This window comes from Bacillus sp. SD075, from assembly GCF_017355165.1.
GTDB lineage: Bacteria > Bacillota > Bacilli > Bacillales > DSM-1321 > Peribacillus.
The window spans coordinates 1-182,084 of sequence record NZ_JADILK010000007.1; the positions used below are offsets into that span (position 1 = coordinate 1).

At 40.2% G+C, this 182,084-nt stretch carries 169 protein-coding genes, 6 pseudogenes and 4 riboswitches; of the genes and pseudogenes, 143 read left to right on the top strand and 32 right to left on the bottom strand.

Features of this window, described 5'->3' with window-relative positions; translation table 11 throughout:
• Positions 1 to 76 precede the first annotated feature (76 nt).
• Positions 77 to 1,099, bottom strand: coding sequence for an NAD(P)H-dependent amine dehydrogenase family protein (locus IOC57_RS07355; RefSeq protein ID WP_207438108.1), 1,023 nt, complete (start codon positions 1,097 to 1,099; stop codon positions 77 to 79).
• 751 nt (positions 1,100 to 1,850) lie between these two features.
• Between IOC57_RS07355 and IOC57_RS07360 the strand changes: the two genes are divergently transcribed.
• From IOC57_RS07360 to IOC57_RS07380, 5 genes are all read left to right on the top strand, one after another.
• Positions 1,851 to 3,131 (top strand): MFS transporter, encoded by a 1,281-nt coding sequence (locus IOC57_RS07360; RefSeq protein WP_207438109.1) that lies wholly within the window; start codon positions 1,851 to 1,853, stop codon positions 3,129 to 3,131.
• Between the two features lie 377 nt (positions 3,132 to 3,508).
• On the top strand, positions 3,509 to 4,297 hold the full coding sequence (locus IOC57_RS07365; protein WP_207438110.1) for an SDR family NAD(P)-dependent oxidoreductase: 789 nt from the start codon (positions 3,509 to 3,511) through the stop codon (positions 4,295 to 4,297).
• A 266-nt stretch (positions 4,298 to 4,563) separates the two neighbouring features.
• A complete protein-coding gene (locus IOC57_RS07370) occupies positions 4,564 to 5,352 on the top strand; it encodes an alpha/beta fold hydrolase (protein WP_207438111.1) in 789 nt (262 codons plus the stop codon).
• A 102-nt stretch (positions 5,353 to 5,454) separates the two neighbouring features.
• Positions 5,455 to 5,703 carry a ferredoxin gene (locus tag IOC57_RS07375; protein ID WP_207438259.1) on the top strand — a complete coding sequence of 83 codons (249 nt, stop codon included), beginning with the start codon at positions 5,455 to 5,457 and terminating at the stop codon, positions 5,701 to 5,703.
• 247 nt (positions 5,704 to 5,950) lie between these two features.
• The gene (locus IOC57_RS07380; protein ID WP_207438112.1) at positions 5,951 to 6,943 is read left to right on the top strand and encodes an NAD(P)/FAD-dependent oxidoreductase; all 993 of its coding nucleotides are present in this window, start codon (positions 5,951 to 5,953) and stop codon (positions 6,941 to 6,943) included.
• 455 nt (positions 6,944 to 7,398) lie between these two features.
• On the opposite strand, the gene IOC57_RS07385 is transcribed toward IOC57_RS07380, so the two are convergent.
• Positions 7,399 to 7,674: an amidohydrolase family protein gene (locus IOC57_RS07385; protein ID WP_286184609.1), complete on the bottom strand. Its 276-nt coding sequence runs from the start codon at positions 7,672 to 7,674 to the stop codon at positions 7,399 to 7,401.
• 321 nt (positions 7,675 to 7,995) lie between these two features.
• Complete coding sequence (locus IOC57_RS07390; protein WP_207438113.1) at positions 7,996 to 8,904, bottom strand: LysR family transcriptional regulator; 909 nt, start codon at positions 8,902 to 8,904, stop codon at positions 7,996 to 7,998.
• A 451-nt stretch (positions 8,905 to 9,355) separates the two neighbouring features.
• Between IOC57_RS07390 and IOC57_RS07395 the strand changes: the two genes are divergently transcribed.
• The 4 genes from IOC57_RS07395 (at position 9,356) to ggt (ending at position 15,205) form a co-directional block, all read left to right on the top strand.
• A complete protein-coding gene (locus IOC57_RS07395; protein WP_207438114.1) occupies positions 9,356 to 10,330 on the top strand; it encodes a TAXI family TRAP transporter solute-binding subunit in 975 nt (324 codons plus the stop codon).
• An 86-nt stretch (positions 10,331 to 10,416) separates the two neighbouring features.
• A complete protein-coding gene (locus tag IOC57_RS07400; protein WP_286184612.1) occupies positions 10,417 to 10,923 on the top strand; it encodes a DUF1850 domain-containing protein in 507 nt (168 codons plus the stop codon).
• Positions 10,916 to 12,910: a TRAP transporter permease gene (locus tag IOC57_RS07405; RefSeq protein WP_207438115.1), complete on the top strand. Its 1,995-nt coding sequence runs from the start codon at positions 10,916 to 10,918 to the stop codon at positions 12,908 to 12,910. Before IOC57_RS07400 ends, IOC57_RS07405 begins: the two co-directional genes overlap by 8 nt.
• A gap of 219 nt (positions 12,911 to 13,129) precedes the next feature.
• Positions 13,130 to 15,205 (top strand): gamma-glutamyltransferase, encoded by a 2,076-nt coding sequence (gene ggt / locus IOC57_RS07410; RefSeq protein ID WP_207438116.1) that lies wholly within the window; start codon positions 13,130 to 13,132, stop codon positions 15,203 to 15,205.
• 345 nt (positions 15,206 to 15,550) lie between these two features.
• On the opposite strand, the gene IOC57_RS07415 is transcribed toward ggt, so the two are convergent.
• Positions 15,551 to 15,904 carry a Na-translocating system protein MpsC family protein gene (locus IOC57_RS07415; RefSeq protein WP_207438117.1) on the bottom strand — a complete coding sequence of 118 codons (354 nt, stop codon included), beginning with the start codon at positions 15,902 to 15,904 and terminating at the stop codon, positions 15,551 to 15,553.
• Between the two features lie 901 nt (positions 15,905 to 16,805).
• Here IOC57_RS07415 and IOC57_RS07420 point away from each other — a divergent pair.
• From IOC57_RS07420 to IOC57_RS07520, 21 genes and pseudogenes are all read left to right on the top strand, one after another.
• Entirely contained in the window at positions 16,806 to 17,855 is a 1,050-nt protein-coding gene (locus IOC57_RS07420) for a P-loop NTPase (RefSeq protein ID WP_207438118.1), read from the top strand.
• Positions 17,856 to 18,182: 327 nt separating this feature from the next.
• Positions 18,183 to 18,980, top strand: a complete 798-nt coding sequence (fdhD, locus tag IOC57_RS07425; protein ID WP_207438119.1) for a formate dehydrogenase accessory sulfurtransferase FdhD — start codon at positions 18,183 to 18,185, stop codon at positions 18,978 to 18,980.
• Between the two features lie 46 nt (positions 18,981 to 19,026).
• Complete coding sequence (gene moaA, locus IOC57_RS07430; protein ID WP_207438120.1) at positions 19,027 to 20,043, top strand: GTP 3',8-cyclase MoaA; 1,017 nt, start codon at positions 19,027 to 19,029, stop codon at positions 20,041 to 20,043.
• 286 nt (positions 20,044 to 20,329) lie between these two features.
• Positions 20,330 to 20,815, top strand: coding sequence for a cyclic pyranopterin monophosphate synthase MoaC (moaC, locus tag IOC57_RS07435; RefSeq protein WP_207438121.1), 486 nt, complete (start codon positions 20,330 to 20,332; stop codon positions 20,813 to 20,815).
• Positions 20,816 to 20,927: 112 nt separating this feature from the next.
• Positions 20,928 to 21,944: a MoeB/ThiF family adenylyltransferase gene (locus tag IOC57_RS07440; protein ID WP_207438122.1), complete on the top strand. Its 1,017-nt coding sequence runs from the start codon at positions 20,928 to 20,930 to the stop codon at positions 21,942 to 21,944.
• Between the two features lie 17 nt (positions 21,945 to 21,961).
• A complete protein-coding gene (locus tag IOC57_RS07445) occupies positions 21,962 to 23,254 on the top strand; it encodes a molybdopterin molybdotransferase MoeA (protein ID WP_207438123.1) in 1,293 nt (430 codons plus the stop codon).
• Between the two features lie 293 nt (positions 23,255 to 23,547).
• Positions 23,548 to 23,835 (top strand): annotated as a pseudogene (locus IOC57_RS07450) (molybdenum cofactor biosynthesis protein MoaE).
• Positions 23,836 to 23,838: 3 nt separating this feature from the next.
• Positions 23,839 to 24,075 carry a molybdopterin converting factor subunit 1 gene (moaD, locus tag IOC57_RS07455; RefSeq protein WP_207438124.1) on the top strand — a complete coding sequence of 79 codons (237 nt, stop codon included), beginning with the start codon at positions 23,839 to 23,841 and terminating at the stop codon, positions 24,073 to 24,075.
• A gap of 319 nt (positions 24,076 to 24,394) precedes the next feature.
• Entirely contained in the window at positions 24,395 to 27,346 is a 2,952-nt protein-coding gene (fdhF, locus tag IOC57_RS07460) for a formate dehydrogenase subunit alpha (protein ID WP_207438125.1), read from the top strand.
• Between the two features lie 60 nt (positions 27,347 to 27,406).
• Positions 27,407 to 27,544 carry a hypothetical protein gene (locus IOC57_RS07465; protein WP_207438126.1) on the top strand — a complete coding sequence of 46 codons (138 nt, stop codon included), beginning with the start codon at positions 27,407 to 27,409 and terminating at the stop codon, positions 27,542 to 27,544.
• Positions 27,544 to 28,032 (top strand): helical membrane plugin domain-containing protein, encoded by a 489-nt coding sequence (locus IOC57_RS07470; protein WP_207438127.1) that lies wholly within the window; start codon positions 27,544 to 27,546, stop codon positions 28,030 to 28,032. Before IOC57_RS07465 ends, IOC57_RS07470 begins: the two co-directional genes overlap by 1 nt.
• 198 nt (positions 28,033 to 28,230) lie before the next feature.
• Complete coding sequence (locus IOC57_RS07475; RefSeq protein ID WP_286184632.1) at positions 28,231 to 28,626, top strand: phosphate-starvation-inducible protein PsiE; 396 nt, start codon at positions 28,231 to 28,233, stop codon at positions 28,624 to 28,626.
• 21 nt (positions 28,627 to 28,647) lie between these two features.
• The gene (locus IOC57_RS07480) at positions 28,648 to 29,001 is read left to right on the top strand and encodes a Na-translocating system protein MpsC family protein (RefSeq protein ID WP_207438129.1); all 354 of its coding nucleotides are present in this window, start codon (positions 28,648 to 28,650) and stop codon (positions 28,999 to 29,001) included.
• Between the two features lie 187 nt (positions 29,002 to 29,188).
• Positions 29,189 to 29,551, top strand: a pseudogene (locus IOC57_RS07485) (hypothetical protein).
• 862 nt (positions 29,552 to 30,413) lie between these two features.
• Complete coding sequence (locus IOC57_RS07490) at positions 30,414 to 31,730, top strand: spore germination protein (RefSeq protein WP_207438130.1); 1,317 nt, start codon at positions 30,414 to 30,416, stop codon at positions 31,728 to 31,730.
• Positions 31,730 to 32,806 carry a GerAB/ArcD/ProY family transporter gene (locus IOC57_RS07495; RefSeq protein ID WP_207438131.1) on the top strand — a complete coding sequence of 359 codons (1,077 nt, stop codon included), beginning with the start codon at positions 31,730 to 31,732 and terminating at the stop codon, positions 32,804 to 32,806. The genes IOC57_RS07490 and IOC57_RS07495 overlap by 1 nt, the downstream gene beginning before the upstream one ends.
• Positions 32,796 to 33,848, top strand: a complete 1,053-nt coding sequence (locus IOC57_RS07500) for a Ger(x)C family spore germination protein (protein WP_207438132.1) — start codon at positions 32,796 to 32,798, stop codon at positions 33,846 to 33,848. Before IOC57_RS07495 ends, IOC57_RS07500 begins: the two co-directional genes overlap by 11 nt.
• Before the next feature lie 972 nt (positions 33,849 to 34,820).
• A complete protein-coding gene (gene hutG / locus IOC57_RS07505) occupies positions 34,821 to 35,777 on the top strand; it encodes a formimidoylglutamase (protein ID WP_207438133.1) in 957 nt (318 codons plus the stop codon).
• Positions 35,778 to 36,136: 359 nt separating this feature from the next.
• Positions 36,137 to 36,292, top strand: a complete 156-nt coding sequence (locus tag IOC57_RS07510) for a hypothetical protein (protein WP_153246094.1) — start codon at positions 36,137 to 36,139, stop codon at positions 36,290 to 36,292.
• Positions 36,293 to 36,351: 59 nt separating this feature from the next.
• Positions 36,352 to 37,023, top strand: a complete 672-nt coding sequence (locus tag IOC57_RS07515) for an SOS response-associated peptidase (protein WP_207438134.1) — start codon at positions 36,352 to 36,354, stop codon at positions 37,021 to 37,023.
• A 322-nt stretch (positions 37,024 to 37,345) separates the two neighbouring features.
• Positions 37,346 to 37,453: riboswitch (SAM riboswitch) on the top strand.
• Between the two features lie 189 nt (positions 37,454 to 37,642).
• The gene (locus tag IOC57_RS07520) at positions 37,643 to 38,956 is read left to right on the top strand and encodes a Na+/H+ antiporter NhaC family protein (RefSeq protein WP_207438135.1); all 1,314 of its coding nucleotides are present in this window, start codon (positions 37,643 to 37,645) and stop codon (positions 38,954 to 38,956) included.
• A 252-nt stretch (positions 38,957 to 39,208) separates the two neighbouring features.
• On the opposite strand, the gene IOC57_RS07525 is transcribed toward IOC57_RS07520, so the two are convergent.
• Both IOC57_RS07525 and IOC57_RS07530 read right to left on the bottom strand, forming a co-directional pair.
• Positions 39,209 to 39,775, bottom strand: coding sequence for a chromate transporter (locus IOC57_RS07525; RefSeq protein WP_286184617.1), 567 nt, complete (start codon positions 39,773 to 39,775; stop codon positions 39,209 to 39,211).
• Positions 39,776 to 39,802: 27 nt separating this feature from the next.
• Positions 39,803 to 40,432, bottom strand: a complete 630-nt coding sequence (locus tag IOC57_RS07530; RefSeq protein ID WP_286184618.1) for a chromate transporter — start codon at positions 40,430 to 40,432, stop codon at positions 39,803 to 39,805.
• 234 nt (positions 40,433 to 40,666) lie between these two features.
• Between IOC57_RS07530 and IOC57_RS26300 the strand changes: the two genes are divergently transcribed.
• The 4 genes from IOC57_RS26300 to IOC57_RS26490 all read left to right on the top strand — a co-directional run bounded on the left by IOC57_RS26300 (position 40,667) and on the right by IOC57_RS26490 (position 42,991).
• Positions 40,667 to 40,798 carry a LysR family transcriptional regulator gene (locus IOC57_RS26300; protein WP_309487685.1) on the top strand — a complete coding sequence of 44 codons (132 nt, stop codon included), beginning with the start codon at positions 40,667 to 40,669 and terminating at the stop codon, positions 40,796 to 40,798.
• 4 nt (positions 40,799 to 40,802) lie between these two features.
• Positions 40,803 to 41,546 carry a LysR substrate-binding domain-containing protein gene (locus IOC57_RS07535; protein ID WP_309487686.1) on the top strand — a complete coding sequence of 248 codons (744 nt, stop codon included), beginning with the start codon at positions 40,803 to 40,805 and terminating at the stop codon, positions 41,544 to 41,546.
• Between the two features lie 350 nt (positions 41,547 to 41,896).
• Positions 41,897 to 42,784, top strand: coding sequence for a class I adenylate-forming enzyme family protein (locus IOC57_RS07540; RefSeq protein WP_207438136.1), 888 nt, complete (start codon positions 41,897 to 41,899; stop codon positions 42,782 to 42,784).
• 9 nt (positions 42,785 to 42,793) lie between these two features.
• Positions 42,794 to 42,991, top strand: a complete 198-nt coding sequence (locus IOC57_RS26490) for an AMP-binding enzyme (protein WP_207438137.1) — start codon at positions 42,794 to 42,796, stop codon at positions 42,989 to 42,991.
• Positions 42,992 to 43,288: 297 nt separating this feature from the next.
• Here the strand turns inward: IOC57_RS26490 and IOC57_RS07550 are convergent, their stop codons facing one another.
• A complete protein-coding gene (locus tag IOC57_RS07550; protein WP_207438138.1) occupies positions 43,289 to 44,074 on the bottom strand; it encodes an IclR family transcriptional regulator domain-containing protein in 786 nt (261 codons plus the stop codon).
• 231 nt (positions 44,075 to 44,305) lie between these two features.
• Here IOC57_RS07550 and IOC57_RS07555 point away from each other — a divergent pair, with 231 nt between their 5' ends.
• From IOC57_RS07555 to IOC57_RS07610, 12 genes are all read left to right on the top strand, one after another.
• Positions 44,306 to 44,962, top strand: a complete 657-nt coding sequence (locus tag IOC57_RS07555) for a CoA transferase subunit A (RefSeq protein WP_207438139.1) — start codon at positions 44,306 to 44,308, stop codon at positions 44,960 to 44,962.
• A 6-nt stretch (positions 44,963 to 44,968) separates the two neighbouring features.
• On the top strand, positions 44,969 to 45,658 hold the full coding sequence (locus IOC57_RS07560; protein WP_207438140.1) for a 3-oxoacid CoA-transferase subunit B: 690 nt from the start codon (positions 44,969 to 44,971) through the stop codon (positions 45,656 to 45,658).
• Positions 45,658 to 46,839, top strand: a complete 1,182-nt coding sequence (locus IOC57_RS07565; RefSeq protein ID WP_207438141.1) for a thiolase family protein — start codon at positions 45,658 to 45,660, stop codon at positions 46,837 to 46,839. Before IOC57_RS07560 ends, IOC57_RS07565 begins: the two co-directional genes overlap by 1 nt.
• Positions 46,840 to 46,908: 69 nt before the next feature.
• Positions 46,909 to 48,183: an Nramp family divalent metal transporter gene (locus IOC57_RS07570; protein WP_286184620.1), complete on the top strand. Its 1,275-nt coding sequence runs from the start codon at positions 46,909 to 46,911 to the stop codon at positions 48,181 to 48,183.
• Positions 48,184 to 48,834: 651 nt separating this feature from the next.
• Positions 48,835 to 49,923 carry a LuxE/PaaK family acyltransferase gene (locus IOC57_RS07575; protein WP_207438142.1) on the top strand — a complete coding sequence of 363 codons (1,089 nt, stop codon included), beginning with the start codon at positions 48,835 to 48,837 and terminating at the stop codon, positions 49,921 to 49,923.
• On the top strand, positions 49,920 to 51,365 hold the full coding sequence (locus IOC57_RS07580) for an acyl-CoA reductase (RefSeq protein ID WP_207438143.1): 1,446 nt from the start codon (positions 49,920 to 49,922) through the stop codon (positions 51,363 to 51,365). The genes IOC57_RS07575 and IOC57_RS07580 overlap by 4 nt, the downstream gene beginning before the upstream one ends.
• A gap of 11 nt (positions 51,366 to 51,376) precedes the next feature.
• Positions 51,377 to 52,120 (top strand): ABC transporter ATP-binding protein, encoded by a 744-nt coding sequence (locus IOC57_RS07585; RefSeq protein ID WP_207438144.1) that lies wholly within the window; start codon positions 51,377 to 51,379, stop codon positions 52,118 to 52,120.
• On the top strand, positions 52,120 to 52,878 hold the full coding sequence (locus tag IOC57_RS07590) for an ABC transporter permease (RefSeq protein WP_207438145.1): 759 nt from the start codon (positions 52,120 to 52,122) through the stop codon (positions 52,876 to 52,878). Before IOC57_RS07585 ends, IOC57_RS07590 begins: the two co-directional genes overlap by 1 nt.
• Positions 52,875 to 53,903: an ABC transporter substrate-binding protein gene (locus IOC57_RS07595; RefSeq protein ID WP_207438146.1), complete on the top strand. Its 1,029-nt coding sequence runs from the start codon at positions 52,875 to 52,877 to the stop codon at positions 53,901 to 53,903. The genes IOC57_RS07590 and IOC57_RS07595 overlap by 4 nt, the downstream gene beginning before the upstream one ends.
• Positions 53,900 to 54,664, top strand: a complete 765-nt coding sequence (locus IOC57_RS07600) for an SDR family oxidoreductase (RefSeq protein WP_207438147.1) — start codon at positions 53,900 to 53,902, stop codon at positions 54,662 to 54,664. The genes IOC57_RS07595 and IOC57_RS07600 overlap by 4 nt, the downstream gene beginning before the upstream one ends.
• Positions 54,665 to 55,394: 730 nt before the next feature.
• A complete protein-coding gene (locus IOC57_RS07605) occupies positions 55,395 to 56,822 on the top strand; it encodes an alanine/glycine:cation symporter family protein (RefSeq protein ID WP_207438148.1) in 1,428 nt (475 codons plus the stop codon).
• A gap of 177 nt (positions 56,823 to 56,999) precedes the next feature.
• A complete protein-coding gene (locus IOC57_RS07610; protein ID WP_207438149.1) occupies positions 57,000 to 57,218 on the top strand; it encodes a YozQ family protein in 219 nt (72 codons plus the stop codon).
• Positions 57,219 to 57,319: 101 nt separating this feature from the next.
• Here IOC57_RS07610 and IOC57_RS07615 read toward each other — a convergent pair whose 3' ends face one another.
• From IOC57_RS07615 to IOC57_RS07635, 5 genes are all read right to left on the bottom strand, one after another.
• The gene (locus tag IOC57_RS07615; RefSeq protein WP_207438150.1) at positions 57,320 to 58,165 is read right to left on the bottom strand and encodes an energy-coupling factor ABC transporter ATP-binding protein; all 846 of its coding nucleotides are present in this window, start codon (positions 58,163 to 58,165) and stop codon (positions 57,320 to 57,322) included.
• A gap of 18 nt (positions 58,166 to 58,183) precedes the next feature.
• Positions 58,184 to 58,960: a cobalt ECF transporter T component CbiQ gene (gene cbiQ, locus IOC57_RS07620; protein ID WP_207438151.1), complete on the bottom strand. Its 777-nt coding sequence runs from the start codon at positions 58,958 to 58,960 to the stop codon at positions 58,184 to 58,186.
• Positions 58,947 to 59,255: an energy-coupling factor ABC transporter substrate-binding protein gene (locus IOC57_RS07625; protein ID WP_207438152.1), complete on the bottom strand. Its 309-nt coding sequence runs from the start codon at positions 59,253 to 59,255 to the stop codon at positions 58,947 to 58,949. Before IOC57_RS07625 ends, cbiQ begins: the two co-directional genes overlap by 14 nt.
• A 1-nt stretch (position 59,256) precedes the next feature.
• The gene (locus IOC57_RS07630) at positions 59,257 to 60,000 is read right to left on the bottom strand and encodes an energy-coupling factor ABC transporter permease (RefSeq protein WP_207438153.1); all 744 of its coding nucleotides are present in this window, start codon (positions 59,998 to 60,000) and stop codon (positions 59,257 to 59,259) included.
• Between the two features lie 33 nt (positions 60,001 to 60,033).
• The gene (locus IOC57_RS07635) at positions 60,034 to 60,192 is read right to left on the bottom strand and encodes a hypothetical protein (protein ID WP_207438154.1); all 159 of its coding nucleotides are present in this window, start codon (positions 60,190 to 60,192) and stop codon (positions 60,034 to 60,036) included.
• Positions 60,176 to 60,371: riboswitch (cobalamin riboswitch) on the bottom strand. Its footprint overlaps the gene before it by 17 nt.
• 202 nt (positions 60,372 to 60,573) lie before the next feature.
• Positions 60,574 to 60,763, top strand: a riboswitch (cobalamin riboswitch).
• 150 nt (positions 60,764 to 60,913) lie between these two features.
• Between IOC57_RS07635 and IOC57_RS07640 the strand changes: the two genes are divergently transcribed.
• The 16 genes from IOC57_RS07640 to IOC57_RS07715 all read left to right on the top strand — a co-directional run bounded on the left by IOC57_RS07640 (position 60,914) and on the right by IOC57_RS07715 (position 75,572).
• Entirely contained in the window at positions 60,914 to 61,282 is a 369-nt protein-coding gene (locus IOC57_RS07640; RefSeq protein ID WP_207438155.1) for a (2Fe-2S) ferredoxin domain-containing protein, read from the top strand.
• A gap of 14 nt (positions 61,283 to 61,296) precedes the next feature.
• Entirely contained in the window at positions 61,297 to 62,934 is a 1,638-nt protein-coding gene (cobJ, locus tag IOC57_RS07645; protein WP_207438156.1) for a precorrin-3B C(17)-methyltransferase, read from the top strand.
• A gap of 18 nt (positions 62,935 to 62,952) precedes the next feature.
• A complete protein-coding gene (locus IOC57_RS07650; protein WP_207438157.1) occupies positions 62,953 to 63,909 on the top strand; it encodes a sirohydrochlorin chelatase in 957 nt (318 codons plus the stop codon).
• Positions 63,906 to 64,676 (top strand): precorrin-6A reductase, encoded by a 771-nt coding sequence (gene cobK, locus IOC57_RS07655; RefSeq protein WP_207438158.1) that lies wholly within the window; start codon positions 63,906 to 63,908, stop codon positions 64,674 to 64,676. Before IOC57_RS07650 ends, cobK begins: the two co-directional genes overlap by 4 nt.
• Before the next feature lie 12 nt (positions 64,677 to 64,688).
• Positions 64,689 to 65,336, top strand: a complete 648-nt coding sequence (locus IOC57_RS07660) for a precorrin-8X methylmutase (protein WP_207438159.1) — start codon at positions 64,689 to 64,691, stop codon at positions 65,334 to 65,336.
• A 3-nt stretch (positions 65,337 to 65,339) separates the two neighbouring features.
• Positions 65,340 to 66,452, top strand: coding sequence for a cobalt-precorrin-5B (C(1))-methyltransferase (locus tag IOC57_RS07665; RefSeq protein WP_207438160.1), 1,113 nt, complete (start codon positions 65,340 to 65,342; stop codon positions 66,450 to 66,452).
• Positions 66,436 to 67,650 carry a precorrin-6y C5,15-methyltransferase (decarboxylating) subunit CbiE gene (gene cbiE, locus IOC57_RS07670; protein WP_207438161.1) on the top strand — a complete coding sequence of 405 codons (1,215 nt, stop codon included), beginning with the start codon at positions 66,436 to 66,438 and terminating at the stop codon, positions 67,648 to 67,650. Before IOC57_RS07665 ends, cbiE begins: the two co-directional genes overlap by 17 nt.
• Positions 67,643 to 68,350, top strand: coding sequence for a precorrin-2 C(20)-methyltransferase (cobI, locus tag IOC57_RS07675; protein ID WP_207438162.1), 708 nt, complete (start codon positions 67,643 to 67,645; stop codon positions 68,348 to 68,350). The genes cbiE and cobI overlap by 8 nt, the downstream gene beginning before the upstream one ends.
• Complete coding sequence (gene cobM / locus IOC57_RS07680; RefSeq protein ID WP_207438163.1) at positions 68,347 to 69,123, top strand: precorrin-4 C(11)-methyltransferase; 777 nt, start codon at positions 68,347 to 68,349, stop codon at positions 69,121 to 69,123. Before cobI ends, cobM begins: the two co-directional genes overlap by 4 nt.
• Complete coding sequence (locus IOC57_RS07685; protein WP_207438164.1) at positions 69,120 to 70,244, top strand: cobalt-precorrin 5A hydrolase; 1,125 nt, start codon at positions 69,120 to 69,122, stop codon at positions 70,242 to 70,244. Before cobM ends, IOC57_RS07685 begins: the two co-directional genes overlap by 4 nt.
• Positions 70,245 to 70,260: 16 nt before the next feature.
• On the top strand, positions 70,261 to 71,676 hold the full coding sequence (locus tag IOC57_RS07690; RefSeq protein ID WP_207438165.1) for a cobyrinic acid a,c-diamide synthase CobB: 1,416 nt from the start codon (positions 70,261 to 70,263) through the stop codon (positions 71,674 to 71,676).
• A gap of 14 nt (positions 71,677 to 71,690) precedes the next feature.
• A complete protein-coding gene (gene cobA / locus IOC57_RS07695) occupies positions 71,691 to 72,500 on the top strand; it encodes a uroporphyrinogen-III C-methyltransferase (RefSeq protein ID WP_207438166.1) in 810 nt (269 codons plus the stop codon).
• On the top strand, positions 72,479 to 73,042 hold the full coding sequence (locus tag IOC57_RS07700) for a nitroreductase family protein (protein WP_207438167.1): 564 nt from the start codon (positions 72,479 to 72,481) through the stop codon (positions 73,040 to 73,042). Before cobA ends, IOC57_RS07700 begins: the two co-directional genes overlap by 22 nt.
• 14 nt (positions 73,043 to 73,056) lie before the next feature.
• Complete coding sequence (locus IOC57_RS07705) at positions 73,057 to 73,593, top strand: cob(I)yrinic acid a,c-diamide adenosyltransferase (protein ID WP_207438168.1); 537 nt, start codon at positions 73,057 to 73,059, stop codon at positions 73,591 to 73,593.
• 12 nt (positions 73,594 to 73,605) lie between these two features.
• On the top strand, positions 73,606 to 75,123 hold the full coding sequence (locus IOC57_RS07710) for a cobyric acid synthase (RefSeq protein ID WP_207438169.1): 1,518 nt from the start codon (positions 73,606 to 73,608) through the stop codon (positions 75,121 to 75,123).
• Positions 75,124 to 75,299: 176 nt separating this feature from the next.
• On the top strand, positions 75,300 to 75,572 hold the full coding sequence (locus IOC57_RS07715; protein WP_207438170.1) for an HU family DNA-binding protein: 273 nt from the start codon (positions 75,300 to 75,302) through the stop codon (positions 75,570 to 75,572).
• 616 nt (positions 75,573 to 76,188) lie between these two features.
• On the opposite strand, the gene IOC57_RS07720 is transcribed toward IOC57_RS07715, so the two are convergent.
• Entirely contained in the window at positions 76,189 to 76,974 is a 786-nt protein-coding gene (locus IOC57_RS07720) for a serine/threonine protein kinase (protein WP_286184623.1), read from the bottom strand.
• Between the two features lie 279 nt (positions 76,975 to 77,253).
• Between IOC57_RS07720 and IOC57_RS07725 the strand changes: the two genes are divergently transcribed.
• The 17 genes from IOC57_RS07725 to IOC57_RS07805 all read left to right on the top strand — a co-directional run bounded on the left by IOC57_RS07725 (position 77,254) and on the right by IOC57_RS07805 (position 92,621).
• Positions 77,254 to 77,544 carry a flavin reductase gene (locus IOC57_RS07725; RefSeq protein WP_207438171.1) on the top strand — a complete coding sequence of 97 codons (291 nt, stop codon included), beginning with the start codon at positions 77,254 to 77,256 and terminating at the stop codon, positions 77,542 to 77,544.
• 308 nt (positions 77,545 to 77,852) lie between these two features.
• Complete coding sequence (locus IOC57_RS07730) at positions 77,853 to 78,065, top strand: hypothetical protein (RefSeq protein WP_207438172.1); 213 nt, start codon at positions 77,853 to 77,855, stop codon at positions 78,063 to 78,065.
• A gap of 244 nt (positions 78,066 to 78,309) precedes the next feature.
• The gene (locus tag IOC57_RS07735) at positions 78,310 to 78,738 is read left to right on the top strand and encodes a MaoC/PaaZ C-terminal domain-containing protein (RefSeq protein WP_207438173.1); all 429 of its coding nucleotides are present in this window, start codon (positions 78,310 to 78,312) and stop codon (positions 78,736 to 78,738) included.
• Positions 78,739 to 78,743: 5 nt separating this feature from the next.
• Entirely contained in the window at positions 78,744 to 80,069 is a 1,326-nt protein-coding gene (locus tag IOC57_RS07740; RefSeq protein WP_207438174.1) for a sigma-54 interaction domain-containing protein, read from the top strand.
• A gap of 258 nt (positions 80,070 to 80,327) precedes the next feature.
• Entirely contained in the window at positions 80,328 to 81,482 is a 1,155-nt protein-coding gene (locus IOC57_RS07745; protein WP_207438175.1) for an acyl-CoA dehydrogenase family protein, read from the top strand.
• A 170-nt stretch (positions 81,483 to 81,652) separates the two neighbouring features.
• Positions 81,653 to 82,453, top strand: coding sequence for a 1,4-dihydroxy-2-naphthoyl-CoA synthase (gene menB / locus IOC57_RS07750; protein WP_207438176.1), 801 nt, complete (start codon positions 81,653 to 81,655; stop codon positions 82,451 to 82,453).
• Between the two features lie 17 nt (positions 82,454 to 82,470).
• Positions 82,471 to 84,108, top strand: a complete 1,638-nt coding sequence (locus IOC57_RS07755) for an AMP-binding protein (RefSeq protein WP_207438177.1) — start codon at positions 82,471 to 82,473, stop codon at positions 84,106 to 84,108.
• A 52-nt stretch (positions 84,109 to 84,160) separates the two neighbouring features.
• The gene (locus tag IOC57_RS07760; RefSeq protein ID WP_207438178.1) at positions 84,161 to 84,907 is read left to right on the top strand and encodes an SDR family NAD(P)-dependent oxidoreductase; all 747 of its coding nucleotides are present in this window, start codon (positions 84,161 to 84,163) and stop codon (positions 84,905 to 84,907) included.
• Positions 84,908 to 85,040: 133 nt separating this feature from the next.
• A riboswitch (TPP riboswitch) is annotated at positions 85,041 to 85,169 on the top strand.
• Positions 85,170 to 85,294: 125 nt separating this feature from the next.
• Positions 85,295 to 85,978: a thiaminase II gene (gene tenA / locus IOC57_RS07765; protein WP_207438179.1), complete on the top strand. Its 684-nt coding sequence runs from the start codon at positions 85,295 to 85,297 to the stop codon at positions 85,976 to 85,978.
• 14 nt (positions 85,979 to 85,992) lie between these two features.
• On the top strand, positions 85,993 to 86,571 hold the full coding sequence (locus IOC57_RS07770) for an ECF transporter S component (protein ID WP_207438180.1): 579 nt from the start codon (positions 85,993 to 85,995) through the stop codon (positions 86,569 to 86,571).
• An 18-nt stretch (positions 86,572 to 86,589) separates the two neighbouring features.
• Positions 86,590 to 88,047, top strand: a complete 1,458-nt coding sequence (locus tag IOC57_RS07775) for an ABC transporter ATP-binding protein (protein ID WP_207438181.1) — start codon at positions 86,590 to 86,592, stop codon at positions 88,045 to 88,047.
• Positions 88,048 to 88,063: 16 nt separating this feature from the next.
• The gene (locus IOC57_RS07780; protein ID WP_207438182.1) at positions 88,064 to 88,840 is read left to right on the top strand and encodes an energy-coupling factor transporter transmembrane component T family protein; all 777 of its coding nucleotides are present in this window, start codon (positions 88,064 to 88,066) and stop codon (positions 88,838 to 88,840) included.
• Positions 88,841 to 88,880: 40 nt separating this feature from the next.
• Entirely contained in the window at positions 88,881 to 89,492 is a 612-nt protein-coding gene (locus tag IOC57_RS07785; RefSeq protein WP_207438183.1) for a DUF561 domain-containing protein, read from the top strand.
• 1 nt (position 89,493) lies between these two features.
• Complete coding sequence (gene thiO / locus IOC57_RS07790) at positions 89,494 to 90,618, top strand: glycine oxidase ThiO (RefSeq protein WP_207438184.1); 1,125 nt, start codon at positions 89,494 to 89,496, stop codon at positions 90,616 to 90,618.
• A 14-nt stretch (positions 90,619 to 90,632) separates the two neighbouring features.
• Positions 90,633 to 90,836 carry a sulfur carrier protein ThiS gene (thiS, locus tag IOC57_RS07795; protein WP_207438185.1) on the top strand — a complete coding sequence of 68 codons (204 nt, stop codon included), beginning with the start codon at positions 90,633 to 90,635 and terminating at the stop codon, positions 90,834 to 90,836.
• Position 90,837: 1 nt separating this feature from the next.
• The gene (locus tag IOC57_RS07800) at positions 90,838 to 91,605 is read left to right on the top strand and encodes a thiazole synthase (protein WP_207438186.1); all 768 of its coding nucleotides are present in this window, start codon (positions 90,838 to 90,840) and stop codon (positions 91,603 to 91,605) included.
• On the top strand, positions 91,602 to 92,621 hold the full coding sequence (locus IOC57_RS07805) for a thiazole biosynthesis adenylyltransferase ThiF (protein ID WP_207438187.1): 1,020 nt from the start codon (positions 91,602 to 91,604) through the stop codon (positions 92,619 to 92,621). The genes IOC57_RS07800 and IOC57_RS07805 overlap by 4 nt, the downstream gene beginning before the upstream one ends.
• A 191-nt stretch (positions 92,622 to 92,812) precedes the next feature.
• Here IOC57_RS07805 and IOC57_RS07810 read toward each other — a convergent pair whose 3' ends face one another.
• A complete protein-coding gene (locus IOC57_RS07810; RefSeq protein ID WP_083450736.1) occupies positions 92,813 to 92,956 on the bottom strand; it encodes a small acid-soluble spore protein P in 144 nt (47 codons plus the stop codon).
• Positions 92,957 to 93,070: 114 nt separating this feature from the next.
• Between IOC57_RS07810 and IOC57_RS07815 the strand changes: the two genes are divergently transcribed.
• On the top strand, positions 93,071 to 93,334 hold the full coding sequence (locus tag IOC57_RS07815; protein WP_207438188.1) for a hypothetical protein: 264 nt from the start codon (positions 93,071 to 93,073) through the stop codon (positions 93,332 to 93,334).
• Positions 93,335 to 93,473: 139 nt separating this feature from the next.
• Here the strand turns inward: IOC57_RS07815 and sspO are convergent, their stop codons facing one another.
• Entirely contained in the window at positions 93,474 to 93,626 is a 153-nt protein-coding gene (gene sspO / locus IOC57_RS07820; RefSeq protein WP_034312428.1) for a small acid-soluble spore protein O, read from the bottom strand.
• Between the two features lie 385 nt (positions 93,627 to 94,011).
• On the opposite strand from sspO, the gene acnA reads away from it, so the two are divergent.
• The 7 genes from acnA to IOC57_RS07855 all read left to right on the top strand — a co-directional run bounded on the left by acnA (position 94,012) and on the right by IOC57_RS07855 (position 99,538).
• Complete coding sequence (acnA, locus tag IOC57_RS07825; RefSeq protein WP_207438189.1) at positions 94,012 to 96,723, top strand: aconitate hydratase AcnA; 2,712 nt, start codon at positions 94,012 to 94,014, stop codon at positions 96,721 to 96,723.
• Between the two features lie 207 nt (positions 96,724 to 96,930).
• Positions 96,931 to 97,464: a redoxin domain-containing protein gene (locus IOC57_RS07830; RefSeq protein WP_207438190.1), complete on the top strand. Its 534-nt coding sequence runs from the start codon at positions 96,931 to 96,933 to the stop codon at positions 97,462 to 97,464.
• A 442-nt stretch (positions 97,465 to 97,906) separates the two neighbouring features.
• A complete protein-coding gene (locus IOC57_RS07835; protein ID WP_081108788.1) occupies positions 97,907 to 98,035 on the top strand; it encodes an FbpB family small basic protein in 129 nt (42 codons plus the stop codon).
• Positions 98,036 to 98,175: 140 nt separating this feature from the next.
• Positions 98,176 to 98,319, top strand: coding sequence for an acid-soluble spore protein N (locus tag IOC57_RS07840; RefSeq protein WP_057275900.1), 144 nt, complete (start codon positions 98,176 to 98,178; stop codon positions 98,317 to 98,319).
• Between the two features lie 64 nt (positions 98,320 to 98,383).
• Positions 98,384 to 98,629, top strand: a complete 246-nt coding sequence (gene tlp, locus IOC57_RS07845; RefSeq protein WP_207438191.1) for a small acid-soluble spore protein Tlp — start codon at positions 98,384 to 98,386, stop codon at positions 98,627 to 98,629.
• Positions 98,630 to 98,787: 158 nt separating this feature from the next.
• Positions 98,788 to 99,219, top strand: coding sequence for an acyl-CoA thioesterase (locus tag IOC57_RS07850; protein ID WP_207438192.1), 432 nt, complete (start codon positions 98,788 to 98,790; stop codon positions 99,217 to 99,219).
• Positions 99,220 to 99,244: 25 nt separating this feature from the next.
• Positions 99,245 to 99,538: a hypothetical protein gene (locus IOC57_RS07855; RefSeq protein ID WP_207438193.1), complete on the top strand. Its 294-nt coding sequence runs from the start codon at positions 99,245 to 99,247 to the stop codon at positions 99,536 to 99,538.
• 37 nt (positions 99,539 to 99,575) lie between these two features.
• Here the strand turns inward: IOC57_RS07855 and IOC57_RS07860 are convergent, their stop codons facing one another.
• Positions 99,576 to 99,872, bottom strand: coding sequence for a HesB/YadR/YfhF family protein (locus tag IOC57_RS07860; protein WP_207438194.1), 297 nt, complete (start codon positions 99,870 to 99,872; stop codon positions 99,576 to 99,578).
• A gap of 90 nt (positions 99,873 to 99,962) precedes the next feature.
• Here IOC57_RS07860 and IOC57_RS07865 point away from each other — a divergent pair, with 90 nt between their 5' ends.
• Entirely contained in the window at positions 99,963 to 100,451 is a 489-nt protein-coding gene (locus IOC57_RS07865) for an NUDIX hydrolase (protein ID WP_207438195.1), read from the top strand.
• Positions 100,452 to 101,084: 633 nt separating this feature from the next.
• A pseudogene (locus tag IOC57_RS07870) lies at positions 101,085 to 101,497 on the top strand (transposase); the annotation flags it as partial.
• Positions 101,498 to 101,627: 130 nt separating this feature from the next.
• On the opposite strand, the gene IOC57_RS07875 reads toward IOC57_RS07870, so the two are convergent.
• Positions 101,628 to 101,771: a YycC family protein gene (locus IOC57_RS07875; protein ID WP_207438196.1), complete on the bottom strand. Its 144-nt coding sequence runs from the start codon at positions 101,769 to 101,771 to the stop codon at positions 101,628 to 101,630.
• A 428-nt stretch (positions 101,772 to 102,199) separates the two neighbouring features.
• Between IOC57_RS07875 and IOC57_RS07880 the strand changes: the two genes are divergently transcribed.
• A complete protein-coding gene (locus tag IOC57_RS07880; RefSeq protein ID WP_207438197.1) occupies positions 102,200 to 102,532 on the top strand; it encodes a hypothetical protein in 333 nt (110 codons plus the stop codon).
• A 196-nt stretch (positions 102,533 to 102,728) separates the two neighbouring features.
• On the opposite strand, the gene plsY is transcribed toward IOC57_RS07880, so the two are convergent.
• Positions 102,729 to 103,316 carry a glycerol-3-phosphate 1-O-acyltransferase PlsY gene (gene plsY / locus IOC57_RS07885; protein ID WP_207438198.1) on the bottom strand — a complete coding sequence of 196 codons (588 nt, stop codon included), beginning with the start codon at positions 103,314 to 103,316 and terminating at the stop codon, positions 102,729 to 102,731.
• Positions 103,317 to 103,798: 482 nt separating this feature from the next.
• On the opposite strand from plsY, the gene IOC57_RS07890 reads away from it, so the two are divergent.
• The 24 genes from IOC57_RS07890 to IOC57_RS08005 all read left to right on the top strand — a co-directional run bounded on the left by IOC57_RS07890 (position 103,799) and on the right by IOC57_RS08005 (position 133,862).
• Positions 103,799 to 104,209, top strand: a complete 411-nt coding sequence (locus tag IOC57_RS07890) for a CoA-binding protein (protein WP_207438199.1) — start codon at positions 103,799 to 103,801, stop codon at positions 104,207 to 104,209.
• 394 nt (positions 104,210 to 104,603) lie between these two features.
• Positions 104,604 to 106,568, top strand: coding sequence for a DNA topoisomerase IV subunit B (parE, locus tag IOC57_RS07895; protein WP_396020784.1), 1,965 nt, complete (start codon positions 104,604 to 104,606; stop codon positions 106,566 to 106,568).
• A complete protein-coding gene (gene parC, locus IOC57_RS07900; protein ID WP_207438200.1) occupies positions 106,558 to 109,002 on the top strand; it encodes a DNA topoisomerase IV subunit A in 2,445 nt (814 codons plus the stop codon). The genes parE and parC overlap by 11 nt, the downstream gene beginning before the upstream one ends.
• 335 nt (positions 109,003 to 109,337) lie before the next feature.
• Positions 109,338 to 110,939 carry a long-chain-fatty-acid--CoA ligase gene (locus IOC57_RS07905; protein WP_207438201.1) on the top strand — a complete coding sequence of 534 codons (1,602 nt, stop codon included), beginning with the start codon at positions 109,338 to 109,340 and terminating at the stop codon, positions 110,937 to 110,939.
• Positions 110,940 to 110,978: 39 nt separating this feature from the next.
• On the top strand, positions 110,979 to 112,130 hold the full coding sequence (locus IOC57_RS07910) for an acyl-CoA dehydrogenase family protein (RefSeq protein WP_207438202.1): 1,152 nt from the start codon (positions 110,979 to 110,981) through the stop codon (positions 112,128 to 112,130).
• 26 nt (positions 112,131 to 112,156) lie between these two features.
• A complete protein-coding gene (locus IOC57_RS07915) occupies positions 112,157 to 113,332 on the top strand; it encodes an acyl-CoA dehydrogenase family protein (protein WP_207438203.1) in 1,176 nt (391 codons plus the stop codon).
• 20 nt (positions 113,333 to 113,352) lie between these two features.
• Complete coding sequence (locus IOC57_RS07920; RefSeq protein ID WP_207438204.1) at positions 113,353 to 114,117, top strand: SDR family oxidoreductase; 765 nt, start codon at positions 113,353 to 113,355, stop codon at positions 114,115 to 114,117.
• A gap of 18 nt (positions 114,118 to 114,135) precedes the next feature.
• On the top strand, positions 114,136 to 114,588 hold the full coding sequence (locus tag IOC57_RS07925) for a MaoC family dehydratase N-terminal domain-containing protein (RefSeq protein ID WP_207438205.1): 453 nt from the start codon (positions 114,136 to 114,138) through the stop codon (positions 114,586 to 114,588).
• The gene (locus tag IOC57_RS07930) at positions 114,585 to 114,986 is read left to right on the top strand and encodes a MaoC/PaaZ C-terminal domain-containing protein (RefSeq protein WP_207438206.1); all 402 of its coding nucleotides are present in this window, start codon (positions 114,585 to 114,587) and stop codon (positions 114,984 to 114,986) included. The genes IOC57_RS07925 and IOC57_RS07930 overlap by 4 nt, the downstream gene beginning before the upstream one ends.
• A 366-nt stretch (positions 114,987 to 115,352) precedes the next feature.
• Positions 115,353 to 117,050 carry a sigma-54 interaction domain-containing protein gene (locus tag IOC57_RS07935; protein WP_286184625.1) on the top strand — a complete coding sequence of 566 codons (1,698 nt, stop codon included), beginning with the start codon at positions 115,353 to 115,355 and terminating at the stop codon, positions 117,048 to 117,050.
• 707 nt (positions 117,051 to 117,757) lie between these two features.
• Entirely contained in the window at positions 117,758 to 118,621 is an 864-nt protein-coding gene (locus IOC57_RS07940; RefSeq protein WP_207438207.1) for a branched-chain amino acid ABC transporter permease, read from the top strand.
• Position 118,622: 1 nt separating this feature from the next.
• On the top strand, positions 118,623 to 119,618 hold the full coding sequence (locus tag IOC57_RS07945) for a branched-chain amino acid ABC transporter permease (RefSeq protein WP_207438208.1): 996 nt from the start codon (positions 118,623 to 118,625) through the stop codon (positions 119,616 to 119,618).
• On the top strand, positions 119,615 to 120,385 hold the full coding sequence (locus IOC57_RS07950; RefSeq protein ID WP_396020783.1) for an ABC transporter ATP-binding protein: 771 nt from the start codon (positions 119,615 to 119,617) through the stop codon (positions 120,383 to 120,385). Before IOC57_RS07945 ends, IOC57_RS07950 begins: the two co-directional genes overlap by 4 nt.
• Positions 120,378 to 121,085 carry an ABC transporter ATP-binding protein gene (locus IOC57_RS07955; RefSeq protein WP_207438210.1) on the top strand — a complete coding sequence of 236 codons (708 nt, stop codon included), beginning with the start codon at positions 120,378 to 120,380 and terminating at the stop codon, positions 121,083 to 121,085. Before IOC57_RS07950 ends, IOC57_RS07955 begins: the two co-directional genes overlap by 8 nt.
• Before the next feature lie 22 nt (positions 121,086 to 121,107).
• Positions 121,108 to 122,289, top strand: a complete 1,182-nt coding sequence (locus tag IOC57_RS07960; RefSeq protein WP_207438211.1) for an ABC transporter substrate-binding protein — start codon at positions 121,108 to 121,110, stop codon at positions 122,287 to 122,289.
• Between the two features lie 395 nt (positions 122,290 to 122,684).
• Positions 122,685 to 123,593 carry an N-acetylmuramic acid 6-phosphate etherase gene (murQ, locus tag IOC57_RS07965; protein WP_207438266.1) on the top strand — a complete coding sequence of 303 codons (909 nt, stop codon included), beginning with the start codon at positions 122,685 to 122,687 and terminating at the stop codon, positions 123,591 to 123,593.
• Between the two features lie 11 nt (positions 123,594 to 123,604).
• Positions 123,605 to 124,462 carry a MurR/RpiR family transcriptional regulator gene (locus IOC57_RS07970; RefSeq protein WP_207438212.1) on the top strand — a complete coding sequence of 286 codons (858 nt, stop codon included), beginning with the start codon at positions 123,605 to 123,607 and terminating at the stop codon, positions 124,460 to 124,462.
• A gap of 31 nt (positions 124,463 to 124,493) precedes the next feature.
• Complete coding sequence (locus IOC57_RS07975) at positions 124,494 to 125,864, top strand: PTS transporter subunit EIIC (RefSeq protein ID WP_207438213.1); 1,371 nt, start codon at positions 124,494 to 124,496, stop codon at positions 125,862 to 125,864.
• Positions 125,861 to 126,871, top strand: a complete 1,011-nt coding sequence (locus tag IOC57_RS26305; protein ID WP_207438214.1) for a MupG family TIM beta-alpha barrel fold protein — start codon at positions 125,861 to 125,863, stop codon at positions 126,869 to 126,871. Before IOC57_RS07975 ends, IOC57_RS26305 begins: the two co-directional genes overlap by 4 nt.
• Before the next feature lie 215 nt (positions 126,872 to 127,086).
• Complete coding sequence (locus IOC57_RS07985) at positions 127,087 to 129,027, top strand: glycoside hydrolase family 3 protein (RefSeq protein ID WP_207438215.1); 1,941 nt, start codon at positions 127,087 to 127,089, stop codon at positions 129,025 to 129,027.
• Between the two features lie 13 nt (positions 129,028 to 129,040).
• Positions 129,041 to 130,279 carry an exo-beta-N-acetylmuramidase NamZ family protein gene (locus IOC57_RS07990; protein WP_286184626.1) on the top strand — a complete coding sequence of 413 codons (1,239 nt, stop codon included), beginning with the start codon at positions 129,041 to 129,043 and terminating at the stop codon, positions 130,277 to 130,279.
• Between the two features lie 187 nt (positions 130,280 to 130,466).
• Positions 130,467 to 131,942, top strand: a complete 1,476-nt coding sequence (gene nagE, locus IOC57_RS07995) for an N-acetylglucosamine-specific PTS transporter subunit IIBC (protein ID WP_207438216.1) — start codon at positions 130,467 to 130,469, stop codon at positions 131,940 to 131,942.
• 387 nt (positions 131,943 to 132,329) lie between these two features.
• Entirely contained in the window at positions 132,330 to 132,758 is a 429-nt protein-coding gene (locus IOC57_RS08000) for a DUF1801 domain-containing protein (protein WP_207438217.1), read from the top strand.
• A gap of 60 nt (positions 132,759 to 132,818) precedes the next feature.
• Positions 132,819 to 133,862 carry an oxidoreductase gene (locus IOC57_RS08005; protein WP_207438218.1) on the top strand — a complete coding sequence of 348 codons (1,044 nt, stop codon included), beginning with the start codon at positions 132,819 to 132,821 and terminating at the stop codon, positions 133,860 to 133,862.
• Positions 133,863 to 134,173: 311 nt separating this feature from the next.
• Here IOC57_RS08005 and IOC57_RS08010 read toward each other — a convergent pair whose 3' ends face one another.
• Entirely contained in the window at positions 134,174 to 135,361 is a 1,188-nt protein-coding gene (locus IOC57_RS08010; protein WP_207438219.1) for an MFS transporter, read from the bottom strand.
• Between the two features lie 120 nt (positions 135,362 to 135,481).
• On the opposite strand from IOC57_RS08010, the gene IOC57_RS08015 reads away from it, so the two are divergent.
• The 8 genes from IOC57_RS08015 to IOC57_RS08050 all read left to right on the top strand — a co-directional run bounded on the left by IOC57_RS08015 (position 135,482) and on the right by IOC57_RS08050 (position 144,529).
• Positions 135,482 to 135,928: a MarR family winged helix-turn-helix transcriptional regulator gene (locus tag IOC57_RS08015; RefSeq protein ID WP_207438220.1), complete on the top strand. Its 447-nt coding sequence runs from the start codon at positions 135,482 to 135,484 to the stop codon at positions 135,926 to 135,928.
• Between the two features lie 286 nt (positions 135,929 to 136,214).
• Positions 136,215 to 137,804: a long-chain-fatty-acid--CoA ligase gene (locus IOC57_RS08020; protein WP_207438221.1), complete on the top strand. Its 1,590-nt coding sequence runs from the start codon at positions 136,215 to 136,217 to the stop codon at positions 137,802 to 137,804.
• Between the two features lie 654 nt (positions 137,805 to 138,458).
• Positions 138,459 to 139,562: an amidohydrolase/deacetylase family metallohydrolase gene (locus IOC57_RS08025; RefSeq protein ID WP_207438222.1), complete on the top strand. Its 1,104-nt coding sequence runs from the start codon at positions 138,459 to 138,461 to the stop codon at positions 139,560 to 139,562.
• Positions 139,540 to 140,649, top strand: coding sequence for a DgaE family pyridoxal phosphate-dependent ammonia lyase (locus IOC57_RS08030; RefSeq protein WP_207438223.1), 1,110 nt, complete (start codon positions 139,540 to 139,542; stop codon positions 140,647 to 140,649). The genes IOC57_RS08025 and IOC57_RS08030 overlap by 23 nt, the downstream gene beginning before the upstream one ends.
• Entirely contained in the window at positions 140,646 to 141,401 is a 756-nt protein-coding gene (gene dagF / locus IOC57_RS08035; RefSeq protein WP_207438224.1) for a 2-dehydro-3-deoxy-phosphogluconate aldolase, read from the top strand. Before IOC57_RS08030 ends, dagF begins: the two co-directional genes overlap by 4 nt.
• Positions 141,394 to 142,407 carry a sugar kinase gene (locus IOC57_RS08040; protein WP_207438225.1) on the top strand — a complete coding sequence of 338 codons (1,014 nt, stop codon included), beginning with the start codon at positions 141,394 to 141,396 and terminating at the stop codon, positions 142,405 to 142,407. The genes dagF and IOC57_RS08040 overlap by 8 nt, the downstream gene beginning before the upstream one ends.
• Positions 142,408 to 142,424: 17 nt before the next feature.
• Positions 142,425 to 143,147 (top strand): GntR family transcriptional regulator, encoded by a 723-nt coding sequence (locus IOC57_RS08045; RefSeq protein ID WP_207438226.1) that lies wholly within the window; start codon positions 142,425 to 142,427, stop codon positions 143,145 to 143,147.
• A gap of 56 nt (positions 143,148 to 143,203) precedes the next feature.
• Positions 143,204 to 144,529: a GntT/GntP/DsdX family permease gene (locus IOC57_RS08050; protein WP_207438227.1), complete on the top strand. Its 1,326-nt coding sequence runs from the start codon at positions 143,204 to 143,206 to the stop codon at positions 144,527 to 144,529.
• 193 nt (positions 144,530 to 144,722) lie between these two features.
• On the opposite strand, the gene yppF is transcribed toward IOC57_RS08050, so the two are convergent.
• Together yppF and IOC57_RS08060 are read right to left on the bottom strand one after the other, a co-directional pair.
• On the bottom strand, positions 144,723 to 144,905 hold the full coding sequence (gene yppF, locus IOC57_RS26495) for a YppF family protein (protein WP_207438228.1): 183 nt from the start codon (positions 144,903 to 144,905) through the stop codon (positions 144,723 to 144,725).
• 323 nt (positions 144,906 to 145,228) lie between these two features.
• Positions 145,229 to 146,518 carry an MFS transporter gene (locus IOC57_RS08060; protein ID WP_207438229.1) on the bottom strand — a complete coding sequence of 430 codons (1,290 nt, stop codon included), beginning with the start codon at positions 146,516 to 146,518 and terminating at the stop codon, positions 145,229 to 145,231.
• 1,007 nt (positions 146,519 to 147,525) lie between these two features.
• On the opposite strand from IOC57_RS08060, the gene IOC57_RS08065 reads away from it, so the two are divergent.
• The 12 genes from IOC57_RS08065 (at position 147,526) to IOC57_RS08120 (ending at position 159,344) form a co-directional block, all read left to right on the top strand.
• On the top strand, positions 147,526 to 147,795 hold the full coding sequence (locus tag IOC57_RS08065; protein WP_207438230.1) for a hypothetical protein: 270 nt from the start codon (positions 147,526 to 147,528) through the stop codon (positions 147,793 to 147,795).
• A gap of 292 nt (positions 147,796 to 148,087) precedes the next feature.
• On the top strand, positions 148,088 to 148,903 hold the full coding sequence (locus IOC57_RS08070) for an IclR family transcriptional regulator (protein ID WP_207438231.1): 816 nt from the start codon (positions 148,088 to 148,090) through the stop codon (positions 148,901 to 148,903).
• 275 nt (positions 148,904 to 149,178) lie between these two features.
• On the top strand, positions 149,179 to 149,712 hold the full coding sequence (locus IOC57_RS08075) for a cupin domain-containing protein (protein WP_207438232.1): 534 nt from the start codon (positions 149,179 to 149,181) through the stop codon (positions 149,710 to 149,712).
• Between the two features lie 119 nt (positions 149,713 to 149,831).
• The gene (locus tag IOC57_RS08080) at positions 149,832 to 150,770 is read left to right on the top strand and encodes a VOC family protein (RefSeq protein ID WP_207438233.1); all 939 of its coding nucleotides are present in this window, start codon (positions 149,832 to 149,834) and stop codon (positions 150,768 to 150,770) included.
• 101 nt (positions 150,771 to 150,871) lie between these two features.
• Positions 150,872 to 151,663 (top strand): SDR family oxidoreductase, encoded by a 792-nt coding sequence (locus tag IOC57_RS08085; RefSeq protein WP_207438234.1) that lies wholly within the window; start codon positions 150,872 to 150,874, stop codon positions 151,661 to 151,663.
• A gap of 30 nt (positions 151,664 to 151,693) precedes the next feature.
• Positions 151,694 to 153,382: a thiamine pyrophosphate-binding protein gene (locus IOC57_RS08090; protein WP_207438235.1), complete on the top strand. Its 1,689-nt coding sequence runs from the start codon at positions 151,694 to 151,696 to the stop codon at positions 153,380 to 153,382.
• Positions 153,383 to 153,394: 12 nt separating this feature from the next.
• Positions 153,395 to 154,840 (top strand): aldehyde dehydrogenase family protein, encoded by a 1,446-nt coding sequence (locus tag IOC57_RS08095; protein WP_207438236.1) that lies wholly within the window; start codon positions 153,395 to 153,397, stop codon positions 154,838 to 154,840.
• Positions 154,841 to 154,856: 16 nt separating this feature from the next.
• On the top strand, positions 154,857 to 155,642 hold the full coding sequence (nadX, locus tag IOC57_RS08100) for an aspartate dehydrogenase (protein ID WP_207438237.1): 786 nt from the start codon (positions 154,857 to 154,859) through the stop codon (positions 155,640 to 155,642).
• 38 nt (positions 155,643 to 155,680) lie between these two features.
• Positions 155,681 to 156,982: an aromatic ring-hydroxylating oxygenase subunit alpha gene (locus IOC57_RS08105; protein WP_207438238.1), complete on the top strand. Its 1,302-nt coding sequence runs from the start codon at positions 155,681 to 155,683 to the stop codon at positions 156,980 to 156,982.
• A 21-nt stretch (positions 156,983 to 157,003) separates the two neighbouring features.
• The gene (locus IOC57_RS08110) at positions 157,004 to 157,513 is read left to right on the top strand and encodes an aromatic-ring-hydroxylating dioxygenase subunit beta (RefSeq protein WP_207438239.1); all 510 of its coding nucleotides are present in this window, start codon (positions 157,004 to 157,006) and stop codon (positions 157,511 to 157,513) included.
• Positions 157,514 to 157,555: 42 nt separating this feature from the next.
• Positions 157,556 to 158,344 carry an SDR family NAD(P)-dependent oxidoreductase gene (locus IOC57_RS08115; RefSeq protein WP_286184628.1) on the top strand — a complete coding sequence of 263 codons (789 nt, stop codon included), beginning with the start codon at positions 157,556 to 157,558 and terminating at the stop codon, positions 158,342 to 158,344.
• Between the two features lie 40 nt (positions 158,345 to 158,384).
• Positions 158,385 to 159,344, top strand: a complete 960-nt coding sequence (locus IOC57_RS08120; protein ID WP_207438240.1) for a VOC family protein — start codon at positions 158,385 to 158,387, stop codon at positions 159,342 to 159,344.
• Between the two features lie 631 nt (positions 159,345 to 159,975).
• On the opposite strand, the gene IOC57_RS08125 is transcribed toward IOC57_RS08120, so the two are convergent.
• The gene (locus IOC57_RS08125; RefSeq protein ID WP_207438241.1) at positions 159,976 to 160,650 is read right to left on the bottom strand and encodes a GntR family transcriptional regulator; all 675 of its coding nucleotides are present in this window, start codon (positions 160,648 to 160,650) and stop codon (positions 159,976 to 159,978) included.
• A gap of 521 nt (positions 160,651 to 161,171) precedes the next feature.
• Here IOC57_RS08125 and cuyA point away from each other — a divergent pair.
• Entirely contained in the window at positions 161,172 to 162,167 is a 996-nt protein-coding gene (cuyA, locus tag IOC57_RS08130; RefSeq protein WP_207438242.1) for a D-cysteate sulfo-lyase, read from the top strand.
• Between the two features lie 493 nt (positions 162,168 to 162,660).
• Here the strand turns inward: cuyA and IOC57_RS26500 are convergent.
• From IOC57_RS26500 to IOC57_RS08140, 3 genes and pseudogenes are all read right to left on the bottom strand, one after another.
• Positions 162,661 to 162,985 (bottom strand): annotated as a pseudogene (locus IOC57_RS26500) (amidohydrolase family protein); the annotation flags it as partial.
• Between the two features lie 96 nt (positions 162,986 to 163,081).
• The gene (locus IOC57_RS08135) at positions 163,082 to 163,291 is read right to left on the bottom strand and encodes a hypothetical protein (protein WP_207438243.1); all 210 of its coding nucleotides are present in this window, start codon (positions 163,289 to 163,291) and stop codon (positions 163,082 to 163,084) included.
• Positions 163,275 to 163,466 carry a hypothetical protein gene (locus IOC57_RS08140; RefSeq protein WP_207438244.1) on the bottom strand — a complete coding sequence of 64 codons (192 nt, stop codon included), beginning with the start codon at positions 163,464 to 163,466 and terminating at the stop codon, positions 163,275 to 163,277. Before IOC57_RS08140 ends, IOC57_RS08135 begins: the two co-directional genes overlap by 17 nt.
• A gap of 267 nt (positions 163,467 to 163,733) precedes the next feature.
• Between IOC57_RS08140 and IOC57_RS08145 the strand changes: the two genes are divergently transcribed.
• Both IOC57_RS08145 and sigH read left to right on the top strand, forming a co-directional pair.
• Positions 163,734 to 164,237: a DinB family protein gene (locus IOC57_RS08145; protein WP_207438245.1), complete on the top strand. Its 504-nt coding sequence runs from the start codon at positions 163,734 to 163,736 to the stop codon at positions 164,235 to 164,237.
• 1,008 nt (positions 164,238 to 165,245) lie between these two features.
• Complete coding sequence (gene sigH, locus IOC57_RS08150; protein ID WP_207438246.1) at positions 165,246 to 165,899, top strand: RNA polymerase sporulation sigma factor SigH; 654 nt, start codon at positions 165,246 to 165,248, stop codon at positions 165,897 to 165,899.
• A gap of 230 nt (positions 165,900 to 166,129) precedes the next feature.
• On the opposite strand, the gene IOC57_RS08155 is transcribed toward sigH, so the two are convergent.
• Entirely contained in the window at positions 166,130 to 166,444 is a 315-nt protein-coding gene (locus IOC57_RS08155) for an iron-sulfur cluster biosynthesis family protein (protein ID WP_207438247.1), read from the bottom strand.
• A gap of 734 nt (positions 166,445 to 167,178) precedes the next feature.
• Positions 167,179 to 168,087, bottom strand: coding sequence for a LysR family transcriptional regulator (locus IOC57_RS08160; RefSeq protein ID WP_207438248.1), 909 nt, complete (start codon positions 168,085 to 168,087; stop codon positions 167,179 to 167,181).
• Positions 168,088 to 168,421: 334 nt separating this feature from the next.
• Between IOC57_RS08160 and IOC57_RS08165 the strand changes: the two genes are divergently transcribed.
• The 3 genes and pseudogenes from IOC57_RS08165 to IOC57_RS08175 form a co-directional block, all read left to right on the top strand.
• Positions 168,422 to 170,236 carry an assimilatory sulfite reductase (NADPH) flavoprotein subunit gene (locus tag IOC57_RS08165; protein ID WP_207438249.1) on the top strand — a complete coding sequence of 605 codons (1,815 nt, stop codon included), beginning with the start codon at positions 168,422 to 168,424 and terminating at the stop codon, positions 170,234 to 170,236.
• Between the two features lie 27 nt (positions 170,237 to 170,263).
• Positions 170,264 to 171,982, top strand: coding sequence for an assimilatory sulfite reductase (NADPH) hemoprotein subunit (gene cysI, locus IOC57_RS08170; RefSeq protein WP_207438250.1), 1,719 nt, complete (start codon positions 170,264 to 170,266; stop codon positions 171,980 to 171,982).
• A 236-nt stretch (positions 171,983 to 172,218) separates the two neighbouring features.
• Positions 172,219 to 172,526: pseudogene (locus tag IOC57_RS08175) on the top strand (IS3 family transposase); the annotation flags it as partial.
• Between the two features lie 158 nt (positions 172,527 to 172,684).
• On the opposite strand, the pseudogene IOC57_RS26505 reads toward IOC57_RS08175, so the two are convergent.
• The 5 genes and pseudogenes from IOC57_RS26505 to IOC57_RS08195 all read right to left on the bottom strand — a co-directional run.
• Positions 172,685 to 172,970 (bottom strand): annotated as a pseudogene (locus tag IOC57_RS26505) (twin-arginine translocase subunit TatC); the annotation flags it as partial.
• Between the two features lie 241 nt (positions 172,971 to 173,211).
• The gene (locus IOC57_RS08180) at positions 173,212 to 173,754 is read right to left on the bottom strand and encodes a Rid family hydrolase (protein ID WP_207438252.1); all 543 of its coding nucleotides are present in this window, start codon (positions 173,752 to 173,754) and stop codon (positions 173,212 to 173,214) included.
• A gap of 729 nt (positions 173,755 to 174,483) precedes the next feature.
• Positions 174,484 to 175,569, bottom strand: a complete 1,086-nt coding sequence (locus IOC57_RS08185) for a Ger(x)C family spore germination protein (RefSeq protein ID WP_207438253.1) — start codon at positions 175,567 to 175,569, stop codon at positions 174,484 to 174,486.
• Complete coding sequence (locus IOC57_RS08190) at positions 175,566 to 176,657, bottom strand: GerAB/ArcD/ProY family transporter (RefSeq protein ID WP_207438254.1); 1,092 nt, start codon at positions 176,655 to 176,657, stop codon at positions 175,566 to 175,568. The genes IOC57_RS08185 and IOC57_RS08190 overlap by 4 nt, the downstream gene beginning before the upstream one ends.
• A gap of 18 nt (positions 176,658 to 176,675) precedes the next feature.
• Positions 176,676 to 178,202 carry a spore germination protein gene (locus IOC57_RS08195; RefSeq protein WP_207438255.1) on the bottom strand — a complete coding sequence of 509 codons (1,527 nt, stop codon included), beginning with the start codon at positions 178,200 to 178,202 and terminating at the stop codon, positions 176,676 to 176,678.
• Between the two features lie 212 nt (positions 178,203 to 178,414).
• Between IOC57_RS08195 and IOC57_RS08200 the strand changes: the two genes are divergently transcribed.
• Genes IOC57_RS08200 through IOC57_RS08210 form a run of 3 tightly spaced genes read left to right on the top strand, consistent with a single transcriptional unit; the run spans position 178,415 to position 182,045 of the window.
• Positions 178,415 to 179,845 carry a spore germination protein gene (locus IOC57_RS08200; RefSeq protein ID WP_207438256.1) on the top strand — a complete coding sequence of 477 codons (1,431 nt, stop codon included), beginning with the start codon at positions 178,415 to 178,417 and terminating at the stop codon, positions 179,843 to 179,845.
• On the top strand, positions 179,842 to 180,936 hold the full coding sequence (locus tag IOC57_RS08205) for a GerAB/ArcD/ProY family transporter (protein WP_207438257.1): 1,095 nt from the start codon (positions 179,842 to 179,844) through the stop codon (positions 180,934 to 180,936). Before IOC57_RS08200 ends, IOC57_RS08205 begins: the two co-directional genes overlap by 4 nt.
• Complete coding sequence (locus tag IOC57_RS08210) at positions 180,933 to 182,045, top strand: Ger(x)C family spore germination protein (protein ID WP_207438258.1); 1,113 nt, start codon at positions 180,933 to 180,935, stop codon at positions 182,043 to 182,045. The genes IOC57_RS08205 and IOC57_RS08210 overlap by 4 nt, the downstream gene beginning before the upstream one ends.
• Positions 182,046 to 182,084: the final 39 nt, after the last annotated feature.

The window sequence follows — 182,084 nt, forward strand, 5'->3', positions numbered from 1 at the left end:
AAATAGCAAAGGTGAACCATTCGGGGTTCACCTTTGCTATTATCGTAATACTTATACGAAAGGTTTGGGTTATCCATTAAATACGTACAAAGTCAGATTGATTGATATTTCTCGGCACCCCGATGTCAGCCATTGTAAGTAAACCTGGTTTACGATGGGCATCAATTTGCTTAGCGGTATTGATAATCATTGCTGCGGTTGCGGTATCTCCAAAGATGCCGTTTGGAACAATCAACCTTTGGGTTTCGTTACCCTCAATAACGATTTCATCTTCCTGTTTAATACCTGCGGACATCGTTAAATCCAAGGAAATTTCCTTTCCGTCCACAGTCTTGCCCGTGGATATTTGATGAAGTCCCATAACCCCCCCTGGTTTTAGGGTAGTTAGCGGAACGGTCATATTTTCGTTTGCAATCGTGGGTTCAATGGAATTGATAACACTTGAAAGTTTCCAATTCAGCCCATAAGCGATTAACCTTACAGACTCCTCAAGACCCACATGCCCAATTTTATTCCTTTCAGCTAGATATTCAAACTCTTCTTTGGTAAGCCCGATTCCGACCTTTTTTTGTAAGGGGAGGCGCCTTTTCGAAACATCAACTTTACGATTGACCTTAATGTGGTTAACCGTGGTCAATATTGTTGTAAAAGAAATGGCCATAGTATCCATGATATACCCTGGATTGATCCCGGTCCCGATTACACTAAGTCCTTTTGCTTTAGCATAATCATCCATTTCTTTTGCAAGTAGAGGGTGACGTTGCCAAGGGAAGGAGAGCTGTTCACAGGTGGAAACCACTGAAAAGCCGTGATCTAGAAGCTCTTTGATCTGGGGCCATACTTGTTGTGCGTTGGAGCCAGTTGCATGTAGGGCGATAGGATGGTCAGCTTCAGTATGAACTTCCTGTATATGGGAGACTACACACTTGTTCGTTTCCTTTTCATTGATTAATGAGCCAATATCCTTACCTACCTTATCGGGATCAATATCGACAACACCGATAATCGATCGTGGATTGGTTTGGTAAGCACTGCGTAGAATTTCGATTCCGATGGGACCCAATCCGAATACTGTGAACTGAGAATATGGTATAGTCATTCATCTCTCATCCTTTCAAATATCGTATAACAAAAGGCTAACATTGAGTGATAAATAATAAAAATAGTAAATTTTTATATATTTATAAAGAATCGTTATAAAAGGAAGACAATGAATGAGCCGATATAGTGAATAATCATTCTTCGATTTTGACTTTACAGGACTTGTAAAATGGTGGTGCACGAATTGTACCTTATTCAACTCGAGCCGCAACATAAGATGGGATGTTGGACTGCGATGCTGGTTATCTCCTATGGAGAAACCGCCATACAGTCCCCAGTTAAAGCCTTTTATTCCAACCGACTTTAGACCTAGTGAATCTCAGTCCGTGACTTCTCCGGTTTTTGGGCATGATGGAGATTTACTCACTTCGGTTAATGGTGTTTCAGAATGATTGTTGAATGCCATTACCTAGTACCGGTAAATGACAGAAACATGATCCGGTTTTATGTGATACAGAGAAAGCCATTGAAGAGAAGGTATTGTCCCGTTTTTTTATTGAAATAATACCTTTTTTTGTTTTGTATAAAAACTACTTTTTCTGTTGGGAAAATATTAATCTTGATATTATTGACTATTGAGAAAATTCAATATAACATTAAATATAAGTAACAATGTTTTTTATATAAAACAAAATCTTTATCATCTTTTGAAAGGGGGAGTTGGTGAAGTTTGATAGTATGATAGACATTTTCTTTATCGAAAATCATGAAAGCGCATTCAATTGAGCCTGTTATAAGGGGGGAATGACATGTTACTAGGTCAAAAAAGATGGTTGTACATTGCGATTCCTATTTTTTTCTTCTGGTTTTTCGGTCAGATTGATAAAGTGGGTATCTCTGTTATCCAAACCGATCCGGGATTTTTAAGTGATCTTGGTTTAACTGGCCCGGATAAAAATGCGAAAATTGGCTTGATCTCCTTTATATTCATGATTTCATACTCCTGTTCCAACATTTTTTGGGGAGTTATTATCGACAAGTTAGGGGCACGGAAAACAGCAGTTTTAGGTTTACTGGTATGGACAGTGACAATGGTCATGGGAGGGCTGTCCACTTCATACGAAATGTTTTTAATTAGTAGAGTCATTCTCGGAATTGGGGAAGGTATGATGATCCCGATATCGGGTAAATTCATTTCGAATTGGTTTAATAAACGAGAGCTTGGCAGGGCACAGTCATTCTGGATTACTGGAAACTATCTTGGCCCGGCAGTGGGTACCGTTATGCTCATTCTAATTATTTCAACTTTCCATTGGCAGGCCGCTTTCTTTGCTCTCGCTGCCTTTAACTTATTTATAAATATTCCAATGTTCCTGTTTTTGACTCGTAACACGCCTGAAGAACATCCGCGCATGAGCAAAGAAGAAGTCTCCTACATTCGCCAAAAAAATGAAGCGGAGGATGTGCAGTCGAAGCAATTCTTCGCAAAGGATTATCGTTATTGGGTTGTCTGGTTTGGCAATTTGATGTCGTCCTTTCTTTTCTTTGGAATCAGTATTTGGCTGCCTACATATCTCGTTGAGGCCAAAGGCTTTGCAAGGGAAGCAATGACTGGTATTACTTCATTATCGTGGCTATTCGCACTTGGATTTGTCCTGGCTGCCGGATTTCTAGCGGACAAAACGAAGCGCCCGAGTTTGCTTGCGACGATTCTTTTCATATTAACAGCTGTATTTTTGACAATAGCTGTCCTAGCACCAAACCCTATTTTGGCAGGTGTTTCAATGGGGCTAGCCATGGGAACTCAGGGAGGAATGTTTCATCTAACCAATTTCTTCATCATCAAACTTTCAACACCTGAAACAGCGGGCCGCGCAGCCGGTTTAATGGGATTCACAAATATTATGGGTGGATTTTCAAGCTATATTATGGGGTGGAGTCGCGATTTGTCTGGCGGTGATTTTGGTCACTCCATTGCCATGCTGATTGTAGCAGCAACTCTTGGATTTGTGGCGTATTTGTTTATGATTAAACAAGAAGTTGCCGAATATCACCTGAGTAATACGACAGGAAACAAAATAACTTTATAGGGCGCTAAACAGTTAATATAATACGTTTTTTAGAAAGGTTTCTAAGTAAGAAGGGGTGGTAAAACCTTACTGGGAAACCACAATAAAATCTTGAATGTGTATTGATGAGTACACAGGAGTAAGGATTATTACAGATTGATATAGAACAAGTAACGTATTTCCGAACGATGGTGTCAGTTTTTTTACAGCTTACATTGACAATAAAGCGATTACATTTTAGAATTGTTTATATGAAAAAACATTGTTTTCTATAAGAAACAATGTGTGGTCATTTGGAAATAATATATGCTAGCTTACAACACCGTATACTAGATTGGAACCTAGATCTTTGTATAACCGTTCATCACGTTTGAAAGATAACAGAAGAGGTGGAGACAATGGGCAAGGCCTTAAAAGATAAAGTCGTATTGATTACTGGGGGAGCTTCTGGAATAGGAGAAGCTGTCACACGCCGTTTTATACAAGAAGGGGCAAAAGTGAGCATTATCGGCCGCTCTAAAGACACGTTAGCGAAAATGAAAGAAGAATTTGGTGAAAATATCCTTACTTATCAGGGAGATGTAAGCAAGTACGAAGACAATGAGCAAGCGGTCCAAGCTACTGTTGAGCAATTCGGGAAGTTAGATGTTTTCGTTGCGAATGCGGGGGGGTTCGACGGATTTGCCAAATTTGCCGATGTGACTCCTGAGGCGCTTTCCAAAGCGTATGATTTTCTTCTCAATATTAACGTAAAAGGATCATTTTTCGGAGCGAAAGCCGCTCTTGAAGAACTGAAAAAAACAAATGGCAATATTATTTTTACCGTGTCAGGGGCAAGTTTTTATCCAGATGGCGGCGGTGTTTGGTACACAGCGAGCAAACACGCCCAAATTGGATTGATGCGCCAGCTTGCGTTCGAACTATCTCCTTCTATCCGGGTAAATGCGGTAGCACCAGGGGGTACATTGACAGCACTCACGGTGATTCCACCTCTGCGTCCTTTTGTGGAAATCGTTGATAATGATACGAAAGCAAGCAGTATTAAAAAACGGAATATTCTTCAACTCGCCCAGATGCCGGAAGATCACGTTGCGGCGTATGTACTGTTAGCTTCTGACGAATCACGTGCGATCACAGGTGAAATCATTTCCAGCGACGGCGGATTGTCAGTGCGGGGACTTGGCTAATCTGAGAAGATTTTTATACTGTTTTTAGCTAAAGTGCAAGACAGGAACGGAGTGGAATTTCCTGCTTATCTTCAGCACTTTCTTTATCAGATCATAACGATAGCGATTTCCAAACGAAATATAAATGTAGTAAATCATTCACTATTTAAGAAAGATATATCAAGAATAGGTATTTTAAGAGTTAGAGATTTGCCTTGAAAAGTTCAGCAGTCTTAAACTGTCTTGTTCAACGAAACGCCAAAAATAAATAGAGGGGGACTGATATTATGCCATACGTAAAAGTGGAAGATTTAAGTATTCATTATGAAATAGAAGGTAATGGAGAACCTTTAGTATTATTGCATGGTATGAGTAATAATTCACAGTCATGGATGGAGCAAATCCAGGAATTAAAGGATCATTATACAGTAATTGCATGGGATGCTCCGGGTTATGGGAAAAGTTCAGATCCAGCAGAAGAATTTAGAAATTTTAAAGAGTTTGCACGTATTCTGAACGGCATGCTAGATCAGCTAAAGTTGGAAAAAATCTATCTACTCGGCCATTCGATGGGAGCGGCAATTGCGATAGAGTACTGTAGCCTGTACCCTAATAGGATTAATAAACTTATATTAGCCGACTCGACAAGAGGGGCTTCTGCCCTAACCCCTGAAGAGAATGAGACGAAATTGAAAAATCGATTATTTTCAATTGAAAACCTTTCTACTGAGGAGATAGCGGATAAGAGGATAAAAGCATTGTTATCTCCACATGCTTCAGAAAAAGTCTATAAGCGAGTAAAAGAGATCATGACACAGATAAGACCGGCAGGATATCGTTCGGTAGCCAATTCACTTTACCATCTAAATCAAATGAGATTGTTATCTCATATAGACGTTCCTGTTCTTGTAATCTGTGGTGAGTTGGATACTGTAACTCCTATAAAAGAATCGGAAGCAATTCAAGAAGAACTAATAAACTCCCGGCTTGTGATAATTCCAGGCGGCGGCCATTTATGTTACCAGGAAAATCCTGAAATGTTTAATTCGAGCATTTTGGAATTTTTGAATGAGTAAGAAAAAAAACGATTGGGAATTGCTTAAGGCTTCTAAACCATATTTAGAAATGCCTTTGTATAAAACAGAAGCTTAGATTATTGAAGGGAATGGATAGTGAAAATGCCTAACTATACAATCGTGGATAAAGAAACTTGTATTGCTTGCGGAGCATGTGGTGCTTCAGCTCCGGATATTTATGATTACGATGAAGAAGGTATTGCGTTTGTTATATTGGATAATAATGTTGGGGCAGCGATCATACCTGATGAACTAGAGGATGATATGCTAGATGCTTCAGAAGGATGTCCAACCGATTCTATTAAAGTAGCTCAAGCGTCTTTTGATGGCAATCCTAATAAATTTGAATAATATTTCTAGATAAAAGCATTATGGCCTTTTTGTTATTGATAATAGATGTTTAGATTTATTATTAATTAGGAAATTGAAAGTCCAGTCTGTTTTAGGAAGGATGGATTTTCAACAGTCTTTATCCATCATTTGTTGAAACGGGAAAAAGGTGGGATTGCTCGTATAATCATTAAGACTATCCCTTTCGACAAAAAAAAATCTATGTTCAGTATGATCAACCGACCTAGAAGAACAAGGAGTGATTACATTGACTGAAGAAAAGAAAGTCTATGACATAACTATCATTGGCGGCGGCCCAATTGGCTTGTTTACGGCGTTTTATGGGGGAATGAGGCAAGCAAAGGTGAAAATCCTTGAAAGCCTTCCTCAATTGGGCGGACAGCTTTCGGCTCTTTATCCCGAAAAATTCATTTATGATATAGCTGGATTTCCAAAAGTAAGGGCACAGGAATTGATAGAGAATTTAAAAGAACAAATGAAGGTATTCGAACCAACAATCTGTCTTGAAGAAGCAGTTGAACAGTTGGAAAAGCAAGCAGACGGAACATTTAAGATCACTACAAACCTCGATACTCATTTTTCCAGATCAGTGATCATTACTGCTGGAAATGGTGCTTTTCAGCCTCGTAAACTGGAATTGGAAGATTCACCACAGTTCGAAAATAAGAATTTGCATTACTTTGTGAATGATATGAACCGCTTTAAAGGAAGAAAAGTGGCGATTCTAGGTGGTGGGGATTCTGCAGTTGATTGGGCCCTTATGTTAGAGCCGATTGCTGAAAAGGTAACATTGATACACCGAAGAGATAAATTCCGTGCTCATGAACATAGTGTAGAAAAATTATTGAATTCCTCTGTTGAAGTCAAAACACCTTATATTCCCTCTGAACTGGTTGGAGCAGATCAGATTACTCAAATTGTTTTAGAACACACTAAGACTCATCAAAAAGAAGTGATTGACGTAGATGATTTAATCATAAACTACGGCTTTGTCTCTTCTCTTGGTGCGATTAAAGAATGGGGCCTAAACATCAATAAAAATGCAATTATCGTCAATTCCAAACAAGAAACAAATATTTCAGGCATATATGCAGCTGGGGATATTTGTACGTATGATGGAAAGGTTAAATTAATTGCTTCTGGATTTGGAGAAGGTCCAACGGCGGTTAATAATGCTAAAGCCTATATTGATCCTATGGCGAAAGTTCAGCCGATACATAGTACTTCCTTATTTGGTTGACCTATATTTAGCTACAATGCACTAGTGTAGAAATGAATGAAGAGCACATACGCGAGGCCCCTAATGTAAATTGTGATAGATAGGGGGTCTCGGTTTTCCGGATTTAATGGAAATGAAAAGTAGATAATAATCACTGGAAATTAAAGTGTTTCGAGGCTTAATAGGATGTATTCCCTAATAAAGCAATAGGTTGATAGTCAGGCCGATATGACGGTAAGAAATAAAAGTCGAACTCCTTTGCAGCTAGGAATTCGACTTTTTAGTTTGTTTTAAGTAACTCCTCTATAGCAATTCTTCATAATATTAATTCCAGCTGATCTCTAATACGGAATGTTAAACAATCCGTGATGTGAAAATTTTTCGTTAATGGCTATCCTGTTTAACTCATTAAATGTTCCTGTTACCAACGGAATGCCCTTTTCTGCCAAAGCTTGTCCTCTTGCCAAAGTTCATTTTTATAATGATACGTTATCAGCATCCTTCCCTGTTTGGTTACTGCCCTTGTTTGATAGTTTCAGCTTTTGTGCCGGATTCATGCTGATGACCTTCAGTGCCGTTTCAAGGGGGATTCCTTGTTCTAAAACAGAATTACGCACTTCGTGATATAGTGAAGATAATATTCCTACTTGAAGGCCTGCATACTCCCCGTGGGTATTGAAAAATGGAAGTGTTGCCTGCCCGTCTGAAGAGAAGGGGAAGTGTCCGAAGGCGTTCTGGAGTATTTCATGCAATTCAGGAGCGCGCTTTCATCTTGGAAGTAATCAAACAATGCAGCGATAAAGGAAAAGCGGCAAGCAGAGAACTGATTTCTAGTCAAAGTCAAGAGTTTGCTAATTTAAGATTCTTACAAGTTATGGAGAACTCAAGTCTCAATAAAAGGGTCCCGTCCCATGCCAAATAAGATGTTTAAAAGATGAAATTCCCCAATATTAAAAACCCCATTTCTCTGTGTCATAAACGTGAAAATGGGGCTTATTTAACTTTAGTTCCCTTTACCATAACTGTTCCTATTTCACTAAGAGTCGTTTCGGTGCTTTTTCCAACCTAGAATCTCATAAATCGCTAAAATGATCATTCTCTAATGTTTTCAATATATGCATAGTCAGCATTGATGCATCCGTGTTTTTCCAAACTGCAGATATGGAACTTGATAATTCAGAGTTATCGATGTTCAACGCTTTGACTTTGCTTTTTCCCAACAAACTCACCATATCTTCCGGCATGAGTGCTACGCCTAGGTTATTGGATATTAGATTGGCGATCGTCAGTAATTCAGAGCCTTTACATAATTCTTTAGGTGAAAATCCAGCAGTCAGACAAGCCTTTTCCAAAAGGAATTGAAGGGAGTGTGCTTGCACGGCATCATAGTGGATAAAAGGTTCGTCTTTTGCTTCGTATAAATGTATAGCATCTTTTCGGGCTAGTGGATGATCAGTGGAAACGACCAATTGTAAAGGGAACCTCATGAATTCAATCATGCTTAATCCTTCATTGGCGATGATGTTACTGTGAATGGGAGTTCGGATGAAACCGATGTGATAATTTTGTTGGTTTACTAGTTTTACAGCCCTTGAGGATGTTGTTTCATGAACGTAAAATTCTGTTTCCGGGTATTCCCCCACAATCTTTTTCAATAGCTTCGGGATAAATATGCTAGCTGCAGAGGGGACGGTAGCAATCTTCAGTTTAGGCTTGGGGATGGTCTTATTTTCAACTATGTAATTCACAGTTTTCTCAATATCTTCAAAGGAGGGAGCTAGTTTTTTATAGATGTATTCTCCTTCTTCTGTCAATGTAATTTTTCTTGTCGTTCGATTCAATAATTTAAACCCTAATTGTTTTTCGAGGGATAAAATCTGTTGGCTAAGTCCGGGCTGGGAAATATGCAGGATTTTGGAAGCCTCACTGAAACTAAGATGGTTAGAAACCTCTATGAAATAACGGAGGGATAGGAAATTCAAACAATCACCCACTTCAGTTGGATTTGAAAATAAAGGGCTAAAAAGGCTGTTTAAAGAAAGGGCGCACTTCTAATATTCCCTCTCAAACAAAAGCTGGTAATAAGATTTAAGCCTAGAAATATGCTAGGAAAGTCATTAATAATATAGGCTTATAAGTTTATAACAATAATATATTTCTAAAATGGAAGAGTCAATATTATCTTTAAAGAAAGGAATAATAGGTAATAAAAGGTAAAATATTACTATCGAATAGCAGATTTTCCTTGTTTTTAATAGGTGTTTTTGCACATTTATGCTTGCTTATTTTGATTTCTATAAAAGGTTTTAATTAAATACCAGTTCTTTTGGTTCAAGTGTCTAATTTTGTAAAAAAAGGGAAAGCAAGGTGGGCGGTAGAATAATAACACTATCATCTTTTGCGGATGAAGAAAATAAATGAGGGGGGAGTTTTATGAAAAAATCTCATAAGTGCTTTTTATTGGTTATGATTTTGATGGTAACTGGTATTATCGCGGCCTGCGGTGACAGTAAAGCAGGTGTCCCGGGCAGCGGAAACCAAAACCTGAGTCTGTTGACTGGTGGAACGGGAGGTACATACTATCCACTTGGAGGACAAATTGGGAAAATCATTTCCGATAAAACAAAAGCGAATATAACACCTCAGACATCTGGCGCCTCGGCTGAAAACATGGAAACTTTAAGAGCTGGAGAAGCTGAGATCGCTTTTTCGCAAACGGATATCGCGGCATATGCACTTGAAGGAAAAGAAATGTTCGATGGGAATCCCATAGACAATATACAAGCGATCAGCTCTTTATATCCCGAAACGGTACAAATTGTAGCGACTGCAAAGAGTGGAATTAAATCAATCGAGGATTTGAAAGGTAAAAAGGTATCAGTAGGCGCACCAGGTTCTGGTGCTTACATCAATGCCATGCAAATCCTGGAGATACATGGGTTGTCTGAAAAAGATATTAAAGGACAAAATCTATCATTCGATGAGTCGGCTGAAGGAATGCAAGCAGGCAATATTGATGCAGCTTTCATTACGGCAGGCACGCCGACTGGTGCAGTGGAGGCTCTATCCGTCCAAAATGATATGATTATCTTGCCTATTGCAGAGGACAAGATTCAAGCATTGGTTAAAAAGTACCCATACTATGCTGAAGAAACCATTCCAAGTGGTACGTACAAAATCAAATCCGAGGTGAAAACAGTTGCTGTTAAGGCGATGTTAGTGGTTACAAAGGATCTAGATGAAGATTTAGTTTATGAAATGACTAAAGCTGTTTATGACAACACAGATCAAATCACACATGCAAAAGGCAAGTTCATTACAGCAAAGACTGCACTTGAAGGGTTAGGGGATATGGAAGTTCATCCTGGAGCAGCAAAATACTTTAAAGAAAAAGGTGTTTCCAAGTAATGCAATTGGGTCGGTAGCTCGCTTAATGTGACCTATCGGCTTCGTTTTTATTCTGAATGGTATTTCTGGTTTTGAAAGGGGTACCTATGAAATTCTCGAGATTCATGGCTTTTGGTACACCTCTGTTCATCGCTTTTTTATTATTTTTTCCTTATAAGCATGTAATTGCCTTTTCCTTCGAGGACCAAGGGAAATTAGTTGCCTACTTTCCATTGAAAAAAGAAAAAGAATTCAAGATTAAGTATACACACTCCATCCACCTCACGGATGTTAGGGAATCTTATCGGTTATCGGATAATCAAATTGAACTAACCGAACTTGCTTATAATGATTTTGCAGTCGGTATGCCTTCTAATGCAGAGGGGGAGGAAGTATTCGAAGAGAAAAACGGTACTTACTTCATAAAAAATATGAATCGCAATTTCTCCTATATAGATTTACGAGTAGGACAAGTCAGGGCTAACCATCGTTTAATATACGATGAAAAAACTTATACATTGGCAGACTTTATTAAACCAGGGACATGGGTCAGGATTTCATCCGAAAGAATTTCTTTATGGGAACAGTTGAAGGGAGTGAAGATTAGTGGCTGATCAAGAAAAAACGAAGTATTTAACCGAAGCAGAACAACAGGAGTTATTGGAAAAATATGATCCTGAAGCCGGGACAAGGAAATTAACTGGTGTCTTGGGATACATTGCGTTTTTTGGACTCTTGGCTTTTTCGTTATTCCAATTATATACTGCTATTTTTGGCGTTTTTACAGCTCAAATCCAACGGACGATACATTTAGGGTTTGCACTCTCCTTGGTTTTTTTACTATTTCCTGCCAACAGGAAGAAACGTCAAAAAGGAAAGTTTCAAATTGCCTGGTACGATATCATTTTAGCGATCCTAAGTATCGGAGTAGGTGCATATTGGCCATTATTTTTTGAAGATATCGTCATGAATGTAGGACGTTTGGGCGCTTTGGATTTTGCGGTGGGCTTAATGGCCATTCTACTGGTTTTGGAGGCAACCAGGCGTGCAGTAGGGCTTCCTATTATGGTCATTGCTTCCTTATTCATTTTCTATGGGATTTTTGGACAGTATATGCCTGGGTTCCTTGCTCATCGCGGTTTAACTCTGGAGCGTTTGGTGCAGACGATGTTCTTCTCGACAGAGGGCATTTTAGGTACTCCGCTAGCGGTGTCATCGACATTCATCTTCCTATTTTTACTGTTTGGATCCTTTCTAGTCCGGACTGGTGTCGGTCAATACTTCAATGATCTTTCAACCGCCATTGCAGGCAGAAGGATAGGGGGACCTGCAAAGGTTGCGATTTTTTCCAGTGCTCTTCAAGGGACGATTAGCGGAAGCTCTGTAGCCAATGTTGTCACTTCAGGAGCATTTACGATACCGATGATGAAAAATCTTGGTTATAAGAAGGAATTCGCAGGAGCAGTGGAGGCGGCCGCTTCGACAGGCGGTCAATTGATGCCTCCGGTAATGGGAGCAGCAGCATTCTTAATGGTTGAGTTCATTGGGAATGGTATAACGTATTGGGATATTGCAAAGGCGGCTGCGATTCCAGCTATCCTTTACTTTTCTGGAATTTGGATCATGACCCATTTTGAAGCGAAACGACTCGGGCTTCGTGGATTAACGAAAGAAGAGATGCCAAGTAAGAAGGAAGTATTCGGTAAATTTTATTTACTAATACCGATCCTTGCCATTATCTTCTTGCTCATGATGAATATCACGGTTACACATGCAGCACTGTATTCCATTGCCATCTCTGTTCTTGTAGGATTCATAAACAAGGATGTCCGTATGAAATTCATTGATATCATTTATGCATTGGTGGATGGAGCTAGAACGGCACTTGCGGTTGCAGCCGCAACCGCAGCAGCCGGAATTATTGTGGGAATCGTTACGAAAACTGGTTTAGGGTTGAAGCTGGCTAATGGTTTGATAGATTTGTCTGGCGGATATTTGATTCCAACATTGATGCTGACAATGGTAGCGGCACTTATTTTAGGAATGGGTTCACCTACGACCGCCAATTATGTAATCACATCGACGATTGCAGCACCTGCGATCATTTTGCTGGGTGTTCCTGATTTATCTGCACATTTATTTGTCTTCTATTTTGGCATTATAGCTGATATAACTCCTCCAGTTGCTTTAGCAGCATTTGCAGCGGCAGGGGTGGCAGGCGGTGAACCGATAAAAACGGGGATTGAGTCATCAAAACTTGCTATCGCTGCATTTATCATTCCATATATTTTTGTTCTCTCCCCACAAATGCTGATGATCGATACAACCTGGATGGAGGTTGTCTGGGTCGTATTTACAGCAATGTCAGGCATGATTGCAATTGGTGCGGGCGTTATAGGTTACTGGATGAGGGGGATGCACTGGTTGGAAAGAGTCCTCGCTATAATCGTTGGTTTACTATTAATCTATCCTGAAACGGTATCGGACATCATTGGGGTATCTGCATTTATCGTATTGTTGGCTTTGCAATATCTTTGGAAGAGTGACAATCATGATAGCCCCAATATCTTGGAAAATAACCAAAGCATGGAGAAAAATTGAGTCTGCGAATATCGATCCGGAAGTTAAGGGGAGAGTTGAACCATTCGAGGGGGTGATTTTTTGAAGTGAAACATCATGGAGAACGCAATGCCCAATGGGAATGTGCAGGATGCTTTATATAGAGCTCAACCAGCATATTCCTACTAGAGTCATCCGATCGTACTACCATTTGCCTAATGGTAAAACCTATTTTGTTTTATTTTGAAAGGAGACTAATTCATGAAATTTTTAAAAAGTTTTATTTTAGTTACTTTCAGTTTCTTTTGTATGATCACACCAGCTTTTGCAAGTGTCCCTGGAGTAGATGAGTCAATGGGTAAGGGTTTTAAAAATGGAATCGTATCAGTTTCCCACCCTTTAGCAGCTGTAGCGGGTATAAAGATATTAAAACAAGGTGGAAACGCAGTCGATGCAGCAGCAGCCATTCAATTATCGTTAAATGTAGTTGAACCGATGATGTCTGGAATCGGCGGCGGTGGTTTTATCATGATTTATAATAAGAAAGAAAATAAAATAACGATGATCGATAGCCGCGAAATGGCACCGCAAAATGTTACGCCTGAACTATTTTTAGATGAAAAGGGGAAACCTGTTCCTTTTAGTAAACGGCACACAACTGGTAAAGCTGTCGCAGTCCCTGGAACCCTTAAGGGGATGGAAACGGCACTTGAGAAATATGGAACATTGAAATTATCTCAAGTTATGGACCCAGCCATTAAACAAGCTGAAAAAGGGGTTAAAGTCAATTGGATAACAGCACAATATATAGATGAAAATGTAAAAAAACTAGAAAATAACCAAGCGGCAGCAAATGTTTTTGTGCCAAATGGAAAACCATTGGAAGAGGGTGACACCCTCGTTCAGCCAGATCTGGCAAAGACTCTTAAGTTAATAAAAAAACAAGGTTCTAATGTTTTTTATAAAGGTGAAATCGGGGAAGCACTTACCAAAGAAGTTCAAAAACGTGAAGGAACGATGACAACCGAGGATTTGGAAAACTATGTGGTGAAAGAGAGAGAGCCGATTAAATCGGAATATAGGGGCTTTGAAGTGGTGGGGGCAGCTTCACCAAGTTCAGGCAGCTTGACCGTCCAACAAATCCTGGAGCTAATGGAAGGATTCAATGTACAAAAGATGGGGGCGAACTCCCCTGAGTATCTACATTATCTAACCGAAGCCATGCATCTCGCTTTTGCCGATCGTGCTGCCTATATGGCAGATGAAGATTTTTATGATGTACCCACTAAAGGACTATTGGATGAAGATTATATAAAAGAGAGAAGAAAACTCATTAATCCAAATAGATCAACAGCTGATGTCAAAGCAGGCGATCCATGGAAGTATGAGGGCAAAGAACCCACTTCAATGGAGATGGTAAAAGAAGAGAAAAACCCGATCGGACAAACGACTCACTTTTCTGTAATGGATAAGTGGGGAAATATGGTTGCTTATACGACTACAATCGAGCAAGTATTTGGATCAGGTATCATGGTACCTGATTATGGATTCATGCTTAATAATGAAATGACGGATTTTGATGCCACACCAGGTGGAGTTAACCAGGTGGAACCAGGAAAAAGACCAAGAAGCAGTATGTCCCCGACCTTTGTATTAAAAGATGGCAACCCCTTCATGGCCATTGGTTCACCAGGCGGGGCGACGATAATCGCATCGGTTTCTGAAACGATTATGAATGTACTTGATCATCAAATGCTAATTCAAGATGCGATTCTAGCTCCACGTATTTATTCTGCTGGTTATCCATCAGTTAGATGGGAACCGGGGATTGAACAAAATACAAGGTTGGAGTTAATGGCAAAGGGTCATGTTTATGAAGAAAAACCCCAACATATCGGAAATGTGCAAGCTGTTATTTTTGATTATGAAAAGGGAAAAATGTATGGAGGAGCCGATAATACGAGAGAAGGAACTGTTCAAGGGGCTTATAATGTTTCCTATAAATCGAAAAAACCTAAAGAAATAAAAGAAGAAAAAAAGGGACCGTTTACCTTAAAAGTGAATGGAGCCGTTTATCCTTATACAGCTGAACAAATGAAACTGATAGATGAAAAACCCTATATTCAATCAGACAAATTGCTACTTGGTTTGGGGGTAATCCAAACAGGGGACTTAGAAACATTTAAACCAGATAAAAAATCGTATCTACCGGTGTTAAGAGTAGCGAAATCATTAGGGTATAAAGCAAAATGGAACGAAAAAGACAAAGAGGCACTATTGGAAAAAGATCCGGCTGATATTGAAGATCCAGACGAAGATGGCAGTGTCACGAATTAAACGTACCCTGACGAATATAGACTGAAATCCTTTTAGCAAGTTGTAAATAAGGAAATCGAGGAAATGGCCAGAGCAATGAGATGAAACACTCCACTTGTGCAATGTGCATAATGTGAATGTTTCATCTCATTGTTCATTCACTCATTGGACTTCTTTATTTGCTCACATTTAGCAAGTTCTTATGGCCATTCATGTTTTTCCCAATATGGAACATCTCAGCTGTGGTGTTTAATAATCGTGCGAATGATCAATGAGGAAGCGACAAACCATCCTTTCCCATACACCAAATTGAATAACGATTAAACTTGTGAAACAACTTAAAAGTGATAGATACTTTAGCTAAGACTATGGCTGAATAAGCTTATCGAACACAAAAATCGTCATCGCAGTATCAATATCTATATTAATATCCGTATAGATGCTTAAAATTTTCGCTTCCATCAACTCCTCAAGCTTTCTCATTACGGTAGGATCCTGATAGATTCCTTTTACTAATTTAGTTCGTGCTTCATGAACCATATTTTGTCCTTCTGTGGAGCCAATCATAAATTTTTCCACATTCGTCAGATTTCCTTTCATCTCACTAATTACCCAGGGACCTACAAAACGAGTGGTGATTTCCTTTGGTCCATTTCCAACATACTCCTTGCGTATTTCGCGAAGTAACATATTGAATTGATGCTCCATATTTTTTGTCATTCCATTTCTCCTATCTCAACATTTATTCTGTTTAGTTTGGGTTTATATAACAAGATCTAGTGAACCTCTACTTTGTTAAAATGTAAATCAGATGAAAAACTGAACTTTTCATTTATTCATATCATGGAAGTTCATTGTTTTTTTTTCCAAAAGGTAAATTGCTTGTTGGGTAAGTACTATTTAGTGGTTCGAAGTAAGGCTTTCTGCGCAAAAACCTAATTAATATAGTATGTATTCAAAGTCACTATTTGTCCCATGAAAAATAATAATGGAAGATAGTTCATCTCCTTATTCTTTTTGATTAATGATTAAAGTATAATTAAAATGTGTTGAAAAAAGTAATTTTTAATAAAAAAATATTAATTTTGGTGAGGAATTTTTTAGAGATATCGTTACTCGAACCACTTATTTAAGGATTGCCTTTGTATCTTTACTTGTAATTTGCTATTGAGGTGAGACATGTAAAGTATTATAATAAAACTATAAAAAAAATCATTGATATTAGGTAATGGAAAATTGCCATAATGTCCTGTTTTTTATTTTTGTTATACGTGATGAGAAGGATCGCTAGTAGGTTAAACTGCTTAGTAATTAGCCCATCATAAAATTGACTGTGTATTGCATGTGCACAATCTATTTTATGATGGGCTTTTTTGATTTATAAAAAAGGAGAGTTCAATATGCTATGAATAGCCTAAGCGGAAATTAATGGAGAATATCATGAAATAGAACAGAGCCTCCAACCAGTGAATCATTAGAGTGACTCTAATTTTCTGTGATACTTAATGATAGCCATTATGCTTAACAGGACGAAATTGATCACGATTATCTTTGAATTTTTCCTCTGGGGCAATTTGCCATCAAGAGAATGGAACTACTAAATAAAAAAGGACTGAGAGTTATGTTGACACATGAACAAATAATGAATGCTCTAGTACATGTACAAGATCCCGAGCTGCATAAAAGTATCGTGGATTTGAACATGGTGAGAAATATTGAAATTGATGGTACACATGTTCAACTTGAAGTGATTTTAACGATCCAAGGCTGTCCATTAAAAGCAAAAATAAAAGATGATGTTGAAAATTCACTTCGAAATATTGGGGTGTCAAGTGTTTCGTTAACCTTTGGTTCTATGACGCCAGAAGAACGGGCTGCATTAACACAAACTTTAAAGAAAGACGCTACAACAGAGACCGGAATGCCTAACATGTTACTGCCTGATTCAGGTGTGAAATTTATTACAGTGACAAGCGGAAAAGGTGGAGTGGGAAAATCAACGGTTACCGTTAATCTGGCTACTGCTTTAGCCCGGATGGGGAAAAAAGTCGGAGTGTTAGATGCGGATATTTACGGATTTAGTATTCCTGCGATGATGGGAGTTGGAGAAAAGCCAACCATGATTGACCATACAGTCATTCCAATTGTAAGTCAGAGCGTTAAAGTCATGTCCATGGGCTTTTTTACAGACAATAATAGCCCCGTTATGTGGCGAGGGCCGATGCTAAACAAATGGATTCAAAACTTCCTTGCCAACACACATTGGGGAGAACTGGATTATCTTCTTTTAGATTTACCTCCTGGTACAGGAGACGTAGCCATTGATGTAGCTGCCATGATTCCCCAGGCAAAGGAAATTATCGTAACGACTCCTCACAATGTCGCTTCTTTTGTTGCTTCAAGAGCAGGTGCCATGGCGAAACATACAAAACACGAAATCTTAGGTATCGTTGAGAATATGGCATATTATGAAGAACAAGATGGTTCGAGGAACTACCTTTTTGGAAAGGGTGGCGGCGATATGCTCGCTCAACAGCTGCAATCCGAAGTAATCGCAAGAATTCCTTTTGCCAAACGTGAGGAAAATAAAGGTTCATGTATATACGATGAAGATTCGCTTACCGGAGAGATGTTTACATCCTTAGCTCAAGAGCTTGTTCATAGAGGATAGTTTTTTCCATCTAGAATCATGCATTATCAATGAAGAAAGTCTTTATCCCTGAAATTTTAATTCAAATCTTTTTCATGAAGTTGCAGCAGGGTTTTATCAGTTTAAGTGTGTGAATACGTTTCTAAAATAAAAGTTCAATTCCCCATATGGGTACTTATATTAACTGAAACTAAGACCCCATAAGGCTGCATATGGTTAATTAAAACACAACAAAAATAATTCAAGGCATATATGTATTTATCCCTCTTTATAAATAGTTAAGGTATGATCCAAGATAAATGAAGAAGGTAGAATTTTCGATTAAAAATTCAAAGGATGTAGTGCTATATGAAACCAGCAGTGGAGAAACGGCAAATTCTTAGATTCACAAACGGGCATATTGTTAATGCTGAAGATATCATTGTAACGGAGGTTCCAGTTACACTGAAAATTAACGAACAAGAATTTGTTACGATGGTTTGTACACCTGAATATATTCAAGATATGGTTATTGGTTACTTAGCATCTGAAGGAATTATACGGAAATATGAAGAAATCAAAGATATTTGGGTTCAAGAAAAAGAGGGATATGTCCATGTGAAAATAGATAAATTGAATCCTTATTACCAAAATTTCCAAAATAAGCGGTATATTACATCGTGTTGTGGAATGAGCAGACAAGGGTTTGTCTTCGTTAACGATGCATTAACGGCTAAGAAGATGAATGAAATCCGAGTCAAGCTCTCCACGGATGATTGTTTCCGTTTAATGAATAATCTACAAATTTCCGCCACTATTTTCCAAGATACAGGAGGGGTCCATAATGCCGCCCTCTGTGATTTACATGGTTTTATGTTAAGTCGGATGGACATAGGAAGACATAATGCTTTGGATAAAATATATGGCTATTGTTTGAAAAATGATATCTCGATTGGAAATAAAATCATTGTTTTTAGCGGCCGTATATCTTCAGAAATTTTATTGAAAGTAGCAAAAATTGGTTGTGAGGTAGTTCTTTCAAAATCGGCACCGACTGAATTGGCATTACAGTTGGCAGAAGAATTAGGGATTACAACAGTAGGTTTTATTCGTAAACAATCTTTGAATATATATACTTGCCCAGAGCGAATTCAACAGAAACAGTAAGAAGATATTGGTTTGTTGTTTATCTTAGAGAGGGGACACGAAAAACATGGAAGATGGTATTTTGGACAAATTAGAACGCCCATTAAGAGATCTGCGTTTATCTGTGACCGACCGTTGTAATTTTCGCTGTCGTTATTGCATGCCTGAAGAAATATTTGGGCCAGATTATCCTTTTTTATCCACGGATAAAATTCTCTCTTTTGATGAAATGGAGCGATTGAGCCGTATTTTTGTTTCATTAGGTGTTAGAAAAATACGTATTACAGGAGGAGAACCTTTATTACGCAAAAACCTTCCTGAATTGATTCATCGTTTGAATTTAATTAATGGAGTAGATGACATTGCCATTACGACAAATGGATCTCTTCTTAAAAAGTTTGCACCTGAGTTATTTAATGCTGGGTTAAGACGGGTGACAGTTAGTCTTGATTCCTTAAATGATGAACGTTTTAATCAATTAAATGGGAATAGAAGCAAAGTTGCGAGAGTTTTAGAGGGAGTTGAGGCAGCTTCTGATGCGGGCCTAAAAGTGAAAATGAACATGGTTGTTCAAAAAGGGAAGAACGATCAAGATATCATTCCAATGGCGAAATATTTTAAAGAACATGAACATACTCTTAGGTTTATTGAGTTTATGGATGTCGGAAATTCAAATGGCTGGAGAATGGCGGAGGTAATGACCAAGCAAGAGATTTTAGATCAAATTGGAGAAGTCATGCCCTTAGAACAAATTAAGCCCAATTATGTAGGAGAGGTGGCAACTAGATATCGGTACACAGACAGTGATCAAGAAATTGGAATAATATCATCTGTGACTGATTCATTTTGCTCGACCTGTTCCAGGGCACGAGTTTCGGCTGAAGGGAAATTATATACTTGCTTATTTGCTTCAAAAGGTTATGATCTTCGTCAATTACTTCGCTCAGAAGAGTCGGATGTTGTGATTAAAAATAAAATTTCGGATATTTGGAATCATCGCAGCGATCGCTATTCTGATGAAAGAACAAGTGGGGATGTTTCAAGAAATAGCTTGAAAGTAGAAATGTCACATATTGGTGGTTGAAATTCGAAAATTGTGGTGAAGAATCTCTAGTCTAATTAATTCTTTCAAATCGTATGGAAGCATATAAAAAATAGGATGGATAAAGAAATGTTTAATTCACCTAGCGTTCCAGTTTTGTTGAATAATGGAAAAATAACACCCTAGAAAATAAACTATTTTAGAAAATGAGACTGACCTTCAAAGTATGCTAACAACTTTGTTGATCAGTCCCTTTTTCTCAGACCAACGTCTTTTTAGGGGTCACAATTCTATATTCATTAACTTAAGCATATGAAGGTGGCAAATGATGAGCAATTTCTCACATTGGAATGAAGAAGGCAGGCCTAAGATGGTCGATATTTCTCAGAAAGACATAACAACTCGGACAGCTGTTGCAAAAAGTACTCTTTCCTTATCCAATGAATTATTCGAAGCAATTGAAGAAGGATTAATAAAAAAGGGGGATCCACTTCAAGTAGCACAGATTGCGGGTATCATGGCAGCAAAAAAAACAGCGGATATCATTCCAATGTGTCATCCAGTCATGCTGCAAGGAAGCGACTTTACATTTAAATATGAAAAAAAAGAAAATGGATATGATTTAATTATTCATGCCACGGTTAAGTGCAGTGGGAAAACGGGAGTTGAAATGGAAGCATTAACCGCGGTATCTGTTGCTGCACTAACTTTTTATGATATGTGTAAAGCAGTGGATAAAACAATGGTTATTAAAGAAACATTTTTATTGCAAAAAACTGGTGGGAAAAGTGGAGACTTTTTTCATAAACAATAATTATGTACTCTTTTGTATGTGTAATGAAAATTATCCATGGATCTAACAATTGGAATGGCTGGTTTAAACGGTAAGGGTATGGATTACTTTTGAAGGAAAGGAAGAGAGTTCGTTGAATAATCGTTATTCACGGCAACAGCTATTCAAAAAAATAGGTTTTGAAGGTCAAGAAAAAATCAGGCATAAGCATGTACTCATTGTAGGTGCTGGGGCATTGGGAAGTGCTGGGGCTGAGGCCTTTGTCAGGGCAGGTATTGGTAAATTGACTATTATCGACCGTGATTATGTTGAATGGAGTAACTTGCAGCGGCAGCAGTTATATAACGAAGATGATGCTGAAGGTCAAATTCCCAAAGCGATAGCTGCCAGAAAGCATTTGAAACTAATTAATTCAGAAGTTGAAATTGAAGCGCTTGTTATGGATGCAAGACCTGATAATTTGGGGAATTTGTTAAACGGTGTTGATGTAATTATTGATGGTACAGACAATTTTGACATTCGATTCATTTTAAATGATCTTTCACATAAGTATAACATTCCATGGATTTATGGCTCATGTGTAGGAAGTTATGGAGCTACTTACACAGTTATTCCCGGAGGAACAATATGTTTGTCTTGTATTCTAAAGAAAGTTCCTGCTGGAGGAGCAACATGTGATACAGCAGGTATCATTAGCCCAGCAGTTCAAATTGTTTCTGCTTATCAAGTGGCAGAGGCTTTCAAAATTCTTGTAGGTGATTTTTCAACGTTAAGGAACACCTTTTTGACATTTGATGTATGGAGTAACCAACATTACTCTATTAAATTGGAAAAAAACGGAGAAAAGAGTTGCCCAACCTGTGGAATAGTTAGAACTTACCCTTATTTATCGTATGAAAATCAGACAAAAACAGAAGTATTATGTGGGCGAAATACAATTCAAATCAGACCTTCTAGAAATATTGAATATAACTTTGATCATGTAGAAAAACTACTAAAAGCTCACGGTACAGTAACTAGAAATCTTTATTTATTATCTTGTCAGGTTCAGAATTATCGTGTGGTTATATTTAGGGATGGGCGTGTCTTTATTCACGGAACCAATAACATACAGCTTGCAAAAAACCTTTATTATCGCCTTTTAGGCTGACAGAAGGAGTGAAAGTTATGGTAGAAAAACGAACCCCTATTTCTGTGGGGAAATGCGTTCGTAAAGTCATGCAATACGCCAATTATGGTAGGAAGGAAATGATATCGCTTGAATTGGCCTATGGCCGGTACTTAGCTGAAGACTTAATAGCCGATCACAACGTTCCTTCGTTTGATCGTTCTCCATATGATGGATTTGCCATTCGATCAGAAGATTCTGAAACAGCTACTTCCTATCAGCCTCTTTCATTGAAAGTGATGGGAGAGATTGGTGCTGGTATGGTTTTTAATGGACAAGTTGGAGCATTTGAAGCTGTTCGAATAATGACCGGTGCTCCAATTCCTGAGGGATGTAGTGCTGTAGTAATGCTTGAATTAGTCAAGGAATACACAGAAAGTAATCAAAAGTTTATTGAAATCAAACGTTCTTTCAACAAAGGCGATAACATCTCCTTTGAAGGAGAAGATACAAAAAAAGGGACAATTTTGGCAAAGAGGGGTACATCTATCAATCCAGGTATTTCAGCATTATTAGCAACGTTCGGTTATAGCAAGGTACCTGTTGCCAAAAAGCCTTTGGTGGGAGTTTTAGTGACTGGAAGTGAACTTCTTGAAGTAAGTGAACCACTTACACCGGGGAAAATTAGAAATAGCAATGCGTATATGATTTTTTCTCAAATTGAAAGAGCCGGAGGGGATATCAAGTATTTCGGGAAATTAAGCGATGATTTTGATAGCTGTTATTCAGCTGTCAAAAAAGCTCTATCTGAAGTAGATATGCTCATTACAACCGGCGGAGTCTCAGTAGGTGACTATGATTATTTACCGGCTATCTACGAGAAATTAGGAGCTTCTGTCCTTTTTAATAAAGTGGCGATGAGACCCGGAAGTGTAACCACGGTTGCGCAATTGAATGGAAAACTATTATTTGGTTTATCAGGAAATCCATCCGCTTGTTACGTTGGATGTGAACTATTTGTTCGTCCCGCAATCCGAACATCCTTATTTAATGATAAACCACACCTCAAAAAAGAAAGAGCGTGGTTAGGTGAGGATTTTGTTAAACCCAATCCGTTTACCAGGTTTATTAGAGGAACAATTTCGTATGAGCAAGGCAAGGTAATCGTTTCTCCTTCAGGTTTTAATAAATCCAGTGCAGTTTCTTCTTTAGCCGAAGCAGATGCATTTATTGTCCTTCCGGGAGGCTCAAGAGGGTACAAAAGGGGAATGGTTGTTGATGTATTACTATTAGAGGACGTGCAAGGAAGTGAATGGCCTTGGGAAAACATTGTTCCATCTTACAGGTCGTAGGGTTCCAAAACGAGAGAAACAAGAATGATTAAGAGCTTAACAATCAATGAGCATGGAGGTACTCTGGATTTTTCAGGCAACTTCTAAAGAAACTCAGTGGTGATCATTTCTAATCTAGAAGGAGATACCATCAAGTTTTTTTAATTAGATGAAGAAAAGTACTATTGGTTTTTTAAATGAAAGATTGGTGAAAAAGGGAAGATTGTTTATTTAAAATAGTAAGGGAACCTATTTCTGTAAAGGAAGTAACCAAATAAGTTTCACGGAGAGAAGCAGGTGCCTTTACAACTTTCATCGGAACTGTGAGGGAATTCACAAAAGGAAAGAAAACTTTATCACTTGAATATAAAGCATACGAGTCCATGGCGGTAAAAATGCTGAGTCAAATAGGTGATGAAATTAAGAAAAATGGCCGGATACAAGGGTAGCTATTTTACGTGGCAAATGAATAGGCGATTGAACGAAATAAACGAATTGTGCCCATTTGGAAAAAAGAATTTCGGGAAGACGGAACGATGTGGGGTGGAGATCAACTAGAGACTGCTGAATATCCAGAAGGAAAACCGGGCAAGGAGGAATAGGGAATGATTACGGTTTTATTTTTTGCGGGAATACGTGAAGAAATGGGATTAGATGAATTAAAAATTGTTGAAAAAGATGATATAACTATTCAGCAACTAAAACAATACCTTCATAGTAAATACTCTTTATCTTCTTTCAATCAAACAATGACGTCTATAAACGAAAGCTTTGTAACAGACGATGAAATAATCAAAGATCAAGATATCATTGCATTTATCCCCCCAGTAAGCGGAGGATAAAAAGAGCGGTATTTTTTTGTGGTATCAATAAAAAATGAGTTTTAGGTTTTATCATTTAAACCACATATTATTGTTGAAGTTAAACGCATAAAGTATTATAATTGAAACATAGAATCGAATAAAAAAATTCACTGATGTTAGGTAATGATGAATTGCCTTAATGTCCTGGTTTTTTATTATATAATGTGGTGAGAAGGATCACTAGTAGGATAAAAACTGCTTAGTTATTAGCCCGCCATAAAATAGAATGTGTGTTGCATTTGCACAATCTATTTTATGGCGGGCTTTTTTTGATTTTTTTTAAAAAGGAGAATGTAAAATGGCAAAAGTCCTTGTGAAAATTAATGGACAGCAACATGAAGTAGAACAGGGGACTCGAATTCTTGATTACCTACTTGAAAAAGGAGTAGAGCACCCACATATTTGTTATTCAGAAGTGTTAGGTCCCATCCAAACCTGTGATACCTGTATGTGTGAAATTGATGGGGAAATTAGAAGGGCGTGTTCGACAGAAATCGAGGATGGAATGAATATTTTGACTTCTTCAGAATCGGCCAAAACTGCCCAAACAGAAGCGATGGACCGGATTTTGGAGAATCACTTACTGTATTGTACGGTTTGTGACAATAACAATGGAAATTGTCGTGTTCATAACACAGCGGAATTGTTGGAAATTGAACATCAAACTCGTCCATACCGAGAAAAAGGATACGAAGTGGATATGTCCCATCCTTTTTACAGATACGATCCGGACCAATGTATCCTTTGCGGACGGTGTGTAGAAGTATGTCAAGACCTACAGGTGAATGAAACTCTATCTATCGATTGGGAACGTGAAATCCCCCGTGTAATGTGGGATGATGGTAAATCGATCAATGAATCTTCTTGTGTATCTTGCGGACAGTGTGCCACCGTCTGTCCATGTAACGCCTTAATGGAAAAATCAATGTTGGGCGAGGCGGGGCTTATGACAGCCATTCCGAAGGATTTGTTAAATCCAATGGTTGATCTCATTAAAGAAGTCGAACCGGACTATAAGACAATTTTTGCCCTATCAGAAGTAGAAGCAGCCGCGCGGGATACTCGTACGAAAAAAACGAAGACAGTATGTACATTCTGTGGCGTAGGCTGTTCATTTGAAGTTTGGACAAAAGGGCGTGAAATTTTAAAAGTCGAGCCTACTGAAAATAGTCCCGTAAATAGCGTTTCAACCTGTGTGAAAGGGAAATTTGGATGGGACTTTGTTAATAGTGAACAGCGCCTTACAACTCCTTTAATTCGGAAAGGAGATGCATTTGTTCCTGCAACTTGGGATGAAGCACTTACTTTAATTACTGAAAAAATGGGGGCCATAAAAGAAACGTACGGAGGAGATGCACTTGGTTTTGTAAGTTCCTCAAAAACGACGAATGAAGAATCATATCTCATGCAAAAATTGGCCCGTCAAGTGTTTGAAACAAACAACGTGGACAATTGTTCTCGTTACTGCCAATCGCCTGCGACAGATGGGTTACTTGCCACTGTTGGATATGGTGGGGATTCAGGCACCATTCAGGATATTGCAAGTGCAGGTCTTGTTATCACGATTGGGGCAAACCCAACTGAAGGGCATCCTGTTCTAGCGACACGAGTTAAGCGGGCTAAGAAATTACACGGCCAAAAATTGATTGTGTCAGATCTTCGTAAACATGAACTGGCAGAGCGTTCTGATTTATTTTTACATCCAAAACAAGGAACAGACTTTGTTTGGTTGACTGCTGTTGCAAAATATATGATTGATCAAGGTTGGCATGATGAAAAATTCATTAAAGCACGTGTAAATAACTACGAAGAGTATCTGAAACTTCTTAATAAATATACGCTAGACTTTGCAGTGGAAGTGACTGGTCTTCCAATAGAACAGCTGATTAAAACAGCTAAAATGATTCATGAATCAAAAGGAACATGTATTTTATGGGGAATGGGTGTCACTCAAAATATTGCAGGTTCCTATACATCAGGAGCTACCGCTAACCTTCTACTTATAACGGGGAATTTCGGTCGCACTGGAACGGGAGCATACCCACTTCGCGGTCATAATAATGTGCAAGGTTCATGTGACATGGGGGCTCTTCCACAATGGCTCGCAGGCAATCAGCGTTTAACCGACCATGTCGCACGTGCTAATTTCGAAAAAGCTTACGGCGTGAAAATCTCTGAAAAGTCAGGACTTACGAACATTGATATGTTAGAAGCATCAGAGAAAGGCAAACTGAAAGCCATGTATCTCATGGGGGAAGATATGGCTTGGGTAGATTCAAACTCCAATCATGTGCATGACACGCTTGGTAAGCTAGAGTTCTTTGTTGTACAAGATGTGTTCTTAACAAAAACTGCCCAATTTGCAGATGTTGTTTTGCCGGCAGCTCCTTCTCTTGAAAAAGATGGAACCTTCACCAATACAGAGCGTCGTATTCAACGTCTGTATCAAGCACTTGAGCCACTGGAAGAATCAAAACCAGACTGGTGGATTATTCAGCAAATTGCCAAGTATATGGGTGCGGATTGGAACTATGAACACCCAAGCGATATCATGGACGAAATTTCAAGTCTTTGTCCAACTTTTGCGGGTGTATCATACGAGAGACTTGAAGGATGGAATAGTTTAATGTGGCCCGTGCAAAAAGACGGCACAGATGAGCCACTTCTTTATACCAAGCGTTTTAACTTTCCTGATGGAAAAGCGCGCTTTTCCCTTGCAGAATATGTTCCACCTATTGAATTCACACCAGATTTCGATCTTACATTGAACAATGGACGACTTTTGGAGCATTTCCACGTAGGGAATATGACCAACAAATCAAAAGGAATTCAGTATAAATTACCCGAGGTATTCGTAGAAGTTTCGCCTGAACTTGCAAAAGAACGTAAGGTAGAAGATGGATCATTAGTACGTCTAATTTCTCCTTATGGTGCAATTCAGCTTCATGTAGTCGTAACAGATCGAGTTACAGGAAAAGAGCTGTATGTTCCCATGCACTCAGTAAGTCATGAAAATGCAATCAACCTTTTAACAGGAAGTGTTGGCGATGTTCATACACAGACTCCAGCATATAAACAGATCAAAGTGAAAATGGAGTTAATGAAAGCAAAAGGAAACAGACCACTTCCAATGTATAACCCTCGTTATGCGACGCGTAATCCTCAGTTAGGTGTACAAGTGGAACGAAAATGGGCACGGAATGATTACGAGCCAATTGCAGACTTGAATATATCAGGAGTTAAAAAGTAATGGAAATACCGAAAAAGACTTTAGATGCATCAGTTCTGACGGAAGAGGAAAAACGGAGTCATGCTTAAACAGGTAGTTCAAGATTTATCCGAAAATGCGGATGTTATTGGAAAAACTATTCTACTTCTCCAAAGACTTAATAAAATGGGCATTCTTGAAGCTTTCGCAGATTTTAATACACCGGGAGGTAAAAAATAATGGCAAAACCAATTACGAAGATAGATGAACCAACCTTTACCGAAAAAGAAAAACAAGATCAAACGCTTGAAAAGGTTTTACAAGATTTATCCGAAAATGCCGATGGGGTTAAAGAAACAATTAAACTTCTCCAAGAACTTCACGAAAGTGGAATTCTTGGAGCTATCAATAATCTCGTTGAAGCAAAAGAGAAAGTGGCAAAAATTGCAGTAGGACAGATGTTGCGACCGCCTGTAACAAATGCTGTTAACAATGCAATGGAAGCGGCGGGAGTGCTGACGGAACTTAATCCTGAAATGACGAAAAAACTGGTGGGAGGACTGTCAAAAGGTCTTCAAAAAGCAGAGGAAGGATTTCAGTTAAACAAAAAAGTTAGTGTTTTAGATTTAGTGAAATTAATGAGAGATCCTGATGTTAATCGTGTTATGAGGTTTTCTCTTGATTTGTTAAAGGGGTTAGGTGAAGGTTTAAAGGGTCAATCAAAGTAAATGTTGCGTTCTCAAAGGAAAGCTTTTCTCCTGTTCCTATTCATGGATTATCTTATCATCGATGTCTGTGAGCATGTTCTTTATTATGCATGGTAGGCAGTGGAAGGTAGAAAGCGAGCAAAGATATTTTTTAGGGGCAATTTCATTCAGACCGAGGAGATATGATAAATATGGAGGATACTGATGTTTGGGCCATACATGTTAAAAAAAGCTAAGTGGTTGATAAAACTTTATCAAACGGTGTTGAATACATCCTTGATTATTCTTAGTTTTATTCTTATATATTTTCTTTTTAGGCAACTTTACTACATTTCGAATGATGTTTATTGGGGAAATAAGGATGTCCACGGTATATTTGGTAAAATTTTAATATTTTTCTTATATTTTGGATTCATTTCCATGATCGTACAATATTTCAGAGAAGATTACCATTTCCCATTAAGATATCTTATTTACATTGGAATCACCGCAACAATTCGATTTATCATAGTGAATAATGAAAATTCAATCCAGACTTTATGGTTAGCTGCGGTGGTATTTGTACTAACAATAAGTTATTTAATGTTACCACACCCGGAAGCTAAAAATGATTAAAGGTTAGATAGGAGAAATGGAATGAAAAAAAATAGAGAACATCAATTCAATATGTTACTTCGTGAAATACGCAAGGAGTATGTTGGAAATGGACCAAAGGAAATCACTACTCGACTTGTAGGACCTTGGGTAATTAGTGAGATGAAAGGTAATCTCACTAATGTTGAAAAGTTTATGATGGGCTCCACAGAAGGAAAGCGGATGGTTCATGAGGCACGAACTAAATTAGTCAAGCAAATTTATGAGGATCCTGAGGTTCTGGGGAAAATTGAGGGAATGATGGATGCGAAAATTCTAAGCATCTTTACAGATATTAATATGGACATTGATACTGCTATGACGATTTATGTGTTTGACAAACCAATTCAGTGTTAATCATTAGCTATATAGACTGAAAATATATTATTTTGAGGCTACTGTTTGAAATTAATCTTCTAGATGATGAAGTCATTGTCACCATTAGCATATTTCTTCAACAATTACCTAGCTCCAGCGATTTAACATTCAGTAATATGAGTTTTTACGTATAGTAAAAAGAGGGAGATGCTATGAAGATAAAAAAATGATAGAGATAATAGAGATAACAGAAATTGATCCAGAATTACTTGTTTCCAAATTAAATAGAAATCTAGTTTCCCTTTATAATAAAAAAGATATTGGAGATTACACCGACATTTTAAACGATTTGTTAATATTAGCCGTTCATCTTAAATTTGATTTGGTATTAAAGTACTTCGCTGTGGTTCCTATTGTTACTGTAGATGAAAGAAATCAATTTCAGGAAATATTTAAGTGTCTAGGCACGAGAAGCAGAAATAAAGATTAGTTTTTGAATTTCTTCTCTTTATTTTTAGGAATGGCTTTAGTTTTGGGGTTTGATATGAGTGAAATTGAAAGGAATTTCTTTGAAAAGAAAGGTTATTAATATATTTTTAATAAAGAAATTGTCAAACAATTTAATAAATCACTTGTTATATGTTACATGCTTTTACCCACTAATAAAATAAAAAAGGGGATTTTGATGAAATCAATTGATTTTATAGTTACAGAGTTAAAGTAAAAGGGGATTAACGTTCAGAAAATCAATAAGAAAGAGTCAAATATAGAATATCTACTACCTAATGAAAAGAAATCCTAATTAGCTGATTGAGTCTATAAGTAGGGACGTATGTTCCACCTCGGCTACCGTTATTTAAAATGGTCAACCAGAAATATAAACTGGACCAAAGTGAGGATGTCAGCGAATGGACGATTATTACACCGTATTTAATGCTTCCTACAGATGGAGATGGTGTAGAACTAAGTGGGAATGGTGCGGAGAAGTAATCCACTTCTCCCCAATGCTTGTTGGCAAGCAGGTATAGGTGTCAATACACCAACCAATGTAGCCCCGGGATTTATGTATATATATTTGCTTTTTGCTATGCGTATCCCTAAAAGGAATGATTAAATAAAGAAGCGACTTTATCTTTTAATTTCGCACTTCCTAATTGATTTTTTTGTGAACTTTGCTTTGAACCTTTAGCGTATAATCAAGCCACTTAACCTGCAAGAGTTCGATGCCGGAGCCTTTTCGAATCCATTTTTAGGTGCAATGGTATGTGCCACGATTATCCAACTACTTCCACTGCGGTCTCTCTTCAGATAAATTGCACCATTCACTTTACACTCTCACCACGACACTTTGCTTTGGTTAGTTATTTGTTAACTAACCATCATTTATTGTATAAAAGCCCTCCTTAATGCTAATAATTTTTTTAGAGTTCTTTTTGTTAAGGGGCAAATTAATGAAGAATATAGTAAAAGAAATTGAATCCAAGTTTTCCAATCACGACGATTTTTTCATCGAAGAAGTGCTAGTAGATAAAACAGCAATCTATCTTATTGGATTTAATACGCTAGTTGAGTTACCTAAATCTAAACTATATATTCAACGAATAGCAGCTTCGTCCACTTCAGTAAAAGCCCTCTTCTTAAACCTGAGTGATCAGATTGACGTAGATACAGAGCAAATAGTTAAAGCTATTTTAGAGGGGGAATTAGTAATCCTTTTAAAAGATGGCACACGGAATGCCGTTGTGGACCCTATTGCCCAAAATCTGAGGAGTAGCATTGCCGAGCCTAAAAGTGAAAGTCCTATACAAGCCTCCATGGATGCATTTGGAGATGATATTAATATCAATGTTGGGATGATCCGAAAAGGGCTGAACACTGAACGTCTGTGCAATTGTTCCTATCAAGTCGGTGAGCTGGATAAGCGAAAGGTATCAATGCTCTACATTAAAGGAAGAGCACCTAATATCCTCGTTGAAAAGGTCAACCAGCAGTTAAAGCAAATTAAATCAGACATTGAAACCATTGATGATCTTAATAAGCAATTTGGACAACGCAGGTTGAGCCCTGTCAGTCATCTATTCGCTACTGAACTGCCGATTCAAGCCATCCATTCCTTAAAAAAGAACAGAATCGTGCTGTTTTTGGATAACTTTCCCTTCGCGCTTGTTTTTCCAAATCTAATTTCGGATATGATTAGGAGTGAAAATGATCGCAATTTTCCATTTGTCCTGGCATTTATGCTTAGAATTTTTCGAGTAATAGGAGCTGTAGCCACGCTGATACTTCCTGCTTTATATGTTGCTTTGGTGTCAATTAACCCTGGAATATTTAGAACAGATCTTGCACTGTTTGTCGCAAAAAGTAGGGAGGGCATTCCTTTATCGGCCTTTCAAGAAACCATTTTAATGGTGGTTATAGTTGATTTAATACTAGAAGCGATCAACAGACTCCCTAAGAGCGTGGGCCCCTCTATTACAATGGTAGGGGGAATCATCCTGGGACAGGCGATGGTTGAAGCAAAACTAGTCAGTAACTTGTTAGTCATTGTAATCACTGCTGTTGTAATTGCAAGTTCGGCAGTGGTCGGAATGCAGAATTCTTTGTACATTCGTTTTTTAAAATATCCCATTTTAATTTTAGCATCACTTTTCGGTATTTTAGGTGTATGGACTGGTTTTATTTTCACGGTAATATATTTGTCGAGTTTAACATCCGTTGATATTCCTTATCTAAAGTTTCATATTGAACAAGAGGGAGAAACAAAGTGATGCAACGGTTACAAATTGGAATCGTTTTCATTCTTATACATTTAAGTTTTGGGTATTTGGTCTATCCCGATCTCATTTATGGGTTAACGAGAACAGCACATTGGGAAGTAATTATGTGTCAAAGCCTTCTGCAATTGATATTAATCTGGATTTACATAAAAGGTTTGAATTATTTTCCTGAAAATGACGTCATTGATATTTATTTAAAAATGGGAAGATGGGTGGCGTTTATCTGTCTTACCCCATTTGTAATCAACATTATTGCGTTAGTTGCGTTCAATATACGGCTACACACTGAAGTCATTATCTCCGTATTTTTGCCTCGGACACCTTATTGGTCGATATTGATATTGTTATTTTTCATTTCGGTTTATACAGCTATAAAAGGTTTAGGTACTATTTTACGTTCTTCTTTTTTAATTTTCTTGATTGTTATTCCCTTAGTGGTATTTAATATTTTTTCTTCTGTTATCAATTTTGATATACATAACGTTACGCCGGCCTGGAATTTACCTGCCAAGTCCTTGTTAAATATTAGATTTTTCTACATTTTGGGATTTTCATCATTTTTATTTTTGGGATTTATGGCCTCTAAAACAAAATTTTCATTTCGCCAACTTTTTCTAGCATGTGTTAGTGTAACGCTTTTTTTTCTATCTGTAGTGTATGTACCGTTATTTATATTTGGACAAGAAACGGTCGTTACACTGCCCCACCCTTTTTTGGAAGCTATGGATTCAATTGACATTAGTTGGTTTTCGTTCAACAGACAAACAATGTTATTCGGTATATCGTTGGTTGGTTTAGTGATAGTGGCTAATTCAGTTATGCTTTGGATAACCGGACAAATCATGCGGAAAATATTTAAATTTCGGGTAGTGAAATCTTCTTATTGGATTATTACTTTTTCAGTAATCTCTTTTGTTTTGGCGTTATTGGTTCCAAACCAATCTTTGGTTGAAAAATGCTTTATATGGAGTACAGGTGCCCAAGCTTATTCTATGATTGTTATCCCATTTACCATTTTCATCTATGGTTTTTTATCGAAAAGAGGTGTGTTAGGGCGTGAAAAATAAAAAACTCTATAAAATATTGATCATATTCATGTCAACAATCATGCTATGTGGGTGCTGGGATATTAAAGATATAAATAAGCGCTCCATTCCTTTAGTCATGGGAATTGCCAAGGATAATGATGAAGAGTATAAAATAACATTACAAATCCCATTGCCGAAAAATGATAAACAAATCTCGAGAAACGTAACAGGGAAAGGCGAAACTATTGCAAGTGTACTTGGACAAATTCGGACAAACTCTGAAAATGCGGTTGATTTCTCACAAATACAATTAATTGTCATCCAAAAAAACTTGGCAAATAATCAACAGGAGTTAAGGGACCTTATAAAGTTTTTAATGGGTTCAGAAGAAATTCCGTCAAGAGCGTTGGTAGCCATTACAGATGATAATGTCGAAAATGTGTTATCAAACATTAACGATAAATTAGGTGTCAATGCTTCTTCTATATATGATTATTTTAATAAAGGGGCTGGCTGGGCACCAGAACTCTTTAGTACCCCAATTTGGGAAGTGTATCGAAGCCCGTTTCTATCCACAAAGGATATTACTGTTCCGGCTGTCCGTTCCGGAAAAGATACAGTATTAATTTTTGAAGGCTCAGAAATTTTGAAGAAAGGAAAAATTGTTGAAAGAATTAGCCCGGAGGAAAGTCAATTAATTAATGTGTTCCAAAACAAGGATATAAAAGGAAAAATAGTGAGCCTAGGTTTTGCCAATATTATGGTCACAAAAAGTTCAATCCAAAATAAAACATCAATGAAAAACAATAAACCGCTAGTGTCAAGTGACCTGAATTTAAAAATATATATTTTGGAAAGAAAAAAAGGAATCACAAATAAAAGGATTAAAAAGGAACTTGAAAATCTTACTGAAAAGCAATTTTTCCATTTACTTGAAAAGACACAAAGAATCCATACGGATATTTTTGGATTTGGACAACAATTTCAACATTTGATTTCTTACCAAGAACTAAAAGACTGGAGGAATGAATATTACCCCAAATTGAGAGTGAATTTTAAGGTACATGCTAATTTGGAGTAAATAAAAAAAAGTTTGGTAGTTGGATTCCAAAATGAACCGACTCATGATCATATAGTCGATGCTGTGTCATTGCATTCACAAAGCTAAATGAAATCACCAAAAGGCAGAGATATTAAATCGTTAATTTCAGGTCGAAAGGGGACATAAAAGGGAGGTTACCAGATGAGTTATTTTATCAATTTGAATTTCGCATGATTATTGCCTCAATATCCTAATCAGAACTTAAGTTGATGCAACAATATTAATATCCACCTTAAAAACAAGTAAGGTGGTGTTTCTTTAGTCGAGTTGTATTCATGAGACAAATAGTGTTTTGATAACGGTGTTGGCGGTAATGAAGGCTATCATGGCAACGTTGCATTTTCATCCTTATACGCTAGTAAGATATCATCTCCTGTTTGAAATCCAGTTGTACTGATAGTCAATTCTTTCTTTCAATTTCTTGGAAAGTGATGGACTCTTTTTCGTTTAACCTCGTTATTTTTATGGATTAAAAGCATGATTCATTATATAGTGGGGTGGACATGATATCATTGGAATTGATGAGCTGGTTCTTGATGGTGAAATGAACAATATACGTCTTTAACGAATCGAAAACTTTCCCTTCCTAATTATTTTCATTATTAAAATTCGAATGATTCTATGGAACTTATGGATACTGTTCCGCTTCACCCTCCTCATTTCCTCCAATTTTCCTTGCGAATTATTGATTCTTCTATAGATCTCGTATAAAAAATCCCTTCTGCTTACGTAAGCTCTAGCATCTTTGTATTTCGTACCAAAAACTGAAAACTACCTTCATTTTCTCATTCAATGATGGCATACTTAGGGAGAAATTGACGAAAGTCCATATATTCTCCTTTCTATAGCTTAAACTATAGATATATTGAATTTTTGTATTGGAATTATACATTATCTCATTTATAATTTTAAAAAAAGATATTTCGGAATTTTTTAAATAAAGGAGAAAATATGTATACTAATCCGACTTTAAAACATTGGAATGGAAGAATTGATTCACAATCTGACATGGACAGCTTCAGATACCACCAAAGAGTACGTTTGGCATCGATTTCGGAATTAGCCATCTCTTCCAATGCCTCAAGGACCTTTGGATTGATTGGTTTCAAATGTGATGAAGGCGTCAAAAGGAATAAAGGCAGGATTGGTGCTGCAGAGGGTCCTGATCATATTAGGCAGTCATTGGCGAAATTACCCTGTCATTTACCTTCTCAAACCGAGCTGGTGGATGCTGGCGATGTTATATGTGTAAGGACAGAGATGGAGGCGGCCCAATCACAACTGGGATCAGCTGTTGCCGGGATATTGGAGAGTAAAGCGATTCCTATCATACTTGGGGGGGGACACGAAACCCTGTATGGTCATTATCTTGGGATTAGGAAATCCATTGAACCGAAAGCTAGATTAGGGATTATTAATATTGATGCTCACTTTGATATGAGGCCTTATGAAAAAGAAAGTTCATCAGGAACGATGTTTAAGCAGATTTTGGACGAAGATCAAAGTTGTGGATATTTATGTGTCGGAATTCAGAAGCAGGGGAATACGAAGGCACTGTTTGAAACCGCTAAAAGAAGTAAGGTCGACTACATATTGGAAGAAGATTTGTCATGGAACGAAATGGATGAAACCAAGCGGCGGATAAATCAATTCGTCAAGGAAAATGACTACATTATTCTTACATTATGTACGGACGTTATTGATTCAGCTTACGCACCTGGGGTAAGTGCACCATCCCCGTTTGGACTGGATCCGAAATTGGTCCGTGCCATCATTAGGCATATCGTATCGAATGAAAAGATCCTCTCCTTTGATATCTCGGAAGTGAATCCTTCGTTGGACGAAAATAATAAAACCGTTACATTGGCAGCACATTTAATAAATGAGGTTTTGCTGCATTTTAAATAATGAATGGACATGGAATAGGGGCAACTTCTCCAATTTGGTTTTCCTAGAAGAGCGTACCTTTCATTACCGACTGTTGGGACTTCCCTCCATGCTATCTCCATAATCAATTATCAGTTATGAAGCGAAAAGCCTTTGACAGTACCCCAGACTGTCCATGAATCATACATGGACAGTCTTTTTATGCCTCCTTTATAAGAGAAGTTAAGACCTTCGTTCGAACTAATCCTTAGAAGTATAAAGGAACTTCCTTGCGGCCTCACCATTAGAAGATTAACCATGACTTTTCCAAAGTTCAATACTGATACTTGTGGGTTTTTGGTTTATAATAACAATCATCTAGCCTTTTGAGGAGGGATTCCATGAATGAATATAAAGTAACGGTCAGGAATGGCAGTACCTTAATTTTGTCGGAAATCATTAAAGCTGAAGATGAAAGAGAAGTCCTTGGCACCCTTTTGATTTCCAGCGAATTATTTAATCAACCATTTACTGATATCAGGATTTTAGAACGCTGATTTGTGACTGCCCGTTCCATTTGATACACTGTAATAAATCTTAATACGGTGGCGATATTATGTGTGGACGTTTCACCCTTTTCACTGATATTGAAGAAATAAAAGAACGGTTTGATATTCAAGGATCATTTGATGGAGAATACCAATTCAGCTACAATATTGCTCCCTCCCAATCCGTGCTCTCCGTCATTAATGACGGAGTAAGGAATCGACTTGGATATCTTCGGTGGGGACTCATTCCTTTCTGGGCAAAAGACGAAAAAGTGGGCTGCAAAATGATCAATGCCAGAGCGGAAACCATTGCTGAGAAAGCAAGCTTCAGGAATGCGTATAAGAAGAAGAGATGCTTGATAGTCGCTGACTCTTTTTATGAATGGAAGAAGACACCAGAAAGAAAAATACCGATGCGAATAAAACTGAAGAACCATGCTCCATTTGGAATGGCCGGTCTCTGGGAATCCTGGAAATCTCCTCAAGGCATCAGCATCTATTCGTGCTCCGTTATAACAACTGTTCCTAATGAGCTAATGAACAGCATTCATGGCCGCATGCCTGTCATCCTAAAACCAGAAGATGAAAAAGATTGGTTGAATCCTTCCATTAATGATCCTGCATATCTGCAACAGTATTTAAAGTCATTTGATTCGGAACAGATGGAAGCATTTGAAGTGTCGACTGATGTGAACTCGCCTAAAAATAATTCACCTAACCTAATTCAACAAATTTGTTGAGAGTTCATTAGACCTCTCAGAATGTAGAGAAACTCGATGAAGATCGAGTTTCTCTACATTTTTTTTATGGTTTTACAATTTGAACGTTGCCTCCAGGCACTCGCTTTTCCCTCAGGAGTCTCGCACACCCGCTCCGACCGATTTAGTTTGTAAGGAGTGCATGTGAAACACTTTAAAAATTAACCCTTGCGAAAATAGACAAAATGCTGTACTGTTATATTTGCTTTTCAAAACGACTCTCGATGTTACGAACTCAGGCAAGTTCCAGCGTGGTACTTTTCTGGCAGGCATCGTAATTTTTGATAAATTATATAATGAAATCTTCTTATCAAGAGAGACGGAGGGACTGGCCCGAAGATGTCTCGGCAGCGGACTTAAATGGAGTGCTGTGCCAAATCCAGCAGGCTGATTTTCGCCTGAAAGATAAGGAGGGTGTTTTTTATAAATTAAAAGACCTCTTCTTGTTGTTAAATAGAAGGGGTCTTTTTTATGCTAGTTTTTTGCTATAGCTTCATGACTGGATAATCAGGTAGGTTCAAATTGGAGTTATTTGTGAAAACTGTTAATAGAATAAGAGCTGTGACACATGTCGCGGGAAAAATAAAAAGAGGTGTACATCATGAGTGCAAACACTAAAGGGAATCCGTGGGCATTGATCCCATTTGTCGTATTTTTAATTTTATTTATAGGGTCCGGAATCATCACTAAAGATTTTTATTCATTTCCAGTGATTGTAGCGATTTCAATTGCTTCAGCAGCTGCCTTGGCAATGAATCGGAAAGAAACATTCAATCATAAGGTTGATATCTTCTGTAAAGGTGCCGGGGATGCCAATATTATGTTAATGGTTATCATTTTCCTTTTAGCCGGCGCTTTTGCCGAAGTTGCAAAGGGAATGGGGGCAGTTGAATCCACAGTTAATCTTGCCTTAGCTGTTTTTCCGCAAAATCTATTAATGGTAGGTATTTTCATTATCGCATGTTTTATTTCTTTATCTATGGGTACAAGCATGGGAACGATTGTTGCCCTAGCACCTATTGGGGTGGGAATTAGTGAGCAAACCGATATTTCGCTTGCCTTTTCAATGGCGGCCGTTATTGGCGGTGCGATGTTTGGGGATAACCTATCCTTCATATCAGATACGACAATTGCTGCGGTTCGAACGCAGGGAACGAAAATGAAGGATAAGTTTAAGGTGAATTTTTTCATTGTTCTGCCTGCGGCCACCATCACATGTGTCATCCTTGGAATTTTAACAATGGGCGAACAAGCCGACATCTCTCAACATTCTTATAATTGGGTGAAAATCCTTCCATATCTTTGCGTATTGATCACTGCATTGGCAGGAGTCAATGTGTTCCTGGTCCTTACCATCGGAATCGTATTTGCCGGAATTATCGGCTTGGCTGATGGAAGTTATCAACCGTTGGGCGTCATTCAAAAAATCGGGGAAGGGATGGCAGGAATGTATGAAATCTCTTTCCTTGCCATTTTAATTGCAGGCATGGTAGCTGTAATCAAGCATAATGGTGGAATCGATTACCTTCTCCACCTCGTGACCCGAAACAGCAAAACAAAAAAAGGGGCGGAATTCAGCATTGCCGGGCTTGTTGGTTTGACTAACCTTTCCACTGCAAATAACACAATTTCGATTATCATTGCCGGGCCACTTGCCAAAAATATTGCTGAAAAGTATGGGATTGATCTACGTAAATCGGCGAGCTTGCTTGACGTTTTTGCCTGTTGCATCCAGGGGTTGATTCCATATGGAGCACAACTGCTTGTTGCAGCAGGGGTAGCAAAGATTTCTCCGATAAGCATCCTGCCGTATTCATATTACCCAATACTAATTGGATTTTGTGGAGTCGTTGCCATCTTGATTGGTTATCCGAGATTTCAGCTGGAAGATGAAACGAAGAAACGTACTTCTTAAAATGAGAATAATCATGAAAAAACACCCTGGATCATTGGATGCAGGGTGTTTTTCTGTATGGGTGGAATACTAAAACATAAATTTCCAGAAGTCATCATCGCTCTCATGTTAGTATAATAGCTTCTCAGTGTTCAGGAACTGATCAAGGCCGTATTCATCTGAACTAAGCTTTTGGTAAACAATTTATTTCCTAACCAAAATAACTGCTTAAATCCGTTTCATAATTGATATTGGTTGTGTGTGCGACATATATCATGAATAGAGGACGACTCCAACTAAACCGGAAAGAATAATTACATAGGCTGGGTGCCAGCGTAATTTCATTAGGGCAAATAACGATAATCCAAAAACGAGTAATAAGCTTATCGTATGCCATGAAAAGTTCAACGCTATCATATGGTTGGATAGTGCTAAACTGATCGCTGCAAAGAGGATTAAACTAGTGACAATGGGTCTTAGTCCATAGAACATGGATTGAATAACTGAGTAATGATTCAATTTGCTGAAGGAGGTGGCTATAACGGTTACGAATATAATGGCAGGAAGCAAGATTCCGACAGCAGATGATATGGCTCCTGCAAATCCAGCAGTAGAATAGCCAACGAGAATGGCACTATTAGCGGTGACAGGTCCTGGGGACATCCCGGAAATGGCGATGATATCAGTAAATTGCTGCGTCGTCATCCATCCATGCTTTGAGACTTCCGATTCTATTACGGGAATCATAGCGTATCCGCCTCCAAACGATACGAAGCCGATAATAAAGAAGGTGCTAAACAATTCCCACAATTCCATCATTCTATCACATACTTTCTTCAAAATTAGTTAGACCCTTTTTTGTTATACCTATATGCCAGCACCCATGAAAGGTTCGAAATCATTTTCTTCATTTCCTATATCTTTTCTGTTCATCTTGACATCATAACCTAATTTTCTCTTAATGGAGATGGTCACAATACCGGCTACAGCTCCTGCTAATATAACCATTACAGGGTGAAGAAAGAAGAGGACGGGAATTCCTACTATTAAAATACAGAAAGTTGATTTGTCTACAACAGCCGTTTTTCCTATCTTGATAGCCGCAAAGACGATGATCGCTACTATGGAAGCTCTGATCGAAATGAATGCGGATTCTACCTTCGGATTATCCTGAATGAAAAAATACAAAATGCCCAGGAGCAGAACAATTAAAAAGGTAGGTAATGAAACACCGATCATGGCTGCCATTGCCCCCTTTATTCCGGCAATTCGATGGCCGATAAAGGTGGCGGAGTTAATGGCGACAGCTCCCGGTACGGACTGAGATAACGCAAAAACATCCGTAACTTCTTCGCTTTTCATCCATTTTCTTTTTTCGACCACTTCATTTTCGATTAATGGGATCATCGCAAACCCGCCTCCGAATGTGACAGGTGCTATTTTAAAAAAGGTCCAAAATAATTGGATTAGTGTTTTCCATTGTCCTTTCATTGACATCAGTCACTTCCTTTGCATGCTTTGTTTAATTCTTATCATTAACATATCAAAGAAAAAGGGCTGGGTAAATTGCAACAAAATCATCGGGTATAACAAAACGTTATACCCAGAAGATTTATCCGTTTTATAAAGAATGCCGCCAATAATTGAATAGCCTTGGAATGTATCATTTCACCATTTACCTAATGATGCTATCATTTTAATAAACTATCTAAAAACAAGGAGGTCATTTTCTTGAAATTGGAAAATCTGAAAATGTTTTGTTTAGTGGTGGATGAAGGAAGTATAAGCCAGGCAGCGAGGTTAAGTTTCCTATCACAGCCTGCTGTAACAAGGCAGATCCATCAACTGGAAAATTATTTATAACACTTTGTTATTCGACCGTGAGGAAGGAAGGCTGAGAGTTACAGAAGCAGGAAAGCTGTTATACCCTTTTGCAAAAGCCATAGTAAATGACTTCAACCATTCAAAAGAAGTGATTCAGCAATCGACGGGGAAGTACAATGCAAATCTCATAGTAGGGGCTTCCTTGACTATCGGTGAGTATTTATTGCCGAGCTTGCTTGGGAGATTCAAAAAACAACAGCCAGAAATAAAAGTGACATTGACGATAAAAAATACCCCCCGAGTTCTGGAGGATCTTTCAAACGATGTCATTGATTTGGCCTTGGTGGAAGGACTTGTGGAAAACACCGATTTTATTGTAGACAAGTTCGCCGAAGATGAATTGATATTGGTATGTCCATCCGACCATCCATGGAAAGACAAAAAAGAAATTCAGCTAGAGGAATTGGGAAATGAAAGGATGATTTGGCGTGAATCCATTTCCGGAACACGGCTTATCGTAGAAAACATGTTAATGGAGCATGGGGTTTTAGAAAAAATAGAAAGCTACATGGAGATTGGCAGTACACAAGCGATAAAAAGTGCGGTTGAAGCTGGACTTGGAATCAGCATTTTGCCTAGGTTGACAGTGGCTAGAGAATTGGAGCAAGGCTTTTTGCGGGAAGTGGATATATACAGAATAGATATGGCAAGAAATTTATGGCTAGTCAGAAAAAACAAGCGTTTTAATAAAATAGGGTTGTCTAAATTTGTTGATTTTCTTCAATAAGGATGGGCTGCGCCTTGGTACTATTACAATTGGCAGAGTTTTCAGTTTCGTGGTTAACGGCGTGGCCCCGGCAGCAAGCAAAAGTCATGGTAAATTGAATATACCGCATTGATTATAAAAGCTCTTCCTACCGGGAGGGGCATTTTGTATTTGGTTGTTCAGTATTCGACAAACAAACATTAGTATGGAAACAAGGAGTTTTTATATAAATAAAATTGAAGTTACCATTAGAAACAGGAAATATACTTAATGGCAAATTAATTATAAAATAAATTCATATTATTCGAAAAAATATAAAAATAGAAAGCTTACTGTTTCAACTTAGAAAGGGGTGTGAAAATGTCTAAATATTGCCATTAGCTGAAGAGGAAAACATTGCCCTTCTGTCCTATACAGGCGGGACAACAGGTACACCCAAAGGCGTCATGCATTCCCAGAAAGGGCTTGGCGCCGCCATACTTTCTGCAGCCATCGAAGACCCGCTGGACGACCGTGACCGGGTATTGCTAAGTACGCCCATTGTCCATTCAGCGGGTTCATTACTTTGGAGATCCCTTGTTTCGGGCGTCCATGTCTATTTGATGGGCTCATTCGACGCTGCAGCATTCATACAGGCGATAAAGGAACATGAAATCACGACGACATTCATGGTACCGACAATGTTATACAGGCTCCTTGATCAGACAAAGAAGATGGAATATGATATGGGCTCCATGCGCAACATCTTCTATGGCGCGTCACCAATTTCTCAAAAGCGCCTTAAAGAAGCTTTTGAAGTATTCGGGCCTATCATGCGCCAGCAATACGGCATGACAGAATGCAATATTGTCATTACCAGACTATCGAAGAGCGCTCATGTATGGGCTTATCATAACAATTCGGAGGTTTTGAAAAGCTGTGGGAAACCGTGCATTCTTACCGAAGTTCGACTGATTGATGAAGATGGAAATGATGTAAAACCAACCGAGATTGGAGAAATTATCGTAAAATCACCAGCCATGATGGTAGGCTATTATCAAAGACCGGATCTTACCCAAGAATACATCCGTGATGGCTGGTTCTACACTGGGGATATTGGCAAATGGGATGAAAGCGGTTACCTGTATATTGTAGATCGAAAGAAAGATATGATCATTACAGGCGGGATGAACGTATATTCTTCAGAAGTGGAGCGAGTGGTGAACCAGCACCCTTCTGTTGCATTAAGTGCCTGCATAGGCGTTCCCCATCCAGATTGAGGAGAAGTAGTGTGTGTCGTGGTATCACCGCGAGAAGGTTCGGACTGTACTAGTGAGGAATTAATTGATTTCTGCAAACAAAGAACCTCTAAGAATATGGTTCCTAAAGTAGCCTATATTCTTGATAAGTTCCCATTAACGCCGATTGGAAAAATAGATAAAAAAGAATTAAGAAAGATGTTTTCACAAGGAATTCTAACCATTTAGGTGAGGCGGAACAAGTGTATCATAACAGACTTAATTTCAACATTGAGGCCTACAGAAAACTAGAGAATATAAGATAGACACAAATTATTTTAAGTTTCATCATAATTCATATATGAATAGGGAATTTAGGTATATATTCCTAAAAGAATATTTTCGCACCAGAACCCTAAATAATAAAAAGACGACTCCAATTTCATGAAAATAAATTGGAGTCGTCTTTTTTACTACTAAATCAAATACCACTAAAAAAACGAAAGTTCTCAGTGGCCTCAATTTTTTCAAGTGTGTATTTTGATTTTAACTTTTAGATCCCGTTTGATGATTTAATTTTTTAACTCCTTCTTGAAGGGCTGGCAAGTAGATTTCTAATAATTTCTTTTTATCTGTTCGGATGACCTGAGTAGAAACATTTACTGCGGCTATTGTTGCCCCCTGCCAATTGATAATGGGCATTGAAATGGAGCGGAGTCCTTCCTCTAGCTCTTCATCACCTAACGCATAACCCCGTGACCTGGTCATGGCCAAGTCTTCTTCGAATTTTTCATAAGTGGTGATTGTATTTTGGGTAAAGGCTTCGATATTGGTGATTCCCCAAACTTTTTTCCTCTCGTTTTCGGGTAACCAGGCAACAAGTGCTTTTCCTAATGAGGTTGCATAATAAGGCAACCTTGAACCGACCTTCAAATTTGCCCCGACGATCCTTTTAGCTGCATTCACTCTGGAAACATAGACAACTTCCGCACCATCCAGAATGGCCAGATTTGTTGATTCCTTTATAGTGGCAGAGATAGATTCCAAGATTGGTTGAGCAAGATCCGGTAGATTTAATGTTTGTAAATAATGGACCCCTAAATCCAAAACCTTAGGGCTGAGTTGAAATCTATTGTCTTCTATTAACCTTAAATAACCAAGGTCGACAAGGGTTAATGCAAAGCGTCTAACTGTCGCTTTATTAATGCCTGTCCGCTCTGCAAGTTCCCGAAGCGAAAGACTAGCAGAACTTGAATCAAAAGCTTTTAACACTTCAAATCCTTTTGCGACTGATTGGACGAAATAAGATGATTGTTCCGTTTCATTATCCATTACGCACATCCTCCTAAAAATAAAGAAAATATATAGTAATTGTTAGAAAAAATAAACAATTAGGTTGACTTCTTAACAAAAGATAATTATGATTATCCCAAGGTTCACTATATGTACAGGTTATACGCATAGTGTACACCTATAGTTGGATTTATACAACTCTTATTTTTAATTTTTTTCATTGATTATGTAAGGGATTACATTACGTGGAAGAGGAGGCTTTAAGCTACATTGAATAAGATCATTACTGCATCAGAAGCTGTTTCGTATATAAAAGATGGAGACACCGTCGCTGTAGGAGGTTTTGGGCTGGTAGGATGCCCTCTTAATTTGGTGGAATCATTGGCTGAACATCCAGTTTCCGATTTAACGATCATTAGCAATAACCTAGGGGAACCCGGAGGAAAAGGTCTAGGTAAGATTCTACTCCAAAATAAAATAAAAAAAGGGATAGGTTCATATTTTACGAGTAATATGGATGCCGTCCGTTACGTCAAGCAAGGCATCTTGGAAGTGGAGCTGGTTCCGCAGGGGACATTAGGCGAAAGGTTACGAGCAGCAGGTGCCGGTATAGGTGGATTTTATACTCGAACGTCGGCAGGGACACTTATAGGAGAAAATAAAGAGTCACGCGTGATTAATGGAAAAGAATATGTTTTAGAGTTACCGTTATTTGCTGATGTAGCTTTAGTGAAGGCTAAAAAAGCAGATAGGTTGGGTAATTTAATCTATTCAAAAACAGCTCGGAACTTTAATCCTGATATGGCTAGTGCAGCAAAAATAACTATAGTTGAAGTGGAGGAGGTTGTTGAAGTGGGCAAGATATCATCCGAGGAGATCATTACGCCTCATTTGTTCGTGGATTTTATAGTGGAAAGGAGAAATTGACCGAGGATGTCGTCACTTACTATTAAAGAAATGATAGCCAAAAGGGTTGCTATGGAAATAAAAGAGGGAACAATCGTCAATTTAGGGATCGGCATTCCGACCTTGGTTGCTAACTATATACCCGAAAATAAATCCGTATACCTTCATACCGAAAATGGGCTCCTTGGAGTAGGTCCTTCGCCAGAGAAAGGGAAGGAAGACCCTGAAATCATAAATGCCGGGAAATTACCGGTCACCGCACAAAAAGGTGCTGCTTATTTTTCATCCTCCGAATCATTTGCAATGATTCGTGGCGGACATATTGATACAGTCGTTTTAGGAGCCCTTCAAGTCAGTGAAACAGGAGATTTAGCAAACTGGGCTGTACCGGGAAAGGATATTTTAGGAGTTGGTGGAGCAATGGATTTAGTTGTGGGTGCAAAGGAAGTCATCATTGCAACTCAACATTGCACGAAAGAGGGTGATCCGAAAATTGTCAATCATTGTGATATTCCACTAACAGCCCAAGGTGTTGTATCGACATTAATATCTGAATATGCAGTTTTTCGATTTAAAGATAATGAAATGATTTTAGAAGAGTTAGACAAGGGGTGTACGATAGAGAAATTAAAAGAAATCACACCTGCAAATTTTATAATTTCACCAAGTTTGAAAGCGTATTCAGTCGAAGGAATTAACAATCCGGAGGTATTATAATGGATCATGAATTTGTAATTGTTAGCGCAAATCGTACAGCCATTGGTAGAGTTGGAGGACGACTAAAAGAGGTACCGGCTGGAAATCTAGCTGCAACAACCATTAAAGATGCGATTGAGCGTGCTGGGCTAGCACCTGAGCAGATCAATGAAGTGATTTTTGGTGAGGTACGGCAGTCCACTGAATCATCTAATCTAGCACGTGTTGCTGCATTAAGAGCTGGTATACCCCATGAGGCCTCTGCTTTCACAGTAAACCGGCTATGTGCTTCAGGCATTCAGGCTGTTGTATCGGGGGTTCAGCACTTAGCATTTAATCCGGATGATATTGTTGTTGCCGGCGGAGCGGAAAATATGAGTAGAGCCCCCATTTATTTAAGAAATTCACGATATGGAGAAGGAAATCCTTACCTTGTTGATTCTAATCTTGAAAATGGCCAGCAGCCAATCGAAGTTTTTGGAAAAGACTTAGGTATGGGGGTTACAGCTGAAAACGTTGCGAAAAAATATAATATTGCCCGTGAGGATCAGGATGCATTTGCTTTGGAAAGCCAGAATCGGGCAAAATTAGCAATTGATTCTGAAGCTTTTAAATCGCAAATTGTTCCGATTGAAATAAAAACTAGAAAAAACACATCGATTTTCCAAATAGACGAGCACCCAAGAGAAACAACCTTAGAAAAATTATCCCAATTGAAACCAGTTTTTAAAAAGGATGGAACTGTCACAGCGGGTAATGCCTGTGGCCGTAATGATGGAGCGAGTTCCTTAGTTTTAATGACTCGAGAAAAGGCTTGCAACATAGGTGTCAAACCGATTGCCAAAATCGTTAACTGGTCTACAACCGGTGTCGATCCACGATATATGGGAATCGGTCCGGTTCCCGCAATCGAAAATCTTTTGAAAAAGACTGGTCTGAAGGTTGAGGATATTGGACTGTTTGAATTGAATGAGGCTTTCGCTTCGCAATCACTTGCCGTGATACGTGAAGCGAAGCTGGATCCGGATAAGGTCAATGTCAATGGTGGGGCTATCGCATTAGGTCATCCATTAGGGGCAACTGGAGCGATAATCATAACGAAATTAATTCATGAAATGCAAAAACGGCAAGAAAGATACGGGATAGCGACTCTATGTATTGGCGGAGGTCAGGGCATGGCTATTTTATTAGAATTAGCCTAGACGATTCTAAATGAATGAACTACATTAAATAAATTATTTTTGGACATTTATGATCTAAGGAGGCATTACATGGAGACAGAACTTAATAAGCCACAGCTCAAAATTCCACCAGCTACGATGGGGGAAAAATTAAGACAGGTTGGACCAGGTATAGTTGTCGCTGCCACAGGTGTAGGAACTGCCGATTTGATAACATCTATCGTTATTGGAACGTCTTTTGGAATGACCTTTGTATGGGCCATTATTGTCGGTGCAATTTTGAAATACTTTTTAAATGAAGGTGTAGGACGCTGGTATTTGGCAACTGGACAAACCATGATTGATGGCTGGCATTCATTAGGGAAATGGGCAACAGGTTATTTTGGTATCTACTCAGTCATTTGGGGATTTATCTATGGAGCAGCTGCAGCATCGACTTCAGCATTGGCCATGCACGCCATGTTTCCAATCATGCCGCTTTGGGCTTGGGCTATCGTCCATTCGATTGTAGGCTTCGGTCTCGTTTGGACAGGCCGTTATCTGCTGTTTGAACGTGTGATGACAGTTTTAATAGGTGTTATGTTTGTAACGATTATCGGTACAGCGGTTCTTTTCCTGCCTAGCTTTGGAGATTTCGCAATTGGATTCGTTCCTAGAGTTCCAGAAGGTTCCTTCATTTTAATGCTAGGCTTGATTGGTGGAGTTGGTGGAACAATCACTATGGCTTCCTATGGTTATTGGTTAAGTGAAAAAAACTGGAGTGGAAAAGGTTGGATTTCCATGATGAGAACAGATACCAAGGTTGCCTATACATTAACAGCTATTTTTACATTGGCTGCATTGATAATCGGTGCTCAATTTCTTGCGGGCACAGGTGTCAGCATCCGTGATGATCAAGGGCTTATCCAACTTGCCGAAATGCTTGGGGCTGAGTTTGGCACACCTATGCGTTGGTTATTCTTAATTGCATTTTGGTCTGCAGCTTTCTCTTCCTTACTTGGAGTTTGGAATGGGGTTCCGTATCTTTTTGCTGACTTTGTCAAAACGATACGCAAGAAAAAAGCTCCAGGAAAACAGGCTGTATCAGAAACGGAACCTGCTTATCGTGCCTATCTAACCTGGCTGACATTCCCTCCGATGATTTTGTTTTATTTCGGAAAACCCGTCGAGTTAATCATCATATATGGAGCTTTAGGAGCATTATTTATGCCATTCCTGGCGATCTCCCTGATTTTATTATTAAATTCCACAAAGGTAGATAAAGAGTTTAGGAACAAAGCGGTTCCTAATTTGGTTTTAACGGCTTGTCTCATCATGTTCGTCTATTTAGGGGTTAACGAACTTATTGAAATTTTTACGAAATAATAGGTTTAAGGCTATGAGGAATCTTTTTCCTGATAGCCTTTATTTTTCCCTTTAACTGGTCAGTCTCACTTTCATACGAGGGTTTTTTTACCCCCAAATCTCATTTTCGCTACACCGTTGGCTCAATAAAAAAAGCATATGTGCTTTACGCCTTCACGGAAAAGCTGATGGTCATCGATAATTATTATACTAAAGAAGGATTCCTAGCAAACATATTCAATCCAAAAGTAGCTGTGTTTTTCACCCTGGTTTATATCCAGCAGACAAGCACATAGCTTTTACTTTAGAGTTTGGAATGATATTTCTTTTATATACCATTAATTAAAAAATTATATACCTTCATTTAAAATGAAAAATTGAGAAAATCGATGGAGGTGATCTGTGTTCATTCCTTCAATGAAATATGGATCTATGATTTAATGCATGTAATGGTAGTTGAAAATGGAGTTGCATTTTTTAGGCAGAAGGAATAGACTTGAATAAAATTTAATGTTACGGGAGTCTGTGGAATCAGGCTGAGAGTATGACTAACTGTCGTAGACCGTTTGAACCTGTTGGGTAATGCCAGCGTAGGGATTGTGAATAGGGGACCACTATGCACTTTGCTTACGCAAAGTGCTTTTTTATTTTCTATGAGAGGATGGATTCTAGATGAATCAGCAGCAAATCATAACCCAAAATATTGTTCGCTTTATGCAGAATGAAGTTACATCAGACAAGGCATTCAATGAACAGGCCTTGCAATTATTTTCTTATCAATATTATCATAACCTTCCCTATCGAACCTTTTGTTTTCAAAAAGGAAAGACACCAAGGGTAGTCAAGACATGGAGGGATATTCCGGCCGTTCCGATTAATGCTTTTAAAGAGGTCACGCTAAGCTCCATAGATCCCTCTGGAACAGAAGCGGTTTTCATGACGAGCGGAACTACAAAAGGAATTAAGGGCAAACATTATCATCCCACACTGGAAGTGTTTGATGAGTCCATGATTTTAAATTTTAGAAAAAGGTTTATGAAGGAGACGGAGAAAATCCGCATGGGGGTTCTTTTTCCAACTGAAATGGAAATGCCTAACTCTTCATTAGCCCGCTACTTGGGTCTTGGAATGCGTGAATTCGGTACGAAGGATAGTCACTATCTATTAAATGAAAGTGGAATTGATATGGACCGTTTGCTGAAGGACCTTGAGTATGCGGGAAAAACAGGGGAGCCTTATGCCCTTGTAGGCGCGAGTTTTAGTTTCGTACATATGATCGAAGAATTAGAACGAATGGGAAAGATATTCCGTTTACCAAAGGGAAGTAAAATCCTTGATACGGGAGGATATAAAAATCAATCAAAGGAATTGGGTTTGGATGAATTCTATGATTTGCTTTCCACTTACTTAGGTGTAGACCGGTCTGATTGTATCAATATGTATGGGATGACCGAGCTAAGCACGCAATTTTATGATGATGGTAACGAGACTGTTCCTCCTGTAAAATCGGGACCGCATTGGATAAGGACTAGAGTGATTAATCCTTTAAGTGGGGAAGAGGTTCAAAAGGGTGAGCGAGGAGTACTTGTTCATTGTGATTTAGCTAATTTTAATTCGGTCACTACCATCCTAACAGAAGATTTAGGGGTCGAGGTGGATGATGGTTTTCTTTTATTAGGGAGAGTGCAGGGAACAGAGGCAAAGGGTTGTTCCATAGCGGTGGATGAGTTTTTAAAAGCTGCAAAGGGATTTTCGGAATGAGAGAGTTTGCAGGATATTTACCGGATATAGGGGATGAAGATTTCACAAAAAGGATTTTAGTATTTAAGAGAAAGAATGAAGAAGTGGAAGTGGAGATTCCCCTTCTTACGATAGCACAGATGAATAAGGTCGTAGAAAAGGTTAAAAGGGCGAGTGCTGAGACATTAAAAGCATTTACAACAGTGGAAATCATGGACATGATTGACAAAGCGATTGAGAGATTGCTGGATCGTCGTTCACCGTACCGTCAAAAGGCTGAACAGCTTCTGCCGATCATTACAGGGTACGATGAGGAAATGGTTCGTCTTGGTCTTACATACTATTTGAAGAAATTCCGCAAACATGAACTCCAACGCTTTGTTGTTGAAGATTTTGGAAATCCCCTGTTGCTTGATGACTTTCAACCTCGTATCAAAGGCGGGTTCTCTAAGGCAGTCGGTCCAAATCTAATCACCCACATTTGGTCGGGGAATGTCCCTGGTCTTCCTTTGTGGAGTTTTATCTCCGCCTTGCTTACCAAGTCAGGAAACATTGGGAAGGTCTCAAGTGCGGAGCCTTTGTTTGCGGGCTTGTTTGCCCATTTGTTAGTGGAAATTGAACCTAAATTAGCGGATTGCTTTGCCATTGTTTGGTGGAAAGGAGGCGACGAAGAGCGGGAAACATGCATACTGGAACAAAGTGATGTTGTAGTAGGCTACGGCGGCAACACTTCGCTTGAGTCTCTTCAAAGACGAACGCCAATAACCACCCGATTTTTGGCTTATGGGCATAAAATCAGTTTTGGGTTGATCTCTCGTTTTAGCCTGGATTCACAAAAAGCTTTTGAAACGGCACGTCAAGCGGCACTTGATGTCATCCGTTATGACCAGCAAGGCTGCTACTCTCCTCATATTTTTTATGTCCAACATGGCGGCAATGTTTCACCAAAAGAATTTGCGAGAAATCTTGCACATGAACTCGAAAACATGGAAAAAAGGTATCCTCGGCGGAGTCTTTCAATGGAAGAGTCTGCAATGCTAGCATCGTGGCGTCAAAGGGAAGAGATGAGCGTTTTTTATGATTCCCAAAAAGAAGTATTGGGAAATATTGATTGGACCGTGGTATACGAAGGGAAGGGCATTTCTTTCACTCCAAGTAGTTTAAATCGAGTGATAAAGGTGATAGCCTTTGAAAAAATAGAGGACCTGATTCCTTCCATTGAGCCTCACCGTGCTTTCCTCCAAACCGCTGGTATAGCTGCAAGTCCAAGAGAACTTTTTCACTGGGCCGAGTTATTAGGGGGGATTGGTGTAACGCGGTTGACGGCTTTGGGCAGTATGACGTCCCCAGAAGCGGGATGGCATCACGATGGCCGCTTTAATTTACTAGATTTGATCAACATGGTAGATATAGAGTCCTCTGCTGAAGTGTACAGTGAAAGGTTCGCCCCTTATGTTGATTAGGAGGTAATGGAATGGTTTTTTTGACAGTGAATGATGTGACATACAGCTATCAGGGCAGAGGGGCAGTTATCAATCGTGTAACATGGAAAGTCGAAGAAGGGGAGTTTCATTGTTTGCTTGGGAAGAGCGGGTGTGGGAAAACAACGTTATTAAAGCTCGCTGCAGGCTTACTGCAGGTGGATACCGGTACTATTTCCCTGAATGGGAACATCGTAATCAAGCCGTCCACTGAAGCCGGATTTGTCTTTCAATCCCCAACCCTATTAGAGTGGAAAACTGTAATGGACAACGTTCTGTTGCCCGTTTCCCTTAGAGGGAAAGTGACGGTAAAAGATAAAGAGTATGCGATGAAGTTATTGGAGACTGTTGGGTTAGCAGACTATCTTCAGAGGTACCCAGCACAATTATCCGGAGGTCAGCAGAGTCGTGTAGCCATTGCAAGGGCACTGGTTGAACAGCCGTCCATGATGTTCTTAGACGAGCCATTTGCCGCACTTGACGCGATTACAAGAGAAGAATTACAGGACGACCTTTTAAAGATATGCAAGCAGCAAAATACGACAGTCCTTTTTATAACACATGATATTTCAGAAGCTGTTTATCTGTCAGACAGGATAGCGGTAATGGACCAAGGAAGCATTGTCTATGAAACGGATGTCAATCTTGCAAAGCCGCGAACGGTGGAAATGAGATACAGTTCGTATTTTAATGAACTTTGCTTGCAAATCCGTCAGGTTATGGGGGGAGCACGGTAATGAAACGATTTCCTATATACTCTGTAATCCTTTTACTGTTTTTGCTATTTTTATGGGAAATAGCAGCAAGGTCCATGTCGGAGCTTGTCCTGCCGACTCCAATTGTGGTTTTCCAAACTCTTTTTGAAGGCATAATGGGCGGATACTTTACCCCCCATATTATCCGAACAACATCAGAGGTGTTGCTGGGTCTGTGTTTGGGAGGGGTATTTGGATTTGTGGCAGGCATTATTTTGGGAGAGGTACCTTTTTTACGGAAGCTCTTATTTCCTTACATTATTGCCAGTCAAGCGGTTCCGAAGCTTGCTTTAGCTCCTCTTTTTATCCTTTGGTTTGGATTTGGAATGACCTCTAAAGTGGTGATTACGGCACTGATCTGTTTTTTTCCTTTATTGGAGAATACGGTGATGGCTATAAAGTATACGGATAAGCAGAAACAGGAACTTTTCAAAATGCTGGGAGCATCACGCTGGCAAACCTTGATCCATTTAAAGATACCTGCTGGGATGCCTAGTATTATAGCAGGACTACGCGTAGCGGTTGTTTTGGCAATAGTGGGAGCGGTTGTTGGAGAATTTATCGGCGGAAGTGACGGATTAGGAGCTGTGATCATCGCTTCACAGGGAATGATGGATACACCATTAATGTTCGCGACCTTGATTTTGTTAACGGCCATGGGAATGGTTCTATATCAGGCAGTGCAACTATTGGAAAAGAAATGGGTCATACGATTTATAAAGGAGACGGAGAAAAAATGAAATCAAAAGTTATGTTAATGGGTTTATTATTATTGATGGCAATAATTACAAGCGCTTGTGGAGCGAAGGAAGAGACAACCAAGGAATCGGGATCAGAGAAAATACAGCCGGTCAGAGTAGCGAATTGGAGTAAGCCGATAACTGAGCAAACGAATTTATTGGTGGATGAGAAGAAACAATTTTTCAAGGATAAAGGATTGGGCGTTTCGGTTATACCAGGAGAAGGTGGCGGGGATGCCATTAAAAATATTGTTTCTGGACAAGCTGACATTGCGTTTACAGATCCCGGCTCTCTTTTCTTTGCATTAGACAAAGGGGAAAAGCTGAAAGTGATTTATAATATCTATCCACAAAATGTGTTTAACATTGTATCGTTTAAAGACAAAAACATAAATAAGCCACAGGATCTTAAAGGGAAAACAATTGGTGTATATAGTTTAACAAGCGGCACGCGTCAAAATTTATTGGTTCTTCTGCATCAGGCTGGACTCTCGGAAAACGATGTAAAAATCGTGGAGACAGGATTGTTGAATTTTGCTCCTTTGATGCAAGGAAAGGTGGATGCTACAGCTGCAACAGATACTGGATTAGTAGTCGCTAAACAAAAAGGATTGGGTGAAGTAAATGTCATGGAAGTAAAAGATCATATGAATGTGCCCAGCGATGTATTTGTTGTCACAGAAAAGACGTATGATGAAAAGAAAGACGTTCTGAAAAAATTTTTGAAGGCTTATAGTAGCAGTGCACAGTGGATGATCAAAAATCCAGAGGAAGCCGCTGCACTAGCAACTGAATATGCGATTGACGGAAAAGATGAACAACAAAACTTGAAAATTATTAAATTGAGAAATGCTTCCAGTGTTTCCTCTGAACCCGATAGTAAGGGACTAGGTGAACTTGATACATCGGTCTTACAAAAAGGGGCAGATACGTACCAACAATTAGGACTAATTGAAAATAGCATCGATATGAAAGAGTCAGTACGTGACGATTTGCTTCCTAACAAAACGGAGGAGAAAAAATGAAGAAATTTCAGGGGAAAGTAGTACTGGTGACGGGAGCCAGCCGCGGAATAGGAGCTAGTATTGCCCGTGCCTTTGCGAAAGAAGGGGCACTGGTGATCATCAACTACCTGCAAAATCACGAGGCCGCAGAACAGGTTGCAGTGAATTGTACTAAACTGGGCGGTGAAGGGTGGGCTATACAGGGAGATGTCACTTCTGAATCGTCCGTCAAACAGATGATCGAACAAGTATTGGAAGCGGGGAAAATTGATGTTCTCGTGAATAATGCCTTCAAGTCTTACATTTTTGATGCTGACAATCGAAAAATGTCATGGGAGCTGAAATGGGAGGATTATCAGGCGCAAATTGATGGGGCATTGCGCTCAACACATTATATGTGCCAGGCAGTCTTGCCCATTATGAAAAAACAGAGCAATGGAAGTATCATCAATATGATTAGCAATCTAGTTCAAAGGCCGATTGTACCTTACCATGAATACACGACAGCAAAAAGTGGACTTATGGGGTACAGCCGTAATTTAGCTGCAGAGCTCGGAGCTTTTGGGATCAGGGTCAATTGCGTGGCTCCGGGGCTTGTCTATCCAACTGATACAAGCAAGGATACAAAAGAAGAGTTGAAGGACCTCATCATATCCCAAACTCCCCTCCGCAGAATTGCAGCACCAGAAGATGTAGCAGGACCCGTATTGTTCCTGGCATCAGATTGGAGTCAGTTTATGACAGGGCAAACTTTATTTGTAGATGGCGGGCTTGTGATGTAACGACACGACAATGAATATTTGGTTAGTGAATTTTCATTTCATTTACTTCATTTATTTGACCGAATCTTTAAAATATCATGCTTTCGTTGAGCAAGATGTGAGCTTTCCTGATTTAGAGAATTGCATTACAGATGGTGAGACCGTGTCTCAGGCTGTAGTAATGGCTGAGGATGTAAATGGTAAAATGCTGAGCTTTTATGAGAATGAAAGAGATATATAATAGCTCCAAGTAATGAAGATGTATTTAATGTCCCGAGGTATGCAGTTTAATCCTAATAACTGTAGAAACTGATGAGTATAGGGAGGCTGTTTAAGTCTCTCTTATTGTTTGGATTTTGGGAGCTGAAATGCTCCTTTTTTTATTAGTCTCTGCCTCCTGATTTTACGATAGGCACAGCAAAATCTTATTTGTTTTTCAATTTAAACGGTACCCCCTTAGTATTTTTATAATGATGGTGATAAAAATAGAAAATAACTTCCGTTGGGAATGAATGTTAAATGAATAGAGGATAAAGATTATTATCTAAAGTAAATGACACTGAAATATCAATTCGTGAATGAAAAAAATAGAGTGATAGGATATAATATATTATTGTATTGGAGGTTCATTCTGGAATTTCCTTTTTTTTATGGGTTTCATTTGTTTATCTCCTCAATGTAAGGGGAAATAAATTATAGTTGTATATGTTTTTATAATAATATTTAGCGTGAAGTAGAGGAGGTTGTTTTAATGGAATTCTTAGAAAAATTTATTAGTGAGACTAATGATGTGTTATGGTCTTCCATATTGATCATCATGTTGGTTGGATTGGGTCTCTATTTTAGCATCCGCACGAAGTTTGTCCAATTCAGAATGGTAGGGGAAATGTTCAGGCTTTTGGGTGAAGGGGCAACTGCGGATAAAAAAGGTGTAACATCCTTTCAGGCATTTTGCATAAGCACGGCATCGCGGGTAGGAACTGGTAACCTTGCAGGTGTTGCCATCGCGATTACGATGGGCGGTCCTGGAGCCGTTTTCTGGATGTGGTTAATAGCACTGATCGGGGCTGCTTCCGCATTCATTGAAAGTACACTTGCTCAAATTTATAAGGTCAAGGATGGGGATACATTCCGCGGCGGTCCTGCTTATTATATGGAAAAAGCATTGAATGCCCGCTGGATGGGCGTCACTTTTGCAGTGTTGATTTCACTTACATTTGGACTAGCTTTCAACTCCGTACAAGCCAATACGATTACAAGCGCATTCAACGAATCGTTTGGGATTGAAAAGTGGGTTACGGCAATCATCCTGGCTATGGTCACGGCCGTCATCATTTTTGGCGGGATCAAAATGATTGCGAAGGTATCAGAAGTCATCGTTCCAATCATGGCAGGAGCCTATGTGATAGTGGCATTGATTATCATCATCTTGAATATTACCGAGTTGCCTAGTGTCTTTGCTTTGATCTTTGAAAGTGCATTTGATGGAATTAGAGAAGTGGCTGGCGGAGTACTGGGAGCAGCCATGATGCAGGGAATCAAGCGCGGCTTGTTTTCAAATGAAGCCGGTATGGGGAGTGCACCTAATGCTGGTGCGACTGCTGATGTCAGTCATCCTGTCAAGCAAGGGCTCATTCAGTCTCTGGGTGTTTTTGTCGATACGCTCATCATTTGCAGCTCGACTGCCTTCATCATTTTGTTTTCAGGTCTTTATACATCGAAGGAAACGGATGGAATCGTCCTTACCCAAAATGCCCTTGGAACGGCATTGGGATCTTGGGCGGGTATTTTTCTTGCCATCATCGTACTGTTATTCGCTTTTAGTTCCATTGTAGGCAACTATTATTATGGAGAGTCGAACATTGGCTTCATCAATGAAAAGAAGGTTTGGTTAAACGTCTATCGTGTTGCTGTCGTAGGGATGGTGATATTCGGTTCGCTTGCCTCACTTGAATTTGTTTGGGGACTTGCTGACTTGCTGATGGCCCTTATGGCCATTATCAACCTGATCGCGATAGCATTACTAGGGAAAATTGCATTTGCTGCACTGGCCGATTATCAAAAGCAAAAGAAAAGTGGGAAAAATCCTGTCTTTCATGTGAACAATATTAAAGGTTTAAAGAATGTGGAATGTTGGGGTGACCCATCCGATAATGTGGATGGGAATAAGGTGGGCTAAGCTCTCATTAAGCTTACAAGTAAAATTCTGAAAGAGGATTTTACTTGTAAGCTTTTTTCCATTTCCCTTATTTTTTATCATTATTGAATATTGCTTCTTTTTTTTACACAAAATACCTTTGTCTTTAATATGCTGTCAATCGATGATTGGACAATTTAAAAACTAGGAGTGAAAAAAATGGGTAGCAAGCAATCCAAAAATGAATCTTCAGAAATCGCGGGAAGAATATATGATGTTAGTGATTATAAACGGGAAGATACCTTCTCTTCTGGACTGGCTAGAACCCACGAACAGGTTTCGGACACTTATGCGGAAGGCGATATAAAAGCAGTCGTTGATGATGTAAGTGGAAGAGATATTGAGCTTGCGAAAGAAAGATCTAAGGAAGAAAAGTAATAATGGGATTTTTGTTTTTTTAGGAACAAGAATTATCGCTTGCTGTTCGGTTTGAACCCCTAGCTTTCGGAAAGATGAAACAAGAGCTAGGGGATACATAATTAATAAATCCGTTCTGTCTCCAACATTTGAAGCAATTCTTCCTTCGTTCTTGGGAAATGGCCTCTTTCTGTAGGTTTCCTTGATTGATGGAGGGCTTGAAACATTTCAAAAACCCATGGCTTTTCCAGATGTGACTGCAGCAAAACGCATTCGTCATGGAAAACGGATATAGGATCTCCTTGATATATGACCTTACCATCATTCATGACAACGACTTCATCAGCCCATTGATAAGCTAAATTAACATCATGAGTTGATAGGATTATCGTTTTGTCAGGGTGGTAGATACTGTCCAGCAGATCCATGATCTGTCTTGAGAAATAAGGGTCCAATCCAGCGGTAGGCTCGTCCAAGAGCCAGACATCGGGCTCCATGGCGAGTATCCCTGCAATGGCGACTCGTTTTTTTTGCCCTAGGCTCAAAAAATGGGTAGGTCTGTCTTTGAGGTCAGTTACTTCCGTTTCATTCATCGCCCAATTTACTTTCTCCTGGACTGTATTTCTATCCCATCCCAAATTCATCGGTCCAAACGATATATCCTGTTGTACATTAGCGGAAAAGAGCTGCGAATCGGGATCTTGAAAAACGATCCCGACTTGCTTACGTAATGTTAATAATGCTTTACGGTCATATTTCATTTTCTTGCCATTGAATCTGATTGTACCTGCTGTAGGTTGTAAAAGTCCATTTAAATGGAGGAATAAAGTAGATTTGCCAGCACCGTTATTGCCTAATAATGCAATCTTTTTACCGTGTTGGATCGTTAGCGAAAGATCATTTAAAGCGAACGTTCCATCTGCGTATTGATGGGTGAGGCCTTCTATATGAAAAATATGCTCTGCCATTCTTGGGTTGCCTCCAATTTACAAATATCCATTAATAAAGATTAAGCTTCCTAGTATTGCAATGGCGATCAGCCAATTGAGTGAGGAATAGGTGTAAGTATCTTCACTATAGGAAAGGTTCTCCTGATAGCCTCTTGCGTTCATAGCCATCGTCAATTGCCCAGAGCGTTGCAATACTCCTAAAAATAATGATGAGATTAGTAATCCGAGAGATCGAATGCCTTTCCTTAACGAACCATACCCCAGCCGTGAAGCTTGTGATTGGTGAATCGCCAAAGCTGTATCTAAAAAAATAAAGATGAAGCGATAGGTTAATTCTATTAAATCGACCAATAAGACAGGCACTTTTAGTTTTCGCAGCACGGATAGGATCACGGTAACGGGTGTAGTTAAGGTAAGGAAATATAAACAGCTGATACTGCCGAATACGACAGAAATCAAACTGATCACCGTGCCGATGCTGTCATCGCTGATGAATATCTGCCAATTCCCGATCTTCCAGGACCACCATATATTCGATATCGAAGTGAATTTACTTGTGAAAGAAAAAAGGATGGTAATTGTACCTGATAGTATAAAGAATGCTGGTAATAGAAGTAATTTAAGATAATAAGCAAACGGGATTTTTGCCGCAAAAATGATTAAAGCGCTCATCACTGTAAAAGTGATGAGCGAAACGGCCATATCCCTTACCGTTAACGAAAATAGCAAAAGGGTGATTGCAAAAACCATTTTTTCCAACGGATGTACATCCTTTAGCCCATTGAAATAGGCATATTTATCAATGAGTAACATGCTTCGATTTTTCTGGGACTTGTTTGGTCGGCTTATTCCTTTGCCTCGTTACACCAATGAAATAACCAATGAAGCCAGCTCCTATTGCAGCTTGCAGCGCAAATAACAAGCTTTCGGTTTCTGTACCTGGCGGCTCCCAAATACTGTTGAACCATGGCTTGTATTCCGGCTGGATTTTAGTGATGGCTTCCTCAGCTTCGCCGTCTGCACCGCCGAAATCCGTGCCTTGTTGGGTGATTAATGGTATGGTAGCAAGAATGACGACCAGGAAAAGCAACAGTATACTTTTTTTCATGTTAACGGGCCTCCTTAGATAAAACTCGCAGCAATTTCAATTCGCCTAGATTGTATTTTTTTAAGAAATTCATCACGACGACTGTCAATAACCCCTCACTGATTGCCAACGGAATTTGGGTCAGGGCAAAAATCCCTGCAAATTTACTGAAAGAGGCCAAGAATCCACCTACCTCGGATGGAAAAGCAAGGGCAAGTTGAACGGATGTTACCACATAGGTTCCCAAATCTCCAAAAGCAGCTGCCAAGAAAACCGCGAGAGAGAAAGACCAACCCAATTTAGTAGCGCCCTTGAAGATAAAGTAAGCAATGAAAGGTCCGCAAATCGCCATGGAAAATGCATTGGCCCCTAATGTCGTCAATCCTCCGTGAGCAAGTAAAACAGCTTGAAATAAAAGAACGATGGAGCCAACGACACTCATGGCCAATGGTCCGAATAATATGGAACCCAATCCAACTCCGGTAGGGTGTGAAGAACTTCCTGTAACGGAAGGAATCTTAAGGGCGGATAATATAAATACAAATGCGCCCGATAGGCCAAGTATCATTTTTGTTTCTGGGTTTTCGCGTACTTTGGACCTGATGGACCGGTACCCCAAGATTAAAAAGGGAAGTGTAACGGCCCACCAGAATATAGCCCATTCAATGGGTAAAAACCCCTCCATGATATGCATGGCCATTGCCCGTTTTGGGACAAAAAGCAGTAAGATGACAAAATAAAGAATTTTCCAATTGGTTCTTTTCATTCTTTCTCCTTTCAACACTTTTAATTTTTCTGATCAATCTTTAGAAGAAAAGCGGCGTCCAACATAAAAAGCACTTCTCCCAAGGGAAAGAAGTGCGTAATGAACAGGAAATTTGCAGCATAAACCAACCATGGGCCTTTCTGCCTGATCCGCACACCCATCCTCGTAGGCTGAAACAGTTTCACGCTTCATGGCAGGTCTCCTGGCTCTGGTTCATCATCCCATTACATCCTTCCCATCTCATTTGACAGTGGATTAAAGATAAAGTAATAGGACTCCCCTTTACAGTGGCGGGACCGCTCCGGATTTTCACCGGCTTCCCTTTTAAGCTGAATTCCAAGGAATTCAACACCATGAAACTTATGTAATTATTTTGAAAATTCTCGTATAGTGTACCATAAAGAAATAATTCCAGCTACACTATCTTTTTTTTTCGGTACGAAGTTTGGTGTGAGGAAAGGATTTCAACTGGTTTTGCACTATTAAACTTTTCTAAACAGTCGGAATAAACTATTGAATTTTGATAAAGTTGTTATATGATAGATTAAGTTAGTTAGAAATGTATAATAAAACCAAATATTTCATTTTAAAAGTGCTCTTGTGTGAACAAGCAAGGGATAATAGGGAAAACGGTGAAAATCCGATGCAGCCCCCGCTACTGTAAACGCTGATGAAATTGTCGATAGCCACTGGCATGATGCCGGGAAGGGACAAAGTAAAATGAAGCGTAAGCCAGGAAACCTGCTTTTAAAATTGCATGATACTTTTCGGAGGGAAAGGTAGAAGGACTATGACGATTTTGGGAGGTTGGGCATGTTTGCCTGGTGCTCCTCATTCATATAGTTTTTTTAAACCTTGACCCTAATGTTAAGGTTTTTTATTTTGCCTTTTCCCTGAATTCAGGAGGAAAAAGATGACTACTTGGAACTTGACGGGTACAAAGACACATCTGTTGATTTGTAATGGGAGCAGCTGCATGAAAAAGGGCGGGGAAGAAGTAACCCAAGCGATTCGCGATGAAATTACTTCAAAAGGACTTGATTTGAAAATCCATACAACCAGGACACGCTGTAACGGAAGATGTAAGGATGCCTGCGTTGTGATTGCCTATCCCCAAGGAAACTGGTATCGAGTGGAAACGCCTGATTTCGGTCGGCAGATCGTCAGTAATTATGATGATGGGGAGTTTGTTCCACAGATGATCTACCAATTCAATGGTGGGGAAATGAACCCTAATCCAGATTTTCCTGCTCATACGGGTATTTCAAAGAACAAAGCGTAAAAGGAGATGTCTTAATGGGTACAAACGGTAAATTATTCGTCGTGGGCTTTGGGCCAGGGAATTTTGAACACATTACCAAGCGTGCTGTCGAAGCCCTTCAAGAAAGTGACTACATCATCGGTTATAAAACTTATGTTGAACTCATTCAGGGACTGCTTACAGATCAAACGATTATTAGTACGGGGATGACTGAAGAGGTATCACGTGCCCAAGAAGCAGTGAAACAAGCGGAGCTGGGTAAGAAAGTGGCGGTAATTTCCAGCGGAGATGCCGGAGTTTACGGGATGGCAGGGTTGGTTTATGAAGTATTGATTGAAAAAGGCTGGAAAGAAGAAACTGGAGTGGGCATTGAAGTCATTCCTGGCATTTCTGCAATCAACTCTTGTGCATCTTTACTTGGGGCACCAGTCATGCACGACTCGTGTACGATCAGCCTCAGTGATCATTTAACTCCTTGGGAACTGATCGCTAAGAGGGTTGAGGCGGCTGCAGCGGCAGACTTTGTCATTGCACTGTATAATCCGCGCAGCGGCAGGCGGACCAGGCAAATTGTAGAAACACAGAAAATTCTCCTTCGCTATCGTTCGCCCGATACACCTGTCGGGTTGGTGAAAAGTGCTTATCGCGATAGGCAGGATATTGTCATAACCAATTTGAAGGAAATGTTGAATCACGATATTGGAATGTTGACCACCGTCGTTATCGGTAATTCATCCACCTTTTTATATGATGACAAAATCATCACTCCAAGAGGCTATCAGAGGAAATATACCTTGAATTCGGAGAAGCAAGCATTGAAGCCGCATCAGCGTCTTCAAAAAGAAGCGGAACCGTGGGCATTAGACCAAGAAGCCATTACCGAGTCTGCTGGAGGAGTTGGATTACTTACAAAAGCACCAGAAAAGAAGCCAGCTTCCTTTGAAATGGCCATGGAAGCCCTGTCAAGAGTCAAGGGCCAGACCGTTCTGCAATCCATTAAGCCGATTGTTCAGCAAAAAATGGAGTCGGTATTCGAACTTGCCGTTAGTCCAGGTGTGGCGAATAAACAATTCACTCCCAAACAAATGATGACACTTGCGGAAGTGGTCGGGGATAAGGGAACGATGGAATACACGCCGAATCATAAAATCGTATTAAAGATTCCAACAACGGATCCGGAAGTCATTACGGGGAAATTGCAATCTGCAAACTTTCTTTTATCACCGATAGGAGATGTACTGACATTAAAAGCCTGTGATTTCTGTGATGGCGAAAAAGCGGAATCCATTCCTTATGCGGATGAAATACACCGGGTGCTTGGCGGAATGAAAATGCCCAAGGAACTGAACATCGGTTTTAATGGGTGTGGGATGGCTTGTTATAGTGCTGTGATGGATGATATCGGGATTGTCTTCCGAAAAGGGAAATTCGACTTATTTCTTGGAGCTAAACCGGTTGGAAGAACAGCCCATCCAGGTCAGCCGGTTGCGGAAGGCATTGAACCGGAACAGCTTGTTGAACTGATTGCTGACATTGTCGGCGAGTATAAGGAAAATGCCCATCCAAATGAGCGGCTGTTTAAATACTTCAAACGTTCGAAAAAGATACAGAATTTTTCTTATCAAGACATCGCTCCCAAAATAAACATAGAGCCTGCGCCTTGTGAAGACTAATCAAGAGGGGGAAAGTAAATGAAAGCAGTTTTGTTTGTAGGACACGGAAGCCGCTTAAATTCGGGAAATGAAGAAGTGCTTCATTTTATTGAAAATATGATTCCGGCAATGGACGGACGCTTCTTGGTAGAAACGTGCTTCTTGGAATTTGCGGTACCGAATATAGCCAAAGGCATTGATAATTGTGTAAAAAGAGGGGCTACTGAAGTTATCGTCATACCGATCATTTTGTTGCATGCAGGACATTCGAAATTACATATCCCAGCTGAAATAGAGGATGGGAAAACCAAGTATCCAGAAGTGAAATTCACATATGGCCAAACGATCGGGGTTCACCATGATATATTGACAATCCTGACAGACCGTCTTGAAGAAGCGGGATTCGATACAACCGCTGAACAGGCTGAAACAGCAATATTGCTAATTGGCCGAGGTGGCAGTGATGCTGATGCAAATAGTGATATATATAAAATTTCACGATTATTATGGGAAAAATTAAACGTTAAATGGGTCGAAACAGCCTTTATGGGCGTAACGGACCCGCACGTTGATGAAGGTATTGAACGATGCATCCGGTTAGGGGCAAAAAAAGTAGTGATGCTGCCGTACTTCCTCTTCACAGGGGTGTTGATGGAAAGAATGGAGGGTATGCTGAAAGGTTATCACGAGCAATATCAGGATCGAGAATTCATTTTGGCGAAGTATTTTGGGTATCACCGAACATTACAGAACATTCTGCAAGAACGAGTAATTGAAGCCAGTGAAGGCAGATCAAGCGGGGCGCGTGATTTGGAAAACTATCGTAAATATGTCGAGGAACATGGACATGCCCACCACCATCACCATCATGACCATGACCACGACCACGACCACGACCACGACCACGACCACGACCACGACCACGACCACGATCACGATCATGACCACGGCCATCATCACGATCATGATGGGCAAGTGGTGGGGGCGTCAAAATGATTTTGTTCTTGGCGGGTACAAGTGATGCAAGGGAATTAGCGATTGAGATGCAGCAGGTGGGATTCAAGGTTTTGGCAACTGTTGTAACCGGGTCGGCGGCTAAGAGTTTGCAAGATGCAGGGATATCTACCCGGATTGGCCGTTTAACTGCAGAGGATATGACATCTTTTATCTCTGAAAAAGGTTTTCGTGCGGTAGTTGATGCAAGTCACCCATTTGCGGAAGAAGCATCCAAAAACGCCCTTAACGGAGCAAAGGCAGCAAATGTTCCTTATATTCGTTATGAGCGTGAAAGTCAACGGTTTCAGAACGATAAATTGATAGTGGTCCGTGATTATGAGGAAGCTGCCAAACTTGCCGCTTCAAAACGTGGAGTCATCATGCTCACGACAGGAAGTAAAACCCTGGCCGTGTTCGCAAAAAAATTGGTAGGGCTAGAGAATACCAGAGTCATAGCAAGAATGCTGCCACGCATGGACAATATGGAAAAATGTGCACAGCTGGGCATTGAACAAAAAAATATCGTTGCGATTCAAGGCCCATTTTCCAAAGAATTAAATAAAGCTCTATATGAACAGTATGGCGTTACATTGATGATAACCAAAGAAAGTGGCAAAGTCGGAGCGGTTGACGAGAAATTGGAAGCCGCGTTGGAATGTGGAATAGAGACGATTATGATATCGCGGCCGGATGTGGACTATCAAAATGTTCATTCCAGTTTTGATCATGTCATTGCCGAGTTGTATAAACAGTTAAATGAAAAATAGGAGGAATGCAAGATGGATTTTAAAACGGATTTTAAACCACTAACGGTAGACCCGGACAAAATATATGATTATAGCTTTTCAATCATTGCTGAGGAAATGGGCAATCATGATTTTTCTGAAGATGAATGGAAGATCGTCCGCCGGGTCATTCATGCTTCAGCGGATTTTGAATTGGGAAGAAGTGTCATCATCCATCCAAATGCCATTCAAGCTGGAGTGGAAGCTATTCGCAAAGGTAGACATGTCATTGCGGATGTGCAAATGATCGAGAGCGGTACAGGCAAAAAGAGATTTCATAAACACGGCGGGGACGTTCATTGCTACATTTCAGATCCGGATGTGATGGTAGAAGCAAAACGTTTGAATACGACAAGGGCGATCATTTCGATGCAAAAAGCCGTAAATGAAAATGAAGGGGGCATTTATGCCATTGGCAATGCACCTACCGCTTTACTTGAGCTTATTCGCCTTATTAAAGAAGGGATTGCAAAACCCGACTTAATCATTGGAATGCCTGTTGGGTTTGTTTCTGCAGCGGAATCTAAAGAGGAACTGGCTAAGATCACAGAAGTGCCATTCATTACGAATATTGGCCGAAAAGGTGGAAGTACTGTCACGGTTGCAGCATTGAACGCGATTTCCCTTTTAGCTGATAGTTAAAAAATGGAAAAGAAAGTGAAAAAAGACCCCTCACAAATGCGTCATGGTTATACGACGGGAGCTTGTTCGACAGCCGTGACCAAAGCGGCATTGATCGCTTTGATCACGGGGGATGCACTTGAGGAAGCAACGATTTCCTTGCCCATCGGCCGAGATGCCACCTTCACTATTGAGAAATATGATATATCGGAAAATGCGGTTAGTGCAGAAACGATTAAAGATGCCGGAGATGATCCCGATGCCACCCATCTGGCACATATTATCTCTACTGTCAGCTGGACGGATGCAGCTGGAGTTATCCTGGATGGTGGGACCGGTGTGGGCCGTGTGACCAAACCTGGTCTTCCCGTACCTGTAGGAGAAGCTGCCATTAACCCTGTACCGCGCAAAATGATTTTAACCACTGTGCAACAAACATTGGAAGAATTTAAAATCAATAGAGGAGTGAAAGTCGTCATCTCCGTGCCCGCAGGTGAAGAAATAGCGAAAAAAACATTAAATGGCCGCTTGGGGATTGTGGGAGGCATATCCATTTTGGGAACAAGGGGCACTGTCGTCCCTTTTTCCAGTTCCGCTTATATGGCAAGTATCGTCCAGGCTATCAGTGTCGCCAAAGCGAGTGGGTGTGAGCACCTTGTCCTAACCACTGGCGGGCGAAGTGAAAAGTATGCAATGGGCCTTCTCCAGGATTTACCTGAGGAAGCCTTTATTGAAATGGGTGACTTTGTAGGCTTCTCACTTAAGCAATGTAAGAGGCAGGGAATTAAAAAAGTCTCACTTGTCGGTATGATGGGTAAATTCTCCAAAGTGGCCCAAGGTGTGATGATGGTGCATTCAAAAAGTGCCCCGGTCGACTTCGGTTTTCTATCGGAAATAGCTCAAAGTGTCGGAGCTGAAGCTGATCTTGTACTTGAAATCAAGAATGCAAACACAGCATCACAAGTCGGGGATATGATGTCAGCGATCAATAATTTCGATTTTTTTAATAAACTATGTGAATCTTGCTGTCGCTCTGCCATAAACCAAGTGAAGGGCGGCATTGAAATGGAAACGGCGATTTATTCGTTGAAAGGACAATTACTGGGAAGGGCTGTTGGAATTGAGTCAATCGATTAAATTAATCGGGATAGGGGATAACGGTCAGGAAAGCTTACTGCCCCAATATGTCCAATGGATAGAAGAAAGTGAAGTACTGGTCGGAGGTGAACGGGTCTTATCCTTCTTTCCGAACTATTCTGGCAAAAGGATTGTCATAAAGGGCGGTTTGAAAAAGGTCGTGGAACAACTGCAGGATGAAACTCGTTCAACAGTTGTCTTAGCTTCCGGTGACCCATTGTTTTATGGAATGGGAGGATACCTTTCCAGCAAAATCAACATCGAGGTTTACCCATATTTCAGTTCAATTCAGCTTGCTTTTGCAAAAATGGGGGAAAGCTGGCAAGATGCCTTCCTAGTTAGTATCCATGGCCGCAGTATGAAAGGGCTGGCCCAAAGGATTGATGGGAAAGCGAAAGTGGCCTTGCTTACAGACATCGAAAATAGCCCCAATCAACTGGCTAAATATCTCCTTTCATTCGGAATGACTGAATACCGGGCATTTGTGGCTGAAAATCTTCAAGGGGAAGCGGAAGACTCTGGCTGGTATGAACTTGAAGAAATGGTGGAGCGGGAATTTTCCCCGTTGAACGTCGTCATTTTGAAAAGAAAATCAGAAGGTCCAAGCTGGTCCTTAGGGATAGAAGATGAAGAATTTTCGCAGCGCAAGCCGGATAAGGGACTCATAACCAAAAAGGAAATTCGGGTATTAAGCCTGCATGCGTTGAAGCTCAGGAAAAACAGCATAGTTTGGGATATTGGGACGTGTACGGGATCAATGGCCATTGAAGCAGCTAAGCTTGCTTCAGAAGGCGAAATCTTCGCAATTGAAAAAAATGAGCCTGATTTAGAAAACTGTTATCAAAACCAACGTAAATTCCGTACCGATATAACGGCAATTCATGGAAAAGCTCCGCAGGGATTAGAAAATTTTCCTGATCCTGATGCGATCTTCATTGGCGGGACTGGCGGCGAAATGGTAGATTTAATCAAAACATGCTGCAAACGCCTTAAAGAAGGCGGCAGGATCGTTCTAAATGCTGCGACGATTGAGAATCTTTACCGGGCTAATGAGGCATTTGCGGAAGCTGGTTTTCACACTTCCATCATGCATGCCCAAATCTCCAGAAGTAAGCCAATATTGGGAATGAACAGATTTGTACCGCTTAATCCGGTTTATATCATTACGGCACAACGAAAGGAAGACATGAATGAGTAATCTTGGTACATTATTTGGCCTAGGCGTGGGCCCAGGCGATCCAGAGCTTATTACAGTAAAGGCATTTCGCGTGATTCAGGAATCTCCGGTCATTGCGTATCCCAAAAAAAGAAAAGGAAGTAAAAGCTACGCCCATCGCATCGTTGAAGTTTATATTCGTCCTGAAGAAAAGGAGATGCTGGGCCTTGTTTTTCCAATGACGAAAGATCAATCGATTTTGGATCGGGAATGGAACGGAACGGTTGAAAAAGTTTGGCAAAAATTATATGAAGGAAAAGATGTTGCTTTCGTTACGGAAGGCGATCCGCTTTTATATAGTACATTCATACATATGATGAAATTGATGCAGGAGTTGCATCCCGAAGTCGAAATCAAGACAGTCCCGGGCATCTCTTCCTTTAATGGATCAGCGTCTAGGCTGGGCATCGCTTTGGCTGATGGTGATGATCATGTTGCTATAGTCCCAGCAAGGGATGATTATGAATTGATGAAGAAGGCGATCGAAGATCATGATGCCGTGGTGTTCATCAAAGTGGCAAAGGTCATCGATTTAATGATTACCGTTTTAAAAGATTTGGACTTGGTTGAAAAGGCCTCGGTCGTAACCAAAGTCACTTCCGATGAAGAAGTGATTTGGAAAGTGAGTGAATTGGAAGGACTTGAACTGGAATACTTAACATTGATGGTGGTGAGAAAATGAAGATATATATTGTAGGTGCTGGCCCAGGTGACCCGGATTTGATTACCGTAAAAGGATTGAACATTCTTCAAAAGGCTGACGTGATTTTATATACGGATTCATTAGTGAATGAAGAATTGATTGCTAAGGCAAAACCCGATGCCGAGGTGCTAAAAACAGCAGGAATGCATTTGGAAGAAATTGTCGGCATCATGGTTGATCGTGTTAAAGAAGGAAAGATGGTTGCAAGAATCCATACAGGGGATCCTGCTATGTACGGCGCAATCATGGAACAAATAGTCTTGTTGAAGAAAGAGGGTATTGGCTATGAGGTGATACCTGGCGTGAGTTCGGTATTCGCCTCAGCAGCGGCAATAGGAGCAGAGCTGACCATCCCTGATTTAACTCAGACACTCATATTAACGAGGGCTGAAGGACGTACGCCTGTTCCGGAATTTGAGAAATTACGTGATTTGGCAAGCCATCACTGTACGATTGCCCTTTTCTTGAGTGCGACCTTGACAAAAAAAATCGTTAAAGAACTCCAGGAAGCCGGTTGGAAGGATGATACTCCGGTAGCAGTCATTCAAAGGGCAACATGGCCGGACCAAAAAATTATCCGAACCACGTTAGTGAACTTAGATGATGATATGCGTCAAAATGGTATCCGCAAGCATGCGATGATTTTGGCTGGATGGGCGTTAGATCCTACTATCCATGATAAAGATGAATACCGTTCCAAACTATATGATGCAAGTTTTACTCACGGTTTCAGAAAAGGTGTTAAACCATGATCATTGAATTGAAAGAAGCGGAACTTGCTCCCATTAAACAATCTCATACTTATGCGATTGTGGCCATTACAAAGCATGGTGTCGAGCTGGCACGAAAATTACATACCGTTTTTTCGAACTCCGATCTATATTACATGAGCAAGTTTGAAAAAGGGGACGAAGAGCATAAACAGATCCAGCTTTTTTCGGGCAGTGTCCGTATGCTGTTACCAGCTTTATTCAAGGAATATAAAGGAATCATATTAATTATCTCACTCGGGGCAGTAGTCAGGATGATTGCACCAATTTTGAAGGATAAGAAGACGGATCCAGGTGTGGTTGTCATTGATGATAAAGGGGAAAATGTCATCAGTGTACTGTCAGGGCATCTTGGAGGAGCAAATGAATTGACTAAGGAAGTGGCTGCAGCTCTTGATGCAAAGGCTATAATCACCACGGCATCGGATGTACAAAAGACGATTCCTGTCGACTTATTCGGCCAGCGCTTCGATTGGATTTGGGATTCAGCAGAAAAATTGACGCCGGTAAGTGCATCCGTTGTAAATGAAGAGCATGTTGCCGTTGTACAGGAATCAGGTGAACGGAACTGGTGGCCTTATGAAACGGCATTACCTGAACGAATAATCGTATATCCATCCATTGATGAAGCGCTTCAAGCAAAGCCGCAAGCAGCTCTGGTCGTGACTCACCGCCTGCTTAGCCAGTCGGAAAAGCGGATCCTGGAAAATGGGATTGTATATCGTCCCAAAGTCATTGCTCTCGGTATCGGCTGCAATAGGGGAACAGCGGCGGCTGAAATTGAGCAGGTGATTGCAGAAACACTAGCCGAATTATCATTTTCTTTAAAAAGCGTTAAAGCGCTCTGCACAATTTCCATAAAGAAAGACGAAATCGGCTTGATTGAAGTAGTTGAAAAATTCGGCTGGGAATTTGTGCATTATGAACCGGAAGAGCTTAATCAAGCCAAAATCGAAGCACCATCCGATACTGTATTTAAATACACAGGTGCATATGGTGTGAGTGAACCGGCTGTGAGGATTTATACTGAAACTGATCAATTGGAGCTAGTTAAGAAAAAATCGGGGAACGTAACCATATCAGTTGGAATCATTCCTTTTTAAGGAGGGAGAAGCAAATATGAACGATCGAAGATTGGTAATTGCGGGTACCGGAAGCGGTGTCGGTAAAACGACATTGACCATCGGCATCATGGCAGCCCTCCAGAAGAAAGGCTACACTGTTCAAGGGTTCAAATGTGGTCCTGACTATATCGATCCTACTTACCATACCGCAGTTACTGGACGGATTTCACGAAATCTTGACAGTTGGATGTTTGAACATGACACTGTCCGTGAAATCCTTAACAAAGCAGGTACCGGAGCTGATATATCGATCATCGAAGGAGTCATGGGCTTTTTCGATGGTAAAAGCCCTTTATCCAATACAGGATCGACGGCTGAAATCAGCATCATCACGCAAAGCCCTGTCCTGTTGGTAGTCAACTGTGCCAGCATGGCACGGAGTGCAGCCGCCATTGTAAAAGGCTTTCAGGATTTTTCAACCGGTCCGAACATCATAGGGGTCATTGCCAATCAAGTGGGAAGCTTAGGGCATTACAAAATTGTCAAATCAGCCATTGAGCAAGAATGCGATGTTCCGGTGTTGGGTTATATGAAGCGGGAAATGGATATTGATATTCCTAGCCGTCATTTGGGTTTAATTCCTGCTATTGAACGCGGGGAACTAAACCCGTTTTTCGATAAGCTGGCACAATTAGTCATGGAAACGATCGATATCGATCAGTTGTACCGATTGTCCAAGACAAGTGCCGTTTCCAGTGGAAACTCCATTATATTTCAACCCCAAAATGAAAAGGGCGTGTACATTGCCGTCGCAAAAGATGCAGCCTTCAATTTTTATTATCAGGAAAATCTAGAGTTACTTGAAGCAAATGGGGCAAACATCAAATACTTTTCTCCATTAAAAGGGGATGAAGTTCCAAGTGATGCTGATGGTTTATATCTTGGAGGCGGCTTTCCTGAGGAATTTGCTGACGAACTTTCCCGTAACGTGGGTGCTATCAGATCCATCAGAAGTTCCATTGAATCGGGGATTCCGACTCTAGCGGAATGTGGTGGTTTCATGTTTTTGAGCAAATCGATTGAAACAACATCAGGAGAAACGCATCAGATGGCAGGAATGATACCAGGCAGGATTAAAATGCAAAAAAAGCTTGCATCACTTGGATATCGTGAAATTACAGGAACATCAAGCAATTTTTTGATCAATGAAATTGAACAGGCAAAAGGTCATGAATTCCACTACTCGACATTTGAAGCGGATGATGATCTACCACATGCCTATGAAGCCAAAGGCAGATTTGGTTCGAAACAAGAGGGGTGTGTTTTAGGTAACCTTGTTGCTGGGTATACTCACTTTCATTTTGCTTCGAATCCAACACTTGCAAAGAACTGGATCGACGCTTGCTTAAAACAAAAAAATAGATCAACCCATGAAACTATCAACAAGGAAAAGGTGTTTTTTGAAGATTAAGAGGAGGAGCTAGCATGAAACCGGGAAAAGTTCATCTGGTCGGTGCGGGTCCGGGAGATCCGAAACTGATTACGGTATATGGACTGGAATGTATCCAAAAGGCGGATGTCATTGCATATGACAGGCTTGTCAATCCAGAACTATTAACCTATGCAAAAGAAGATGCAGAACTGGTGTATTGCGGGAAATCACCAGGGAAACATCATCTCATTCAAAATGAAATACATGAACTTTTAGTAGAAAAAGCCTTACAGGGGAAAAACGTTACCCGTCTTAAGGGGGGAGATCCATTTGTCTTTGGGCGGGGCGGTGAGGAAGCAGAGATACTGGCTGCTAATGGGATAGAATATGATATCGTCCCAGGAATCACAGCGGGAATCGCAGCACCGGCTTATGCGGGCATCCCGGTAACACACCGTGAACATGCCTCAAGTTATGCCATTGTGACAGGCCATGGCCGTGATTACAAGGGGCAGGATAACCTGAATTGGCAGGCTTTGGCTCAAGGTATCGATACCATCGCCTTTTATATGGGGATAGGTAATATGCCGTTTATCTGTGAAAAGTTGATGGAGCATGGCAGGGATGGTAAAACGCCAGTGGCTGTCATTGAATGGGGCACGACAGATAAACAAAGGACGATCACCGGTACTTTGAGTTCGATTTCTTTGAAGGCTGTAAAAGAAGAAATTCAAAATCCGTCAATCTTTCTAGTAGGGGATGTCGTCCAATTAAGAGAAAAAATCCAATGGTTTGAAAGAGTGATTGAATCAGAGTCCATTATGGAAGGGAATGAGTCGGAATGTCCATCATTCAAGTATTGAAGGAACGCCGGGCAATAAGGAATTACGAAGAAAAAGAAGTGGAAGACCAAAAAATCAAGCAGTTATTGGAAGCGGCTACCTATGCTCCTAACGACCGATTGCGTGAACCTTGGAGTTTTTATGTGATCAAGGGAGAAGCGAAGGAGCGTTATGAAAGATTGGCAGAAAGATATTTACTTGATCGCTTCCCGACCAAACCAAAATTGATTGAAAGTTCACTGGAAGTTGTAAAGACGACACCACTTATCATTGTTGTGACTGCTGATATTTTGCCTGAGGATCCAGATTCATCCGAAGACAATGTATTTGCTTCTTGCTGTGCTGTCCATTCGATGTGGCTTGCCGCAAAAGAACTTGGTCTTGGGTTCGTTTGGCGCACTAGAGGAGTGGGTCTTGTCAGGGATGAACGCCTGTACGAATTTATCGGTTCACCGGAAAACAAAAAAGTGATCGGCACCATTTTTGTCGGATACCCTAAAGGAGATCAACCGGTTCCTGCTACTAAAAGGACCTCATACATAGAAAAAACAGTTTGGCTATGAAGGTAGGTGAGTGAGTGGCACGCAGAGGATTAATGCTTATTTATACAGGAAACGGGAAAGGGAAAACGACTGCTTCATTAGGGGTGACTTTAAGGGCAATCGGCAGAGGAATGAATGTCAAATACCTTCAGTTCATAAAATCTCCTGAGCGAACATATGGGGAAGCATTGGCTTTGAGAAAATTAGGAGTTGAAATGGAACAGCTAGGTATTGGTTTTACGTGGACCAAAACTCCAGAAGAGCATCGCAGAGCATTAGCGTTAGCATGGGAAAAGGCGAAACTGGCCCTTAGTGATCCAGGCATTGATTTACTTGTTCTGGATGAGTTGAACAATGCGTTAGCGATCTCCAAGTTCCCGATTGAAGATGTCTTGCCGTTGGCTGAAATCATCGATGCCATTCGAAATCGTCCCGCTCATATGCATTTAGTCATTACCGGTAGGGATGCCCAACCAGGGCTTATGGAAATGGCGGATTTGGTTTCATCGATTGAGGCGACCAAACATTATTATGACGAGGGTATCGGTGCCGTCAAAGGATTAGAGTTTTAGGGGGTGAGCGTAATGAAGGCACGATCCATTATGATACAAGGGACGTCATCTGATGTAGGGAAAAGCTTGATTTGTACGGCATTTTGCCGGGTCTTTTCCAATAAAGGATTACGTGTCGTCCCATTCAAATCACAAAACATGGCTTTGAATTCTTATGTAACCTTGGATGGCGGTGAAATCGGACGGGCTCAGGGAGTACAGGCGGAAGCAGCACGGATAACGGCAACGACCGATATGAATCCGATATTACTGAAACCGAAGCAGGATATGGTTTCGGAAGTCATTGTGCACGGAAAGCATTTTCTTGATATGAATGCAAAAAGCTATCGGTCTCAATTTGTCCAGGAGGCCATGCCCTTCATCCGTAAATCGGTGGAAAAACTCCAAGATGAATATGACATCATCGTACTCGAAGGGGCAGGAAGTCCGGCTGAAATTAACCTTAAGGACCGGGATATTGCGAATATGCGAATGGCTAAACTCACAGATGCAGCTGTTATTTTAGTGGCTGATATTGATCGTGGTGGAGTATTTGCATCCATTATCGGGACACTTGCATTATTGGATCAAGATGAACGAGATAGTGTAAAAGGGATCATCATCAATAAATTTCGTGGCATGCGTGAATTATTGGACGATGGCATTGAATGGGTGGAAAAGGAAACCGGGATTCCAGTTCTCGGGGTGCTGCCCTATCTAGACGTGAATATTGAAGCTGAAGATTCACTAGCACTCTCTTCTTTACGTTTTAAAAAACCTAAAAAGGCTGAGTTTCCGATCGATGTAGCCGTCTTGAGATTTCCGCGGATTTCCAATTTTACAGATGTGGATCCTTTTTTCGATGAACCCGGAGTAGGTGTCCGCCTGGTAAGCAGTGTCCATGAGTTAGGTAATCCCGATCTTCTTATTTTACCGGGTACAAAAAACACAATGGAAGATTTAGAGTGGTTGAATCGTATGGGGTTGGATGCGGCCATCAATGAACTGCGGAAAGAAGGAACGGTGATATTCGGTATTTGCGGCGGTTTTCAAATGCTAGGGACCAAACTTTTCGATCCTGACGCTGTCGAAGGTGACGTTGAGAACGCAGAAGGGCTCTCGCTTCTTCCTGTGGAAACCGTATTTCAAGCAGAAAAGAAAACGGTACAAATGGAAGGTGTCCTTTCTGCAGGGATAATGGAAGGTCAAATGAATCTTAACGGTTTCGAAATACATTTAGGCAGAACGACATTGAAGTCACAAGTAAGGCCCTTTCTTTTATTGAAGGATGGAAGAGAGGATGGAGCCATTTCCAATGACAACAAAGTAATGGGAACATATCTTCATGGGATATTCCATAATCGCTTGTTCACTAGAATACTAGTCAACCAAATTCGAAGAAAAAAGGGGTTGGATGAAGTGAAGGAGAACGTTCAAAGCGACTCGGATCGCAGGGAGGAAGCGTATAATCTCTTGGCTTCCCATTTAGAAGAAAACATTGATATGGATACCATCTATCAATGGCTGCAGCTGGAAACTGCAGAAAGTTGAACAAGAGTCAGACAGAGCTTAGGTTAATGGTAATCAAAGCCCAATTATCTTCAAAAAAGATCAATTTAGAGCTACAATTCCTTTTATTTGGCCATATTAAGTGACAGAGGCATACAAGATATGTTATGTTGTCTTCTCTACATACTTTATACAAAATAATAGGATGAGGTGTTCATATGAATAAAACAGAATTAGTGAGCAGTGTTGCAGCACAAGCTGAGCTGACAAAAGACGAAACAAAAAAAGTAGTGGACGCATTGTTTGAAACAATCACGGCGACACTTGCTAAAGAAGAAAAAATCCAATTAGTTGGTTTTGGAACATTTGAAGTGCGTGACCGTGCTGCTCGTACAGGAAGAAACCCGCAAACTGGCGAAGAAATACAAATTGCTGCTAGTAAAGTACCCGCTTTTAAAGCAGGTAAGGAATTAAAAGAGGCTGTAAAATAAAAATGGACGAAGAAAAACCTGGCGATGGAATATTCGCCAGGTTTTTTACTGCCTGAATTTCATTTTTGAGAAGGGGGATTCGTAAAACGGCAGATTATATTCAATTAACCAGGATTATGCTATTCCCGAGTTACTAATTATTAACTAGAATGGTAAATGCCGATGAATGATTTGCTGGTTTTGTTAGATGGGGTATAGTTATGAAAAGGCCATTAGGAGTTACTTAAATAGGATGTTTTTATATTTTAGGCGCCATTTTCAATGATAGGCATGTAGGGCTTTAACAATTGACCAACAATGAAATAAGCCCACTCCATGACAAAAAGGAAGCGGTAATGGAATGTAACATAAATGAAAAATTTTATAGTACTTTTTAATAAGGTTTATACTGTGACTATGTTAGGCTAAATGAATAACAAGCATTAAAAAACAAAAATAAGAGAGGTGAAGATATGCTGAAGAAAATCATGAAAAAAATCAAACAACTTTCCAAAGGCAGCAGTGAACGTAGACATGCTCATTATAGCGGAGGCAGCAGTAGCAGTCGCCGCGGATATAAAAGATATCCCATGAGTGGAAGTGACCGCTACAAGAGAAAGGGGCGTGGCAGTAGCAGCTAACTCCGGTTCATTGATTTCAAGGCAGCCTGCAGGTCCATTGAAATTTCTTTGATATCTGAATAGGGTTCTTGGATGCTTAATAACCTTTTCAGTATATGCACGGTTTCTTTTTCTAACGAAAGCTCTTCTGTCCAAGGAAGAGCCTTTTTATTTTCGGGAGCGTACGTTGTATAAAGTACATATAAGAGCATTTCACCCAAGTCGTAGTAATCCTGCCTTTTCATCTGCAAAATGGAATCTTTTGTGAGATTGGCCGAAACGAGCATTTTAGACAAACCAAAGTCTATCAAAATGGGCTGATGATTCTTAAGTAAAATATTTGGTATACGTAAATCTTGATGGAAAATGTCGTGGTCATGCAGATAAGATACTAATCCGACCAGCTCATCAAGAAATAATAAAGATTCTTTCTCATTGAACGTTATATGATTCAAGAAAATATGGCCTTCTAAATTATCCCCTTCAATGAAATCCATCACAAAATAAACATTTCCGTCTTGTGAAAATTTCTCGTGGAATTTGGGGATGTTTTTGTGGTTTAACATTTGTAATATGGAGATTTCATTTTCAAACTGTTTCAGCTCTTTTTTACTGCGGCGTTTACTTCTTCGGAGCTGCTTGATCACTATATTTTCATTCAATATCAAATCATTGCAAAGATAAATGATACCGTAGCTTCCTGTTCCGATCACAGCTTCTACCTCGTAGCGGTAATTCAAAACCACTCCTTTTTTTAAAGGAATATCCACAAAGAATTGGTAGATCTTTCTAAATGAACGCAAAATTGAAACTTCCCTCACCACTTTCATATATTTGGGTCAACCCAAAAGATCACTATTAACTAAGCTGAAAATATGAATGATCATGGATAGTTTAACATTGATTTTTGATAATGCGGTAATCAAAGTCTTTTCTTCGGATCGTTCTTTTATGCGATCGTTCACAATTAATAAGAGCTATTAAAAGTTATTCTTAAATTTCATATTATGAAATTATATGGATTTTTAAAATGATTAAGTTTACTGTAATGAATTCAAAATAAAAGAGTAGGAGGGGATAAGATGAATGGGAGCGAATTGGTTCAAAAGGGCATTACTGTGAATTCATTTACCTCGGTTTCCTTGGATCCCCCGCTTGCTTCAGTATCACTTCATAAAGAAGCAAAAGCCTGCACTAGCTTGAAAGATAAATCTTTTACCATTCATATCTTGTCGGATGAACAAGGATCTATTGCATGGAAATTTCCGTCATTGAATAGGGGACACTTGAGATTGACTGGGATAACAAGGGATTTCGCCAAGAATAAATGGAAGTGTTGCCTGGATGGAATGCAAACCATGGAAAAAATATGATGCTGGTGATTATGTATTGTTCATGGTGAGATCCAGGAGTTACATTTTGAAGATTTAGAAGCGCTTACCTTCCGTCAAGGGAAAATGGGGTTCAGTTGGGAAAATAGGTCATAGAAAAGTACTTGTAACCCTCTGTGCCCCTAGGTACGGTCTGTTTTGTAATATTAGGGTTGACCTCAAATGTAGTAGCTTTATATATTCTGATCGCTTTTGGAGCTGCCTGTACAGTTGGCATGATGAATTTGGCCAATACGTATATATCCGAGTAGTATCCGCGGGAGATAAGGACCACCGGAACAGGTTAGGACTTGGCTTTTGGTAGAATTGGGGCGATCGTTACCCCAACATTAATAGGATTTTTGCTGGCTGCAAATTTTTCGTCACAAAATGCTTTCATGTCCTTCGCAGTTCCGAGCATAATGGATGCCATGGCGTTACTCGTTGTGAAAGAGAGGTACGGCAGCTATGATAAACCACAGGTTGAGGATAACGTAAAACTAAAAGCAACATCGAATGTTTAATACTGCTCTTTAGTGGGTTGCCTATATGTCAGCATATGGTCATGTAGACTATGCCCTGACATATAGACAGTTTTATATTAAATCAAAGAATTCACGAGTAAACCGGCGAAACTCGTGTGTAAAGCAGCTGAATTCACGCGTAAAACAACAAATGAACTCCCATTTTATAGTATTTGATTGGAAAGTTATGTATAGTTAGTATTATATTTAAATTGAATATTCTGAAAAGAGAGGGAGCGGTGTAATGAGTTTAACAATCACTGATTTGTTCATTGGTCAGGTTGCTAGAATGCAACGGACATTTAATGAATCCGATGTAAAATCATGTAATGAATTAACAAAAGATTACAGTCCGATTTATCAAGTGAATAAAGAAGCATGGAAAAATAATTTCAGCAAGCCGGTTGTACCTGGTTTGTTAACGGAGGGCCTTATCACTCAAGTGATCAGTGAAAAATTACCTGGTAGTGCCTGTATACTTTTACAAAAGGAATTGGTCTTTTATCATCCAGTACATATAGGCGATATGATTTCAGCGGAACTGGAGGTCATTGATATTAATTTGCATAGAGATTGGGTTACGCAAAAGGTGACCTGCTTTAATCAGGCAGGAATTGAAGTCATTAAAGGTCAAGTTGTAATTTTTGTTTTAAGTAATCAAGGCATTAGGTGATGCGAATGGAAAATGTCAAAAACGTAATATGGAATTGGGGATCGATTGAGGTTGATGAAAATGGAAGAATTATAGGAGCCACTGCTGATTTTTATAAATATTTCATGATTATGCCGACTGATTTAATAGGAAAGTCCATCACTAGAGTCATTCACACTTCTTCCACCATTTCTTTGAAAGTTCTTGCTCACAAACATGTGTTTTCTGGTGTGATCAGCGGACACTCTTGTTTCATACGGGTATTTCGACGAGAATCTGATACCCTTTATACCATAATCATCCGCCAAGATGAATTGGAATACAGTGATTTAGTATATTTTTCTAATTATTTGGAAAAGAATAAAACCAAGAAAAATCCCATGATTCAAAGTCGATATAACTTCGAAGAGATTGTTGGAAAGAGTAAGGAGATAGAGAGGGTGAAGGAGCTGGCCGCCAGAATAGCTACTAGCAGTTCAACAGTACTGCTTACGGGGGAAACGGGAACGGGAAAGGAACTTTTTGCCCAAGCGATCCATAGTTTGAGTACAAGAAAAGCACAGCCTTTTGTGCCGGTAAATTGTGCTGCGATTCCAGATGAATTATTTGAATCGGAGATTTTTGGTTATGAAGCTGGCGCTTTTAGCGGGGCGAAAAAAGAAGGTAAGCCTGGAAAAATAGAATTAGCCCAAAATGGTACGTTGTTTTTAGATGAGATTTCTGAATTGCCTTATCAGGCTCAAGGTAAGCTATTACGAGTTTTACAGGAAAGGGAAGTGGAAAGACTAGGAGGGACGGGGATTAAAAATGTTGATATACGTATTATTGCGGCGACGAACAGGGATTTAAGAACCCTTATTCAAGAAGGGAAATTCCGTCAAGATTTATATTATCGACTTTATGTTTTTGAATTGAAAATTCCTTCTTTAAGGGAGCGTCACGAAGATATTCTTCCTCTGGCCTATCATTTCGTCGAGTATTTCAATGACAAGTTAGGGGCCAACGTGAAAGAAATTGATCCTAAACTCCAAGAATGGCTTATCCAATATGATTGGCCTGGTAACATCCGTGAAATCAAAGCGATAATCGAACGCGGAATGAATATCGTAGATGGAGGGATTCTAACTCTGGATTCTATATATTTTACGCCTAAACTCATATTGGAGGAGGTTCCCTCAGCAATAGATCATTCTATTTCCGGTACGTTGGATGAAGTTGTGGGTAATGCTGAAAAATCAGCCATTCAGCGAGCATTAAAAGATTCGGAAGGAGATCGTTCTTTAGCAGCTCAAAAGCTGAAAATTCATGTTGCCAGTTTATATAGGAAAATCGCCAAATACCAATTGAAATAGTATCCAATGAAATGTAAACAGGATAACCATTAGGGCACACTCATGAAGTGTGTATTTTTTTTGTGAAGTTTCGCGAATTTGATTTGCAGAATTGCGAAAAAATGCAAACTTGCAAAAGCGTTAGTGAACTATAACCAAATTCATAGCGAATTCAAGTTGGCACACAACTTGCAATAATAGTTTGTCAGGTAAGAGATTTCATGTTTCGTAGAATGTCTAAAATATAGGTATCGAATAAATCAACAAGGAGGTAATGATATGCTGAATTTTACCTTTACGGAAGAGCAAGATTATTTTCGTAAAATATTGAAAGCATTTGCTAAGGAAGAGTTGCTTCCACATTATACAAAATGGGATCGAGAAGAGATTACTCCAAAACATTTGTGGAAAAGGCTGGGGGATCTTGGCGTGAATGGTCTTCGGATTCCAGTGGAATATGGAGGAAGCGGTGCGGATTGTGTGACAACGGGGATAGCTGCTGAGGAGATAGGTCGTGGTGATTTCAATCTTACTTACGCGGTGATGTTGAATGCATTAATCGGTGAAATTATCAATAATCACGCTAGCGAGGAACTGAAAAAGGAGTGGCTTCCCAAAATTTCAAGTGGTGAAAAAATTGTTGGCATTGCGATTACGGAGCCATCCGCCGGTACGGATGCAGGCGGGATTAAAACAACAGCTGTACATAAAGGAAATACGTATGTGCTTAATGGGGAAAAGTCTGGAATTAGTGTAGCTATGTGTGGAGATGCCTTTGTTTTATTTGCAAAGACGGAACCTGAATGGGGAAATCGAGGGATAAGTGCCTTCATGGTTCCTGCCGATATTCCCGGAGTTGAATGTAGAGGGTACACAGACATGGGGAATATCCCCATTGGAAGAGGTTCGATATATTTAACCGATGTAGAGGTTCCGGAAGAGTATATGATCGGTCTTCAAAATAAAGGGTTTTCCCAAGTGATGAATGGGTTTGATTTAAGTCGGCTGTTAATAGGGCTGCAATGTGTGGGCACCGCATCACAAAGTATCGATGAAACTATCGAACATGTGAAAATCAGACATTCATTCGGTAAACCGTTGGCGACATATCAAGGGGTCTCCTTCCCCATTGTGACGCACTATACCCAATTAGAACTGGTGAAGTGGCAAGCCTATCGAGGGCTTTGGCTTCGTGACCAAGGGCTGAATCATAGTAAAGAATCGGCTTCCGTTAAGTGGTTAGGTCCCAAATATAGTGTAGAAGCTATCCATGAATGTTTACTGTTGAATGGACATTATGCTTATACGAAGGAAATGCCTCTTGAGCAACGCCTGCGTGACGTGATTGGGTTGGAAATTGGTGATGGCACTGCACAAGCCAATATGATGGTCATTGCAAAGGACATCATAGGAAAGGAGTTCCGTTCTCATTAATCAAATGGGATTAATCATTTTACATTCAGTTGAAACCGAATCGATTACAGAAGAAATGGAAATCACATAAAGTCATATTGGGCACCGAATAAGTCGTAATGAACAGAGGATTGATGTGATACAAGGCAAATGTCCTTTAATAGACTAGGACAATGAAGGGAATGAAAACGATGGAATTAACAGATGTAATCTATGAAAAAAAAGGTGGAATTGCAAAGATAACAATGAACAGACCTAAAGTTTACAATGCCTTTCGTGCCGGAACCATTCAGGAATTAATTTGGGCATTTCGGGACGCTTGGGATGATAATCGTGTTGGTATAGTGATACTGACTGGAGCAGGTGATAAGGCGTTTTGTGTAGGGGGAGATCAAAAAGAAAAGGGGGAAGTAGGAGGATATGATCATTTGGGTGGTTTAGGTGGAGGAATGGGACTGGAAATCGAAACGCTGCATCAAACGATCCGCAACATTCCTAAGCCGGTCATTGCAGCGGTTAATGGGTTTGCCATCGGAGGCGGGCATGTCCTTCATGTCATTTGTGACCTAACAATTGCATCTGATACGGCGAAATTTGGCCAGAGCGGGCCTAAGGTCGGCAGTTATGATGCAGGTTTTGGTTCAGCTTATTTAGCACGAATTGTCGGAGAAAAGAAAGCAAGGGAAATCTGGTATTTGTGTGAACAATATTCTGCACAAGAAGCAAAAGAAATGGGACTTGTGAATAAAATCGTTGCCCCAGAACAACTGGAAGAGGCAGCAGAAGAATGGGCAAGAAAGATCCTTGATAAGAGTCCTACTGCGCTAAAAATGCTCAAATATTCCTTTAATGCAGATAGTGCCAACATTCAAGGGATTTCTCAACTATCGATGGGCAGTTTAGCGATGTTTTACAATACACAAGAATCGGAAGAAGGAAGAAATGCCTTCCTAGAAAAGAGGCCCGTAGATTTTAAAAAATTCAGAGGTTGATGAGGGGATGAAAACTAGTGAAATTGGAGACGATTTTGACTCAGGAATATGTGGAGGAATATCGAGGCGTTTGGCCAAACCGAACGATCTTGGATTATTTGAATGATGCTATAGTAAAGCATCCGGATAAGATAGCGATTATCGATAAAAAAAGTAGTTTTACTTACAAGCAGCTTGGTAAGTTGGTCGATCGAATCGCTTTGGGTCTCTTGCATATAGGATTGGGTAAGGGGGATGTTGTCTCTTTTCAACTGCCTAACTGGAATGAATTTATAATCTTACACTATGCTGTTACAAGAATCGGTGCCATTAGCAATCCCTTGATACCGATTTATCGAGATAGGGAAATTGGCTATATGGTTGGGATGGCAGAATCCAAAATGATTGTTGTACCGGATTATTTCCGTGGGTTTTATTACCCTGACATGATTGAGAGACTAAGCCATCAATGGCCATCGATGAAACATATATATGTGGTTGGGGACGATGCGCCGAATGGGATGAAACTGTTCTCCTCCTTATTTGATGAACCTTGGGAAGATCGGATGGATTCATCCGTTTTGGATGTAATCACACATGACCCAAATGATGTGACTGAAATTGTCTTTACCTCGGGAACCACAGGAAGTCCAAAAGGAGTTATGCATACACATAATACTCTTTGTATATCAACGGATTATTGGATTGACAGCTTACATTTAACGTCCGATGACGTTCTTTTCATGGCGTCAACGTTCGCTCATCAAACAGGTTTTGGTTATGGAGTGAGGCTTCCTACACATATTGGAGGTACGGGAGTCTATCAAGACATTTGGAACCCGAGAGAGTTTATTGAATGGGTTGAGAAGGAAAAGATAACGTTTACGGCGGGAGCCACTCCTTTTCTGCAAGATACGGTTCAAATGGAAGGGATAGAAAGGTATGATCTCGAGTCGCTACGGGTTTTCGTCGCTTTAGGTGCCCCGATTCCCAGGCATTTAGTAAAGGAAGCCGTGAAAAAAGTACCGTTCAAGATATTGTCAGGATGGGGGCAAACGGAAAATGGCTTGGTAACCTTGACGAGACTTGAAGATCCAGAAGAAAAGCGGACAAACACCGACGGAATTCCGTTTCCGGGAATGGAACTAAAGGTAGTGGATTTTGAAGGGGAGAACTGTGCCCCTAATATAGAAGGCTCTTTATTAGTAAGGGGTCCGGCTCTTTTTGTCGGCTATTTTAAACGGATCGATGATACTTTAACAGAGTATGATGACGGATGGTTCATTACCGGTGATCGAGGATACATTGATGAAGACGGATATATCCGGATTTCTGGAAGAAACAAAGACATAATCATCCGTGGCGGTGAAAATATTCCAGTCGCTTATGTAGAAAATGTATTGTATGAACACCCGGATATTTCTAGCGCTCAGGTTATTGCGGTTCCAGATTCACGTCTTCAGGAAAAAGCATGTGCATGTATCAGCATGAAAACGGGGAAGAGTCCGATAACGATGTATTCCATGCAGGAATTTCTCTCGGAAAAGGGTTTGGCCAAACAATATTGGCCTGAATTTCTTGAGATAATGGATGACTTTCCTCGAACGGCTAGCGGGAAAATCCAGAAATTCCGGCTCCGGGAAATGATAAATGAAAAAATAATCGGCAATATTTAAGCAGCTTATGTAAATCCATATTGACGAAATGGTGAAAGTGGAGGGGAATATGATGAATAAAAGAATGGCATTTATCACAGGTGCCGGAAGCGGAATTGGCAGAGAGATTGCAAAAAAATTGGCTTCTCGTAATTTTAACATCATCGTGGCTGATATTAATCTTAAAAATGCAGAGCAAACGGTTTCTTTAATTGAAAAGTCGGGCTTTGAAGCCAGAGCGGTCCACTGTGATGTAACGAAATTAGAAAGTGTTAAAAAATCCGTTGAAGAATCAGTGAAGCATTATCATAGAATAGATATATTGGTTAATAATGCAGGGTGGGATAAGGTGGAACCTTTTTTAAAAAGTAATCCCAGCACTTGGAAAAGGATTATCGATATTAATTTACTTGGGCAGATCCATACTTGCAAGGAAATTTTACCTCTGATGATTGAAAACGGTTACGGAAAGGTAGTGAATATTGCATCCGATGCAGCTAGAGTCGGATCAAGTGGAGAGGCAGTTTATTCGGCTGCTAAGGGAGGGGTGATTGCCTTCACAAAAACGATAGCAAGGGAAATGGCACGTTATAAACTCAACATCAATTGTATTGCGCCAGGTCCTGCTGATACGCCCCTATTTCAAGAAATAGGCTCTTATAATGAAGGTATAGCAGGCGCCTTGGAAAAAGCGATTCCATTCCGCCGGCTAGCGCAACCAGAGGACATTGCCAGTGCTGTTGCTTATTTCGTTTCGGAGGATGCAGGGTATATTACGGGGCAAACTCTTTCCGTAAATGGTGGATTAACAATGGTTTAAACGATCATGGTAAGGTGATTATGCAAGATTGAAAGCTAGTAATCTTAAAGCATTAGGTCGAAAACTTTTTCTAATATATTTGACAATTGGATTAATCGTGTTAATATAAAGGCAAATGAATTAAATATACAATTTGTACCACTAGGGGTGCTTTACAGGTAAAAGATGATTTTGCCGCAGAAGCTGAGATTGAAGTATGACTTTAAGACCCTTAGAACCTGATCTGGTTTATACCAGCGTAGGGAAGTGGGGTCTGGAACAATACGTTTCTGTATTATTTCAAGTACAACCACTTTCTTTACGTTTAAGAAAGTGGTTTTTTGTTTGCAAAAAAAGGGGTGATATAAGGTTCTTTTCCATAAAAAATAGAATTTGGAGGTAATGGACATGAAGTTTTCAGAGGAAATTCGTCAGGAAGTTGATCACATTTGGGAAGCTAGTTTTAATCACCCGTTTGTTGCAGGCATAGGAGATGGCACATTGCCATTGGAGTGTTTTCGTTTTTATGTCATGCAAGATGCCTATTATTTATCTCATTTTGCTAGAGTTCAAGCTTTAGGGGCAGTCAAAGCTACAGATTTACATACAACAAGCAGGCTTGCCGGCCATGCACAAGGAACATATGAAGCGGAGTTGAAGCTTCATGAGAATTTTTCTGAGAGATTAGGCATCACAAAAGAAGAAAGGGAAAATTTCAAACCTGCCCCGACCGCTTATGCTTATACTTCCCATATGTATCGTGCGGCCTATTCGGGACATTTAGGAGATGTTATTGCAGCTATCTTGCCGTGTTACTGGCTATATTATGAAATCGGTGAAAAGCTGAAAGGATGTTTACCCGATGAGCCGATTTATCAGGAATGGATAGCGGCTTACGGGGGAGAGTGGTTCCGTACTTTGGTGGAAGAACAAATTGCGAGGCTTGATGAGATTGCTGAAAAAGTAACAGACGAAGATAAGGAGAGAATGAAAGAGCATTTTATCCTTAGCAGCCAATATGAATACTCATTTTGGGAAATGGCTTATCGTATAGAGACATGGCCTGTGCATAAGGAAACACTAGAAGTATAAAGGAGAATGTATCAATGAAAAAAGGTTTGAAATTAACGGATATATTAGTCACGATCGTGATTGCGGTTGCATTTGGGATCGTTTATATCCTTTGGGGCTCGATTTATTATTCCGTAAAACCATTAGGATTACATCTGGATCAACTTATTTATGGAATGTGGTTTATAGCTGGCCCCGTTGCCTTTTTACTTATACGGAAACCGGGTGTGGCACTTTTGGCAGAGATAGCTGCAGCTTCCGGGGAATTCTTTCTAGGTTCTCCATGGGGGCTGACCGTACTGTTATATGGGGTGGTCCAAGGTTTGTTCGCGGAACTGGTGTTCATGGCGTTCAAATATAAAAAATTCAATATGTCGGTTGCCGTTTTAGCTGCGATTGCTTCCTGCCTGGCATCAGTCATCATGGATTTTGCCTATGGGGAAATAGGTGCTCTCTCTCTTTGGAATTTATCGTTATTCATGATAGCGAGGTTTGTGGGTTCCATATTCTTTGCAGGATTGACTGCCTATTATTTAGTTAAAGTACTGGAAGCAACAGGAGTAACTAATCTTGTTCGTCCGGTTTCAAGTAAAGATTATGCAGAACTTGATTAAAAGTAGAGGTTGAAGGCCATGGAACGAATCGTTTCTGTTGAGAAGTTAAGAATGAAATTTCCCGGTGATGAATCTTTGATATTCAAGGACCTTTCCATATCGTTTGATAAAGGAGAGAAAGTGCTATTGTTGGGACCATCAGGATGTGGTAAGTCCACTCTATTGCAAGTGTTAAGCGGATTGATTCCGAATTCCTTCGAAGTCCCGATGAAAGCGGAGGAATTGAAATGCCCTTCTTCATGGGGATATGTTTTTCAAGACCCTGATAGTCAGTTTTGCATGCCATTTGCCGATGAGGAAATTGCCTTCGTCCTTGAGAATCTTTCCGTCCCTAAAGAAGAAATGAAAGAGAAAATCCAAAATCATATCCGCAATGTAGGATTGAACCTAGGCCATACAAGTATAGAAACATTATCAGGCGGGATGAAACAGCGTCTGGCCATCGCTTCAGTATTAGCCCTTGAACCAGAAGTCCTGTTTTTAGATGAACCAACCGCCATGCTTGATCCGGAAGGGACAAAAGAAATCTGGGACCTGTTGAAGGAAGTCGGAAGAGACAAAACGGTTATCATCGTCGAGCATAAAATTGACCATGTTTTAGAATTCATCGAACGAATCGTGCTTTTTAACGGTGAAGGTCAAATCATGGCTGATGGTCCAAGAGACACCATCCTTTCACTATATAAAAATGAAATGAAAGAACATGGAATTTGGTTCCCTGGTGTTTGGGATGAATATATACATGAGAATGCACCCATTCGGGACCACCAATTTACAGATGGTTTATCCCTTTTGAATGTGCAAGGTTTTAGCGGATTTCGGAATAAAGAGGAAAAAATCAAGGTTGAAGAGCTGAAGGTCCATTCAGGGGAATGGATTGTAATCAGGGGAGAAAATGGAGCGGGGAAGAGTACTCTTTTGCATGCACTGATGCAGTTCATAAAAACGAATGGTAAGTATGAATTAATGGGGACCCCCATTAAAAGGGTGAAAAATCCAACGGATCATATGACATTCGTCTTTCAAAATCCCGAGTTTCAATTCGTTACAAATACTGTATATGAAGAGATTGCATATACATTGCGAATGGATAAAAGGCCGCAACAAGAAATAGATGATAGAGTCCGCTCATTGCTTAAAGTGTTCCTTCTAGAGGCACATCGGGATAAACATCCGTTTCAATTGTCAATGGGTCAAAAACGTCGCTTAAGCGTAGCCGCCTCGATTGTAATAGACAAAAAAATCATACTCCTGGATGAGCCAACCTTTGGCCAAGATTCGAAAAATACCTTTGCATTACTGGAATGGTTTGAGGAATATCGAAGGCGCGGAATAACAGTGATCATGGTAACTCATGACGATCATATTTCAAAAAACTTTGCAACCAGGATCTGGACGGTTAAGGACGGAAACGTAATAAGTGATGAAAACATCGCGCAAGCCGGATTTTTAGACACCAAAGTTTTATCACTATAAAAGGAGTGTCATGTAGATGAATGTTTCAAATGCAGAAACATGGCTCCATAGAATTAATCCAAGCCTTAAACTCGGTGTACTGATTGTGTTATGCATCGTGGCGTTATTCATTCATGACCTGAATTATATGATGAATATCACCATTGGCGTATTACTTTTATTTTTGTTTTTTACCGGACATTCGATAAAACGCATCTTCCTTTTGTCGATTCCATTTTGTTTCATTTTTATATCGACCTCTTCCGCAATGATATTATTCGGGCAAGGTGAGACGCTTTGGTTTGAGTGGGGCCTAATATCGATTACGGAGGAAAGTTTCATGAGGGGATTACTGGTAGGATTTAGAGCTTTGTTCTTTGCGGCCCTTGGTTTAACGTTTTCCTTAACGACTAGACCAGTGAACTTGTTTTATTCCTTAATGCAGCAAGTAAAGCTTAAACCGAAATATGCCTATAGTTTCATGGCGGCATTAAGGCTGATCCCCATCATGATGGAGGAGTTCCAAACGATACGAAATGCGATGAAGGTACGCGGTTTCAAAAGGGGAAAAGGGATAAGATCGATATATTTTAAAATGAAAGCCTATTCCATCCCGTTGTTATCCGGAAGCATCAGACGTGCTCATCGAATCGCAGTTGCGATGGAGGCAAAGCGATTTACAGACACTCGGGATCGAACATACTATTATGAATTTGGTTTTTCAAAAATGGACCATGGTTTCATTCTGTATTTTATCATCCTGCTGTTGGCCGGATTTTACTTATCCAGTCAATTTCCGTTAGTATCTATTTGATTTTATGAGATTGTAACTTTACTAGTTAGGGGTTCTTAGTATGAATGCACATGAATTGCATATTATTTCTACTGGGAAACAGCCAATTGAAAAGTTTGTGGAAATCGCTTCAAACATTCAGGAATATGTTGATTTCTTTTATCTAAGGGAAAAGCATTTGAGTGCATCGCAACTCTATCGAGCAGTGACCCTATTACATGATAAAAAGATTCCGCTTTCTAAGATCATCATTAATGACCGGGTGGATGTAGCCTGGGTACACAAAGTATTTGGTGTGCAATTGGCTTTTCATAGTTTAGATGCGGGAGCCGTAAAAAGAGCTTTTCCAGGGATGAATGTTGGATGTTCGATCCATTCCATGGATGAAGCGAAAGCCGCATTCAGCAAAGGGGCCCATTCCGCGATTTATGGACATGTTTTTGAAACGAATTCAAAAATCGGCCTTCCTCCTAAGGGGGTTGAGGAGCTTCATGCAATTACAAGAAATGTCAATCTTCCGATAATTGCGATAGGCGGAATAACACCTTTCAATTGCCAAGTCGTGCTGGATGCGGGGGCACGTGGAATTGCCGTCATGTCAGGCGTGCTTGAAGCTGAAAATCCGGTTCATGCTGTTAAAGAATATTCGAAGTCTTTGGGAAAGGAGACATAAGATGAATTCCATATATGATGCAATCGTTGTTGGGGGAGGAGTAATAGGTGGATCCATTGCTTTTCAATTAGCCAAACGAGGAAAAAAGGTCCTTTTATTGGAAAAAGATAGACTTGCCAGTAAAGCATCCAGTGCTGCAGCCGGGATGTTAGGGGCGCAAGCCGAGTTAGATGTTGATAACCCGCTTTTTACATTGGCTAGCCGAAGCAGGGGGATGTTTCCCGCACTGTCGGAAGAATTAAAAGACATAAGTGGAATAGACATCGAATTAGTGAACAAGGGCATGTTTAAGGTGGCGTTAACGAATGATCAGGCAGCCGAGCTGAAGAACATGATCAGGGTTCAGCAAGATGCGGGACTTGAGGCTGAATGGTTAGCGACTGCTGAAATAAGGAGAGCGGAACCGCTTCTATCGGATGAGATTAAGGGAGCCATGTTCATTCCGGGGGATGGGCAAGTTTCAGCCACTAGGCTGTCGCTCGCTTTTACTGAATCTGCAGCTGCCCTTGGTGTAGATATAAAGGAATTTGTTCATGTTTCCGATTTAGTTACGGAAAATGGATGTGTAACGGGAGTGGTCACGAACATAGGTGGATTTTCAAGTGAAAATGTCATCGTAGCAGGTGGGGCTTGGAGTGCTTTCCTCCTTGAAAAAACAGGGATGAAATTCGACAGTTTTCCTGTAAAGGGAGAGTGCTTTTCCGTCCTGACCGATCGTCCATTGCTTGAAAAGACCATCTTCTCACATGGCTGCTATCTTGTGCCCAAAGTTGGCGGAAGAATCATTGTCGGGGCAACGGTTAAAGCGAACACTTTCGATCAAAAGGTAAGTCTTGACGGGATTTCTACGTTAATAGAAAAGGCAACGCAATTGCTTCCGGCGATTAAAGGAAGCGAATTGGAAAAGACATGGGCAGGTATACGCCCCCAAACTGGGGACGGCTTGCCGTACTTTGGCGAACATCCAGCATGCAAAGGACTTTTCGTTGCAACGGGGCACTTCAGGAATGGCATCTTGCTTTCACCAATTACAGGTGTACTTATAGCGGATATTGTAGAAAGGAAGACAAATCCCGAATGGTCCGTTTTTCGATTGGACCGTTCGATGCAGACCCTTTTTTCTTAATGGAGGTGGATGAATTGGAATTGATTATTAACGGGGAAAAAATACGGATTCCTGCTGATGAATCAACAGTTACAGGGCTTTTGCATCACTTTAATTTACATCAAAAAGTAGTGATCGTTGAATTGAATGATGAAATATTAGCAAAAGAAAGTCTAAGTGAAACACTTTTGTCAAATGGAGACAAGGTAGAGATTGTACATTTTGTAGGAGGCGGATGATATGTTAAAGATTGGTTCTTATGAATTTTCTTCAAGATTATTATTAGGTACTGGAAAATATCCAAACTTCGATGTTCAAAAGCAATCAGTGGAGGTTTCGGAGACGGAAATATTAACATTTGCGGTCCGAAGAATGAACATTTTTGAAGCCAGCCAGCCCAATTTTTTAGAAAAGCTTGATTTGAAAAAATACACACTCCTTCCCAATACGGCAGGAGCTAAAACAGCCAAAGAAGCAGTGCGCATAGCCCATCTTGCAAAGGCATCTGGCTTATGTGACATGATTAAGGTAGAAGTCATTGGCTGTCAAAAAACACTGCTGCCTGATCCGATTGAAACATTGAAAGCTGCTGAAGAGTTAGTGAAACTGGGATTCACCGTATTGCCCTATACTTCGGATGATGTGCTGCTCGCTAAACGCCTGGAAGAAGTGGGGTGCCATGCAATCATGCCAGGAGCTTCACCAATTGGCTCTGGTCAAGGCATTTTAAACCCACTGAACTTACGATTCATCATGGAACAAGCAGAGGTTCCAGTAATTGTTGATGCAGGGATTGGAACGCCCTCTGATGCGGCAATCGCCATGGAATTAGGGGCGGATGGCGTATTGCTTAACACTGCTGTTTCCGGAGCAAAAGACCCCATCAAAATGGCGAAAGCAATGAAACTAGCCATTGAGGCAGGTCGATTGGGGTATGAAGCAGGAAGAATCGACAAAAATGATTACGCGATAGCTAGCAGTCCAGTTGAAGGATTGAGCATTGGATGAATGAACGTTATTCACGTCAAGAACTTTTTGGCCCGATAGGGGAAGAAGGGCAAGTGAAAATTAGCAAAAAACACGTTTTGGTGATTGGAGCGGGTGCTCTTGGTACGGGAAGTGCGGAAGGCCTTGTACGAGCAGGAATCGGGAAACTCACCATTGTAGACAGAGATTATGTAGAGTGGAGCAACCTTCAAAGACAACAGCTTTATTGTGAAGAAGATGCACTAAAAAGATTACCGAAAGCAGTGGCAGCTAAGAATCGTTTGAATGCGCTAAATTCCGAGGTTATCGTAAAATCGCATGTGGCGGATGTTTCGGTTGATGAACTGGCGAAGCTTGTTGAAGGCGTGGATTTAATAGTGGATGCCACTGATAATTTCGATACCAGGATGCTTATTAATGATACTTCGCAAAAATATAAAGTACCCTGGATTTACGGGGCCTGTGTTGGGAGTTACGGGATTAGTTACACGGTGATCCCAGAGGTGACCCCATGTTTGAATTGTTTGCTGGAAACGGTTCCTATGGGGGGACTGACATGTGATACGGCGGGAATCATCAGCCCTGCTGTTCAAACGGTCGTTGCCCATCAAATGACGGAAGCATTAAAAATCCTTGTGGAAGATTTTGAGTCACTAAGGAATAAAATCGTTTCATTTGATCTTTGGAAAAATGAACATTCATCCATAAATGTAGCCCAATTAAAAAAAGATACTTGTTTGTCATGCGGGTCAAATCGAACGTATCCCCACCTCTCCTATTCAAATCGAACAAAGACAGCCGTTTTATGCGGAAGGGATTCTGTCCAGATTCGGCCGGCGTGGAATCTTGAAAGAGACTTAGCGGAACTCGAAAACAATCTTCTCGCACAAGGTGGTAAGATTGTTAGGAATCCTTATTTACTTTCATTTACTATCGGAACCCATCGGTTGGTCGTTTTTAAAGATGGGAGGGCGTTGATTCATGGAACAAAAGATATTGCAGAAGCAAAAACGTTATATCATCGTTATTTTGGCTGAACTGTATTGAAAAAAGGAATGAAACGGACTTGAAACGACCCATGAAGGGGTGCCAAAAAAAAGATGCCTATATAATAGGAAGGTATCGAATTTCTTTCATATGACTTATTTGCTTCATAAATATAAAGCGAAAGCGGTGTCTGCCTTTTCAGGGCGGCACCGCTTTGTTGTGGAACGGTTATTTAAGCAGCTTACATATCATGACTGCTATTATGCTTCTGACGGGAGTGCTGTCTATTTTTCACCTTATGAGAACCGCTTAACGGTGCTGGTTGACCTGGGTTATTTCCTTTAGGAGCATTTTTTCGAATATCTTTACCATCGTTTTTGTTCATGTGCTATCCCTCCTATCTCTTAAGATAATCAGTCCGTGAAATTTTATTCACATACATATATTTGCAAACCTCGTACATGCTATTGATGGACACTAATTAAGGAGATGAACCCAAATGCAGGATAAACAAGATAAGCGAAGGACTTTCCAGGAAGCCCAGCAAAGTTATCAACAGGTATTTGATGTATACTCATCCATTGAGAAGGACGCACCGGATTACGGGACGGAATTGAAACATGTGAAGCAGGAAGTGAACGAGGCCTATCAGCAAATACAATCTGCTTTAGCCACCGCTTCCGAACATCAGAAAGAACAATTGAAAAAATTCGAACAGGATATTCAGGCAATCGTCAATGAGGTCAATTTAGAGGACCATTGAGTGACAGGTTCTATCGTCGTGAGTATTGCACGTTTTACTAGTGCGGTTCATTTTAGAATGGAATAGGCTTTTTGAAAAATGCAGTACATTACTCCATTTCAAAAAGCCTATCCTATTTAACGCCTAGAAATGAGGGAAATCATTGGTTTTTCTTTCTTTTTTTATTATTTTGCCTTTGCATTTCAGATAATGGCGGTTCATTTCCCAGTTCATCATTATATCCAGCTCCATTACCTTGCGCTTTTGCAGCATTCATACCTGGTATAACATGATTTGCCTTTTGTTTTGTCATTTCGACACCTCCACCCATAGAATGCGATAATGTCGAATGATTATGTATGAAGTGCTAATATGTTTTGCTGGAATAATTTATCAGGTCTCAAATAGGTGCATTTTCATTAAAATGCATATCAGCAAGGCTTCTTAAATGCACTTTAATATGTGTGTGATTTTTTTCTATAAGAGAAACTTATCAAAAACAATAACTTTCTTGTTATTTACTTATACTCATTTCTATATTAGTATTAAGTTGAAGGAAAAGTTATGGTGGGAGAAAAGAGAGAAAATTCGACAAACCAACTTTTTTACTTATATTTATGGTAAACATGGTTTCAGTGAACCAGGTTTTACTTTTATGTGCAGAATAAGTTCTGACAGTTTAATAGGGGGTAATATTCATGACGAAAAATGACGTATACCAAGCGCGTAAGTCCTTTGAAATTGAAGGGGAACGCTACAACTACTACAGCCTAGACGCTATTGAAAAAGCAGGGGATGGCAAAGTATCACGCCTTCCATATTCCATTAAAGTATTACTTGAAGCGGTACTTCGCCAAGTAGACGGAAGAGTAATCACAAAAGAACATGTTGCGAACCTTGCTAAATGGGGAACAAGCGAGCAACAAGATATAGATGTTCCGTTCAAGCCATCACGTGTAATCCTACAAGATTTCACTGGTGTTCCAGTTGTTGTTGATTTAGCTTCTTTACGTAATGCTTTCGCAGCACTTGGAGGAGATCCCGACAAAATCAACCCGGAAATCCCGGTTGACCTTGTAATTGACCACTCTGTACAAGTTGATAAAGCAGGTACAATGGATTCTCTTGATGCTAATATGGATCTTGAATTCGAACGTAATGCAGAGCGTTACCAGTTCCTAAGCTGGGCTCAAAAATCATTCAACAACTATCGTGCAGTTCCACCGGCAACTGGTATCGTTCACCAAGTTAACCTAGAGTACCTTGCGAACGTGGTTCATGCCGTTGAAACGCCAAACGGCGACTTCGAAGTATTCCCTGATTCTGTTTTTGGTACAGATTCACATACTACAATGATCAACGGTATTGGTGTTCTTGGTTGGGGTGTCGGCGGTATCGAAGCAGAAGCAGGCATGCTTGGACAGCCTTCTTACTTCCCAGTTCCAAAAGTGGTTGGTGTTAAATTGACTGGCCAACTTCCTAAAGGTACAACAGCTACTGACCTTGCATTGAAAGTAACACAAGTTCTTCGTGCACACGGCGTAGTTGGTAAATTTGTTGAGTTCTACGGCCCAGGAGTAGGATACCTTCCACTTGCTGACCGTGCAACAATTGCTAACATGGCTCCAGAATACGGTGCTACAGTTGGTTTCTTCCCTGTTGATGCAGAAGCGATCGATTACATGCGCTTAACTGGACGTGATGAAAAACAAATTAAAGTGGTTGAATCATACTGTAAAGAAAATGGACTGTTCTACTCTCCTGAAAACGAAGATCCTGCTTACAATGATGTTGTGGAAATCGACCTTTCAGCAATTGAACCAAACCTTTCAGGCCCTAAACGCCCGCAAGATTTGATTCCACTTTCTCAAATGAAAAAATCTTTCCATGACGCTATCAATGCACCTATGGGCAACCAAGGTTTTGGCATGGACAATTCTGAATTGGATAAAGAAGTAACTGTTAAATTTGCCGATGGTAAAGAAACGGTAATGAAAACAGGTGCGATAGCAATTGCTGCAATCACAAGCTGTACGAATACTTCTAATCCGTACGTAATGCTTGGAGCTGGTCTTATTGCTAAAAAGGCAGTCGAAAAAGGCTTGACTGTTCCGGATTATGTAAAAACATCATTGGCACCGGGTTCTAAAGTTGTTACTGGTTACCTTCGTGATGCAGGTCTTCAACCATACCTTGATCAATTAGGATTCAACGTAGTTGGTTATGGCTGTACAACATGTATCGGTAACTCAGGTCCATTAGCGGACGAAATCGAAGCAGCAGTTGCTGAAGCAGATCTTCTGGTAACTTCAGTACTTTCTGGTAACCGTAACTTTGAAGGTCGTATTCATCCACTAGTGAAAGCAAACTATCTTGCTTCACCTACTTTGGTTGTTGCATATGCACTTGCTGGTACTGTGGACTTCGATCTTAACAATGATTCACTTGGTAAAGATAAAGATGGCAACGATGTGTATCTTGCAGATATCTGGCCATCGCAAGAAGAAGTTAACGCTGCTGTTAAAGCAACAGTTACACCGGAATTGTTCCGTAAAGAATACGAAACAGTATTCAACGATAACAAACGTTGGAATGAAATCCAAACAAGCAACGAAGCAATTTATGCTTTCGATTCTAAATCAACTTATATTCAAAATCCTCCATTCTTTGAAGGATTATCACCAGAACCAGGTTCAGTTAACCCACTTTCTGGTCTGCGCGTAGTTGGTAAATTCGGTGACTCAGTAACAACTGACCACATTTCCCCTGCAGGTGCAATCGGTAAAGATACACCAGCTGGTATCTACCTTCGTGAAAACGGTGTGAAACCGCGTGACTTTAACTCTTACGGTTCTCGTCGTGGTAACCATGAAGCAATGATGCGTGGAACTTTCGCAAACATTCGTATCCGTAACCAAGTTGCTCCAGGTACAGAAGGCGGATACACAACTTACTGGCCAACAGGCGATGTAATGGCTATCTATGATGCTTGCATGAAATACAAAGCTGATGGAACAGGTCTTGCAGTCATCGCTGGTAAAGACTATGGTATGGGAAGCTCTCGTGACTGGGCTGCGAAAGGTACTAACCTTCTTGGCATCAAAACAGTCATCGCTGAAAGCTTTGAACGTATTCACCGTTCTAACCTTGCATTAATGGGTGTTCTTCCACTTCAATTCAAAGAAGGCGAAAACGCTGAAACGCTTGGCTTGACTGGTAAAGAAGCGATCGCAGTTAAAATCGACGAAACAGTTAAACCGCGTGATATTGTAACAGTTACAGCTACTGATGAAGCTGGAAACGTAAAAGAATTTGATGTACTTGTTCGTTTCGATTCCGAAATCGAAATCGATTACTACCGTCACGGTGGTATCCTTCAAATGGTATTACGTAATAAATTAAAAGGCTAATTTCAGCTTTTGAAAAGCGGTAAACCTACTTGTCAGGTTTACCGCTTTTTTTGTGTCAAGTTTATGAAACAAAGTGATATCATGATATGATTTAAAGGAATCAAACTTTTCCGGAGATCCTTTTATTGTTAAGATAGTAAAAGGGAAGTTGTTCTATTTCTGGAAATGGACTAATATTTTTATTGTAATGGGACTAGGGGGACGAGTATGCTTAAAAAAATTATTGCTTCGGTGGCCTTACTGTCACTTATTACTGTAGCGATCGTGCAGGCCATGGATAATAAATCAAAGGAAAATGACGAAAAAGATGCTTTGGGCGGATTGAAAATTGGAGCTAAAGCACCGAATTTCTCCTTGAAAACCTTGGATGGGAAACAAATTGAGTTATCTGATTATAAGGGTAAAAAGGTAATGCTGAACTTTTGGGCAACGTGGTGTCCGCCGTGCAAGAAGGAAATGCCGGATATGGAAAAATATACACAGCAAGCGGGTGATGATGTCGTCGTACTTGCTGTCAATATCGACCCGGAAAATGATGTACAATCCTTTATAGACGATAATGGCATTACTTTTACCATTCCGCTGGACAGTCAAAGTGCAGAAAATCCAGTGAATGAGCGCTACAAGATTCTAAGCATACCGACAACTTACTTCATTGACAAAGAAGGCATTATCAGGAATAAGGTGATTTCATCCATGCAACTAAAAGATATGGAACGATATATAAATAGTATGCAGTAGGGAATCTTAATCAAGGTTGATCTGTATGGAAAAAATAGTGGCACCCCTGCTGAGTAATTGGCTATTCAAGGCCCTTAGATGCTTGCTGCGAGGAGGTTCGGCAGACAGCCGGAAAAAAAGGTCGCGGATTTCTGAAAAGAATGGGAACGCATTTTAGAACGAAAATTGTAGGTGAGACTACAGTCTGACGGAACCTTCATAAGGTTCCGTTTTATTGATTTGTTAACAAAGTTGTCAAAATTAAACGGAAAAATCTAAATATTTTTAAAATTATGGTTAATGTTTGCGAAAATAGGGTTAAAGTATAGAGAGTTGAGAAATGTAATTTTATCAGATTAAAAATCTGATAATTATGACAATTAGGAATGAACACCATATAGTCATAATTTTACGTTAATTTGGCAATACTGAATAGTATATTAAAAATAAGTAGGTGAAAAGCATGAAAAAAAGAAAAAGGACATTTGAAGAATTAATTAAAGAAAACAAAAAGGAATTATTGATGGACGTTAAACAAATGGAAAGACTTGAGGAACGTCTTGAAAAAAAACATATGCAAAAGGCTGAATAGGTTTTGCAAAATATTTATCCAAAAGAGCCAGTGCCATGAAGGTCCCTTCAAAGCGCTGTCTCTTTTTTCATGACATTTTCAAAAACTGGCATTCATGAATTTCGCCTTTTATATCCATGATAAGAGGAGGAGGCGATAGAATGGGTAATCCAAAAAAAGATTCCAAACACTTTAGACCGAGCCATCTGGGGACACAACCAATAGCAGCGGGTGGGAATAATGGAAAGAAAATGCAGGACAAATCAGGGAAACATCCTCAAGTCATTCAAACTAAAGGTGAGTAATCAAGGGGCTTAATAAAATAATCGTAATAATATTATGTAAACAAAATAACATGAGGTGAAATTAATGGGCTCAAATAAACACAATCAGGATAACCGTTTGGATAATGTTGAAAAAATTCAGGATGCGATTCAAAATACAGAAGAAAACATAATCGCGGCAAATGAAACGTTATCATTTTCTTCAGGGGCGGAAAATCAGGCAATTAAAGCCAAAAACGACCGAAGAAGAAAGAGCATTGATGGTATGAAGGAAGAAATGCAAGATGAGCAAGAAGCACGGGAAAGCGGTTATAGTAACGATAATATTTAACCAATTAGATAAAGGGGAGAAAGAGGCGAGAAGCTCTTTCTCCCCTTTTATTAAAGGAGCATGGCAGGGAAGCAGTCATTTGAGACAGTCTAAATGAAATTTTTACAATTGGTATGGTAAAATGTTTATTGCAATAGAAATGAAAGTGGGGAAACAAAATGTTCATAGCTGAAAACGAAATTGAAGTGCGGTATGCAGAGACAGATCAAATGGGGGTTGTTTACCATGCGAATTATTTTATATGGATGGAACTAGGCAGGACAAAATTGATAAATGATTTAGGATTTTATTATGCTGATATGGAAGCGGATGGCATCCTCTCACCTGTTATGGATATTCAGGCTTCGTATAAAACCCCTATTCGATATGGGGAAAAGGTAAAAGTGAAAACCTGGATTGAAAAATATGACGGCTTACGGGTCGTTTATGCGTATGAAATCTTTAATGGGAAAAATGAAGTGGCTGCTACAGGTCATTCTTCACACGTTTGCGTTAAAAAGGAAAGCTTCCGCCCGATATCCATTAAACGCATGTATCCTGAATGGCATGAGGCCTATGAGAAATATAAAAAGCAGGATGAATGGGTTTAAATACAATAATTGAGGTGAATAAGAAATGGCTTTTGGGATTAAGCGGGTAGACGTAGTAGCCTGGAAGCAGAAAATCGATCAAGGCCAAATTGCTTTTTTAACTCATTATTGGGTGGATGACCGATTTCCGGGCTGCAAGACGGTTACAAAAGTGGGATGTAATGATTTAGGGCGTTTATCGGAGTGGGGTAAGACATATGGACTTAAAAACGAGTGGATTCATCACAGGAAGGATGGCTATTCTCATTTCGATCTTTTAGGGGACAAGCAAGCGGAAATTCTTAGGGCGGAAGATATTAAAGAGCGCCTGCTCGATTGAACAAGAAAAAACAGCAGTTTACACCGCTGCTGCATGGTCAAGCACTCGTTTCGTAGTTAAATTCAGGTTCAGTCAGTTTTTCATTAAAAGTAATATGTAAATCGTGGCCATCAAAATACCATAAATCTTTTTCTTCTACATAAAAAGTAATTTCATTCGTGGTGGTTATGGCTGCTGCAGCTTCAGGTTCTTCTTGCATGATACCTAATGAAAAGCCGCTTTGGACGGTACTATGCCCTCCATATCTTACATAAAAGCGCAAATGAGAGCCCTCTTGAAGCCCTAGCTCTTCCATATACCACTTAGCTGCTTGATCGGAAATGGTCAGTTTCATTCTAATTCTCCTTCCTAGAGGTTCGTTATTTAAGTATAAAGTAATTATGAAGTAGATGCGAATAATGTGCGTTTAAGAAAGGAAACAACCATGGATATTATATATAATATTTGTTTCATAACGCGAAAAAGATCCAACGAAAATGAAGTGTTGATGCTATTTCGCCAAAAGAATCCCAATAGGCATAAATGGAATGGTATAGGCGGGAAAATAGAACAAGGTGAAACCATCGATGAATCGATGGAACGCGAGATTCTCGAAGAAACTGGATTGAAGGTAAAGGGGATGGCCTTTCGAGGGATTGTGACATGGAATCAAACGGGTGGAATGTATGTTTATCGAGCTGAAGATGCAGGTGGCGGGCTTTCTGCCTGTGATGAAGGGGAACTTGCCTGGAAGCCATATCAATGGGTTATGGAGGCAAATGAAGTTGTGCCCAACATAAAGCATTATCTAAAAGATATATTACAGGATGGACCACCACTGGAATTTGACTGTACCTATGAAAATGAACATTTAGTATCAGTCAAAAAGAAGCCGTTGCCTGTTTTTACAAAAGAATTGACTATCACCAATTGAAAACCGCCCCTGTGCGGTTTTTTTGCCTATTTTGATTCCTAAGCAATAAAGTGGTAAAAGAATATCGGTATTTTTGACGAGGTAAGCAAGATTCTGAAAATTATATATTGTGATTATAAAACGAAATGCGATCTAATTAATTTCCTTATAAAGGGGGCTGCTGATTTGCGGAAAACGGGGCTGTTAGAAGGGAGTACGGGTATGGTGTCGCTTTCAATATTGGCTTAAAATGATATGTAGGGATATGAGATGATCGAACAGCTGGAGTTGTACAAATTTGGACGTTGATTTCCACTTCAGGCACTCGCTTTCCGCGGGCGGTCCGGGAGCCTCCTCGGCGCAATTGCGCCTGTGGGGTCTCCCTTAGACTCGCTATTCCCGCAGGAGTCTCGCACCTTCCGTTCCAATCAACTATGTTTAAAATTTTAGATGGAAACTCCTTTTGCCTACAGTCTTTTTTGTTTTAAAATAGAAGGATTAAAACTTGAGGTGATGAGGATGCTTTCGAAACATAATTCTATTCAGCGAGATCAACTTGAAATGATTACTTTAGATCAACTGGTGCCGGCGAATCATTTGGTTCGTAAAATGGAGGCTTCCATTGACTTCACTTTCATTTATGATTTGGTGATAGAGATTGTATATGATGAACATGTTGATGGTTTCATTTGCCCAACGGGTGAGCTATTAACGTAAAAGAGGGTTATCGCGAGTATAAATCCCCAAAACACATCTGTGCAACATGCTCATTTTTATCTCGGTGTACAGAAAGCAAAGACTGTCAAAAAGTAGTGACACGGCATATCTGGCAAGCATATGTGGAAGAAGCAGATCATCTGCGTCATCATCAAGAGGTAAAACCTATCTATGCGAAACGCAAAGAAACGATTGAGCGTGTATTCGCAGATGCAAAAGAAAAGCATGGTATGCGTTGGACTACTTTAAGGGGACTTAAAAAATTGTCGATGCAAGCGATGCTTACTTTCGCTGCCATTAATGTAAAGAAGATGGCCACTTGGACATGGCAAGGTCCTAAAATGGCTTAACATAGTGGCTCGAAGAGCCCAAATCTCTTAACCTTTGGTCAAAATTTCAAAGGGAATTTCAAAAGGGGTTCGGAATTTTTTAATTCCGAACCCCTTTTGTCTACAAACTCATAGCTGCAGATTCCTGCAGCTATTTTGTATTTTCTTTTGCTTCAGCCTCTGCAAGCTTTCTCAGCAAGATAGGTGTAGGCATATGCATGATTTGCTCTAAAGGCAAGTTTAGTGACTTGGATAACTTTAATGCGGTTTCCGGTGATATTTGTAATGGTTTCATGGCACTTTCTCCTATGGATATTTAATAACTAGTTCCAGTGTAGCCTCTGTTCGCCAATTATTCAATCCTTCCTTCACCATTTCCCCATTAAACGAAACCTATAATTTTCTTTTGATTTGAAGTTAATGTAGACATATTCTAGTGCTCCTTACCTTACAAAAGAATTGCAATGGGGCCAAAATGAAAATAAGAGTAGACAAAGAATTATTTATTTCATGTAGGCCCGTTTCATTTTCGTGAATAAGCATAAAGAACCATTTTGAATTGGTGGCATATCTTGGATTCGAATTATCGTGAATACAAGATCAAGAGAGTGGGAATTAGGGAATTTCATAAAAGTGAAGCCGGAAAAAGCAATCTGGTTATAAAAAGCAATTGAAACAGATGGCATATACTCCATCTCGTATAGCAGTTAGTCCTTGAGGCATATGGAAAATTTAAAAGCCAGGGAAAATCATGATAAGGAAATAAAAGAGGAAGTGAGAAGGAAACTCACGTTTGTTAGTGAAGAAGTCCTGAATTTAAGTGAAGAAACGGAGGCTTCAGTTAAGCAATTGATAGAAAACGGGCAATATATCAAAACGCAAATCTCTACGCGCGCTGAGCAATTACTTCGTTCAAAAACATTGCCTGAAGGGGGCAGAATCGTATGCAGATTAACGGAAAAGATACAAAACCTTGTGATTTTCATGAAAGATGTTGATGAGTCTGTCCTAAGGGTCAAGGATGTGTTCAAGCAGGCGAGAAAGAATCGGAGTTAACAAAGGGAATATAAAGGATTGTACAGAGATGGAAATGTCAAATCAGGGGGGAGTTTCAATCATCCAGGAAATCGGAAACGCTACTGGGAAAGGTTTCGAAGCATGCAGGTATCCTGAATAACACGGTAAATGAAGTATAGAATGGAAAAATAGGCCCAGCAAACGGGCCTATTTTCACTTGGTGATGCGTATGTTCTTACAACCACTTTACTTTCGGTTCAGTTTTATCGATAATTCGTTTAATGTTCGCCCGATGCCGGTAAAAAATGAAAATCGTAAAAATGCCGATCACTGTAATGAGAGCCCAATCACCTGTATGAAACACCAAACTATAGATAAAAGCAAGAAGGGAGGCAATCATGGACGAAAGCGAGACGTATTTGGAAATGTATAGGGATATAAAGAAAATGATAACGGCAATGACAAAAAATAATGGTTCATAACCAAGAATGACCCCAGCTGAAGTCGCAACCGCTTTCCCGCCCCGAAAGTTTGCAAAAATGGGAAACATATGGCCGATGACGGCAATAACGCCGACTAGCATTTCATTCAAATCAGCTCCAAGCAAAAACGGGAGTGAAGTTGCAAGCGTCCCCTTAAGTATATCCATGATGGTGACGGTAAGCCCTGCCTTGACACCCAATGTCCGGAAGGTATTTGTTCCGCCAAGATTTTTACTGCCATGCTCCCGAATGTCGATGTTGTAAAAGGTTTTACCGATAATTAAACCGGATGGAATCGATCCAATCAAGTAGGCGGACAGTATAATGATAAATGTAAGCATTCTATGACCCTTTCTTTAAGAAAAATCTTCTTATTTTTTCATGTTTAAGCGGCTGATTGTTACCATTTTGAAAGAAATAGCTAAAAACAGCCTTAAACTGCGTGATAAGCATCTCTTATTGTAACATTTTCGTGACAAAATGGTACGGCTGTCCGAAAAAAATCCACTGAAAAATGAATTTTCCTTGATGAATATGCATCTTTTGATATAGGTTTAAGTTGAAGCAAGGCAAAAGGTTTAGATTTTCTTATTTTCGTAAATATAAAATGGTAGGAAGCCTGCTTATATAAAGTCCCCCAATACGTGGTAGGCTGGATGAACATATAGGCAGGCCAGGGAGTCATACCTTTTCGAAATTTATTTTTTCTTGTATAATTGTTTTTCTTAATAATGGTAATATCAGCTTGTCTTTGTAAAATATCCTTGTTAAGAATACTTTTTATGCAAATATTACATTTTATAAATAGAGGGGATTGGTAAGAATGATAGAAAATCCAAGCAGAGCGGAAATGGGCCAAATGCTAAAAAAAGCGAAGCGGATCGCTGTAGTCGGTTTATCGAATAACCCCGAGCGGACGTCTTATATGGTATCCAAGGCGATGCAGGACAGCGGATATGAGATCGTCCCGGTTAACCCTGCCGTATCCGAAGTATTGGGCGTCAAGGCCGTGAAAGCCCTTCAAGATATTGAAGGCCACGTCGATATCGTCAATGTGTTTCGCCGCTCAGAGTTCCTTCCGGAGATTGCCAAAGAGTTTGCGGACATTGATGCGGATATCTTTTGGGCGCAGCTGGGTGTGGAAAATGAGGAAGCCTATAATTTCTTGAAGGAAAAAGGTTATACTGTCATCATGGATCGATGCATTAAAGTCGAACACGCCCTTACGAAGTAATGTCAAAAGAGCGGACTTCCGCTCTTTTTTAAAGGCATCACTGGTTTCAGCTTGAGGGTATCGACCATGTCCTAAGCGGTGGGAATATCCACCGATTTAAGAACATTTTGATTAAAATCGTAAAAGTATATTTGCCAAATGAAAATTTACCGCTACAATTAGAATGGTAGCTATGATACGTTTTCTTGTTCCAATCAAAGAGCTAATGCTAATAAAAGGGACGAAAAAAATAGAACACTTGTTCTTTTTTCGCGAAAGTATTATACTTTTTATATGATATTAACGTATGAATGTATTTGTTAAGCTAGTGAGTCATTTCATTGCAGTATGATTTGGCCCGGAAATTGTGTTTAGTAAGGAAAGGGGAATTTCTGTGGCAAAGAAAGTAAAAACAATCGAGTACAATGATGATGCAATTCAGGTACTGGAAGGACTCGAAGCGGTCAGAAAACGTCCCGGTATGTATATCGGCAGTACTGATGCACGCGGACTTCATCATTTAGTGTACGAGATTGTAGATAACTCCGTAGATGAGGCTTTGGCAGGATATGGAGACCAAATTAGTGTGAAAATACATAAAGATAACAGTGTAAGTGTGTCAGATAAAGGGCGTGGAATGCCTATTGGCATGCATAAATTGGGTAAACCGACGCCTGAAGTCATTTTAACGATTCTTCATGCTGGAGGTAAATTTGGACAAGGCGGATATAAAACGAGTGGAGGCCTCCATGGAGTCGGTGCTTCGGTCGTTAACGCGTTGTCCGAATGGCTTGTCGTGACGATCAAAAGGGACGGATTCATTTACGAACAACGTTTTTTCAATGGCGGAAAGCCAGAAACCACTCTGGAGAAAATCGGTAAAACCAATCAAGCGGGGACCAAAATCCACTTCAAGCCGGATCCGAAGATATTTTCGGTGACGACTTTTAATTATGATATCCTATGTGAACGTCTTCGTGAATCAGCTTTTCTTTTAAAAGGCATGAAGATAGAATTGACGGATGAACGTAACGACCATAACGAAACTTTTCACTATGAAAATGGAATTGAGGCGTTTGTGGATTACTTGAATGAAGAAAAAGAGACGCTTCATAGTGTAGTCAGCTTGGAAGGCGAACAAAATGGGATAGAAGTAGATCTCGCCTTTCAATTCAATGATGGTTATTCAGAAAATATTTTAAGCTTCGTAAATAACGTTAGAACGAAAGACGGAGGTACCCATGAGATTGGCGCAAAAACGGCCATGACACGGGCATTTAATGATTATGCCAGAAAAATGGGGCTATTGAAGGAAAAAGATAAAAACCTCGAAGGTACCGATATACGTGAAGGCTTGTCTTCAATCATTTCTGTACGTATCCCTGAAGAACTTCTTCAATTCGAAGGACAAACCAAGAGCAAGCTAGGAACAAGTGAAGCCCGTTCTGCAGTCGATTCCATCGTATCAGAGCACTTAGCCTACTTTTTTGAAGAAGATCCGACCACGAGTACCCTATTGGTTAAAAAAGCGATCAAAGCTTTCCAAGCAAGGGAAGCGGCGCGCAAAGCCCGTGAGGATGCAAGAAGCGGGAAGAAACGAAAAAAATCCGATGCCATTCTTTCCGGGAAATTAACACCGGCTCAATCGAAAAATCCCGAACGGAATGAATTATATCTTGTAGAAGGGGACTCTGCTGGGGGATCCGCTAAACAAGGGCGCGATCGCCGTTTCCAAGCAGTCCTGCCATTACGCGGTAAAGTTATCAATACGGAAAAGGCAAAACTAGCGGATATTTTTAAGAACGAGGAAATAAATACGATCATCCATGCCATCGGCGGAGGGGTCGGGGCGGAGTTCAATACGCCGGACACCAACTATGATAAAGTGATTATCATGACAGATGCCGATACGGATGGGGCGCATATCCAAGTGCTGCTGCTGACTTTCTTTTATCGCTATATGAAGCCGTTAATAGAGTCAGGAAAGGTTTACATTGCCTTGCCCCCTTTATATAAAGTGAGTAAAGGGACCGGGAAGAAAGAAGTCATTGAATATGCTTGGAGCGACGAGGAACTTCAGGGAGCGATAGACAAGGTAGGGAAAGGCTATATGATTCAGCGCTATAAAGGGCTGGGTGAGATGAATGCCGATCAATTATGGGATACCACCATGAACCCGGAAACAAGGACATTGATACGTGTGAAGATCGATGACGGTGCCCGTGCGGAAAGACGTGTGACAACGTTGATGGGAGATAAGGTTGAACCGCGTCGTAAGTGGATTGAAGCCAATGTCGCTTTTGGTCTCGAAGAGGAATCGAATATTTTAGATAATGAAAATATGTCGATTGAAGAGGAGGTCAATAACGATGGTATTTGAAGAAACATTTCGAGATTTGCCGCTTGAAGAGGTAATTGGTGACCGTTTCGGGCGTTATAGTAAATATATTATCCAAGATCGGGCACTGCCAGATGCAAGGGACGGTTTAAAACCAGTACAGCGCAGGATATTGTATGCGATGCATGTCGAAGGAAATACTCAAGAAAAAGGATTTAGGAAATCCGCAAAAACGGTCGGTAATGTAATTGGTAACTACCACCCTCACGGAGATTCATCCGTTTATGAGGCAATGGTTAGGATGAGCCAAGACTGGAAACTGCGGAAGGTCATGGTCCAAATGCACGGAAACAATGGTAGTATTGATGGTGATCCGCCTGCTGCGATGCGTTATACGGAAGCAAGGCTTTCATCGATTGCCTCCGAGATGCTGCGTGATATTGAAAAAAGGACGGTCGATTTTGTACCGAACTTTGATGATACTTCAGAAGAACCCATTGTATTGCCTGCAATGTTCCCTAACCTGCTTGTAAACGGCTCTACAGGAATTTCAGCAGGCTATGCCACTGAAATCCCGCCACATCAACTAGGTGAAGTCATTGATGCTGCCATTATGCGAATCGATAAGCCGGAGGCGACAGTCGCTGATTTAATGACGGTCATTAAAGGGCCGGATTTTCCTACTGGCGGTATCATTCAAGGAATTGAAGGCATTCGTAAAGCCTATGAAACGGGTAAAGGGAAAATAATCATTCGCGGGTTGGCGGAAGTGGAAACGATTCGGGGCGGCAAACAGCAAATCGTCATCACTGAAATCCCATATGAAGTCAATAAAGCCAACCTTGTTAAGAAAATGGATGAGTTCCGTCTAGACCGGAAAGTGGAAGGTATCGCCGAAGTAAGGGATGAAACCGACCGTACAGGACTGCGAATTGTCATCGAACTGAAAAAAGAAGCAGATGCAAATGGGGTCTTGCATTACTTATACAAAAATTCCGATCTGCAAATTGCATACAATTTCAATATGGTCGCGATTTATAAAAAACGGCCAACATTGATGAGCCTGCCAAAAATGCTCGATGCATATATCGAACATCGTAAAGAGGTAATCGTGAACCGTTCACGTTATGAGCTGCAAAAAGCTCATGACAGGGCACATATCGTCGATGGTTTAGTGAAGGCTTTATCCATATTAGATGAAGTCATCGCTGTCATCCGGGCATCTAAAGACAAACGGAATGCTAAAGATAACCTTATTGCTAAATTTGCTTTTACTGAAGCGCAAGCTGAAGCCATTGTCTCCTTGCAGTTATATAGGCTGACGAATACGGATATTACAGCACTTGAAGCAGAGGCAGCGGAATTGAAGAACAAAATTGAGGAATTGACAAAGATTCTTGGCAGTGAAAAAGTTCTTCTTCAAGTAATTAAAAAAGAACTTCGATTCATTAAAAAGGGCTTTGATGACGGACGGCGTTCCAAAATCGAAAAAGAAATTGAAGAAATCAAAATCAATCTTGAAGTCTTGATTGCGAGTGAAGACGTAATGGTTACCGTGACGAAAGAAGGCTATGTCAAACGGACATCTTTACGATCTTATGCAGCATCAGGCGGTCTTGATTTTGGCATGAAAGATTCCGATCGTCTGCTCCAGAGGCTGGAGATGAATACAACAGATGTTCTGTTGCTGTTCACATCCAAAGGAAACTACCTCTATTGTCCAGTTCATCAGCTTCCTGATATTCGCTGGAAGGAAACCGGTCAGCATATCGCTAACATCATTCCCATCGACAGGGAAGAGCAAATCATCAAAGCGATTCCAATCAAAGATTTTACCCTGCCGGAATTCTTAGTGTTCATCACGAAAAATGGTATGGTGAAAAAGACAGAATTAGCTTCCTATAAAGCCCAGCGTCATTCAAAACCGCTGGTTGGTGTCAATTTAAAAGGCGACGATGAATTGGTCGATGTCCATCATACCGATGGCCAGGCTGACCTTTTCCTAGTCACTCATAACGGCTATGGTTTATGGTTTGATGAAGAAGAAGTAAGTGTTGTCGGTGTCCGTGCAGCAGGTGTCAAAGGGATTAATTTGAAAGAAAATGACTATGTCATTGGCGGAAAGGTTTTGGCCAAGGATAGTAAAGCATCGATCTTTATCGTTACACAGCGCGGAGCCGTAAAGAAAATGAAATTAACCGAGTTTGAAAAAACGAGCCGGGCAAAACGCGGTGTCGTGGTCTTGAGGGAATTGAAGTCGAATCCTCATAGGGTCATTGGTTTCGATATTATTAACAAAACCGACAGTTTATTCATTCTTTCTGAAAAGGGAACCATTGAAACGATTCATGCCGCTTCATTAAAAAATCATGATCGATATACGAATGGATCATTTGTTTTTGATGAAACGGTTAGTGGAAAAGCGAAAGAATTATGGAAAATATCATTGGAAGATGACTCCGCCATAGAGCAGTGAATCATTTTTGAACGGGATGCTGATCTTGAACAGCATCCCGTTTTATTTTCCGATAAATGACCAGTTAGATCCTTTAAGAAAATAATCCCCACAAACCCCGCACTACAAGGTCAGTTGTTTTATGAAAGTATTCCTTTAATTCAAAAATGACTTATTGAGTTAAATTTAAATCCTAGTATTATGAACCTAATATGATTAAGAGAGCAACAAATAATTCAAATTTGAATTTTACCATTAATTAAGTCAAGGTAATATAACGATTTATTTTTGGCACACTCCTTGCATATTGTTAGTATGACTTCTTTATTTTTTTGAATGAAGAAAGGGGAGGACCAATGGATAGACCTTGGAAAAAGCATATCCCGAAAGGAAATCCAATAGAGATTGACATTCCTGATATGTCTTTGACAGAACTATTTTATCAATCAGTCGAACAATATTCTGATAAAACAGCGGTTACGTTCAAGGAGCAAAGGTATACATATTCAGAGTTGGGGAAGTTAGTGAAAAGATGCGCCCGCTTGCTTGCTGATGAAGGAATTAGAAAGGGAGATCGTGTGGCTCTTATGCTTCCTAATTGTCCCCAATATCCAATTGGGTTTTTTGGAACTCTTTTGAATGGAGCCATTGTTGTCCAAATCAATCCAATGTATAAAGCGAACGAATTAATACATGTCCTGAAAGATTCAGGTGCAAGGCACATTATTGTGCTCGCTGATTTATTGCCAATAGTTGAAGCCGTTATAGCTGAAACCGATGTTGCAAAGGTGCTGAGCGTGTCGCTGGAAAAGGGCAAATGTGAAATGACAAAAAAGCTACTATCAGTAACAGAGGCGGATTTCAAGGTGGAGATCGAACCTGCCGAGGATATCGCCGTCCTCCAATATACTGGAGGAACGACAGGGCGTTCTAAAGGGGCGATGCTAACCCATCGAAATATCGTAGCCAATACGCTGCAAAGTGGAGCCACTTCAAGAATCAATACCCAAAAGGGGAAGGAAAGGGTACTTGGCGTTTCCCCATTATTCCATGTGTACGGCATGACTTCAGGGATGAACCTGACCTTTTATAATGGAGGGGAATTAATTCTTGTATCCCGGTTTGAGGTGACGGAGATAGTCGATTTAATCAATAATATTAAACCGACTATTTTTCCGGGGGTCCCGACGATGTATATTGCTTTATTACAATATTACCAGTCCCATCCATTTGATTTGCATACATTGAAATCTTGCGTTTCGGGTTCGTCACCATTGCCATTGAATGTATTGTCAAGGTTTAACGAATTGAGTGGAACAAAGATTGCAGAGGGCTATGGACTGTCCGAGGCGTCACCAGTCACGCACCGGAATCCAGTTAGCGGCCTGCAAAAACCAGGAAGTATCGGGATTCCGATACAAAATACTGATGCCGCCATAATTGACAGTATTACAGGGGAGCCAGCCCTCTTGGTCGATACACCAGGTGAATTGGTCATAAAGGGGCCACAGGTAATGAAAGGTTATTGGGGCATGCCTGAAGAGACGCAGCAGACGATTCAAAACGGTTGGCTGCATACCGGTGATATTGCCAAGATGGATGAAGATGGCTTCTTTTACATTGTGGGACGGAAGAAAGAGATGATCATCGCAGGTGGATTCAATATTTATCCAATTGAAATTGAAGATACTTTATACAGTCATCCTAAGGTTCTGGAAGCTGCCGTCTTTGGCATTCCCGATCAATATCGCGGTGAAACGGTACATGCTGCGGTAGTTCTAAAACCAAGTGAAAGGATAACTGAAAACGAATTGAAGGATTATTGCCGAAAGCAGCTAGCTGCCTTTAAAGTCCCAAAAGCAATCACATTTGAAAGTGAACTTCCGAAGACGGCGGTCGGTAAGATCTTAAAACGCAAACTTCAAGAAAAACATATCGCATATTCGGATAAAATATGAAAGCGTTAACAACCAATTAGCAAATAAAGGGGAATGCAAATGGACTTTCGCTTAGATGAAGACATACTGTTATTAAAAGAAAATATACGCCAGTTTATCGAAGAGCAAATCGATCCATTTTCCATGCAGATAGAGGACGAAGATCATATCCCGGAATCCATTATTAATTTATCGAAGGAAATCGGGCTATTCGGTCTTAGTATCCCGGAAAGGTACGGCGGGCTCGGAATCGGGATGGTGGGAAAATGTGCTTTATATGAGGAAATCGGCAAAACACATAATGGATATACCACTCTGATTGGGGCTCACACCGGTATAGGGACGGTAGGGATAGTTGAAATGGGCAATGAAATGCAAAAGGAAAAATATCTACCGGATATGGCAAGCGGTAATAGAATCGGCGCTTTTGCTTTAACTGAGCCTGCAGCGGGGTCCCATGCTACGAATCTCAAGATGACGGCTGTCAAAAAAGGCGATAAATATATTCTAAATGGGACTAAGCATTATATAACGAATGCAGATGTAGCAGATATTTTTACGGTTATGGCCGTAACGGACAAAGATAAAGGGGCGAAAGGAATCACCTCATTCATAGTAGAAAAGGATTTTACGGGTTTTAGAGTTGGTAGCCTGGAAAGGAAGATGGGGCTTCGAGGCTCACATTCGGCCGAATTGGTTTTTGAAGATTGCGAAGTCCCGGCTGAAAATGTACTGGGGGACGTCGGGCAAGGGTATGTAAATGCATTGAAGATCCTAGCAAATGGCAGGGCAGGCCTTGCTGCACGTAATTTGGGGTCCTGTCAATACCTGCTAGATCTATCTACCAAATATGCAACAGAACGTGAACAATTCAATGTCCCGATCATTGATCATCAAGCCGTATCCCATATGATTGCCGAGATGGCAATGGAAATAGAAGCACTTCGTTCATTCACATACCGGGTTGCATGGATGGTCGATCAGAAAGAAAAAATCATTAAAGAAGCGGCCATGCTTAAGTTGTATGGTTCGGAAGTATATAATCGTGTCGCTGATAAGGCCGTTCAGATTCATGGCGGGATGGGATACATGAAGGATTACCCAGTTGAACGTTTCTATCGGGATGCCCGAATCACTAGAATATATGAAGGCACATCCGAAATTCAAAAAAATATCATTACCGGACAATTGAAGAGAAAATATCAAAACTAGTCTAATTGGAAAGCGGAGGGAGTAAAATGGATTTACGACTATCAGATGAACAAAAAATGGTACAAAAAACAATACGCAAATTCGTGGAAAATGAATTGATTCCCTTAGAAAATGAAGTGCTTCGCAATGAAATGGCAGGAAAACCTAGTTTGCCAGAGGGGACATTGAAAGATTTACAGGAAAAAGCAAAAAATGCTGGGTTTTGGGGCATCAATACTCCGGAGGAATTTGGCGGGGCAGACTTAGGGCAGCTTATGATGGCAATTGTCTTGATGGAAGTATCAAAAACGTTTGTACCATTCAGCTTTGGAGGTTCGGCTGATAACATACTTTATTATGCAAATGAAGAACAGAAACAGAAATATCTGATCCCTACGATTAATGGTGAGAAAAAGTCCTGTTTTGCCATGACGGAGCCGGGGGCTGGGTCCGATACGCGAAATATTAAAATGACGGCAGTAAAAGAAGGGAACGAATGGGTGCTTAACGGTGAAAAAACTTTCATTACAGGGGGAAATGATGCCGATTTCGTCATGGTCATTGCTGTTACGGACAAAGAACGTCATCAAGCAACTGGAACGGAAGGGGTAACCTGTTTCATCGTAGACCGTAATATGGGCTGGAGATCAGAGTATATCAATACGATGGGAGAATGGGGACCGGCCGGTTTAGTTTTTGATAATGTCAGGGTACCCGAAGAAAACATTTTAGGGGAAGTGCATGGCGGTTATAAACTTGGCTTGGAATGGATTGGTTTTGCAAGATGGATAGTGGGCGCACGCGCTGTCGGTTCTGCAGAAAGATTGCTGCAAATGGCTATAGAATACGCTAAAGAACGAGTCACATTCGGTAAACCAATCGCAGAGCGCCAGGCCATTCAATGGCAGATAGCTGATTCGGCTGTAGAGATCGAAGCTGCAAGGTGGCTCGTATTGAATGCGGCATTTACACTTGATAATGGAGAAGACAATCGCCATTTAGCTTCAATGGCTAAACTTTATGGAGCCAATATGGGGAATCGGGTCGTTGATCGTGTATTGCAGATACACGGTGGCATGGGATATACGAAGGAGCTTCCCATCGAACGTTGGTATCGCGAGGCGAGGCTTTGGAGGATTTATGATGGTACGGATGAAATACAGCGTATGATCATTTCCCGAAATTTGATTAAGGGGCATGTTAAATTAGGGCAATTCTTATAATAGATTAGGAGGAAACGATTATGACAGGGAGATTTAAAGGGAAAACAGCTTTAGTTACCGGTGGAAGCAGAGGAATTGGCCGGGCGATCGTGGAACTATTTGCCAGTGAGGGAGCAAACGTAGCGATTATCGATATCAACGAAGAGGCTTTGACATCAACTGGAAATGAATTAAGGGATAAGGGTTATACCATTTTTACCAAAGTGGCCAATGTGGTCAATTCCGAAGAGGTGGAAGCATCCATAAAAGAAATAGCCGACACATTCGGTTCGCTTGATATTCTCGTGAATAATGCTGGGGTCATCCGGGATAATCTACTTTTTAAAATGACCGATTCAGATTGGCAGACGGTAATGGATGTGCATTTAAGAGGTACTTTTAATGCAGTACGTGCCGCCCAGAAGCATATGGTGGCAAATAAATATGGAAGAATCATCAATATATCATCCACTTCGGCCCTAGGGAACCGCGGGCAGGCTAATTATTCAGCTGCTAAAGCTGGGCTTCAAGGGTTAACAAAAACACTAGCGATTGAACTTGGGAAATTTGGGATAACGGCTAATTCGGTCGCACCAGGTTTTATCGAAACCGAAATGACGAAAGAAACAGCTAGGCGGGTGGGAGTGAGTTTTGAGCAATTCATCCAGGATAGGGCAAACAGTATTCCTGTTGCCAGAAGCGGTTTGCCAAGTGATATTGCTCATGCTGTTGCATTCTTTGCCGATGAAGCTTCCTCATTCATTAGTGGGCAGGTTTTATATGTTGCGGGCGGTCCAAAAAATTAAGGGAAAAGGCGGGATGTTATGTTCAACGAAAGTATTGGAAAACGATCCACCCCCGTTAAAAATATAGTTGAACGGGGAGCCGTTAAAAAATTCGCATTATCGATTGGCGATCCCCACCCGATTTTCATTGATGAAGAAATAGGCAGGCAATCAAGGTACGGAACGAATATCGCTCCACCAACTTTCCCAAGGGTCTTTGATTTTGGGACGATTGAAAGCTTAAATCTCCCGAAAAAAGGGTTGATTCACGGTGAGCAGATATATCGCTATAATAGGCCGCTGAAGGTAGGGGAAGAAATTACCTGTTATACGGAAGTGAAAGACTATTATGAGAAAAAAGGGAAACAAGGGGAAATGGGATTTCTAGCCTTTGAAAATTATGGGACGGATGCAAATGGGGAAATTGTCTTCACTGCTGAACAGCTTGTCATAATAAATGAAACGATCAGAAGGATGGTGATGAGTAAGTGACGACATTAACCGAACTTCATATTGGTGACTCGTTACATTCAATCCAGCTTGCACCTGTAACGCGATTGGACCTCATTAAATATGCCGGGGCATCGGGTGATTTCAATCCCATTCATACGATTGATGAGGAAGCAAAAAATGCTGGCCTTCCCGGTATCATCGCACATGGAATGTGGACGATGGGAAACCTTGCAAAACTTTTTAGTAATCTTTATGAAATTGGTTTTATCGAAGAATACAAGATTCGTTTCAAAGGTATGGTTTTCTTGAATGATGTCATAACTCTTCAAGCGGATCTAAAAGAAAAAACGGGGAATAGATATTTTTTCAATGTAGCGGCCACTAATCAGTCAGGTAAGGAAGCGATCAGCGGAGAGGTTATTTTTAAGACTTACTGATGGTCTCGTCCAAACCATGAATCTTTAAAAAGGTATTTTACTGTTCTATGAAACCCCCACTAGATTGAAGAAATTCGCGACACTCCTGCGAATAACTTGCTTGTCAAGACCCACAGACACCTGTTTTGATGCGGTTTGGCAGACAGCCGGCGAAAAGGAAGCGGGTTTCTGAAATCGACTCGAATTATTTTAAGGAAAAACTGTAGGCAAACTGATCTTCTTTTTTTAATTATCCAAAGTCTGTAGTGATGAAAACTATTTCATCACTACTTTTTTTTAGGAGCGAAATTCGACAATTTTAAAGGAGTTTTGAAAGTTATCCAGAATTGTACTTAAAAAGAATTCTTTTTGCGGCGGTGAATAGTAATGGATCAAGTGAAACAGGATTCTCAGATTAATGTGCTCAAAGACTCGACCTTTCCTGCACTAGTCGTGGATTCTGCAAATCGGATAAAGGATTGGGGCATCTATTTTAATCAATCGTTAAGTCAGGATGGTAATAATACACTAACCGAACAATTCGATGAATGGCAATTTCTCGATAATAAAAGGCTTGCAGCTGCAAGGCTGCATAATAAGCGGTATTTATTTTTATTAATGAAACAAATGGATGCTGACAATATTCTATATATAGGTAGTGAAACAGAATTTTTGGACGATTTATTGATTGATGCGCATGAAACGGATAAATTGAATCGCGCACTGGATGCCATTATCGAAAATTCCTATGATGGAATATACATCACCGATCAAGATGGAATCACGCTTTATACCAATTCGGCAATTGAACGGATCACTGGCATACCAAAAGAGTATTATATCGGCAAATCGGTGGACCAATTGATTAAACGCGGCATCTTGAATGCATCGGTGACGCATAAGGTAGTGAAGCTGAGACGAACGGTATCAGTCGTACAGGATAATTTTGCTGGAAAGGAAACATTGATTACAGGAAGTCCCGTTTTTAATGCAGAAGGGGAAATAGAGCAAGTCGTTACGAATATAAGGGATTTATCTGATTTAAATGAACTGATGCATGAGTTGACGAAAGTTAATGAATTGAATAATCAATATAAGCAGGAGATTGAAAAACTGCGGAAGATAACAAGCAAGGATGGAGTCGTATTTGTCAGTGACAAAATGAAAATGATTTATGAAATTGCTGAAAGAATATCGGATATTGATGCGACTGTACTCATTCTGGGAGAAACGGGTGTTGGAAAGGATGTCCTTGCCCGCAATATTTATAATCGGAGTATCCGATCTAAAAAAGGAGATTTCATCAAAATAAATTGTGGGGCAATTCCCGCTGATTTATTGGAATCCGAGCTCTTTGGATATGAAGGAGGGGCATTTACCGGAGCCAATCAAAAAGGCAAACCAGGGATGTTTGAGCTGGCAGAGAGTGGTATCTTATTCCTGGATGAAGTCGGTGAGCTTCCCCTGCAACTTCAAGTGAAGCTGCTTCGTGCCCTTCAGGAAAGGGAGATTCAAAGAATAGGAGGTACAAAGCCAAAGAAAATCGATGTTCGCATTATAGCAGCCACGAACCGAAATCTATCGGAAATGGTCAAATCGGGTGATTTTCGTGAAGACCTCTTTTATAGGCTGAATGTCATCCCGATTACGATTCCTCCTTTAAGGGAAAGAAGGGAGGATATCTTGGCATTGACTGACTTATTTTTATCAAAGGCAAATGAACAATATAAATTTTCAAAAGAAATAGATTCGAGGTTAAAGGAATATTTTTATCAACATGATTGGCCTGGAAATGTCCGTGAATTGATTAATATAGTGGAAAGGCTCGTCGTGCTGACGGATAATCAAATATTATCGATAAGTGACCTTCCGGAAGAATATCAGCCGGAAAATCGGTATCAGCCGAACCTCAATGCTACCCTAACTTTAAAAGAAGCCGTGGAAAGAGCCGAAAAGGAAATCTTGACGAAAGCGGCTCAAACGTACCAAACTACATATGAAATCGCAGAAGCCCTTGATTCCAGTCAGGCAACAATAGTGAGGAAACTTAAAAAATATCGATTAAAGGTCAGTGGAAAAGAATAGGAAAAACAAGGGGATTAACCATTTATTGGTAATCCCCTTGTTTTGCTAATGTCTTTATTAGCCCATTGTATAGGTAAACGGAATCCTTTAATTAATTCAGAAATGATTTTTTCAGTCAATAGTGAATGAAGGATATCCCGTATGGAACCGATACTTTTGGTTTTTATAATTCAATAATGAATTCACAGACTGGTGAATAGCTTTATTGACGGTGATTTAATGTTTGGCACGGCACTTGCATTTATAAACAGGAAATTAATCTACGGAATAATCTTCCTATAGAAGGTGCGAGTTGAAAGGGGGGAACGAAAGAGACGATTACTATGGGTAAAACAAGAGAAGACGGATTCATTGGCTATCCCTAATAACAGCATATGCTTGTCAACATACCACTTAATCCTTAAGTAGAGTCAATGAAACTATGATGATATCCAATTGAATTAAGTGGTCATTAAAATGAAAGCGCTAACAACAATCCGAGGGTTTATCAGCTACTCCTTAGCTATCACTGTGAGGAAAAAATAGGGAGATAAAACAAACAGTTCCTATTTAATTGATCGATTAAATTACTTTTCCTCACGGGAGAGGTTGAACCTATGGGGGAAAAGTGAAAGAGTTTTCGGATCTGTGCTTTCAAAAGATGGACAGGATTGTAGGCCAGGGACAGAAAACAAAGTGAAATTCAATAATTTTCAAGGAGGAAGTAAATGGAAATTTTGATCCAGCAGCTTTTTAATGGTTTGACGATTGGCAGCGTATATAGTCTTGTTGCCCTGGGATTGACTCTAGTATATGGTATTTTGCATATCCCGAACTTTGCCCACGGTGCCCTATATATGTTGGGTGGATATATCACGTTGTCAATGATGACATTATATGGGGTCAATTACTGGATTGCCATGTTCGTATCCATTATCGTTGTTGGCTTGTTGGGAGTCCTTTTGGAACGTTTCGTGTTCCGCCTGTTAAGGGAGGCACCTCCATTGCATGATAAGATCGCCGCAATCGGAATTCTCCTTTTTCTTGAAGCTTTTGCCCAATTTGTCTGGGGTGCCGATTTCCATACAATGACTTCTCCATACGGCCAAGTGGTCAATATCATGGGCCTGACGTTTACACTTCAGCGATTATTGATCATCGTGTCAGCTATCGCAGTGATGGTTTTACTATACCTTTTCTTAAAGAAAACTTATACCGGTTCAACGATAATAGCGATGTCCCAAAGCCGTGAAGGTGCGTCATTAGTGGGAATCAACATTAATAAAGTAGCAATGCTCACCTTCATGATATCGGGTGGATTAGCAGCCATCGCCTCTTCCCTTGCATCACCGATTAACCTTGTTTTTCCTGGTATGGGGCATTTGGTCATCTTAAAAGCATTCGTCATTATCATATTGGGCGGAATGGGGAGCATCCCGGGGGCGATCGTAGGCGGATATATTCTAGGTTTCAGTGAGAGCCTGGGCGCAACTTATATTTCAAATGATTATAAAGACATCATTGCATTCCTTCTTTTAGTCGTAATATTAACAGTGAAACCAACAGGTCTTTTTACCAAGGGGGAGAGGTAGCGTGAGGATACTTACGAAAAGAAATGCGATTACTGCTCTTATCATCTTTGCTTTTTCATTCCCCTTTATCGCGCAAAACGACTATTATCTCCATATACTGACACTTTCATTCATCTGGGCGATAGCTGTTTATGGAATCAATTTATTATCAGGGTATACCGGATATCTCTCGCTTGCACATGCTGGATTTTTTGCCATTGGAGCCTATTCACTTGGACTGCTGACGGTAAAAGCGGGAATGAACTTTTGGCTGGCACTTGTATGTGCATGTTTAATCACATGTGCAATTGGGTTTTTAATCGGATTGATTGCGCTAAGGACAAAGGAACACTTTTTCGCGATTTATACTCTATGTGTGGGGTATATCATATATCTGGTCATCGATAAATGGGAGGGGCTTACAGAGGGGGTTAGGGGATTGATCGGTATCCCTGCTCCTGGGAATATAGGCCCGATCACATTCGATACGGCAGCTTCTCAATATTATCTAGTCCTAATTTTTCTGCTTGCAGTGATTTTAATCGTGTATCGTATTATCCGCTCATTGACCGGCAGGACGTACATGGCCATCAGAAACAGTGAGGACCTTGCACAAACGATAGGTATATCCACAATGAAGAATAAGTTAACAGCATTTGTGCTATCTACATTCTTTGCAGGTATGGCAGGTGCATTGTATGCGTCATTCATCCGTTTCATTGGACCTGAGATCGGATCAACTGCCATAATGTTCGATCTATTGATGTATTTATTGGTTGGTGGAATCGGGACACTTTCAGGTCCGTTGGTCGGAACATTACTGCTAGTAATCCTTTCTCAAAATCTGCAATTCCTTCAAGAATATCGAATGTTGATATTCGGGCCATTGCTTACGGTGATCATCATCTTTTATCCGCGAGGAATCGCAGGGGCCTTCTTTGATTGGCAAAGAAAGCGAAAAGATAATGAACTGTCCGGTGTGAAAAATGAAATGCACATAAAAGCGGAGGAGGGATGAATTTGCTTATCGAAACAAAGAATTTGACAAAGCGGTTTGGTGGATTGGCGGCCGTCAATCATGTGGATTTTACGATTGAAAAAGGTAGAATCAATGCAATTATCGGACCAAATGGTGCAGGGAAATCCACTTTTTTCAACTTGATCAGTGGCTTTCATCGACCAACTTCAGGGACGGTCCTTTTTAAAGGGATTGATATCACCAAGCTGCCTGCCAATGAAATAGCGGGGCTTGGAATTTCAAGGACCTTTCAAACGACAAGCCTTTTTGATCAATCGACGGTGTTGGATAATGTTATTGTCGGACATAGACTGCGAACCAAATCCAATTTGGGGGATGCGATTCTACGGACAAAACGATTAAAACGGGAAGAAGCGGCATGCAGGGATAAGGCAATGGAGGTGCTTGAAATAGTTGGATTGACGGAATCCGCTGACAGAATGGTCTCCAGCATCTCACAGGAGGAAAAGAAACGGACAGCCATTGCCCTTGCCCTAGCGACGGAACCGGAAATTATCTTTCTTGATGAACCTGCTGCAGGTATCAACCCGGATGAAACGGAGGGCTTGACAGAACTGATTAAAAAATTAAATCGATCAGGACTGACCGTTTGTTTAATCGAACACAAAATGCATATGATCATGAACTTGGCGGATCACATCATGGTGCTTAATTACGGAGAAAAAATTGCCGAAGGCACGCCTAAGGAAATCCGCGGAAATGAAGCGGTGATTAAAGCCTATTTGGGAGGTAGTGCCAGTGCTTAAGTTAACCGATGTCGCCGTAAATTATGGGAGTTTCACTGCGGTAAAACATGTGAATATCGAAGTTGCCAAGGGAGAGATCGTTGTTTTGTTAGGAGCTAATGGGGCAGGCAAAAGCACGACTTTTCGTTCCATAAGCGGAATCAGTAAGCTTACCAAGGGGGAAATTCATTTTCTGGGCGTGCCTATAGGGGGCCGGCCCCCGGATAAGAATGTTCGGGAGGGAATCGTCCAGTGTGCCGAAGGACGTAAACTGTTTCCACAGATGACCGTCCAGGAAAATCTGAGGATGGGTGCTTATGTGCATCGAAAGAAGAAAGCGGAGATCAAGGATACATTGGAATACGTCTATCACTTATTCCCGATCTTAAAAGAAAAGCATCATGATGAAGCGGGAAGCCTGAGCGGCGGCCAACAGCAAATGCTCGCGATTGGAAGGGCTTTGATGTCGAAACCGAAATTGTTGATGCTTGATGAGCCTTCGGTGGGACTCGCTCCACTAATTGTCGAACAAATGTTTCAAGTCATTGAAGAAATAAACCGCGAAGGAATCACGGTACTGCTTGCTGAACAAAACGCGAATGCTGCCCTCAGCATTGCAGATAAAGGGTACGTTTTTGAAAATGGGGAAATTGTCGTTCAAGGGACAGCAAGTGAGTTATTAGCCAATGATGAAGTAAGGAAAGCGTATATTGGAGCCTGAAAAAATTGAATGGGGGATTTTTATGAAAAAACTGAAAGTATTATTTGTCTTTCTCCTGCTAATGATCACTGTTTTGGCCGGGTGCAATAAAGGGGATAGCCCTGTGTCAAACAGTGGCAGTAAAGGAAAAGGTGAAAATGTCGTTAACATCGGTTTTAGCGGTCCTTTAAGCGGGGCAGCAGCGTTATATGGGAAACGGACATTGAATGGGGTCGAAATGGCCGTCAATGAAATTAACGATGCTGGTGGATTTGAAGTAGATGGAAAGAAATACACGCTGAATTTAGTATCGTTGGATGATAAATACTTACCTAATGAAACAGGGGCGAATGCTAAAAGATTAATTCAGGAATATGATACGCCTATCATATTCACGCCTCATAGCGGAGGTGTGCTGGCACTTCAGGTTTTTAATGAACAAGAGGAATTCATCATTGGTGCATATACGAGTGAACCGACAGTGACCGATAGCGGCAATTCATTAACTGTTCGAATTCCACCGAATTACGAGGGGTATATCGAACCTTTTACAACATATGCAATGGAACATTTCGGCCAAAAAATTGCCGCTTTGCCGACCTCTTCTCAATACGGTAAAGACTGGACGGAAGCGGTGCTCCCATATTGGGAAAAGCAAGGCGGAAATGTCGTTTATAATTCCTCTATTGATTTCGCCAAAGAAACCGATTTCTTTACGATTGTCACGAATGCCTTGAAAAAAGATCCTGATGTGCTATTCATCGGTGGTGCTTCGGAACCTACGGCAAAAGTAGCGAAGCAAGCCCGGGAGCTAGGATTTAAAGGCGGTTTCATCATCATGGATCAAGCAAAGTTGGATCAAATGAAGCCGATTGCAGGGTCATATGAAACATTGGAAGGTTCGATTGGCGTCCTGCCACTGATGGACTCAGATGAAGAAGCAGTGCCTGCTTTCGTTGAGAAATATCAAAAAAACTATAAGGAAGATCCTAGCTCCGAAGTAGGTTTGAATTATATCGCCATGTATGCGTTTGTGGAAGCGATGAAATCTGCAGGCAGCGTTGATGATGCCAAGGCCATTCGTAAACATATGCAAGATGGACTTTCAAATATAGGGCAAGACCAAAAAATATACGATATTCCCTCGATTGATGAAAATGGAGGATTTGCATCAGATATTGTCGTAGGTGCAGTAGAAAACGGGAAAGTAGTCCCTGTCCGTTAACTGGGTAAAGGGTTGCATGTGTTCCGGGTCTGGTGTAGTAAACTAGTTTGACATTTTGTTATATTACTTGTACGTGTATCGTTCCTGATTATAGGTGACGGTGCACGTTTTTTATTGTTGAAAAAATCTTGGGTTGCAAAATCACCAAAAATAGTAGGCTCCTTTGGGTATAGTATTGATACACGCAGTAAACGGCTATGGATGCGAATTTAATTTAATTCCGTCATTGGGGTTTTGAAGAAATAAAAATGTTAATTAACAAGTTTTACAAAAATATCTTGTGCCTGAGTAATGAAAACGCTATCATTGAATATAACATGAAATATAATTTCAATATTTTTTATAAAAAAATGAAATTATATTTAAGTGATTGATATAGGAGGATTTAAGTGTCTATGGAAGAACATTTGCGTTCATTAACGACTGAATTACGAAACAAAAAGACGATGAATATCGACAGTGTAAATACGCTGGAAATCATTTCTGCCATCAATAAGGAAGATTTTAAAGTGGCGGCAGCGGTTCAGGAGGTATTGCCAGAGATTGAAATGGTAGTTGAATGGGCTTGCGAATCGCTGAAAAAAGGAGGGAGACTCATATACGTCGGAGCAGGAACGAGTGGAAGACTCGGTGTGCTGGATGCCGTGGAATGTCCACCGACTTTCAGCACACCACCTGACAAGGTGCTGGGAATAATAGCAGGAGGGGAAAAGGCGTTTGTTCGGGCTGTTGAAGGAGCAGAGGATAAAGAAGAGTTTGGGGAATGTGATTTAATTGATGTGGACCTTACAGCAAATGATACGGTCATTGGCATCGCGGCAAGCGGCCGTACCCCTTATGTGAGGGGCGCTTTACGTTATGCAAGAAAAGTTGGGGCTAAAGCGGTGGCTTTATCAAGCAATAAAAACGCGAGCATCACGGAAGCAGCTGATATAGGGATTGAAGTGGTGGTTGGACCGGAAGTATTAACGGGGTCCACGAGAATGAAAGCGGCAACCGCACATAAAATGATACTCAATATGATCTCTACGGCGACCATGATCCGGTTGGGAAAAGTTTATGAAAATCTTATGGTTGATGTAAATGTCAGTAATCAAAAACTGAAGGACCGTGCAATAAGCATCATAGAAACTGTAACGAAGGCAAATTATGATCAAGCTTTGAATACGCTTGAAAAGGCAAATAATCAAGTTAAACCAGCGATTGTCATGATAAAAACAGCAACAGATTATGATAAAGCAATGGAATTGCTGAAAAATTCTGGCGGAGATGTCAGGAAAGCAATCTCGATCTATGAAGATTAAGGAGGGAAGCAATGGCTACAGGAGGATTATCCATCATACAGACGATGATGAGCAAGCTGCCGCAATCGGAACAAAAACTAGCAGAATATATTCTTCAGAATCCTCATGAAGTTGTGAACAGCACTGTACAGGAATTAAGTACGTCCGCCCAAACAAGCGGGGCAGCTGTTATTAGGTTGTGTAAATCGCTTGGAATAAAAGGGTTTCAAGATCTGAAAATTAGGATTGCTGGAGATTTGATGAAGACCGTCGAACAGGGCTACCGGGATATCGAGCCTTCCGAATCCCTGTATCGGATTGTGGAAAAAACAACGAGTAATTCGATTCAGACCATCCGGGACACATCTGAAATAATTGATCACGATAATCTCAAACTGGCAATAACGCTGATGATGAATGCTAAAAGCGTCCACTTTTGCGGTGTGGGCGCTTCGAATATAGTTGCTGCTGACGCTCAGCAAAAATTACTTCGCATCAATAAAGGGGCAACGGCTTTTACAGATATGCATTTAGTTGCGACACTGATTGCAAATGCAGATGAAAATGACATCGTTTTTGCCATTTCATTCTCCGGGGAAACACCAGAAGTTGTCAATATACTGAAGCTGGCAAAAGAACGTGGGGTAAAAACGATCGGGCTGACTCATTTTGGTCAAACAACTGTATCTTCTTTGTGTGACGCCACACTATATACATCCTTTTCGAACGAAGCACCGTTTCGAAGTGCAGCAACATCCTCACGATTAGCTCAATTATATATGATTGACATTTTGTTTTTGGGGATGGCTTCAGAGCAATATGAAGAGACTGTCCAATATATTGATAACACCAAGTCTGCCATTAAATCGATGACAGATCGATATAAATGATTAATACGAGATTTGACAAGGGGGCTTTTGAATGGGTAAGGGGGATAAGTACGCCAGTTTAGCAGAAGAGTTATTGGGGAAATTGGGTGGGGTATCTAATGTTGCCGATGCTGCACATTGTATGACCAGACTAAGGGTACTGCCAATCGACCGTTCGAAAGTAAAAATGGAAGAGATAAAAAATACGGAAGGCGTTTTTGGCGTCATTGAAGAGGAAACGATACAAATCGTCCTCGGGCCAGGCGTGGTGAACAAGGTTCATACAGAATTTGAAAAGCTTCTGGAGGAATCTTCTGGCGATTTGAACTTAAAAGAAGTGGCTTCGAAGAATAAATCAGAGATTGATAGAAAAAATGCAAAACCATTAAAACTTTTTTTACGCAGGATTGCCAGTATTTTCATCCCTTTAATTCCCGCCTTAGTGGCATCAGGTTTGATTACCGGTATTACAAAAGCAATCGTTCAAGCGGGCTGGCTTGCAGCTGAATCGCAATTAGCCATCATTTTAACCGTTATCGGATCGGGACTGTTTGCTTATTTGGGGATTTTGGTTGGGACCAATGCAGCAAAAGAATACGGTGGATCTCCTGCACTTGGTGCACTGGCAGGTATCTTGGTCATTAACCCTGCTGTCGGCGACATTTCATTGTTCGGTGAAAATTTGCTCCCTGGCCGCGGTGGATTGATAGGAGTGCTCTTTGCAGCTATTTTCATAGCCTTGGTGGAAAAACAGGTCAGGAAATTCATTCCTCAATCACTGGATATCATTTTGACGCCAACCATCGCTTTACTTATTACAGGGATGGTCACTTACATTGTATTTATGCCGGTAGGAGGGTTTTTATCGGATGCCATTACGACTGGGTTATTGAATGTATTGGATTTCGGTGGTGTTGTAGCTGGATTCGTGCTTGGTGCGGCCTTCCTCCCTCTTGTCATTACTGGCCTACATCAAGGTTTAACGCCTGTCCATTTAGAATTGATCAATTCGATTGGTGATGATCCACTACTTCCCATTTTGGCAATGGGTGGCGCGGGCCAAGTGGGAGCTGCATTTGCCATCTATATGAAAACGAAGAAAGCAAGTTTGAAGAGAGCTATCGGAGGAGGCCTTCCTTCCGGGATGCTTGGTATCGGTGAACCCCTTATATTTGGAGTGACCTTGCCACTGGGCAGGCCTTTCTTAACTGCATGTTTAGGTGCAGGAGTAGGTGGTGCATTCCAAGCTCAATTTGGAATCGCAACGTCGTCCATTGGTGTGTCCGGACTGCCGCTTACCTTTTTAGTTCATCCAAACCAAATCGGGCTGTTCCTCGCTGGGTTGTTCATTTCCTATATAGCAGGATTTATTTTTACGTATTTGTTTGGGTTCAAAGATGAAATGGCGGTTGAGTTCAAGTGATCGGGATCTCTTTTTATCTACAAGACCCGCATGCGGAAACACAAATTATCCATGCTGCTAACCTGGGAGTGAAGAAAGCGTTTACCTCGCTTCATATTCCTGAAGAAAAGGGTGATCTCCTAAAGAGGATGATCACGCTTTTAAAGCTTTCAGAGTCCCATGGAATGGAAATCCATGCAGATGTCTCATTAAACACGCTTCATCATTTGGGGATCAGTAAATTTACGGATTTATGGCCATTGGGTATTAAAGGTATCCGACTTGATGATGGGTTCGATAAAGAAACGATCATATCTTTATCGAAGGTATTTTCACTCTCACTAAATGCAAGTACGTTGAATGAAAATGAACTTTTAGCCGTGCTTGGGGGCGGTGTGGAGCCGGAAAGGTTGATAGCGTGGCACAACTTTTATCCAAGGCTTGAAACGGGACTTGAGGAAGCATTCTTTCATGAACAGAATCGAATGTTCAAGAAATACGGCATACCGATCTTTGCTTTCATCCCGGGTGCAGGAAATAAACGCGGTCCTCTTCATGAGGGTCTACCAACGCTTGAAAAACATAGGTTGATGAATCCTTACGCTGCCGGTATTGAGTTATTTCAACATGTGGAAGGAGTGTACGTTGGAGATCAAGGAACGGAGAATAATCTGCTTGAAAAGCTGACTGCATATAAAAATCTAAATATTTTAACTGTTAGAATAGAATCCAACCTCTTACAAGGCGGTCAGTATAAATTGAGGCCAGATGTTTCTCAAGATGTTTTCCGGCTGCAGAATACCAGGGTTACAAAAAATGTCGAGCCGAGTAATACAGTTGCACGCAGCCTTGGATCCATAACGATGGATAATGATGCTTACGGAAGATATCGGGGAGAGGTTCAAATTTGCAAGAGAGATCTGGGTGCAAATCACCGAGTTAATGTGATAGGGCGAGTAATAGAAGAAGATATTCCCTTGCTGTCCCTTCTAAAGCCTGGTCAAACGATAAAACTTATAATTGAGTGACCAATCGGGCACGATGAATCATTTATACGGTAAATGGGTATATTTCATGAAGGCTTGTTAAAAGAGGCAGCTGCTGGGATTCCCAATGCTGCCTTGATTTCTTTATAGGATCTATTTAGTTCATTTCCATTCATTTTTACTTTTTACCCCTTCATGGAGGTAGATATGGAATTGTTGCTAACAGAACTAAAAAGTATACAAGGGAGGCTGCCTAAATGATAAAAAGGATATGTGCCCCTGCTGGACTCGCGTTTTTCTTTGTTTTATCCATTTTGGGAGGGGATGTTACAGCGAAGGGATCAGAGAATGAAAAATCAGTATCAGACATTCAGGAAATCGTAGAAAACATGACAATCGATGAAAAAGTTGGTCAAATGCTCATGCCGGATTTTCGTAATTGGCAAAAACAAGGAGAAGAGAAGGCGACCGGGTTTATTGAAATGAACTCAGAAGTTGCAAGCATCATCAAAAAATATCATCTGGGCGGTGTGATTCTGTTTGCTGAGAATGTAGTCGATACCGAACAAACGGTTCGGCTTACCGATGGTTTGCAGATGGCAAGCCCGGACCTTCCGCTGTTCATAACGATTGATCAGGAAGGAGGAATCGTAACTCGCCTTCAAACTGGAACGAACCTTCCTGGTAATATGGCACTTGGAGCAGCCAGAAAAGGGAGTTACGCTTATCAATCTGGAGTAATCATTGGTAAGGAACTGTCGTCACTTGGCATAAATGTCAATTTCGGGCCGTCAGTCGATGTCAATAATAATCCCGGAAATCCTGTCATTGGCGTTCGTTCCTTTGGTTCTGATCCGGAACTTGTATCAAATCTTGGCATTCAGACGATAAAAGGATTGCAAAATCAGAACATGATAGCGACGACCAAGCATTTCCCTGGCCACGGAGATACAGCAGTCGATAGTCATTACGGTCTCCCCCTTGTTTCTCATGATAAAGAACGTTTGCGTTCCATCGAGTTGGTTCCTTTCCAAAGGGCCATCAATGCTGGAGTTGATATGATGATGACTGCACATGTTCAGTTTCCTGCAGTCGATGATACCACGTATATCAGTAAACAAGACGGTCAGGAAATTATGGTTCCTGCAACGTTGTCACATAAGGTCATCACGGGTCTATTACGTGAAGAAATGGGTTTTAACGGTGTTGTGGTTACAGATGCTTTGAATATGAAAGCCATCGCGGATAACTTCGGACAGGAAGAAGCTGTGGTCCTTGCCTTGAAATCTGGAGTTGATATTGCATTGATGCCAGCACAAGTTAATTCGCTTCAAATGGAAAAGAATATAACCTCTGTATTCAATGCAGTGAAGGCAGCAGTGGAAAGCGGGGAAATTCCTCTAGGTGAAGTCAATCAATCTGTAACGAGGATACTTGAACTGAAAGTGAAACGAGGGATATTAAACCCTGACGACACTCCGATCGATAAAAAAATTGAAACCGCGCTTCAAGTGGTCGGGAATGAAGATCATTTGAAAAATGAAAGGAAAATAGCGGAAGATGCCATCACCCTATTGAAAAATGAAGACAAAACATTGCCTTTCAAACCTAAGAAACATGATAAAATTTTAATTCTTGCTCCTTTTGATGACCAAGTTGAATCCATGTCCAGAAGCATCACCGAATTAGCTGATAAAAAGAAAATAAAGAAAGTCCAAATAACGGGCATGAGTTTTTCAGGAAAGTCATTTTCAGATCAAGTGGCCAGACTCATTGATGGATCGGACTTTGTCATAACTGGGTCCTATATTGTCAAAAACGATCCAGCTGTCAATGATGGAGTGATAGATGATAGTATTCAAGATTCGGCGACGTGGGCAACAGCCTTCCCTAGGGCGGTCATGAATCATGCTAAGAAAAAAGATAAAGAATTTGTTTTAATGAGTTTAAGAAACCCTTATGATGTCGCAAACTTTGAAGAAGCAAAAGCGGTTCTTGCTGTTTACGGGTTCAAAGGGTATTCGAATGGGCGTTATAGACAGCCCAATATCCCAGCGGGCATCTCGACCATTTTTGGATGGTCAAAACCTAAAGGCAAGTTGCCGGTCGATATACCATCAGTAACTAAGCCCAATGAAAGCCTTTATAAATTTGGATATGGATTAGATATTAAATCTGGAAGACCCATTAAAAAATAGGGAGGGAAGCAATTTGAAAAAAATGATAATCCTATTTACCATTTTTCTGTTGACTTTCGGAATCGTCTCCTCAAAAAGTGTAACCGCTGTTAAAGAGAAGAAAAAGCAAAAGGTCATTCCCGGTATTGAAGTTCTTATAAAAAAAGAAAAGAACGTGTTAAGCGGAAAGAAAGTCGGCTTGATTACGAATCCGACTGGCATCGATTCAAAATTAACCAGCATCGTCGATTTACTTAATGATGAACCGGATATTAATTTGACAGCGTTATTCGGTCCTGAACATGGAGTGCGTGGGGATGCGCAAGCTGGTGCAAGTGTTGAATTTTATATTGATGAAAAAACAGGGTTGCCCGTTTATAGCTTATATGGCAAAACGAAAAAACCGACGCCAGAAATGTTAAAGGATGTTGAGGTCCTTGTATTTGATATCCAGGATGTCGGAACACGCTATTACACATATATTTACACGATGGCTTATGCAATGGAAGCAGCCAAAGAAAATGATATCCCCTTTATCGTGCTGGACCGGCCGAATCCACAAGGCGGGGAGTCGGTAGATGGGCCGGTACTTGAACCTGAATTCTCATCGTTTGTTGGTTTGTATCCAATACCGCTTAAGCATGGGATGACTGTTGGGGAACTCGCGACCTTGTTCAATAAAGAGTTTAAAATTGGTGCGGATCTAAAGGTCATCAATATGAAAGGCTGGAAGCGAGATATGGATTATGACGATACTGGTCTCCCTTTTGTCTTGCCGTCTCCGAATATGCCGACAGTTTCCTCTACGTTCGTATATCCTGCTACAGGCTTGATCGAGGGTACGAATGTCTCGGAAGGCAGAGGGACGACTAAACCATTCGAGTTGATTGGTGCTCCTTATATAAACAGTAATGAGCTTGCAGGGAAATTAAATGCATTAAGGTTACCTGGTGTAAAATTCAGGGCAGCCTCCTTTACGCCTACATTTTCAAAACATGCAGGTAAACTTAGCCACGGAGTGGAAATTTATATCACGGATAGAGAGGAGTTCAAGGCTGTCCCTACTGGACTTCACATCATCAAGACCATTCATGACCTATATCCTCGTGATTTCGAATTCCTTGCAGCCAACAATTTCAATTTATTGATTGGAAATGGCTGGGTAATGTCAAGAATTGAAGAAGGTTCAACAGTAAATGAAATCATGAAAGAATATCAAGTAAAGCAGGATGCTTTTAAAAAGGTTCGCAAAAATTACTTGCTCTATAAGTAAGTGGAAAAAGAAAAGTCCGGTTGGGCTTTTCTTTTTTTGAACTTTCGAAGGAGGAGTAAATCGCTAAGACTTTATTCCTGAATATAACCAAATTTATAAATGAAATGAAGTTCTAAAATGGAAGGAGCCGTTGTCTAATAGAATAGGGGGTTTGCCCTAAATCAGTAATTGACAGGAGGAAAGCGGAATGAAAAAATATCTACAAAAAATTGGACGTTCCCTGATGCTTCCAGTAGCCGTCTTGCCGGCAGCCGCCATTTTAATGGGGATCGGTTATTGGATAGATCCATCAGGATGGGGATCGGGAAGTCCGTTAGCAGCTTTCTTAATAAAAGCAGGTTCTTCGATCATTGACAATATGGCTATCTTGTTTGCTGTAGGAGTGGCGTTGGGGATGTCAAAAGGAAAAGATGGAGCCGCCGCTTTGAGCGGACTGGTAGCCTATCTAGTCGTCACGACATTGCTCACCACGGACTCGGTAGCGATGTTGCAGGGAATTGATGCAAAAGATGTAAATCCAGCATTTGAGAAAATTGAAAATGCATTTGTCGGAATCCTCTCGGGTCTTATAGCGGCAGCTCTATATAATCGGTTCAGTAAGGTCGAACTGCCGGATGCATTCGCTTTCTTTAGCGGTAAGCGCCTTGTCCCGATCCTTACTGCGGTTGCCATGTTACTGGTTTCTCTAATTTTATTCTTCGTATGGCCACTCATTTACTCCTGGTTAGTTATATTCGGGGAAGGAATAAGTGAATTGGGTGCAGCTGGAGCAGGAGTCTATGGATTCTTCAATCGGCTTTTGATACCAACAGGTTTACATCATGCGTTAAACTCCGTTTTCTGGTTCGATGTAATAGGACTTAACGATATCGGTAAATTCTGGGCTGGAACAGGCATAAAAGGAACCACAGGCATGTATCAAGCAGGATTCTTTCCCGTCATGATGTTCGGTTTACCGGCTGCGGCCCTTGCCATGTACCATACGGCAAAATCACGGAAGAAAAAACAAGTGGCCTCACTAATGCTCGCAGCCGGTTTCGCTTCATTTTTCACAGGAGTTACTGAACCGCTGGAATTTGCTTTCATGTTTGTTGCACCAGCCCTATTTGTTGTGCATGCCTTATTAACAGGAATATCGTTAGCTATTGCGGCGACTTTCCAATGGACAGCAGGGTTTGGTTTTAGTGCAGGATTCATTGACTTTGTTTTAAGTTCAAGATTACCAATGGCAAATGAACCTTATATGCTACTTCTTCAAGGACTGGCTTTTGCTGTCATCTACTATTTCTTATTCCGATTCTTGATAACAAGGTTCAATTTAATGACTCCCGGCAGAGAAGATGATACAGAAGATGAGCTTGATGGTGGAGGGGCGATTGCGGAAGCAGACTACAGTCAAGGCGGGAATAAAGAGAGTAAATTCTTTGGAATGGCTTCCGCTATTTATGAGGGGTTAGGCGGAGACGATAACGTAACATCTGTAGATAACTGTGTTACCCGATTAAGGGTTGAGGTGGAGAGTATGGGAGCTGTCGATCAGAATAAAATCAAATCAACAGGGGTTGCTGGAATCAATGTAGTGGGTCCCCAAAGCATTCAAGTCATCGTAGGGACACAGGTACAATTCATAGCTGATGAAATTGAAAAGATCCGGCGGCAATAGGTCTGGATAAACTGCATTTTGCCTTTTAATGCAACCGATACACAAAAAATTCTACGATCGGAATAATATTTTCTGATCGTAGAGATTTTTATGATAAAGTACAGCTTAAACGGGCAAAGGATTTATCTTTATTAACTCTGCTCTAAAATAGAATAAAACGAATCAATGTTCTATAATATATAAGGGGATTGAATGAAGGGTTTGCCATGAATCTTGGAGAATAAGTAATGATGCTCGTCCGCCTATCATTTGAATAGTTAGGAATTCAGCGGTAAAGAAGGCTGTATACATACACGTCAATCTAAAAACACGATCATATAGTGTACTAAGTTTGGGCAAGGGATATCTTGAGCATTTTTCAAACTTTTAGTATGGGAGGTTCCGGTCATGTATAAACAAAAAACCAAGGAAACTGATAGTAGTGTCATTGAGTTCATTGAGAACGTCGAGCATCCAAAAAAGCGCGAAGATGCATATGAATTGTTGGATGTTTTCACCAAAACGACAGGTTATGAGGCGAAAATGTGGGGACCGAGCATCATCGGGTTCGGTATCTATCATTATAAATATGAATCAGGTCACGAAGGCGATGCCCCTCTGGTGGGCTTTTCCCCTCGAAAAGCTAAAATCAGTTTATATTTCGCTCCAGGAGATGAAAAAAGGGAAGAATTGTTACAGGCATTTGGAAAACACACTTCCGGAAAAGGGTGTGTGTACATCAATAAAGTGGCAGATATCGATATTAATGTATTGAAGGAATTGATTAATCAGTCTGTCGGGTTTTTGAGAGATATGTACCCGGACAATGAAATATAATAGAAGGTATGATCAGCCTATAATTGTTTAAGAGGAAGAAGAAAGCGAGTGGGAACGAAAATGAGAAAAATTAAAGTGGGCATAGTTGGGTATGGATTGTCAGGAGCTACTTTTCACGCGCCATTACTAAGTGTTTTAGGGCAGTTTCAAATAGCGAAAGTTGTCAGCTCCAATAAGGAAAAGGTCCAGAAAGATTTGAAAGATGTGGAAGTGGTAAGGAGCTTAGAGGAAATTCTTGAAGACGCGTCCATTGATTTGGCTGTTATTACGACACCGAGTGGTTTGCATTATGAAATGGCCAAGCAAAGCTTGTTGGCAGGGAAGCATGTCATCCTCGAAAAGCCGATGGTAGTGGAAGCTTGGGAAGCAGAGGAGCTCATTAAGATTGCCGAGGGAAAGAATCTGCTATTAAGTGTCTATCATAACCGGAGATGGGATAATGACTTTTTGACTGTGAAAAAACTTATGGATGATGGAGTGCTTGGCGAAATCAATACATATCAAGTCCATTATGATCGATACAGGCCTATGGTCAGGGATAGATGGAGGGAAAAACCAGGCCCGGGATCAGGCATGCTTTATGATTTAGGATCACATCTCATCGATCAGGCACTGCATTTGTTTGGATTGCCGCAATTCGTTTGGGCAGATGTATTTTCCCAAAAAGAAAATGCAGAAACGGATGATTATTTCCACGTGATATTAGGATATGAAAAGCTAAGGGTTATCTTGCATTCAGGCTCAATCGTTCCGTATAATGGACCGCGGTATCAGGTGCATGGAAGTAAAGGATCATTTATCAAATACGGTCTCGATTGCCAAGAGGCTGCCCTAAGCGAGGGGAAAAAACCGATGGATGACTCTTGGGGTGCAGATGATCCTGAATTCTATGGTAAGCTGGTTACGGTTGAAGGAGAAAATGAGGTACATGAAACCATTGAAACACGGCATGGATCTTATTTAACGTATTACCAGGCCGTTGCCGAAAGTATATTGAGCGGGAAAACAGCTCCAGTCACTGCCCAAGAGGGGTTATCGGTCATTAAAATCATTGATGCGGCTTTTGAAAGTAGTAATGGGAAAAAAGCCGTATATATTAAATGAAATCATTATGATAAGCGGCCTTATTCTCAGAAATAAGGCCGCTTTTTATTTTGGTCTAATAAAATCATTAACTTAAGGAACAAATGGAGCAAAAACTAGTGAATTCGAGCGTACGCATGAGTTTTTAGCCATTTACTCGTGAATTTGAAGCAAATAATCGTATGGTTCGTACATTTACTAGAATATACTGTTTTGAAGAATTTCGATTATAAGAGGGAAAAATAAAATCATCATTATGAAAACACCCCCGAATAGCGGCTGCTACTCGGGGGTGCCATTAAGGTATAAGACTTGTAATGCCCCATTAAGCTCTAAGATAAGGCTTTTGCATGAAGAGATCGTTTTTGCCAAGCCATGGTAATCATCAAAGTAATAAATAAGAGGAACAGGCCCAACATGAACGGGTAGGTAATGTGGACATCATACATCATTCCCGCAAGTGTAGGTCCGAGCACATTTCCGATGCTCATATACGCATTATTCATCCCCATTGCAAAGCCCTGCTCATTTCCTGCCATCTTGGAAATCAGTGTATTAAGAACTGGACGTAAGATGGAAGTGGAAAGGAAGATGATAAGCGAAATTAAAAAGAAAATCAGGTAACTTGTAGCAAAAAGTGATAGGAGGAAACCGATGGCTGCAACACTGATGAAGATATTCAGCACATTCACTTCCCCGAAACGCCGTACAATCCGGTCTACGACAAACAGTTGTACTATTACACTGACGATACCGGTGGCTGTAACCATGACGGCGATGTCCTTAGGACTTGAATTGAATTGATTATCAAGATAAAGACCAATTACAGATTCATATGCCATTAAGCCAAAACTCATTACAAGAGTAATGATGAGTGGGATGAAATAGGGCATTTTCACGGATAAGGCAATCTTCCGAACCATCGTTTCTGTTTTTGCATCCATGGTTTGAGTAGCCTGTGCCGTTTCGCTTTCTTTTAAAACAAAAATCGAAAATACCACTGCTGATAGGGATACGAGCGCAGAAATCAAAAAGGGAAACTTCAAGCCAAAGTCAGCTAAAAAACCTCCAATTCCTGGACCGACTACAATTCCCAGGGACATGGCGGCAGATACTAAACTATTGCCTTTGGCGCGTTGATCAAATGTGGTGATATCGGCTACATAAGCAAAAATTGCGGGTATAAGCAAAGCTGCTCCAATCCCTCCAATGATACGTGAAGCATACAATAACCAAATGGGATTGACTGCATAAAAAATAAACATGGATAATGTCAAACCGACCAATCCATAAATAATCATTTTTCTGCGTCCGAATTGGTCAGTCCATTTTCCGGCAATTGGCGAAAAAATAAGTTGTGCACCTGCGAAAATGGCAATCATTAGGCCAGCGGCGGTTCCGCCTTGATTAATGGAGGCCAGGTATGCTGGTAATATGGGAATGATGATCCCGAAACTTCCTATTGCTATAAACATATTGATCATGAGGATAATGATCTTTTTGCGTTGTTCTGCTGACATGGACAGCCTCTCTCTCTCTTAAAAATCATTAACCAATTTAATTCGCATGGTTAATTTTTTGATACGCTAATTATGTTATAGTTTTAGATAGATAGTGTCAATAAGAAAGGATTGTCAAACATGCATTCAAGTGAATTGTATAATCTACACCTAGAAATCAAGGAACTAAGCAGCCTCTCACAGAAATTGGTGGAACCGTTATTGGTTAAATATGATTTAACTTCTGTACAGTATCGCGCATTGCAATTAATAGTCTTGAATGAATCCATAGCTGTTAAAGATATTTCGAATCATTTGAAGATCAAACCAGCAGCAGGAACTGCCCTAATTGACCGGCTTGAACGGAAGAAATTGATTGAGAGGGTACACAGTGAGGATGATCGGCGGGTCGTTCTTATCCAATCCACCAAAATTGGTAGGGAATCCTACCATTCCATCAATAAGAGTTTTGCCAAAGTCTTTCGTGACTATTATAGCGTCCTAAATGAAGAGGAAACGGAACGGCTTAAACAAATCGTTGGAAAACTCACCGAACATGTGTCGTCACACATAGAGAATAAAATATAGTCTTCCTGACATGTACAATTTCCTTTATAATAGAAAGAAGAAGCTCTATCTATAAATTAAAGCAGTGAATCCCACTGTTTTTAAGGGGTGAATTATCAGAATAATTAAAAAACATCAGGGTATGCTCCCCCCGTTTATATGTTAGAAATCCATTTAAGAAGATATGACGTTTGGAAAATGAATATGTATCAAAAGGATTAAGAAATTTTTTCAATGACTCATCATGAAGAACCAGGCAGAGGAAGTATGCTGTAAGCGGAGAATCTCAAAAAAGGAGATGGTAAAAATGTTTTCCCCATTAACCCCAATGGATTGGAAGCGCAGGGCCGTAAAATATTATCCTCAGAAAGTCGCAGTCATCGATGAAGAGAAAGAGTTTACATACAAGGAATTCGGGCAGCGGGCCGATCAACTTTCCAAAGCACTTTATTCTTCGGGAATTGAAAAAGGTGACCATATTGCAGTAATGTTGCCCAATACGCATTATATGTTGGAATGTTTTTATGGCATTTGTCAAATGGGAGCGGTAATGGTTCCTTTGAATTATAGGCTTGCTGCAGAGGATTTGGAATATATCATCAAACATAGCGATTCAAAAATGTTGATAGTCGATGAAGAATTCACCGCTCCGATCGAAAAGATCATTACTAGACTTTCATTGGAAAAAATCATTATCGTGCCTGTTGAAGGACATGAAACCACTTTACCTGGAATAGACTATGAGAATTTCATTTTGCATGCAATTGATATAGGGTTGCCAGAGGTTACAATCGATGAAAATCAACTTTTGACTATAAATTATACGAGTGGAACGACTTCAAAACCAAAAGGGGTAATGTTAACCCATCGCGGGAATTACATGAACGCCGCTAATTTCATTTATCACCTTGGAGTGAAGCATGACGATGTATACTTACATACCCTGCCAATGTTTCACGCGAATGGCTGGGGAGGTGTATGGTCGGTGACGGCTACTGGCGGGACTCATGTATGTTTAAGGAAAATTGATCCCCCTCATATCCTCAAATTATTCGCCCGTCATAATATTACCTTGTTATGTGGGGCACCAACTGTCGTCAATATGCTAGTGAATGATTCTAAAGCAAAGGAAACAAATATCAAAGTCCGCCCTAGGATGGCGACAGCAGGTGCTCCTCCAGCAGCAGCGCTTATACAAAAGGCCCAAGAAATCCTTGGTTTGAATATGATTCACGTATATGGATTAACAGAAACTTCCCCTTTCATCCTCTATAACGAGTGGAAGGATGAGTTTGAAGCTAAATCGGGGGACGAACAAGCAATAATAAAGGCTAGACAAGGTATTGAATTGGTTTTCAATGGGGAAACGATGGTAGTCAATCAAGATGGGAAAGCAGTCGCTTGGGATGGAAAGGAATTAGGCGAAATCATTACTCGCGGCAATGTTGTAATGGAAGGATATTATAGGGATCCGGAAAAGACGGCCGAAGCAATCAAGGATGGCTGGTTTCATACTGGGGATCTGGCAGTGACCTACCCTGATGGATATATTGAAATACAGGACAGGGCTAAGGATTTAATCATTTCCGGGGGAGAAAATATTTCCTCAACAGAGGTGGAAGGGGTATTGTATAAACATCCAGATGTTTTGGAGGCGGCGGTCATTGCCATCCCAGACGATAAATGGGGAGAAACGCCTAAGGCAATCATTGTCCTGCACCCCAATGCGGAAGTGACAGAAAATGAGATCATCACCTTTTGCCGCTCAAAAATGGCCCATTTTAAAGCACCGACAAAAGTTGAATTCGTAGAGTTTTTACCGAAAACGGCAACAGGTAAGCTACAAAAATACCGTTTGAGGGAACTCCATTGGAAAGGATCGAAAAAGGTAAATTAATAGGAACGCGACATATATTACGGGTTTGCTATAAAAAGTTAAAAGAAAAGTACGGCAAATAAAAAACCAAGAATGCTGATTTAAAGCATTCTTGGTTTTTTTATTTTGGAAAGCACCATTTCCTCTGTAGTACTAGGAATCAGGTCGACTAATTGACGCGATGTTTTTTTCTTTTTTTGGAATATGTTGTACATAGAAAATAAATTCCGATCAGCCATTATCACTGAAAACATCTTTAAAATAAAACCTAGAGATATAGAAATAAGTACAATTATCATCTATTAATTTGATTTAAATAATGGGATTAATGGTTAAATAAAAAGAAAAAAAGGATCTAAATTAAACTTTAAAAGCATTATTTCTGTAGAGACTTACATCAATGGTTAGTTTAAGAATAGCCGAGTGAAATTCTAAAAAATCTAAATGAGCTTACGCTATGGAAGATTTAAATAAGCACATAGAAAAATAAATAAGCAATGGTCCATTAAAAATTCCGTAAATTTAAATCAAACATTATAACGTTATATTGATTAGTTCGACAAAATATGATAATCTATTTTTGTAAAGAGAAATGAAATGAATTCTCACACAATTCAGTGTAACCGTATACAAAGCACTTGCAATCGATAGGATGTACCGAAAAGGATGAGGGAAATGACAGATACGTTAGTTCTTAAGAATGTAAAGGTGTTAGAGGGGAATGCAGTGGATATCATACTGGAAAATGGGATGATTAAAGAAATCGCACTTCCCGGAACTGCAACAGGAGATAAGATAATAGATTATGATCAAAAAGTTTTTGTTTCCAGCGGATGGATTGATATGCATGTACATGCTTTCCCGGAATTCGATCCTTATGGTGATGAGGTTGACGAGATTGGATATAAAACTGGTGTAACGACGGTCATTGATGCGGGAAGCACGGGGGCAGATAGGATATCTGATCTGGTTAGCAGTTGTGAAAATTCCAAAACGAATGTTTTCGCCTTTCTGAATATTTCGCGGATTGGATTGAAAAGGATTGATGAGTTATCGGATATTTCATGGCTGGACGAAGGTGAATTAAGAAAGGCAATTTCCAAATACGGAGATTTTATCGTTGGACTTAAAGCAAGAATTAGTAAAAGTGTGGTTGGTCCAAATGGTGTCGAGCCATTAAAAATCGCTAGGAAGTTCTCGGATGAAACTGGTTTACCGTTAATGGTCCATATCGGTTCAGGGCCGCCTGATATTAAGGAAGTCCTTGATTTACTTGAGGAAAAGGATATTATTACACATTTCTTAAATGGTAAAGCGAATAATTTATTTGATGTAAGAGAAGAGCCATTGCCTAAGTTATGTAAGGCGATTGAACGTGGTGTTCATTTGGATGTGGGCCATGGAACGGCAAGCTTTTCTTTTAAAACAGCAGAAATGGCGAAAAAGTGGGGAATTCGCTTCAATACGATCAGTACGGATATATATCGTAAAAACAGAGAGAATGGGCCAGTTTTTAATATGGCAAATGTGCTTACAAAATTTTTGTACCTCGGTTATCCATTAAAAGAAGTAATAGATGCCGTTACTGTCAATGCAGCAGCTTGGTTGAATAAACCAGAGCTAGGTAGGATTTCAGCTGGGGATATTGCGAACTTAACCTTATTTTCGGTTGAGAATGAGCAGACCCTTTTATTGGATTCCGATGGTGAAAAAAGGATGGCAGAAAAAAGTGTTGTTGTTAAAGGAGTGGTTATAAATGGAGAATTCATTGAATGCTAAATACGGTTTGAAAAGAGTCATCAATGCAAGTGGAAGAATGAGCATATTAGGGGTTTCTGCCCCTACTGACACAGTGATGGATGCGATGAAAAAAGGTGGGCAAAATTATGTGGAAATTTCTGATTTAGTCGATAAGTCAGGACAGCATATAGCAAATTTGCTTCATTCTGAAGCAGCGGTCGTCGTTAACTCAGCATCAAGCGGAATTGCGCTTTCAGTAGCGGCAATCGTTACTGAAGGAAACAGAAGGAAAAGCGAAAGGCTTCATCAAGACCGCATTCAAAAGAATGAAATCATCATGTTTAAAGGTCATAACGTTCAGTACGGTGCCCCGGTTGAAACCATGATTTTCCTTGGTGGCGGAAAATTGGTTGAAGTTGGATATGCAAACGAAGGGAAGGCGGAACATATTGCGGATGCCATAAATGAAAATACTTCTGCCATTTTATATGTGAAATCGCATCATGCTGTTCAGAAAAATATGATATCGGTCGAAGAAGCATGGGAAGTGGCCAAATCGAATAATATCCCTCTGATTGTCGACGCAGCAGCGGAGGAGGATTTGGGGAAATATGTACATTATTCTGACCTAGCGATATATAGTGGATCAAAAGCCATTGAAGGACCCACATCCGGTATCGTTGCTGGCAGAAAAAAATATATCGAATGGTTAAAGGTTCAATTTCACTGTATCGGAAGGAGCATGAAGGTCGGTAAGGAAACTACCTTTGGGCTGCTTCAGGCATTGGATGAATATTTTGTCAAGAGGGATAACAGCGAAAAAGAAAAAGCTAGTTTACAAGTCCTCACATCACTTGACTCCATTAATGGCGTAAAAGTAACGATAGTCCAGGATGAAGCCGGTCGTGCCATATATAGAGCACGTATTTCCATTGATCCTTTGATAACGGAAACAACGGCGAAAGATGTGAACGAGCAGCTTAGAAATGGGGATATTGCCATTTATACTCGTGATTATGGGATACGGCAAGGCTTTTTCGATATAGATCCACGCCCATTGCAAGGTGATGATATAAATGTCATTGAAGCTCAATTAAGAACCATATTAGGAGGAAAAAAAGGATGACAAACATAAACAAACGGTTATTGCATGATTGTGTAGCCTTAAATGTACTTGCAAATAGTGTAGAAAATGCAGTGGAAGTCTTTGAAGCAGCGGAAGGACATGTATTGGTGGGTGTACTCTCAAAGGATTATCCAACTGTGGAAGCTGGTGTAACAGCAATGAAAGAATACGGTGAAGCCATTGATGAGGCCGTTTCAATAGGATTGGGCGCGGGCGATAATAGACAGGCAGCAGTTGTCACAGAAATAGCAAAATACTATCCAGGCAGTCATATCAACCAGGTTTTTCCGGCTGTTGGTGCTACGAGGGCCAATTTAGGTGAGAAGGATAGCTGGATAAATTCACTTGTTTCTCCATCTGGGAAAGTCGGTTATGTGAATATCTCCACTGGTCCAGTAAGTGCAGGCGCAAGTGAAACTGCCATTGTGCCTATCAAAGCAGCCATTGCGCTGGTTCGCGATATGGGAGGAAATGCATTGAAATACTTTCCGATGAAAGGCCTAAAGCATGAAGAAGAATATCGTGCTGTGGCAAAAGCTTGTGGTGAAGAGGGATTTGCTTTGGAACCAACAGGTGGAATCGATTTAGATAATTTCGAGACCATACTAGAAATAGCATTAGAAGCAAAAGTGCCTAAAGTCATTCCCCATGTTTATTCTTCCATCATTGATGAAGAGACTGGAAAAACGAATGGGGAGGATGTCCGGAAATTATTAGCCTTAACAAAAAAATTGGTTGAAAAATATGCCTAAAAGGATTGTGGCATTCGGGGAAGTAATGATGCGTTTGCAGGTACCAGGGTATGAATTGCTATCCCAGGCCAACACTCTGCAATACTCCTTTTCAGGCACGGGGGTAAACGTTGCTTCTGCGATGACAAAGTTAGGACATGATGGGTATCTTGTGACAAAGCTACCGGATAACCCGCTTGGGGATTCTGCGATTTCATCTTTGCAGCGATTAGGGATTGGAAGGAACTTCATCTCTAGGGGTGGCAAATACATGGGGATGTACTTTTTGGAAAATGGTTTTGGACAGCGGGCGAGCCGTGTCACATATTCCAATCGACTGGAAAGCAGTTTTAATACAGCCTCCTTATCCGATTATGATCTGGATATGATTTCGGAAAGTGCGGATATCATCCACTTTTGCGGAATCACGCTTGCAATGGCGGAAAATGTCCGGGAAAGTATGAAGATCCTGGCTAGAAAGGTCAAAGAAAAAGGCGGTACAGTCTGTTTCGATTGCAATTACCGCCCCTCTTTATGGGAGGGAGGTTACGCTGACGCAAAGCCTCATTATGAAGAAATGCTTTCTTTGGCTGATATCGTCATGATGAATGAGAAAGATGCCCTATATATTTTAGGTATGGAGTCAGAAGGCTCCACAAGGGAAAAGCAGCTTATTGAATTGATCCCTGAAGTGGCCAGGATATTCAATATTCAATCAATAGCAGGCACACATCGTTCAATCAAAAGTGATAATAGCCATACGTTGAGGGGGTATATGTACAAGGAAGAAACATTTTACTTTTCCGATATTCTATCTTTTTCCGTATATGATAGAATAGGTTCAGGCGATGCGTATACCAGCGGAATCTTACATGGTGAATTACGTGGATATCCTCCTGAAAAGACAGTTCGGTTTGCGGCTGTATCAGGAATGCTTGCATGTACTGTCGTTGGAGATACTCCTTTGTCAACCGAAAAGGAGATACTTTCGGCAATGGAAGGTAAAATGGAAGATATTAAGAGATAAAAGGCAGGAGATTAGGAATGAATGTGAACAGAAAAAATGGACCGATGTATTTACAGATAAAAGAAATATTAAAGGATCGTATTTTACATGGGGTTTATGCCATCGACACAAACATTCCCTCTGAGCCTCTTTTGGAAGAAGAATTTAACGTAAGTAAGGTCACTGTCCGTAATGCCATCAAAGAACTTGTGCAAGAGGGGTATGTTGAAAAGAAAAGCGGCAAAGGCACTAGAGTCATTGCTAATGGTTCGATTGTCAAACTTTCCAAAGGAAAGCGTTTCACAGAGCTGTTGGTGGAGGAAGGGCACTCCATATTAAAGAAGGTGTTAAACATAAGTCAAGTTGACCTTTCTTCAGATCCTAACCTGCAATCTTTATTTGGTGACCATTGCATAAGTATCGAACGGATATATTTACTGGACAATGAACCTTATATTTACTTTACACATTATGTATCACTTGATTTAAGCCAAGAAGAGATAAAAGAGGTCCAAATCAATTCATTGTATCGCTTTTTGGAAGGTCAAAACCTTAAACTTGAAACATTCAGAGATGAGTTTGCCGTCGCTATCGCTCCGGATCACATTTGCGAAACACTGAAAATCGAAAACAATAGTCCTGTACTAAAAAGAATTCGGATTTCCAGTGATGGGGACGGAAATGTTATGGAATACAGTGAAGGGTATTACAATACGGCTAAGCAGAACTACATTGTGACATATAACGAGCCGGTACAATAATCCCATTTATTGTATTGGTTTGATTGTAAGCGATTTCTTAGGGATGGGGAGAATATATGGAGCTGTATTTATTAGGAATCACGCTGATAGCAATCGTAATTGTTATTTTGGGGGTATCATGGTGGAAATGGCATGCATTCATTAGCTTGACTGTAGCCAGTTTATTTTTAGCGGTTTTTTCTGGACTGCCGATGGATAAGATTGTTGGAGCTTATGAAACGGGCGTCGGGGCGGTCCTTGGTCACCTTATTGGAATATTGGCCTTGGGGACTATCTTAGGAAAGATGATGTCCGACTCTGGAGCCGGTATGCAGGTTGCTGACTTTTTCATTAATAAATTCGGTGTGAAGAATCTGCCATGGGCCATGCTTTTATCTGGTTTCATCATCGGCATTCCGGTATTTTTCGAGGTTGGTTTAGTAATATTGCTGCCTTTGGTCATTTCCATTCGGAAGTCAACCAAAGTGAACATCTTATTGATTGGTATTCCAGTACTTGCTGGTTTATCGATCGTACATGGGCTGGTACCTCCGCATCCGGGTGCTATGACAGCTATTGGAATCTATAATGCTAACATGGGGCAAGTACTTCTGTACTCATTGATCATCGCATTCCCGACTGCTGTAATTGCGGGACCTCTATTCGCAAAATGGATTCATAAACGGGTTATTCCTGTTGGAGAACCGGAATTGATCAGGGTGGAAACAAAGTCAAGTGGATTACCGGGCACTGGAGTTTCGTTCTTCATCATCCTTTTACCTGTATTATTGATGGTTTTAACTGTAGTGGCTCCTTATCTGCCGTTACCCGGTTCCATTGAAAAATTCTTATTGTTTATCGGGAGTCCAGTGATCGCCCTATTAATCTCCTGCTTTGCAGCTTACTATTTCTTAGGCTACAGACAGGGAATGGACAAATCACTAATTAAAAAATTGACGGAAGAATGCTTATTGCCATTAGCTTCCATAATCCTTATTATCGGTGCTGGCGGAGGGTTCAAGCAAATTTTAATTGATAGTGGCGTAGGGACTGCCATTGCTTCCATGTCTGAAGAAATTTCTTTATCCCCGATCGTCCTTGCATTTCTTGTGGCCGGATTGATTCGGGTTGCCACAGGTTCTGCAACCGTCGCTTTGACCACGGCAGCAGGGATCGTTTCACCTGTCGTTGCCAATATGACGGGGGTTAATATAGAATTGCTTGTTATTGCTACGGGCGCAGGCTCACTTATGTTTTCCCATGTTAATGACGCCGGTTTCTGGTTAGTAAAGGAATATATGGGATTAACCGTTAAAGAAACATTCAAAACATGGACAGTCATGGAAACCTTACTTTCCTTCGTGGCATTCGGTTTGGTTTTAATTTTTGATATATTCATTTAGGAGATAAAGGGTCTGAATAAGTCGTATTTACCTCCGTGATCTGTCTTGGGGTGACAGATCACGGAGGCTTTTATTATTCTTACTAAATAAATAACCGGATTTACTCTAAAAAAAAGATAGGTCGATTGCGGGAAATCAGAAACAAGATTCATTTTTGATTGGAAGTTGTTTGAATAGTGACAAGGGTGTAGTTTCATCCAGAAGACGTTTGCTTTGCTCCTCGAAGATATAAGTCTTGACAGAGACTCTTATATTGAAAGATCGACAGCTTTCCGTTTACATATTCATTCTGAATATAATCCAACAATTCATTGGCATGGTTAGGCTTTTGACGTTTTTCCTGAATATAATGGAGGATTAAAACTTCTATAATCACACACTCACCTTACTTGACAAGTATTTTTTTCCATTAACAATATAACATGGGTATTCAATAAAATATCATTTTTTGAATATTTTAACTATCGACATATTTATACAAATAAAGGAATGATTCGGGCTAGAACTGGAGAAATGACAAAATATTATCGGGATAGGCAAAAAAAGAGCGGAACATTCTGGTTTGGACTCTTTCTAACTCCTATTCTACCGTTTTGCTTTTAAGTAGGCTCAAGACAAAAACCCTTGAAATTCAAGGGTTGGATAGTTCATCAAAGTGATAAAAAAAGGTTGGTCCAGATTTTACAAAGGGCTTCAGCTTCATACTTGTATCTTTTGTACAGGTATAGGTGATAAGTGCAGCTCTGCGGATTCTCTCTTAATGGAGAATAAATAAGCTCCCAAACCTAAGATGGCTGCAAAAATCAGCATGGCGATCGACGTACTGAAGTCCCCGCCAGACAAATCACGAAGCCATCCCATGATATAACTCGAAAAGCCGCCCATGATATTCGTGAATCCAATAAGACCTGCGGCCCGTCCTGCCGTTTCAGGTGTTGAGTATTTTACCATGAGCATATTACTTAGATGGAACACACCACCTTGACAACCCATGGCCAGTCCCATACATAGTCCGGCCAGAATAGGATTGGGGATGATGATTGCTACAGCTAGAAAGACAGCCGTCAATGAAAATAGAATCGTGGCCATCAAACTTGGACGTCTGGTTTTGTCAGCCAGAAAACCGCATGCCAACACAAATCCTAAAGCGAATAGCCAGGAAAGTGAAGTAATGCTCGACATTCCTTCCTTTTCGAATCCTTTTGCTTCAATGAGGTAGGTAGGGAGCCAAATGCTGATCCCAAAAAATAAGAAGGAGCATACGAGCATGCCGAACCAAACAATCCAGAAACGATAATCTTGGGCGAAACTCTTATTCTCGGAGGGGACGGTTGCTTTCACCTCATTATCCGTTTGTCGAATGAAAGCCAATTCCTCCTTACTTATACGGGGGTGCTCTTCTGGTGTATTCCGCGTCAAAAAGATGAACATAGGGATATTTATAAATAAGTTGAAGGCTGCAAGCATAAAGAAAGCTGCTTGCCAGTGGAGTAAAGATATCACGAGCACCAAAACAACCGCTCCCATTGCCGGACCTAAATAGTTTCCGGTAAGCCATGAGGCCTGGGCCCTCCCCAATTCGTGTTTATTAAACCAGTTAGAAATGAACTTTCCGGAAACTGGAATCATCATCCCTTCACCAAAACCAAGAATTACCCTGCTTATTAAAAACATTTCATATGAATTTGCCAGGCCTGACGTAATCATCGTAAGAGTCCAAACGAATAAACCGGCGATGGCTGTTTTTCGGGCACCTAATTTATCAATGATGAAGCCCCAAAAAAGGTTTGAAACTCCATAAGCAATGGTGAATACAAAAGATAGAAGACCGATCTTTGCATTTTTGTCATCGCCTGTCATGCCGAGTGCATGCAAGAATTCCGGATCTGTTTGAATGATGGAAATGCCAACCTTATCAATTTGTCCGAAAAACCAAAAGAAAAAAATTGGGACGGCAATATACAACCATCTTTTTTGCCCATTTAACATAATACCATCTCCTTGTAGCTTTTTAGCACTCCTTAAAACACTTGCCATTGAGTATAAGTCTTTCAAGGCTCTCCCTTTAGAAAGGTACTAGTTTTGATTTTTCATTTAAGAACTTCATCCCGCCTTTCTTTAAAATAGTGAAACATAAAAAAGTAACGGTAATGTTTTGTAAGGAAAACAAAGTTTTACTTTATTTACGATAAATTAAAACAATTTGATTGTCAATTCAATATTTTGATAATTTTGTATTTTTAGAATAAACATATTTGTAAGCGCTTCATCAGAAATCGAACTCCGTTTCATCCATTTAAAGTTGAGAAACATTTATTCGAATGAGTGGATGGGCCCTCTAACGGATTTAAAAATGGAAGAAGATTTAATCTTTTGTGTCAAAAAAACTAATTATTATTAAATTATTAAAAATTCTGACTTGTTGATGTTGAATTTAAAATCAGGAAAATCTATAATTCATTTATATTGTTTTATATATGAAATACTTGATATGATAAAAACATAATTTGCCAGAAAATATCGATGTATTCATTTATTTGTTTTCACTTGTAAAATTGGTTATAACGGGATACGTCAATTAAGCTAGGTCTTCCAAATAGTTTTATATATGTAAATATGCTTTAATTGACACATAAACACTATTCTATTTAAACATGAAGAGTAAAGGGTAGAAAGGGATGCCAGTTATCCCCATTGGAAGAATGCCCGATTCATTTTCTGGAATAGGGATCAGGAAAAGCGCTTGTTATCCCGCGTGGTTTGGGAAACAAGGAGACACCAGTTCTGTCAGATGAATGAAGAATTTAGAGCAATTGCATAGCGATGCACCAGGGTACGGTATGATCCAAAAGGAGAATTTCAGGATATTTTCAGTTTGCAGATATATTGAAAGATTTCCGAAAGTTTAGTCTGCAGTCGGTCTACTGCTCGGACATTCGATGGGCTTGGCAAATGCTCTCGATCCTACTAGTTGTATTCCGAAAGTGGTGAAGGCGTTGATCATATCTAATACGACTCGTGGGGCAGCTGTTGTCAGACGGAAGAAAGTAAACCTAGATTACAATCCATCGAAACGTGAATCAGATGAACATGCAAAGCAGAGGGCAGTGTGCTACCGGGGTTTCTCTGGCAGGAAGCGAAACGATCTTGCCGCAAGTGCTTCCCTTAGAAAACCGGCCATTTTCATTTCTCTTTATCAAATTGAAACAATATGGACATCCTATCTTCAATATCTGTCCCGACATCGTTCTTGTGTGGAGATCTGAATCAGGCATCGGATAGTGAGTCAAGAATATTTTAATAATCGATTCCTAATTCCGAGTTTCCATTGTACGTAAGTGCGGCCATTTATGTTGTCAGCAGGATTCAGGGATGTTACGGATGCTAAAGACAACAGGTTTGCAACCATTGAAGTATCCTTCAAAAACGTTCACCAAATGAACTTCAGAAAAAAATGTACATACTGCAAGTTCTTCTTTAAAAGTATGAAGAAAGCATTACTGAATGGGTAATAGTCAGGAGAAAATGAGATTTATTCACAACGGGGGGAATACTCGAATGGCAAGCGAAGAAAAAGAGAAAGAGAAATATAGTGCTAATTCATTGGTTAGAGGGTTGGAAATCATTAAGCTCTTTAATGAAGTACAGCCGAGTTTGTCTCTTTCAGAAATTGCAAAACAACTGGGAGTAAGCAGAACGGTACCATATCGTTTATTATTCACATTACAAAATATTGGTTATTTGTCTCAGGATGAACATACCAAACGTTATAGTTTAACGCCAAAGGTTCTTGAATTGGGATTTAGCTATTTGAATAGCTTGAAATTCCAGGAAATTGTCCAACCTTATATGGAGACCTTGCGTGATGAAATCGGAGCCTCCTGCCATCTGTCCATTTTGGATGGACAGGAAGTCGTTTATGTCGGAAGTGCTCCAATCAGAGGTGTTTCCGCTGTCAATGTGAACATAGGTTTGCGGCTGCCGGCACATGCTTTGGCCAATGGAAAATTACTTTTGGCATATCAACCGAAAGAGATGCTAAAGCAAATGTTCAAAATCTCAAACCTAACTCCTTATACAGACAAAACACTCACCGCGCCGGGTGAATTTCAAAAACAGCTGGAATCGATTCGGGAAAATGGTTATTCGATGACAAGCGGGGAATTCCATCCTGGCATCCGTTCTGTTGCTGCTCCGATTTTTGACAGGACTGGGAAAGTATTGGCTGCCTTGAATGTCGTGGCAACAGAGTCTGCTTACCAGGAAGATTTCATCGATAAAATTGCTTTGCCGAAACTTTTGGAAGTTTCTCAGCAGTTATCCGTTTATATGGGGTATAGTGGGGTTAAACCTTATCAACACGAAGATGTCTGAATATGCTTGAGCGCCAATCTATTAAAAATGAATAACCTCTTTCGAAAGTGTGGATCTCCCAATAGGGCATCCACACTTTTTTGTGTTAAGAGAAGCAAATCGTATAGGTCTATCCCCAAGCGGCAAGCGTTCGGATTATAAAATAGTTTTAAATATTCTAAAAATTCATTGACATTGAAGCGGTTTCATTTTAGACTTAATTCATAGACAAAACAATGTTTTGCTTATGAAACATAGAGTGGTTTAGAAACAACAAATAAGGGAGGAATTTAAACATGACAAAAGAAGCTTTTTCAGTGAAGGAATTTGAAAAAAAATATGTTGCCCGATTGAAAGACCGTTCGCTTGATTGGGATGTCTTGAAGTTCCAAGAAGAAATCGATCCCGCTTATAGACGTGCACAGATGAGATATATCGGACGTGGTGCCACTGCCAATAACGATACGAATGTAATTGCAGGTGAACATTTCACTTTAAGTACAATGGTGCTTCCTCCGGGATGTATCGGTCCTTTACACCTTCACGACGATGTTGAAGAAGTGTTTTTCATTCTTGAGGGTGAGGTCACGGCACTAATTCAAGAAGATAGCTATAGTGAAGTGCATGAAATTAAATTAAGTGCGAGAGACTGCATCAGCAGCCCACCAGGGGTTTATCGAGGAATTAGGAATGACGGGGATGTGGAGGCGCGCATGCTCGTGATGTTAGGGGCAGTAAAGCCTAACTTACCGACATATCCTGAGGGCAGTGACTTGGAAGAACTGCGTAAACAACGCTCTAAAGAAAGAGAAGCCATCATTAAAGACTGATCATTTAGCCGAAAAGGGCACCTGCATTATGAAAATTAATGAGGCGCCCTTTTCGATTAAATTGTTAAATATGTCCAAGGAAAATTATCTAAAGGGCTAAATTAGGGGAGGCATAAAAAATGCTTGGGATTACACATTTACGACATATAAGCATGATAACTCCGAATTTCGACGATCAAGCAGAATTTTATGAAAAGGTTTGGGGACTTGATAGAGTGGATGTTCCGGAAGAGGAGAATACGGTTTATTTCCGCGGGGCTGGACCGGAACATCATATTTTAAGCCTTCACAAGGGAGAAAAACGAGGTTTGCATCATATAGCTTTTGGCATGGTCGATAAAAATGCGGTGGATCGTGCAGCTGGGATATTACAATCGAAGGGTGTTCGAATTATTGAACCACCTGGATATTTGGATGAAGCAGGTTCAGGTTATGGCCTACGGTTTATTGATCCGGAAAACCGCGTGATTGAGCTTTCTGCTTGGGTGGAAGTACAAACGAGCATTTGGAGCAAGAAAAATGTTGATCCAGTGAAACTGAATCATGTTGTAATGAACACGAAGAACTTAGATATGATCGTTGAGTTTTATACAAATGTACTTGGTTTTAAAGTTACTGATTGGAGTGAACACCAAATGTCATTCCTGCGATGCAACAGGAAGCATCACTCCATTGCCTTCAATCAAGATGAGCATGCGTCAGTCAATCATATCGCATATGAAGTCGATTCGGTGGATGAACTGATGCGAGGAATAAGCAATGTGCGAAAAGCGGGTTTGTCAGAACTTTGGGGACCTGGACGCCATGGACCTGGAGACAATATTTTCTGTTATTTTCAAGACCCAGGCGGTTTTGTTATGGAGTATACATGTTACCTGGAAACGATCGAAGATGAATCTGAGTGGAGAGCACGTGTATGGAAACGGGTCCCGCATTTAATGGATCAGTGGGGGATTGCAGGGCCGCCGAAACCTGAAGCCCGCAAAGCAATGGGAGGAGATCCCGATCCGGGCTGGGTTGATTCTCAAATAGATGATTCAGTCATTGCGGAAAAATGAGGAGGATTTTTATTACTTTCCATTAGTCTTACGCGTAGTTAGCTTCTTGTATATTAAAGGACAGCGTTTAAGGAAAATGGCTTTGAAAAGGAGTGACGAGAGTGGATTTAGGATTACAGGGAAAAGTTGCTGTCATTATGGGCGGCACATCAGGTGTGGGATTAAAAACAGCAGAGATGTTTTTAGCTGAAGGAGCGAAAGTGGCTATATGCGGCAGAAGTTCCGAGCGTATGAAAAGTGCCCAAAGTCAGTTGCTCTCATTTGGAGATAAAGCGGATATTTTTGCATCAACATGTGATGTCACCTCAAAATTGGATGTGGATTCCTTCATAAATGGTACCGCTGAGAGGTTTGGTGGAATCGATATATTGGTGAATGCAGCCGGTCAAAGCGTGATGGGTCACTTTTTTGACATAACGGATGAGCAGTGGGAAGAGCAGATTCAGTTAAAGTTCTTTGCCATCATATATGCCGTTCGTGCTTCGCATCCACATATAGTGAAAAGGGGAGGGGGACGGATTATTAATATTAATGCAACGCTTGCTAAAGAACCTGAACGTCATATGGTAGCGACTGCAGCAGCAAGGGCAGGCCTCCTTAACTTAAGCAAAACCTTGTCCCAGGAATTGGCCTTTGACAATATATTGGTTAATTCAGTAAGTCTTGGATTGATCCGGACTGATCAATGGGAGCGAAGAAGATTGAAAAATGCGCCTGATATGGAACCTGAAGAGTATTATGGAGACCTTGCGAAAAAAAGGAATATCCCTCTCGGCCGCGTAGGAGAAGCGGAAGAAGTGGCCAGTGTCATTGTTTTCCTTGCTTCAGACAAAGCAAGTTATGTAGCGGGTTCGACGATTGAGACGGCAGGAGCAATCGGGAAGGCACTTTAAATATATTACTAAAAAAGGTAGGCTAACGCGATGAAAATTCAAGAAGAAATAGAGTTTACAACCGCTGATTCCATCGTAAAGGAGCTGGTTCATGCAGGAGTGGAAGCTGCTTTCGGGATTGTCAGTATTCACAATATGCCCATCTATGATGCAATTCTGAGAGAAGGTAGCATCAAACTCATTTGTTCACGGGGTGAGAGCGGTGCCGTCAATATGGCTGATGGATATGCCCGCGCCACAGGGAAATTGGGTGTAGTGATCACCAGTACCGGAACAGGGGCAGGAAATGCTGCTGGTTCACTAGTGGAAGCTTGGGCAGCAGGTGTCCCTCTTCTTCATCTTACCGGTGAGGTGGCTTCTCCTTACCTTGGTACAGGCAAAGGATACATACATGAGTGTAAAGACCAGCTTTCAATGATGGGCGGAGCGTGTAAAAATGCAATGAGGCTTAGAAACCCTGAGCAATCTGCAGCAGTAGTAAGGAAGGCGATCCAAGAAGCGTTAACTGCACCAACGGGACCGGTTACATTGGAAATACCCATTGACTATCAATCGGCGATCATAGAAGATCTTTCACTTGAAGGGCAGCCGGCTTCAACATCAGCAACAAATTCAACGCCATTTATTCCAGAACAAGCCTTGCAAAAAATCGTTGGCGCACACCGTCCTGTAATATGGGCAGGGGGCGGAGTCATCAGTGCCAATGCGTCGCAAGAGCTGCAAAAATTGGCGGAAATCCTTGGAGCAGCGGTTATAACCAGTCAGTCAGGAAAAGGTTCGATCCCAGAAAACCATGAACAATGCATAGGTCATTTTGCGGCATATGAAAAAACAAAAGAGTTTTTAAGAAATGCAGATTTATTGATTAGTGTAGGTGTAAGGTTTAGAGGGAATGAAACATCCAACTGGAAAGTGCCGGTGCCGGAAGAACATATAGCGATCGATGCGGATTGGCAGGCCATTAACCGGAACTATAAAGCCACAATAGGTTTGGTTGGCGACGCAAAAGATGTGCTATCTGCCATCATTAAAAAGCTCGAAGAACATTCTCTTCAGGCAGAGCCTTCATATTTACAAGAAGTCCTTTCACTTAGAAATGAAGTACGAGCTCAACTCAGGGAAACGCTTGGACCTTATGAGCAATTTGTAGATGGCATGAGGGAGGTATTGCCTGACGATACCATTCTAGTTCGTGATGTAACCGTACAGGCAAACGTTTGGGGCAGCCGTTTATTTGAAATCTATGAACCGAGAACATCGATTCATGCATCAGGCGGCGGAATTGGGCAAGGTCTTCCAACAGCGATCGGAGCCCAAATGGGGTGTCAAGATAAAACCGTCGTGCTTATGGCTGGAGATGGTGGGTTTATGGTGAACGTCGGGGAAATGGTTACGGCAGCCGAAGAAAACTTACCGGTGATCATCGTATTGTTCGATGACTCAGGCTATGGGGTTCTTCGCAATATTCAAACAGCCGCATATGGCCGGCAGGTTGCCGTGGATTTATTGAGTCCTGATTTTGTGAAACTGGCTGAGTCCATGCATTTTGATGCAGTCCGCATTGGTTCTGGAGATGAATTCATATCCGAACTGAAGAAAGCAAAGGAAAGACGTAAACCATCAATGATCGTTGTTGATATGGAAGCTGTGGGGCCAATGGCCAAGCCATTTGGAGGACCGCCAGGAGCTGCTGAAGCATTCAAACCAAAAAAACTATAAGGAGGATTGAGAATGATTTCGACTTACCCATTGGTTTCAGGGAAATACCTAGTTAATGGAGAATGGATAGAATCGACGGAAAAAGTCGATGTAGTTAATCCGGCAAATACATCGGAAGTAATTGGCCAGGTGGCAAAATGCTCTGAAGAAATCGTGAATGACGCAGTTGAAGCGGCAGAAAATGCTTTTGAAACGTGGTCTCGCACTGATATCGAGGGACGGGCTAACCGTATGAACATTGCGGCAGACGAACTATCAAAAGTAATTGAGGAAAATGTTACAGTGTTTGTACGTGAAAATGGAAAAACACTTGTTGAAGCTAAAAAGGATTTACTGCGCTGTGTTGAAGTCATGAAGGGCTGTGCAGCAGAGTTACTTGATTGGTGGAATCCTGAAGTGCTCCCAGGAAATCAAAAGGTCCAGATCCGAAGAAGGGCAAGAGGTGTCACGGCAATAATCACACCGTGGAATTCTCCGATGATATTAACATTTAAAAGGGTCATACCTGCTGTTTTGGCAGGCAATGCCGTTGTTGTAAAACCTGCAACGAATTGTCCTTTAACGATAATGTCCTGTTTAAAAGTAGTTGCTGAACATTTTCCTCCTGGAGTCATCAATATAGTCTCAGGATCAGGAAAAGCAATCGGTGACATACTATGTTCCGATTCACGAGTACGGACATTAGCGTTTGTCGGAAGTACGGAAACCGGGAAAGATATCATGCAGAAATCAGCTGGAAATCTGCAAAAGGTATATATGGAACTCGGCGGCAATGATCCTGCCATCATTTTAAAAGATGCCAATATGGACGAAGTGGCTATCAAACGTTTGAGGATGGGGATTTTACGAGCAGCAGGTCAGGTCTGTTCTGCTGTAAAACGGGTGTACGTCCAAGAATCACGTTTTGATGAGGTCGTGGAAAAGCTGACCAAAGAGTTTAGCCGGATGGTAATCGGTGATGGCATTCAGCCTGATGTTACTATGGGTCCATTGAATAATAAATCACAATTTGACTTTGTTAATGGCTTGATCGAACGTACCGCTAAGTCAGGAGGAAATATAATCACGACCGGCATTCAGCTGAATCCGGAAACTTGGGATAAAGGGTATTATATGCTTCCTTCCATTATTACTGGCGTCGATCAGCAGAGTGAAGTGGTTCGGGTAGAACAATTCGGACCTATCATTCCAATTTTACCTTTCAATGATATTGATGAAGCTGTAAAATTAGCGAATGATAGTCAGTTTGCCCTGCGAGCATCTGTTTGGACCGAGAATGAAGATATCGCTGTCGAAATGGCAGATCGCCTTGAAGCTGGTGCGGTTTTCCATAATAATCATACCGTTTTCAGCGACTTGGCCCTGGATTTCCCTGGCTTAAAAGAAAGTGGTGTTTCCCGGGAAACAAGACATTGCGGGCTGGAATTCTTTGCGGACTCATATGGGTTTGCTGATTGAGGAAGGATGAAACTAGATGAAGTTAGGTTTAATCGGATGCGGTAATATCGGGACATTTCTGCTTAAGGCAATTAATACCGATGGGCTTCTTCCAGGTGGGAAAATCGTTGCAATTTATGCCCGGCGTGAAGAAGTCGCCGCACAACTGGCTGAAGAATTCAGGACACAGCCATATAGTGATGTTGACGAACTCCTTAAATCCGATGTGGATTTAGTCATAGAGGCTGCAACGATTGAAGCAGCTGAAGAGTATGCCATAAAAGTGCTTAAAAGTGGGAAGGATCTCTTGCTAAGCAGCATAGGCGTGATGGCGAATTCTGCCTTTGAAGAACATTCAAACCAGATTTGCAAAATGAATAACGTGAATATTCTCCTTCCGTCTGGTGCGATTGGAGGTCTCGATGTACTTAAATCGGCAAAAGCGGTGAATGGCCTTGAATCTGTATGCATCACCACTAGAAAACCGCCAAACGCATTGCCAGCAAGTTCATCAGTGACAGAAGAAACGGTATTATTTGAAGGTTCTGCTGCAGAAGCGATCAAACAGTTTCCGAGAAACATTAATGTTGCGATTGTACTGTCTATGGCTGGTCTTGGATCTGAAAAGACGAAAGTGAAAATCATTGCCGATCCAAAAGTGTTAAAAAACATTCACCTGATAGAAGCGTCAGGTTCGTTTGGGAAACTAAAACTGGAAGTGGAAAATGATCCGATGCCAAATAATCCGAAAACGAGTTATCTAGCGGCATTAAGTGTTTTGGCTACTCTGCAAAATAAGGAAAAGAGTGTTCAAATCGGGTAAAGAAGAATGATGTAAAGCTTGGAAGGGAGAGAAAAAGTATGCTTAAAACTGATAAATCCTTAGAAGAAATGTCGAAACAGCAAGTTGTTAACCATTTGAACGAAACGGTTAAACCAGAGGAAGGCGTTATACCTGCATACCTCCTTGGAGACCCAAAGGTTTATGATATAGAACATGAAAAAGTGTTTTTGAAAACATGGGTTTTTATCGGTCATGATTCAGAGGTACCCAAAAAAGGAGACTTCATGACCCGTGAACTAGCTGGCTACTCGCTCATCATTACTCGTGATGGTGAAGGGGAAATCAGGGCGTTTTACAATATGTGCACCCATCGCGGAATGAAACTTTGCCGTGCAGATAAAGGAAACAAGTCATTATTTACTTGTCCCTACCATGGATTCAATTTTAAAAATACTGGTGAGCTTGTAGGGGTGCCATTGCAAAAGGATATATATGGGGGAACCCTTGATCGGTCGGAAATGGGCCTTCACAAAGTGAAACTTGAATCCTATAAAGGTCTTTTATTTGGAACTTGGAATGAAGATGCAGAGCCACTTGAAGAGTTTCTTGGAGACATTAAATGGTATTTGGATATACTCGTAGGACGTGCAGAAATGGAAGTTATCGGGGTCCCACAAAGATTCATTGTTAATTCCAACTGGAAAGTTGGTTCCGATAACTTTGTTGGTGATTCCTATCACACGATGGTTACACATGGATCCATTGCAAAGCTGGGCATGGTTCCCAATGCTACCTATTCAAAGCGTGGTTTTCAAATCCATACGGAAAACGGGCATGGACTAAACTTAGGGACGCCAAACCCTGACTTTGCTTTCCCGGAAGAATTGAAAAATGAATTTAAAAATAATTTGTCTGAAGAACAATATGAAGTGTTATCAAACTTAAAGAATATGATTGGGAATGTTTTTCCCAATTTATCATTTTTAATATCCCATACTAAAATCAAAGACCAATTCATCTCCAACACTTCAATTAGAATGTGGCGGCCAATCGGTCACAATAAAATGGAAGTGATCGCTTGGATGCTTGTGGAAAAGAACGCCTCCCAAGATTGGAAAGATAGATCAAGAGATTCATTTATCTTGACATTTAGCCCATCCGGTATTTTCGAACAGGATGATACGGAAGTGTTTACGGACATTACTGAAACAGCCCAAGGCCCAATGCCATTCCTTAAGAATTTAACCTACAATTATACAATGGGTCTTCATCGTAAACCCGTTGATTTTATAGGACCCGGTGTTGCTTACGATGATAAATTCACTGAAGCGAGCCAGCGGAATTTTTACAAGTACTGGCTGGAATTAATGACGAAATGATAAGCGGGAGGGGGAACGGAAATGAATGTGGAGAAAATGTTGCTCAAATGTGAATTTGAACAGTGGTTGTATGATGAAGCTCAATTACTGGATGATATTGAATTTGATGATTGGTTCGATCTGATGCACCCTAGCTTACGTTATCAAATGCCAGTACGTGTTAATAAAGAAGGGGTGGAACGCCCGGATTATTCAACGGATATGTTTACATTTAATGATGATATTGAGTTGTTGAGACTGCGCGTGGATCGTTTGAAAACGGATTATGCTTGGGCGGAGATACCGCCATCAAGAACACGGCGTTTTGTCTCCAATGTACGTGTTAAAGACTATATTGAAGGTGAAAAGGCTGTCGTTAGGAGCTATCTGCTTATCTATCGAAGCCGCAGCACGGATATTCAACATGATTTGATTTCGGGGGAAAGAAATGATGAATTCATTTTCGAAGAAGGTAAATGGAAACTTTCCAAACGGATATTCATTGTTGATCAATCAACGATAAATACCAGAAATCTTGCTATCTTCGTATAATATTGACTTGGAAAAAAAGAGATAACAAGGAGGCTGGTTACAATGGCAATGGCGTTAAAGGATAAAGTAGTGTTGATTACCGGAGGCAATTCAGGTATCGGAGAGGCTGTCACTAGACGTTTTATACAAGAAGGGGCGAAAGTCAGCATTATCGGCCGTTCGATAGAAACGCTAAAAAAAATGAAAGAGGAATTTGGTGAAGAGATTCTCATTAACCAGGGCGATGTAAGCAAATATGGAGACAATGAGAGGGCTGTCCAGGCCACTGTCAAGCAATTTGGAAAGCTGGATGTTTTCGTTGCTAATGCAGGAGTCTTTGATGGATTTGCTAAATTTGCCGACGTAACTCCCGATGCACTTTCCGAAGCATATGATTTTCTGATCGATATTAACGTTAAAGGATCTTTCTTTGGTGCTAAAGCCGCTCTTAAAGAACTGCAAAAATCAAATGGCAATATTATTTTCACCGTATCCGGTGCTAGTTTTTATCCGGATGGCGGCGGGGTTTGGTACACAGCGAGCAAGCATGCCCAAATAGGGTTGATGCGCCAACTTGCCTTTGAACTTGCTCCTAACATTAGGGTGAATGCTGTAGCGCCTGGTGGCACTCTAACAGCATTATCAGTCATTCCTCCCCTACGTCCATTCGTTAAAATCGTGGATAATGAAACGAAGGCAAATAGCATAAAAAAAAGAAACCCTCTTCAGCTTGCACAGATGCCCGAAGATCATGTAGCTGCATATGTCCTGTTAGCATCGGACGCAGCGCGTGCAATTACCGGCGAAGTCATCTCCAGTGATGGAGGATTGTCAGTTCGCGGACTGGGTTGAGTTCATAACAATATAAACGATGGGAAGAAGGTTTATAAGTATGGCTGAATCACTATTGGGAAATAGGAATATTAATCAACTCGCATTTGTTGTAAAAGATATTGAAACTGCTAATCTAGCTTTCACAAGACTGCTAGGCATTAAGAAGGCAGAACCATTTCTAACTGGTGACAGCTCTGTTTCGAAAGTCACTTTTAGAGGTGTACCAACGGAATCACAATCCAAACTGGTTTTTCTGAATACACCAACTGTCCAATTTGAACTAATAGAACCCGATAAAAATCCAGGAACGATGCGTGAGTTCCTGGAGGAAGTAGGTGAAGGGATCCACCATATAGCTTTTGATGTAGACTCTATCCAAAACAGGCTGCCAATCATGGAGAAAAGTGGATACCCAGCTTTGCAAACGGGTGAATTCACTTCAAGTGACGGCCGATATGTATATGTGGATACACTAGAAGATCACAAAACGTTAGTAGAATTGCTTGAAAGTGCAGAGCCGAGAAAAACGGCATGGGAAAGTCCAGAAGATGCAAGCGTTCAGCCGCTATTAGGGACGAACAAAGTGGAAAAGCTTGCGTTAGTTGTAAAAGACCTGGATGCGGCTGCAGATGCATATTGTAAGTTGTTGGGTATTGAAAAACCTCCCATCATACATTCTGGTTCTGCCGAAATCACAAACGTGATTTATAAAGGGAAGCCCACTGAAGGAAAATCAAAATATATGTTCATCGATACTTCGTTAATTCAAATTGAATTGATCGAGCCGGGCGAATCACCTAGTACGTGGAAAGATCATCTTGAAACATATGGTGAGGGTGTTCATCATATCTCTTTTGTCGTTAAAGACATGGAGGCTAAAATGAAGATGTTAGAAGAAATGGGCTATCCGGTCATACAGACTGGTAACTTTTTTAACGGAAAAGGTCGATATGCCTATATGGATACAACATCGACCTATAAAGTGATTATTGAATTGCTAGAACGTTTTGATGAGTAAACGCGTATCAATTGATCATCAAGAAGTGTTCCGGATGCAAATGTGTGAGTACTTCGCACTTACATAACGGGGAATAATCAAGCACGGTAATGATAAAATCGGAAACCTAGCCATTTCCCCCCTAATCAGCTAATTAAAGTGATAACCGTAAAAAGAATTTTATACAAGGCAATGGGCAGGAAGGGGGCTTCAACCATGGCCTTGTACAGTAAATGAAAGTGAAATAATTAGAAACTAACGGAAAACTTATTGACAAATAATTCAGAATATTAATATCGTTGAAAGTAGTTAGCGGCTTTGGGAATTTTTTAACCTAAGGTTTATACGTGTATGCAGGTGGAAGTAATTTGAGAACAAAAAAGGTTTTAAAAAATTTGTACATTTGGGGGCGAAGTTTGGAGATATCCGGAAAAATAAACTTTGATGATCGTGCAGATCTGATTTGGGAGGCCATGAATAATTCGAAATACCAAAAATGCTATTCCAGGATGTCAAGGTCTTTCATTAGTTGCAGATGGTGAATATGATGTTGAACTGAAGCTTGGTGTTGCAGCTGTAAAAGGTTAAACAAATAGGCACCCTTTATATTAATTTTATTGTGATACACGTTTTATGTAAATTAAGGTAAAAATCATTTTTTTTGGATATGGATCGTATTGACCTTTATTGCTTTTTCTGCTTCTTTGTCACGAATGGAATGGATTACCTGTAAGTGCTCGCTGTTTCGTTCCTCATACCAAGATTTATCAACCATTATAACATCTTCGTTACGGGCCGATAAAAAGGAAATTCGAAAGGAAAGCCATAATGAATCCGTAGTCTTTTGAAGAAAGGTATTTCTCGAGTAGGAATATAATAAGCGGTGAAATTCAATGTTTGCACGATTTGCCGCAATTCGTTCATTTTTATTTATGGCCTGTTGCAGTTTATCTGTTGCCCATTCCAGTTTTTTTAATTCCTCTTCCGTAATTCCTTCGCAAGCCTTTTGTAAAGAATAGTTTTCGAGCGTTTTCCTGATTTCCAATTCTTGCTGCAAAAGTTCAATATCCAAATTTGATATGATCATCCCAATACCAGGTTTCACCTGTAGCAAACTTTCCTGTCCTAATTTCCTCAAAGCTTCACGAACCGGTGTACGGCAACAATTGAAAGGTTGGGCAATATCATCTTCCGTTAAGCGGTCCCCGGGCATAAATATCCCTTCAATGATCGCATTTTTACTACCAAAAAATATAGCTTCCCTTAAGAGCTTAGAAGAATAATGTTCTATTTGTTCTGTAATATAGTGATAGTGATTGGTTTCCATGGTGCTCCTTTCAAAAATCCAATTCTATACAAGTATATTTATTTGATCTATAAAAACGATTGAAGTCATTCTCTGTTTCAGACTTTAGGGTGTTTATACATTTCAACGGGGAGAGTTCGCTCATGTTTCGGGAGAACTAATGATTTACCTTCATTATAAAAAAGGAAGTTCATATAATCTTATGAGACAATTATAGCCAAAGATACATACAAGGTTATTGGCAAGAGTGAAAAAATCAGGGAAGTCCCAACCATCATGAAACAGGGGAAATTCGTGATAATATTGGGTGACATAAAATAAGCGGAAGCAAACTTACAGTAAACATCGGTTTTGATGTGAGTCACTTTGCCGCGATGAATGATGTATTCTATCCTTCTAGAAGTGCAAGGATGTTGCTCGTTTACTTAAACATGCTATGATGGAAATGAGGCGTTTGCTTTTATTTATTATCTAAAGTAACGAGAACGTCAGATTGATATTTTTTTAATGTACAACACCAAGGATACAGGAGGAGTTTTAAAATGAATTTAGCACAATTTCCTAGAAAGCGATATACACCAACATATACACCAGTTGAGAGATTAGATCATTTTTCTGAAGTTCTTGGGGGCCCATCCATTTATGTTAAACGAGATGATATGCTTGGTCTGACGGCTGGGGGAAATAAAACAAGAAAACTGGAGTTCCTTGTTGCTGATGCGTTGGAAAAAGGCGCGGATACGCTGATTACATGTGGAGGCATTCAATCAAATCATTGCCGCTTGACCCTAGCTGCTGCCGTTAAAGAGAAAATGAAATGCATCCTTGTATTGGAAGAGGGACTTTCAAAAGACTCAGAGCCGGATTTTAACGGTAACTATTTTCTCTATCATTTATTGGGGGCTGACCAAATTATTGTTGTACCAAACGGAACGGACTTAATGCAAGAAATGCAGAAAGTGGCTAAAGAGGTGACAGAGAAAGGGCATCGACCTTACATCATTCCCGTTGGGGGATCCAATGTGATTGGTGCAACGGGATATGTTGCATGTGCTCAGGAGATTTTAGCTCAGTCTTTTGAGCAAGGGATTGATTTTAAAGCAGTTATTTGTGTAAGCGGCAGTGGGGGAATGCATGCTGGTTTGGTGGCAGGATTTCATGGAAATCAAAGTGGAATATCAGTAATTGGCATAAATGTAAGCAGAGGAAAAGCTGAACAAGAAGAGAAGGTTTTTCAGCTTGTTAGAGAAACTTTAACACACATCGGCATACAAAATTCAATCCCTCGTGAGGCTGTTACGTGTTTTGATGAGTATGTCGGACCGGGTTATGCTTTGCCTACACCTGAAATGGTGGAAGCAGTCAAGCTAATGGCAAGAACAGAAGGGATTTTGCTGGATCCGGTATATACGGGTAAAGCGGCAGCGGGGCTCATTGATTTAATCCAAAAAGGCACTTTTAAGCCGGAGGATAACATCCTATTTGTTCACTCTGGTGGTGCTTCATCGTTATATGCCAATACTTCGCTCTTTAATTGAAATGTCATTATATAATAAATTCTAAGCTCAAAGTCAAGACAACAAAAGCAGTGAGAGTGTAAAACGATTCATTCTATACATAAATTTGCAGGTTGCCTATTTTCCACTTTTTTTAATAAAGTTGAAATGGTTATTAAGCGAAAAACATATTTATCGAATTATTATTCCAAACAAGCGTTCATGTTGAATTTTAAGAACTTTTGCGCTCAGTGTAAAAATGTCATAATGGAATTTAATTGAAATTCCAAAGTTCCTCTATTGATAAAGAGGTAGCACGAAAACCATTTGAAAACTGATCATAGATATCAAAATCAAAACTAAAAAGAAGAAAAATTTTAAAAAGCAACAGAATCGATTCAGCAATGGATGTAGACATGATGGAGCCTGTTCCGAAATGTGCTAACGTATTGCTGGCGGAAAGGGAGGATTCTACACTTGTAGAATCCTCCTTTAATGTTACTTTTCGATTAAAGACTTCGTATGATCAAAAACAACTTAAGTGACCTGGCTGTATTGAAGCAGTGACGCCTAGCTCTTTGAAACGATGAACATCATCTGGATGAATTACTTCAATGTGTTCGACCGAATGTCGTGAATCCCGTTTGCCATTTGCCTTTTGCACTTCCTAACAGGCATCTAAAGCAAGACGGATCGCTCCATCTCCAATCGCATGAAAACGAATGCTGAAGCCCTCTTTATATCCATCAACAACCCATTTTTTGATCGTTTCAGGAGGGAAAGAAGTTTCATCACGTGTTCTGGTTGATCCGCATAAGGTCGATTAAATAAGCTGCGCGAGCGGTAATGAAGTCCTCCATAGTAGGAACATAAAAATAGCCCTTTTTCAATTTTTTGGGTTGGTTAGTTTGATTCTTCATCCTTAACAAAATTGAATAATTGAGATTGATAGTCACTTAGGAACCGAAAAAGTCAGATGATTGACGAATTTCATCAAAGTACTCTTTCTTGATAAAATCTCCAAATTTATTGCTAGCCAATGCAGGTATGATTCCACCAATCCTGTTTTCGAGCTCCAAGAATCCCAAATAAAGATTTTCTGTATCCCCCCAACTTACCGCCCTGGCAAGCTGGATGTATTCCCGTTCTTCAAATTGTTTTATCACAATATCCGAATTTCCTGTAACTGTTTGTGAAATGTTCAATATTGTATAACCGGGTCATCAAAATATTATGGATATCTTGCAATGTCTTAATTTCTTCCTGGATATTGGCCATTGATTTTTTAATTTTATCGTAATGACGAAATGTATCTACCGTTACGCTTCGAAACTTCGCCATTCCTCCTATACTCAGCATATTTTGCATGGCTTTTTCTCTTAACAACACTGAATATATAAATTAATAACATGTCATATTTATATATATATTCAATACGGACAATAAGACTAAAAGTTTTGTTTCATAATCAACTGGGTAAAAACGGATATTATTTATTTCAATTAAAGTTGCATTGCATGTTTAATAAGGAATTTGTAATGAGGGAACGTATGTTTTATAATATTTTTTGAGTAAGTAATTTTCTATCGAAATAGGGGAGGGTATTATATGTATATTTCAATTTCGGATTTTATCAAAGAATGGAAGAAAGAAGGCATACTGACTCAAAATGTTTTGGATTGTTTGACTGATGATTCATTAGAACAACAAGTTTATCCTGAAGGCCGCACTCTAGGAAGAATCGTATGGCATTTCACCACGAATATTCCAGATTATCTAGCTCATTTCGGTTTAAAGATAGACCGGATAGAAAGTTCGGAAAACGTTCCATCTTCAGCCCAGGAAATTGCTATCACTTTTAAAAATGTAAGTTCTCACGCAGCCAAAATTATTGAACAACAATGGACAGACGAATCCCTAGAGCAAATACAAGAGGCATTTGGAAGACAGGAAACAAATGCTTCCATACTTATGGGACTAATCAAGCATATTGTTCATCATCGTGGACAAGTTACGGTTCTAATGCGTCAAGCAGGAATAAAGCCTGCTGGGGTGTATGGACCGCCAAAAGAAGATTGGATTCATTTAGGTGTGGAGAATCCACCACTTTAATACTATGCTATTTTAAATAAAGTTGAAGAAAAGACGGGCGCTAAGTTTGATACATATATCCCGATTTCTCATTTTTTCACTGAGTTAATAGTATATTAAAGAGGCTGGGACATAAGTATTTTAGTCAACGATAAACCCGAACCATAAGCGGAATTCCGGCTAATAGATCGGGTCTTTCTTGGTTCTTTTCCATAGATTTTGTTGCTTTTTGCATCCTATTTTTAAACATCTAGTGTAATGGAGCGGAAGACCATCGACTACTAAGGGAAATAGAGGAAAGGCTGAGACCCCGCAGGCTTTCCGAGGAGGCTTCGCTTCCTCGGAAAGCGAGTATCTGTAGCGCAATGGAACGAACTTGTTCTTACAGCTTGAATGGATGAATAAAAACAACATATACGAAAACAGCATGATATTTAATAGGTAGAATAACGTAGAATGATTCGTTTTTGAGGATGGTTTATTTAGTTATGTCCCAGTATCCTTTTTATTTTGCCCCAAATAAGGTGTTTAAATGAAACCAGCTTTATTGGAGACGATGTTTTAATTGGTAGTCTCCTAGTTGTTTTTCCAATTAAAGAAAATGAAGTAATTGGTGTGATTGATCAACAAGATACGTTGACTCCGTCTATTCCTTTTGATTTGGCTATGTCAACCATTACATTAATGCAGACAAGTTCTTTATTATTTATGATTATGCCATTATTGCGCCGGCATATCTTTGACCCTCACCGTAATTGACACCACTGGCACAACAAAATTCGTCAATGATTAGGAGTTAAAAAAAACGACTAAAAAGACGAGATCTTCAAAAAATCAATTAAAACGGACTGAAAGTGTATGGTTATAAGGGGGGACTTATACATATCAGCGTTTTGTAGAAAAATGTCGTTATTTGCGAATATCATTATCGTCATTTCTGAGATATTATAATATTAAATGTACTTTAACACATTGAGGTGACAATCAACCTTTAAGCTGGGGCTCAACATAGTGAGTGGGGGAAAATAAATGAGTGTAATCATCGAGAAGAAACGAGTGGAAAACTATACTCATATGGAAGATATAATGTTGGTTGGAAAAATCCATAATGGTGATGTAGATGCACTGGACTTTTTAATCAAAAAATACAGATGTGTCGTTCAATCCAATGCTTTGAAGTATTTTTTAACGGGTGGAGATAAGGAAGATGTATTTCAGGAAGGGATGATTGGACTATATAAGGCCATTCGAGACTACAAGAATTGCAAAAAGTCGTCTTTCAGATCATTTGCGGAACTGTGCGTTTCAAGACAAATCATAACCGCTGTTAAAGCGGCTATTTGCCAAAAGCATTCTCCCTTAAATAATTATGTTTCATTGTATACGCCTATCTATCAAGGGGAATCGGAACACGCCCTAATTGATCTAATCCCTGAACAAACACAAAATGACCCAGTCACGATCATAATAAAATCAGAAGAAATTTACGATATCGAGCTTATTTTAAAGGAAGTCCTTAGTGAGTTGGAAAGTAGTGTTGTGGACCTGTACCTACAAGGGAAAAATTATATTGAAATAGCAAAAGAACTGAATGTTCAAAAAAAGACGATCGATAATGCACTTCAGCGCGTAAAAAGGAAGTTGGAGCGGTACTTCGAGTCCAGGAGGTTCGAAGAATATTAACTATAATTCTTTACACTTTCATTCATTATTATTTGCAAAAACATCGAAACGATTTTCTAATAAAATATAAAACGGGATAGCTAAAACACTATTCACTCCTGGTAATGGAGCTAATGGTGCAGTGCCTTTTCAAGGGGAAATAAAAATCCCTTTAGGCGATGATACATTCTCTGAGCATGAACACAAAAAGCCCAAAAGATACAGAAGGGCTTTTTGCGATGTTCATTTTTTCAATTCACTCTAGTCAACTGGAGATTATATCTCAATATTTCTTCGTCTGAATATAATTTGTATCCAAGTTCATCATGGTAGTTAAGAAAAACTTTATCCGGAAGATGCTTTTTTGTCTCACTTGATATTAATAGGGGGACCCCATCAATTATGAATCTCTCATCATCTTCGTTCTTATTATCAATTTTCAATTCGTGTTCCACATAAATCGAACAGCTTCCAACATAAATAGCTTCGATACGAACACCTTCATTCTCTTTATAATCCACTTTTTTAAGTTGTTTAATTGCTGCTTCTTTAATCTCAATAATCATAAAACCCGCTCCCATACAAAAATTGATATTATTTTTTATCTATACAAGGAAAAGAAAATTCAAGCTACGAAGAACCCTCTATTTATTCGTATACCCAATTGTTTATAAATTAATGTGTCAGACATCCCCAAGCGATATAATAGAGTTCCAAGATAAGGGGCTTTCCCAAATAAATAAGTTCCAAATAATCAAACTTATGGAATTTAGTACATGGCGGTTCTTTTTTTGGGGGAGAAATTCCCTTTTGTTAATCATTGATAAGATTCGGGGAATAGATTTTCTTTGGAGGAACTATGGCTTTATTTCCAACAGGAAAAAACAGGAGCTTTCCAAATAATGATTAATTCTATATTCAAATAGAGGGAGCGACGAAATCGAGTGTTATCATTCAGTCTTTAATATAGGCTACTATAGCCTGTGGATTAGTAAAGTAAGCAATAAAGGGCATAAAGCGTATGTTTTTCAACCCCTTCCAACAAGCGGAGGGTGATTTTGTATCTAAGTCTGACGATGCAGTACCCAATTCAGAAGAAGTTTACCCGATAGAGGCTTAGGGCATAAGAATATAAAAAAGTCGATTCCTTCATGTTGAACTGTACCCCCAATATTCTGATAATTAGGGGAGTTAAAGTATTATGGATCGACTTTTTTGATAGGAACTTTCATGAAATAATATATTTTGCTGTCAGGCAAAAGGGTTTCCAGCATGAATGAAACTTCGTCTTACCCAATGATCATACTTTAGGCTTTGCTTTCATTGGCCATTTTTTGTTTAATTCAGTTATAAAAGTCTTTACATTCTTTTTATCTTTCATGATTGGGGAATACACATACGAAAGTGTTCTGTTAAAGGTTTCATTTTTCACCTGTATAATAGAAAGGATTTTATTTTGTACATCCCTTTCAATGACACTTTGGGACAGCAGTGCCAGCCCTACACCGTTTTTTATAAGTGTTTCTTTAATTCCTTGATTACTGCTTATTGTAAGTATCGATCTAATTTTCAGTCCATTTGAACGTATGACGTGGTTAAGGTATTCACGTGTACCAGATCCAACTTCCCTGGTTACCCATGCTTGGTCATGTAAATCAGTAATCTCCACTCCGTCTTTATTAGCGAGTTCATGATTGTTAGAAGACACAATGAATAGCTCATCTTGCATGAATGGATGAACAGACAGCTCCTTTTCATTAGTTTGACCTTCGATTAAACCAATATCCACTTTGTATAGCCGAACGGCTTGAACGATTTCTTCCGTGTTTCCAATTACGACTTGAAGTTCAAGTTCAGGATAGTCCTCTTGAAGGTCGATGAGTAAAGAAGGAAGGATATACTCTCCTATTGTAAAACTTGCCCCTATCTTTAATTCGCCCTTGATGGACCTATCGTGTTCCTGAATGTCTTGTCTGGTCTGTTCATAGATTGTGATCATTTGCTTGGCCCGGTCGTAAAGAATTTCTCCCGTTAAGGTGACTTTTAGGAATTTCGGAGAACGGAGAAATAATTTGGTTTGGAACTCTTCTTCTAATTTTTTTATATGTAAACTAACACTTGGTTGCGACATAAGAAGAATTTCTGCTGTTTTTGTAAAATTCTTGACTTCCACAAGGGTCACAAATGTTTTTAGAGCATCATAATACATAGAAATTTCCCCTTATTATTAATATTCTTAATAGTTATGATAAATTATATATATTTTACTAATGATGTGCCTTCCAGTAAAGTTTTAATGAGAAACTTATTTTAGGAAGCGTATAGGCTGGGGAAATCTATTATCCTTTATAACCTAATTTTTTTATTTGTTGCGTGCTATGAACCTATATGACTGTATTTTAAATTTTTTTGCAATTAAAACCGACTTGGTCTATAGGAGTAAACGAGTTAATTTATTTATGGATGGAAAAAATGTTTAAACCCACTCGTTATACATAGTAGTCAACTAAGATAAGTTAATATCCCTTTGTGAGGTGGAAATCGTGCAACTTCAGGTAAGTAACAGTCCCTTTAATCAAGAGCAGGCAGAGCTCCTTAACAGCCTACTGCCTAGCATGACAGAAACACAAAAAATTTGGTTGAGCGGTTATCTGACTGCATCTTTGTCAGTTTCGAATATGATGGCAGCGGACACCCCGGTATTGGAAACTCAAAGTGGCGGGAAGACAGTATCAAAAGAGGTGACCATTCTGTATGGTTCACAGACGGGCAATGCTCAAGGGCTGGCAGAAAATGCAGCGAGTAAGCTTGAGGGGAATGGCTTTCAGGTTACCATTTCATCCATGAGTGACTTTAAAGTCAACCATTTGAAAAAAATCGAAAATCTCCTGATTGCCGTTAGCACGCATGGAGAAGGTGATCCGCCGGATAATACATTGTCTTTCCATGAATACCTTCATGGCAGGAGGGCACCAAACCTTGAAGGTCTCCGTTTTTCGGTATTGGCGCTTGGTGACAGCTCATATGAGTTTTTCTGCGAAACGGGAAAACAATTCGATAAACGCTTGGAGGAACTTGGCGGGGCACGGTTATTTCCGAGAATGGACTGTGACCTTGATTATGATGAGCCTGCTGGAGAATGGCTGGAAGGAGTCATTTCTAGTTTAAATGATGGGCAAGGCAGTTCTGTTGCTGCAGTTCCCGCAGCGATAGCTTCAGTAGGTGAACAAACGTATTCGAGAACAAATCCGTTTAAAGCGGAAGTGCTGGAAAATATAAATTTGAACGGCCGTGGCTCCAATAAAGAGACACATCATCTTGAGTTATCTCTAGAGGGCTCAGGTCTTACATTCGAACCTGGTGACAGCCTTGGGATTTATCCGAAAAACGATTCGGATTTAGTGGATATGCTTCTTATGGAACTCAATTGGGACCCTGAAGAAACCGTGAAGGTCAATAAGCAGGGAGAACTTCGTCAGCTTAGGGAATCGCTCATCTCCGATTTTGAAATTACGGTTTTGACGAAATCGCTCATTGAACAAGCGGCCCAGCTTTCAGGAAACGAGGATATAAAGGAACTTCTAATGCCTGGTAATGAAGAAAGATTAAAAGAATATCGTGAAGGCCGTGATTTACTTGATTTTGTCCGTGATTTCGGTTCTTGGGGTGAATCGGCGCAAGAGTTCGTATCAATACTCCGGAAAATGCCAGCCCGTCTATATTCGATTGCGAGTAGCTTATCCGCATATCCGGATGAAGTGCATTTGACAATCGGGGCTGTCCGGTATGAAAGTCATGGTCGAGAAAGAAAAGGTGTCTGCTCCATTTTATGTGCGGACAGATTACAGCCAGGGGACTTGCTGCCCGTTTACATTCAGCATAACCAGAACTTCAAGCAGCCGAAGAACCCAGACACTCCAATTATCATGGTTGGACCTGGAACGGGTATTGCTCCGTTTAGATCCTTTATCCAGGATCGCGAAGAATTGAAAGCGAAAGGGAAAACGTGGCTCTTTTTCGGAGATCAGCATTTCGTGACGGATTTCCTTTATCAGACTGAATGTCAAAAGTGGTTGAAAACAGGTGTACTTACGAAAATGGATGTTGCCTTTTCACGTGATACGGATGAAAAAGTGTATGTTCAAAATCGGATGCGCGAACACAGCGGGGAATTATACGAGTGGATTCAAGAAGGGGCAGCTTTATACATTTGCGGTGACGAGAAAAACATGGCACATGACGTCCATAATACGCTTATTGAGATCATTGAAAAAGAAGGCAATATGAGTCATGCTGATGCGCAAGCTTATCTTGAAGAAATGCAACAGAATAAACGCTATCAACGTGATGTGTACTGAAATTTTGGACGAAAAGGAGATAACAACATGGTGAACCCACTATTGAAAGCACCAGAAGGACCACCTAGTGATGTTGAGCAAATTAAAGAAAAAAGCAATTATTTGCGAGGTACACTCGAAAAAGTGATGCAGGATCGGATTAGCGCCGGAATTCCGGATGATGACAATCGACTTATGAAACATCACGGCAGCTATTTGCAGGATGATCGGGATCTACGCAATGAGCGTCAAAAACAAAAACTGGAGCCTGCCTATCAGTTTATGTTACGTGTCCGTATGGCCGGCGGGGTTGCACAGCCTTCTCAATGGCTTGTTATGGATGAACTTGCTCAGAAACACGGTAACGGAACCTTGAAATTGACAACAAGACAGACGTTTCAAATGCATGGTATTTTAAAATGGAATATGAAAAAAACCATCCAGGAAATCCATGCTTCGATGTTGGATACAATCGCTGCATGCGGAGATGTAAACCGGAACGTAATGTGCAATTCGATTCCATTTCAATCCGAAATCCATTCCGAAGTGTATGAATGGTCGAAAAAATTGAGTGATTATCTATTGCCGCGTACAAGGGCATACCATGAAATATGGCTGGATGAAGAAAAAGTGGTCGGCACTCCTGAATTGGAGGAAATTGAACCAATGTATGGAAAGCTTTATTTGCCAAGGAAGTTTAAAATAGGCATTGCAGTCCCTCCATCTAATGACATTGATGTCTATTCCCAAGATCTTGGCTTGATAGCAATTGTTGAAAATGGAAAACTCGTTGGTTTTAATGTGGCGATCGGCGGCGGTATGGGAATGACACACGGTGACAAGGCGACATATCCCCAACTAGCCAAGGTAATCGGCTTTTGCCAGCCGGACAAAATACTGGATGTGGCTGAAAAAGTCATTACGATTCAGCGGGATTACGGAAACCGATCCGTACGGAAAAATGCACGGTTCAAGTATACGGTTGACAGGCTTGGGCTCGAACCAGTAAAGGCTGAATTGGAAAATCGTTTAGGATGGAAGCTAGAGGAAGCGAGAGCTTATCATTTTGATAATAATGGTGACCGCTATGGATGGGTAAAAGGCATGCAAGGAAAATGGCATTTCACACTATTTGTCGAGGGTGGACGAATTGCCGATATCAATGATTACAAGCTGATGACCGGTTTGCGAGAAATCGCAAAGATCCATACGGGTGATTTCCGTTTGACGGCCAATCAAAACCTGATCATTGCAGATGTGTCAAGTCAGAAAAAGAAAAAGATCATAGAATTGCTTGAAACGTACGGTTTGACGGATGGTGCACATCATTCGGCCCTCCGACGCAGCTCGATGGCATGCGTTGCGCTTCCAACATGCGGGTTGGCAATGGCTGAAGCAGAGCGTTACTTGCCGGTTCTGCTTGATAAAGTCGAGACCATCGTTGATGAAAATGGACTGAGGAACGAAGAAATTACGATTCGCATGACCGGTTGTCCGAATGGATGTGCCCGACATGCACTGGGGGAAATTGGTTTTATCGGTAAGGCGCCTGGCAAATATAATATGTATCTCGGTGCTGCATTCGACGGAAGCCGATTAAGCAAAATGTACCGTGAAAACATCGGTGAAGAGGAGATAGTAAAAGAGCTGCGTGTACTTCTTTCCCGTTATGCGAAAGAAAGGCAGCAAGGAGAGCATTTCGGGGACTTTGTCATCAATGCTGGCATTGTTAAAGAAGTGACGGATGGTATGAATTTTCATGATTGATTAATCGAAAAAGAGACAGGGGATATGAACTGTAACCCGAATAATGGACACTTATAAAAAAGTCCATTATTCGGGTTTTTTGTGTTCTTTTGCAATAAACCCGTTATAATTAAATCAAATGAGGAGAACGGGGATTATACAATGAGGAAAATTCAATTTACAGAATTTCAGCGTAAACAATTAGAGAACAATCAAAGACCTTAGACTGCTTAATGGCTTCATTGGGCGGAAACGTCCACCCTGAGGCGCTTCTTCATTCTGACCAAGGCGTATACATTACACACATCCTGAATACCGCAAAAGAGTGAAGGAACTTGGATTCACTCAGTCGATGTCGCGCAAAGGAAATTGCTTAGATAACGCACCAATGGAGTCCTTCTTTGGTCATTTCAAAGATGAAATAGATGCCACTACATGTAAAACGGTAGCTGAATTAAGATGGGAAATTGGAAACTATATGGAGTATTACAACTCGACTCGCTATCAATGGGGATTAAAAAAGATGACCCCAGAACAGTACCGAGGTGATCTACTAGCTGCTTAAAAGGTCCTTTTTATAAACTGTCTAATTTCTTGGTAACAGTTCAATATGTCCTGTCTCTTTTTCTTTTAAAATTTTCCGGCTTGTATTTTTCAATTCCTTCACTTTATGATAGAAGGGACTTTGGAGGCAGGAATCCAGTTCCACTATAGTAAATTCGGTTAATCACATGGTAGTTGGTTGACTTGATTCTGCTTATAAACAATCTTGGAGATTGTGACACTCGGTTCGTAAAGAACCAATAAAGGAATGATGAGCAGGATATCCGAGATGAAATCTGGAGGAGTTGTTAATAGTTGATACGACAATGAGGATAAATAAGTGAGTTTTATCTTCCCCTCACAGATTTTAGAATCCCCAGTCTCGCTAAAAATATCACGAGCAACGCATCTCAAATAACAAGCCGAACGGTAAAATCAGGTTAATAAGGAAACGAAGGTATTTATCTACTGCTCATCGTTTAAAACTTCCTGCTATAAACAATCGTTAACTCTGATTTTTTCCTCTTCCACTTTATCCTTATTAACTAACCCTTTGGTTACACTTTTAGTTCAAAGTTCGTCCAAAAGCTATTCCCGATGTCAGGTGATTTTTTAGACCAAAAATCACAAGTGCAAGGATTAGAATGATAAATAGCCCTGAACACAGGTATTTTGAAACATAACATTCACTTCAATCGTCTAACTACTTATTTTACCTTACCTTTATAGGCTACTTCTGCTTCAATTTCAATCAGATAATCAGGAGAAACCAGACTATCCACTCCTACTGTTGATCGAGCTGTTTTGACTGGATTTTCCTTTGTGTTAAAAAACAGAGCGTAAGCATTAAACCAACCTTGATAGTCTGGTGTATCTTCTTTATTTGGATCTGGTGCGACATACACACGCAGATAGGTTACATCAGCGAGGGAAAGTCCTTTTGTTTTCAAATCTGCTTTTAATCTCTCTAAGATTCCGATTGCCTGCCTTTCTGTATTGCCATATCTCTCATAAATAGTTTTTCCATCTTTTTTTAAAAGCGGAGCTACTGTTCCACTAAACGATAATTGGTTATAGCTTTGAGGTACAGCAACTGAACTGGAAATCGCAGAAGTTGGGGACCCAAAGAAAGTCACTTTTCCAGAGTTCAATTCATCTTTTTCGCTACTTGCGGAAGCAAAGGAGAATCCCATGATTACACTTATACCTATTACAGAAGTAGCGATAATGGATTTCAAAGTTTTTTTCATAAAGCCAGCTCCTTTATTTAGAAAAAAATCGATAGGTTAGCTCAGTTTCTTAAGAAGTGACCTTACCTTCTTTTATAATTTCTTACTGATTCAAAAGCATCTGCCATCCAAGTTAAATAACTGAGTTGTTCACCAGCAAGATGAAATTCTACCTTGTAGCATATTTAATATGTAGTAGTTTTTACGAATAGCTGAAGAATATTCAATCCATCCGCTTTCATTGTAAAGTGCGTGTTCAATGAATCCCAAGATTGGTTTTCACCAGACACTTGACAAAATTGTGAGCGAAAGCACCGATAATAAGGGGTAACTTTTGTATTTGGATTACTTGAATCTCTCGTTCCAGTCACTTTTCGGATTCCAGATAAGTAACCGCTGACCATCATTTTGAAACGAATAAGTAATCCTAATTAGGGCCTGCCATATGCTCCGAGGCAAAAGGTAGTAGTGTTCTAATGTTTAATACATTCGACAACAATTGATGATCTTATCCCTCAACCATCTTCACCGTAAAAATTGATATACATATAGACTTTTACTTTACCCTTAAAAGGTTCGCCCCAATGAATTGAAGTATTAAAGGCTGTCGAGAGTTTCTCGACGGCCTGGGAGAGGAATGTTTTCCTGGAAATGCAAGTTGGCAAGGGGACCCATGTTTTTTGTTTTAGAGATATGTTCAGTGGTCTGGTTACTTACTGACAGTCTGTAAGCAGTATTTCTATAATTAACTTATTCAGAGACCCCGGTTTGGATGATGTTAACTGTAGTTTCTATATTAATGTCCATCTTCGGATAAATCTTTTTCCAATGTTCATAGGTCATTTTTTTATTTTTGGCGTGATATTTTTCCTTTAAGCCAATCGGGTCAAGGGATTTTTTCTGAAAATCAGTAATAAGTCGGTTTGCTTGCTTGGTTAAATCATCTTCCATTTCCTTTTCAATTTTTTTTATCATCTTTCTATTGGTAAGGTTGTCACTTCGCATGGATTCCTTGATTTGTCCTTTGATTTTGATCTTAATCGTGATCGAGTGACTACTCTCTGATTCAGATACCTCATAACTTGAACCGCTTCGGATACTTTCCACTACGATATCGCTTTTCTTCTTGTCTTTTAATTTGAATTTGTATATTCCCCGCTTATGATGTTGAACTAATGTCTTAAAAATGAACATATCACCCGTTGGAACTTTCGTGACCATCTTATTTTCATGAAATAGGGCAACTCCAGAAACGGCCACTTCATGATTGATTAATTTAATTAAAGGAAGAAACGAATCGCCGCCAGCTTCTAGAGAGTTTCCTAAAAAAAGATGGAGGTTAGTATCCGGTCCGTTCCCTGTTTCATTCTGTTGGTTAATCAAATCCGATAAAAAGATTCCTATATTCACATTCGTATTTGGTGGTTTCGTATTGATTACATCCTTGACCTTCCCTTCAACGACAGCCAAAATGACCCTGTTTCCAAGTTGTGGTTCACGGTAGAGATAATCGGTGAGTTCAGTCATTCCGATTTCACGAACCATTTTCTCGCTGAATAAAACGATGCGTGTCTGTCCTAGCAATACCGGCTTATCCGCTTTTTTGGAAACGACAGCCTGGACATCACTCGTTGTAGTCGATGTTCCACTTAAAATTTGATTTTTACCCATCTTATCCTGTTGGAAGATAGGGATGACGAACATTCCTTCGATATGATCATTCTTTAGTATATCGTAGCCAATGGCTTGGGACATATTGACTTCGTCAACCACCCTTGGCTCGGCACAGCTGCAAAGGAGGGGGAAAGCCAATATAAAAAGAAATAATTTTCTCATAAACGTTTCCTCATTTTCTTTATATAAATGACGGCCAAAAGAAGAGGCAAGTATAAAACAAGGAAGAGTACGCCGTATGGATTGATTATTTTATTCAATATATCTAATGTATCAACATCAAAAACGAATATATTGATAAGCAGGATGATAATGGACATCCCCCATAATGGATACTTTTGCTGAACATTGAATAAACGCTTGAAACCTCGGCTTGCAGCCCACAGAGCGATGGTCATGTTGGGAATGATGACGATGGCCCACCAAGAAACGTCTATATATTCAAATCGTTGTATAAAGGGCAATTCGACAATACTGGTCATTGTCAGCGTCGGCCAAACAGTCAGTACCAACTGTTTTTGTGAATAAAAAACAATTGAAACCAAATAAACCAATACGGCTATTAAGGTTGTTGTTAATGCCCCTCCATGAGCATATTTTTGTGAAGTTTTAGCATCTTTGATGAACGGATAAAACATAAGGATCATTTCAAAACCAAGCATCGTTAATGAAGTACTTCTGGTTCCTTTCAATATATCCAATAGAGTGTGATGGAAAACAGGAAGCAAATTGGTGAATTCAGAGTATTTCATTGCATAGAATAGGACAAATAAAAGCCAGTATGTCAAAATGGAGCCTAAAAAGGCAATACCGGTAATAGTACGGAACCCTCCTGTATTTATATAATAAATCAGGATCAGGAAAACCAAGGAGAACGCCCAAGAACCCACTTCTTCAAACATCCATACATGTATGACATTTATATAGCTAATCATGATAGTCATTCCTAGAATCAAAAAGTAGAGTATGAATAATAGACTGAAGAAATTCCCGATCCAATTTCCGAATGCATGATTATTGGCCGAAATGATATCCCCAGGGACGATACTGAAGATTTTATATATGACCCAAATTAATATGTGAACGACCAGGCCGGCTAATAATATCGAAATCCAGCCATCTGTACCCGTTGTCTTCGCTAAAACCCTTTGAAAACTTAAAACGCCTACTCCTGTTTGCATGGAATGTACTAAAAAAAACACATAGAACGGTGAGACCTTATACTTTTCATTTACTCCCGCTTGGTTCATATAGGACCCTCATTAAAATCATTCATTAAAATCATTTTTTTTGATTCTTGGTTTTTTGGGCTGTGGCTGTCTGGATATATCATCAGGACGTAAATTTACAGGTCTCCGCTTGAAAAGATTTAAGGGAAGCCGAACAAAGCTGTCTTTCCAATCTTGCATGCGAAATGGGTATATCGGTTCAAGGTATGGGTGTCCCATCGACGTTAATTTGATGAGGTGGGTCATCAAAAACACGGCCGCTATCGTAATCCCGAGCAGCCCCCAAATTTGGGCCCCCACTAAAAAGGGGAACCGGAGTAACCGAATGGCATTACCCATTTTATAAATAGGCGTAACAAAAGATGCCAGTGCTGAGAGGGCAACGATGATCAATAAGATATTACTGGTCAAACCGGCTACAACGGCAGCTTGACCGATAACGATACCGCCGACGATACCTAATGTTTGGCCTACCTTAGTTGGCAGCCTGGCAGCCGCTTCACGTAATAACTCTATGGAGATCTCCAAGAATAAGGCTTCGATCAAAGGCTGGAAAGGTATTAAGTTTCTTGAAGTGACGATTGTTTCCAAAAGATCTTTAGGTATCAGTTCATAATGATAAGTCAGCACCGCTACATAAATAGGGGTGGCAAATATCGAAAAAGCAACCGCGAATATCCTTAATAAGCGGAAGGCAGATGCCGGAACCCATGGCATATTATAATCTTCCATGGTTATAAAGTATTCCAACAAAATGGTTGGTGTAATAAGTGCAGAAGACGACCTATCGATTAACATAGCTACTTTACCTTCAGTCAATGCACTTGCGATGCGATCAGGCCTTTCCGTATTTAAAAAAAGGGGAAATAAGGTATTCGAATCATCATAAAGCAATTGCGCGAGATTGGAGCCGTCCAATATTTCATCAAACTCTACGTCATTGATCCTTTGGATAACATTATCGACATTTTCCTGATCAACGATCCCTTTTATAGATAAAACCGCCACTTTCGTTTTAGACAACGATCCCACAGTCTGTTCACTTACTTGCAATCCAGGGATAGGCAGTCTTTTTCTGACTAGATTCAGATTAATATCAATATCCTCGACAAAAGCTTCTTGAGCACTTATGATTCCAAATTCAAGTTCAGGCTGCTCAACTTGCCTTCCTTGTTGGGCCGCAACATTGATTAATAGGCATTCATCAAGATTCGTATCTAAACGTATGGCAATTTCGCCTCTCATGATCCTTTCTTCGATTACAACCTTGGTACTGGTGATAAGTGTATTTTCTATAGGAATGTTTTCTTTCATTTGCTCCAAATTTAGCGCTTCCAGAGTTGGTATGACAGAAAGAACACTTTTATGAAGTTCCTGTGCATCAATTAAGGAACGATAAAAAGAAATCCAATAGCCTACACCATTAAATGTTCCTTGATGGTTTATGAAATCATTGGATGAAGAAAGGGTATTGAATAAATCCTTTACATCCGAAACATTATTTAATTCATCATTTTTATCGTTTGGTTGCTTGGTTTTTTTTTTTGAATTTCCACGGTTAAACAATGCTGTCACCTCTAAACTAATGCTTGTTATTCTAGCATTTGCAATTTAATTACATATTAACCATTTGGGATTGTTAAGGGTGCTCGTTTAGGAAAGGGAATACATTATAAGGATCCTTGGTATAAAAGCTGTCACTATTTCCTGTTCGAATAAAAAAAATGAAAATAGAGGAAACTGATACAATAAAACGCATTTAAGCAAAGGAGTTCACCATGGAAAGTAAACCCTTGCATATAAGATTGGATCAAAAGCAGGAAAAATTGAAATCTGAATTGGATATGCAGGACGATGTAGTTTTTAAACGGATATTCATTCCCGGTTATGAAGTTTCAGGATTATTTGTATTCGTCAATGGAACGATGGATTATCCTGCATTCAATGATATAGTCCTGGATTTATCCGCTGGACAGGTCGAATCAGGGCACCCAGTTTCCATCGAGAAGCTGGTCATTTCCAAAATCTGTTCAGTCAGGGAACAAGATGTCGATACATACGAAAAAGCCAAGGAACATATTTTTGACGGGAAAACCCTTTTATTTATAGATGGAATGGCAGATGGTTATGTTTTGAATCTGGAAAAGGAGAAAATTCGTACACTGGGTGAACCTTCGACAGAGAGGGTTGTCCGTGGACCGAAGCTTGGGTTTATCGAAAGTCTCCAGGAAAATATCGGCTTGATAAGGCAATTTTCAAACCATCCCAATCTAATCGTCAAACAACAGAAGTTCGGGACGCTTGAAAAGCGGGAAGTTGCCATAATCTATTATCAAGGAAAAGCAAGCGATTCTTTGTTAAAAGAAGTGAATAAACGGCTAAATGGAGTAAAGGCTACCGATCTCCAAGACTCTGGGATGCTTGAAGAATTAATTGAAGATACATCTTTTAGTCCTTTCCCACAGATGCAGAATACGGAGCGTCCGGATAAAGTATTGGCGGCATTACAGGAAGGGAGGGTGGTCATCATGGTTGATGGCTCGCCATTTGCTTTGATGGCACCTTCGACGATTACGATGCTGCTGCAATCACCTGATGATTATTATGAAAGGTGGGTAGCGGGTTCTTTTCTACGCATTCTTCGTTACTTTTCTTTATTTATTACCGTTTTTCTGTCAGGAATTTATATCTCCTTGGTTTCGTTCAACCCTGGATTGCTGCCGACGGAACTAGCGATGACCATCGCTGGTACAAGGGATAACGTGCCATTTCCGCCTTTTGTTGAAGCAATCATAATGGAATTGACGATTGAACTGCTTCGTGAAGCAGGCATTCGGCTTCCGGCGCCCATTGGGCAAACGGTTGGATTGGTTGGTGGTGTCATTATTGGACAGGCAGCCGTTCAAGCGAATATTGTGAGTTCCCTCATGGTCATAATCGTTGCGATTACGACGATTACCTCTTTTACGGTGCCACAATATAGCTTTGGACTGGCATTCAGGGCATTAAGGTTCGGGGCGATGATTTTTTCCGCCGTTCTAGGCCTATATGGGACCACTTTATTCTTTATCATCGTTATCAGCCATTTGTCGAAATTGACTAGCTTTCAAGAACCTTATTTTCAACCGACGGATTTTATCGGTAAAAAGACTTGGAAGGACGCGTTCCTCCGGTTACCGAAGCGGAAAAAAGGGGGAGAATTTTCTTGAGCCAAGCAGACGGCAAAATTGTTAGTGGGGAATTGGCCTCGATCATTTCATGCGCTATGTTAGGAGTTGGGATGCTTACGCTTCCAAGGACGATAACGGAAAAGATTAATTCATCCGATGGATGGATCGTCTTGTTTTTTAATGGGATCGCTATTGCCCTTTTCATCTGCTTATTGGTTGTACTGTTAAAAAAGCATAAGGTGGCTAACTATTACAAATACATGGAGGAAGCCTATGGAATGTGGCTCTCCAAAATTATTGGGTTGATCGTAGTGGTGTACTTTATAGGTGTGGCCAGCTTTGAGGTTCTTGCGATGAGTGAAATGGTCCGATTTTATTTGTTGGAGAATACGCCGATTGAAATAGTGATGCTCACATTGATTTTAGCAAGTGTCCATCTTTTGACAGGCAAAATTAAAGCGATTGCAAAGGTGTGCGTCTTTTTTCTACCACTGACAATTGTTATCGTCTTGTTCATTTATATGTTCAGTATAAAAGTAGTTGATATAAAAAACCTGCAGCCTGTTCTTGGAAAAGGAGTCCTCCCTGTAATGAAAGGAATGGGCTCCGGGACTTTGTCTTTTTTTGGAATTGAACTTTTCATCTTTTTGTTTGGCGTCGTTAAAAATCAAGAAAAGATAAAAAGTGGCGTTTTAATCGGTTTTTTCATACCGATGATTTTATATGTGATTACATATGTCCTGGTAGTCGCTACACTTACTGTTCCTGAAGTCAAAGCTGTTACATGGCCAACCATATCTTTTATTCAATCTTATGAAGTAAAAGGGATATTTATAGAGCGTTTAGAGCTGTTTCTCTTAATCACCTGGATTCTTCAGTTCTTTTGTACACATGCAATTTACTATTACTTCGCAGCAGAAGGACTGACGAAAATTTTCAACAATTCATTTTCAACGAACCTTATTGTTTTGGTTCCAATCATTTTTTTTCTCGCCAAAATCCCTAAAAATACAATCGAGATTTTTAAAATGAGCGATTTGCTGGGCTATGTATTTCCCTTTATATTGATTGGCTTGCCAATTTTTACATTCGCAATCGTTCAAGTGAAAAGGAGTAGAAGAAGCGGATGAAAAGATTATGGTTAATCTTGCTTATTCCTTTGCTTACAGGCTGTTGGGATAGTCGAAATATTGAAGAATTATCCATTGTGGTCGGAATGGGAGTCGATAATAGTAAAAAGAAAGACGAAATTATGTTAACTCAGCAAATTCTGGTACCTCCAGGAAGTAGTGTTCACGAGAATCAAGCTCAACTAAAATATAAGAATGTTACAGTCAGTGCCAAAACGTTGCATGAAGCAATAAGGGATTCTTTGCTCATAACTAATACGGTTTTAACCAATCATCAGCGTATCCTGCTCATTAATGAAGATGTATTAAAGAAAGTACCCATGGAAGCTATCATTAATCAGTCCATACGAGATAACAATACAAGGAGAAGTTGTCTTGTTTTCTTAACAAGGAGACCGACAAAAGAAATTTTGGGACGAGCCGACGATGGGGAGATCCCTTCGAATGTAATTTATGAATTGAAAGACAATGTGAAGCGAACGAATAAAATCTTTCCGCCTTTAACAATGGGCAAAGCTTCCTCAAGCTTGCAATCAGATGGAAGCTTTGCCATTCAGGCCGTTGATATTAGAAGAGGGAAATTAATTTTGGAGGGTGCTGGGGTGATCAACAATTCAAAGTTGGTCGGGGTAATGAATAAAGAAGATATCGCTGCTTTAAATTGGTTGAATGGAAATGTGAAAGGCGGAATAATCGATGCGGTCCAACACGGTAAGCCTTTAAGTGTGGAGGTGATCAAAAGGACAAGGAAGAAAATCACGACGGAATTGAACGGGGATCATTTGAAGATAAATGTTAAGATCGGTTACACAGGAAGACTTTCGGAAGATTGGTATGGGAAGGAAAATTCATTTGAAGAGGCCTATTTAAAGAAGACTGAGCGAATTGCCGAGGAGGAAGTGGAGAAGAATGTCAAGAAAATCGTATACAAATTACAGCATGAATATAAAACAGGGGTAGCAGGATTTTATCGTTATGTGGAAAATCAGCATCCGGAATTTTGGGAAAACAATAAGCAGAAATGGGACGAAGTTTTCAGTAAAGCTGATATTAATTATGAATTGGACATAAGGATCATAGACTTTGGATCAAAAGGAGGGATAAAGTGAATGGTCAGAATAAAAAAACCTTCCAAATGGGAAGGTTTC

Coding starts and splice junctions, on each gene's coding strand:
- IOC57_RS07880 (WP_207438197.1), top strand. CDS start 102,200: ATGGAAAATTTAAAAGCCAGGGAAAATCATGATAAGGAAATAAAAGAG.
- IOC57_RS07740 (WP_207438174.1), top strand. CDS start 78,744: ATGGAAAATGTCAAAAACGTAATATGGAATTGGGGATCGATTGAGGTT.
- nagE (WP_207438216.1), top strand. CDS start 130,467: ATGAAAAAATATCTACAAAAAATTGGACGTTCCCTGATGCTTCCAGTA.
- IOC57_RS08160 (WP_207438248.1), bottom strand. CDS start 168,087: ATGTATTATGATGCTCTAAAAACATTTGTGACCCTTGTGGAAGTCAAG.
- IOC57_RS07855 (WP_207438193.1), top strand. CDS start 99,245: ATGGCTTTTGGGATTAAGCGGGTAGACGTAGTAGCCTGGAAGCAGAAA.
- IOC57_RS08000 (WP_207438217.1), top strand. CDS start 132,330: ATGTATAAACAAAAAACCAAGGAAACTGATAGTAGTGTCATTGAGTTC.
- IOC57_RS07585 (WP_207438144.1), top strand. CDS start 51,377: ATGGTTTTTTTGACAGTGAATGATGTGACATACAGCTATCAGGGCAGA.
- IOC57_RS07360 (WP_207438109.1), top strand. CDS start 1,851: ATGTTACTAGGTCAAAAAAGATGGTTGTACATTGCGATTCCTATTTTT.
- IOC57_RS07685 (WP_207438164.1), top strand. CDS start 69,120: ATGATCATTGAATTGAAAGAAGCGGAACTTGCTCCCATTAAACAATCT.
- IOC57_RS07850 (WP_207438192.1), top strand. CDS start 98,788: ATGTTCATAGCTGAAAACGAAATTGAAGTGCGGTATGCAGAGACAGAT.
- IOC57_RS08060 (WP_207438229.1), bottom strand. CDS start 146,518: ATGTTAAATGGGCAAAAAAGATGGTTGTATATTGCCGTCCCAATTTTT.
- IOC57_RS08025 (WP_207438222.1), top strand. CDS start 138,459: ATGACAGATACGTTAGTTCTTAAGAATGTAAAGGTGTTAGAGGGGAAT.
- IOC57_RS07605 (WP_207438148.1), top strand. CDS start 55,395: ATGGAATTCTTAGAAAAATTTATTAGTGAGACTAATGATGTGTTATGG.
- IOC57_RS08185 (WP_207438253.1), bottom strand. CDS start 175,569: ATGAGAAAATTATTTCTTTTTATATTGGCTTTCCCCCTCCTTTGCAGC.
- IOC57_RS07760 (WP_207438178.1), top strand. CDS start 84,161: ATGAATAAAAGAATGGCATTTATCACAGGTGCCGGAAGCGGAATTGGC.
- IOC57_RS08020 (WP_207438221.1), top strand. CDS start 136,215: ATGTTTTCCCCATTAACCCCAATGGATTGGAAGCGCAGGGCCGTAAAA.
- cobJ (WP_207438156.1), top strand. CDS start 61,297: ATGGGTACAAACGGTAAATTATTCGTCGTGGGCTTTGGGCCAGGGAAT.
- ggt (WP_207438116.1), top strand. CDS start 13,130: ATGAAATTTTTAAAAAGTTTTATTTTAGTTACTTTCAGTTTCTTTTGT.
- nadX (WP_207438237.1), top strand. CDS start 154,857: ATGAAGTTAGGTTTAATCGGATGCGGTAATATCGGGACATTTCTGCTT.
- IOC57_RS07615 (WP_207438150.1), bottom strand. CDS start 58,165: ATGGCAGAGCATATTTTTCATATAGAAGGCCTCACCCATCAATACGCA.
- IOC57_RS07815 (WP_207438188.1), top strand. CDS start 93,071: ATGCAGGATAAACAAGATAAGCGAAGGACTTTCCAGGAAGCCCAGCAA.
- IOC57_RS07875 (WP_207438196.1), bottom strand. CDS start 101,771: ATGAAACCATTACAAATATCACCGGAAACCGCATTAAAGTTATCCAAG.
- moaD (WP_207438124.1), top strand. CDS start 23,839: ATGATTACGGTTTTATTTTTTGCGGGAATACGTGAAGAAATGGGATTA.
- cobK (WP_207438158.1), top strand. CDS start 63,906: ATGATTTTGTTCTTGGCGGGTACAAGTGATGCAAGGGAATTAGCGATT.
- IOC57_RS08110 (WP_207438239.1), top strand. CDS start 157,004: ATGAATGTGGAGAAAATGTTGCTCAAATGTGAATTTGAACAGTGGTTG.
- IOC57_RS07810 (WP_083450736.1), bottom strand. CDS start 92,956: ATGAACAAAAACGATGGTAAAGATATTCGAAAAAATGCTCCTAAAGGA.
- IOC57_RS07700 (WP_207438167.1), top strand. CDS start 72,479: ATGTCCATCATTCAAGTATTGAAGGAACGCCGGGCAATAAGGAATTAC.
- IOC57_RS07610 (WP_207438149.1), top strand. CDS start 57,000: ATGGGTAGCAAGCAATCCAAAAATGAATCTTCAGAAATCGCGGGAAGA.
- cobM (WP_207438163.1), top strand. CDS start 68,347: ATGAAGATATATATTGTAGGTGCTGGCCCAGGTGACCCGGATTTGATT.
- IOC57_RS07660 (WP_207438159.1), top strand. CDS start 64,689: ATGGATTTTAAAACGGATTTTAAACCACTAACGGTAGACCCGGACAAA.
- IOC57_RS07770 (WP_207438180.1), top strand. CDS start 85,993: ATGAAAAAAGGTTTGAAATTAACGGATATATTAGTCACGATCGTGATT.
- cobI (WP_207438162.1), top strand. CDS start 67,643: ATGAGTAATCTTGGTACATTATTTGGCCTAGGCGTGGGCCCAGGCGAT.
- IOC57_RS07715 (WP_207438170.1), top strand. CDS start 75,300: ATGAATAAAACAGAATTAGTGAGCAGTGTTGCAGCACAAGCTGAGCTG.
- IOC57_RS07560 (WP_207438140.1), top strand. CDS start 44,969: ATGTCGTCACTTACTATTAAAGAAATGATAGCCAAAAGGGTTGCTATG.
- IOC57_RS07800 (WP_207438186.1), top strand. CDS start 90,838: ATGTTAAAGATTGGTTCTTATGAATTTTCTTCAAGATTATTATTAGGT.
- IOC57_RS07915 (WP_207438203.1), top strand. CDS start 112,157: ATGGATTTACGACTATCAGATGAACAAAAAATGGTACAAAAAACAATA.
- IOC57_RS08120 (WP_207438240.1), top strand. CDS start 158,385: ATGGCTGAATCACTATTGGGAAATAGGAATATTAATCAACTCGCATTT.
- IOC57_RS07515 (WP_207438134.1), top strand. CDS start 36,352: ATGTGTGGACGTTTCACCCTTTTCACTGATATTGAAGAAATAAAAGAA.
- IOC57_RS07465 (WP_207438126.1), top strand. CDS start 27,407: ATGCTTAAACAGGTAGTTCAAGATTTATCCGAAAATGCGGATGTTATT.
- IOC57_RS07710 (WP_207438169.1), top strand. CDS start 73,606: ATGAAGGCACGATCCATTATGATACAAGGGACGTCATCTGATGTAGGG.
- cysI (WP_207438250.1), top strand. CDS start 170,264: ATGGTGAACCCACTATTGAAAGCACCAGAAGGACCACCTAGTGATGTT.
- IOC57_RS08090 (WP_207438235.1), top strand. CDS start 151,694: ATGAAAATTCAAGAAGAAATAGAGTTTACAACCGCTGATTCCATCGTA.
- sigH (WP_207438246.1), top strand. CDS start 165,246: ATGAGTGTAATCATCGAGAAGAAACGAGTGGAAAACTATACTCATATG.
- IOC57_RS08040 (WP_207438225.1), top strand. CDS start 141,394: ATGCCTAAAAGGATTGTGGCATTCGGGGAAGTAATGATGCGTTTGCAG.
- IOC57_RS07375 (WP_207438259.1), top strand. CDS start 5,455: ATGCCTAACTATACAATCGTGGATAAAGAAACTTGTATTGCTTGCGGA.
- IOC57_RS07415 (WP_207438117.1), bottom strand. CDS start 15,904: ATGACAAAAAATATGGAGCATCAATTCAATATGTTACTTCGCGAAATA.
- IOC57_RS07865 (WP_207438195.1), top strand. CDS start 99,963: ATGGATATTATATATAATATTTGTTTCATAACGCGAAAAAGATCCAAC.
- IOC57_RS08155 (WP_207438247.1), bottom strand. CDS start 166,444: ATGATTATTGAGATTAAAGAAGCAGCAATTAAACAACTTAAAAAAGTG.
- IOC57_RS07840 (WP_057275900.1), top strand. CDS start 98,176: ATGGGTAATCCAAAAAAAGATTCCAAACACTTTAGACCGAGCCATCTG.
- IOC57_RS08125 (WP_207438241.1), bottom strand. CDS start 160,650: ATGGAAACCAATCACTATCACTATATTACAGAACAAATAGAACATTAT.
- IOC57_RS07365 (WP_207438110.1), top strand. CDS start 3,509: ATGGGCAAGGCCTTAAAAGATAAAGTCGTATTGATTACTGGGGGAGCT.
- IOC57_RS08190 (WP_207438254.1), bottom strand. CDS start 176,657: ATGAACCAAGCGGGAGTAAATGAAAAGTATAAGGTCTCACCGTTCTAT.
- IOC57_RS08030 (WP_207438223.1), top strand. CDS start 139,540: ATGGAGAATTCATTGAATGCTAAATACGGTTTGAAAAGAGTCATCAAT.
- plsY (WP_207438198.1), bottom strand. CDS start 103,316: ATGCTTACATTTATCATTATACTGTCCGCCTACTTGATTGGATCGATT.
- cbiQ (WP_207438151.1), bottom strand. CDS start 58,960: ATGTTACTCATTGATAAATATGCCTATTTCAATGGGCTAAAGGATGTA.
- IOC57_RS07905 (WP_207438201.1), top strand. CDS start 109,338: ATGGATAGACCTTGGAAAAAGCATATCCCGAAAGGAAATCCAATAGAG.
- acnA (WP_207438189.1), top strand. CDS start 94,012: ATGACGAAAAATGACGTATACCAAGCGCGTAAGTCCTTTGAAATTGAA.
- IOC57_RS07960 (WP_207438211.1), top strand. CDS start 121,108: ATGAAAAAACTGAAAGTATTATTTGTCTTTCTCCTGCTAATGATCACT.
- IOC57_RS07950 (WP_396020783.1), top strand. CDS start 119,615: ATGAATTTGCTTATCGAAACAAAGAATTTGACAAAGCGGTTTGGTGGA.
- fdhF (WP_207438125.1), top strand. CDS start 24,395: ATGGCAAAAGTCCTTGTGAAAATTAATGGACAGCAACATGAAGTAGAA.
- IOC57_RS07570 (WP_286184620.1), top strand. CDS start 46,909: ATGGAGACAGAACTTAATAAGCCACAGCTCAAAATTCCACCAGCTACG.
- IOC57_RS08005 (WP_207438218.1), top strand. CDS start 132,819: ATGAGAAAAATTAAAGTGGGCATAGTTGGGTATGGATTGTCAGGAGCT.
- thiO (WP_207438184.1), top strand. CDS start 89,494: ATGAATTCCATATATGATGCAATCGTTGTTGGGGGAGGAGTAATAGGT.
- IOC57_RS07510 (WP_153246094.1), top strand. CDS start 36,137: ATGAATGAATATAAAGTAACGGTCAGGAATGGCAGTACCTTAATTTTG.
- IOC57_RS07520 (WP_207438135.1), top strand. CDS start 37,643: ATGAGTGCAAACACTAAAGGGAATCCGTGGGCATTGATCCCATTTGTC.
- IOC57_RS07725 (WP_207438171.1), top strand. CDS start 77,254: ATGAATGGGAGCGAATTGGTTCAAAAGGGCATTACTGTGAATTCATTT.
- dagF (WP_207438224.1), top strand. CDS start 140,646: ATGACAAACATAAACAAACGGTTATTGCATGATTGTGTAGCCTTAAAT.
- IOC57_RS07935 (WP_286184625.1), top strand. CDS start 115,353: ATGGATCAAGTGAAACAGGATTCTCAGATTAATGTGCTCAAAGACTCG.
- IOC57_RS07420 (WP_207438118.1), top strand. CDS start 16,806: ATGTTGACACATGAACAAATAATGAATGCTCTAGTACATGTACAAGAT.
- menB (WP_207438176.1), top strand. CDS start 81,653: ATGGAATTAACAGATGTAATCTATGAAAAAAAAGGTGGAATTGCAAAG.
- IOC57_RS07785 (WP_207438183.1), top strand. CDS start 88,881: ATGAATGCACATGAATTGCATATTATTTCTACTGGGAAACAGCCAATT.
- fdhD (WP_207438119.1), top strand. CDS start 18,183: ATGAAACCAGCAGTGGAGAAACGGCAAATTCTTAGATTCACAAACGGG.
- IOC57_RS07860 (WP_207438194.1), bottom strand. CDS start 99,872: ATGAAACTGACCATTTCCGATCAAGCAGCTAAGTGGTATATGGAAGAG.
- IOC57_RS07835 (WP_081108788.1), top strand. CDS start 97,907: ATGAAAAAAAGAAAAAGGACATTTGAAGAATTAATTAAAGAAAACAAA.
- IOC57_RS07735 (WP_207438173.1), top strand. CDS start 78,310: ATGAGTTTAACAATCACTGATTTGTTCATTGGTCAGGTTGCTAGAATG.
- IOC57_RS07830 (WP_207438190.1), top strand. CDS start 96,931: ATGCTTAAAAAAATTATTGCTTCGGTGGCCTTACTGTCACTTATTACT.
- IOC57_RS07490 (WP_207438130.1), top strand. CDS start 30,414: ATGAAGAATATAGTAAAAGAAATTGAATCCAAGTTTTCCAATCACGAC.
- IOC57_RS08080 (WP_207438233.1), top strand. CDS start 149,832: ATGCTTGGGATTACACATTTACGACATATAAGCATGATAACTCCGAAT.
- IOC57_RS07805 (WP_207438187.1), top strand. CDS start 91,602: ATGAATGAACGTTATTCACGTCAAGAACTTTTTGGCCCGATAGGGGAA.
- cobA (WP_207438166.1), top strand. CDS start 71,691: ATGAAACCGGGAAAAGTTCATCTGGTCGGTGCGGGTCCGGGAGATCCG.
- IOC57_RS07590 (WP_207438145.1), top strand. CDS start 52,120: ATGAAACGATTTCCTATATACTCTGTAATCCTTTTACTGTTTTTGCTA.
- murQ (WP_207438266.1), top strand. CDS start 122,685: ATGGAAGAACATTTGCGTTCATTAACGACTGAATTACGAAACAAAAAG.
- IOC57_RS07580 (WP_207438143.1), top strand. CDS start 49,920: ATGAGAGAGTTTGCAGGATATTTACCGGATATAGGGGATGAAGATTTC.
- sspO (WP_034312428.1), bottom strand. CDS start 93,626: ATGACAAAACAAAAGGCAAATCATGTTATACCAGGTATGAATGCTGCA.
- IOC57_RS07625 (WP_207438152.1), bottom strand. CDS start 59,255: ATGAAAAAAAGTATACTGTTGCTTTTCCTGGTCGTCATTCTTGCTACC.
- IOC57_RS07445 (WP_207438123.1), top strand. CDS start 21,962: ATGGTAGAAAAACGAACCCCTATTTCTGTGGGGAAATGCGTTCGTAAA.
- IOC57_RS07475 (WP_286184632.1), top strand. CDS start 28,231: ATGTTAAAAAAAGCTAAGTGGTTGATAAAACTTTATCAAACGGTGTTG.
- IOC57_RS07690 (WP_207438165.1), top strand. CDS start 70,261: ATGAACGATCGAAGATTGGTAATTGCGGGTACCGGAAGCGGTGTCGGT.
- IOC57_RS07630 (WP_207438153.1), bottom strand. CDS start 60,000: ATGAAAAGAACCAATTGGAAAATTCTTTATTTTGTCATCTTACTGCTT.
- IOC57_RS08200 (WP_207438256.1), top strand. CDS start 178,415: ATGGAAAGTAAACCCTTGCATATAAGATTGGATCAAAAGCAGGAAAAA.
- IOC57_RS07975 (WP_207438213.1), top strand. CDS start 124,494: ATGGGTAAGGGGGATAAGTACGCCAGTTTAGCAGAAGAGTTATTGGGG.
- IOC57_RS07665 (WP_207438160.1), top strand. CDS start 65,340: ATGGAAAAGAAAGTGAAAAAAGACCCCTCACAAATGCGTCATGGTTAT.
- IOC57_RS07575 (WP_207438142.1), top strand. CDS start 48,835: ATGAATCAGCAGCAAATCATAACCCAAAATATTGTTCGCTTTATGCAG.
- IOC57_RS08210 (WP_207438258.1), top strand. CDS start 180,933: ATGAAAAGATTATGGTTAATCTTGCTTATTCCTTTGCTTACAGGCTGT.
- IOC57_RS07775 (WP_207438181.1), top strand. CDS start 86,590: ATGGAACGAATCGTTTCTGTTGAGAAGTTAAGAATGAAATTTCCCGGT.
- IOC57_RS08145 (WP_207438245.1), top strand. CDS start 163,734: ATGTATATTTCAATTTCGGATTTTATCAAAGAATGGAAGAAAGAAGGC.
- IOC57_RS07745 (WP_207438175.1), top strand. CDS start 80,328: ATGCTGAATTTTACCTTTACGGAAGAGCAAGATTATTTTCGTAAAATA.
- IOC57_RS07890 (WP_207438199.1), top strand. CDS start 103,799: ATGATAGAAAATCCAAGCAGAGCGGAAATGGGCCAAATGCTAAAAAAA.
- IOC57_RS07370 (WP_207438111.1), top strand. CDS start 4,564: ATGCCATACGTAAAAGTGGAAGATTTAAGTATTCATTATGAAATAGAA.
- moaC (WP_207438121.1), top strand. CDS start 20,330: ATGAGCAATTTCTCACATTGGAATGAAGAAGGCAGGCCTAAGATGGTC.
- tenA (WP_207438179.1), top strand. CDS start 85,295: ATGAAGTTTTCAGAGGAAATTCGTCAGGAAGTTGATCACATTTGGGAA.
- IOC57_RS07565 (WP_207438141.1), top strand. CDS start 45,658: ATGGATCATGAATTTGTAATTGTTAGCGCAAATCGTACAGCCATTGGT.
- hutG (WP_207438133.1), top strand. CDS start 34,821: ATGTATACTAATCCGACTTTAAAACATTGGAATGGAAGAATTGATTCA.
- IOC57_RS07400 (WP_286184612.1), top strand. CDS start 10,417: ATGAAATTCTCGAGATTCATGGCTTTTGGTACACCTCTGTTCATCGCT.
- IOC57_RS07495 (WP_207438131.1), top strand. CDS start 31,730: ATGCAACGGTTACAAATTGGAATCGTTTTCATTCTTATACATTTAAGT.
- IOC57_RS07640 (WP_207438155.1), top strand. CDS start 60,914: ATGACTACTTGGAACTTGACGGGTACAAAGACACATCTGTTGATTTGT.
- IOC57_RS08115 (WP_286184628.1), top strand. CDS start 157,556: ATGGCAATGGCGTTAAAGGATAAAGTAGTGTTGATTACCGGAGGCAAT.
- IOC57_RS07650 (WP_207438157.1), top strand. CDS start 62,953: ATGAAAGCAGTTTTGTTTGTAGGACACGGAAGCCGCTTAAATTCGGGA.
- IOC57_RS07635 (WP_207438154.1), bottom strand. CDS start 60,192: ATGAAGCGTGAAACTGTTTCAGCCTACGAGGATGGGTGTGCGGATCAG.
- IOC57_RS07480 (WP_207438129.1), top strand. CDS start 28,648: ATGAAAAAAAATAGAGAACATCAATTCAATATGTTACTTCGTGAAATA.
- cuyA (WP_207438242.1), top strand. CDS start 161,172: ATGAATTTAGCACAATTTCCTAGAAAGCGATATACACCAACATATACA.
- IOC57_RS08010 (WP_207438219.1), bottom strand. CDS start 135,361: ATGTCAGCAGAACAACGCAAAAAGATCATTATCCTCATGATCAATATG.
- IOC57_RS07395 (WP_207438114.1), top strand. CDS start 9,356: ATGAAAAAATCTCATAAGTGCTTTTTATTGGTTATGATTTTGATGGTA.
- IOC57_RS07355 (WP_207438108.1), bottom strand. CDS start 1,099: ATGACTATACCATATTCTCAGTTCACAGTATTCGGATTGGGTCCCATC.
- IOC57_RS08075 (WP_207438232.1), top strand. CDS start 149,179: ATGACAAAAGAAGCTTTTTCAGTGAAGGAATTTGAAAAAAAATATGTT.
- IOC57_RS08045 (WP_207438226.1), top strand. CDS start 142,425: ATGAATGTGAACAGAAAAAATGGACCGATGTATTTACAGATAAAAGAA.
- tlp (WP_207438191.1), top strand. CDS start 98,384: ATGGGCTCAAATAAACACAATCAGGATAACCGTTTGGATAATGTTGAA.
- IOC57_RS07470 (WP_207438127.1), top strand. CDS start 27,544: ATGGCAAAACCAATTACGAAGATAGATGAACCAACCTTTACCGAAAAA.
- parC (WP_207438200.1), top strand. CDS start 106,558: ATGGTATTTGAAGAAACATTTCGAGATTTGCCGCTTGAAGAGGTAATT.
- IOC57_RS08105 (WP_207438238.1), top strand. CDS start 155,681: ATGCTTAAAACTGATAAATCCTTAGAAGAAATGTCGAAACAGCAAGTT.
- IOC57_RS07530 (WP_286184618.1), bottom strand. CDS start 40,432: ATGTCAATGAAAGGACAATGGAAAACACTAATCCAATTATTTTGGACC.
- IOC57_RS07595 (WP_207438146.1), top strand. CDS start 52,875: ATGAAATCAAAAGTTATGTTAATGGGTTTATTATTATTGATGGCAATA.
- IOC57_RS07940 (WP_207438207.1), top strand. CDS start 117,758: ATGGAAATTTTGATCCAGCAGCTTTTTAATGGTTTGACGATTGGCAGC.
- IOC57_RS07910 (WP_207438202.1), top strand. CDS start 110,979: ATGGACTTTCGCTTAGATGAAGACATACTGTTATTAAAAGAAAATATA.
- IOC57_RS08140 (WP_207438244.1), bottom strand. CDS start 163,466: ATGGCGAAGTTTCGAAGCGTAACGGTAGATACATTTCGTCATTACGAT.
- IOC57_RS07550 (WP_207438138.1), bottom strand. CDS start 44,074: ATGGATAATGAAACGGAACAATCATCTTATTTCGTCCAATCAGTCGCA.
- IOC57_RS08050 (WP_207438227.1), top strand. CDS start 143,204: ATGGAGCTGTATTTATTAGGAATCACGCTGATAGCAATCGTAATTGTT.
- IOC57_RS08070 (WP_207438231.1), top strand. CDS start 148,088: ATGGCAAGCGAAGAAAAAGAGAAAGAGAAATATAGTGCTAATTCATTG.
- IOC57_RS07925 (WP_207438205.1), top strand. CDS start 114,136: ATGTTCAACGAAAGTATTGGAAAACGATCCACCCCCGTTAAAAATATA.
- IOC57_RS07780 (WP_207438182.1), top strand. CDS start 88,064: ATGAATGTTTCAAATGCAGAAACATGGCTCCATAGAATTAATCCAAGC.
- IOC57_RS07985 (WP_207438215.1), top strand. CDS start 127,087: ATGATAAAAAGGATATGTGCCCCTGCTGGACTCGCGTTTTTCTTTGTT.
- IOC57_RS07600 (WP_207438147.1), top strand. CDS start 53,900: ATGAAGAAATTTCAGGGGAAAGTAGTACTGGTGACGGGAGCCAGCCGC.
- IOC57_RS07920 (WP_207438204.1), top strand. CDS start 113,353: ATGACAGGGAGATTTAAAGGGAAAACAGCTTTAGTTACCGGTGGAAGC.
- moaA (WP_207438120.1), top strand. CDS start 19,027: ATGGAAGATGGTATTTTGGACAAATTAGAACGCCCATTAAGAGATCTG.
- IOC57_RS08095 (WP_207438236.1), top strand. CDS start 153,395: ATGATTTCGACTTACCCATTGGTTTCAGGGAAATACCTAGTTAATGGA.
- IOC57_RS07970 (WP_207438212.1), top strand. CDS start 123,605: ATGGCTACAGGAGGATTATCCATCATACAGACGATGATGAGCAAGCTG.
- IOC57_RS08180 (WP_207438252.1), bottom strand. CDS start 173,754: ATGAAAAAAACTTTGAAATCCATTATCGCTACTTCTGTAATAGGTATA.
- IOC57_RS08015 (WP_207438220.1), top strand. CDS start 135,482: ATGCATTCAAGTGAATTGTATAATCTACACCTAGAAATCAAGGAACTA.